The following is a 198,531-nucleotide window of genomic DNA, read 5'->3' on the forward strand; positions in this document are numbered from 1 at the left end:
AAGAGGGCATGCGAGATCTAGTGCGGTCTCGTGGGCTGGGAAATGTGTAAAAGAGACAGGTTCTTGAGCGCGGCGAGGCGCGCCTCGACCTCGATCTGACCCGCGTCGAGCTCGAGCTCCGCGAACTGCGAGTCGAGCGACGACGCCGCGACCTCGGCCTGGCCGAGCGCGAGGGCCTCCTCGCGGCGGACCTTCTCCTCGAAGCGCGAGAGCTCCGAGGTGGGGTCGAGAACGTTGATCGACGAGATCGCGCCCTGGACAGCGGACTGTGCCTGCGCCGACTTCGAGCGGGCGACGAGCTGGTCGCGGCGGTTCTTGAGGTCGCCGAGCTTGTCCTTCATCTGGGCGAGGCCCGACTTGAGCTTCTCGACGACGTCGCGCTGCGACGCGATCATCGGCTCGGCCGCCTTGGCCTCGCCCTCGGCCGCGATCTGCTTGGAGATGGCGACCTTCGCGAGGTTGTCGAACTTGTCGGCCTCGGCGGCGTTGCCCTGGGTGCGGAGCTGGTCCGCGCGCGTCGACGCGGCGATGGCCTTGGCGCCCCAGTCCTGCGCGGCGTTGAGGTCCTCCTGGTAGTCCTGCTCGGCGAGACGCAGGTTACCGATCGTCTGGGCGACAGCCTGCTCGGCCTCTGCGATGTTGTTCGTGTAATCGCGGATGAGCTGGTCGATCATCTTCTGCGGGTCCTCGGCGCGGTCGAGCAGCGCGTTGATGTTGGCCTTGGCCAGCTGGGCCACGCGCCCAAAGATCGTCTGCTTCTCAGCCATGGTGTCGCCTCTCTCGAAGGTGTGTCGTGCTCTGGTCGTGCTCACCGGCCTGAGCCGGTTGGTCTGTTGGTGCGTGCGCTACCGAGTGGCGCGCGCGTGGCTGCGTCAGAACGTCCCGCCTCCGCCGCTGAAGCCTCCGCCTCCGCCGCCTCCGCCGAAGCCGCCTCCGCCGCCGAAGCCGCCTCCTCCGCCGAAGCCTCCGCCGCCGAAGCCGCCTCCGCCGCCGCGCAGCAGGGAGTCGAGGATGATGCCGCCGAGGATCATGCCGCCGACGTTGTTGCCTCCGCCGCCGAAGCCGCCTCCTCCGCCGAACCCGCTGCCCCGGTCGACGTCGGCCTGCGCGATGTCGCGTGCGGAGCGGGCGAGGTCGAGGGCGCGCTGAGCGGCGGCGAGCGCGCGCTGCGGGTCCTTCTGCTGGAGCTCGTGCGCCTCCTGCATGTGACGGATGGCCTCGGCGAGGCGGGTGCGTGCGGTGGGTCCGACGGCGCCGCGGCGGGTGTTGATGAAGTCGTCGGTGCCGCGGATCATCGCGTCGGCCTGGCCCATCGTCTGGCCGAGCACCGCGGTCGCCCGGCGGATCTGCTCGTCTGCGGCGCGCAGGGGGGCGAGGGCCTCGTCGATCGCGGCCTCGGCCGCGGTGAGCTCGCGCAGCGCGGCGAGCGGGTCGCCGCCGGCCTGGGCGCTGCGGCCCGCGGTGATCGCGGCCTGTGCGCGGGTGACGTACGGGGTGACGGCCGGGTTGGAGGGCGCGAGCCGCTGCGCGTCGGTGACGTCGGAGCTGATCGACGCGATCGCGCTCACGAGGCGTGGCGCGGCGGCATCGAGCTCGGCGCCCGCGCCGTCGACGGCGTCGAGAAGCGTGGCGGCCTGGCCGACGGCGAGCTGGGCGGCGCGCGTGCGGACGACGGCTGTCGGGCGGTCGTCCTTGTCGATGTCGGCCCGGGCCTCGCGGACGGACTCGGTCGCGCCGTCGAGCAGCTGGAGTGCCTGGTCGGGGTTGTCGATGATCGAGGCGAGGGCGCGCGCCGGGTAGCGGCGCGTGAGCTCGGCGAGGGCGACGCGCGACGTCTGGACGCGCGCGCGGACCTCGGCGGTGCGCTGCTCGAGCTCGGCGATGTGCTCGGGGAGGCGTGACTGCATGTCGCGCAGCTCCTGGAACGCGGCTTCCTGGTCGCGGAGGGTGGCCGACGCCTTCTCGCACAGGGCGAGGATGTCGGTGAGCATCTGGCCCTTGACGTGGTCCGGCTCGGGGATCTCGTCGTCGAGGAGCTGCTGGATGTGGAAGGCCTTCTGAACGTCCGTGCGGGCGGCGTCGACGGCGGCGGTGAACTGGTCGGTCGCCTGGAGACCGAACTGTGCCTTCGCGAAGGCGAGCTCTTCGTCGGAGGACTTCACGGCGTCGTCGGCTGCGACGAGCGCGGTGCCGGCGCGCTTGCGGAGCTCCTCGAGCGAGAGCTGGGGGGCGCCGGTGGCGCCGCCGTGGACGGTCTTGCGCTTGCGTGAGCGGACGACGGTGACGATGACGACGACGGCGATTCCGGCGAGCAGGAGGAAGACGATGGCGCCAGTTCCCGAGGAGGACGACGGTGCTCCGGCGCCCGTGCCGGACGAGGTGAACGTGCCGGCGTCGACGGCCTCGAGCGTCGTGGCGGTGGCGTCGACGGCGGCGACGTAGTCGAGGTCGTTGCGCAGCGCGTCGCGAACGTCGTCCTCGATCTGCGTGATCGCCGCGCCGGGGAAGTCGCCGTCGGCGATGCCAAGCCCGAACCGTCGCGGGTTGTCGCCGATGGCGATGCCGAGGACGACCTGGGTGCGTCCGAAGCCCGAGCGTTCGACGGCCTGCTGGACCCAGTCGGGGCCGCTGGCGCCGTCGAACGACTGCGCGACGACGACGTAGAGCTCGTACCGGGTGTCGTCGGCGAGTGTGCCGAGGCGGCTCTCGATCTCGTTCACCTGCGACGACGTGAGGATGCCGTCGGGGTCGGTGACGGGCTGCGTGAGAACCTGCGGCGCGAGGACCGGAACGTTGCCCCGAGCGGCGCGCTGCGCGATCTCGAGCGCGGGGCCTCCAGGTCCGGCCGCGAGCGCGTGGGCGGGGGCGGCGGTGAGGCCGAGCAGGCCGCCCACAACGAGGACGCCCGCGAGGGCGCGGCGGAACCGGACGGTGCGTGCAGGTGTCACCCCACGATCATCACGGACCCGCAGGCGTCGGCGCAAAGGATGGGCAAAGAAGTTGTCACGCCGTGAGCGAAACCTTGGGATCGCCGAGGCCGCCGCGCAGGAACAGCGGGCCGTCGCCGCCGTACGGGCTGACGACGTCGTCGTCCTCGGGTGTCGCGGGGCGGGCAGACGCGTCGGCGCGGGCGGCACGGGCGCGGGCGGCGAGCTCCGCGACGCGGGCCTGGGGGCTGTCGGCAGGTGAGCGAGGTCCGCGACCGTGAGCAGCCTGCCGAGCTCGCGGAGGGTGAAAGTCGTGCGGAGAGCCGCGGGTGCGAGCCGCACGACGGCTGAGCGGTGCTCGCGCTTGAGCGTGAGCACGAGGTCCGCCTCGCGAACGAGGTCGCTCGTCAGCTGGCGGGCGGAGAATCCGGCGGCGCTCACGTGCGCCGCGCCGAGCAGGCGCACGATCTGGGTGTCGATGGGGGAGCCGACGAGTGCACGGGTTCCGGCGCTCGCGACGGCGTAGCCGGGGCCGAGCCTGGGCGCGAGCAGACGCTCGACCCTGGGCGAGCAGCAGATGCTGCCCGCGCAGACGGCGAGGATCCGGGCGGTCGTGGGCGTGTCGGGATCCTCGCGGGACGGCAGGGTCGCAGCCCGGAGCCGCAGGGTTGCTGGTCGTGGGACTGAGGGGCCGACGATCCGTGACCGCGTCACGTGCGCGTTCCCGCCGCGGCCCGCGTTCCGGCTATCCTCGAAGGTGGACGACACGTCGCGCGGTCTCGCGCGTACTCCTACTTCTCATCTGAGGTGCTTGTGCCCAGCGGCAAGGTCAAGTGGTTCGACGCCGAGCGCGGTTTCGGCTTCATCGCGTCCGAGGACGGGTCGGAGGTCTTCCTCCACGCCTCGGCGCTGCCTGAGGGCGCCGTCGTCAAGCCGGGCGCGAAGGTCGACTTCTCGGTCGCCGACGGCCGGCGTGGCCCGCAGGCGCTCCAGGTGACGCTCACGGACCCGCTTCCGTCGGTCGCGAAGGCCGCGCGCAAGCCCGCTGAGGACATGGCGATCATCGTCGAGGACCTCATCAAGGTGCTCGACCGCGTCGGCAACGACCTGCGTCGCGGCCGCTATCCGGAGAAGGCGCAGGGCACGAAGGTCGCAAGCCTGCTGCGTGCCGTCGCCGAGAACCTTGAGGCCTGAGGTGGCTGCTGCGACGATGAGCCGCCCTGCACGCCGCAAGGCTGACCCGGTGCTCGATGCTGCGGTCGAGATCGCTCGCGCCTCCGCGGAGGACGTCGCTGAGGTCGCGGCCCACGTCGGCGAGCACCTCGGGACGATGACGGTCGAGGACCGTCTGGTCGAGCACAGGTTCGCGGCGACGATGCCGGGCTACCAGGGCTGGGCCTGGACGGTGACGCTCGCGCGCGTGCCGCGCGGACGCACGGCGACGGTGTGCGAGGTCGAGCTGCTCCCCGGTGACGGCGCGATCCTCGCGCCCGAGTGGCTGCCGTGGTCGGAGCGGATCCGTCCGGGCGACGTCGGCCCGGGTGACATCCTGCCCTTCGTTGCGGACGACCCCCGTCTCGCGCCCGGCTGGGAGCCGAGCGGCGACGACGAGCTCGACGCGGTCGCGATCGGCGAGCTCGCGCTCGCGCGTGCGCGCATCCTCTCGGAGGACGGCGTCGCAGAGGCCGCGCAGCGGTGGTACGACGGGGCTGCGGGCCCGCGGAGCGCGAGCGCGCAGGCCGCGAGCGACCCGTGTCTCTCGTGCGGATACCTCGTGCCGCTCCAGGGTGCGCTCGGTCAGGTCTTCGGCGTGTGCACGAACCCGTGGTCGCCCGACGACGGTCGTGTCGTTGCGTTCGACCACGGCTGCGGTGCGCACTCGGAGACTGACGTCCCCGAACGTCCGTCGGACTGGCCGGCGCCGAACCCGCTCATCGACGAGGCGCGGATCGACGTCGTGTCGCTCGAGCGTCCCGCGCCTGCTGACGACCCCGCTGAGGACTAGGCCCGGGCTGACGTCCCTCGCTGGGGACGCAGCTCTGGGCGGGAGCGCGGCCGACGCCGCCCCGCGCACGGCCGACGACTATCCGTCGCACCGACCGAGTCTCCCGGCGCACGCACCGACCCGCGGGCGTGCGCCGGAAGGGGCGTGCTAGAGCTCTGCGCCCGCCGGGGTGAGCGCCGTGAGCACCGCGTCGAGAGCCTCGGGAATCGCGTCGAAGTACGCACGCGTCACAGCATCCACACTGATGCCCGTCGCCGCGACGGTCTCGAGGTCGTTGCGCTCGTGCGCGATGACTGCGCGCAGCACCGTGCCAAGCGGTCCCTCGCCGAGGACGAGCGCGTCGTACGCCTCGTTCGACAGACGAGTCCGCTCCGCAAGAATCTGCGTCGGGATCCCCCGCTCGGTCGAGAGCGCCGAGAGCAGGCCGACCGTGTAGGCCGAGTCGTGCTCGGGCGCCAGCCGCTCGCAGGTGATGCCACGAGCGATGAGCAGCCACAGGTTGTCGAGCTGATCCACCGTCGACGCGACGAGCGACGCCATGACAAGTCCCTGCACCTGACCGGGGCCAAGCAGCACGATCGCGCGACGCACCGAGTCCACACGCTGCGAGAGACCCGTCGCCGCACCGTTGACGAGACGCAGCACCCGAAGGACGAGGGCCGGGTCCGCGCCGAGCACGTGACCCACGGCCTCGATGTCGACCTCGTCCTCGCCGAGCAGCCGCACGGCCTCGAGGCATGAGATCTCGTTGGGGAGCAGGTCGCGCTCACCGAGCTCGACGACAGGACCCACGTTCGGGGAGCCGAGGAGCATGCTCACCCCGGGGACAGGGGCCTCGTGGCCCCATCCCGACACGAGGCGGGGAGCGACGACGACCACGCCCGCATCCGCGGCGCCCGTCGCGATGACCGCAGCCTCCTCCGTCGTGAGGTTCTGGTCGAGCAGGACGTGCGTGAAGTGCTCGAGCGACGCGCGCTGCGTCTCCGTCGCACGGTAGAGGTCCAGCGCGAGCAGGTACCCGCGCCGACGAAGCCGCGTCAGGTGCTCGGGCGCGTCAGGGAGCGCGAGGACCGTCGGGGTGATGACGAGCGCCACCCGCCCCGCGTGACGCGGCAGGGCGACCTCGCCCGCGACCATGCGGGGCGTCGGGACGAGGAAGACTGTGCGGTCGTGGGCGATCGACGGGAGGTCGAGCTCAAGGTAGGCGTGCTCGAGCTCAGGGTGCCTGTCGTGCCGGAGGATCAGGCCCGGCGACGACGGCGTGATGAAGTATCCGGTGACCGCTCCCGCCGCGTCGTACATGGGCAGACGGGAGAAGGTGATGTCGGTGTCGACATTCATGGGTGTCACGTGATCTCTCGGTCGGGGGAAGGAGCGAGCGGGGCCCGCAGCGGCCAGTCGCCGTCGAGGACGATCTGGACCGCACGGTGCGTGCGGGTGTTGACGAGCACCGGAGCCAGCAGGTTGACCGTCGCGGCACCCCCGTCACCCTCGGGGTTGAGGACGACGAGCGTCGCGATGTCGTCGTCGGACGCCGGGACGCCGTCCACGCCGAGCAGCGCGAGCCCGACCGCCACCGGGGGCTCGTAGCCGCGCACGTGCGCCGCCGCGTGCACGAGGAACAGGCGCGTGCTCGCGCCCTCGTCGACGCTCCGGAGCGCGAAGACCGTCCCGAGATCGTCGAGCGCCCGCAACGTGAAGTCGAGAGCACCACCGAGACCGAGGAGAGGCGCGACGAAGCTGACGCGCTCGTCGGCAGCGTCCGGGGACGTACCCGTGGCAGCGGAGACCGTCATGACAGGTACTGCAGAAGGGTGGGCTGCAGGACGCGGGCCGTCGCACCGAGCGCAGCCTGGTACGCGACCTCCTGCGTCTGGAGCTGCACGAGGGTCTCCGCGAGGTCGACGTCCTCGACCGCGGAGATGTCCGCCGTGAGCGAGAGCTTCGTGCTGGCGTTGACCGCGAGCTGGGCCTCGAGCTGGTTCGTGCGCGCACCCGTCGTCGCGAGCGCCGCCGTCGTCCGGTTGTGCCACGTGTCGATCTCGGCGATCGCCGGACCGACGTCAACACCCGCACGGATGTCGGCCGCAACACGGTCGAGCAGCGCGAACACCGAGTCCGTGGCGTCGCCGAAGATGCCCGCACCGTCAGCGTCGACACGCACGACGACGTCCTCCGAGATCCGGCGGTCGACCGACCCCGCGCCCCCCGCGTACGCGTACGAGCCGTCAGGCTGCGCCGTGTACGCGGCGTCGGCGTCCGACGTGCCCGCGAAGATCGAACGACCCGTATAGGTCGCGTTGGCCTGGCCGAGCAGCGCGTCCCGCACCGCCTCGATCTCGAGCGCGATCGACTCGGCCGACTCGGCCGTCGTCGTGCCCGAGTTTGCAGCCTGCACGACGAGCGTTCGCGCCCGGATGAGCTGGGTTGACGTCGTCTGCATCGCGGTGTCGACCGCCGTGAGCCAGCCGCGCCCGTCGGTCGCGTTGCGGTCGTACTGCGTGAGCGCACGCTGCTCGGCACGCAGCCGCAGCGCCTGCGCCGTCCCCGCAGGATCGTCCGACGGCTTCTCGATGCGACGCAGGCTCGAGGCCTGGCCCTGGAGCTTCGACATCGCAGCAAGGTTGCGCTGAACGTTCGCGAGTGACGTCTGCTGCGTCATCTGGTGAGTGACCCGGGTGAGGTTCATCGTCCGACGACTCCCGTCCTGTTGATAAGCGTGTCGAGCATCTCATCGACCGTCGTGAGGACGCGAGCCGCGCCCTGGTAGGCACGCTGGAACGCGAGCATGTTGACTGTCTCCTCGTCGATGTCGACGCTCGAGCCCGCCAGCTGCACGAGCGACGCCGTCGCACGAGCCTGCTCCGCGACCTCCGCCGAGCGCAGCGCTGCCTGCGACTGCACACCCAGGTCGACGACGAACGCGGACCAGGCACGGTCAGGGCTGTCGGCGGACGTCCCGATCCTGCTGATCGCGTCGGCGATCGACCCATCGTACGCGCCGTTGCCCGGCGCGCCGGCCGCGATGTCCGAGGGCGAGGTGAGCGCGACGGTGAGGCCGAGCGCCGCAGGGGTGCTCGGGTCGGCGGAGAGCGCGAAGAAGTTGCCGCCGGGCGCGCCCGCGGTCGTCGTCGCCGTCGTGTGGAGCGCGTTGACCCGGTCGTGGAGCTGGGTCGCCAGACGGTCGTACGCGGCGGCCGCCTCGGCGAGCACGCCCCCCGAGCCGTCCGGGCGCGCACCGGCAAGGCTCGCGAGGTTACCCGCGAGGAGTCCGCCGTCGAACGACACGGGACCCGCTGAGGCGCGCTCCCACTCGAGGCGCGGCGTGTCGGCTGCTGCCCCGGCGAGAGTCGTCGAGCCGACGAGGTTGATGCGGTAGGACCGGTCTCCCGAGACGAGGTGGTTGCCGCCGACGGAGACGGTCACGGTGCCGTCCTCCTGGAGGCGGGTCGTTGCACCCGTGAGCTCGGCGAGCTGCGTCGAGAGAAGGTCGCGACGGTCCATGAGCTCGTTCGCGTTGCCCCCCGAGACGGTGACGGAGCGGATCGTCTCGTTGAGCTCGGCGAGCGACGCCGCCGCGGAGTTGATCTCCTCGACGTACGCGACGGACTGCGCGCGCGTCTCGTCCCACTGCGTGCGGGCCGCACGGTAGCCGGTCGCGATCGACTCGGTGAGGATCTTCGCCGACTCGAGGACGACCTGGCCGGCCGCCGGCTCGGACGGGCTGTTCGCGATGTCCTGCCAGCCGGCCCAGAACTGGGCGAGCTGCGCCGAAACACCCTTGTCGCTCGGTTCGCTGATCGTCGTCTCGAGCCGCGCGTACGCCGTGGCCCGTGCCGCGAGGTCGGCGGCGAGCGAGGTCGAGGAACGGACGCGCGCGTCCGCGAAGATGTCACCGAGCCGCGTCACTCCCGTGACCTTGACGCCCTGGCCGACAGTGAGGCCCGAGGAGAAGCGCGACGCGGCGGCGTTCGCGGAGACCGACGCGGTCTCCGCCCGCTGGCGCGTGTACCCCACAGTGTTCGCGTTCGCGATGTTCTGCCCGGCGACGTCGAGCGCGGCGCGCTGCGTGTGCAGCGAGCTCAGCGCCGTCGAGAGCGTCGAGAAGGTGGACATGCGGAACTCCTAGAGTCTTGCGTCGAACAGGGTCGCGTCGCCCGTGCCGTTGCCAGCGTGACCGTGGGCGTCGTAGGTCTGGACGGTGCGGTCCACCGCGAGGAGCGTCTCCTGGGCGGACCGGTGGGCGGCGGTGAGAAGACGACGGTTGTCGTCGGCGAGCGCGCCGATCCGGTGCGTGAGGTCGATGAACGCGTCGCGGTGCTCGCCGAGGATCGTGTCCCACGGCGCGGGGGCCGCGGCGGCGAGCTGCGCGAGCGTCGCGCCCGGTGCGAGCCCGAGCCGTGCCGCGACGGCGTCGGACTCGACGGCGTGCCCGAGCTCGGTCGTGCGGATCTCCTCGAGGACGGTCGTCACCTCGTCCGTCGCGTGGGCGAGCCACTGGTTGCGGCCGTTGGTGAGGAGGAGCTGCTCGACATCGAGCTTGAACAGGAGCAGCTCGAGCAGCTGTCGCTCGCGCCAGAGGAGTGCTGTGAGGCTCTCCATGCTCATCGTCGTTCTCCGTCCTGGTCGTGGGCCGGTCGGGCCCGTGCAGAGATCCCATCGGTCGGCACTTAGCGCTTGTGAGGAGTCCAGGGCGTCCTGTCGCGACGCGTGACCTGCCGGGCAGATCCTAGCCGTCGGTTGTGGTCGGAGGCCGGGCTGTGCTGGGCGTTCACGCAGGTCATCGCGGCTGACGACGAGGTTGTGACCAAGTTCTGGCGCGATGTGGAGTCTTGTGAAGTGGTTCACATCGTTTCGATCGCGTCAAAACCTTGCCGGGGTCGAGCGGTTCGCGCCACTAACCGCGCCATTTTCTGCGCGGTGAGAGAGCGCTTTCTGGAGGGTGTGGGTGGAAGAAGCGTGGAAGCGCGCGGATCCTGGGTGAAACAACCTAGGAGAAGCGCAAAGTTGTTCGTTCAACTGTGGCGCACGTCCTCCTTCCATTAATTCGCGTCATCCCCACAGACTCCTGCCATGACCGCCAGCAAGCTCCCAGGGACGGCGCGCCTCAGCGCCGAGCAGGTAGCGCTCGTCGAGGCGCACCTCCCGCTCGTCGGGTACCACGTCAACGACGTCGCAGCACGGATCCCGCAGCACGTCTCGCGTGACGACCTCTCCTCCGCAGGGGCGCTCGCACTCGTCCGGGCCGCAGCCGCCTACGACTCTGCGACCGGGGTCCCCTTCGCGCGCTACGCAGCGATCCGGCTCCGCGGCGCGCTCGTCGACGAGCTCCGCTCGATGGACTGGGCCTCGCGCGGCACGCGTTCCCGGGTGCGGCGGCTCACCGCGGTCGCCGAGGAGCTCACTGCACAGCTCGGCCACGCCCCCAGCCGCGAGCAGCTCGCCCAGGCCCTCGGCGTCGACGTCAGCGAGGTCGACCAGACCCGCGACGACGCCGGCCGCCGCGTCCTGTCGATCGAGGCGTTCGACGGCGCCGTGAGCGACCTCCTGCCCGACCGCGCACCGAGCCCCGAGGCCGACGCCGTCGCCTCCGAGAAGCTCCGCTACCTCCGCGCCGCCGTGGCAGCGCTGCCCGACAGGCTCCGCCTCGTCGTCCAGCTCGTCTACTTCGAGGACCGCACCGTCACCGACGTCGCCGGCATCCTCGGCGTCACGCAGTCCCGCGTCAGCCAGCTCCGCGCCGAGGCCACGTCGCTCATGCGTGAGGCCCTCGACGCCCACCTCGAGGCCGAGCCCGACACCGAGGACCTGGCTCCCGAAGGCGTCGCCCAGCGGCGCCGCCGCGCCTACGTCGACGCCGTCGGCGCAGCCGCCGCACCCGCACGCCACGACATCGCGACGCTCTCCGCCCGCGCGGCAGCGATCCCCGCGGCGCGCGCCGCCGCGGCCGTCGCCCACGGCGGCCGACGTGCCGGCGACGCCCAGGTTGCTGGCACCCTCGCCGCGCTCGCCTGACCACCCTCGTCGTAGCAGCGCTCGCTGCCTGCGAGCCCGCACGACGGAGGCGTCCCCACGAGTTTCGGGTTCACCCGCAAACTCGTCCCGCAAAAACCTCACACCCCACGGGCACCGCCCGATGAGGAGAGCAGGAGCCCACGGAAGGGCACCTGCATCCGGGCCACTTCAAGGAGGAGAAACACCATGGCTCTCTCGATCAACACGAACGTCGCGGCGCTCAACGCGTACCGCAACCTCTCGAGCACGCAGAACGACCTCTCGCGCTCGCTCGAGAAGCTCTCGTCGGGTCTTCGCATCAACCGTGCCGCGGACGACGCTGCCGGCCTCGCGATCTCCGAGGGCATGCGCGCCCAGATCGGCGGCACCAAGCAGGCCGTCCGTAACGCGCAGGACGGCATCTCCGTCGTCCAGACCGCTGAAGGTGCGCTCACCGAGACGCACTCGATCCTCCAGCGCATGCGTACGCTCTCCGTCCAGGCGGGCAACGACGGCGGTCTCAACGACGCCGCCAAGGGCAACATCCAGGACGAGCTCAACGAGCTCAAGACCGAGCTCACGCGCATCGCCGACACCACGAAGTTCAACGGCAAGGCGCTCCTCAACGGCTCCTACACGGGCTCGTTCCAGGTGGGCGCCAACACGTCAGCCGCCGACAAGATCACGGTCGACCTCACGGGCCAGTCCATGAGCGCCGCCGGCCTCGGCGTCGACGGCGTCGACATCACGGGTGCGGCCAGCTCGTTCGTCGCGGACGTCGACCTCTTCGCTGCGACCGCCCCGACGGGCACCGGAGCGCTCGAGATCACGACCGCTGCGGGCACCACCACGCTCAACCTCGACCTCACGGGCTGGGCGACCGGTGGCACCTCCGCCGACGCCAAGACCAACCAGGGCGTCCTCGACGCCGCGCTCAAGAGCGCCGTGAAGAACACGAACTTCTCGGCGAGCGTCGACTCGTACGGCAAGGTCACGGTTGCTGGCGGCGGCATCACCGGTGCGACGGTTGCCAGTGTCGCCGGTGTTGCGGGTGCCGCCACGGGCGACGCCGACGCAGCGATCAACGCGATCGACGCCGCGATCAGCGACGTCTCCAAGACGCGTTCGCAGCTCGGTGCCGTGCAGAACCGCTTCGACCACACCATCAACAACCTCAACGTCGCGGCCGAGAACCTCTCCGCGTCCGAGAGCCGCATCCGTGACACGGACATGGCCGCGGAGATGGTGGACTTCACGCGCTCGCAGATCCTCTCGCAGGCAGGCACCGCCATGCTCGCCCAGGCGAAGTCGATCCCCCAGGGCGTGCTCCAGCTCCTCCAGTGATCCGACGGTCACGGCCCGCGCCGTGACCCGGGGAGCAGCCAGACCCTGACGGCGGGCGGACTCGTCCGCCCGCCGTCAGGCGTCCACCCAGGATGCGGCCCGCCGCGCCTGCTCACGTCGGCCTCGGGCCGGCCGACCGCGCGGCACCACACCACGCACACCCACCCCCGCAGCGTGCGGCCCTGGAAGGGAGCACCCACATGGCCGGCATCGGCATCGACGGCATCGTCTCGGGCCTCGACACGACGACGATCATCAACCAGCTCATGAAGCTCGAGGCGAACCAGCAGACGCTCCTCAGCATCAAGAAGTCGTCGACCTCCGCGACAGTCACCGCGCTCCAGGGACTCAACACGCGCTTCGCGTCGCTCGCCGAGTCCGCGAAGAAGCTCGCCGACCCCGCGTCGTGGAACGCCGTCACCGCGACCTCGAGCTCGACGTCCGTCACGGTCGCCGCCGGCGCGAAGGCCGCCGCCGGCTCGATCACCTTCACGGTCGACTCCCTCGCGACCGCGCAGTCCTCGCTCGTCGACGTCCCCGCCGATCTCGACCCCGCGAACCCCTCGCTCGTCCTGCGCGTCGCAGGCGGTGACCCCGTCACCGTCACCGCGCTCAGCACCGACCCGCGCGACCTCGCCGCCGCCGTCAACAAGGCCGACCTCGGCGTGCGCGCCTCGATCATCAACGTCGGCACGGCCGACGCCCCCGAGCACAAGCTCCAGCTGACGTCGACGAGCACCGGCGCCACCAACGGCTTCACCGCCGAGGCCATGACGACGAGCGGCACGCGCGCCCTCGACCTCACCGAGATCGTCGCAGCCGCCGACGCCCGTCTCACGCTCTTCCCCGGCAGCGCCGCCGAGCGCACCGTGACGAGCGCCTCGAACTCCGTCGCCGGTCTTATCGAGGACGTCACCCTCACGCTCACCGCGACGAGCACCGACCCCGTCGCTGTCACCCTCGTCCGCGACGACGCAACCCTCACGAAGAACGCCAAGGGCCTCGTCTCCAACCTCAACGTCCTCCTCGAGGAGATCTCCTCGAGGACCACCGCCACGACGACGACGGGTACCGACGGCTCGACAAAGCTCACGCCAGGCGTCCTCGCAAGCGAGAGCCTCGTCCGAGGCCTCGGCACCGACCTCCTCAGCGCAGCAGGCCTCACCGTCGACGGCGAGTCGCTCGCAAGCGTCGGGATCACCCTCGGCCGTGACGGCCGCTACGCCTTCGACGAGAAGGCGTTCGGGGACGCCCTCGCGGCCGACCCCGCCAAGGCACAGAAGCTCGTCACCGCCCTCGCCGAAGCGACCGGGAAGATCGCCCAGCGCGCGTCCGACGCCGACAACGGCACGCTCACCTCACGCATCCGCGGCGGCGAGGACACCGTCAAGGACCTCGGCGAGCGCATCACCGCGTGGGACGACCGCCTCGCGACACGACGCGCAACCCTCGAACGCACCTACGCGGCCCTCGAGGTCTCGCTCTCGAAACTCAACAACACCTCGAGCTGGCTCGAGCAGCAGCTCGCGCAGCTCAACGGAGGGACGAAGAAGTGACCGTCGCCGCAAGCGCCCGCCGCGCCCAGTTCCTCCGCGAATCCGTCCTCGCGGCGAGCCCCGGACGGCTCGTCGTCATGCTCTACGACCGTCTCGCGCTCGACCTCGAGCGTGCGGGCGCCGCGTCAGCCGCCGGCGACCGCAGCGGAGCCGCGCAGCACGCGGGGCACGCGCAGGACGTCCTCGCCGAGCTCATGTCCTCCCTCGACCTCGAGGCATGGGACGGCGCCCCGCAGCTCTTCGCCCTCTACACGCACCTGCTCACCGAGACGATGACTGCGACGATCGCGCTCGACACCGAGCGGTTCGCCACCTGCCGTGCCCACATCGCCGAGCTGCGCGACGCGTGGCACGGGGCGCTCCACGAGATCGACATCGAGGCGGCAGGCGTCCCGGCGCCCGCCCGCACCGTCGGCCCGCGCGGCGACCTCGGCATCGCGTGACGCGACATGAGCGCCACGACAGCCGCTGACGTCACCGCGTGGTCGCAGGCTCTCGACGCGCTCGAGGCCGACCTCGCGGAGACGAACCTCCTCCTCGACGGGTCGCTCGACGAGGTCGCACCGCTCGTCCTGCGCCGCGCAACCGCCTGGCGCGTCCCCCAGGGCCTCGGCCCGATGCCCACCGAGCTCTCCGAGCGTGCGACCGCGGTCCTCACGAAGCAGCGCGAGACCGCAGGGCGCCTCGCGCGCGCGCTCAGCGCGACGAAGGTCCGCACGCGGATCCTCGACGCGCGACCCGACCGCGCCCGGCCCGTCTACCTCGACGCTGAAGGGTGAGGCGCGCACGTCGTGCGCGCACACCGCTGAAAGTTCTTCCCCCAACTTCCTCATAGCCCGGCGCGCCGGGCCGATGAGCCCTCTGAGCAACGGATTGCTCGCCTGAATGCCACGGACTGGCTGCCCTCTCCGCTCGACCCTGGAGGCGACGCGTGCTCCAATCCGTGACCCTGTCAGCGCTCACAAGCGCGCTCGACGGCCTCGCCGAACGACAGCGGGCCATCGCCGACAACGTAGCGAACGTCCAGACCCCCGGGTACCACGCGCGCCGCGTCGCGTTCGAGGAGCAACTGCTCGGCGCGGTGCAGGACGGGCACGGCGACGTCGCCCCGTCGTCCGCGCGCAGCCTCGAACCGACACGCCTCGACGGCAACAACGTCAACCTTGACACCGAGACGCTCTCGAACATCGACACCGTGCTGCGCGTCCAGCTCGCCACGCGAGCGGTCGACGGCAAGTTCAGCTCGGTCCGCACAGCGATGAGGAGCTGAGATGACGATCTTCGGAGCGATCGGGATCGCGAGCAGCGGCCTCACAGTCCACCGCAAGTGGCTCGACGCCGTGAGCGACAACCTCACGAACGCCAACAACGCCACCGCGACGAGCGAGGAAGCGTTCCGCGCCCGCTACGTCGTCGCCGGCGAGATGGACGGCGGCGGCGTCCAGGTGCGCGGCACCGTCCTCGGCCCGGCCGAGGGCCGCCTGGTCCACGAGCCCACGCACCCCCTCGCGGACGAGGACGGCTACGTCCGCTACCCCGAGATCGACCTGTCCTCCCAGATGACGCAGCTCATCATGGCGCAGCGCGGCTACCAGGCATCGGCGACGGTCGTCGACCGTGCCAAGGAGACCTACGAGGCCGCCCTGCAGATCGGACGTTCCTGATGATCGACGCACTCGGAGCGATCGGCACGACGCCGACCCGCTACCTCGACGCCGACGCCCTCGCCGCGCTCGGCACGACCGTCACCCCGGCCCGACCCGTCGCCACGTCCACCGACGACGGCGGATTCGGCGGCGTGCTCGTCGGCGCGCTCGACGACGTCCGCGCAGCCCAAGAGACATCCGACGCCCTCGCCGTCCGTGCCGTCACCGGCGACCTCCAGGACGTCCACCAGTACACGATCGCCTCGTCGCAGGCCGCGCTCATGCTCGAGCTCACGGCCACCGTGCGCACTAAGGCTGTCGACGCGTTCAACGAGATCATGAGGATGCAGGCCTGATGCCCGAGAAGTTCTCCGTCGCCCTCGGCCGCGTCGGCGGCGCCGTGCGCGAGTTCACCGTCGCGCAGCGCACCCTCGCCCTCATCGGCCTCGCAGGCATCGCGCTCGTCGTCGTCGCCCTCGTCGTGTGGGCCAACAGACCCACCTACGCGCCGCTCTTCACCGGCCTGTCCGCCCAAGACGCGAGCGCCGTCGTCGAGGTCCTCGAAGGTGAGGGCGTCGGCTACGAGCTTGCCGACGGCGGCAGCTCCGTCCTCGTCGCCCGTGACGCCGTCTACCGCATGCGGCTCGCAACCGCCGCCGCAGGACTCCCGGCCGACTCGAGCCAGGGCGGCTACTCGCTCCTCGACGACATGGGCATGAGCTCCTCGGAGTTCCAGCAGACAACGACATACAAGCGCGCCCTCGAAGGGGAGCTCGCCGCGACGATCGGCGCACTCGACGGCGTCCGTGCCGCCTCCGTGCGTCTTGCGCTCCCAGAGAAGACGGTGTTCGTCGCCGAGACCCCCGACCCCACCGCGTCCGTCTTCGTGACGCTCGACCGCGGGACGACGCTCAGCAGCGACAAGGTCCAGGCCATCACCCACCTCGTCTCCGCCTCGATCGAGGGCATGAAGGCCACCGACGTCGCCGTCGTCGACTCCGCAGGCACCGTCCTGTCCGCCGTCGGTGCGACCCCCGGCGCCGCGGACAGCGGCACCGACAAGCGCGTCACCGCCTACGAGAGCCGCGTCGGCGCCGCCGTCCAGACGATGCTCGACCGCATCGTCGGCCCCGGGCGGGCCGTCGTGTCCGTCACCGCCGAGCTCGACCTCGACAGCCGGACGACCACCTCGGAGAAGTTCGAAAGCCCCGACGAGCGGCTCCCGCTCACCGAGAAGACCGAGCGCGAGGAGTTCAAGGGACCGGGGAACGGCACGTCCGGTGTGCTCGGCCCCGACAACATCGCGGTCCCCGGCGGCACGGGAACCGGAGACGGCGAGTACCTCAACGAGTCGAGCACTGTGACGAACGCCGTCGACAAGATCACCGAGATCACCGAGCAGACCCCCGGCACGGTCCGGCGGCAGTCCGTGTCCGTCGCCGTCGACTCCGCAACTGGCAACGCCCTCGTCATGGCCGACCTCCAGCAGCTCGTCGCGACAGCCGCAGGCATCGACCCCGAACGCGGCGACGTCGTCACGGTCCAGCGCATGACCTTCGACACCACCGCAGCCGACGCGGCCGCCGAGGCGCTCGCCGCCGACGAGGCCGCGGCCGCAGCCGCCGAGCGCGAGACGCTCATCCGCAACGCCGCGATCGCCGGCGTCACGCTCCTCGCACTCCTCATCGCCGTGTTCGCCCTCCGCCGCCGTCGCGCACCCGCGCCCGAACGGCTCGCGCTCGACCTCGGCGAGATCGACGTCCGACCCCTCGCCGCACCCGACCCGACGGCCCTCGCGCTTGACGTCGTCGACGAGGCGCAGCGCACGCTCGTCGCCTCCCGCCCGGTCGACCGCGCACAGATCGAGGCCGATGCCAAGCGCGCCGCGGTCATGTCCGCCGCGGACGACGACCCGGGTGACATGGCGGACCGCATCCGCGCGCTCATGGATTCGGGGGCCCGCTCATGACGGTGACGACGACCGCACCGACCGCCGCCGAGACGACCGCGGCCATCGCCGCGCCCGTCGAGGAGGTGCCCCGTCCCAAGCCGCGCCCCAACATCGCCGGGCTCTCCGGGACGCAGCGCGCAGCGCTCGTCCTCATGCAGCTCGGCCGCGAGCGGGCCGCGCGCATCCTCGCGCTCCTCTCCGAGCCGGAGATTGAGGAGGTCACGGCCGCGATCGTCCGCATGGAACGCATCGACCGTGACGTCGTCGACGCGGTCATCGGCGAGTTCCACGAGACGATGGCGGTGAGCCAGCAGGTGTCCCGCGGGGGGATCGACTACGCGACCCAGCTCCTCGAAGGAGCCGTCGGCGCCGAGAAGGCCGGCGAGATGCTCGAGCGCCTCCAGACGTCGCTCGCCGGCAAGCCCTTCGAGTACCTCCAGCAGGCCGACGCCCGCCAGGTCATCGCGCTCATCAACGGCGAGCACCCCCAGACGATCGCGCTCGTCCTCGCGCACCTGCGTCCCGAGCACGCGTCCCAGATCCTCACGGGCCTCCAGCCAGCGATGCAGGCGCAGGTCGCGCACCGCATCGCCCTCATGGAGCGCGCCGCGCCCGACATCGTCTCGGCCGTGGCGGACGCCCTCGAGCGCAAGTCCGCCTCCGTCCTCACGCCCCGCGAGTCGTCCGCGATCGGCGGCGTTCAGCCCCTCGTCGAGATCATCAACCGCGCCGACCCGAGCACCGAGAAGCTCATCCTCGAGGGGCTCGAAGACCGGGACGCGGACCTGGCCGACGAGGTCCGCTCGCGCATGTTCGTCTTCGCGGACATCGTGCTCCTCGAGGACCGCGCGCTCCAGCTCGTCATGCGCGGCGTCGACACACCGACACTCGCGCTTGCGCTCAAGGGCGCGGGCGACGCCGAGCGGGACGCGGTCCTCCGCAACATGTCGGAGCGCGCGCGCACCAACCTCGTCGAGGAGATTGAGCTGCTCGGCCCGGTCCGCGTCTCGCAGGTCGAGGAAGCCCGGTCCGAGATCGTCCAGGGCATCCGCCGCCTCGAGGAAGCCGGTCAGATCGTCATCACCCGCGAGGGCGAGGACGAGTATGTCAGCTGAGCGTGTCTTCGCGCCGACGCAGCTCCCCGCGGCTTCCGCGGGGACCTCCGTCGTGCGCGAGCAGGCGCGGGTCGCCGGGTACGCCGCCGGGTGGGCCGCAGGCTCACGCGCGGCGTCCGAGGCGGCGCAGCACGCTGCTCAGCGCGTCGCCGTGCGCGCCGCGGACGCCGAGGACGAGGCCCGGGCACGACTCGGCGACGCGCTGCGTACCCTCGGCGCCGCGGCCGGCGCCGCAGCCTCCCGCGAGAGCAGCGTGCTCGCCGACGCCACCGCCACGATCGTCCTCCTCGCGCTCGACCTCGCCGAAGCGATCATCGGCGTCGAGCTCGCCGACGGCGAGCGCTCCGCACGATCGACGCTCGCACGCGCACTCACGGCCACCGCGCCGGGGGAGACCGTCGTCGTGCGGCTCAACCCGCACGACCATCTCGAGCTGCAGGAAGCGTGCGCCAACAGGTCGCTCGAGCTCCCCGCCGGCGTGAGCCTCGTCGACGACGCGACGCTCGCACGCGGCGACGCCGTGAGCGAGCTGCCCTCGGGGCACCTCGACGCGCGGCTCGGCCCCGCAGTCGAACGGCTCCGCGAGGCCCTCGACGAGCTCGTCTCGGAGGGCGACAACCTCGGCGAGATCCTCGCCACGGTGCAGACTCCCGCAGGCGGCCGACCATGAGCTGGGTGACAGCGCTCGACGCAGCGCGCCCCGAGATCGTCGGCCGCGTCCGCGAGGCCGTCGGGCTCTCCGTCGAGATCGAGGGCCTGCGCTGCGCGATCGGTGACCTCGTTGAGCTCGGCCCTGACCGGCTCCCCGCCGAGGTCGTCGCGACGTCCGGCGACATCCTGCGCTGCATGCCGCTCGCGCCCGCAACCGGCATCCGCACGGGTCTCGACGCGCGGTCCGCAGGCGGCCCGCTTCGCGTGCCCGTCGGTCCCGGCCTCCTCGGTCGCGTCCTCGACGGGCTGGGCCGCCCCATCGACGGTCTCGGCCCGCTGCGCGGCGTCCGACGTGTGCCCGTCGAGATGGCCGCACCCCACCCCCTCGAACGTGCACGTGTCGCCGAGCCCCTCCACCTCGGCGTGCGCGTGCTCGACACCCTCACCGCAGTCGGCCGCGGACAGCGCATCGGCCTGTTCGCTGGGTCGGGCGTCGGCAAGTCGACGCTCCTGTCGATGGTGGCACGCGGCACCGAGGCCGAGGTCTCGGTCATCGCGCTCGTCGGCGAACGCGGACGCGAGGTGCGCGAGTTCCTCGAGGACGACCTCGGTCCCGAAGGGCTCGCGCGCTCCGTCGTCGTCGTCGCGACGAGCGACCAGCCTGCGCTCGTCCGCCGACGCTCCGCGTTCGTCGCGACACGGATCGCCGAGGACCTGCGCGAGCAGGGCCGCCACGCCGTCCTCATGATGGACTCCCTCACCCGCGTCGCTATGGCGCAGCGGGAGATCGGCCTGTCCGTGGGCGAGCCGCCCGCGACCCGCGGCTACCCTCCGTCGACGTTCTCCGTGCTCGCCGAGCTTCTCGAGCGCGCCGGGACCGGGGCTTCTGGATCGGTGACGGGCATCTACACGGTGCTCGTCGACGGCGACGACCACAACGAGCCGATCGCCGACGCTGCCCGCTCGATCCTCGACGGCCACGTCGTGCTCGACCGCAGCCTCGCGACCTCGGGCCACTTCCCGGCCGTCGACGCGCTCGGCTCGATCTCGCGCGTCGCGTCCCGCGTGACGACGCCCTCGCAGCGCGGCGACGCGACGGAGCTGCGCCGCGTCATGGCAGCCCGCCGCGCGGTGCAGGACCTCATCGACGTCGGCGCCTACGTCGCCGGGGCGAACCCTCTCGTCGACGCGGCCCTCGCGCACGCCGACCGGATCGACGGCTTCCTGCGGCAGCCGGTCGACGCGCGTGCCGACGCCGATGACTCCTGGCAGCAGCTCGCACAGCTCGTCGACTCCCTCGGCACACGGAGGGCAGCCGCATGAGCAGAGGGTTCCGTCTCGCGTCGCTCCTCCGGGTGCGCAGGATCCAGGAGGACGAGGCCGCCGCACGGCTCGCGAACGCGCACCGCGCGTCCTCGGAGGCGCAGGAGCGCAGCGCGCGGGCCGCGGCCCGGCTCGCAGGCGCGAGCTTCGACTCGTCGCTCCCCTTGGGCGTCTGGCAGGCACTCACCGCGACACGTGCAGCGATGCGTCGCTGCCTCGAGGACGCGAACGCGCTCGTCGCGACGCGGCAGGGGGACGTGGCCGACGCCGAGAAGGCCTGGCACGAGGCGCGCGGCCGCGTGAGGACGTTCGAGCGTCTCGAGGAGCAGCACGACGCGCGGGTCGCCGCGGCAGAGCTCGCCGACGAGCAGCGCGCGCTCGACGAGGCAGGGGGCCGACGGCCGGCCGGACGACCGGAGGAGACGACAGAATGACGACGATCATGCATGCGGTCCCAGCGCCCGCTCCAGCGCCGTCGCGCCCAGACGCGCGAGCGTCCGGCCAGGGACGCGCCGACGACTTCTCGCGGTCGCTCGCGGCGGCGACCGACGCGGGACGTGCCGACCGGAACACGGCCGAGCGCGCGGCCGAGCGCGCGGCCGAGCGCGCGGCCGGCGCACGGACCGCCGCCGGTCGTGCTGCCGACGGCCGCGCAGAGGCCTCTCGCACCGAGGACGCCGGCCCGAGCGAATCCCCCTCGAACGACACGACCGTCCCGACCGCCGACGTGCCACCGCACGACGCCGCACCGGTGACGAACGACGACGGGACAGCCCAAGCGACGGTCGCTCCGACGACCGGCATCGTCGTGCCCATCGCCGGAACGCTCGCAGCGACGCTGCCCGCCGATCCCGGCTCCGCCCCCCCCCCGCCGCTCACGGCCGACGGCGCCGTCGCCGTCGCCGTCCCGGCAGGAGCTCCCGCCGCGACCGGCACCGAGATGCCGCTGCCCGACCCCGGCGAGCCCGCCGACGGCGTGACCCCCGCAGCTCCGCAGGCACCCGTCCCGGCTGCGGACGCAGCGCCCGTCGTCACCACGACCGTCGGTGCCGCCCCGAGCGGCGGTGCCGCCCCGACCGCCGGTGCCGCCCCGACCGCCGGTGCCGCCCCGAGCGTCGGACCGACCCAGCCCGTCACGGCAGTCCCGTCCGAGGCCGCCCCCGCCCAGGGCGTCCACGCGCCCAGCGGCACGCACGCCACGACGGCAGCGGTGACGACGCCCGATGCCGCTGCTCCGGTCGCAGCGTCGCAGCCCGCGGCAGCCGCCGCCCCGGCCGTGGCGAACGACCCAGTGCCCACAGCCGCCGCCACGAGCGTGGGCGTCGCGCCCGTGCAAGCGACACCCGCGCCCGCGCCCGCCGCGCCCGTCGTCCCACCAGCGGCACCCACGCCCCCCCAGCAGACCGCGCCGCTCGACGACCAGCTCCGCGTCCCGCTCGGCTCCCTCCGCGCCCTGCCGCTCGGCGATCACATCCTCACGCTTCGCGTCGAGCCGCGCGACCTCGGCCCCGTGCAGGTCCGCGCCCACCTCAGCCCCGAGGGCCTGCGCGTCGAGCTCGTCGGTGCGACCGACGCGATCCGCGAACAGTTGCGCGCCGTCATGACCGACCTCCGACGCGATCTCGCGGCGTCCGGAGGCGGCGACCTCAGCCTTGACGAGAGCACGATCTCGGAACGGGAGGGACGCGACGCAGAACGGGGCGAGCCCGGCACCCGCCCATCCGCACCCCCCACCACTGCCGAACCGGCCGACCGGCCCGCAGCCACCCCGACCGACACGACGACCCGCACCGGCGGCGTCGACGTCGTCGCCTGAGAGGACGCACGATGACCGACCCTGTGACCGCTGCCGGAGGCACGTCGATCCACGCCGGGCAGAGCCCGTCGACGGCGAAGAACGAGCTGGACGGCGAGTCGTTCCTCAAGCTCCTCGTCGCGCAACTGCGCTACCAGGACCCGACGTCCCCCATGGACACGACCCAGATGATGGCGCAGACCTCGCAGCTCGCGACCGTCGAACAGCTCACCCAGATCGGCTCGACGTCGGTCGAGTCGTTCGCGCTCCAGATGCGGGCGACCGCGACCGCTTTTGTCGGCCAGCACGTCTCGTACACCGATGCCGAGGGCAACACCCAGACCGGGTACGCCTCCGCCGTCTCCTTCGCCGGCCCCGTGCCGACGGTCCGCGTCGGTGACACCGACGTCACGCTCGACGCCATCTCCGGCATCGTTCCGCCGCCCACGGCACCCGACGAGCCCGACACCCCTGCCGACCCCGACGCGCCGACCGACGAGGCCGGCGCCCCGACCACCGACACGTCCGCGGCCTGACGGCCCTCACGGAAGGACTCCACCATGCTGCGCTCGCTCTTCTCCGGAATCTCCGGGCTCCGCTCGCACCAGACCATGCTCGACGTCACGGGCAACAACATCGCCAACGCCAACACTGTCGGCTTCAAGAGCTCCCAGGTCCAGTTCCAGGACACGCTCTCGCAGGTCCTCCAGAATGCGGGCGCGCCCCAGGCCGGGCAGGGCGGGTCGAACCCCGCGCAGGTCGGCCTCGGCGTGCGCGTCGCCGCGATCACGACGAGCTTCCAGCAGGGCGCGTCGCAGACGACGAACCGCTCGACCGACATGATGATCTCGGGCGACGGGTTCTTCGTCGTCGAGCGTGCCGGCCAGCAGTACTACACGCGCAACGGCTCGTTCGAGCTCGACTCGCTCGGCCAGATCGTCACGGCCGACGGCTCGCTCGTTCAGGGCTGGTCGGCCGCAGCCGACGGGACCGTCGACGTGGGCGGCCCCGTCGGAGACCTGCGCCTGCCCATGACGACGCTCGTCGGCGCGAGCGCGACGACCGAGGTGACGTTCGGCGGCAACCTGCCGGCAGATGCCGCGGTCGGCACCGTCCTCACGCGTGACGTCGAGGTGTTCGACGGCGTCGGCACCGCGTCGACGCTCTCGCTCACGTACACGCGCACGGCCGGCGGTTGGGACGTCTCGGCGTCCGACGGGATCAACACCGCGACCGGCGCCGTGACCTTCGGCACCGACGGGCTGCTCACGGGCGGTGGCACGATGACCGTCGGCGCACGCACCGTCGACCTCTCCGGCATCACGGGCTACGCGGCGCTCACGACGGTCGAGGCGACCGGACGTGACGGTGCGCAGGCCGGTGCGCTCCAGTCGTTCGCCATCAACCCGGACGGCACGATCATGGGCGCGTTCTCGAACGGCACGAAGCAGGCCGTTGGCCGCATCGCGATCGCCGCGTTCGCGAACCCGGTGGGTCTCGAGAAGGCGGGCGGCTCGAGCTACACGACGTCCGTCAACTCGGGCGACGCGCAGATCGGAGTCGCAGGCCAGGGCGGCCGAGGCAACCTCATGGGCGGGGCGCTCGAGATGTCGAACGTCGACCTCTCGCAGGAGTTCACCAACCTCATCATCGCGCAGCGTGGCTTCCAGGCGAGCTCGCGCGTCATCACGACGAGCGACGAGCTCCTCTCGGAGCTCGTCAACCTCAAGCGCTGACCCCACGCCCCCCCGGGGCACAGGGACGACGAAGCGCCCGGCCGCTCTGCGGCCGGGCGCTTCGTCGTCCCTCGAGGGCGCTCCGTCAGATCTGGAACACCGAGATGCGCGCCCGCAGGTCCGCCCCGAGACGAGCGAGCTCGTCGACGGCCGACCCGGTCTGCGCGACGACGTCGCTCGTCGCCGCCGACGCGGTCGCGACGCCCGTGATGGACTCGGCGATCTCCGAGGACCCGGTCGCGGCCTCCGCGACCGAGCGCGACATCTCGTTCGTCGTCGCGGTCTGCTCCTCGACGGCGGAGGCGATCGTCATCTGGTAGTCGTTGATCTGTCCGACGATGTGCGTGATCTCGCCGATCGCGGTGACCGCGCCGTCGGTGTCGGCCTGGATGGCCTCGACGCGTCGGGCGATGTCCTCGGTCGCGCGTGCGGTCTCCTGGGCGAGCTCCTTGACCTCGCCGGCGACGACAGCGAAGCCCTTGCCGGCCTCGCCGGCGCGTGCGGCCTCGATCGTCGCGTTGAGCGCGAGGAGGTTCGTCTGCTCGGCGATCGACGTGATGGCGCGGACGACCGCGCCAATCTCCTGCGACGACGTGCCCAGACGCGCGATCGTCTCCGAGGTTGTCGCCGCCTGAGCCGTCGCGGTCGCCGCGACGGACGCCGCCTCGGCAGCGTTCTGCGCGATCTCACGGATCGACGCACCCATCTGCTCGGCGCCCGCAGCGACCGTCTGGACGTTGCGCGAGACCTGCTCGGCCGCGGCCGCGACGACACCCGCGCGCGCCGACGTCTCCCCGGCACCCGACATGATCTGCGCATTGCCAGCCGCAAGCTCCTCCGAGGACGCTGCCACCGTCGTCGTCGACTCCGCGACACCCGCGAGCGTCGACCGGAGCGTCGCCTGGGCCTCGTTGAGCGCGACGGACATCTGGCCAACCTCGTCGCGCGAGTTCACCTCGACGTCAGTCGTGAGGTCGCCGGTCGCGAGCCGCTGCAACGCGTCACGGACCCGGCCGACAGGGCGCGCGATCGCGTTGGCGATGAGGAACGCGACGACAAGGCCGACGACGATGAGGGCGACGGCGAGCACGACGAGCCAGACCGTCGTCTGGTCCGCGGTCGCATGCGCCTCCGCGATCCTCTGCTCGATCGCGGAGTCGAGGTCAGCCTTGATGCCGTCGAGCGCGGCGACGGCGGCGTCGCCCTTGGCCGAGCCCTCGGACGACTGGATCAACTGGAACGACAGGATGTCGTCAACCATCGCCTCGGGCACCATGCGGTCGACGGCGACGGCACCGTAGGCGTCCCACGCGGCGTAGAACGGGCCAGCCGACTCGAGGTTCCTGCCCGTGACCTCGTGGAAGTACGTCTCGTATGACGCGCGTGAATCTGCGATCTCCGTGTAGAGCGCCTCGATCTTTGACTTGATCGACCGTCGCTCCCCGACAGGCACCGCGGCGATCTCGAGGACGGCCGCCCGAGTACGCCAGACGTTGCTCTGGAGCTGACGGAGCGAGTCGCTGAGCTCTGCCGTACCCGTGCTCACCGACGCAGTGAGGCTCGCGAGGCTCTGCAGCTGGACGGACGCGAAGCCCGCGATGACGGTCGCCAAGACGCCGAGCAGGACGGCGAGCGCGAGGATCTTCGTACGGATCCGCAGGTCGGCGAGAAGGTGCCGCTTCCCGCGCGGATGCGCAGGTGTGGTCGTGGTCATCGTGGTGGATCTCCTTCGAGACGTAGGGAGAGCGTGCTTCACCGCCCCTCTGCTTTCCCCATCGGTTAGCGGTGCCTCCCGATGAGGCGCGACCCGGGGTGGCGAGAAAAACCCTCATGCCCCACCGACGACTGCCGATGGGCAGCGTGAAGGTCCACGGACGGACCCGTTGCACACCAGGGATTGGTGATCTGGATGATCGTTGTCACGCGCCTCCACGGGGGACGGTTCGCCGTCAACCCCGATCTTGTCCAGCGTGTCGAGACGACACCGGACACCGTCATCACGCTGGTCGACGGCACGAAGTACATCGTCAGCGAGACGCTCGACGAACTCGTCGAGGCGATGACCGACGCACGGGCCCGCGTCATCTCACGCGCTCAGGCGCTCGCCGAGATGGACACCGCACCCGAGGTCCGGCAGCCGCTGGCCGTGGTGCGCACCCCGGAGGAGGCTCGCTGATGGATCCCGCGACCGCACTAGGTCTCATCGTCGGCTTCGGCGGTGTGCTCGCGATGATCTTCCTCGAGGGCGCGTCGCCGATGAGCATCCTGCTCCCGGCGCCGATGGTCCTCGTCTTCGTCGGTACGTTCGGTGCCGCGATGGCAGGCGGGCCGCTGCGCGACTTCGTCGGCGCGATCAAGGCGCTGCCCCGGGCGTTCTCCGCGAAGGTCCCTTCGCCCGACGCGTCGATCGCCGCGATCGTCTCGCTCGCCGAGCGTGCCCGTCGCGAGGGCCTTCTCGCCCTTGAGGGCGCCGCCCGCGACCTCGAGGACCCGTTCCTCCGGGAAGGGCTGCGCGCCGCGATCGACGGGACCGATCCCGAGGACCTCCGGATCATCCTCGAGGACCGGATCTCAGCGAAGCGTACCGCCGACCGCGTGTCGTCGAAGATCTTCCAGGACATGGGCGGGTACGCCCCGACGATCGGCATCGTCGGCACCGTCGTCTCGCTCGTCCACGTGCTCGAGAACCTCTCGCAGCCCGACCAGCTCGGTCACATGATCGCCGCAGCGTTCGTCGCGACCCTCTGGGGCATCGCCTCGGCGAACCTCATGTGGCTGCCGATCTCGAACAAGCTGCGCCGGCTCTCCGACCTCGAGTGCGCTCAGATGGAGCTCGTCCTCGAGGGCCTGCTCTCGGTGCAGTCCGGGGCGAACCCGCGCCTCGTCGGTGAACGGCTCAGGTCGCTCCTGCCACCTGGCCAGCAGCTCAAGGACGCGGCATGAGTGCCCGTCGGCGGCGCCGCGAGGAACCCGAGGAACACGTCAACCACGAGCGCTGGCTCGTCAGCTACTCGGACATGATGACCGTGCTCATGGCGCTGTTCCTCGTGATGTACGCGATCAGTCAGGTCGACGCAGACAAGTTCGAGGCGCTCAGGGCCTCCCTGTCGCGCGGCTTCGGCCACACGGGCGACGTCGTACTCGTCGGTGGGACGGGCGTCATGGACGCGACGAGCGACCTCGTCGGTGTGCCCGACGTCGGGTCGACTCTCACGGGCCTCGGCGACCAGGTCGGGGACGGCGACCATACCGCGCAGGAGTACGCTGCGGCCCAGTCGGAGTTCGCCAACCTCTCGAGCCTTCGCGACGAGGTTGCCGACGCTCTCGGCGAGAAGGGGCACGACGGGGCGGTCGAGTTCCGCGTCACGCAGGCCGGGCTCGTCATCGGCATGGTGACGACCGACGTCTTCTTCGATCCGGGCTCGGACGCGATCGGGGGCGAGTTCCGTGAGGTCGTCGACGCGATCGGCGGCCCTCTCGGCACCAGCTCCTACGAGATGAAGATCGAGGGGCATGCCGACACCGTGCCCGTGGGGTCGCGGTTCGAGACGAACTGGGACCTGTCCGCCGCCCGCGCGACAGCCGTGCTGAGGCGGCTCGTCGAGCATCGAGGCGTCGCCCCGGACCGAATCTCGGCCGTCGGATACGGCGAGGCTAGGCCGCTCGTCGACGGAACCGACGCTGCGGCGCTCGCGGCGAACCGGCGCGTCGACATCGTCGTCCTCAGCTCTCAGCCGGAGCGGGTGCGCGAGCTCCTGCCCACCATCCAGAACGCAGCGGAAGGGGCCTGACATGGCCGTCGTGGAGCAGCGCGTCGTGGGCGCGCCGCGTCAGAAGATCGGCGCCGGTCGCGGCGCGGCAGCGGCGCCCGAGCCTGCGCCCGAGGGGAAGCCCGAGGGCGGTCGCTCGTGGCTCAAGGTCGTCGTCCTCGTCGTCCTCGTGAGCCTCGTCGCGGCGGGCTTGACGATCTACCTCGTCGTCGTGCGGCCCGAGGCGGCCGCGCGCAAGGCGGCGGCACCGCCCGTCCCGGGAGCGATCGTCCAGCTCGAGCCCATGAACGTCAACCTGGCCTCGGGCAAGTACCTCCGCATCGGTCTGGGGCTGCAGCTCACCGAGGACGCTGGCTCCGAGTTTGACGTCACGCGCGCGAAGGATGCGGTCATCTCGCTGCTCTCGGGGCACAAGGTCGACGACGTCGCGACGCCTGAGGGCCGCGAAGCGGTGCGCGCGGCGCTCGAGGAACAGCTGGCGACCGCCTACGGGGGTGACGTGCTCGGGGTGTACTTCACCGATTTCGTCACGCAGTGACGACGCTCTGACCTGGGGCGAAGCACCGCTCGCAGGAAACGTCTCATACCTCCACTCGGTGGGCCGATCGTGGCTCCCGTGACCAACCAACCCCTGCGGGGCACCCGCCCGACGGTCGAGCCCTACGACTTCCGACGTCCCATGACGATCGCCCGCGAGTACTCGCGGGCGATCGAGATGGCGTCGGAGACGTTCGCGCGCCAGTGGGGCACGCTGCTCACGTCGCGGCTGCGGGTCGTCACGGGCGTGCAGCTCGACTCGGTCCACATGGTGTCGTACGACGACTACATCGGTAGCCTTCCCGACCCGACGCTCATGGTCGTCGCGAAGCTCAGGGAGTCGCACGCCCCGCTCGTCGTCCAGGTGCCGCTCGACCTCTCCCTGCTCTGGATCGACCTCATGCTCGCAGGCCCCGGCCTGCACGGGGCCGTACCGGAGCGCGAGCACACGGAGATCGAGACGGAGCTCCTCACGAAGGTGCTCGAGATGGCTCTCGGCGACCTGCGCTACGCGTTCGCGTCCGTCGCGCCGCTCGACGCGTCGATCTCCCAGCTGCAGTACAGCCCGCAGTTCGCGCAGCTCGTCCCCGCGGCGGAGCCCGTCGTCCGCATCTCGTACACCGTCGCGCTCGACGGTCACGAGTGGCGGGCGACCGTCATGACGCCCGCCGAGCACCTCATCGATGCGCTCCGTGTCGCGGAGAGCTCAGGTCGCGGGCGGAGCGAGTCCGACGACGTGCGCGAGGCGCGCCGCCGCGTCAACGAGCAGATCCATGAGGTGCCGCTCGAGGTCGCGGTGCGGCTGCGCTCGATCCCGATCCGTCCGCGCGAGCTCGTCGAGCTCGCCGTCGGCGACCTCGTCATGCTCACCCACCCGTCGTCACGCCCGCTCGACGTGGTCGTCGACGACAAGGTCCTCGCCCACGCGGTGGTCGGGGCCAACGGCCGGCAGCTCGCGTGCCAGGTCGTCAACTTCGAGGAGAACGAACGATGACATCCCAGACCGGCACCGCGGTGCTCGCACTTCCGGCCGCTCTTGCGCTCGCGGCCGTCCTGCCCACGGACGTCCCGCTCGGCGTGCGGGCACGTACGGCCGACGACGTCGTCCCGGCCGGGGCCGGCCTCGGGGCGAAGGTGGTGGGTTCGGCGGGTGCCGACCTCACGCTCGTTGTGGGGACGTCGGTCGACGCAGCGGTTGCGAGCGCGGACGCGCTCCTCGTCGACGTCGTCCGACCTGCCTTCGAGGCTGCGGCCGGAGCGCTCCGTGACGGCGTGCTCACCGAACTGCGTGAGCTCGCGTCGACCGAGGCGACGTTCGCGGTTGACGGCACCGAGGTCTTTGCGCTCACCGAGGGTGAGACGGTCGTCGGCTGGTTCGGTGTGCGTCTCGCCCCTGAGGCGGACGCTGCGCCCGCGCGGTCCGCGACGGCGGGCCCGAGCGCTGCGGCGCTGCGCATGCTCTACGACGTCGAGATGACGCTGACCGCCGAGATCGGGCGGGCGAAGCTCCCCGTGCGGCAGGTCCTCGATCTCGTCCCGGGCTCGGTCATCGAGCTCGACCGGGTTGCGGGAGCGCCCGCGGACCTCATGGTCAACGGCCACCTGGTGGCGCGCGGCGAGGTCGTCGTCGTCGACGAGGACTACGGCCTGCGCATCACCGAGATCGTCGACCTCGCTCACGCGGGCCTCTGATGGACCTCGTCGTCCCGCTGCTGCGGACCGTCGTTGCGGTCGCCGCGATCGCCGGGCTCCTGTGGTGGGCGGGGAGGCGGCTCGCCGGCCGTGCGCCGTCGGGTGCTGGCCTCGCCGGCTCGGGGCTCGGAGGCCCACGCGCAGCCGTGCAGCGCCCGGGCCGGGCGACCGGGCTGCGTGCGACGCTCGCCGCGTTCACGGCGCGGCTCGGCGAACGTCGGCCTGCACCCGAGCGCGCGTTGCGGGTCCTCGAGCGTGCGACGCTTTCGCCGCGCGCGAGCGTCGCGCTCGTCGAGCTCGGCGGGCGGCGTCTTCTGCTCGGGGTGGGGGAGCAGGGGATCACGGTGCTCGACAGGTCGGACGCCCCGGTCGCGGCCGAGACGACTGCCACCGACGAGGGCCCTGCCACGAACCTCGAGCCGGACTTCGAGGCGATCCTCCGGGAGAGCCTCGCCCGTCCGGACGGCGCGCAGGGCCGCGCCGGCGTCCGGTGAGCCTGCAGGCCGGGCGCCGGCTCCACGCGGCCGTGCGTGCGGCGGTCGTCGTCGCGATGGCGTTCGTCGTCGCGGTCGGTGTCGGTTTCGCGATGCCGTCGCGGGCCGAGGCTGCGCCCGCCGCGAGCCCGCAGGCCGCGATCGTCGCGCAGGTCGCGGCCGCGCCGCTGCCCGCGACGCCGCTGCCCGCCGCGCCGCTGCCCGCCGCGCCGGGCGACGACGACGGCGAAGGCACCGTGTCGATCTACATCGACGGCGAGAAGTCGAAGCCGTCGACATCCATCCTCGTGCTCCTCGGCACGACCGCCCTCGCCGTCGCACCAGCGCTGCTCCTCATGATGACGAGCTTCACGAAGATCTTCGTCGTGCTCGGCCTCACCCGGAACGCGCTCGGCCTCACGACGGTGCCGCCCAACCAGGTGCTCGCCGGACTCGCCCTCTTCCTCTCCCTCTTCATCATGCAGCCTGTTCTCAGCGTCCTCAACGACACCGCGCTGCAGCCCTACCTCGACGGCTCGATCGACCTCGGCGGTGCGGTCGAGGCCGCGGCCGGGCCGCTGCGCGAGTTCATGCTCGGGCTCACCCGCGAGGACGACATCGCCCTCATGACGCGCGCCGGAAACCTCGAGAACCCCGCGTCCCCGCAGGACGTCCCCCTGCTCACGCTCATCCCCGCGTTCATGCTCTCCGAGCTGCGGGCCGCGTTCATCATCGGCGTCGTGATCTTCGTGCCGTTCCTCGTCGTCGACCTCGTCGTGTCCTCCGCCCTCATGAGCATGGGCATGATGATGCTCCCGCCCGTGATGATCTCCCTGCCGTTCAAACTCCTGCTCTTCGTGCTCGTCGACGGCTGGTCGCTCATCATCACGTCGCTCGTCGGGACCTACACATGAGCTCGAACGCCGTCCTCGACATCGCGCTCAGCGCGATGATGCTCGCCGCGAAGCTCGCGGCCCCCATCCTCATCACGGCGCTCGTCGTCGGTTTCGCCATCTCCCTGCTGCAGTCGATCACGCAGGTGCAGGAGGTGACGCTCTCGTTCGTCCCGAAGGCGATCGCCGTCGCGGTCGCGCTTCTCGTCACAGGGCACTGGATGATCGCCGAGACGGTCGCGTTCACGCATGAGCTCTTCGCGCGCATCCCGTCGCTGCTCGGGGGCTGACGGGCGTGGAGGTGTCGTTCGCGCTCGCCACGGTCGAGACGGTCGCGCTCGCGTCCGTCCGGATCGTCGCGTTCCTCGTCGTCGCGCCGCCGTTCTCGCACCGCGCCGTGCCAGCGAGGGTGCGGGCGATGCTCTCGGTCGGGCTCGCGCTCGCGGTCCTGCCGCGGCTCGAGGAACCGACGACGACGGAGATGAGCGCGTTCTTCGGGGCGCTCGTCGTCCAGGTTGTCGTCGGGGCCGCCCTCGGGTTCGTCACGTACGCGCTCGTCGCAGCCGTCGCCGCGGCCGGCTCGTTCATCGACTTCTTCGGCGGGTTCCAGATCGCGCAGGCCTACGACCCGCAGTCGATGGTCATGGGCGCCCAGTTCACGCGCCTGTTCCAGATGATCGCGGTCGTCCTCATGTTCGTCACGGGCGCCTACCAGGTGACGCTCGCGGGCCTCGCCGCCAGCTTCGACGTCGTGCCCCTCCACGGCGGTCTCGACCTCGGCCCGGTCGCAGGCGAGGTCGCGCACGTCGCCGGCCGCATGTTCCTCGTCGCGCTCCAGGTCGCAGGTCCGCTCGTCGTCGTCCTGTTCCTCGCCGACGCGGCGCTCGGCCTCATCACCCGCGTCGCGCCCGCGCTCAACGCGTTCGTCCTCGGGTTTCCGCTGAAGATCCTTCTCACGCTCCTCCTCGTGCCGTTCGTCATGCTGGCGCTCCCTGGCCTCGTCGAGCGGCTCGCCGACGACTCGGTGCTGTCGTTCGGTCGTCTTCTGGGGGTGGGGTAGTGGCTGACGCTCCCGGAGGTGGTGAGAAGACCGAGAAGGCGACCCCGCAACGCATGAAGAAGCTCCGCAAGGACGGAGCCCTCCAGCGCAGCCAGGACCTCTCGGCGTGGCTCGGCGTCGGCGCTGCGGCGATCATGCTGCCCGGCGTCGTCGCTGACGGACGTGCGGCGGGCGAGGCGCAGCTCGCAGCGATCGACGACGTCATCGCGGACCCGACCCCGGAGCGGGCGCTCGCGGCGCTCACGGACGGTCTCGGCTCGGTGCTCGGCACGCTCACCCCCGTCCTCGTGGCTGTCGTCATCGCGGCGATCGTCGCGAACGTCGCGCAGGGGGGTCTCCACATCTCGACGAAGAAGCTCAAGCCGTCGTTCAAGCAGCTCAACGTCGTCCAGGGGCTCAAGCGCATCTTCTCGGTGCAGTCCCTCTGGCAAGGCCTCAAGGCGCTCCTCAAGACCGTCGTCGTCGGGCTCGTCCTCTGGCAAGCGGTCGCATCGATCGTGCCGCAGCTCACCGCTGCCGGCGGGCTCTCGCTCGCGTCACTGCTCGAGATCGGTGGCGGTGCGGTGCGAGCGCTCATCGTCGGAGCGGTCGCTGCAGGGCTCGGGCTCGCCGCGGCCGACCTCTTCGTCGTCGTGCGCAAGAACCGCAAGCAGTCACGCATGTCGAAGCAGGAGATCAAGGAGGAGCACAAGCAGTCCGAGGGCGACCCGCTCCTCAAGGGGCAGATCCGCTCGCGCCAGCTCGCCATGAGCCGCAACCGCATGATCGCAGACGTCGCCGAGGCGGACGTCGTCATCGTCAACCCGACGCACGTCGCGGTCGCGCTCCGTTACGAGGCCGGAACGGGCGCGCCCCGCCTCGTCGCGTCCGGGCAGGGCGCGCTCGCGGCGCGCATCCGTGCCGCAGGGGAGGAGCACCACGTGCCGCTCGTCCATGACGTGCCGCTCGCGCGCGTGCTCCATGCGTCGTGCCGGGTCGGCGAGGAGATCCCCGCCGAGCTCTTCACAGCCGTCGCGCAGGTGCTCGCATTCGTCATGGCGCTCAAGGCCCGCGGTGCGGGCCAGGGACACCACACGATGCCGAGACCCACCTCCGTCCCCACGATGTCGCGTGCGGACCGGCTGCGCTCCCGGCGCGAAAGCCAGCGCCGGGCCCGTGAGGAGCGAACTCCTCAGACCTCCGCGCCCCCGGCCGATAGGACGTCAGACAGCCGTGCCGCCGACCAGTCCCAGGAGAACGTCCGATGAAGAAGGTGGGCCCCCTCGCCGTCCCCGTGGGGATCGTCGGCATCGTCCTCATGCTCGTGGTCCCGCTCCCGGCCCCGCTCATCGACGTGCTCATCGTCGTCAACATCGCCGGGTCGCTCATGATCCTGCTCATCAGCATGTACGTGAAGAAGCCGCTCGACTTCTCGGTGTTCCCGTCGATCATCCTCGTCGCGACGCTCTTCCGGCTCGGCCTCAACGTCGCCTCGACGCGACTCGTGCTGCGCGACGGCTACGCGGGCGAGGTCATCAGCGCGTTCGGGCACTTCGTCATTGGCGGTTCGCTCGTCATCGGCATGGTGATCTTCCTCATCCTCGTCGTCATCCAGTTCGTCGTCATCACCAACGGTGCCGGTCGCGTCGCCGAGGTCGGGGCACGCTTCACGCTCGACGCGATGCCGGGCAAGCAGATGGCGATCGACGCGGACCTCAACGCGGGTCTCATCTCGGAGGACGACGCTCGGCGCCGCCGCGCCGAGGTGTCCGCGGAGGCCGACTTCCACGGCGCGATGGACGGTGGCTCGAAGTTCGTCAAGGGCGACGCGATCGCCGGCATCATCATCACCGTCATCAACCTCGTCGGGGGCTTCGCGATCGGCATGGCCCAGCGGGGCATGAGCGCGGGCGAGGCCCTTGAAACCTACTCGCTGCTGACGATCGGCGACGGCCTCGTCACGCAGATCCCTGCCCTCCTGCTCTCGGTGTCGACGGGTCTCATCGTCACGAGGTCGGCGAGCGACGACGACCTCGGCACGGCGACGGGCTCCCAGCTCTCGCAGTCGAGCACGGCGATGCTCATCGCCGGGTGCGCGTCGATCGGACTCGCGCTCCTGCCGGGCATGCCGAAGCTCCCGTTCCTCGGCGTCGGCATCGTCCTCGTCGTCGCGAGCCGACGCGTCCGAAGCCGGGACGTCGAGCGGGAGGCCGCGGCAGAGCTCGAGGCGGCGGCCCCGGCCGCCCCGCAGCGTGACGCGACCGAGCAGATCCTCGAGGAGATGCGCGTCCACGCGCTCGAGGTGCGACTCGCACCCGACCTCGTCGACCTCGTGCGTCCGGGGGCGACCGACGACCTTCTCGGCCGCATCCGGTCGCTGCGCCGATCGATCGCGCTCGACCTCGGGATCGTCGTGCCGCCGGTGCGGACGCGCGACTCGGTCGAGCTGCCGCCGGCGACGTACTCCGTGCTCGTGGCGGGCGTCGAGGTCGGCACGGGCATCCTCCCGCCGGGCCGCGTCCTCGCACTCGGTGACGACCTCGGCTCGCTCCCGGGTGAGCCTGTGCGCGAGCCCGTGTTCGGGCTCGACGGCAGGTGGGTCCCGACGGAGTCCCGGTTCTCCGCGGAGATGATGGGGGCGACAGTCGTCGACCGAGTCTCGGTCCTCGCGACGCACCTCTCGGACATCATCGTGCAGCACGCCGACAGGCTGCTCTCGCGCGAGGACGTCCGGGTCCTCACGGAAAGCCTCAAGCAGGTCAACCCGGCGGTCGTCGACGAGCTCGTGCCCGGGCTGCTGCCGCTCGGCGAGGTGCAGCGGGTCCTCGCGGGCCTGCTCTCCGAAGGGGTCTCGGTGCGCGACCTCGGCCGGATCTTCGAGGCGCTCACGACGCGTGCGCGGGTCTCGACGGACCCGGAGGGGCTCGTCGAGGCGGCGCGGCGTGCGCTCGCGCCCGCGATCACGGCGCAGCGCACGGCGGCGGGTGTCGTACCGGTCATGACGATCGAGCCGATGCTCGAGCACAGTCTCCTCGAGGCGCTGCGCGCGGGCGACGGCGGGACGCAGATCGCGTTCGACGCGGACCGTCTCGCGGTGTTCTGCGCGCGCGTGCAGGAGCTCCGCGAGGCGGGGGCGTCCCAGGGGCGGGAACCGGTGCTCGTGTGCGCACCTGCCCTGCGCCCTGCGCTGTCGCGTCTCGTGAGGTCCCAGCTCGGCGACGTTCCCGTGATGTCGTACGCGGAGGTCACGGGCACCGTGCAGCGGATCGAGCCGGTCGGGGTGGTGAGCGATGTCCCGGCGATTGCTGCTTGACGGTCCCGACCTCGCGGCGCTCGTCGCGCGGGTGCGTCGGGAGCACGGCCCGGGGGCGCGCGTCGTCCAGGCGGAGCGGGTGCGTTCGGGCGGCGTCGGGGGGTTCTTCGCGAAGGAGTACTTCGAGGTGCTCGTCGACGTCCCGGAGATCGGTGACGTGCCTGTCGAACGGGCTGCGCCCGCGTCCCTCGAGGACCTGCTTGACGCGGCCGACGCGGAGGAGGCACGTGCGGCGGGGGGCGATGCGCCGCCGGCGGTCGGGCTCTCGACGGACGGCTCTGACTTCGCCGAAGTACTCGACAGGGTGCGTGCGCTCGTCGCGGCGCAGGGTGTCGCACCGTCGTCCGACGTCCCGGCGGTGCGTCCGCGCGCGTTGCGCGCGGTGCCGGACGACGTTGGCCCTGGGACGCCCGAGCCGTCACCCACCCGTGTCGTCCAGCGTCCCGTCGTCATGCCGCGCGCCGGTGTTACGGTGCCCGAGCTTCTCGAGGTTGGGGTGCCGTCCGAGGTCGTCGCGGCGGCGCTCGGCCACGTCCCGCCCTCGCCGGGCGTGCGTGTCGCGCTGTCGTCGGTGCTCGCCCACGTCGAGAAGGCGCCCGAGGTGGTGCGGCCCGACGGCGCTGCGCTCGTCGTCGTCGGCGAGCCGGGAGCGGTGACGGACGTCGCGGAGCAGTTGGCGCGGCGCGCGGGCGTCCCCGGGTCGCGCGTCGTCCTCGCGGGGGATCACGGTCGTCTCACGGACGTCGCCCTGGGCCGCGGCGACGGCACGGGCGGTGCGCGTCCGGTGCTCGTTGACGTCGACGACGCGGCTGAGCTCGTCACGCGTCTTGGGGTCGCGGGTGGGGCGGTCATCGTCGCGCTCGCGGTGCCCCCCCACCGGGCCGGACGCGAGCGGGTTGGTGCGATGGTCGACGCTCTGCGGCCCGTGCAGCTGTGGGCAGCGGTCGACGTGGGGCGGTCATTGCTCGAGACGCGTCGGTGGCTCGAGCTCGTGCAGGCGCACCGGCGTGTCGACGCTCTCGGCGCGATCGGTGTCGAGGGTTCGTCGGCGCCCGCCCAAGTGCTCGCGCTCGGCGTTCCGGTCGGCATGCTCGATGGGCTCGTGGCGTCGGCCCCGGTGTGGGCGGCGACGTTCGCGGAGCGGCTCGACGACGCAGTCTGGGACTGAACGGCGCTTCTGCTGCAGGAGTCCGGGCGTTCCTGCGTTAGCCTCGGACCATGCTGGTGCTGAGTCGCAAGGTCGGTGAGAGTGTGCTCATCGGCGACGACATCGTCGTGACGATCGTCGAGGCACGCGGTGATGCGGTGCGGATCGGCATCGAGGCACCGCGGTCGATGCGTGTGCACCGGTCGGAGGTTGCGACGGCCGTGTCCGAGGCCAACGCGGCGGCAGCCGCGGTGAGCGACGACGACGTCAAGGACCTGCTCGGTCGGCTGCGGCGCCCCGAGTAGCCCGCGCGAGGAAGAGAGCGCGAGGCGTCGCACGACGCCTCATGGAGGCCCCGCGGCGTCCGATGGTGGAGGGTGACGGTCGTCCCGACCGTGCGCGCAGCCCCGCCGAAGGAGTGCCATGGAAGGCATCGACGAGATCGTCCGCGAGTTTCTCATCGAGAGCACCGAGAACCTCGACCAGCTCGACCAGGACCTTGTCGCGCTCGAGTCGAACCCGGGCTCCCGGGACCTGCTCGGCTCAATCTTCCGAACGATCCACACGATCAAGGGAACGAGCGGCTTCCTGTCGTTCCACGCGCTCGAGTCTGTGACGCACGTCGGCGAGTCGCTGCTCGTCGAGCTGCGGAACGGCGAGCGTCAGATGGACCAGCCGACGACGGACGTGCTCCTCGAGATGGTCGACACGGTGCGGGCGATCCTCGCGCGGATCGACGAGAACGGTACGGAGGACGGTGTCGAGACCGAGGCGGTCGTCGCGCGGATCCAGCGGATGCTCGACGGCGTGACGGAGCCCGCGGTGACGGACGCTGTCGCCGAGGTCGGGGTCGGCACCGTCGACCCGGACGAGGAGCCTGCTCCTGCGGTTCCCGTCCTCGCGACCGCAACGGCCGGGACGGCCGAGGTCGGCTCGGCCGCCGCTGCGCCGGCACCTGTCGCGGGCGCGACCCGTGTCACGCCACGTGCACGCGCTCCGCGCACCGACGAGCACACCGTCGCAGCGCCTGCTGCGTCGCAGATCGTGACTCCCGAGGCGCAGCGCGGAGCGTCCGGGGGCGCTGGTCGGTCCGCGAGCGTCGAGACGTCGATCCGCGTCGACGTCGAGCTGCTCGACGAACTCATGCGTCAGGTCGGCGAGCTCGTCATCGTGCGGAACCAGATCGCGCAGAACACGGGCCAGGACACGGACCCGGAGCTGTTGCGCTCGGCGCAGCGGCTCTCGACGATCGCGACCGAGCTGCAGGAAGGCGTCATGAAGACGCGCATGCAGCCCATCGACCACGTGTGGTCGAAGATGCCGCGCGTCGTGCGAGACCTCGCCAACGGTGCGGGCAAGCAGGTCGACCTCGAGATGGTCGGCGGGGAGACAGAGCTCGACCGTTCGCTCCTCGAGGCGGTCAAGGACCCTCTGACGCACCTCGTCCGTAACGCTGTCGACCACGGCATCGAGCTGCCGGGCGAGCGTGAGGACGTCGGCAAGCCACGTCAGGGCCGGCTCGCCCTGCGGGCGTACCACGCTGGCGGCCAGGTGGTCGTCGAGGTGCGGGACGACGGCCGGGGCATCGACCCCGAGAAGGTCGCCGCCAAGGCTCTGCAGCGTGGTCTGCGCACCGTCGAGCAGCTTGACGCGATGAGCGTCACCGAGCTGCAGTCGCTCGTCTTCCTGCCGGGGTTCTCGACGGCGGAGACCGTGACGAACGTGTCCGGCCGCGGTGTCGGCATGGACGTGGTCCGGGCGAACCTCGAGGAGATCGGCGGGCAGGTCGACGTCGAGTCGGAGGTCGGCGTCGGCACCGTGTGGCGCCTTCAGATCCCGTTGACCCTCGCGATCATGCCCGCGCTCACGGTTGTCTCGGGCGGGGAGATCTACGCGGTCCCGCAGGTGAGCCTCCTCGAGCTCGTCGCGCTCGACACCGAGCGCACGGCCGGCGCGATCGAGCACGTCGGCGGCTCCGAGGTCTACCGCCTCCGCGGGGAGCTCCTACCGCTCGTGCGGCTCACGGACGTGCTGCGCACGCCCGCCACGGAGCGCAGCTCGATGGTCATCGCGGTGCTGCGCGCGGACAACCAGCGGTTCGGTCTTGTCGTCGACCGCGTGCTCAACACCGAGGAGATCGTCGTCAAGCCGCTCGCGTCCCAACTGCGGGCCGCAGCGACGTACGCGGGGGCGACGCTCATGGGCAACGGGCGCGTCGCGCTCATCCTCGACGTCCAGGCGATCGCGCGGCGTGCGCTCGTCGGCGACCTCGTCGAGCAGGTGGGCACGGCGACGGAGGCGGTGACGACGACGTCGGCGTCGCGCGACCTCCTCGTCGTCGCGCTCGACGACACCCGGCGTGCGGCGATCCCTCTCGACGCCGTCACGCGCCTCGAGCAGATCGATCCGGCGCGCGTTGAGGTCGCGGGGCACCGAGAGGTGCTGCGCTACCGCGGGGCGATCCTGCCGCTGCTGCGTCTCTCCTCGGTCCTCGGCGGTGCTCCGGCGGGCGAGGGTCCGCTTGACGTCGTCGTGTTCAGCCGTGGTTCGCGCTCGGTCGCGATGGTCGTCGGCGCGATCCTCGAGATCGTCGCGGATTCGTCCGACGAACGCCGGCCGGCGGACACGCACGGTGTCGCCGAGTTCGTGACGCTCGGCGGCCGGGTCACGGAGGTCGTCGACCTTCCGGCCGTGCTCGGCGCTGCAGATCCTCATTACTACTCCGACCCTCTCCCCGCCGTCGACGCTCTCGTCGACGCTGACCTCATGGTGGTGGCCTCGTGACGACCCAGCTCGTGACGTTCGAGATCGACGGTGCGACGTACGGCGTCCCGGTCGACCTCGTTCAGGAGACGCTCGGCCATCAGCCGCGTACGCTCGTCCCGCTCGCGCAGCCGGGGGTCGCGGGCCTCGTCAACCTGCGGGGCCAGGTCGTCCTCACGGTCGACCTGCGTCCGATGCTGGGGCTCGAGCCGCTCGCGCCCGGGGCCGAGGCCATGATGGTCGTCGTCAAGGTGGACGGCGAGGCCGTGAGCCTCCTCGTCGACACGGTGGGCGAGGTCCTCGACGTCGACGAGTCGACGTTCGAGGCGGTGCCGGAGACGCTCGGCGCCGCGATGCGCGCGCTCGTCGTCGGCGTGCACAAGCTCGACGGCCGCCTCCTGCTCCTGCTCGACGTCGCCGCCGCGCTCGCGCTGCAGCCTGCCGAGGAGCGTGCGTCGTGAAGCGGCTGCCCGGCGTCGCCCGGCTCTCCCGCCTCCGGGACCGGCTGCCCCGGCTCCGGTCGCGCGCCTCCCGCTCGCAGCCGTCTCCCTCGCCCGAGCCCGACCCGCGGGGCCGAGGGTTCCGCGGACGCCGTAGCACGGCGTCGCTGCGCGCGCAGATGTTCGTCCTCGTCGCGGTCGCGGGCGTGGCCCTCGCGGTCCTCGGGGCTGCGAGCGTCGTCCAGGTGCTCGCCCTGCGGGACGCGACGAAGGACGTCGCGAGCACGAGCATCGAGGTCACCAAGCCGGCCGCGCGGCTGCGCGCCCAGGTCGAGCGGTCGAGCGCGCTCATCGGCCAGGCGGCCGCGACCGCGAACTTCATGCAGCGCTACTCCCTGAGCGACGACCTCGCCGACAACGACGAGGAGGTCGCGGCGTCGATCGCCGCGCTCCGCGAGAAGCTCGAGCCCGGGGTTATCGACCCCGTCGCCGAGGTCGTCGACCAGGCCCGCGCGACGCGCGTGCGTCTCATGGCGAACCAGAAGCGCGAGGACGAGGTCTTCTCGACGATGTACCAGGACGAGTACGTCCCGCTCATCGACACGATCGGCGTCGAGCTCGACGCGCTCGACGTCGCGATGGCCGCACAGCTCGAGGAGGCGGTCGATGCGTCGACCGCACGGGCGCGCACCTCGATCATCGTCGTCGTCCTCGTCTACGTCGCCGGGACTGTGGGGATGTGGCTCGTCGCGTCACGCGTCGCGGGACGGATCCGCCGGAACGTCGCCGGGCTCCAGGGCTCGATCGAGGCGATGGCGTCGGGCGACCTCACGCACGAGACGCTCGTGACGTCGCGCGACGAGCTCGGCCGCGCGGCCGCGGCCCTCGACGTCGCACGCACGGCCCTCGGTCAGCTCCTCGCCGGGGTGCGGGAGACGACGGACCTCGTCCTCGACGGAGCAGGGCGGGTCGAGGCCGGGACGCAGCGGGCAGGGTCCGCCGCGTCGAGCGCGTCCTCGCAAGCGGGCGCCGTCGTGGGCGAAGCGGGGGAGGTGCGGGTGTCGGTCGTCACGGCGGCCGAGGGCACCGACCAGCTCGGCGACTCGATCCGGGAGATCGCCCGCAGCGCCGCGGAGGCCGCGCACGTCGCCGAGACGGCGGGCGGGATCACGGAAGCGGCGGTCGAGACCGTGCTCGCCCTCGACCGGGCGAGCGAGGAGATCGGCGAGGTCGTCGACGCGATCACGCGGATCGCCAAGCAGACCAACCTCCTCGCGCTCAACGCCTCGATCGAGGCGGCCCGCGCCGGGGTGGCGGGACGCGGCTTCGCGGTCGTCGCCGACGAGGTCAAGGACCTCTCCGTCATGACCGCGCGGCAGGCGCAGGACATCGGCGACCGCGTCGGCGCGATCCAGGCCGGCTCCGCGGAGACCGTGCGGCGCATCGAGGAGATGCGCGACATGGTGACGCGCATCAGCGACATGCAGATGACGATCGCGTCGGCGGTCGAGGAGCAGACGGCGACGAGCGCCGAGCTCGGCGGGTCCGTGGGCCGCGCCGCGGCGGGCACCGACCGGATCACGGACGCGATCACGTCGGTCGCCGACGCCGCGCGCACGTCGAGCGAGGTCGCGCAGGCGCTGCGTCCCGAGGTCGAGCAGCTCGCGGACGCCGCCCGTGGCCTGCGCGAGCGCGTCGACGCGTTCGTCTTCTGACCCGCGGTCGCGGACCGCTCACGACGAGCGGTCCGCGACCGATGGGGAGGCCGTGGGCATCCCTGCCCGTGGTGCGCGCCGACCGGTGCGCGCCGTCCCAACGAACGTGAGGAGGTGCAGCGTGCCGATCCGTGTGCTCGTCGTCGACGACTCGGTCGTCATCCGCAGGCTCCTGGTGCAGGCGCTCGAGTCCGAGGCGGACGTCGAGGTCGTCGGGACCGCGTCGGACGGGCTCCGTGCGCTCGCGAAGGTCGAGCAGCTCTCGCCCGATGCCATCACGATGGACATCGAGATGCCGCAGATGGACGGCGTCACGGCCGTCCGCGAGCTGCGCAGGCGCGGCGTGCGGGTCCCCATCGTCATGTTCTCGACGCTCACCGCGCGTGGTGCGTCGGCGACGCTCGACGCTCTTGCGGCGGGTGCTAGCGACTATGTGACGAAGCCGTCCAACGTCGGGTCGCTCGCCGAGGCCCTCTCCAGGGTCGCGGGCGAGCTCGTGCCGAAGCTGCGTGTCCTCGTGGACCGTGCGGCGCGGCCTGCTGCGCGTCCGTTGCTCGGCACCTCGGCGGCGCACGCGGCCGCGCGGCCGAGCGTCGCCCCTTCGACGCCGTTCGCTGCGCCGCGCGGGGCGGCGGTGCACCGTGCGTCCGCGACGCTGCCCGCAGCGCCGACGCACCCGGTGCGTGCGGTCGTCGTGGGCTCCTCGACGGGCGGCCCCGAGGCGCTCTCGCGCGTGCTCGGCGGGCTGCAGAGGCCCCTGCCCGTCCCCGTCCTCGTCACGCAGCACATGCCGCCGCTTTTCACGGCGCAGCTCGCGCTGCGGCTCGACCGGCTCGGTCCCTCGACGGTCGTCGAGGCGTCGGACGGCGACGTCCTGCGCCCGGGCCACGTCTACGTCGCCCCGGGCGACTTCCACCTCGAGCTCGCGGGCACCGCGTCGACGGCGCGCGTCGCGCTCTCGCGCAGCGAGCCCGTGAACTTCTGCCGCCCGAGCGTCGACGTCATGCTGCGCTCGGCGGTCGCGGTCCTCGGGCCGCAGCTCCTCGGCGTCATGCTCACGGGCATGGGCCAGGACGGTGCGGCGGGCGCGGCCGAGCTCGTCGCGGCCGGCGGGACGATGATATCGCAGGACGAGGCGACCTCGGTCGTCTGGGGGATGCCCGGTGCGGTCGCCGCCGCGGGCACGACCCACCGGATCCTCCCGCTCGACTCGATCGCGGACGCGATCGCGGCCCGGTGCGCGGACGTGCGTGCGCTCACGGCGGGAGGCGCGTCATGACGCTCACGCACGATTCGTTCGAGTTCGTCGCCGACCTGGTGCGGCGCCGCTCGGCGATCAGTCTTGGTCCTGGCAAGGAGTATCTCGTGGAGTCGCGGCTCGCGCCTCTGGCGCGCAGTGCGGGCGAGGACGTCGAAGGGCTCGTGCGTCGGCTGCGGCAGGGTGCTGACTTCGGTCTGCACGAGGCTGTCGTCGAGGCGATGACGACGAACGAGACGTCGTGGTTCCGGGATCATCTGCCGTTCGACGCGCTGCGTTCGACGATCGTGCCGACGCTGCTCGAGGGGCGTGTCGTGCCGCGGCTCGACGTGTGGTCGGCCGCGTGCTCGACGGGTCAGGAGCCGTACTCGATCGTCATGATGCTCGACGAGCTGCTGCCTGAGCACGCGCTCGTGCAGGTACTTGCGACGGATCTTTCGAACGAGGTGCTCGACCGGGCGCGGGCCGGGTCCTACTCCCAGCTCGAGGTCAACCGGGGGCTGCCGGCCCCGTACCTTGTCAAGCACTTCCGTCGTGAGGGCGCTTCGTGGACGATCGATCCGCGGCTGCGTGCGCGGGTCCGCTTCCTGCGGCACAACCTGCTCGACGCACCGCCGCCGGGCGGACCGTTCGACGTCGTGTTCCTGCGCAACGTCCTCATTTATTTCGACCTCCCGGTCAAGCAGCAGATCCTGCGTCGTATGGCGCGGGTCGTGCGGCCCGGAGGCTACCTCGTGCTCGGCGCCGCCGAGACGACCGTCGGCGTCGATGACGCGTGGGAGCGCGTCGCGGCCGGCCGCACGTCCGTGTACCGCCTGGGCCCAGGGAGGATCTCATGAAGGCGTTGGTGATCGACGACTCGCGCACGATGCGCAGGATCGTCGCAGGGGTGGTGCGCGATCTCGGCTTCGAGATCGTCGAGGCCGCCGACGGCGCCGAGGCGCTCGCGAGGATGGAGGACTCGGGTCCGGTCGCGCTGTGCTGCGTCGACTGGAACATGCCGGTGATGAACGGCCTCGAGTTCGTCCAGGCCGTGCGTGCGCGTCGTGAGTGGCGTGAGACGACACTCATGATGGTGACGACCGAGTCGGAGCACGGGCAGATCGTCAAGGCGCTCGCGGCGGGTGCGCACGAGTACGTCATCAAGCCGTTCAGCCCGGATGCGATCCGGGACAAGCTCGAGTGGCTCGGGCTGCTCCCTCAGGAGGTGTCATGACGGTCATCGATGCTGCTGTGGCGACGCCGGCGACGGTCGTTGCGATCGCCCAGGACGTGTTCGCGGCGCTCGTCGACGACGGTGAGGTGCTCGTGCAGGAGTGCGGTGCGCCGGCCGGTTGGTCGGAGCCTGTCTCGGCGTGGGTGGACATGCGTTCGGAGGGCTTGCCGGGTGCGGTGCGTACGCGGGTCGTCGCGGAGCGCGGCGACGTCGAGGTGCTGGTGCGGGCGTTGTTGCGTGAGCCGGCGGACGCCGTCGTGTCGCACGAGGACGTCGTCGACGCGTTCGGTGAGATCGCGAACGTCGTGGGCGGTAATGTCAAGGCGCTGCTCCCGGCGCTGGCGACGCTGTCGCTCCCGGAGGTCGCGGCTGGTGCTGCCGTGGGCTCGGAGGATCTTGTCGTCTCGGTCCCGCTCGTGTGGCGGGGCCATGTGGTCGTCGTCTCGCTCTCGCACGTCGCTTGAGATGCGGGACCGGTCGGAGCTGGAACGAAGGAGAGAGGGGCTGTCATGAGCCTGTATGTCATGGTCGCTGACGACTCGCGCGTCATGCGGCAGATCGTCGTGCGTACGTTGCGGCAGGCGGGGTACGACTGGGAGATCCTCGAGGCGGTCGACGGTCAGGACGCGTTCGACAAGGCGCGCGCCGAGCAACCGGACTTCGTCCTCTCGGACTGGAACATGCCGGGCCTCACGGGCATCGAGCTTTTGCGCGCTCTGCGCGCTGCGGGCGACGACGTCCCGTTCGCGTTCGTGACGTCCGAGGGCTCGGCGGAGATGCGGGCCCAGGCGGAGGAGGCGGGGGCGTTGTTCCTCGTGTCGAAGCCGTTCACGCCTGAGGCGTTCCGGGACGCCATCGAGCCGGTGCTCGCATGAGCGCGCCGACGCCGCTGCCGGGCGCGCTGGAGTTCCGTGAGCTGCTCGAGGGGCTTGTTGGGCGTCAGGTCAACGTCACGGTGCGGGGTCGGGGCGTGGACCCGGCGCGGGGTCTGGGCGCGACGGTCGCGGAGTACGTCGACGACCAGATGCAGCTCGCGGCGCTCGTCGTCGCTGAGCTCGAGCTTGCGGCGGCGGCGGGCTCGGCGATCGGTCTCGTGCCTGCGAAGGAGGTCGAGGCCTCCGTGCGGTACAAGGAGCTGAGCGCGTCCCAGATCGAGAACTTCAGTGAGATCTGCAACGTGCTCGCGTCGCTCTTCAACGCTGACGGCGCGCCGCACTTGCGTTTCACGACGATGCACGTGCCGGGTGCGGCGCTCCCTGGCGACGTGGCGCAGTGGGTGACGGCGCACGTGGCGCGTCTGGACCTTGATGTCGAGGTCGTCGGCTACGGGTCCGGGGCGCTCTCGATCGTGGTCGTCCCACGCACCTGACGGGTGTGTCGTTGGACGCGACGGCCGGGCACCCCAGGCGGGTGCCCGGCCGTCGTCGTCTGGGGGCAGGGCCTCGGTCGCGGTTCAGCGTCCGTGCCACCAGGCGGCGGCGGCGTCGGCGAGCTCGTCGGGTGTCGCGGTGACGTCGAGGACCGTTCCGGGCTCGTCGTCGGCGAGGCGTTCGAGGGTCGCGAGCTGGGTGTCGAGCAGGGACGCGGGCATGAAGTGGTCGGTGCGTGCGCCGATGCGTGCGGCGAGGAGCTCGGGGGCGCCGTCGAGGTGGACGATGACGGTTCCGGGGGCGCCTGCGCGCAGGCGGTCGCGGTAGGTGCGGCGGAGGGCGGAGCATGCGACGACGACGCCGTCGGGGACGGCGGCGATCGCGGCGGCGACGGTGTCGAGCCAGGGTGCGCGGTCGTCATCGGTGAGGGGGATGCCGGCGCTCATGCGGGCGACGTTCGCGGCGGGGTGGAGGTCGTCGGCGTCGACGTAGGGGACACCGAGGCGTGCGGCGAGGAGCGTCGCGACGGTGGACTTGCCGCAGCCGGAGACGCCCATGACGACGATCCGCGGGGGCGGGGTGTCGGAGGGGCTGTGGGTCATGGGTGGGGGGTCGCCTCGGTGGTGCCGGTGGCGTTGTCGCTGTCGGGTGCGGGGTACGTGAGGGTGCCGTCGGGGTGGAGGACCGCGCCGGCGGAGAGCTCGGCGGTACGGGTCTGGCCGGGCGCCATGAGGTGGACGACGGGCTCGCCGCGCGCGAGGAGTTGGTCGGCGATGAGTCTGCGGTGGCAGCGCCACCAGACGGCCTCGGCGCACATGAGGACGATGCTCCGGCCGTGGGCGGCGGCCGTGTCGCGCAGGTTGCGCAGATCGTTGAGCGCGGCGCGGAAGTCGGCGGAGAGGGTCCAGTCGGCGTAGTTGTGGAAGCTGCGGTGCTCCCACCAGGCATTGGTCTCGGGCGGCACATCGCGCTGGAGGGGACGACGGCCGGTGAGCGCCGGGAGCCGGCGAAGGTCGATGCCGCGCTGGGCAAGGGCGTCGCGGAGCGGGTCCTCGTCGAAGTGGGGGTAGCGTGCGGAGCCGGGGAGCCTGCGGACGTCGACGACGACGCCGACGTGGGCGTCGGTGAGGAGGTCGAGGAACTCCTCGAGCGTGCGCGTCGAGTGGCCGACGGTGAGAACGGGCGTCGTCATGGCACCTCCGGGATCGACTGTCAGGCTATCGCGCGGTTGCGAACGCGTCCGGGTCCTGAGAAGTTCCCGCATGAAGTTGCGGCCCCGTGGGAATATGCTCGCCATGACTTCCTCCCCCTCCACGGTCGCGCCCACCAGTGCGATCGACCGCTTCTTCAAGATCACCGAGCGCGGCTCGACGATCGGTGCGGAGATTCGCGGCGGCCTCGTGACCTTCGCCGCGATGGCCTACATCATCGCCCTCAACCCGCTCATCATCGGCACCGCCCAGGACGGCACGGGCAAGTTCCTCGGCGGCAGCACCGACGCGCCGAACCTCGCGATGGTCGCCGCCGTCACGGCGCTCGCCGCGGGCGTGCTCTCGATCCTCATGGGGGTCGTCGCCAACTTCCCGATGGCGCTCGCCGCGGGTCTCGGCCTCAACGCGGTCGTGGCTTTCCAGGTTGCGGCGCTGCCGGACATGACGTGGGCCGACGCGATGGGCATCGTCGTCCTCGAGGGTCTTGTCATCCTCGTGCTCGTCCTCACGGGCTTCCGCACCGCGGTGTTCCGTGCGGTGCCCCGCACGCTCAAGACGGCGATCTCGGTCGGCATCGGCCTCTTCATCACGCTCATCGGTCTCGTCAACGCGGGCTTCGTCCGCAAGGCGCCCGAGGGTGTCGCGCTCGAGCTCGGCCAGTTCGGCTCGCTGCAGACGTGGCCGGTCCTCGTCTTCGTCATCGGTCTCACCCTCGCGATCGTCCTCACGGTGCGGGGCGTCCGTGGTGCGATGCTCATCTCGATCGCTGTCGCGACGGTGATCGCGGTCATCGTCGAGGCCGTCGCGAAGCTCGGCTCGTCGGCGGTCAACCCCAAGGGTTGGAACCTCAACGTTCCCGCGCTCGACGGCTCGCCCGTCGCGGTGCCGGACTTCGGGCTGCTCGGCCAGTTCTCGCTCTTCGGCGCGGTCGGCAAGATCGGGATCGTCGCGGTCGTCCTCCTCGTCTTCTCGCTGCTCCTCGCGGACTTCTTCGACACGATGGGCACGATGGTCGCGGTCGGCTCGGAGGCCAAGCTGCTCGACGCGGACGGCAACCCGCCGAAGTCGACGCAGATCCTCATCGTCGACTCGGTGGCCGCAGCTGTCGGTGGCATGGCGTCGGCGTCGTCGAACACGAGCTACGTCGAGTCGACGACGGGTGTCGCGGCCGGTGCGCGCACGGGCCTCGCGGCGGTCGTCACGGGCGTGTGCTTCCTGCTCTCGACGTTCCTCGCGCCGGTCGTGGCGCTCATCCCCAACGAGGCGGCCGCTCCGGCGCTCGTCATCGTCGGTTACCTCATGATGACGCAGGTCCTCGACATCGACTGGAAGTCTCCGGACATCGCGATCCCGGCGTTCCTCACGCTCGCGATCATGCCGTTCTCGTACTCCATCACGGCAGGCATCGGCGTGGGCTTCATCGCGCACGTCATTGTCAAGGCTGCGACGGGCAAGGTCCGCTCCGTGCACCCGCTCATGTGGGTCGCCTCGGCGATGTTCGTCGTGTATTTCACGCTCGTTCCGCTCCAGGCGCTCCTGGGCATCTGAGTCTTCGCTAGGCTCGGTCGGAACGATCGAACGGGGCCCCGGGCACGCGACGTGCCCGGGGCCCTGACCGTCCCGGCGCTAGCCGGGACGAGACAGGAGCACGATGTACCGCCTCACGAACCCCGTCAAGCACTACGACTGGGGGTCGACGACAGCGATCCCGGCGTTCCTGGGCCGTCCGGCGGACGGGCGCCCGGTGGCTGAGGTGTGGATGGGTGCGCACCCGTCGGCGCCGTCGACCGTCAAGGGTCGGGGGCTCGACGAGCTGGTCCTCGACGACCCGTCGGGGCTCCTCGGTGAGCGGGTGCTCGCACGTTTCGGGCCGCGCCTGCCGTACCTCTTCAAGATTCTTGGTGCGTCGCGTCCGCTGTCGCTCCAGGTGCACCCGGACCTCGCGCAGGCCGCGGCGGGTTTCGCGCACGACGAGCTTTCGGGCCTGCCGGCCGGGGACCCGGCGCGCAGCTATCACGACGACCAGCACAAGCCGGAGATGCTCCTCGCGATCTCACGTTTCGAGGGGCTGTGCGGCTTCCGGCGCCCCCGGCAGGTGCTCGAGCTGCTCGAGCCGCTCGAGGGCGAGCTTGTCGACACGATCCGGTGTGCGCTGCAGGACACGCCGACGTCCGACGGCATGCGGGCGGCGTTCGAGGCGGTGCTCCATGCGCGCGGCCGGATCAGCGCCGCTGACATCGAGGTGACGGTCAGGGGGTGCGAGCAGCAGCTTGCGCAGGGCTTCGGCTCGCAGCAGGCGTACGGCACGGTCGCGGCCCTTGCCCACTGGTACCCGGGAGACCCGGGTGCGGTGGCGTCGCTCCTGCTCAACAGGTTCACGCTCGAGCCGGGGGAGACGGTGTTCGTCGGTGCGGGTGTCGTGCACGCGTATCTCGCGGGGCTTGGCCTCGAGGTCATGGCGAGCTCGGACAACGTGCTGCGGGCGGGACTCACGACCAAGAAGATCGACGTCGATGAGCTGCTGCGCGTCGTCGACTACGCGGACGCACCTCCCGTGCGTCCGGCGGTCGTCCCGGGCGAGGAGGGGCGGCCGTCGGTCGTCCGCGCCCCGGCCGACGAGTTCGCGTTCGCGCTCGTCGCGCCGACGCGCACGGAGCGGGGCCGGGCGACGTACCTCACGCAGGACGGGCCTCGCATCGTCCTGTGCGTGGAGGGCACACTCGCGCTCCGTACAGCGGAGGGTTCGGAGGTCGCGCTCACGCAGGGGGAGTCGGTGTTTGTGCCGCACGCCTCGGGGCGTATCGAGGCGCGGGGTGAGGGCCGGGCGGTCATGGTCTTCGTTCCCTGACTCACCCTGCCTGCGCCCTCTACCGTGAGTGGCATGGGGAGACGGGGGTCGCGCGACGCGACGGAGCAGCCGGTCGGGGACGTCCTCGGCGGTGCGGACGAGGGCAACGACGACGGGGAGGTGCGTGAGCGGCGCGCAGGCAGGCGTGCGCTCGTCGTCGCGCTCGCAGCGCTCGGTGGGCTCGTGCTCGTCGTGGTGCTCGCGCTCGGTGGCGGTGCCCTGTGGCTCGACTCTCGGGTCGAGCGGTTCGGTGACCCGTTCACGGCGATCCCGGAGGCGGGGCGCCCGACGCGCCCGGCGCCGGTCGTCGCCGCGGACCGTGAGCCGCTGAACGTCCTCGTGCTCGGCTCAGACTCGCGGATCTCGGCGGGTGACCCGTCGCAGTGGGAGGCGGGCGCGCAGCGCACGGACGCGATCATGCTCGTGCACCTCGACGGTGACCGGGAGCATGCGAGCGTCATGTCGATTCCGCGTGATTCGTGGGTGGACGTCCCTGGTCGGGGCATGGCGAAGATCAACGCGTCGTACTCGTACGGCGGCCCTGCGCTTCTCGTGCAGACGGTCGAGCAGCTCACGGGGGTGCGGATCGACCATGTGGCGATTGCGGACTTCGACTCGTTCACGGAGCTCACGGACGCGCTCGGCGGGGTCGAGATCACGGTGGGGCAGGACGTCTACGAGTACGTCGCTCCCGACAAGCTCGTCGTCGGCGCGGGCACGCACGTGCTCGACGGCAAGCAGGCGCTCGCGTACGCGCGGCAGCGTTACGGCCTGCCGGGGGGTGACTTCGACCGGGTGAAGCGGCAGCAGAACTGGGCGCGCGCGATCCTCACGAAGGCGGTCTCGCAGGGGACGCTCACGGATCCGGCGAAGGCGACGCGGTTCGTTCGGGTGGTATCGGGCGCAGTCGCGGTGGACGACGGGCTGGGGCTCACGGATCTTGTCGGGCTCGCGACGGAGCTCAAGGGTCTGCGGGCGGGGGACGTCGCGTTCGTCACGGCGCCGGTCCTGGGGACGGGGTGGAGCCCGGACGGCACGCAGTCGATCGTCAACCTTGATCTGGAGCTGCTCGCGCCGCTCGCGGAGGCGATCGCGACGGACGACGTCACGCGGTACCTCGCGGAGGACCCGGACGCTCCGGAGTTGCTCGGCACGGACGTGCGCTGAGCGTGTGGTGAACGGGTGTGACATGTGTCCCGACCCCTGTCGTTAACCGAGGTAATGAACTAGGGTAATGACCTGTGGGACAGGACGACATCTGCGCACCGGGTACGTCCCGGACGGCACTCAGCACCGAGCTCACCTCCGCCGTCAACCGGCTTCAGCGCAGGCTGCGGTCGCAGCGCGGCGATGTCGAGATCGGTGAGGGACAGATCGCCGTCCTCATGACGCTCAAGCACCACGGGGCGATGTCGCCGGGTGCGCTCGCGGACCACGAGCGCGTCTCCGCGCCCGCGATGACCCGGTCGGTCAACGCACTCACGGAGCTCGGGCTCGTCACGAAGCTCGAGCACCCGACGGATCGTCGTCAGGTGCTCGTCGAGCTCACCGAGCGTGGCACGACGGAGGTCGGCACGGTGCGACGCCGTCGTGACCAGTGGCTGTCGAAGCAACTGAGGTCCCTCACCCCCGACGAGCGCGCCACGCTCGCCGCCGCTACGGAACTGATGACACGGATCGCCAACGGATGACCCAGACTTTCGCTTCGCTTCGCTTCTTCAACTACCGGGTGTGGTTCGCCGCCGCGCTCGTCGCCAACATCGGCACGTGGATGCAGCGTGTCGCGCAGGACTGGCTCGTCCTCACCGAGCTCTCGGACAACTCCGGTGTGGCCGTTGGCATCGTCACGGCCCTGCAGTTCGTGCCGGCTCTTCTCTTCTCCCCGTATGCGGGTGTCATCGCCGACCGGGTCGACAACCGCAAGCTCCTCATGTGGACGCAGTCGCTCCAGGGCGTCCTCGCAGTCCTTCTCGGTGGCCTCGTCATCTCCGGGCGCGCGGAGCTGTGGCACGTGTACGTGCTCGCGTTCGCGCTCGGCAGCGTCTCGGCGTTCGACGGCCCCGCGCGCATGACGTTCGTCGCGGCGATGGTCCCGCAGGACTCGCTCGCCAACGCGGTCGGGCTCAACTCGGCGTCCTTCAACGCCGCGCGACTCATCGGCCCGGGCCTCGCGGGCCTGCTCATCGCGGCCGTCGGCTCCGGGTGGGCGTTCGTCATCAACGGCGTCTCGTTCGCCGCCGTCATCGTTGCGATGTCCTTCATGCGCACGTCGGAGCTGCGGCCGCTGCCGCGCGCCGACCGCTCCAAGGGCGGCCTGCGCCAGATGCGTGAGGGCGTCGGGTACATCCGGCGCCGCACTGACATCCTCGTCATCATGGCCGTCGCCGGCGTCGTCTCGGCGCTCGGCCTCAACTTCCAGCTGACGAGCGCCCTCATGGCGACGAGCGAGTTCGGCAAGGGCGCGGGCGAGTACGGCATCCTCGGCTCCGTGCTCGCGATCGGTTCGCTCACCGGTGCGCTGCTCGCAGCACGACGCAAGCGTCCGCGCGTGCGCCTCGTCATCGGTGCGGCCTTCGCGTTCGGCGGGACGAGCGGCGTCATGGCGCTCATGCCGACCTTTTGGTCGTACGCCGCCGCGTCGATCCTCGTGGGACTGTGCTCGCTCACGATGCTCACCGCCGCGAACACGACCCTGCAGATGAGCGTCGACCCCGCGATGCGCGGCCGCGTCATGTCGATCTACCAGATGGTGCTCCTCGGGTCGACGCCCATCGGCTCACCCCTCGTGGGTTGGATCGGCGAGCACTGGGGCGCCCGCTGGTCGATCGGCGTCGGATCGATCGCCGCCGTGCTCATCACCGTCGCGGCCACCTGGTGGACCAAGCGCCGCTGGGAGTACGACGTCCGCTACTCGCTCACCGAGCGCCCGCACCTCCAGGTGCGCTACCACGCGCCCGTGACCCGCGGGGCGGTGCGTGAGGGGCTGCGGACGGGCGAAGCGGGGGAGAGGGCTGCGGCGGCGTAGGCGTGTGCCAGGGAGGCCGGATGTGTCGAGACGCACCTCGGTCGTCCCGCCGCGGGTGCGCGGGCCGGCAGCGGACCGTTCCGTCGGCGCTCCGCCCGTGGTGGAGCTCCGGGGAGCCGCGACGATAGCGTTTCACGTCGAGGAGGAGGGCCCGACCGCCGTGCTCCACCTTGATGGGAAGATGAGACAGTGACCGACTCGACGACCGCACTCCCCGCGACGCAAGTGAGGGCCGCCTCTCGGGCCGGGGCGCTCTGGCCCCGCCTCCTCGAGACCAGCCTCGTGGTCTTGGCACTCGTCGCCCTCGAGGCCCTTGTGTTCCGGCGCCACTGGAGCGGCGAGCTCACCATTCCGTGGGACTTCACCGGGACCTACAACGCCGAGGCCTTCGCTTGGTGGGAGGACGGCGGGCTGCTGCATCCCCAGCAGTGGATGCCGTACCAGTGGGGTGGGTACCCGGCCGCTGCATCGGTGCAGAACAGCTCCGACTATCTGCCCGTGGGTCTCATGTCCCTGGTCATGCCGTTCTCGATCCACGCGGCGACGATCCTCCACGCACTTCACGCGGCGCTCGGTGCGGCGGGTGCCTACATCATGGTTCGCAGGATGTCGCTCGGGCGCTATGCTGCGGCCTTCGCTCTCGTCGCGTGGTTCTTCGCGGTCGGGTACTACTCGAATGCCCAGCACGTCGACATCGCCCGCGGCTTCGCGTGGGCTCCGTGGATCATCGTCTGTGTGTCCCCCTGGTGGCCGTGGCGACGCTGGTGGAGCATTCCGCTGGCGGGAGTGCTCCTCTGGCAGGCGGCCATCAGCACGTACCCGGGGCTGCTCGTCCAGATCGCCTACGGTGCGGTCGCGCTCGTCGTCGTGTGGCAGGTGACCGCCCGGCCGCACTGGCGCCGCTACCTGCTGCCTCTCGGCGTTGCTGCGGTCGGCGCGTTGCTCCTCACGCTGCACAAGTACATTCCCAACCTCTTGACGCGCGGCGTCTCCGGATCGCCGCAGCAGCCCGAGCAGGCGTTCGACCTCGGAATCCTCGGGACGGTCTACCTTCCGTACGACTTCGACTGGCTGCCCAACGACCTCTCCATGCGGAGCTTCTTCGTCGTCGCGGGCGTGCTGCCCCTCGTGCTGTTCGCTCGGCTGCGTTCCCCGGGGTGGTGGACGGGCCTGGCACTCGCGGCGACCGGAATCCTCCTCGGAGTCCCCGGGCCGTGGAACACCGTCACGAGCCATCTTCCCGGGATGTCGCTCAGTCGCTTCCAACTGGCAGACTCGCGGGTCCTCATGACGCTCGGCCTGGTCGTCCTCGCGGCCGAGGGGTTCGCACGCGTCCTCGACCGCGTGCGGTCGGGAGGGCCGGGACTCCTGGGGCCTGTCCGCTCCACGGGACTCGTCGTGCTCCTTGCAAGCGCTCTCGGCGTCGCACTGGGCGCGGGCTTCCCGACGGAGGCGTGGCGCGGTCCGTGGCTGCTGATGGTCGGCATCACCGCCCTGATCGCCCTGGCCGCCTCACCCGCGCTCGCGGCTCGAGGCAATGTGGTCGCGTCGCTCGTGGTCGTCGGCGTCCTGGCTGCCGCGACGTTCTCCGGGACGACGTGGGCGAACGAGAATCACCGGCCGTGGCGGGTCGACAGGCTCGAGGAGGAGACTCGGCTTTGGGGCGTGACCTCCGACGAGCTCATAGCGGCCCGCGACACCGGATACGGGGGCGTACGTCGACCGGCTCGCGTACCGCTTCCCGAGGATGCGACACCAGAGGCGGCACGGTGGCCCGGCTGGAGCCTCGCCTACTTCAACGGCCGACCGACCCTTGGCGGCTACGTCAATCTCTTCGGGGTGCCATCCTTTGACGCGGTCTATGACGTCGTCATGAGGGAGGGCCCCCTGCGCCAGGACGCGATCGTCTTCTGGGAGGCCCCAGGCATGCTCGTCGAGGATGTCGCCGACGGAGTGCCCTCGACCGCAACTGTGGGTGCGTGCCTCGAGACCGGTGCGTGCGGGCGAGGCCTCGAGGCCGACGCGACGGGATACACCCAGGGCGAGTGGCACTATCGAACGGTCGCCGACGCAGCGACGCGAGTCGTGCTCAACGAGACCTTCTACCCGGGCTTCGTGGTGACCGCGTGCTCCAGCTCGTGCGTCGATCTCCCGGTATCGGCGGCCGCGTCCGGTGGCGTCGCGTTCGACCTCCCTGCGGGCACGAACGACGTGACGATCGTCTACCGGACGCCGGGGTGGACCGCCTCGTGGATCGTCTTCTGGGCGGGGTTCGCGGTGCTCGGGTGCGCGGCGTCATGGAGGCTCGGAGCGGTCATCAGTACTGCGGTGCTCTCGAGGCGGGGCCGTCGCTCGCCCGTGGTCGGGTAGGGCACGACGCCGAGAAGTCTGGTCCTTGTCGTGCCGCCGCGGCAGTCGCCGTGAACCTCCGACCCACGTATGCCTGCGAGGGCGATCCTGGCCGGGCTCGTCGCCGGAAGGTACGGAAGGCGCAGCCTTGCGGCGTTAGCTGGTGCGCTGCGGGATGTCGCGCGCCGGGCCGTCCTTGGCGTCGTTAACCTAGGCCGCGCGGACCGAGGGCCTCGCGGAGCTTCAGGTCTGCGACACGTCCTACGTGGTGGGCTCGACACGACTCTCAGCTCGGTTGCACCAGCAGCTCGCGCGCTCACCTCCCGCGTCCGAGCGCGCGATGAGTGACCTGCTGCGGACGACGGGAGTTTGTGAAGGGTTCCTGCCGGGGAGGCTCGCCGACTCCCTCGTCCTCTCCCTGCATGAGTCGAGGCGCCTCTCGATCTCCCCGACCGTCGACGACGGCTCCAGCGCCGCGCTGGTGACCCGCTGATGTCTTGAGCGGCCTGAATGCCCGCGCAGCCGCCTGCGCGGGCACCCAACCGTGCGGCCGAGCGGAGTGTCCTAGGAGCCGATCGCGGCGAGGAACTCGCTGTAGTCGCGGATGTAGTCGTCGTTGGAGTACGGGTGCGACGCGAAGACCAGGAGCACTGCGTCCTCGGAGTACCGGTACTGCGTGCCCCAGACCATGGCCGGCATGTGCAGGGCCTGGTCGGGCGAGTCGAGAGTGACCTCTTCGCGCAGCGTCCCGTCGTCGACGATGCACGTCACGCTGCCGCGTACGCAGACGATCACCTGTTCGCAGACCTTGTGCGCGTGCTCCCCGCGGACGTCCTTGGACGGTACATCGAAGATGTGGAAGGTGCGCTTCGGCACGAAGGGCAGATCTTGCTCGAGCTCGACGGCCAGGAGCGACCCGCGGAGGTCCTTGACGACCTTGACAGGAAAGACCGAGGACCGGCCGCTGAGCCGGGGGAGGTGTGCGTCGCGGCCCTCGTGGACCGCCGGCGCGCGCAGCGTGTCTGCGTAGCCCGTGATGCGGGCCGGGTTGCCGACGACGATGGCGTTCGCGGGAACGTCGCGTGTGACGACGGCACCCGCGCCGACCATCGCCCCGGGGCCGATCTTCACGCCGGGGAGAACCACGGCGCCCGCACCGATCGACGCGCCGTCACCGACGTGCGTCGCGAGGAACTCCTCGGGGTACTGCTTGCTCCGGGGGAAGCGGTCGTTCGCGAAGGTCGCGTTGGGGCCGACGAACACGTCGTCACCGAGGCGGACGCCGTCCCAGAGCTGCACGCCCGACTTGATGGTCACTCGGTCGCCGAGCACGACGTCGTCCTCGACGAGCACGTGGTCGCAGATGTTGCAGTCCTTGCCGACGACGGCACCGGGCAGCACATGCGCAAAGGCCCAGACCCGGGTGTCGTCCCCGACGTTGTCGGTCTCGCAGATACCGGCCGGGTGAACGAAGTAGCTCACAGGTCCTCCTGAGGAATGGTCGAGGTACGGCGTCTGTGGACCGCGCCAGTGATGATACGACCGCCGACGAACGTCAACGGGGCCGTGACGACGACGACCGCTGAGGATGCCCAGTCGGGCAGCCCCAGCGTACCGATGCGGTCGACGACGAGGAGTCCGATGCCGTACACGACCACATACATGGCGATGTAGGCGGCCACGGCCGCGCGGGACATCGCCACGCCGAAGACGTAGCGGTCCGCCAGGTACGTCGAGAGCACGACACCGCCCGCGAACACGAGGGTGTACGCAAGCCTCGGGTCGATGACGAGGGAGAGCCCGGCGAGCGCGAGCGCCGTGATTGCGGTGTTCGCGCCTCCCGCGACGAGGAAACGCCACGCGGACGAGCCCAGGGACCTGCGCGCGTCAGTCCTCGGCACCGAAGTGTTCCGTCCTCCGTGTGATCGAGCCCGGGCGGGCCTTGGAGTTCTCGTAGGTTCGCCAGACGTACGAGCCGACGATCCCGAGACCCGCGAGCAGGACGAAGGTCGAGAAGAGGATGACGAGCATGAGGGGCGTGTAGCCGATCTCGGCGATGCCGCCCGTCGCCCAGCTGACGAACACGACCGCCGCGATGGCGAGGGTGGCGAAGATACCGATGAACCCGGTCCAGCTGAGAGCGCTGATCGGGATGTCGGTGAAGGAGAAGACGCTGTCGAGGAGGTAGCGGCGGCGCTTGCTGAACGACCATCCGGACGTGCCGACCGTGCGTCGGGAGCGGGCGTAGCCGACCTCGGCCCTGCGGTAGCCGACCCAGTAGAGCAGCCCGACGAGGCTCGAGTGCGCCTCGCGGAGCGAGAGAAGCTCCTGAGCCACCTCTCGTGTGCACCCGAAGACGTCGACGCCGCCCGGGGGCAGGTCCTTGTTGATCGTCCGTCGGTACAGGCTCCAGAAGGTGCGCGACATGAGCGACGACACCGCTGGGTCGTCGCGGGCCTCGCGCCGACCGACGACGACGTCCACGTCACCGATCTCGAGCGTCGAGAAGAAGGTGGCCATGAGCTCGGGCGGCTCCTGCATGTCGGCCGCCATGACGCCGAGGTAGCGCCCGCGCGCGGCAGCGAGACCCGTGCGGATCGCCGCGAACGACCCGAAGTTGCGCGAGTGGGAGATGATCTGGCTCGGGATCCGTGCCGCCGGGAGGATCTTCCTCAGCAAGGCTTCGGAACCGTCGGGAGAGCCGTCGATGACGAAGACCGTCTCCATGGGCGCCTCGAGCGTCCGCGCGATCTCCTCGAGCCGCGCGACGAGGTCGACGAGGGTGCCCTCGTTCCCGTACACCGGCACGATGACCGAGTATCGGATCGGGCGTGTGGTGTCGATGTCCGGGTTCATTCTCGTCCTCGTGCGTAGATGGTGGCGCTGGAGCTCTCAGAAAGACCTGAGAGCAGAGCACACCCTGTCAACCTCGTGAGCAGTGAGCTCGGGGAACACCGGCAGCGAGACGATGCGGGACGCGAGCCCCTCCGTCACGGGAAGGCTCGTGGCCGCGTACTCGGCTGCGAAGGCAGGCTGCAGGTGGTCGGGCACGGGGTAGTGGACGTCGGTCCGGATGCCGTGGGCCGCGAGGTGCGCGACGAGTGCGTCGCGCTCGTCCGTCACGGCGACCGCGAGGTGCCCTGTGTGCGACGCGTCGGGGGCGGGCAGGACCGTGACCCGGCCCGTCGCGGCAGCGGCGTACGCCGAGATGATCGCGCGGCGCCGGGCGTTGTCCTCGTCGAGCAGGGGCAGACGCGTCCGGAGGACGGCCGCCTGGATCTCGTCGAGGCGCGAGTTGCGCCCGCCGTCGGTCGAGATCGTGTACTTGCCCTCCCAGCCGTACTGGCGGAGCTCGCGGACGCGCGCTGCGGTGCCGGCGTCGTCCGTGGTGATGGCTCCGCCGTCGCCGAGCGCGCCGAGGTTCTTCGTCGGGTAGAAGCTGAACGCCGCCGCGTCGCCGAGCGAACCGACACGCCCCTCCGAGGTGAGGGCCCCCAACGCCTGGGCGCAGTCCTCGAGGACGCGAGCACCGTGCCGGGCGACGAGCTCCCGGATTGGCGCCACGTCGGCCGCACGGCCGTAGAGGTGAGTGACCACGACGACCGCGACCGAGTCGTCGAGCGCGGGAGCGAGCGTCTCGGGCGTCACGAGGTGAGTGGTGGGGTCCACCTCGACGTAGCGGGGCGTGAGACCGGCGCGGCGGGCCGCGGTGGCGGAGTACCCGCCGCAGTTGGCTGCGACGACCACCGTGGTGCGTCCAGGGGCCGCGAGGGCCCGCATCGCGAGCTCGAGGGCGTCGGTGCCGCTCGCGACCCCCAGGGCGTGGGTCGCGCCGACGAAGGCTGCGAGCTCCTGCTCGAACGCTGCGTGCTCGGGTCCGTGAACGAGCCACCCCGAGTCGATGACTCGCGCGACGGCGCCCAGGAGGTCCTCACGCTGCCCCTGGAGGGCGCGGGACAGGTCGTTGAGCGGGACCAGCGTCGATCCGTGATCGTGAGCGTTCATGTCGCCTTCCTGCGGTACGTGCTGAGGCCGAGCAGTCCGGCCGACCGTGCGCGGCGCTTGACTCGTCGGATGCCCCCCGGAGGACCTGTGTCCACGCTTCGTACCCTACCCGGACCTTGCTCCGGCACGTGGGGTCGCGCCAAGGTGACACGCGAGTCATGCGCGCGGACGCCCGCGCACCGAACGACAGCTGGGTGACGAACCCTGCCTACAGTCTCCAGCGCCCGGCACGCCGGAGACGGTAGTGTTCGGTCGGATCGGCGCAGCCGTTCCCACCGAACTGACGCACGCAACCACAAGGGGCCACAATGACAGTCCGCGACTGCGCGATCATCCTCCGGCGGAGGTGGGTGACGGTCGTCACCGCGATCGCCATCCTCGTCGCCCTCGGCGGTTCGTTCGTGACGTGGAAGTCGGTCGGGGCACAGCCCGATCGGGTGGAGGCGAGGCTTCTCGTGCTCGGCGAGCTCGTCGAGAAGGAGCAGTACTACGTCGACACCTCGACCGCGGCCGGGGAGCTCACCCGCGCTCTTGCGGACACGCTCATGACGAGCGTCGCGCTCGGCCAGATCCGAGACGAGTCGAACCTCAAGATCTCGTTGAAGAAGCTGTCCGAGGTCATCGAGCTCCAGGTCTCCGAGGGGGTCCCGGTTCTCTCGATCTCCGTCGAGGGCGAGGAGGCGACGTCGCGGACCATCACCGCAGCGGTGATCAAGGTCGCCGGGTCCACGCTCGACGTCCTCGTCGAGCGCCGCTTCAGCGGCGACGCGGGGGTCTCGACCCGGCTCATCATGGAGCCCACGGTCAGGGAGCGGCCGGACGTGGCCGTCGTCCCGGTCCTCGGCTTCACACTGATCCTCGGCCTCGCGCTCGGCGTGACGGCGGCCTTCGTGAGGGACGCGCTGGACGGCAGGGTACGGACCGCCGGCCGCCTGCGGGAGCGCCTGCCCGACGACGTCCTCGTCATCGACGGCGCCAGCGACGACGCGCTCCGTCGGGTGCGGGCCGCGCTGCTCGACCGCTCGCCCCTCCCCGCGGTCGGCGTCGCCACATCGGCGGGGGGCCGCTCCCTCCCGGGCGCGCTCGCAGGAGAGCTCGCCGAGTCCCTGCGGAGTGCGGGCCTGGACGTTGTCGAGCTGTCCGCACGGTTCGACGGCGCGCTCGTGACGGCGGAGAAGCTCGCGGCGGCGGTCTCCGCGAGCGACGAGGTCGCTCTTCCTGCGGAGCCTCGTGCATTCGACGACCTCTTCACCCCGGCGGCACTCGATTCGCTCGTGGCCGCCGCCGCCGCGGCCGAGCGCGGTGCGGTGCTAGCCCTCCCGGACGTCAGCGCCTCGGTCGGCGCCGAGTCCGCCGTGGCGCGTCTCGATGCCGTCGTCGTCGACGTCGACCTCGCGGCCACCTCGATGGCCACCGTCACCAGGTTCGTCGACGGCCTTCGGGAGGACCGCCGCGAGCGGCTCGTCCTTGTCGTGCGATGACGGGGTCGCCGGCGGGCCTGCGACGTAGCTGGCTCTCCGTGGAGGCGTCCGCCTTGGTACGACTTCGCGACACCCCCATCGCGCTGCTCCTGGTCATGGGCGGTCTGTTCACCGTGTCCTGGGACAGGTTCCTCACGGTTCACGTGGCCAGCTACAACGTCAAGGCCCCCGTCTTCCTCTTCGCCGCAGCAGCAGGGGTTCTGCTGCTCGACTCGCTTGCCGGGTCCTGGCAGCCGACGACCCGGGGCCGTTCACGTCTGGGCGCGGTCGACGCGGCCGTGCTCGGCATCGCCCTCATCCTCCTGTGCGCCGTCCTCGTCTCGCCGAACCTTTCCCTGAGCGCCGTGCAGTCCGTGACGGTCGTCCTCGGGGCGCTCGTCCCGTACGTGGCCGTGCGAACCGTCGTCGTCCGCTACCAGGCGCTCGACGCGGCGCTCACGGCCTTCATCCGCGGTGGCTACGCGGCCTCCGTGTTCGGCATCTATCAGCTCGCCGCGCCCTTCGTCGGCCTCCCGCAGATCGTCGAGTACACCGCGACCTCCGGCGGCCTGCCCAGGATCTCGTCGTTCAGCTACGAGGCCGGCTACTTCGGCTACTTCCTCATCCTCGTCATCGGGGCGATCTTCGCGCGCGACCTGCTGCGCGGCCGCAGGGTCTCGGTCCTGCGCGTCGTCGCCATCATCGCAGTCCTCGTGCTGAGCAACACGCGAGCGACGCTGTTCACCATCCCGCTGGTCCTGGCGATGCTCGTGCTCAGCTGGCCCAAGCGGATCCCCGCCCCGCGAGTGGGAGCGCTCGTGACGCTCGGCGTGGCGTGGATGACCGTCGGTCTCGTCGTCATGTGGGACGTCGTCGTGACAGCCTTCACGAGGGTCCTCACGGTCTTCGACCCGACCGAGGTGACGTCGAACGCTCCTCGACTCGAGGTCGTCGGATATGCGACGAGGATCGCCTCGGAGAACTGGATGTGGGGGGTTGGGCCAGGCGGGTTCGGCGCAGCCCTGGCATCCGAGTCCGGCATGTCCTTCGGCGACTCCGCGAACGAGGTGATCGTCAACAACGTCTGGCTGCAGGCGGTGGTCGACGGCGGGGTGCTCTACCTGGCCGCGCAGGCGATCCTCGTGCTCGTCGTCGCCGTGAAGCTCTACCGGTGGCGGAACCCGGTCGCGCGCGCTCTCACGGCTGGCTGGCTGTCCGTCTTGGCCGTGTCCTCGCTCATCACGTCCTACTTCTTCGACCTGAAGCTGTGGGCCGTCCTCGCGCTCATCGTCGCTGCGGCCGAGTGCTGGTCCGCAGCCTGCCGGCACTCTCCGGACTCAGGCCTCGAGGACGTCCCGTCGCGCAGCGTCGACCCGACGGGCGACATCGGTCCAGCGGAAGGAGTCGGCACGGGCCAGCAGCTCGGAGACGGGCGTCGGTGACGCCATCGCACGTGTAAGGGCGTCGGCGTAGGCGACCTCATCGTCAGCATCGGCAGAACGAACTCCCGTCGACCCTACGACCTCGTCCACCGCATCGCAGCAGTAGACCGACATCACGCCGCGCGCGAGGGCCTCGAGCGCGATGAGGCCGAACCCTTCGTAGGTGGATGGTACGGCGAGCACGGACGCTGCGGTGTAGAGCTCGGTGAGCTTCGCGTCGTCGATCCCGACGTGCCCTGTGACGCGCGCTCGGTCGAGCCCCGTCTCGGAACAGGTCTGGTCGAGGTACTCCTGCGAGAGTCCAACTGTCACGAGGCGTACGCCAGCTTCCACATGCTTCATCGCGCGGGCGACGAGGCGGAAGTTCTTGTGCACGCGCTCGTTGCCGACGAAGAGCACGAACGGGTCGCGGGCGCGGTCCGTGAGTGCTCCGGCGACATCGTCGAGCGGTGCCTCGCTGCACCCGTTGCCTACCATGAAGACTCGGTCCTCGGCTAGGCCGGACCACTCGACCAGGCGTTTCCGCGAGAACTCCGAGACGGTCATCACCGCGTTCGCACGACGGATCGTCGGGCGCACAAGGCGCTCGAAGTACTGGCGCTTCGCGAGGGACGACTCGGCATCGACGTCGAGGAAGATGAGGTCGTGGACCGTGATGAGCTGCTGGTACGGGCCACGCAGCGCCGGAGCGTAGGTCGGCGAGAGGAAGAGGTCCGCGCGACGACGCCTGAGCATCACGGCGGTCTCCACCGGCGCGAACGCCGAGTAGGGGCTCGTCCGGGCATCCGTCCAGGCGTCCGGCTGCGCGGGAAGCCGGGAGTACACCTCGCGCGCGAATCGTGCGATGCCGTGCATGCCGGTGATACGGCCGTCCCAGACCGTGGTCGACGCGCTCATCGGTCGATGGCCCCCGTGGTCGATGCTGAACGTGGTGCCGTGTCGATCCAGGTGTGGATCGCCGTGGCGAAGGACGCTCGTGAGAAGCGTCGGGCGTCCTGCTTGCAGATGTCCCGGTCGAGCGCGATCGCGCGTTCGAGGGCAGCGACGACGATATCGTCGGCGCTGTCGATATCGACGACAGCGCCGCTGACACCTTCGGTCGTCGACTCCTGGGCGCCACCGACGTCGTGGACCAGGGTCGGGCACCCGGCCGCGTGGGCCTCGACCGGCATGATGCCGAAGTCCTCGACCGGGGGAAACACGAACGCTGCAGCTGCCTCGTACAGAGCGAAGAGCATCGCGTCGCTCGGCTCCGCGATGATCGTCACGGGCACCCGGGCCGTGGACGCCTGCTCCGCGAGCGCGGCGGCGAGGGGCCCTCCTCCGGCGAGGACGACGGGTCGCTGCGCTGCCTCACCGATCTCGATGACACGGTCGAGACGCTTGTACTCGACGAAACGGGACGCACCGAGGATGAAGCCGGCCGGCAGCGCGTCAAGGGTCGACCGCTCCTCGTCGTTGAGCTTCGCTCGCCACGATGGCGTGGCCTGGATCCGCTCGACGTCGACCGGCGGATGGATGACGACCGCTTCGCGTCCCCACGTGTCACGTACCCGTTGCTGCACATACGCACTGTTGGCAGCGATCGACCAGGGCTCGCGTGCGCGCCGGCGGTCGTAAGGACGGAGCATGGCGCTCGCGATGCGTGCGGGGAGCGAGGAACCTCGCTCGTCGAGCTCTGGCGTCCAGATGTAGCGCGCAGGCGTGTGGACGTAGACGAACTTGCGTGCGCCCACCGGTGAGCCGCGGAACGAGACATGGTGGGCGAAGAGGTGCGAGCTCACGATGATGCGCGAGTAGTCGCCCCGACGGCGGCGCCACGTCGGGATGATGAACGGGAGTGCCGCGACCTTGGACCGACGTAGGGGAGTCCGGGCGAGCCATGTCTCCTGGAGATCCCGCTCGCGGAGGCGGTCGGGGTCGTCGTTCCAGAGGCAGAGGAGGTCGGCCTCTGGCAGTGCCTCGGAGAGCGCCATGTAGACGTTTTCCGAGCCACCGCGCCGGGCGAGCCACTCGTGGACGAGGATCGTGCTGGTCATCGTGCTCCTGGGAAGTGCGTGCTGTCGTGCGCGGGAGGCGCGAGGTGGGCGGGCCCCAGCGCTAGTAGGCGCCCTCGCCGACGATCATGGCCTTGGCCGTCTTCGCGAGGATGAGAAGGTCGCCGAATACCGTCCAGTTCTCGACGTAGTAGACGTCGAGACGGATACCGACCTCGGGCTCGAGCTCTGAGCGGCCCGACACCTGCCAGAGTCCCGTGAGCCCCGGCTTGACGAGGAGGCGTCGTGAGGCGACGTGGTCGTACTGCTCGACCTCCTTGTCGATCTGCGGTCGCGGTCCGACGAGGCTCATCTCGCCGCGCAGCACGTTGAAGAGCTGAGGCAGCTCGTCGAGCGAGTACCGCCGCAGGACGCGTCCGACCGGAGTGACGCGGGGGTCGTTCTTGGGCTTGTAGAACATGCCCACCTCCTCGACGCCCTCGGCCTCGAGGACCTCGGCGAGCCGCAGGTGGGCGTCCGGGACCATGGACCGGAACTTCAGCATCTTGAACGGCTTGCCGTCGAGCCCGATGCGCTCCTGCTTGTAGAGCACGGGGAGACCGGAGGTGAGCGCCACGAGCGCGGAGATGACGAGAAGCACGGGCGAGATGAGGATCGTGATGAGGAGCGCGGTGAGCCAGTCGAACGCGGCCTTCGCCACGTGGCGGGGACCCGTGAACCGCGCCGAGTCGATCTGGACGAGCGTCGTGCCGTTGACAGGGCTCGTGATGACGCGTGGCCCGGAGACGTCGGTGAGCGCGGGGACGAGGACGAGGTGGGTCCCGGTGCCTTCGAGCCGCCAGCTGAGCTCGCGCACGGTCTGCGCCGTGACCGCGTCGGACCCGGTGATGGCGACCGTGTCCGCGTTCGTCGCGTTGACGACGTCGACGACGTCGTCGAGCGACCCGAGCACGTCGTAGCCGTCGACGTGCGTCACGTCGCCCGTCGCGGTCCGGGGGAGACAGACACCCACGATGTAGAACCCGGCGCGAGGATCGGCGGTGAGATCTGTGATGACGCTGTGCGCGGGCGCAGGGTTGCCGACGACGAGAACCCGCCGTAGTGCGCGGCCCTTTCGGCGGAGACGCTGGAGCTGTGTGCGGAGCACGTAGCGCGAGGTGAGGAGGGCGAGGAGACCGATGGGGAACGTCACGGCGATGTAGCTGCGCGCGATCTCGGTCTTCGTGAGGTAGGCGACGATCGCGACGACCGCAAAGACCTGCCACGAGGCGTGGAAGACCCTCTGGAACTCCTCCATGCCGACCCCCAGCACCCGGCGGTCCCGGCTGCGCGTGATGCTCAGGCCGATGAACCAGACCACCCCGATGATGACTGACAGGTTGACGTACGGGAGGTAGAAGTTCGCCTGGACGTTGGGGGTGGCTGCGAGCCTGTCGGCGCGAAGCACGTGGGCGCCCACGAGAGCGACCGCGATGACGACCGCGTCGGCGATCAGCAGTGCTTTGGTGTACCGCCGCTCCCAGCTGGGTGTGGTCGTCGTGATGGCACCGGGGCCGTCGCGGTCGTCACCTGTTGACACGGTGTCGTCCGCAACGTCGGGCGTGGATGCCAACACTCATCACCTCGTCGATAGAGCCTCGGCCCCCTGGCGTCGGCGTTCGTGAGCTGTCCCGTGCGTTCGCGGATGAGGGGCAGCATGAGGAGTCTAGCCGTGCCGGGGTGTCCGATCCTTGAGGAACGCGCCACACTCGACCGAGTGCGGCGCTCGGGTCGCCGCTGGGCGGACGTCGTGGGAGGCGCCGTCAGGAGGCGCGCGGATGCTAGGGTCCGAGGAGCCAAGAGCGGCGTCAGTGGAACTGGTGGTGCCGGGTGGGCGAGGTAGCGCTCGAGGTCTCCCTGCGCGATGTGCCGCGACCGACCACGACGCCCGAGCCCCGGGTGTGATGCCCGGTCGCGACCGCGTTCTGAACTTCTTTGGATGGTGCACCCGTGCCCGAGGTAGAGATCTCCCTGGTTGTCGGCAGCCTCTTTCGGCCGGAGCCGCTCGAGCGGCTGCTGGTGAGCCTCGAGGCCCAGAGCTTCCGCTCCTTCGAAGTCATCATCGTCGAGCAGGCGGACCGCGTCGCGGTCGAGCAACTCGTCGCACGGTTCCCCTCGCTCGACGTCACCGTGGTCGAGTGCGAGCGGGGCCTGTCCCGTGCGCGGAACGTCGGGCTCCGGCTCGCCCGGGGCCGGCTCGTCGGGATCCCCGACGACGACTGCTGGTACGAGCCGGGGACCCTTCAGCGCGTCCATGACCGGTTCGACGAGGACCCGAAGCTCTCGATCCTCCTCGGCCGCGTCGAGACCGACACCGGCACGATGCTCGAATACCCCCTGGCGGCCTGCGTCGTCGACCGCGTGAGCGCGTGGCGCACGGCCGTCTCTCCCGGGGTCTTCCTGCGCCGGGAGGTCATCGACCTCGTCGGTGACTTCGACGAGAGGCTCGGCGTCGGCTCCGGCACCCCAGCAGGCTCCGCCGAGGAGACGGAGCTCGTCCTGCGTGGCCTTGCTGCCGGGCTGCGCGCCGAGTACGATCCGCGTCTGCACGTCTCGCACCCGAGCCCGCAGGCTGTCGCCGGTCGGCTGAGCGTCACGACGGGGGAGCGCTACGGGTTCGGGATGGGAGTCGTCGTCAGGCGTTTCGGCCCACGCACCTTCGCGGCGACGATGCTGGTGCGCCCGCTCCTTGGTGCCGTCGTCGCGCTGCTGCGCGGTGACCGAACGCTTGCGACGTTCCGGATGTACGTCGTGCGCGGACGCTGGGCAGGCTACTGGCGCGGGCTCGGCAGCGACGGGGGCGCCGCGTGAGCGGCACCGGGACGCGCGGCAACGGCACGGTGACCGCGGGCATCGTCACCTATCTCGACCGTGCCGCGATGTGCATCGAGGTGGCGGAGTCCGCGATGGCGGCCGGCGCCGACCGCGTCGTCGTCGTCCTCAACGGGTGCACGCCCGAGTCGGCCGAGGCGCTCCGCGCCTGGGCGGGCGACCGCGCTGGCACGGTCGAGCTCGTGGACCTTGGCGAGAACACGGGCAGTGCTGGCGGGTTCCACGTCGCGCTGCGGGAAGCGCGTCGGGAGTCACGCTGGGTCTGGCTCCTCGACGACGACAACGTTGCGAGCCTGTCGTCGCTCGACTGTGCGCTCACGAACGCGGAGCGTTCCGACGTTGCAGTCCTCTCGATGGTGCGCGACAGCGACGAGGCGCACGCCGAGATCCTCGCGGGCGCGGACCCGCGCACGGCATATCCCGTCCCGGGGTCGTTCTTCGGCGTCGACATCGTCACGCGGCTGCGACGCCGTGGCGGACGCACGAGCGACGCCGTGGCGGCGACATGGGAACTCTCCGCTCCGATGCCGCAGGGCTCCTATGGAGGCCTCGTCGTGCGGACCGACGTCATCGACGCGGTCGGGCTCCCGCGACGAGACTTCGAGCTCTACTTCGACGACGTCGAGTACACGCGGCGGATCGTCGCAGCCGGTTATCCGATCCGTCTCGTGCGGGACGCGACGATCACCGACCTCGGCGCGAAGTGGGCCGACACGTCGGACGGGGGTTCCTACGTCCGTGCGATGGCGCGCTCGGGCCAGATCTGGAAGACGCGCTACTCGATGCGGAACTCGACGTTCGTCGAGTGGCGCTCCGGCGGCGTGCCGACCAAGGCCCGTCTTCTCCTCAACGCGGGTGTCTACTTCTGCTACGCGGCGCTCGTGACGAGGTTCGACCTCGTCTTCCTGCGGGCGGGTCTCCGCGCGACGCGGGACGGCATCGCCGGCCGCCTCGGGCGTACCTGGCCCTACGGAAGCTGATGGGCCCGCGGAGCCCCCTGCGCAGGGTCGCAGGTTTCGCGATGGTCCCTGCCGTCTCGGCGTTCATGCCGCTCATCTCTATGACCGTCATCCAGCGCGCGCTCGGCGCGGAACGTTGGGCCGAGGCCGCCATCGGCATGGCGGTCGGCATGTTCGGAGCCGGTATCGTCGACTTCGGCTACGGGGTGCTGGGCCCCAGCAGGGTCGCGCGGACACTTGACCCGCAGGAGCGGGCCCAGGTGTATGCGACGAGCCTGCGGATCCGCCTGTGGGTGAGCGCAGGGGTGCTCCCGGTCCTCTTCGTCGTCGCCGAGATGATCGGACCGACGGCGGGGATCGCTGGGGCCGGTCTCGTCGCTGTCGCGACAGCGATCGTCGGCCTCGCCCCCAACTGGTACTACATCGGGGCGGGCCGGGCTTCCGGGCTCCTCCTCGCCGACACGCTGCCACGGCTCGCCGTGACGGCGATCTCGGCAGTCGTGCTGCTGTTCGTCCCGTCGCTCAATCTCTATGGCGCGATCATGGTCGTGGGGGTCGCGGCGGCCTATACCGGGGCCTCGGTGATGATCGTCCGGGGGCGCTCGCGGGTGGGATGGAGACTGGGTCGTGCGGACCGTGCCGAAGCGCGCAGGCACCTCTCGCTCGTCGGGCCGGCCCTCGTCACGTCCGTCTACACGACGCTCACCACCCCGATCGTCGGGATCGTCGCGCCCACCCAGCTTGCCTCCTACGGCGCAGCCGACCGGCTGCGCGGCATGATCCGTCAGATCGAGACAGCGGCTGGCAACGGGTTGCAGAGCTGGGTGAGCGAGCACCTCGACGACGGCCCCGTGACGCGGCGCCGGATGATGCGCACGGTCGCCCTCATGGCGGGGGTCGGTGCCGTCGCGGCGATCGGTACCGCGACGCTCATGCCCTGGGTACAGGACCTCATCTCCGGGGGAACGGTCCGGGTTGACCGCGCCACCTCCGTGCTGGCGGGGCTGTCGCTCTTCTTCATCGCCATCAATATTTCGCTCGTCTACCACGTGCTCGCTCCGCTCAAGCTCGCGCGCCCCATCGCTGTCTCGGCGTTGGCGGCTGCACTGGTGGGGCTCCCCGTGGTCATCGGTCTCGCCCACCTCTACGGGGCCGCCGGCGCGATGGGCGGGGTCGCGGTCGCGGAGCTCGTCAGCGGCGCGGTGCTCGCGGTCACTGTGCGACCCGCGCTGCGTCGACTCACGGCGCCCGCTCGCAGCTGAGGCCAGCTGGGATGTCCACCGCATGACGCCCATCGCACGACAGCCCGCTCAGCGGGTCCCGAGACGGGAGACCATGACGTCCATGACCGCAGTCCTGGGCCGCGCGCGCGACCTCCGGCAGACCCGCGAGATCCGGCGAGACATCGAGGGTCTCCGCACGATCGCGGTCGGCCTGGTGGTCCTCTACCACCTGTGGCCAGGACGCGTCCGTGCGGGCTTCATCGGCGTCGACGTGTTCCTCGTCGTCTCGGGATTCCTCATCACGAGCCACCTGCTCGCGCACCCGCCGAGTTCGCCGCGTGATCTCGCGGAGTTCTGGGGTAGGCGAATCAGGCGCCTGCTCCCGGCATCGTTCCTCGTCCTTGCGGCGACCCTCGTCGTCACGTGGCTCGCAGCCCCAATCACGCAGTGGTCCGAGGTCTCCCGTCAGGTGCTCGCGTCGACGTTCTACGTCGAAAACTGGGCACTCGCATCGAGCGCGGTCGACTACCTCGCGGCCGACAACGCTTCGAGCCCTGTCCAGCACTTCTGGTCGCTCGGAGTCGAGGAGCAGTTCTACCTGGTCTGGCCCGTGCTCGTCCTCGTCCTTGCGTGGTGGGCACGGAAGGTCGGTGGGAGCCGCGGAGTCCGTGTGCGCGCCTGGGTGACAGGTGGCATCGGCGTCGTCGTCGCGGCGTCCTTCGCGTGGTCGCTGCACCTCACGGCGACGGCTCCTGCCCGCGCATACTTCGAGACACCGGTGCGTGTGTGGGAGCTGGGAGCGGGCGCTCTCCTGGCAGGCCTAGCCCCTGCGATCGAGCGTCTGCTCGCACGCGCGGAGATGCTTCGCGCTCCGATCGCGTGGGTCGGCGTCCTGCTCATCGGCGTCACAGGTCTCGTGCTCGACCCTGCGGTGCCCTTCCCTGGGACCGCTGCCGTCATGCCCGTTCTCGGCACGGTTCTCGTCATCGCCGCGAGGGCGTCCTCGCGGTGGTCTCCTGCGCCGCTCCTCTCGTTGAGGCCCGTCCAGTACATCGGCTCGAGCTCGTACTCGATCTACCTGTGGCACTGGCCGCTCATCATCCTCTTCCCGTTCGTCGTCGGGCACAGTCGCGGTCTGCTGGGCTCGTTCGGCATCCTCGCCACCACGGTGCTCCTCGCGGGGGCGTCCAAGCGCTTCGGCGAGGACCCGCTGCGCGGCAGGCACCCGCTCGGCCAGCCGTTGTGGCGGACGTACGTCTTCATGGCCGTGGGAATGCTTGTGCTCGTCGGGCTCGTCGGGCTCGTGCGCTGGGATCTCGCGCGGACCGAGCGGGCTGCTGAGGAACGACTTGCCGCGGCGGTCGCTGAGCGGCACAGGTGCTTCGGTGCGCAAGCCCTCGTGACCGAGGGCTGTACGCCGCACGGCGACGAGCTCGTCCTCTCTCCTGCCGCGGCCGCGAAGGACAAGCCTGCGCCGTATGCGGACGGATGCTGGGTGCTCGGAGACTTCACGGAGCAGAAGGTCTGTAGCTACGGCTCGACCCAGCCGGACGCGCGTCACATCGCCCTCGTCGGGAACTCCCACGCCGGCCACTGGTTGCCAGCGCTCCAGGAGATTGCTGAGGAGGAGAACCTGCGAATCTCGACCTACCTCATCTCGGAGTGCTACACGGTGCTCGAGCCGATCGAGTTCCGGGACGACGCGCGGAGCGCAGCATGTCTCGCGTGGAACGAGCGGGTCATGGAGGAGACGACGGACGGACGTTACGACGCGGTCGTCGTCTCGAACCGGTCTGAGTCCCGGCCGCTCGTGTCCGTGGCTGCCGGCGGCGACGTGGGTGACGTCAGCCGTGCCTACCGCGAGGTTCTGGACATGTGGACCGATGCTGGCGTCCCCGTGCTCGTCATCCGTGACACCCCCTACGCGGACGTCAAGAACGTCCCTGACTGCGTCGCCGAGAACATCGACGATCTCTCGCGTTGCGACGGCTCGCGTAGCCGTGAGGTGCCCGACCCTCTGGCGAACGAGGCGCTGGCGCGCCCTCATGACCTTGTCGAGGTCGTCGATCTCACGAATCTCATCTGCCGGGACGATGTCTGCTATTCGACGGTGGGTGGAGTCATCGTCTACTTCGACGCGGGGCACCTCTCGGCGACGTTCGCAGAGTCCCTCGCTCCGGTGCTGCGCACACCGCTGATGGAACGGCTCGAGCTGTCCTAGGGCTGCTTGGACGACGTGCGGCTGCGCTGACGTGCGGCACGGGGAAAGCCGATGGGGTAGCTCAACGGTCCTGACGCTTGGTGAGCGCCTGGACGGCGGCGACGACGCGCGCGCAGGCCTCGCCGTCGCGCAGGGGGAACGTCGCGCGCACCCGCTCGGCGTAGACGCCCGCGGTGCGCCGCCCTGCGGCGAGGGTCGCGGCGAGCTGTGCCTCGGCGGCCGCGAGGTCGCCGACGACGGGTCCGAACCCGTCGCGCTCGTAGTCGAAGTAGCCGGCGCGGCCGACGTGCCCGCCGTGGAACATCGTCTCGGCGTCGAACTGGTGGTAGAGCACGGGCCGGTCCATGTAGGCGGCGTTGAACGCGACGGACGAGTAGTCGGTGACGAGGACCGCGGCGCGCGCGAAGGTCCCGGCGATGTCAGTGCCGACGTAGCCGAGCGTCTGGACGTGCGCGGGCAGGTTCATCCGGGCGAGGAGCGGCTGCATGTTGGGGTGCGGCATGAACGTGATCGTGAGTCCGTGCTCCTGAGCGAGCCGCGCGACGTTCTCGGACCGCAGGAACGCGTCCCACTCCCGGACGTACTCGCTGCCGAGCACGGAGTCGTCGAAGCCGTCGCGCCGCTGAGAGTCGCCCTCGAGCTCGCGGACGAGCCAGCTGCGCCACGTCGGGGCGACGAGCAGCAGGTTCTGTTCGGCTTCCGTGATGGTCGTGCCTGCCGCGTGGAGCCGGTCGAAGCGCGGCAGCTCGGTGAGGCGCACTTCGCGCGTCGTGTAGCGGAACGGCGAGTCGTCACCGGCGATGTACGCGTGCTCGGCGGTCGTCGAGGTCACGAAGAGGTCGATGGGCTTGGGGTTGAGCCACGCCGAGATGTCATCCTTGATGACACCGTGCTGAAGGAACGTGAACCGCCAGTCTCGCGTGATGCCGTCGAGCGCGGCGGGGTTGACGACGGGCTTGTCGGCGTGGGACGAGACGAGGTGCGCGGCGTTGGCCATGAGGAGCTTCCATCGCCACGAGCCGTAGGGCACGACGCGCTTGTAGCCCTCGGCGTGGAGGCGGCGGTGGTCGGGTGTGCCCTTCTCGATGACGAACCAGGCGTTGATCGAGCGCTTGTGGGCCCGCAGGTGACGGAAGAGCAGCTCACCCGAGTCGTCGGCGTCCTGCGTGCGGTCCATGAGCACCCAGGCCTTGCCGTAGAGCCGACGAACGGCGCGGGTGCGGGCGATCCGGTTGAGGATCCGGACGTTGCGGGGCGTGGGCTCGTCGTCGGTGGGGGCGAGGTCGACGCGGGGAGCACGGAAAGCCGGGCCGCTCTGCCAGGCCTCGTGGACGGGCTGGAGCTGTCCGTCGAGCTCAGTGACGGTCCCGAGGCGGCCGGGGAGCCAGTGAATACGCTCACGGAGCATGACCTGCCCGAAGTACGTGTGGGCGACGAGCTTGCTGTGGACGGGCTCGAGCGTCCGACCACGTCGTGTGAAGCGGGGAGTCGGTTCGTCACCGGTGAAGCGGTAGCTGATGCTCGTGAGCCGCTGCGCGTCGTCAGTCGCGCTGTTGACGACGTACGGCGTGCGCCAGGTGTCGGTTCTCAGCGAGAGGAGCACGTGACGAGCCGCGACGCTGAGGCCGCGCGTGTTGAACGTGAGGACGAGCCGCTCGTCGAGGTGCTGGGCGATCTCGCGCAGGTGGCGGACGAACGTCGTCCCCACTTCGCCGTGCGCGGCGGTCGCGCTCCCCGACGCGGCTTCCTCGGCGCCGAAGTACCACGAGAGCTCGTAGAGGAGATCAGTCTGCAACCACGTGGGGACGTGGCCGTAGAGCGCGCGGGCGCGCGCGATGGCGTCGAGATAGCCGATCTCGGGGACGTCCGTGTATCGCCGCTGGTCGAGGAGCGAGCCGTTGAGGGTCGACGAACCGTCGGCGCGCTTGCGGTAGTTGTAGACGGACCTCGTGACGTACCCGACGACGCGCGAGGGTGCCGCGAGCAGGTACTGGACGACGAAGTGCCCGTCCTCGAAGTTCGGGCGGATCCGCGGGTCGAACCGGACGTCGCCGTCGACGACCGTCTCGCGGCGGAAGAACACGCAGGGGGCGCTCGCCGGGAAGTACTTCTCCTCGGCGTCGAGGTCGACCGTGCGCGTGTCCGGCCCGAACATCTTGCGCAGCGGGTGCGTGTCCTCGATCCGGCCGTCCTCGTCGAAGTGGAGGAAGCGGTAGACGCTCGCGAGCACGGCCTCGGGGTGCTCGCGGACGTACGTGTCGACGGCGCCGAGGTAGTCGGGCCCGAAGGTGTCGTCGGGGTCGGGGAAGGAGATCCACTCGCCGGTCGCGACCTTGATGCCGGCGTTGCGCGCGGCGCCCTGGCCGGCGTTGGCCTGGGTGATGACCCTCACTGTCCCGGGCCGCCGCGCCGCCCACTCGGCGAGGAGCCGGGGAGTCTCGTCGGTCGAGCCGTCGTCGACGACGATGATCTCGACGTCGTCGAGCCCGAAGGTCTGCGCTTCGAGGGAGGAGATGAAGTCCGGGAGGTAGCGCGCGACGTTGTACGCGGCAGACACGAGGGAGAAGCGGGGCATCGGTCCAGTCTAGGGCTGGGCACCCTCGCTACAGTGGAGCGCCCAGCCAGCACGTCGCACCCGGGGGACGGTCATGAACGTCGGAACATCGCTACGACGTGTGCTGCGTGGCGCACGGGACGCCGTGAGGCGGCCCGCGGCGGTGGAGGCCCGTCTGGCGCCGCTCCTTACCGTTGTCGTCCCCTTCTACGACGTCGAGGAGTACCTCGCCGAGGCGGTCGGGTCGTTGCGGGAGCAGACGCACACGAATCTTGAGGTCCTTCTCGTCGACGACGGGTCGCGAGACGGGTCCCTCGCGCTGGCGCGCGCGCTCACGGCCGACGACTCCCGGTTCACGGTGCTCGAGGTCCCCCACGGTGGGCAGGGAGCGGCGCGCAACCATGCGCTCGCGCGGGCGCGCGGCGAGTACGTGACGTTCATGGATGCGGACGACGTTGTGCCGCCGGACGCGTACGCGGCGATGGTCGGCTCGCTTGAGGCGTCGGGCTCGGACATGGTGCTCGGCAACGTCGAGCGTTTCGACTCGGAGCGCGCGTGGATCCCCGGGTGGGCGCGCGTGGTGCACGGCGCGGACCTTCAGGGGATGACGCTCGCGGACCTGCCGGACGCGATGCGCGACATCCTCGCGTGCAACCGCGTCTACCGACGCACGTTCTGGGACACGCGGGTGCGAGCGTTCCCCGAGGGCATGGTCTTCGAGGACCACGTACCGATGCTCCGCGCGCTCCTCGGCGGTTCACGCTTCGACGTGCTCGCGCAGGTGACGTACCGCTGGCGCCGACGCGAGGACCGCGGGTCATCGAGCCAGCCGAAGGACGAGCTCGCGAACCTCGCCGACCGCGTGCGCGCGAAGGACGAGGCGTGGGCGCTCCTGGAGGCCGAGGGCACGGAGTCAGAGCGGGGCCTGTGGCTCGCGCGCGTCCTCGACCTCGATCTCTCGCCGTACCTCGGCCACGGGGGAACAGCGGAGCCCGCCTACCAGGACCTGCTCGCGACGACCGCCGCGCGGTTCCTCGCGCTCGCGGAGGCCTCGGAGTCGTTCCGTCGTGTGTGGAGCGAGCGGGTGCGGGGCCACCGACGCCTCGCCCTCTGGTACGCGGCGCACCGTGACTGGGCGGCGCTCGCGTCGCTCACCGAGGATCTCGAGGCGCGGCGGCCGCCGTTGCTCGTCCACTCCGGGGAGGCTCCGGCGGGGAGCAGCTTCGTCGTCGCAGACCCGGGCCGCACCGTCGTCGCACCGCCGCTTCCGGACTGGCTCGCTCGTATGCGTCCGTTGGGCGCCACGAGCCTCGTCCTCACGCGGCTCGCGTGGGACGACGAGGCGCTCGTCGTGCGGGGCACGCTCCGCGTGCCGGGCGCGGCCCTCGGGCCGGAGACTGTGTCTGTGACGCTCGTCCTCGGCGACGACGTCGCCGCGCACGTCACGGGCACGACGCTCGCGGCCGCACCGCGACGGGTCGACGCGCCCGTCACGGGCTCCGAGCTCGACGTCTGCGTGCGTGTGCCCCGCGCGGTGCTCGCACGCGCCCTGCCCGCCGCAGGCGACGTGCGAGTCCGTGCAACCGCCCGTCTCGTGCCGGGCGTCGAGGTGGACGTGCGGCTCGTGCCCGGCACGGGGACGCGCGCGCCGCGCCCGGTCCCCGACGCGGTCGGCGGCACGCGGGTCCTCCCGGTCGCTGCGGAGGACGACGGGCTCGTCCTGCGCGCCGGACCGGCACCCGTGGTCGTCGAGCGGATCGACGTCGTGGACGACGTGGTCCGGCTGACGTTCGCCTCGAGCTGTGAACTCGACGACGTGCGATTCGGTCCGTCCGTCCCGCTCACGCTCGTCGACGGTCGATACGCGGCCCGGCTCGACGCACTGGCCGCGCTCGACGCGGACACGCCGCTCGAGGTCCGTGCCGGCGGACGTGACGTGCGTCCGCTCGTCGGGGCGCTCGCGGGACGCGACCTGCCGCGCGGGCTTGCGTGCGCGGCTCGTGGCACGCTCCACGCGATCCCCGGGGCGCGGCTCGTCCTGCACACGGTCGTCGTCGACGACGACGGGATCCGTCTCGAACTCACCGAGGCCGGTCGTGCCGACGTGCCCGCGGACGCACGGTGGACCGCGGTGCTGCGCGACGGCGACGAGGAGCTGCCGGTCCCGGCCGTCCAGGACGGGACCGGTGTCGTGAGGCTCGGGGTTCCGACCGCGGCAGCGGTCGACGGCGTCGTGCCGAGCGTCGCGAGCGTCGGGCTGCGGCTCCGCACGACGGAGGGGGACGGCGTCTCCCTCCGGATCGACGGGAGGGTCCTCGACGCCCAGCCGTTCCGGGCGACGTCGGGCAAGCACGACGTGAGGGTGCTCGTCCGCAGCGACGAGATCTGGCTCAGGGTCGAGCACGTCGTGCGACCTCGTTGACGAGCCGAGCCGCGCGGGACTCCCTGGGGAGGCCCGCGCGGCCGCCGTCGAGCGGACGGCTCAGGCCTCGTCGAGCAGTCCGAGCAGGTACGTGCCGTAGCCGGACTTCGCGAGCGCGTGCCCGCGCGCCGCGAGCTCGTCGTCCGAGAGGAACCCGCGGCGCCACGCGATCTCCTCGGGCGCGCCGATCTTCATGCCTTGGCGGTTCTCGATGGTGCGGACGAAGTCGGAGGCCTCGAGCAGCGAGTCGAAGGTCCCGGTGTCGAGCCATGCGGTGCCGCGCGGCAGGACGCCCACCTGGAGCCGGCCCTGGCGCAGGTACTCCTTGTTGACGTCTGTGATCTCGTACTCGCCGCGGGCTGAGGGCTCGAGGTTCTTGGCGATCTCGACGACGTCGTTGTCGTAGAAGTAGAGGCCGGGCACGGCGTAGCTGCTCCTGGGCCGGGCGGGCTTCTCCTCGAGGGAGATTGCTCGGCCCTCGGCGTCGAACTCGACGACGCCGTAGGCGGTGGGGTCGGCGACGCGGTAGGCGAAGACTGCGCCACCGTCGACGTCGGTGAACGACTGCAGCTGGGTGCCGAGGCCGGGTCCGTAGAAGATGTTGTCGCCGAGGACGAGGGCCGCCTTCTCGGTGCCGATGAACTCCTCGCCGAGCACGAACGCCTGGGCGAGACCGTTGGGCTCGGCCTGTACCGTGTAGCTGATCGAGATGCCGAACTGCGAGCCGTCGCCGAGCAGACGGTGGAACTGCTCGGCGTCGTGCGGCGTCGTGATGACGAGCACGTCGCGGATACCGGCGAGGAGCAGGGTCGCCAACGGGTAGTAGATCATCGGCTTGTCGTAGACGGGCACGAGCTGTTTGCTCACGCCCATCGTGATCGGATGTAGTCGTGTGCCGGAGCCTCCGGCGAGAATGATGCCGCGCATGGGCTATATCTTGCCCGACCGGACGCTGGCGCGTGCGTGGCGGGGGCGGTCGTGTGGAGGGTCGGGCAAGCGAGCGCCATCGGTGAGACAGGCGGCAAGCACGACGAGGAACCACCCGAGAGGCACCATCCACAGCGGTTCGGTCATGCCGAGGAATACCAGGGTGAGCATTGTGAGGAGCGTCCAGACCGCCGTCGCGTCGCCGTCGCGGAGGAACATTCGGCCGGCACGCCATGTGGCGCGGAGAATGATGCAGAGATAGAGAAGCGTCCCCACGATCCCCACCTGGACGACCAGGTCGATCGCACCGTTGTGGCCGTGCGCGAGAGGGTACGGGATGAGGGAGTTGATGAGCGCGCGCGCCTTCGAGTCCCCGGCGTCGAGCCAGTGATACTCCCAGACTGCGCCAAAGCCGAAACCCCGCCACGGCCGGTCGGAGGTGACCTGCGCGATGGCGTTCCACAGCGGGACCCGGCCGGAGAGGTTGCTGACCTCCTTGTCGAGCACCCTCGGGACGACGACGGCGACCGCTGCGACCGCCGTCCCCACGACCGCCACGACGATCCCGGTCCACAGCCAACGCCGAGCGGTCGGCCACGCGGAGGACGCGGCACGACGTAGAACGAGCCGCCTGATGCCCATCAACGCGATCCAGGCGGCGACGAGAACTGCCGACGTGACGATCCCCGAGGCGGAGCGGGTGAGGCAGAGGGCCGCCGCCGTCGACGCGGCTGCGATGATCTTCAGGGCCCAGCCTCGCTGGGACGTGACAGGCACCGCGAGGATGGCAGGCAGGGTTAGGCATAGCACGTATGACAGGATGTTCCAATGGCCGTAGAGGCCTACGAACGTGGTCATCGTGTAACCGATGCCCGCGGGGCGGAAGGCCGTGACCTCGGGCAGCCAGATTGCGGCGACGCTCGTCGTGACGATGATGACGGTGCCCACCGCGAGCGACAGGACGAGATGTCGGCGCGGCACGAACGCGGAGATCGCGAGAGCGAGCACAGCGACCGAGCCGTAGATGAGAAGCGCGGTCAACGTCGCGCGACGGGACCCGGTCCACAGCAGCGTCACTGTCGCTGAGAGGCCGAACGCAAGAGGGAGGAGCGGGACCACCAGCCGCTGCGAGGGGCGCCGCTGGACAACGATGATCCCCACGAGCGCTACAGCCGCGATCATGAGATAAGTGTCGATCGGGTTGCCCCACAGGGCGCGAGGGCCGGAGACAGCCCAGAGAACGACCCCAGTGAGGCCGATCGTCATGATTGAGGCCGCGTGACGTCCACGGTCGCCGCTGTCGTCGGATGGACGCTCGCCCGACGTCGAGTCAGGGAAGTCCGGGGGAGCGCCGAGCGTCGTCACCGCCACATGGTACGTGAACACGGACTTCCCACGCCGCGACATGTGCGCGACGTAGTGCCGGACGGGCTGGGCTCGCGCGGTCACGAGGCGGCGCGTGTGGCCTAAGGTGAGACGAGCTCTCGAGCAGAGGTGCCTATCAGATCGCCTCACAGCGGTTCCTCTGGACGATGCGCCGCTCGGGACCGTCCTCCGTGAACCGTGTGCCAGCGCGCGCGGGACACCGTAGCTCTAGCCCAAGGAGACCACGTGCGAGTCCTCGTCACCGGCGGTGCCGGTTTCATCGGTGCCAACTTCGTCCACCAGACCGTCAGGGAACGCCCCGGGACGTCGGTGACGGTGCTCGACTCCCTCACGTACGCAGGCAATGCCGCGTCGCTCGACGGCCTTGACGGCGTCGAGCTCGTCGTCGGTGACATCGCGGACGCCGAGCTCGTCGACGCTCTCGTCGCCCGCCACGACCTCGTCGTGCACTTCGCGGCCGAGTCGCACAACGACAACTCGCTCCACGACCCGTCGCCGTTCGTCCGCACGAACGTCGTCGGTACGTTCACGCTCCTCGAGGCGGTGCGCAAGCACGGCGTGCGCTTCCACCACGTCTCGACCGATGAGGTCTACGGCGACCTCGAGCTCGACGACCCCGCGAAGTTCACGCCCGAGACCCCGTACAACCCGTCGAGCCCGTACTCGGCGACGAAGGCATCCTCGGACCTCCTCGTGCGTGCGTGGGTGCGCTCGTTCGGCATCGAGGCGACGATCTCGAACTGTTCGAACAACTACGGGCCCTACCAGCACGTCGAGAAGTTCATCCCGCGGCAGATCACCAACCTCGTCGACGGCATCCGTCCCCGCCTCTACGGCGCGGGCGAGAACGTCCGTGACTGGATCCACGTCGACGACCACAACTCCGCCGTGTGGACGATCATCGACAAGGGCCGCACCGGCGAGACCTACCTCATCGGTGCGGACGGGGAGAAGAACAACCTCGAGGTCGTCCAGCTCATCCTCGCCGAGTTCGGCCTTGCGCCCGACGAATTCGACCACGTCACCGACCGTGCCGGCCACGACCTGCGCTACGCGATCGACGCGACCCGCCTGCGCGACGAGCTCGGCTGGACGCCCCGCTACACGAGCTTCGCCGACGGCCTCCACGCGACCGTCGAGTGGTACCGCGCCAACGAGGACTGGTGGCGCCCCGCCAAGGCCGCGACGGAGCAGAAGTACCGGGTCGCAGGTCACTGACCGCGCCCACGGTGAGGGCCCGTGCACACGCATCGTGTGCACGGGCCCTCACCGCACGACCGGAGTCGGGTTGGAGCCGTGCTCAGAGAGCTCGCAGGTATGCGTCGACCGCCTCCTGCGTCGGGAGGAGACCCGACGCCAGCGCCTCCGCGAGCGAGGGCGCAGCCTCGTCCTTCGCAGAGAGCTCGAACGTCAGCGGCGAACCGTCGCGCGCCACCGTCGGCCACTCGATGCCCACCGCAGGGTCGAGCGGGTGGATGCCGTGCTCACGCCCCGGCGCGTACGGCGCCGAGCACAAGTACGCGACCGTCGAGCCGTCCTCGAGCGAGCAGAACGCGTGGCCGAGCCCCTCGCCCAGGTAGATCGCGCGCCGGTCGACGTCGTCGAGCAGAACCGAGTCCCACCGCCCGAACGTCGGCGAGCCCACCCGAATGTCGACGACGACGTCGAGCACCGCACCCTTGACGCACGTCACGTACTTCGCCTGACCCGGGGGCACGTCCGCGAAGTGCACGCCGCGCAGCACACCGGCCGCCGAGACCGACATGTTCGCCTGGCGCAGGTCGAGCGGATGACCGACCGCAGCCTCGAACTCCGAGCCCTTGAACCACTCGAGGAACACGCCGCGCGCGTCACCGTGCTGCTGGGGAGTGATCTCCCACGCACCGGGGACGTCAAGCTCTCGGAACTGCACGGGGCCTCCTCGGGTCGTCTGGACGTGCGAGGACAGAGTACGGCGTCACGATGACGCCCGACGGTGCACACTGGGACACGGCCCGCCCGGGCCGCGGAGCAGAGAGGGGACGACGTGCGCTGGCTGGTCGTCGGAGGAGCAGGGATGCTTGGCACGGACGCGACAGGCGTCCTCACGCAGGCAGGGGAGGATGTCCGCACGGTCGACCGGACCGAGCTCGACATCCTCGACGCCGCCGCATGCCTCGGCGCGGTCCAGGACGTGGACGTCGTCCTCAACTGCGCCGCCTGGACCGCTGTCGACGACGCCGAAACCCAGGAGCCTGCGGCGTTCGCCGTCAACGCGCTCGGCGCCGCCCACCTCGCACGCGCCGCGACCGCGGCCGGTGCCCGCCTCGTCCACATCTCGACCGACTACGTCTTCGACGGCGCTGCCTCGAGCCCGTACGAGGCCGACGACGTCGTCGGGCCACGCTCCGCGTACGGCCGCACGAAGCTTGCCGGCGAGTGGGCCGTCCGCGCTCACGACACCGCTGGCCGCCACCTCGTCCTGCGCACCGCGTGGCTCTACGGGCAGCACGGTGGGAGCTTCCCCCGGACGATCGTCCGAGTCGCACGCGAGCGCGGCACCGTGGCGGTCGTCACCGACCAGCAGGGGCAGCCCACGTGGACGCGCGACGTCGCGGACCTCGCGCTGCGCCTCGTACGCGCCGACGCCCCCGCAGGCACCTACCACGCGACGTCGTCGGGCACCGCGACGTGGCACGACCTCGCGAGCGCCGCCGTCGCGTCCGCAGGCCTCGACCCGGCGGTCGTCACGGCGACGACGAGCGACGCCTTCGTCCGCCCCGCCCCCCGCCCCGCATGGTCCGTCCTTGGCCATGCAAGCGTGCGCGCCGCGGGCGTCGAACCCATCGGTGACTGGCGCGAACGCTGGGAGGCCGCCGTCGCGTCCGAGGGCTTCGCGTCGACGGTCCTCGGTACCACCGACTGACGGGGCGCTCAGAGCTGCGTCACCGCCGGTCCGCGGAGGACGTGCTGCGTGTCGAGGACCGTCGTGCCGTGCTCGACGAGCCGCTCGTAGGGCACGCCCGAGTGCGGCGTGACGATGACCGCGGCCGTCGTGCGCGCGAGCGTCTCCGCGTCGAGCGGCACGCGCTCGACACCGTCGGGCCAGTAGTGGTCGTCGACGTGGTCGTCGACCGCGATCACCGTGGCGCCGAGCGTGCGCAGGTGCGTGACGAGACGCAGCGCGGGGGCCTCGCGCACGTCCCCCGTGTCGCGCTTGTAGGCGAGGCCCACGAGCAGGATCGTGCTGCCCCGCACGGAGCGCTCGCAGTCGTTGAGGAGCGTGACGACGCGGCTCGCGACGTACTGCGGCATGTGCTCGTTGACGTCGTTGGCGAGCTCGACGAAGCGGAAGCTCTGGCCGAGGCGTCGGCGCACCTGCCACGAGAGGTAGCTCGGGTCGACGGGCAGGCAGTGTCCTCCGACGCCGGGGCCGGGCGTGAACTTCATGAAGCCGAACGGTTTGCTCGCCGCGGCGTCGATCGCCTCCCAGATGTCGATGTCGAGCTGGTGCGCGAAGACCGCGAGCTCGTTGACGAGCGCGATGTTGACGTGGCGGAACGTGTTCTCGAGCAGCTTCGTCAGCTCGGCCTCGCGCGTGCCCGAGACCGGCACGGTCGTCTCGATGAGGTCCGAGTAGAAGGCATCGACGCGTGCGAGCGATGCGGCGTCGATCCCGGAGACGACCTTGGGAGTCTCGACGAAGCCGTACGTCGGGTTGCCGGGGTCGATGCGCTCGGGGGAGTAGCCGACGTGGAAATCGGGGCCCGCGGTGAGGCCGGAGACTTCCTCGAGGATTGGGATGAGCATCTCGTCTGTCGTGCCCGGGTACGTCGTCGACTCGAGGATGACGAGGCACCCGCGCGTCACCCACGGCGCGAGGTCGCGCGCGGCGTCGGCGATGAACGAGAGGTCGGGCAACGTCTCCCGCAACGGTGTCGGCACGGAGATGACGGCGACGTCGAAGCCGCGGCACGCGGCGTAGTCAGTCGTCGGCAGGTAGCGGCCCGTCGCGAGCGACTCCGCGAGCCGGGCGTCGGAGATGTCCTCGACGAACGAGACGCCCGCGCCGAGGTTCTTCACACGGCGCTCGTCGATGTCGAGCCCGACGACGTCGTAGCCCTGCTCGACGGCACGGACCGCGAGCGGGAGCCCGACGTAGCCCTGACCGATGACGACGACCTTCTGAGCTCTCTCTAGCGACATCGAGCTTCCCCCGTCCGGGCACGCCACGGAAAGGCGTGCTGTGTCCTCACGCTATGGACGGAACGAACGAGGGTGACAGGGCTGCGGGGAGGGATCACCCTGGCGCCACCCCGAAGCGTGTGCGGTCTCGCCCGGACCGATTGGCCTCGCGCGAGGTCCCCCGGTACTCTTGCCGTGCCCGAATCGCCGGACCTCACGTCGCGTGAGCCTGGCACGAGCGGCGCACTCGGCCGCGGCCGGGACCGCGCACGGGCAGCATCAGGGACACGAACAGGGAGCTGTCACATGAGCACGCACGAAGGCGCCGCTGTGCGCACCGCGAACACCCGACGCCGGCCCCGGTGGCTGCTCGCTGCCGCGAGCGGGCTCGCCCTCACCCTCGCGGGAGGGCTGCTCGCCGTCCCGCCCGCGGCCGATGCCGCGATCGCCGGCGTCACCTCGCTCGTCGACGTCCCGCAGGGGAGCCTGGCGACGCCGAACCCCGAGTGTGGAGAGAACACCTACTGCGCGGTCTACCCCGTCACTCTCAGTGCCGACCGCATCGTCCAGGTCCAGGTGAACAACCCGACGGCCTCCGTCAGCCTCACGCTGCGCGACAGCCTCGGTAACGATGTCGGGTGGCAGAACGTGAGCTCGGGCGACACCGGGTGGTTCAACGCCGTCGCGAGCACCGACGGCACGGCCAAGCACGGCGTGGACGCCGTGACGGTGCCCGGCGAGCACACGATCGTCGTGAGCTCCAGGAGCGCACTCTTCTACGCGCTCCACGCTTTCGAGATCCCGACGAACCTCAAGAAGGTCGCGCTCGGGTCGACGACGCGCAGCACGTTCTCGGACCGCTCGACGCAGCGCATCACCGGGAAGAGCGTGAGCTACCGCGACGGCGTCGTGTTCGACGCACGCAAGGGCGCCAAGGTGAGTGCACTGTTCGCCAAGCCGGGTGAGCGTTCTGCCTCGATCGCGGTCTACGACGCGTTCGGTAACCAGGTGACGTCCGCGAGCGGCTCAGACTCCGCGAAGGTCTCCGACTTCGTCATCCCCTACACGGGGCTCTACCAGATCTATGTCGAGGGTGCGACGCAGGGCAAGTTCTCGCTCAAGCTCTCCCAGTACGTCAAGGTCCAGAAGGTCAGCGTCTCGAAGAAGTCCGTGACCCTCAGGCTCAGCAAGAAGTCGAAGAAGTCGGTCCAGCTCAAGGCCGTCGTCGCACCGTCGAACGCCTCGAGCAAGAAGGTCCGTTGGGTCTCGTCCAACACGCGCGTCGCGAAGGTCAGCAAGTCCGGCAAGGTGACCGCGGTCCGGGCCGGCAAGGCGACGATCACCGTGACGAGCCTCGACGGTGGCAAGCGCGCCAAGGTCAGGGTCGTCGTCAAGAAGCGCTGACATGCTTCCTGGCGCGATCCAACGCTCCACGCCCGACACCTGGATCCAGTTCGGTCCCCAGCATGTCGCGGCACTGCTCGTCGTGGCGGTCCTCGCCGTGAATCTCGTGGTCCGCCGCGACGAGCTGGCCCGGCACCGGGTCGACGTGTGGCTCGTCACGACGATGGTGCTCGTCCACCTCGGGTGGGTCTCGTACGCTCTCGCGAGCGGGATCGCGGGACCTGGGGACCTGCTGCCGCTCTACACGTGCGACGCATCGATCCTCGCTGGTGTCGCGTGGGTCCTGTGGAAGCGTGAGTGGTGGGGGCACGTCCTCTTCTACTGGTCGTTCCTCGGCGGCATCGTCACCCTGCTGCTGCCCGACACGTTCGGCTACTCCCTGCCTCACCCCGCCGTGCTCTACACGCTCGTGTTCCACGGACTGCTCCTGCTGCTCGCGCTCGAGCTCTGGGCGATCGAGGGCCTGCGCCCGCGCGCGGCCGTGCTGTGGGCGCCCGTCGTCGTGACGGCGCTCATCGTCCCGCTCGCGCTCGTCGCCAACGCGAGGTTCGGGGCGGACTACATGTTCGTCTCGCGCGACCCTGGCGGGATCTTCTCGTTCCTTGTCGGCTACACGGGTGCGGTCCGCGTCGCCCTCAACCTTGTCGCGGCCACGGCGCTCCTTCTGCTCGGCTACGCCGCCTGGGTCGCGCTGGACAGGCTGGTTCAGGTGCGGGCGGTGCCCGCCGGAGACGCGGAACCGTCCCGCGGCCCGGCGTAGCCGGCCGTCGGTACGGCGGACAGAGCTCCGCCGGCACGGTGTCGCCGGTCGGCGGCACGTCCGGCAGCGTCCCGCCGGCACGTCTGGCAGCGTCCCGCCAGCACGGCTGTCGCGCGGGAGCGCTGGCGCGGCGGTGGCGCGGGAGCGCCGGCGGTCAGCGTTCGACGGCCGACGGCTGCTCGCGCCGGGCCGTCAGCCGAGCTGCGAGACCACGTGGTCGACAGCCTGCGTGAGCCGCTCGACGTCGCTCGGCTCGACCGCCGGGAACACGCCGACGCGCAGCTGGTTGCGACCGAGCTTGCGGTACGGGAAGACGTCGACGACGCCGTGGTCACGCAGGACCTTGACGATGCGTGTCGCGTCGATGCTCTCGTCGACGTCGATTGTCGCGACGACGTTCGAGCGCGCCGCGGGGTCCGCGACGAACGGCGTCGCCCAGTCGCGGGCCTCGGCCCAGCGGTAGAGGATCGACGCCGACTCGGCGCAGCGCGCCGCCGACCACGCGAGGCCGCCCTGGGAGTTGAGCCACTCGACCTGCTCGGCGAGCATGACGAGCGTCGCGACCGCGGGCGTGTTGAGCGTCTGGTCGAGGCGCGAGTTTGTGAGCGCGACCTGCAGCGAGAGGATCTCCGGGATCCAACGCTCTCTCGCGAGGCGCTCGGTGCGCTCGACGGCCGCGGGGGAGAGGGTCGCGAGCCACAGCCCGCCGTCGGACGCGAAGACCTTCTGGGGCGCGAAGTAGTAGACGTCGGCCTGCGACGCGTCGAGCGCGAGCCCGCCCGCGCCGCTCGTCGCGTCGATCGCGACGAGCGCGCCGTCGGTGCCCTCGGGCCGGACGACGGGCGCCATCGCCCCCGTCGACGTCTCGTTGTGCGGCCACGCGTAGAGGTCGACGTCCTCCCGCACCTCGGGCAGGCACACCGTGCCCGGCGCCGACGTCCGCACGAGCGAGTCTGCGAGGAACGGCGCCTTCGACGTCGCCGCGGCGAACTTCGCCGAGAACTCGCCGAACGACGCGTGCGACGCGCGGTCGTCGACGAGCGAGAACGTCGCGACGTCCCAGAACGCGGTCGCTCCGCCGTTGCCGAGGACGACCTCGTAGCCGTCGGGCAGCGAGAAGAGATCGGTGAGGCCCGTCCGGACGCGGTGGACGACGTCCTTGACGGGCGCCTGCCGGTGCGACGTCCCGAGCAGGTGCGCGCCCGCCGCAGCGAGCGCCTCGACCTGCGCGGGGCGCACCTTCGAGGGGCCTGAGCCGAAGCGCCCGTCGAGAGGCAGCAGGTCGGCAGGGATGACGATCGGGGAGTTCTCGCTCACGCAGGCGAGCGTACGCGCCCGACGTCGGCCCCGTCGGAAGCGTCCGCTCCCCGACCCCTCAGCCGTCCCCTCTCTTCGCGGCGGTGCACACGATCCGTGTGCACAGGCGCTCAGAGACGGGTCCGGTCGGGGACGGACGGGGCCCGGGCCTGGGACGGACGGCCTAGACTGGGCCGCGACCGACGACACAGGGAGGCTGGGCGCCGTGAGCGACCTCATCGACACCACCGAGATGTATCTGCGGACCATCTACGAGCTCGTCGAGGAGGGGATCGTCCCCCTTCGCGCCCGCATCGCCGAGCGGCTCGGACATTCCGGCCCGACGGTCTCGCAGACCGTGGCCCGCATGGAGCGCGACGGCCTCGTCGTCGTCTCCGGGGACCGGCACCTCGAGCTCACGACGGAAGGGTTCGCCAAGGCGACACGCGTCATGCGCAAGCACCGTCTCGCCGAGCGCCTCCTCACCGACGTCATCGGCCTCGACTGGGAGTTCGTCCACGACGAGGCGTGCCGCTGGGAGCACGTCATGAGCGACCGCGTCGAGCGTCGACTCATCGACCTCCTCGGCCAGCCCACCGTCTCTCCGTACGGCAACCCCATCCCCGGGCTCGGCGAGCTCGGCGCGGCCGCGGCCGGCGGCGAGTTCCTCGACGGCGTCGTCTCCCTCCAGACGGTCCACGAGTCGCTCGAGGAGAGCGCGCCGCGCGAGGTGACCGTCGCGCGCCTCGGCGAGCCGCTCCAGACGGACATCGAGCTCCTCGCGCGGCTCTCCGCGGCCGGCGTGACTCCCGGCGCGACGGTCTCCGTGAGGCGGCAGGCCGACAGGCTCGAGGTCTCGTCCGCGGACGCGGGCGGCGTCGACCTTCCCGTCGAGGTCTTCCGGCACGTCTTCGTCGAGGCCTGAGGGCCTCCGACCGGCTCCTCCCAGGGGCCTCGAACGGCTCTGACGAGGGGCGTCGCACCGGTGGTGCGGCGCCCCTCGTCCATGTCGCGCCACGGCCCTGTTCGACACGGCGGAAGAGATCGTGACCTCCGCGTGACATGGCGCGGGTGGGTGAGGTACCTTCGATCTGCCCGACCGGTTCTCCGGACGGGACCGCGACCGGAACGCCGAGCTCTGCCACCGGTCGCGAACCATGATGAACCGCTGGCAGAGGCGGGGGAACCACCTGGTTCCGTGGAGACACGGAGCCCGGGGTGAAGCCGGTACGACCGTGGTCGGACCGGCCGGGCACTCTTCAGCCCGAACCCGACAGCTAACTTCGCAGGCGTTGGAGAGAGGCCAGCAGTGACCCTGAGCAGCACCCGTGGGCGCCACCGCGCCGCGCGCCGCCCCCTCGGCCAGGTCATCGTCGACGTCGCAGGAGAGGGCATCGGACGGCGGACAGCCGTCGTCGCAGCCTCCTCCGGACTTCTCGTCTCGATGGCCGTGGCCCCCGCCAACGCCGCAGTCGGCTCCGATGCCGTCGCGCTCGGCTCCGCCGATGTGTCTGCGCTCACGTCGGAGGCCCGCGCACAGCTCGCCGCAGCCCCGGCCGTCACCGTCTCCGACGGTTCCTGGGCCGAGGACATCAAGGACGTCGCGGTCGTCAAGGTGACGCCGGCGCCCGAGGTTCGTGCGACGCCCGCACCTGCGCCCGCGCAGCGCACCGTCACCCCCGCGTCGCGCTCCGCCGAGCGCGCCGAGGCCCCCGCTCCGAAGGTCGAGAACAACCCGATCCCGCAGAGCGTCTCGGGCTCCAAGGTCCTCGAGATCGCCTCGCGCTACGTCGGCGTCCCCTACGTCTACGGCGGTACGACGCCCCGCGGCTTCGACTGCTCGGGCTTCACCTCGTACGTCTACGCGCAGCTCGGGATCAACCTCCCGCGCTCGTCGAGCGCCCAGCGCTACGCCGGCAAGGTCATCTCGCGTGCCGACGCCCGCCCCGGCGACCTCATCTGGACGCCCGGCCACATCGCGATCTACGCAGGCGGAAACTCCCAGATCGACGCCCCGCGCCCCGGCAAGACGATCCAGTTCCGCAAGATCTGGCAGAGCAACCCGGTCTTCATCCGCGTCAGCTGACACAGCCCGTCCCGACGGCCCGGCCCCTCCCGAGGGTGCCGGGCCGTCGGCGTCCACGGACCGGACCGCCCCCGCGCGGTGTGCAAGAACAGGTCCAGGACGAGTAAAGTCGAAGGAAGGACGACGTGGTCCGCTCGCGCCGTCACCTCAAGAAGGAGGCATCCCGTGCCGCACCGTGACGTAGTCCTCGTGGGAGTTGACGGCTCCGCCCCGAGCCTCCACGCGCTCGACTGGGCCGCAGCGGAGGCAAAGAAGCTCGGCTGGCCGCTCCACGTCGTCTGCGCGTACTCACTTCCCTCGTTCACCGCCGCGTCGCTCGACGGCGGCTACGCAGCGCTCGACGACACCGCGATCCTCGACGGCGCACGCAGCGTCCTCGAGGAGGCCAAGACCCGGGCCGCCGCGCACGGCGTCGCCGTCACCGCGACCGTGACGACCGGCGACCCCGCAGGAGCGCTCGTCGACCTCTCCAAGGAGCACCGCCTCGTCGTCGTCGGCACCCGCGGCCACGGCGGCTTTGCCGGCCGCCTCCTCGGCACAGTCTCCTCCGCGCTGCCCGCCCACAGCCACTGCCCGACGGTCGTCGTCCCCTACCTTGGGGCGGACGGCGAGCGCACCGCCATCAGCTCCGTCGCCTCGAACGCCGGGCTCGACCCCGTCGACCAGCGCCCCCTCTTCCCCGTGCGGCGGATCGTCGTCGGCATGGACGGCTCACCCACCGCCGAGGACGCGCTGCGTGCGGCCCTGCGCCAGCAGAAACTCTGGGACTGCGAGCTCGTCGCCGTCGCCGGCGTCCCCGTCGGCTCGGGCGCCGGCATGCTCGCGTGGCTGCCCGCCGCCGTCGACCACGAGGCCGTGCTCGCGGACGTCGCCGAAGGCCTCGGCGTCATCGTCGACCGCGTCCTCGCCGACCACCCCGGCCAGACCGTCCGCCGCATCGTCCTCGACGGCACCGGCGCCGAGCTCCTCACCGAGTTCTCGACCGCGTGCGACCTCGTTGTCGTCGGCTCCCGCGGCCGCGGCGGGTTCGCAGGCCTCCTGCTCGGCTCGACGTCCCAGGCCGTCCTCCACCACGCCAAGTGCCCCGTCATGGTCGTGACGAAGCGCTCCGCCGCCGCTGACAGCCCCCAGGAGAGCGCCGAGAGGCGCTGACGGTGCTCAGCGCGACGCGCGTGCTCAGCGCAGCACGAGGGTGCAGCACTTCACCGAGCCGCCGCCCCGGAGGATCTCCGAGACGTCGACCGGCACCGGTGTGTAGCCCCGCGCCCGCAGGCGCTCCTCCCACGCGGGCGCGCCCGTGCCGAGCCACACCCGCTCGCCGTCGCTCAGGGCGTTGAGCGCGAACGACGTCGCCTCGGCCTCCGAGGCGAGGAGGGCGTCCGGGAAGAGGCGCTGCAGCGCCTCCTGCGACGCAGCGGAGAACGCACCCGGGAAGTAGGCGACGTCGACGGCACCGTCGACGTCACGCAGCACCGTGAGCGCCGTGTCGAGGTGGTAGAAGCGCGCATCGACGAGCTCGAGCGTCACCACCGGAAGGCCGAGCGCGCGCGACGCCTCCGCGTGCGCCGCACGCTCCGTGCGCCAGCCGGTCCCCGCGAGCAGGACGTCACCCGCGACGAGCAGGTCACCCTCGCCCTCGTTGACGTGCTCAGCCGCGTGTGGCTCGAAGCCGAGCTCAGCGAGCCGCGCGAGGTACGCGGGTCCCTCCTCGCGTCGCTCCGCGACGAAGAACCTCGCGCCGTACGCGGCCCCGCCGCCGACGGTCGCGCCGTTGGCCGCGTAGACCATGTCCGGCATCCCCGCGAGCGGCGCGATCGTCTCGACTGTGTGCCCCGCCGCGACGTACGACGCCCGGAGCGCCTCCCACTGCGTCACGGCGAGCGCGGTGTCGACGGGCCGCGACGCGTCCATCCACGGGTTGATCTCGTACCGCACCGTGAACTCGGTGGGCGGGCACATGAGCAACCGCAGCGCGCGTCCCATGTCAGAGCTCCGAGGCCCCGGGGCCGCTCTCGCCGCGGTCAGCCCCGCCGAGCAGGTCGGCCCCGCCGAGCAGGTCGGGCCGGTCGGCCACGGCCTCGAGGCGAGGCGCGGCGTCTGCGGACGTCCCCTCGACGACGCGCAGGCGTGGCGGGAACTGCGCAGGCGGCTCGCCGAACGCGGCGCGCGCCTGCGCGACAACCCCCTTGCCGAGCGCCCGGCCACCCACCACGCCGATCGCGGCGCCCACCCCGAACGGCACGAGCCGGCCGAGGAGCAGGCTCGAGCGCTTGAGGAGGTGCTTCTTGACGAAACGCCCCGCAAGGACCTTGTTGACCCGCTGGATCGTCGTCGAGGGCATCGCCGCAAGACCGACGCGGGCCCACGCGGTCGGGCTCAGCCCCGCCGACTCGATCGCGCGCGGGCCGTCCTCGCCGAGGAGGGACGCGAGAAGCAGGGTGCGGCGACGACCGACGTCGTCGACCTCGATGCCGTGGACGTCCGCGACCGCGAGCGTGTACGCGGCGGCCGCCGCGAAGAACGCGGCGACGTCCGCGGCCGTGAGGGTCGCGGCCACTGCGGTGCCGACCGCGGGGATCGCCGCTGTCCCGCCGACGGCGCCGCCGGTCGTCTGGACGACCGCGAGAAGCTCGGAGTCGAGGATCGCGAGGAGCTGCGCCGGCGTCGCCTCAGGGTTGCGTCGTCGCAGCTGGTCGACGTGCGCGCGGATGACGGACGACGGCACTCGCACCGCGGCGTCGACCGCCCGACCCACGAACCCCGTGCCGGGGACGCCCGCGAAGCGCTCGAACGGGTCGCCGGCGCTCATCGAGGCGGCTCCTCGGCGATGTGCGCCGTGGTTGCGCCCGTCGCAGTGTCGACGAACGTCAGGTGCACCTCCGCGCCCGCCTGGACCGTGCGCCCCACCGTGCAGTTCTTGTCGACGGCACGCCCTGCGGCGGCTAGCAGCCGTGCAGCCGCGTCCGGCTCGAGGGCCGAGAGATCGACCTCGAGACGCTCGTGGGCCTCCGTGTACCGCTCTTCCGTCACGTTCTTCACGGTCGCCCCGTGGAGCGTCGCCGCGTAGTCGTCACCGAGGCGCCGCGCGAGCGTCACGTCGGTCGACAGGCCCGTGCAGCCGAGGAGCGCGAGCTTGAGGAGCTCACCCGGCGTGAAGCGCTCGTCGTGCTCGGCCGAGCCGATGTGGACGACCGCACCGCGGCCGTTGTACCCGACGTACTGGCGCGGACCGACGCGCTCGATGCGCACCGCCGCGGGATCGTCGGGCAGGGCCCCCGCAGCCTCGGCCGCGTCGGCGGCGAGAGCGGCGGCGAGCTCGAGGTCAGGGGAGGACGTCATGCACCCCAGTTTCCCACGCGCGCGCAAGGCGCGCCCGCGCGCTCCGCCCGCGAGACGCCCGGAGGTGCTCGTCGTGCGCCTGGGCAGATTCGAACTGCCGACACCCGCTTTAGGAGAGCGGTGCTCTATCCCCTGAGCTACAGACGCTCGGCGCGGGACCGGCCCGCGCACGGAGGAAGCCTACCCTGCCCGGCGCCACGCGCTCGCGCGCGCCGTCCTGACCCCGCCCGACGGCACGCGTCGAAGCGGTTCCCTCACCTGCTTTGACACCCAGTGGTTGAACATGCAAACATCTCGATGACGGCGCGCATCGCCTGCCCCCTGCGTGGTGCGCGCCGTCCCTCATGCCCGGGCCAGGCGCCTGCGAGCGCCGCCGGAGCGGCACCCCCGAATCCCTCGCGGCACGTCCGTGCGCGGCGTGGCACCGTAGCCACGCCGTCCGCCACGGTTAGCGTGGCGGGGTGAACGTTGTCGCCAGCCACAGCACCCCGGGGGAGCGCGACGGGCAGGGTTCTACGCCTGCGCCCGCGAGCCCCCGCATCGTCGTGCCGCCGACCACGTCCCAGGTCGTCGCCCGCGCCGTCGCCGGATGGCGCCGCACCCTCTCCGACCGCGCCGGCGCCTCCTCGCTCGCCGACGTCAACCTGCTCGGCGAGGCCGTCCTCGAGCTCACCCACGCGCACCCGTCGGGCGTCGCGCAGCTCTTCGCCGGACGCACGACCGCCCTCGCCAACCTCTTCCGCGAAGGCGTGTCCCTGCCCACGGCACGGCGCCGCGCCCGCGCCGTCGCCGCGCGCGCGACCGAGCAGACTGAGCGCTTCGGCATCGCCCCCACCTTCCTCGCGATCGGCGTCGCCTCGTGGACCGTCGACGCCACCGCGTCGACCTCGCACGACGACGTCGCCGCGCTCGCCCGCATCGCCGGGGCTGCCGGCGACCCCGCGGACGACGCGACCGGCGCCCCGGCACCCGACGGCCCCCGCACCGTCCACGCACCCGTCCTCCTGCGCCCCGTGCGCCTCGCCGAGCGCACGAGCGGCGACGGCGACTTCGAGATCGGGCTCGAGCCGACCGCCGAGCTCAACCCGTTCCTCGCCCGCGCCCTGCGCGCCCGCGGCGCGCTCCTCGACCCCACCGCGCTCGCAGCGAGCGCGTTCGACGGCGGCGGCTTCGACCCGCGCGCCGTCACCGAACGCATCCACGCGCTCGGCACGGCCGTCCTGCCCGGCTTCGAGCTCGTCGAGAAGCTGCTCGTCGGCTCGTTCGTCCACCCCGGCCAGGCGCTCGTCGACGACCTCGACGCGCTCGTCGGGCTCGAGCACAACGACCTCGTCGTCGCGCTCGCGCACCTCGACCTCGAGGACGCGCACCTCGTCCAGCACGCCAAGGAGTCCGACGTCCCCGCGGCCGAGCTCCCCGATGACGCGCCTGCCGCCGCGGCCCGCATCCACGTCGCGCAGGAGCTGCCGCCCGTGCGGCTCGCCGACGAGGACCCTGCCGACGAGCGGGGCGTGGGTGACCTCGACCGTGCGCAGCGCCACGCGCTCGACGCCGTGACGTCGGGCCGCCACGTCCTCGTCGACGCACCCGCCGGGGCTGACGTCGCCGGCACGATCACCGCGATCCTCGCCGACGCCGCCGCGTCGGGCCGCTCGGTCCTCTACGTGCCCGGGCACCGGCGCGCAGCCGAGCAGGTCCTCGCACGCATGACCGAGCACGGCATCGACGACCTCGTCCTCGACATCGAACCCTCGTCGTCGTGGCGCGCCGGCGTCTCCCGCCGCCTCCTCGCAGCCATGACGCTCGAGCCGCCGTACGTCGACCGGCAGGCCCTCGGACGCACTCGCGCAGACCTCATCGACACGCGCCGCCGCCTCGCGGGATACATGCGGTCCCTCCACCTCGTGCGCACCCCGTGGGACGTGTCGGCGTACGACGTCCTCCAGTCGCTCGCACGCCTCACCGCCGAGCGGCCCGCGCCGTCGACGCACGTGCGCCTCGACCTTGCGGCCGCGACCGCCCTCCGCGGCGACGCTCGCCTCGAGGCGGCCGACGATCTCGTCCGCGCGAGCGAGCTCGGCGCGTTCACGCTGCGTCCCGGCGCGACGCCGTGGTTTGGCGCCGACCTCGTCGACGACGACGCCGCGGCCGACGCCCTTGCGCGCGCCGCCCGCCTCGCCGACACGCTCCTGCCGACCGTCCTCGCCCAGATCGAGCACGTCCGACGCACCGCCGGCCTCGTCGAGCCCCGGACCGTCCGCGAGTGGGGCGACCGCCTCACGATGCTCGACGGGCTGCGCACGACCCTCGACGTCTTCCAGCCCCTGATCTTCGAGCGCACCGCTGCCGGGCTCGTCGCCGCGACCGCCGACGCGCGCACGCGCCGCGAAACGCACGACGACATGACGGCGCTCCAGCGCCGCCGCCTCGTCAAGCAGGCCAAGGACATGCTCCGTCCCGGCACGCGCGTCCCCGACCTCCACGCGGCCCTCGTCGAGGTCCAGGCCCAGCGCGAGGCGTGGACCGCCGTGTGTCCCGGCGGTGGCTGGCCCATCCTCCCCGACGGTCTCGCTGACATGGAGCAGACCTGGGACGAGCTCGTCGCCGACCTCGACGCGCTCACCGCGGTGCTCGCGACGACGCCCGCGGGCGCCAACCTCCTCGACACTCCGCTCGACGACCTCGCCGCACGACTCCGCGCGCTCGCCGACGACCGCGAAGCGCTCGATCACCTGCCCGAACGCACCCGGCTCGTGAGGTCACTCGCCGCACGCGGCCTTGGCGACCTCGTCACCGACCTGCGCGACCGGCGCGTCGACGTCGGGCTCGTCGTCGCCGAGCTCGAGCTCGCCTGGTGGGCGACCGCGTTCGAGGCGATCCTCGCCGAGGACCGCTCGCTCGCGATCTACGACGGCGCCGGCCTCGAGGCCCTCGCCCAGCGTTTCCGCGCTCTCGACCGCGCGCACGTGGCAGGTCTCCCCGGGCCCGTGCTCGTCGCCGCGCTCTCCGGCATCACGCTCGCCGTACGCCGCCACCCCGACGACGCTGAGGAACTCTTCGCCGAGCTCCTCGAAGGCCGCTTCGGCGGGCTTCGCGACGCCCTCGACCGGTACCCCGCGCTCGTCCGTGCGCTGCGCCCCGTCGTCGTCGCGAGCCCCACGCTCGTGCCGCACGTCATGCCCCCGAGCCGCACCGTCGACCTCGTCGTCCTCGACGCCGTCCACCACCTGCCGCTCGACGCGCTTCTGCCCGCGATCGCACGCGCCCGTCAGGTCGTCGTCGTCGGCGACCCCCGCCGTGCCTCCGGCACGGGCCTCCACAACCTCGCGCGCCTCCTGCCGTCCGTCACCGTCACGGCCGACGTCTCCGCACGCGACCAGGACCTCGTCGAGCTCCTCGCCCGCCACGGCTACGACGGCGTCCTGCGGACGACGCCGCTGCCCGTGACCCGGGAGCTCGTGACCTTCGAGGACGTCGCCGGCGCGGGCGTGCCCGCCGCCGATGGCACCGTCCTCACAACGCAGGCCGAGGTGGCACGCGTGGTCGAGATGGCCGTTGAGCACGCTCTCGTCCGCCCCGAGGAGTCCCTCGCGATCGTCACGCTCTCCGCGACGCACGCCGAGCGCGTCCGTGAGGCCCTCCACACCGAGGTGCGCCGCAACCCCGCGCTCACGAGCTTCTTCTCCGCCGAGAAGCCCGAGCCCGTCGTCGTCGCCGACATGACCGCCGTCGCCGGCCTCGTCCGCGACGCCGTCATCCTCTCCGTCGGGTTCGGCCGCACGCCGCACGGCCGGGTCCTGCATCGTTTCGGTGCCGTCGCCGAGCCCACCGGCGAGGCCATGCTCCTCGACGCGCTCGCCGTCTCCCGCGCCCGGCTCGACGTCATCGCGTCGTTCTCGGCGGCCGACCTCGATCCCGAACGGCTGCGCGCCCCCGGCACGCGCCTCCTCGCCGACCTCCTCGAGCTCGCCGAGCGCCGGACCCACGCGGGCCCGACGGTCCGCACCGAGGCCGTCGAAGCGGGCCTCAACCCCGACCGCCTCGTCATCGACCTTGCCGAACGGCTCTGGCGCGCAGGGCTCCTCGTCGAGACCGACTACGGCGTGCCCGGCGGCGAGCGCATCCCTCTCGTCGTCGGCCACCCCGACCTGCCCGAGCGCATGCTCGTCGCCGTCCTCACCGACGACGACGCCTACATCGCCGAGGAGTCCGCGCGCGTCCGCGACCGGCAGCGCGCCGAGCACCTCGAGCGGCTCGGCTGGACGGTGGTCCAGGTGTGGAGTGCCGCCGCGTTCCTCGACCCGGTCAAGGAGGCCAACCGCATCCGCACCGCTGTGCTCGACGCGGCAGCCGGGCTCCGGCAGACGCCGCTCTTCGGCGGTGCGGCGCTTGGCCACACGACCGACGAGCTCGCCGAGGGCGTGCCGACGCCTGCCGTCGTCGGTGCGCCCGTGGGTGTCGGTGCGGCCGCGGGTGCCGGTGCGGCCGGTGCCGCTGCGTCGGCGGGGGCGAGCGGCGAGGAGGCCCCGACGGTCGGAACGCCGGCCTCCGCGGACGGGACGCCCAGTGCCCCCGAGAGCGCCACCGGGACGGCGGGCGCAAGCTTGCCGCGGCCGACCGCGGCCTCGCCGAGCGCGACGACCCCCGACGAGCACATCTCCGCACACGACGAACCGGGCGTCCGCAGCGCGACGGGTGTGTCGACGGCATCAGCAGGGTCCGGTGGGACGGGAGCCTCGGCTGCGAGCGGCACGTCGAGCGACTCGGCCGCGTCGGTTCGTTCGGCATCTTCGGTCACGTCGAGCGTCTCGAGCGCGTCCGCGCTCTCCGGCGCATCCACGGTGTCGGTGGCGTCCGCGCTCTCGACCGTGTCCGTGGCCTCGACATCGTCCGTCGCGACGACCGCGTCGGCCGCCGACGCTGTGGACGACGTCGTCGCCGAGCCCCGCAGCTTCGTCCGCGGCCCCCGCACCCCGGGCTCGACTCCGGGCTCGACCTCGGGCGGCGAGGCCGTTCTCCAGGGCGGCTTCGCGATGGTCGGCGGCATGCAGCCCGACCTGCTCTCCTCGCTCGCGGGCGACGACCCCGACGCCGACCGTCCCGCTCGCCCCGTCGTCCAGCCCGGGCTGCCGATCAGTGCCTACGGCGACAACGACCTCGATGCCCTCGCGCGCTGGATCGCGTCCGACGGCATCGTCCGCGACGAGCAGCAGCTCGCGGGAGCCCTGCGTGCCGAGCTCGGCGTCGTGCGCCGGTCCAACCGCGTCGACGCTGCCGTCTCCGCGGCGGTACGCAGACTCCTCGGACGATGACCGAGCCGACCGAGCCCGTCGAAGTTCCCGAGCCGACCGCACCCGTCGACGCGTCCGGGCCCGTCGACGTGCCCGAGCCGACCGAGCCTGTCGAGATGCCCGACGGAGCGCGGCCGCGTCGACGCCACCGTCGCGTCGTACGCCGGGGCACGGAGACGAGCACCGTCGCCGGGACGAGCGCGGACGAGCGCCCCGAGGGCTGGTCCGAGCCGGGCGCGACGCACCACGACGCCGACCTCCTGCGCGATCTGCCGCCCCACTGGGGCGGCGCAGGCTACCGCGACTAGCCGGCCCAACCTCGCCCCGGTCCCACGCCCAGACACAAGAATCCGCGCGGATGGCTGTTGGGAATAGCCATCCGCGCGGATTCCTGGCGTGGGTGGGCGCCACGCGGGGCGCACGCCCGCGTCAGGCCTGGGGCGTGCCCGGCTGGGGGGTGCCCGGCTGGGGGCCGGCGGCCTGGGCGCGGAGGAGGTCACGGATCTCCTCGAGGAGCTGGACGTCCTCGGCCTTGATCTCCGGCTCGGGCTCGAGGCCGCGCGCGCGACGCTCGGCGAGCTTGTTCATCGGCAGGACAATGAGGAAGTAGACGGCGGCGGCCACCGCGAGGAAGTTGATGATCGCGTCGAGGACGAGCCCGGGCCTGAAGACCGCATCGTTGATCTGGAAGCTGAGCGCGCTTGCGAGGCTCGTCGAGCCGAAGATCGCGGCGATGAGCGGGGTGATGATCGCGTCGACGATGTTCGTGACGATCTTGCCGAACGCGCCGCCGATGACGACCGCGACCGCGAGCTCGACGACGTTGCCCCGCGAAATGAAGTTCTTGAAGCCCTCAAAGATGTCCTTCATGGCGTTCCTCCTGCGCTGTGTCCGCTGTGTGCGGGCCGATCATCCCACGAGGACGACACTGAGGCTCCCCGACACAGCCGAGGCCGCGACCGTCGGCGCATCGTTCACCCGCACCGCGAGGAGCACGACGGGCTCCGCGGCCGGCGCCACGCCGAGCAAGCCGCCGTCGGACGGCGCCGCCGGCGCGGGGGAGGGCAGGACGAGCGCGCCGCGGGTGAGGACGCGCCCGTCCGTGACAACCGGCTCCCCGGACACGTCGGGCGCCGACGGCACGACGACGTCGACCCGCATCCCCGGGGCGAGGAGCGCTGCGACCTGCGGGTCCGCGAGCCGCACAGGCACGGCGGCCGAGCCGGGAGGGAGATCCGCGGTGCCGCGGACGAGCAGCTCGGCGCACAGGAACGTGCCCGCCCGCAGGCCGACCGCAGGGACGGCACCCACCGCGTCGCCCGGAACGGTGAGCGCGCACGGAGGTGACCCGGGGGCTGGGACGTCGACGCGCGTGAGGACAGCCGCGGTGAGCGGCTCACCTGCGGGAACGTCGCGCGCCAGCGCCACGACCTCACGGTGCGGGGGCGGCGGCGGGCTCGCGGCCGTGACGACGGCCGCAGCGAGCACGCCGAGGCCGACGCTCACGAGGACGCGGCGGCCGCGCCACGTGACGACACGGAGCGTGCGGGCCCGGCGGCTGCGCGCCACCGCACGAGCGTGCGTGCCAGGACGAGGGGAGCGGGTCATGCGCCGACGCTAGGCGAGACGCGCCGCTCCCGTCCGGGGCCAGTGGACGGGCACGCGCGCAGCGGGGCCTGTGGGCAGGAGGCCCAGACGCGTCAGGCGGCGCCCGTGGACGTCGACGTCGATGCGGGCTTCGCGGCAGGCTTCGCCGCCGGCGTCGAGACGCTCGACGACGAGCCCGAGCGCGAGTCGGTGCGGTAGAAGCCCGATCCCTTGAAGGTCACGCCCACCGTCGAGAAGATCTTGCGCAGCCGGCCCGAGCACTCGGGGCACACCGTGAGGGCGTCGTCCGCGAAGGACTGGTGGATGTCGAAGCTGTGACCGCACGCGGTGCACGTGTACGCGTAGGTGGGCACGGTTCTCTCTCCTTGCTCGAGGGGGCCGCGACGGGGCCGCCGCGGGCTGGCACTCCGTCGTTCCGAGTGCCAACTATACGTCGGACCGCCGCCGACGAGCCATGCGCCCCGTCACACGCCCTCGCTGCCGTCCCGGTGGACCACCCTGCCGTTGTCCGACGTCCGGACTAGGCTCGGCGCGTGCTCAGTCGCCTGTCCGCACCGCGCAAGGTGCTCCTCGCCGTCGTCACGCTGCTCGTCGTCGTTCTCGTCGCGACGACCGTCGCAGTCGTCGTCGTCGTGCGCAAGCCGTTCCCCGCGACCTCGGGCGAGGTGACGATGCCCGGCCTCGACGGAGCCGTCACCGTCGAGCGCGACGCCCGCGGCGTCCCCTACCTCACGGCGACGACGAGCGAGGACCTCTTCCGCGCGCAGGGCTACGTCCACGCGCAGGACCGCTTCTTCGAGATGGACTACCGCCGGCACGTCACCGCGGGCCGGCTCGCCGAGCTCGTCGGCGACAACCCCGACGCGATCGCCGCCGACCGCGTCGTGCGCACCTTCGGCTGGCGCCGCGTCGCCGAGCAGGAGTGGGACCTCCTCGAGCAGAGCACGCGCGACAACCTCACGGCCTACGCCGAGGGCGTCAACGCGTACCTCGCGGACCGCTCGCCCGCGGAGATCGCGCTCGAGTACACAGTGCTCGGCACCCGGGTCGACATCGTCGACCCCGAGCCGTGGCAGCCCGTCGACTCCGTCGCGTGGCTCAAGGCCATGGCCTGGGACCTCCGCGGCAACTTCGACGAGGAGCTCGAGCGCGCCGCCGCGTTCGGCACACTCCGCGACGTCACCGCCGTCGAGGCCCTGTTCCCCGCCTACCCCGACGACGCGAACGCCCCGATCCTCGACGCCGACGAGGCCGCCGCGACCCGCAGCGAGCGCCGCGCCGCCGCACCGAAGGACACCGGGGGCGGCACGGGCGGCGCGAGCCGCACCGCACCCGAGGACGGACTCCCGCTCGAGGACGCGGGCGTGCGCGCCGCCCTCGAGGCCGCGGCCGACGCGCTCGCAGCCGTCCCGCAGCAGGTCGGACGTGGCGAGGGCACGGGCTCCAACTCGTGGGTCGTCGCCGGAAAGCACACCGCGAGCGGCAAGCCGCTCCTCGCGAACGACCCCCACCTGTCGCTCGCAGCACCGAGCATCTGGGCGCAGATCGGCCTGCGCTGCGCCCAGGTGAGCGACGCCTGCCCCTACGACGTCGCAGGCTTCTCGTTCTCCGGCCTGCCGGGCGTCATTATCGGCCACAACGCCAACCTCGCCTGGGGCCTCACGAACCTCGGAGCCGACGTCACCGACTTCTTCGTCGAGGCGGTCCGCGCGCACACTTACCTCCGCGACGGATCCTGGGAGCCGCTCGACATCCGTCAGGAGACCATCAAGGTCAACGGTGGCGACGACATCGTCATCGACGTCGCCGAGACCGTCCACGGGCCTGTGATCTCCGGAGAGCTCGGCGAGTCCCTCGCCGCCCTGCTCTCGCCGATGGCGGACACAGGGCTCTCCGGCGTCACCTACGGCGTCGCCCTCAGCTGGACGGCTCTCACGCCTAGCCGCACCGCTGACGCGATCTTCGCGCTCAACCGCGCGGCCGACGCCGACGACGTCGCGCAGGCCGCAGCGCTCTTCGCCGTGCCCTCCCAGAACATCATCTTCGCGACGACCGACGGTCACATCGGGTACCAGGCCCCCGGCAGGATCCCGCTCCGTGGCAGCGTCACCGGGCCCGTGCCGTCCGACGGCACCTGGCCGCGGCCCGGCTGGGACAGCGCCTACGACTGGCAGGGCTATGTCGACCCCGCCGACATGCCCGCCGTCCTCGACCCCGAGTCCGGCGTCATCGTCGCCGCGAACCAGGCAGTCCTCCCCGCGGGCGAGGGCCCCTACCTCACCGCCGACTGGGACTACGGCTACCGTTCGCACCGCATCTCGACGCTCCTCGACACTGCGATCACCGGCGGCACCAAGGTCTCGGGCGAGACCATGAGCGCGATCCAGTCCGACGTGTGGAGCCCGTTCGCAGCTGCGCTCGTCCCGACGCTCCTCGACATCAGCCTCGACGACGACTTCGCCGCACAGGGCCAGGAGCTCCTGAGGAGCTGGGACTACAACACCGACCCGTCGTCGGCCGCCGGAGCCTACTTCAACGCCGTCTGGGCGCAGATCGTCGACGGCGCGTTCGCCGACGACCTGCCGGACTCCGTCCAGCCCAGCGGCTCGAGCCGCTGGCTCGCCGTCGTCACCGAGCTCCTCGACGACCCCGAAGCCCGGCTCTGGGACGACCGCACGACCGTCGACGTCGTCGAGACGCGCGACGAGATCCTCCGCCAGGCGCTCGTCGACGCCCGGCTCGAGCTCACGACCGCGCTCGGCCGCGACACCGAGGACTGGCAGTGGGGCAGGCTCCACCAGCTGAACCTCGAGCACCCCGTGCTCGGCGGCGAGTCGATCCCGTGGCCTGTGCGCGCGTTCGTCAACCCCGCGACCCAGCAGCTCGGCGGCGGATCGTCGATCGTCGACGCGACCGGCTGGGACGCGTCCGCGAGGACCGCGACAGGCCGCACCGACTTCTCGGTGACGTCCGGACCGTCGATGCGCATGGTCGTCGACCTCGGCGCGCTCGACGCGTCGACATGGGTCGTCGTCACCGGCACCTCAGGTCACCCGGGGCACCGGAACTACGCGGACCAGCTCGAGGCATGGTCGGTCGGCGAGACGTTCGCGTGGCCGTTCAGCGCCGACGCCGTGACCCGCGCAGCCGGCGAGACGCTGCGCCTCGTCCCGAGCGCCGAGTAGGAGCAGCCGGGGCTCAGCCTCGTTCCGCCCACTGCCAGCCCGACGGCGTCGCGAACGCGTCGACCGGTACGTCGTGCGGCTCCGTCGGGATGGGGGAGTCCGCCGCGTCGTAGATCTCCTCGGGGAAGACGAGCGCGACGACCTTCGCGTCCGGCCGCTTATGGCCGAGCGCGCGGTCGTACCAGCCGCCGCCCTGTCCGAGGCGCGCTCCCGCCGTGTCGACGGCGAGCGCGGGCGCGATGATGACGTCGGCCTCCGCGAGCGCGTCCGCACCGAGGTGCTCGGTGCCCGGCTCCGGCGGTCGGCCCGGAGCGCGCTCGAGCAGGTCGTCTGCCCCTGCGAACGGGGCCCAGCCGCGCTCGAGCCCCGTGCCGAGGACCGGCAGGAGGACCCTGACGCCGCGCAGCGCAAGATCCTCGAGGAGCGGCAGCGTGCCCGGCTCGGAGGGACGCGAGACGTACGCGGCGACGCAACGTGCCTCGCGCAGCTGCTCGAAGTCGGCGAGCGAGTGGACGAAGCCCGCGGCAGCCTCCTGGCGCCGTCGCGAGGATCGGTGCTCCCGCGCCGCGCGGATCGCCTTGCGGACCATCGTCTTGGCGTCCTCCGGCTCCAGGCCGAGAGGGACATGGATGGGCTGCGCTGCTCCGCTCATGGCTCCATCATCCCAAACTTTCCCCGCTCCACCGCCGCTGACGGTCCCAGGTCCGGTTGCGGTGGTCGCTAAGGTGTCTGCATGGAGATCACGAAGGCTGTCATCCCTGCCGCTGGCCTGGGTACCCGCTTCCTGCCCGCCACGAAATCGACCCCCAAGGAGATGCTCCCCGTCGTCGACAAGCCCGCGATCCAGTACGTCGTCGAAGAGGCCGCCGCGGCCGGCCTTGACGACGTCCTCTTCATCACGGGACGGTCCAAGCGTTCCCTCGAGGACCACTTCGACGGGGTCCCCGAGCTCGAGGCGAACCTCGAGGCCAAGGGTGACGCCGGGCGACTGGCGGCGGTCCGTGAGTCGTCGGCGCTCGCCGACATCCACTTCGTCCGTCAGGGCGAGCCGATGGGCCTGGGCCACGCGGTCCTGCGCGCCAAGAACCACGTCGGGGACCACACGTTCGCAGTCCTCCTCGGCGACGACCTCATCGACGAGCGCGACCCCGTGCTGCCCGCGATGATCGAGGTCGCGCGACGGACGGGCGGGTCCGTGGTCGCGCTCCTCGAGGTCGACCCCGCGCAGGTGTCGCTCTACGGGTGCGCCGCTGTCGAGCCCGCGCCGCAGGTCGGCACGGTCGACGGCGTGCCGGAGGGAGACATCGTCGGCGTTAAGGGCCTCGTCGAGAAGCCCGCGCCGGAGGACGCGCCGAGCAACCTCGCGGTCATCGGCCGCTACGTCCTCAACCCCGCGGTGTTCGAGGTCCTCGAGCGCACCGCGCCCGGCCGTGGCGGCGAGATCCAGCTCACCGACGCGCTCGCCGAGCTCGCGACCATGCCTGCCGAGCAGGGGGGCGGCGTCTACGGCGTCGTCTTCCGCGGCCGCCGCTACGACACGGGTGACAAGCTCGACTACCTCAAGGCCGTCGTGCGGCTCGCGTCCGAGCGCGACGATCTCGGCCCCGACTTCCGGGACTGGCTGCGGGGCTACGTCCCGACGCTCGACGCGTGACCTCGTGCTGAGCGTCCAGGCGCACCTCGCGGAGATCCTCGCGGGGCTCAGCCCCGTCCCTCCGCTCGACGTGGTCCTCGGCGACGCGGCAGGTTGCATCCTCGCCGAGGACGTCCGCGTCGACGTCGACGTCCCCGCGCACGCGACCGCGGCGCATGACGGTTACGCCGTCCGCGCCGACGACGTCCACCCTGCGACCGATGCCGCGCCCGTGACGCTCCCCGTGGTCGCCGACCTCTGGTCGGCCGCCGAGGCGCCCGAGCGGCTCGTCACCGGGCAGTCCGTGCGGATCTCGTCGGGCGTCGCACTGCCGGTTGGCGCGGACGCCGTCGTCCCGCTCGACCACACCGACCGCGGCACGGCGCAGGTGCGCGTGCGCCGCTCGGTCGGCGTCGGCTCGGGCGTGCGACGTGCGGGGGCTGACGCACGCGCCGGGCAGGTCGTCCTCGCCGCCGGCCTGCGCCTCGGCGCGCGGCAGATCTCCCTCGCCGCGGCACTCGGACGCTCCCACCTCAGGGTGCACCCGCGGCCGCGCGTCGTCATCGTGCCCGTCGGGGACGAGCTGCGCGTCCCCGGACGCCGCAGCGCCGGAGCCGGCGTCTTCGAGGCCAACGCGCAGGCCCTCGCGATCGCCGTCGAGGACACGGGCGCCGTCGCCATCCCCGTCGCACCCGTGAGCGACGACCGTGCACACCTCCGCGAGGTCCTCGCCGACCAGCTCGTGCGCGCAGACCTCGTCCTCACAACGGGCGGCCTGTCCGAGGGCAGCCACGACACGCTCAAGGACGTGCTCGGACCGCTCGGCACCGTGCGCTTCGACCACGTCGCTCTCGCCCCCGGACGCGGCCACGGCTTCGGCACGATCGGCGAGGACGACAGCGTCGTGCCGATCGTCGCCCTGCCTGGGCACCCCGTCGCGGCGCTCGTCGCGTACGAGGTCTTCGTGCGGCCCGCGCTCCTCGAGATCGCGGGGCACACCGATCTCTTCCGCCCGTCGGTCGTCGCGTACGCGGACGCCGAGTGGAACAGCCCGGCCGGGGTGCGCGAGTTCGTGCCCGCGCACCTCACGGGCAGCCCCGACGAGGGCTACCGCGTCGTGCCCGTCGCGGACCCGCGTGCGATCGACCAGATGTCGCTCTCGTCGCTCGCCGCGGCGAACGCGCTCGCGGTGGTTCCCGAGGGCGAGTCCTTCGTGCGGCTCGGCTCGCGCGTCCACTGCCTGGTGCTCGAGGGATGACGTCCGGCTGGCCTGCGACGCTCCGCGCGCTGTCGGCCGCCGGAACGGTCACCGTGCGTCCGCTGCGGCGACGGGACGCGCGCGCATGGTGCGCCGTGCGGGCGCGCAACGGCGCGTGGCTCGAACCGTGGGAGGCGACGTCACCGACGGGGGCTCCGGCCGCGTCGTTCGGCGCGTATGTCGCGGCGGCACGCGCGCACGCGCGCGCCGGCACGCACCTGCCGTTCGTCATCGAGCTCGATGGCAGGCTTGTCGGACAGGTGACGGTCGCGAGCATCGTGCGTGGCTCCGCATGCACCGCGTCGATCGGCTACTGGGTCGACAGCGCGGTCGCCGGGCGCGGGATCGTGCCGACGGCGGTCGCCCTCGTCATCGACCACTGCTTCGCCGAGGTGGGCCTCCACCGGATCGAGATCGCCATCCGTCCCGAGAACGCGCCGAGCCTGCGTGTCGTCGCGAAGCTCGGCCTGCGCGAGGAGGGGATGCGCGAGCGTTTCCTCCACATCGACGGACGCTGGCGCGACCACCGGGTCTTCGCAGTGACCTCGGAGGAGGTGCCGGGAGGGTTGCTCGCGCGGCTGCGGGCGCGGGCGGAGAGTGCATGACCGATCGCAGAGGGTTGCGCGGTTCGGTCGACGAGCGTCCCGCGACGGGTGGAATCACACCGGTGTAAGACACGCCGGAGGGCGTCCGTGGGAGCGTGCCACCGCTCGCATACCGTCGGGGAGTGGAGAATCTGGCCGGGGCGGCGGTGCTTGCCATCGCCGCGTTCTGGGCGGTCTACCTCCTCCCTCAGCGCGTGTCGCAGCGGTCGCAGGTCGCCACGGCACGCACCGAGGACCGGCACTCGGGCGCCATGCGGATCCTCGCGGTCGCCCGGCGTGACGGCAGGGAGGAGCCCGGGACGTCGCGTGACTGCCCGCCAGGACAGGTTCCCCACGGTCGTCTGCTGACGGGTCCGATGCCCGTCGTCATCGCGCAGCCGGCCGCAGCAGCAGAGGGAGCCGTCACCATGGACCGACCGGTCACCGCGTCGCAGCGCCGTCCCGGCGCGCCCGCCCGGACGCGCCCCGGCGCGCCTGCCTCCCCGCGTCTGCAGACGGTGAGCCCCACCGCCACGGCCGGCGTAGCCGAACGTGCCGCCGCCAGTCCTGCCGCCGCGCGCCCTGCTGCCGCCCGCACCGCGGCCGACGAGCGCGCCCGTGCGGTCGCCGAGCGTCGTGCTGCCGCTGCGCGCCGCCGCCTCGCCCTCACGCTCACGCTCCTTGCCGCGTCCGCGATCGCGTGGACCGCGGTGAGCGCGTTCTCCCTCCACGTCGCCGTGCCGACCGTGCTCACCGTCGCGCTCGGAGGGGTCCTCGCGCTCGGACGTCGCGCCGTCGTCGCCGCCCGCCGCTCCGACGCCGAGCTCGCAGCTCGCGCGTCCAACGCGCGTCCCGCCCGACGCCCCGCGCCTGCCGAGCAGCCCGCCGCCCGTACCGCCCGTCCTTCCGCGGCCGCCCGGGCCCACGCCGGCAGTGCGCGCAGCGCGAGCGTCACCGGTCGCGCCGTGCACGGCAGCCAGACGACGACGCAGATGATCTCGAGCGCCGAGGTCCTCGAGCGCGCCTCGGCCGCCGCCGGGCGCGCCGCAGCGGCCCAGGCCGCTCCCGAGGCCTCCCCGCAGTCCGAGGTCCCGGACGTCAGCGAGACGCCTGCCGCCCGCGCCACGGCTCCGGCCGTCACGGCCGACGCTCCCGCGTCCGCCTCCGCTGCGTCCCGCACCGCCGTGCCCGACACGACCGGCTCGGCGACCGCGGAGTCCTCGGCGCCCGACGACGACCGCGTCCTCGGTGGCTTCTCGCTGCCGCGTCCGACGTACACGATGAAGGCCGCTGCGCCCCGTCGTGAGGTCGCGCCGCTCGATGGCGCCGACGTCACGACGCCCGCGAACGCCGCCGAGCGCGCACAGGCCTCGGGCAGCACGGCCGGGTCCGCGGAGGAGCCCGCGACGACGACCGAGGGTCTCGGCCTCGGTCTCGACGCGATCCTCGCGCGCCGGCGCGCCTCCGGAGCCTGATCGGCCTGCGCGGCCCCGCCGATTTTTCCGCGGGGTCCAGCGCGTGCTAACGTAGTTCTCGCTTCACGGGGCTATGGCGCAGTTGGTAGCGCGCTTCGTTCGCATCGAAGAGGTCAGGAGTTCGAATCTCCTTAGCTCCACAGCGAGGGCCGCATCCCAGTCGGGATGCGGCCCTCAACGTTTCCCGGAGCGGCGCTGAACTTTCCCGGAACGGCGCCGAGCTTCCCCGGACCTGATCCCGACGAGGCCGGCGAGCCGGGCCCATGGGGGCAGACCGAGGCGGGTGACGCGGAAGGAGCCCGGAGCGATACCGGGGGTGACGTGCCGCGACGCGGACGGGCCCGCCGCCGAGTGGTGAGGAACCGGCAGCCCGCCGCTCACGTGAGCGGCGCGATGCCATCCTGACGCTCGAGGATCTCGGCGACCGCCCGGAGGAACGCGGCGACGTCGCTGCGGGAAGCTTCGGGCACGGCACGTGCGACGCGCTCCATCTCGGCGTGCATGTGGGTGAGTCGCGCGCGGATCTCGTCGTGCGCGTGTGCGGTGGGGCGCAGCTGCACGGAGCGTCGGTCGGTGGGGTGCGGCTCGCGGACGAGGTAGCCGCCGGACTCGAGCCGGTCGACGAGCTTGGTCGTCGAGGCGGTCGAGATGTCGAGGTGGAGGGCGATCGCGTTGGGTGTGACGACGGTGCCGTGGCGTTCGGCGGCGACGACGAGCTGGAGCGCCATCATGTCGGACTCGTTCATGTCCATGGCGCGGGCGGTGCGGCGGCGCATGCTGGAGTCGGCGAGGCGGAAGGCGCGGAGCGCCTCGAGGAGATTGCGGATATCGTCGTCGCCGAACCAGTAGGGGGACGTGGCCCCAGGGGATTCCTCATGCACAAGATAATCCTAGCGTGACAAGTTGCTAGTTCGGCTAGTAATGTTGCGAGCAACCTCTCGGTGAAGGAGCTGACATGACGCTCGTCGCACACCCGCCCCGGACCATCCACGCAGGCGACGCCCCCGGGCGCGACGCCGCCGACCTCGTCGTCCTCCTCGACGACGGCGGACGCCCCGCCGGAACCGCCCCGCGCGAAGCCGTCCACACCACGACCACCCCGCTCCACCTCGCCTTCTCGTGCCACGTCACCGACGACGCGGGCGACCTCCTCCTCAGCCGCCGCGCCCTCACGAAGCGCTCGTGGCCCGGCGTGTGGACCAACGCGTTCTGCGGCCACCCCCGGCCGGGGGAGGACCTCCTCGACGCCGTCCGACGCCACGCGCTCACCGAACTCGGGACAGACGCCCTCGTCGACCTCGAGATCGTCCTGCCCGACTTCCGCTACCGCGCCGTCGACGCCCACGGCATCGTCGAGAACGAGCTGTGCCCCGTCGTCGTCGCGCGCCTCCCCGGGCACCGCCCCACGCTCACCCCCGACCCCGACGAGGTCGTCGAGACCGCCTGGGTCGACGCCGCCGACCTCGGCCACGCCGCGGTCGCAGCGCCCTGGGCGCTGAGCCCGTGGGCCGTCGCGCAGCTCCGCGAGCTCGCCACGCTCGAGGACGTCCGATGAGCACGGCCGTCGCCGGACGCGCTCACAGCGCCCCCGCGAGCAGCGCGCCCGAGCTCGTCGCCCCCGGCCAGCCCTCGCCGCCGGAGTGGACGAGCCGCAGCCTCGTCGCCGCCCTCCGCGCCTGCGCGATGCGCCTCCCGGACCCGGGCGGCCACCTCGCAACCCTCTGGGACGCGCTCGCCGACTCCGCCGACGGCGGCAGCGGCGTGCGCCCCGCGCTCCTTCTCGCGACCTACCGAGCGCTCGGCGGCACGCGCGACGACGTCGCCCACGCGCTCGCCGACGCGACCGAGCTCCTCCACACGGCGTTCGTCGTCCACGACGACGTCATCGACCACGACGACGTCCGACGCGGACGACCCACCGTCGTCGCCCGGCATCGTGCCCTCGCCCGGTCGCGCGGCGCCGACGTGGCCGCAGCCGACGACGCCGGGCTCGCCGCAGGCATCCTCGCGGGCGACCTCGCCCTCGTCCGCGCCGTCACCGCGGTCGCCGCGCTCGACGTCGACGCGCCGACGCGCGCCGCGCTCCTCGAGCTGCTCAGCGACGTCATCGCCGAGTCCGCCGCGGGCGAGCTCGCCGACACGACCGCGCTCCCGAGCGCGACCCCCGATCTTGCGACGGCTCTCACGACCGCCGAGCGCAAGACCGCGGCCTACACGTTCGTGTGGCCCCTGCGCGCGGCCGCGCTCCTCGTGGGCACGCCGCAGGCCCGTGCGCTCGCTCCCGCGCTCGAGCGGGTCGGGAGGCTCGTCGGCGTCGCCTTCCAGCTGCGCGACGACCTGCGCGGCACGTTCGGCGACCCGGCGACGACCGGGAAGTCCTGCGTCTCCGACCTGCGCGAGGGGCGCGTCACCGCGGTCGTCGCCGTCGCGGCCCGGACGGCCGCATGGCCCGTCGTCGCCTCCGTCCTCGGCGACGCCGACCTCGACGAGGAGCGCGCCGCCCCCGTGCGCCGCGCTCTCGAGGAGCACGGCGTCGCCGACGCCGTGACGACTCTCGCCGACGACCGGCTCGCGAGTGCCGTCCACGTCGGTCGGGCGGCCGGGGTGCCCGAGCCGCTGCTCGCGATGCTCTGCGACGGGGCGAGGGCGGAACGATGAGCCGGGTCGACCGCTCCCGGTACGACGCGGCCGCGCGCGCTGCGAGCGAGACCGTCATCGCGAGCTACTCGACGAGCTTCTCCCTCGCGGTGCGGCTCCTGCCGCCCGCGCAGCGTGCCGACGTGCGTGCCGTCTACGGACTCGTGCGGCTCGCTGACGAGATCGTCGACGGCGCGCTCGACGACGTCGACCCCGCAGCCCGCGCAGCGCTCCTCGACGCCCTCGAGGACGAGGTCGCGCGCGCACGCGCCCGGGGCTGCTCGACGAACCTCGTCGTCCACGCGTTCACGCTCGCCGCGGCGCGCTGCAGCATCGGCGCCGACCTCACGGGGCCGTTCTTCGACGCGATGCGCACCGACCTCGTCCGCGACGCGCACGACGCCGCATCGCTCGCGACGTACGTCCACGGCTCCGCGGAGGTCGTCGGGCTCATGTGCCTGCAGATCTTCGCCGCCGACCTTCCCACGCCCGAGCGCACGCGACTCGTGCGTGACGCGGCACCGGGCGCGTGCGCGCTCGGCTCCGCGTTCCAGAAGGTCAACTTCGTCCGCGACCTCGGCGCCGACCTCGACGACCGTGGCCGCGCCTACCTCGCCGAGCTCGTCGCCGCGCCGAGCGACGCGGCCCGTGACGCCGCGCTCGACGACGTCGACGCGGAGATCGCCCTGGCCCGCACGGCCATCCCGCTCCTGCCGATGGGCGCACGACGGGCCGTCGTCGCCGCGACGGCGCTCTTCGCCGAGCTCTCCCGACTCCTGCGCGCGACACCCGCCGCCGAGATCGCGACGACGCGCGTGAGCGTCCCCGCCAAGCGCAAGGCGCTCGTCGTCGGCCGGGCCCTCGCCCGCGACGCTCTCGCGCGCAACCACGGCGCGCGGGGGCGCGGCGCCGGGTCCCAGCCCGCGACGCTGCCCGCGGGGCCGCCCGCCGGCCAGCACACCGGTCTGCGCGCCCGGGCGGCGCGATGAGCCGCGTCGTCATCGTCGGAGCCGGCGTCGCGGGGCTCGCGACCGCCGCGCTCCTCGCCCGCGCGGGCGACGACGTCGAGGTCGTCGACCGGCTCGACACCGTCGGCGGCCGCGCCGGCACGTGGCAGCGCGACGGCTTCACGTTCGACCTCGGACCGTCGTGGTTCCTCATGCCCGAGGTCTTCGAGGCGTTCTACCGGGAGGTCGGCACGACGACCGCCGAGCAGCTCGACCTCGTCGACCTCGACCCCGCCTACCGCGTGCTCGCCGAGGACGCGGAACCGCTCGACGTCCGCTCCGGCCGCGCGCACGCGACGGAGCTCTTCGAGTCCGTCGAGGCCGGTGCCGGCGCACGCCTCGGCCGCTACCTCGACGAGGCGCGCGACGTGTACCGCGTGGCCGTCGACCACCTGCTCCGCACCGACTTCAGCCGCCCGCGCGACCTCCTCGTGCCCGCCGTCCTGCGGCGCCTGCCGACGCTCGCCCGGCTGCTCGCCGTGCCGCTGTCCCGGCACGTCGGTACGCGGTTCGCCGACCGGCGCCTCCGGCAGGTCCTCGGCTACCCCGCGGTCTTCCTCGGTACCCGCCCCGAGCGCGCCCCGAGCATGTACCACCTCATGAGCCACCTCGACCTCGTCGACGGCGTCCGTTACCCCCGCGGCGGCTTCGGCGAGGTGACGCGATCGCTCGCCCGCCTCGCCGAGGACGCTGGCGCCCGGCTCACGCTCGGCACAGAGGTCACCGCGCTCCGGACGACGACGGGCGCCGGGAGCGTCCGCACCGCGAAGCGACCCCGCGCCCACGTCACCGGCATCGACGTCGTCGGGCGGGACGGCCCGCGCACGATCGACGCAGACGTCGTCGTCCACGCGGGCGACCTCCACCACCTCGAGACGCAGATCCTGCCGGCTCACCTGCGCACCTACCCGGAGCGTTGGTGGGCGCGGCGCGCCCCCGGTCCGGGTGCTGTCCTCGTCCACCTCGGCGTCCGCGGGCGGCTTCCCGAGCTCACGCACCACACCCTGATGTTCACGCGCGACTGGACCGAGGGCTTCGACGCCGTCGACGGGCACCGACCCCTGCCGGACCCCGCGTCCGCGTACGTGTGCGCACCGTCCCGCACCGACGCCACCGTCGCGCCCGACGGTCACGAGACCCTCTTCCTCCTCGTGCCCGTCCACGCCGACCCGGAGCTCGGCCGCGGCGGCCTCGACGGGACGGGCGACCCGGGCGTCGAGCGGATCGCTGACGCCGCGATCGCCCAGCTCGCCGCGTGGGCCGGTGTGCCCGACCTCGCCGAACGCATCGTCGTGCGCCGCACCGTCGGCCCCGGCGACATGGCCGCCGACCTCCACGCGTGGCGCGGCGGGGCCCTCGGCCCCGCGCACACCCTCCGCCAGTCAGCGATGCTCCGGGCCCGCAACACCTCCCGGCGCGTCGACGGCCTCATCCACGCCGGGGCGTCGACCGTGCCTGGCGTCGGCGTGCCCATGTGTCTGCTGAGCGCTCAGGTCGCGCACGACACGCTCGCGCGGGCACGCGGAGGGGCGTCGGCCGACGTGCCGACGACGACACAGCCCCACACGCCGTCGGACGCGCGATGACCGGCGCCTACCTCGCGGCGCTCCTCGTCTCGGCCGCCGGAGTCCTCGCGATCGACCTGCGCTGGCGGCTCCTCCTCGGAGCGCGTCGCAGCCCGTTCGGCACGCGCCTGCGCGTGCTCGGCGTCGTCGGCGCCGGCGCCGCGCTGCTCCTCGTGTGGGACGTCGTCGCGATCCGAGCCGGCTTCTACGGACGCGGCCTCGGCGACGCGCTCGTGGGCGTCGAGGTCGCACCGCACCTGCCCATCGAGGAGATCGTCTTCGTCGTCTTCCTCGCGTACGTGACGCTCGTCGTCGCCGCAGGGATGCTCCGGTGGCTCGGGCAGCGTCGCGACCAGTGGCCCGACGGGAGGGACGCCTCATGACGTACGCCGGCCTTGCCGCCCTCGTCCTCGTCCTCGCGGCGCTCGGGCACGTCGTCTGCCGGGCGGTTGCGCGCTCGCGCGGGACGCTCCCCGAGAACCTCGGCGTCGCGACGGCGCTCACCGCGCTCGTGCTCCTCGTGCTCACCGTCGTCTTCGATTCCGCGATGATCGCCGCGGACCTCTTCCGCTTCGACGCGTCACAGCTGCTCGGCGTACGCGTCGGGCTCGCGCCCCTCGAGGACCTCGCCTGGCCGCTCGCGACTGCGCTCGTCCTGCCCGCGCTCGCCGCCGCGACCGCGCCACGGCCTGCCGAGCCGGTGCGCGTTGACGGGTGGACGTCGTCCGCGCGGGGAGAACGTCTCGCGGCCACGGACGTGACGCTCCCGCGGCCGACGTCCTCGGCGGGCACCGCCGCAGGCGCTCCTGCCGAGGCGCCCGGACGCACCCCGGCACGGCGCGTCCTCGCGCGGCTCATCGGTACGTCGCGACCCGTCTCGTGGATCAACACCGCCTACCCGTTCGTCGCGGCCTACCTCCTCGCGGGCGGGTCCTCGTGGTGGCTCGGGATCGTCGCGGCACTCTACCTCCTCGTCCCGTACAACCTCGCGATGTACGGCATCAACGACGTCTTCGACCACGAGTCGGATCTCGCGAACCCGCGCAAGGGCGGCGTCGAGGGGATCGTCCTCGAACGCGGCCTCCACCGCACGACGCTCGTCGCGGCCCTCGTGACGAACGTGCCGTTCCTCGTCGTACTGCTCGCCGCCGGGACGGCGCTCGCCAACGTCGTCCTCGTCGTCGCGGTCGTCGCGGTCGTCGGCTACTCGGCGCCGCCGCTGCGGCTTAAGGAACGGCCCGTGCTCGACTCGCTCACGAGCTCGACGCACTTCGTCGCGCCGGCCGTCTACGGGGTCGCGCTCACGGGCGGCGCGTGGACGAGCGAGGTGCTCGCGGTGCTCGCGGCGTTCTTCTGCTGGGGCGCCGCATCCCATGCGTTCGGTGCGGTCCAGGACGTGCGCGCGGACCGGGCGGCCGGCATCGGCTCGGTCGCGACCGTCCTCGGGGCGCGGCGCACGACGCGTCTTGCGCTCGCGGTCTACGCGCTCGCGGCCGTCGTCCTGCTCGTCGGCGCAGGGTGGCCGGGGCGTGTCGCGGCACTCGTGCCGCTCCTCCACCTCATCAACGTGTGGCCGCACCGCGACGTCACCGACACGACGTGCGAGACGGCGAACGCCGGCTGGCGACGCTTCCTGTGGCTCAACCAGGTGTGCGGGTTCATCGTCACCCTCGTCGTCATCGCGGTCCTCGCGGGCTGGTGACGCGCAGCTCGCGGGCGCGCGCGAGGATGTTGCGCGCCATCGACGGGAAGACGATCGCGTGGAACGGCGCGATGAGCCCCCAGTAGAGCTTGCCGGGCAGACCGTGCGGCAGGTAGACGGCCCGCTGGTCGTAGCGGGTGCCGCCGCCCGGGGCAGGCTCGACGCGCATCTCGAGCCACGCCCGTCCGGCGACGCGCATCTCGGCGCGCAGCCGCAGGTAGCGCCCGCGCTCGAGACGCTCGACGCGCCACCAGTCGACGGGGTCGCCGACGGCGAGCATCTCGGGGTGGCGTCGGCCGCGCCTGGCGCCGGGTCCGCCCGCGAACGTGTCGAGGATGCCGCGCACCGCCCACGCAACGGGCCACGAGTACCACCCGTTGCGTCCGCCGATCCCCTCGACGACGGGCCACACGTCGGCGGGCTCGAGGTCGCGGGCGATGCGCGAGCGGGCGTCGACGCGCACCGTCGCGCCTGACCACGGCGGGTCGGACGGCAGCGGGTCGGCGGACACGCCGCCGCTCGCGCTCGCCCACGTCGTCGTCACCTCGCCGCGTCGCTCGCGCGCGAGCGCGAGCCGCACTGCCTCCCGGTACCCGGTGAGGCCGCCCGGAGGTGGCGGGATGATGCCGTCGATGCGGGTGTCGCGGCAGATCGCGTCGTGCTGGAGGGACTGGACGAGCGGGACGGCCATGGCGTGCGGCACGGGCGTGACGAGCGCGACCCACCAGCCGGCGAGCCGCGGCGCAGGCACGGGGAACGCGTAGATGCGTCGTCGCCCCAGCCCGGCCTCGTGGCGGTAGCCGTGCATGAGCGCCGCGTACGTGAGGACGTCGCGTGAGCCGATGTCGAAGCGGCCCGAGACGCTCGCGGGCACGCGTGCGGCCCCGCGCAGGTAGTGGAGGACGTCACGCACCGCGATGGGCTCGACGAGGTTGCCGACCCACGACGGTGCGGGCATGAACGGCAGATTCTCGGTGAGGTGCCGGATCATCTCGAACGACGCGGAGCCGGAGCCGATGACGACGCCCGCGTCGAGGACGAGCGTCGGCACGCCCGAGCCGAGCAGCGCGTCACCCACGGCGGTGCGGGACGCCATGTGGGGCGAGAGGTCGACGCCGCGCGGGTGCAGGCCGCCGAGGTAGACGATGCGTCCGACGTCCGCGGCGGCGCACGCACGCGCGACGGTGCGCGCGATCGTCAGCTCGGTGCGTGCGTAGTCCCCACCCGTGCTCATCGAGTGGACGAGGTGGTAGACGACGTCGACGTCGCCGGGCGCGTCGGGCGCCGCACCGCGCGGGCGGAGCGCGGCCGCGACGGCCTCGGCGTCGCCGAGGTCCGCGCGGCGCACGTCGACGTCGTCGCGCCACGGGACGTCGGCGAGCCGCTCGGGCGCGCGCACGGCGACGCGCACGTCGTGCCCCTCCGCGAGGAGTTCGGGGACGAGCCTGCCGCCGACGTACCCGGTCGCGCCCGTGACGAGCACGCGCCGGGGGCCGCCGAGGAGGCGCGGGGTGGTCGTTTCGTCGGTCGTCATCGTCCTAGCCTCTCCCCGAATGCAGCGTCGCGCGCGTCGGTCAGGTGCGCGCGGCGTCGGGCAGCGCACGCTCCCACGTCGCGACGGGGCCGTCGACGACGTCGAAGAGCGGGTGCGCGTGCACCTCCGGGCCGAGCCGCGCGAGGTCGTCCGGTGCCCTCACGGCGAGCTTCGCCGTGAGGTGCGCGCGCTCGAGCTCGAGCTGGCCCGTCGTCACGGTGAGCCGCGCGGGCGCGGGGCCGGGCCGGTCGATGCGGGTGCGGTCGAAGCGGTAGCCGCGCACGTCGGCCTCGTCGGCGAGCGCCGTGAGGTACGCACCGACCGCCCCGAGCGGGTCGGGAGCGTCCCGGAACCGTTCGAGCTGCGGGTGGCGCGTGTACCCGCGCGTGCGCCCCGCAAGGACGGCCTGCGCGAGCAGGGTCTCGCGCCAGCACGCGACAAGCCCGACGCGGTCGAGCTCGGCCGGGGCGAGCGACCAGATCCTCATCGTTCGCCCCGCGTGAGCTTCGACGGCCACCAGATCGCACGGCCGACGTCGTAGCCGAGCGCGGGCACAAGGACGGTCCGCACGAGGAACGTGTCGACGAGCACGCCGAACGCAACGATGAACGCGAGCTGCACGAGGAAGAGGATCGGCAGGACCGCGAGCGCCGCGAACGTCGCGGCGAGCACGAGGCCGGCCGACGTGATGACGCCGCCCGTGATCGCCAGGCCGCGCGTCATGCCGAGGTGCGTGCCGTGCGCGAGCGACTCCTCGCGCACACGCGTCATGAGGAAGATGTTGTAGTCGATGCCGAGCGCGACGAGGAACACGAAGCCGAAGAGCGGCACGGCCGGGTCTGCACCGGGCATGTCGAGCACATGGTTGAAGACGAGGGCGCTCACGCCGAGGGTGGCCGCGAACGAGAGGACGACGGTCGCGACGAGGAGCAGCGGCGCGACGATCGCGCGCAGCAGCAGCCCGAGGATGAGGAGGATGACAAGGAGCACGACGGGGATGATGAGGTTCCGGTCGTGGACGGAGGCGTCGTCGGAGTCGATCGCTGTCGCGGTCGTGCCACCCACGAGGGCGTCATCCGCGAGGGCGGTGCGCAGCGCGCGCACCGTCGTCTCGGCGGCCGTCGAGTCCGCGGCGTCGGTGAGGGTCGCCTGGAGGAGGACGTTCCCGTCGACGATGGTCGGTGCGGGCGCCTCCGTGCCGGGGCGGCCGACGGGCTGGATGCCGTCCGCGGTGACGGGCGCGGTGCCCGACGGCGAGTCCTGCGCCGTCACCGCGAGGCCGGCGACGCCGGGGGTGCCGAGGATCGTCGTCGCGACGGCGTCGAGCGAGCCCTCGGGGGCCAGGACGTACGTCGGTGAGCCGGAGCCGCCGGGGAAGTGCTCGGCGAGGAGCTGCTGTCCGGTGCGGGCAGGGGAGTCACCGAGGACGAGGTCGGACTGCGCGACGCCGTCGGCCTTGAGCTGAGTAAGCCCGACGCTCGCGAGGAGGAGCACGACCGTCGTGCCGACCCAGAGCGTGCGGGGGCGGCGGGAGACGGCGCCGGGCAGCGCGTGCCAGAGGCCGCGCTGCGGCATGCGTGCGTCGGGGTCGGCGACCTGCTCGGGAGTGAGCGGCTGCGGGCGGCGCGGCCAGAATGCGACGCCGCCGGTGAGCGCGAGGAGCGAGGGCAGCAGGGTGAACGACGCGATCATCGCCCAGACGATGCCGATCGCGGCGATCGGGCCGAGGTCGCGGTTCGACTGGAGGTCGGAGAGCAGGAGGCACAGGAGTCCGGCGATGACGGTGCCGCCCGAGGCGACGATCGGCTCGAACGAGCCACGCAGGGCCGCGCGCGTCGCGGCCCAGCGGTCGGGCTGCGCGCGGAGCTCCTCGCGGAAGCGGGAGACGTAGAGGAGCCCGTAGTCGGTGGCCGCGCCGATGACGAGGATGAAGAGGATGCCCTGCGTCTGCCCGGAGAGGAGGACGACGCCCTCCTTGGCGAGCAGCCACACGGTCGCGAGCGCGGCGCACAGGGCGAAGACGCTCGACGTGAGGACGAGGAGCGGCAGGACGGGGGAGCGGTAGACGACGATGAGGATGACGAGGACCGCGGCGAGCGCGACGCCGAGGAGGAGGCCGTCGATGCCGGCGAACGCGTCGCCGAGGTCGGCGGAGAGGCCGGCGGGTCCGGTGACGAGGACCTTGACGCCGTCGGGCGTCTGGGAGGCGAAGGCGGCACGGATCGCTTCGACGCCCTCGCCGAGGTCGGACTGCGTGCTGAGGGCCACGAACACCTGCACGGCCTGGCCGTCCTCCGACGGGATCGCGGGGCTCGCGCCGCCTGCGACCTGCTCGATCGCGCCTGCGGCCTCGGCGGCGGCGGCGAGCGCTGCGAGGTCGGCCTCGGTGAGGCCGCCGTCGCGGACCGCGACGACGACCGCGGGGATCGCGTCGTCGCCGAGGAAGCCCGTGAGCTGCTTCTGGACCTGGGTGGCCTCGGCGCTCGTCGGCAGGTAGGCCGTCGGGTCGTTCGACGAGACCTCGTCGACGCGGCCGAAGAGCGGGCCGCCGAACGAGGCGAGTCCGAGCCAGGCGATGACGAGGAGCGCGGGGACGAGGGTGCGCAGTAGGCGGGTGCGGGGTGCGGTCACCCCGTCAGCATAAACCTAGATAGGCTAGGTATCCAGGGTGGGGGTGCCGAGAGGCTCAGGCCGACGCAAGCTCAAGACCGTGCGCCTCCGCGACACCCGCGTGCCACAGCAGGCCGTCACGCGTCGTGAGCCCCGCCCGCAGCCCCGCCCGCAGCGCAGCCTGCCGCGGCGGCAGCCCGTCGGCGACGAGGTTCCCACCGCCCGCCGCGAGCTCGAGCAGGTACGGCAGCGTCGCGTTCGTCAGCGCGCGCGTCGACGTCACCGGCACCGCGCCCGGCATGTTCCCCACGGCGTACACGCGCGAGCCGTGCACCTGGTAGACGGGGTCGTCGTGCGTCGTCGGCCGTGAGACCTCGAAGCACCCACCCTGGTCGATCGCGACGTCGACGAGCACCGACCCCTCACGCATCCGCGCGACGAGTTCGTCCGAGACGAGGTGCGGCGTCCGCGCGCCGGGGACGAGCACCGCCCCGACGACGAGGTCGGCCTCGAGGAGGAGCGGCTCGATCTCCCACGCGTTCGACGCAGCCGTGCGCACGTGACCGTTCGTCTCCGTGTCGATCGCCCGCAGTGTCTCGGGGGAGATGTCGACGACCGTGACGTCCGCGCGCATCCCGAGCGCGATCTGCGCTGCGTTGCGCCCCACCGTCCCCCCGCCGAGGACGATGACCTTGGCCGGCGGCGTCCCCGGGACTCCGCCCATGAGGATGCCCCGGCCGCCGCGCGACCGCATGAGTTCGACCGCACCGACCTGCGCCGCGAGCCGCCCCGCGATCTCGCTCATCGGCGCGAGCAGCGGCAGCCCGCCGTGCGAACCCGTCACCGTCTCGTACGCGAGGCTCGTCACCCCGCGGTCGAGGAGCGCACGCGTGAGCGTGAGGTCCGCCGCCGCGTGGAGGTACGCGAAGAGCAGCTGGCCCTCGCGCATGAGCGGCTGCTCGTTGGCCGTCGGCTCCTTGACCTTGCACACGAGGTCCGCCCGCTCCCAGACGTCCGCACCGTCCGCGACGATCGTCGCGCCCGCCGCGGCGTAGTCGTCGTCGGGCATCGCGGAACCCGCGCCTGCACCGGCCTGGACGAGAACCTCGTGGCCTGCGGCCACGAGCGCGTGCACCCCTCCTGGGGTGCACGCGACGCGATACTCGTGGGGCTTGGTCTCCGTGGGAACGCCGATACGCATGGGGTCACGGTAGTCCCCGCTACGCCTCGGTGTCCGGCACCTCCGCGCCTGACGCCTCCCCAGCAGGTGCCTCAGCCGGTGCCCCAGCCGGTGCCCCGACGGGCGCCCCAGCGGCATCCGCCGTGGCCTCCTCGTGCCCGCCGCGGAACTGGCTCTCGTAGAGCTCGTGGTACGCGCCGCGTCGCTCGAGGAGCTCCGCGTGCGTGCCCTGCTCGACGATCCGGCCAGCTTCCATGACGAGGATGAGGTCCGCGTCGCGGATCGTCGAGAGCCGGTGCGCGATGACGAACGACGTGCGGTCGGAGCGCAGCGCGTGCATCGCGTGCTGGACGAGCAGCTCGGTGCGCGTGTCGACCGAGCTCGTCGCCTCGTCGAGGATGAGCAGCGACGGCTGCGAGAGGAACGCGCGCGCGATCGTGATGAGCTGCCGCTCGCCTGCGGAGACGGAGCCGCCGTCGGAGTCGACGACCGTGTCGTAGCCGTCGGGCAGCTGCCGCACGAAGCGGTCGACCATCGTGGCCTTCGCGGCCTCGACGACCTCCTCGTCGGTTGCGTCGAGACGCCCGTAGCGGATGTTGTCGCGGATCGTGCCGCCCCACAGCCACGCGTCCTGGAGGACCATGCCGACCTGACCGCGCAGGTCGGCGCGCGTGAGGTCGCGGACGTCGACGCCGTCGACGAGGATCTGCCCGCCCTGGATCTCGTAGAACCGCATGATGAGGTTGACGAGCGTCGTCTTGCCCGCGCCCGTGTGCCCGACGATCGCGACCGTCTGGCCGGGGTGGACCGTGAGCGAGAGGTTCTCGATGAGCGGGCTCGCCGGGTCGTAGGAGAACGAGACGTCGCGGAGCTCGACGTGGCCGTCCGTCCGGGCGGGCAGCGTGGCCGTCGCGGCGTCGGGCTCCTCCTCCTCGGCGTCGAGGAGCTCGAACGTGCGCTCCGCGGACGCGACACCGGACTGGAGCATGTTGGCGATGCCCGCCATCTCGGAGATGGGCTGCGTGAACTCCCGCGAGTACTGGATGAACGCGGTCGCGTCACCGAGCGTCATGCTGCCCGACGCGACGCGCAGGCCTCCGCCTACCGCGATGAGCACGTAGGAGAGATAGGAGACGAACGTCATCGCGGGCATGATCATGCCCGAGACGAACTGGGCGCCGAACGACGCCTCGAAGAGCTTGTCGTTGCGCTCGTCGAACTCCGCGAGCATGACCTCGTCGCGGCCGTAGGCACGCACGAGGTCCATGCCGGAGAACGTCTCCTCGACGTGCCCGTTGACGGCGCCCGTGTGCGTCCACTGCGCCTTGAAGAGACGCTGCGCGCGGACGCCGATGACGCCGGCGACCGCGCCGGACAGCGGGAGGGCGATGAGGGCGAGCAGCGCGAGCTGCCACGAGACGACGAACATCATCACGAGGATGCCGAGCACCATCATGATCGACTGCACGAGCTGGCTGAACGCCTGCTGGAGCGCGGCCTGCACGTTGTCGACGTCGTTCGTCACGCGCGACATGACGTCGCCGCGCTGGCGCGTGTCGAAGTAGGACAGCGGCAGCCGGTTGAGCTTGCGCTCAATGTCCTCGCGGAGGTTGAAGACGACGCGCATGACGAGACGGTTGAGGATGAACCCCTGCGCCCACATGAAGATCGACGAGACGACGTAGAGGCCGAGGACCGTCGCGATGAGGATCGCGAGCCGGTCGAAGTCGATGCCCTGGCCCGGCACGGCGCCCGAGCGCAGCAGCATGTCCGCGAGCGTGTCCTGCCCCTGGGCCCGCAGCCCGGCGACGGCAGCCTCGAGCGTGACGTCCGCGGGCAGCTGCGTGCTGCCGATCCAGCCCGCGAAGATCACGTCCATCGCCTTGCCGAGGACCTTCGGCGCGATGACGGACAGGATGACGCTGCCCACGACGAACGCGAGGACGACGCCCATGAGCGCCTTCTCGGGTGCGAGAAGCCCCACGAGGCGCTTGGCCGACGGCCAGAAGTGCTGAGCCTTGCGTGCGGGGGGGGCCGCCCATGAAGGGGTCGCCGTCCATCTCGCCGGGCGTGAAGTCGAGCTCCTCCTCGGCGGCGACGGCCGCGGCCGCCTCGGCGGTCGCTTCGATGGTCGCCTCGGCGCTCTCGCGCCGGCGGTCCGTGCGGGCCATCAGGCCACCCCTCGATGCTCATCTGGGACTCGACGATCTCGCGGTAGGTCTCGTTCGAGGCGAGGAGCGCGTCGTGCGTGCCCTCGCCGACGACCTTGCCGCCGTCGAGGACGACGATGTGGTCGGCCGTGCGGATCGTCGAGATGCGCTGCGCGACGATGATGACGGTCGCGCCCTCGGTCGCGTCGGCGAGCGCCTCCCGCAGGAGTGCGTCGGTCGTGACGTCGAGCGCGGAGAACGAGTCGTCGAAGAGGTAGACCTGCGGGTCCGCGGCGAGAGCGCGCGCGATGCAGAGGCGCTGGCGCTGTCCGCCGGAGACGTTCGTGCCGCCCTGGGCGACGGGCTCCTCGAGGCCCTGGGGTTTGGCCCGGACGAAGTCGGCGGCCTGCGCGACCTCGAGCGCGTGCCACATCTCGTCCTCGGTGGCCTCGGGCCGGCCGAAGCGCAGGTTGGAGGCGATCGTGCCGGAGAAGAGGTAGGGCTTCTGCGGGACGAGCCCGACGAGACCTGCGATCTGGTGGCGGCCGAGCGCGGAGACGGGCACGCCGCCGATCGTCACGGCGCCCTGCTGCGGCTCGAAGAGTCGCGGGACGAGCCCGAGGAGGGTCGTCTTGCCGGAGCCGGTCGAGCCGACGATTGCGGTCGTGCGGCCCGCGCGGGCGGTGAACGTCACGTCGTCGAGGACGGGCAGCTCGGCGCCCGGGTATCCGAAGGTCACGTGGTCGAAGACGACGTCGCCGCCCTGCGGGGCGGGCGCGGAGCCCTCGGCCGGCGCCTTCATCGTCGGGACGGCCTCGAGGACCTCGTCGATGCGCTCGGCGGAGACGACGGCGCGCGGGATCATCATCATCATGAAGGTGCCCATCATGACGGCGACGAGGATCTGCAGGAGGTACTGGAGGAACGCGGTGAGCGCGCCGACCTGGATCTGGCCCGCGTCGACGCGGTGCCCGCCGAACCACAGGACGGCGGCGGTCGCGAGGTGGAGCACCATCATGATGACAGGGAACATGAGGACGAAGAGGTTGCCGACCTTGACGGACACGTCGGTGATCGCGAGGTTCGCGTCCTGGTAGCGCTGGGCCTCGAAGGGCTCGCGGACGAACGCGCGGATGACGCGGATGCCGGTGATCTGCTCGCGCAGGACGTCGTTGATGGCGTCGATGCGGTCCTGCATCTGACGGAACAGCGGGAGCAGCTTGACGACGAGGATCGACACGACGACGAAGAGCAGCGGGACGGACACCCACACGAGCCACGACAGGCCCGGGTCCTCGCGCAGCGCCATGATGATGCCGCCGATGCACATGATGGGCGTCGACACCATGAAGTTCAGCGTCATGAGGACGAGCATCTGCACCTGCTGGACGTCGTTCGTCGAGCGCGTGATGAGCGTCGCGGTGCCGAAGCGGGAGACGTCGAGCGTGCCGAGCGAGTCGACCTTGCGGAACACCTCGCGACGGAGGTCGCGTCCGATGCTCATCGAGGTGCGGGCGCCGAAGTAGACGGCGGCGATCGCGGTGACGACCTGGGCGAGGCACACGATGAGCATCTGGAAGCCCGTGCGCCAGATGAAGTCGACGTCGCCGACTGAGACGCCCTTGTCGATGATGCGGGCGTTGAGGCTCGGCAGGTAGAGGGCCGCGATGGTCGAGGCGAGCTGGAGGACGCCGACCGCGGCGATCCACCACCAGTAGGGGCGGGCGTGGCGGAGCGCGAGGCGCAGGAGTGTCACCGGGGTGCCTTCCGTCGGAGGGGGGCAACGACCGACGATAACCCTCGCCTCCGACATCCGGGAATGGTTTTCCCGGCGGGACCGTCAGCGCTCCGCGAAATCGGCGTGCGGAGCCTCCCGGCGTGTCAGATCCAGGACTTCAGCCACATGTGCCACTGCCAGAACTCGAAGGGCACGACCTTCGCGGTCCAGATGGGGTAGAAGAACACGCTCACCAGCACGATCGCTGCGCCGACGCCGAGGAGGACGTTCCGCACGACGCGTCGTCGTCGGCGGTCCCCCTCGGTGTGCTCGAGCGCGAGCACGACCGCGTAGCCGAGCGCGAGGTACACCCACGGTGCGAACGCGATCGTGTAGAACGTGAAGATCGTCCGGTGGGAGTAGAGGAGCCACGGCATCCAGCCCGCGACGACACCCGAGAGCACCGCGACACCCCGCCAGTCCTTGCGCCACACGACCCTCACGACCGCGAGGACGAGGGCAGCGGTGCCGAGCCACCACACGAGCGGGTTGCCGAGCGACGTGATCGCGACCGAGCACTTCTCGTACGCGCACGTGCCAAGACCGTCGGGCAGCTCACCGCCACGATCGACGGACCGGTAGTAGAAGGACGTCGGACGCAGTTGGAGGAGCCAGCCCCACGGGTTCGACTGGTACGTGTGCGGGGTCGTGAGCCCGGTGTGGAAGTCCCACATCTGCACGTGGTACTCGACGAAGGACCGCAGTGAGTCGGGCAGCCACTGGATGCCCTCGCCCGGGTGGTCGGCGGCCCACGTGCGCTTGTACGAGCCCTGGTTGAGGAACCAGCCGGTCCACGACGCAAGGTAGGTGAGGCCCGCGAGCGGCACCATCGTGACGGCCGCCGGCACGGCGTCCTTCCACAGCGTGCCGTTGGCCCAGCCCGTGACACCGACGGTGCGGCGCGCCGACGCGTCCCAGAGGACGACGATGACGCAGAGGACCGCGAGGAAGTACGCGCCCGACCACTTTGTGCCGATGCTCAGGCCGAGCGCGACCGCCGCCGCGAGCCGGTACCAGCGGATGCCGAGGGCGGGGCCCCACCGGCCGAGGTCCTTGCCCGCGTCGATGAGCTCCGCGGCCCGCCGCGCAAGCCTGCGGCGTGAGTCGAACCGGTCGAGGACGACGAACGCGAAGCCGACGAGCGCCCAGAACATCACGAAGCTGTCGAGCAGACCCGTGCGCGCGTGGACGATCCCCACGCCGTCGATCGCGAAGATCCCGGCCGCGACGACGCCCGCGAGGGTCGAGGAGAAGAGGCGGCGCCCGACGCGCGCGACGATCCACACGGCGAGGATCCCGACGACCGCGGTCGCGAGTCGCCACGCCCACGTGTTGTCCGGTCCGCCGAGCCGCAGGCCCAGGGCGATCATCCACTTGCCGACGGGCGGGTGGACGACGTAGTCGGCGCTGTCGAGGAAGATGTCGCGGTTGCCGGCCTCGAACGACGCGTTGGGCTCGTCGGGCCACGCGGCGTCGTACCCGACCTGGAGCAGCGTGTAGCCCTGCTTGACGTAGTACGTCTCGTCGAAGACGAGCGTGTGCGGACGGCCGAGGTCCCACAGCCGCAGGGCCGCGGCGAGGACGGTGACGAGGAGCGGCCCGAGCCACCCCCACAGGCGGTCCTGCGCGGTGAGGCCGAGGCGCAGCGCCCGCTCGCCGAGCAGGTCGCGCAGCAGCCGCTGCTCGGTCGACTCCGCGGGCGGCGTGGCGTCGACGTCGGGGACGCTCACGTCGACGGGATCGAAACCGGGGGCGACGTCCGCCTCAGTGGCGACGGACGTCGGCACGGGCGCGCCGTCGTCGGGGTGCTCGGCGGCGTCGGTGTCGTCGGGCGTCGGGGCGGTCGTCACGGGAGCCATCGTAGGGGAGGGGCGGCGCCGTCGGAGGGTGGACGGCGTGGCAGTCTTGTGGGCATGACTGGAGCGCTCATCCTCGCGGCCACCCCCATCGGCGACGTCGAGGACGCCTCGCCGCGCCTGCGGCGGCTCCTCGTCGAGGCCGACGTCGTCGCGGCCGAGGACACGCGGCGCCTCCTCGCGCTCGCGGCACGCCTCGACCTCCGGGTGCCGGGGCGGCTCGTCTCGCACCACGAGCACAACGAGTCCGACCGCGCCGACGAGCTCTGCGACGTCGTCGAGGGCGGCGGAACCGTGCTCGTCGTCTCGGACGCCGGCATGCCGACCGTCTCCGACCCGGGCTTCCGCGTCGTCCAACGCGCGGTCGAGCGCGGCCTGCGCGTCACCGCGGCACCAGGGCCGAGCGCCGTGCTCACGGCGCTCGCGCTCTCGGGCCTGCCGACCGACCGCTTCTGCTTCGAAGGGTTCCCGCCCCGCAAGGACGGCGACCGAGCGCGCACGTTCGGTGCGCTCGCCAACGAACGCCGCACCATGGTCTTCTTCGAGTCGCCCCACCGCATCGCCTCGACGCTCGCGTCGATGGCGTCCGCGTTTGGCACGGACCGGCCCGCGGCCGTGTGCCGCGAGCTCACGAAGACGTACGAGGAGGTCCTGCGCGGCACGCTCGGCGACCTCGCGGAGAAGACTGCCGCGGAGCAGCTGCGCGGCGAAATCTGCGTCGTCGTCGCCGGCGCCGAGGCGCCCGCCGCCGCCGAGCCCGCCGACCTCGTCCCCGATGTCCTCGCGCTCGCCGACGGCGGCGTCCGGCTCAAGGACGCGGTCGCGCAGGTCGCGGTCCGCGCGGGCGTCGCCAAACGCGACCTCTACGAGGCCGCGCTTGCGGCCCGGGGCCGCTGAGCCGGGCAGGTGTGCGTCTGACGTGCGAGCCGCACCGCGCGACCCTAGGGTCGGAGAGGTCGGCGGCAGGGGGCTGCCGGCACTAGGAGGGAACCTTGATCGACACACCGACTCGTCTCCGTCGTCCGTACGCGCTCGCGGCCAGCACCGCCGTCGTCGCCCTCACACTTGCTGCGTGCTCGGGCGGCGGGGCCGCGGACGACGGCGTCACGACGCCGCCCGCGGCGACGTCCGCGCCCGGCGCGGACCCGTCGACGGACGCACCCAGCGACGCCGCGAGCGGTCCGGAGGCGGGGATCGTCACGACCCGCTGGAGCTACCGCCCCGAGGAAGGGTCGATCTCGCAGATCCTCGACGTCACGGGAGACCCGTGGCTCGTGCGGGTGGCTGACGACGACGGCCCGTCGACCTTCGTCGAGCTCGACGCCGCGACGGGCGCGGTCGTCGCCGAGCACCGGCTTGCGGAGGGTCTGCGGAGCGACGAGTGCGCGGCCGGACCGACGAGCCTCGTGTGCTTCGACCGCGAGGCGCGCGTGGTGCGCGCCTTCGACCGATCGTCGTACGAGGTCACCGGCACGGTCGAGGGCGTGGAGCGCGTCGACGCCATCGCCGACCGCCAGCGTCCCGGCATGCGCGCCCAGCCGGTCCAGCTCGCTGCGACGACGGCCGACGGCTGGCAGGCGCTCGATGCCAGCGGCCAGGTGCTCGGCTCGTGGAAGGGCAGTGCCGAGGGCCTCGACGTCGTCCTGTGGAACGGGACGTGGTCGCGCGACGGCCGCTTCTACGAGGCGGACCGTACGTCGGAGACGCCGCTCGACACGCTCGCACCGCGCACGCTCCACTCGCCGACGCGCGCGACGACCCTCGGCAAGGACCGCGAGAGCTGGGACCTGCTCGACGAGAAGCTCGAGCGGCTGGGCAGCGTGAAGAACGTCAACCTGCGCGTCGACGGGCCCGTCGACCCGGGCGAGGGCTGCCCGATGATCGGCTGGCGGCCCGTGACGAAGGGCAAGCTCGTGGGCGAGGCCTTCCTCCTCGACCGTGACACGTTCGAGGTGACAGAACTCTCGGAGCCGATCGTCCTCGGTCTCAACGGTGCGGCGTGCATCGACGGGACGATCTACACGACGGGGAACCCCGTGACCGCTGGTCGCGACACGAAGCTCTGGTCGGTGACGTCCGACGGAACAGCCACCGCGCTCGAGGACGACTACCGAGACGTGCTCGGCAAGCTCTCGGAGCAGCACCTCCTGCTGCGCTCGTCCGAGACTGCCTGGGTGTTCGACGTGACGACCGGCGAGACCGTCGAGAAACTGCCGGACCTGAGGCTCAACAACAACCTCGGGCCGCGCATCGACATGCTTGAGGACGGTGGCTTCCTCTTCGCGCAGACGACCTCGTCGATGACCGTCCTCGACTACGACCCGACGGCGACGCCGCGCTCCGACTGACGACCCACCCTCGCGCGGAGCACCGACCTGCGCGAGGATGGACGACAACCGACCGGGGGAGGGGCAGCATGGCGTCGACAGGTGCGTTCGCAGGTCCGGGGGGTGCACGCAGCCTCAGCTACTGGCTCGAGCTCGTCGACGGGCTCGCAGCCGACGCGCTCGCGCGCGTCTACGACGACGCGGGGCTCACGCGTCGTCACTGGCAGGTGCTCGCGGTCGTGCGTGACGGGGCGAGCAGCCCTGCGCAGGTCAACGCGCTCCTCGGCGCGTCGGGCGCCGCGACGACGGTGCCGCAGCTCGAGGACCTCCGGGCGCGGGGCTGGGTCGCCGGCCCCGCCTACCTCGAAGGTGCACCCGCGGACGTCGGCGGGCTCGCCGTGACGGTCGCGGGCGAGGAGGCGTACGCGGAGCTCCAGGCGGGGCTCGGCGAGGTGCGGACGTCGATGACGCGGGGCGTCGCGGCGCGCGACCACGAGGTCACGGTCCTCACTCTCCAGCAGGTCGCCCGCAACCTTGGCTGGGTGGGCGAGGCGTGAGCCGCCGGGCGGAGCTGTGACCGCGCGGGTGCGGCTCGCGCGACGCACGCGCGTCCTCGTCGTCGTCCTCGCGCTGCTCACGGCGGCCGCGGTCGTCGTCGTGGGACTGGCGCTCGACCGTCGGCCCGGGCCCGGGCCGACGCCCGTGACCCCGACGCCGTCGGCGGGCGCGACAACCTCGACGCCGACGCCCGAGCCGACGCCGACGGCGCCTCCCGAGCCGGTGACCGTGACCGTGACGGACCGGACCGTCGTCGCCCGCGACCTCGACGCGCCCTGGGGCCTTGCCCTCCTGCCGGGCGGTGACCTGCTCGTCACGCTGCGGGACACGGGCGCGCTCGTGCGTGTCGCGGCCGACGGCACGGCGACGCCCGTGACGGGCCCGGGCGCCGACGAGCTTGCCCGGGACACCGTCCACGCGTCCGAGTCCGGCCTCCTCGGGGTCGCGACCGTGCCCGGCACGTCGGACGTCGTCGTCCAGCGCACGGGCGCGGACGGCAACGCCGTCCTCCGCGGGACGCTCACCGACACGACGCTCGGGGAGCTGACGACGCTGCTCGACGGCATCGCGTCGGCGCCGTTCCACGACGGCGGGGCCGTAGCCTTCGGGCCCGACGGCATGCTCTACGTCGCGACCGGCGACGCGACCCAGCCTGACGCCGCGCAGGACCCGGACTCCCTCGGCGGCAAGATCCTGCGGCTCACGCCCGAGGGCGAGCCCGCGCCGGGCAACCCCGTGCCCGGATCGCCGGTGTGGAGCCTCGGTCACCGCAACGTCCAGGGGATCGGCTGGGACGCCGCAGGCCGCATGTTCGCCTCAGAGCTCGGGCAGGACACGTTCGACGAGCTCAACCAGATCCTTCCCGGCCGCAACTACGGCTGGCCCCTCGTCGAGGGCCGCGGGGGCGAGTCCGACGGCTTCGAGGACCCGCTCGTCACGTGGACGACCGACGAGGCCTCGCCGTCGGGTCTTGCCGTCACCGACGAAGGTGTCTACGTCGCCGCGCTGCGCGGCGAACGTCTGTGGCGGGTCGACCTTGTCGAGCTCGCGCGCGGCACGGCGACGCCGAGCGTCGTCCTCGACGGCGTCGGCAGGCTGCGCGGCGTCGTCGCCGAGCCGGGCGGGAGCCTCCTCGTCTCTTCGAGCGCGACCGACGGGCGCGGCGAGCCGCGCGACGGCGACGACCACGTGTGGCGCCTCACCCTCGGCAGGTCCTGAGACGGACGCGCCGCCCCGCGGCGCGGGTCGCCCCCGCGCCGCCCTAGGATTGTCCCCATGGCCCAGAACTCGTCCTTCTACATCACGACGCCGATCTACTACGTCAACGACGCCCCCCACATCGGGCACGCGTACACGACGGTCGCGGCGGACGTCCTCGCGCGCTGGCACCGCCAGCGCGGCGACGACACGTGGCTCCTCACCGGCACGGACGAGCACGGCCAGAAGGTCATGAACACCGCGGCGTCGCACGGCGTGTCCCCGCAGGAGTGGGCGGACCGCCTCGTCACCGAGGAGTGGCAGCCCGTCCTCGCGACGCTCGACGCGACGAACGACGACTTCATCCGGACGACGCAGCCCCGGCACACCGAGCGCGTCCAGCGGTTCCTCCAGGCGCTCTTCGACGCGGGCCACATCTACCAGGGCAAGTACGAGGGCTACTACTGCGTCGGCTGCGAGGAGTACAAGCTCGACGGCGACCTCGTCGACGGCACGGGCGAGCACGAGGGCGTCAAAGTGTGCCCCATCCACTCCCGCCCCGTCGACTGGCTCTCCGAGGACAACTACTTCTTCCGGCTCTCCGCCTACGCGGACCGGCTCGTCGAGCTCTACGAGTCCCACCCCGAGTTCGTCCAGCCCGCTTCGGCGCGCAACGAGGTCATGGCGTTCGTCAAGGGCGGCATGAAGGACCTCTCGATCTCCCGCAACACGTTCGACTGGGGCATCCCCCTGCCGTGGGACTCCTCGCACGTCCTCTACGTGTGGTTCGACGCGCTGCTCAACTACGCGACGGCCGTGGGCCTCGGCGACATCGAGGGTGCGGGCGCGGAGCAGTTCGCACGCCGCTGGCCCGCCGCCGTGCACCTCGTCGGCAAGGACATCCTGCGGTTCCACGCCGTCATCTGGCCGGCCATGCTCATGGCCGCGGGCCTGCCCCTGCCGGGCACCGTCTTCGCGCACGGCTGGCTGCTCGTCGGCGGCGAGAAGATGAGCAAGTCGAAGCTCACGGGCATCGCCCCGTCGCAGGTCATCGACCACTTCGGCTCGGACGCGTTCCGCTACTACTTCATGCGCGCGATCTCGTTCGGCTCGGACGGCTCGTTCTCGTGGGAGGACATGTCGGCGCGCTACGCGGGCGACCTCGCCAACGGCCTCGGCAACCTCGCCTCGCGCGTCGCCGCGATGGTCGGCAAGTACTTCGGTGGCGTCCTGCCCGCGGCCGGGGACGCCCAGGAGATTGACCTCGCGCTCGCGGCGGTCGCTGCGCGCGCGACGGCCGACGCGGAGGCCGCGATCGACCGCATCGCGCCGCACGACGCGCTCGCGGCGATCTGGACGCTCGTCGACGCCGCGAACCACTACGTCACCGACACCGAGCCGTGGAAGGTCGCGAAGGACGCGAGCGCGCTCGGCGACGGCGGCCGTCTCGCGACGATTCTCGTGACGCTCGCCGAGTCGCTGCGGTCGCTTGCGGTGCTCCTCCACCCGGTCATGCCGAAGGCGACGCAGTCCCTGTGGGCGCAGCTCGGCGCGGAGGCCGCGCTCGGTGCGCTCGCGGAGCAGCCCCTCGCGGGCGCCGCGACGTTCGGCGTCCTGCCCGCGGGCACCGTCGTCACGAAGGGGGACGCGCTCTTCCCGCGTCTCGAGGATCCGGCCGAGGCCTGACGTGGGACGTCGCCGCGAGCGGGGCTGGGCTCCTGACCCGGACCCGCTCGAGGTGCCGGCCGTCGACGGCCACACGCACCTCGACTCGATCCACGACGTCCTCGGCCCCGAGGACCCGCACCCGACCGTCCGCGAGACGATCGAGCGGGCCGTGGCCGTCGGCGTCACCCGCATGGTGCAGATCGGCTGCGACCTCGAGGCTGCGCGCACGACCGTCCGGCTCGTCGAGGAGCATCCGGAGCTGCTCGGCGGCGTCGCGATCCATCCCAACGAGGCGCCCCTGCACGCGGGGATCCGCGAGGTCGCGCCCGACGGGCTCGAGCCCGCGCCGCTCCCGCGGCACGACGTGAGCCTCGACGACGCCCTCGCGGAGATCGCGTCGCTCGCGCGGCACCCGCGCGTGCGGACCGTCGGCGAGACGGGGCTCGACTTCTTCCGCGGCGGCGAGCGCGCTCGCGAGGTGCAGCGTGAGTCGTTCCGGGCACACCTCGCGCTCGCGCGCGAGACGGGCCTGCCCGTGCAGATCCACGACCGGGACGCGCACGCGGACGTCCTCGACGTCCTCGCGCGCGACGGCGCGCCGGACGCGGTCGTCTTCCACTGCTTCTCGGGCGACGCCGAGATGGCGTCGTTCTGCGCGGCGCAGGGCTGGTACCTCTCGTTCGCGGGCCCTGTGACGTACAAGGCCAACGAGGGCCTGCGGGCCGCGCTGCGGGTGACGCCGCCGGGCCGGTTGCTCGTCGAGACCGACGCGCCCTACCTCACGCCCGTGCCCGCACGGGGGCGCCCCAACGCGCCGTACCTCCTGCCGCACACGGTGCGGTTCGTCGCGGAGACGCTCGGCCGCACGGAGGCCGAGGTCGCGGCGCTGACGAGCGCGAACGCGGAGCGGCTCTACGGCCCGTGGTGACGGACCTCGCGCATGGTGAGAACTGTCACCGGGTGTTGCCACGGGCGGTCCGGGCGGGGTTGAATCGGGGGCGTCCGTGACCATGGACGACGACCCACCCCAGGGAGACAGCACCGTGGAGACCCGCCGCGCGCGCCGCGAGCAGCGCTCTCGCCGCTCGCCGCTCCGGCTGTCCGCGCAGGTCGCTGTCCTCGCAGTCCTCTTCGGCGGCACCGTCGCCTACGCCGGGTCTGACGACGCGACGGACACGATGGTCGTCGCCGCCGACACCGCCGAGGTCGACCTCGCGGAGAGGTCCCGCTCCGTCGCGTCCCGCGGCGACGTCCGTGCGACGGCGGTGACGCTCGTCGTCGACGGCGTCGAGCGGGCCGTGACGACGACGCACCCGACGGTGCGCGCGACCCTCCATGCGGAGGGCGTGACGCTCGACGACGCCTCGGTCGTCCTCACGGACCTCGACGCGCTCGTCACCGACGGCATGCGCATCGAGGTCGCCGCGGTCACCGAGACGACGACGACGGTGACGGAGAAGGTCGAGCACGGCTCGTCCGAGGTCGACGACGCGAACCTCGTCAAGGGCACGCGCATCGTCGAGACCCGCGGGGTCGACGGCGAGTCGACGACCACCTACCTCGTGCGCACCGCGAACGGCGAGGAGATCGAGCGGACGGCGCTCACGAGCGTCGTCGTGTCCGAGGTGCGCGACGAGGTCGTGCGCGTCGGGACGATGTCCATCCCGGACTCGACCGCGAAGGTTCTCTCGCCGAACCAGGCGCGGGCGCTCGCGAAGTCGCTCGTCGCCGAGCGAGGCTGGGATTCGAGCGAGTTCACGTGCCTCGACACGCTGTGGACGCGCGAGTCGAACTGGCGCGTCACGGCGCACAACACGAGCTCGGGCGCGTACGGCATCCCGCAGTCCCTCCCGGGCTCGAAGATGGGCTCGGTCGCGTCCGACTGGCGCACGAACGCCCGCACGCAGATCACGTGGGGTCTCGGTTACATCAAGAACCGTTACGGCACGCCGTGCGGCGCGCTCTCGCACTCCCACGCGCGAGGCTGGTACTGAGCCTGTGACGTCCCGCCGGACCGCGCGCGCCGCGGTCTCCTCCGCCGTCGTCCTCGTCGTCGCCGCGGCCACGACGCTCACGCTCACGGCCCTCGCGCCCACGGGCACGCCCTGGACGGGCGCGCCCTGGACGGGCGCGTCCGCGCTCGGCGCGACGACAGCCCCCACGGAGCGTCCGACGCCGGCGTCCCGCAGCACCGAGCGCGCCCACGCGCTCCCCGTCGCGCTCGTCGTCGACGGGGTCGAACGGGCCGTCGTCACGAGCGCGCAGGACGTCACGGCGCTTCTCGTCGAGCAGGACGTCATCCTCGGTGACCGCGCCGTCTCCCACGACCTCGACGCCCCGGTTGTCTCCGGCATGCGCGTCGAGATCGTCGACGTCACGTGGACGCACGAGACGCTCGAGGTCGACGTCGAGCCCGAGCTCGAGGAGATCGAGGATCCGACGCTCGCCGCGGGCACGACGCGTGTCGTCTCCGCCGGCACGGCAGGGCGGTCCGTGACGACGTACCTCGTCGCCTCGGTCGACGGCGTCGAGTCGTCACGCTCCGAGGTCGTTTCCGTCGTCCTGCGTGAGCCTGTCGCGGGCCGCGTCCGCGTCGGCACGGCCGACGCGCCGAGCGCGTCCCCGACGCCCTCGGCGCGGCCGAGCGCGGGTCCGTCGGCCGAGCCGACGTCGCCGGTGACCTCGGCGCCCGCACCCGACGACGATGCCGGTCCCGACGACGACACCGTCGCACCCGAGCCGACGCCCACGGCGACGCCGTCCCCGAAGCCCTCCGCGAAGCCTGAGCCGAAGCCCTCCAGGAAGCCTGAGCCGACGCCCGAGCCGACGCCCGAGCCGACGCCCGAGCCGACGCCCGAGCCGACGACCGCGCCGCCCGGCACCGACGGCACGACACCCGCGTCCGCGAAGGCGATCGCCAAGCGGAAGGTCGCCGCACGCGGCTGGAGCTCGAGCGAGTACCGGTGCCTCGTGACGCTGTGGGAGCGCGAGAGCAACTGGAGCTACAAGGCCGCCAACCCGTCGTCGACGGCCCGGGGGATCCCGCAGGCGCTCATGAGCGTGCACTTCGGGGCCGACTGGCGCACGAGCGAGGCCGGTACGCGCTACCTCACGACGCCAAGCGTCCAGATCGATTGGGGTCTTCGGTACATCGCCGGCCGCTACGACGGCCCGTGCGGGGCGCTCGCACACTCCGACAAGCGCGGCTGGTACTAGGCCGTGTTGCTAAATCTATTGGAGTGCTGCGGAGAGGCAGGGGCCGGCTGCGTATGAGCGGGCGGTCTTGTCGTAGCGGGACGCGAGTCCTCGCCACTGCTTGACGAAGCTGAAGCACCGCTCGATCACGTTGCGACCCTTGTAGCGTTCCTGCTGCTCGTCGCCGAAGTCGATCGGCCTGCCTCGCTTCTTGCGACGCTTCGCGATCTGGTCATCGCGCTCGGGGATCGTGGTCTTGATGCCGCGCTCGCGCAGCCAGGCGCGGTTCTTCCGCGACGGATACCCCTTGTCCGCGATCACGCGGTCGGGACGCCTGCGCGGCCGACCGCGTCCGGGGACGTGGATCTCGTCGAGCACGTCGGCGAACATGCTCGTGTCCGCGATCTGCCCGCCGGTGAGCACGAACGCCAGAGCCCGGCCCTGCCCGTCGCAGACGAGGTGGATCTTCGTCGTCAAACCACCCCGGGACCGGCCGATCGCGTGATCAGACGGCTCCGGCCCCGACAGTGTGTAATTCGACACGACCCCCTGTGGTCCGTGGCAGGGTCGCGCCGTGCTGGTGCACGCGCGCGATCGAGGAGTCCACCGACACGACCCAGTCGATCTCTCCCGCAAGCGACGCGCGCCGCTGCACCTGGGTGAGCAGGTCTTCCCAGACGCCCGCCTCCGCCCATCGGCGGAAGTTCTTATAGATCGTGTTCCAGTTCCCGAACCGCTCGGGCAGGTCCCGCCACGCCGAACCCGTCCGGAACCGCCACGCGGTCGCCTCGACCACCGTGCGCCGATCCACCGGCGGACGGCCCCGCGTCCGCACCGGCGGGAACACCTCCTGGATCAGCTCCCAGACCTCGTCCGTGATGACATCTCGAGTCACATCTCAAGGATCGCCGACGTGCCCCTGATCACCATTTAGCAACACGGCCTAAGGAGAAACCNCATGTCGAATATCGTCCTTGATTATGTGTAGTGAACCACAAGGGCGGGCGAGAGGGACGCGCGGGGAGGGGGGAGAGAGAGCGGTGCAGCGTCAGCCGAGGCGCTCCGTGAGCTCGAGCCAGCGCTCCTCCGCCTCGGCGAGCTCGGCCTCGGCCGCCGTGACCTTCGCCTGCAGCCCTGCCAGGCCGCTGAAGTCCGACTGGTCGTGCGACGCCATGTCCGCGTGAACCTTCGCGACCTGGTTCTCGAGCTTCGTCATGCGACGCTCGATCGCCCCGACCTCCTTCGTGAGCTCGCGACGCTCCGCGCCGGAGAGCCCGTCGGACGCCGCCGAGGCGGCACCGCCGTCGCCCTTCGCCGCACCGCGCGCTGCCGCGTCCTCGGCCCTGCGCTGCGCTGCGCGGATCGCGAGGTACTCGTCGACGCCCCCGGGCAGGTGCCGCAGCGTCCCGTCGGTCACCGCGTATTGCTGGTCGGTGACCCGCTCGAGCAGGTACCGGTCGTGCGAGACGACGAGCAGGCAGCCCGGCCACGTGTCGAGGAGGTCCTCGATCGCGGCGAGCATGTCGGTGTCCATGTCGTTCGTCGGCTCGTCGAGGACGAGGACGTTGGGCTCGTCGAGGAGGATGAGCAGCAGCTGCAGCCGCCGCCGCTGACCACCCGAGAGGTCCTTGACCTGCGTGGACAGGTGGGCGTTCGTGAAGCCGAGGCGCTCGAGCAGCTGGCCCGGCGTCATCTCCTTGCCGCCCGAGACGTACGTGGTCCGGTAGGACGCGACGACGTCGGAGACGCGGTCCTCCCAGACGTCGGCGAGCTCGGCGAGTTCCTGGGTGAGCGTCGCGACCTTGATGGTCTTGCCGTGCTTGACCTTGCCCGCGGTGGGCGTCAGTTCGCCCGTGACGAGCTTGAGGAGGGTCGACTTGCCCGCGCCGTTGACGCCGAGCAGACCCGTGCGCTCGCCGGGCGCGATGCGCCACGTGACGTCGTGGAGCACGGGCACGTCGCCGTACGCGAAGCCTGCACCCTCGAGGTCGACGACCTGCTTGCCGAGGCGCGCCGTCGCGACGCGCGCGAGCTCGACCGTGTCGCGCACGGGCGGGACGTCGGCGATGAGCTGGTTCGCGGCGTCGATGCGGAAGCGCGGCTTCGACGTGCGCGCGGGCGCGCCGCGGCGCAGCCACGCGAGCTCCTTGCGCATGAGGTTCTGGCGCTTCTGCTCGACGACGGACGCCTGCCGGTCGCGCTCGACGCGCTGGAGGACGTAGGCCGCATAGCCGCCCTCGAAGGGCTCGACGATGCCGTCGTGCACCTCCCACGTCGCGGTGCAGACCTCGTCGAGGAACCAGCGGTCGTGCGTGACGACGAGGAGCCCGCCGGCGTTCGCGGCCCAGCGTGTGCGCAGGTGCGCGGCGAGCCATGCGACGCCCTCGACGTCGAGGTGGTTGGTGGGCTCGTCGAGGAAGAGGACGTCGTCGTCCTGGGTGAGGAGCGCGGCGAGCGCGACGCGGCGGCGCTGGCCGCCCGAGAGGTCGCCGACGCGCGCGTCCCACGGCAGGTCGCGCACGAGCCCGTCGAGGACGTCGCGCACGCGCGCGTCCCCGGCCCACTCGTGCTCGGGACGGTCGCCGACGATCGCGTGTCCGACGGTGAGGTCGGGGTCGAGCGTGTCGGTCTGGTCGAGCATCGCGACGGTGACGCCGCCACGCACGGTGACGCGGCCGTCGTCGGGCGTCGAGCGGCCGGCGAGGAGGCGCATGAGCGTCGACTTGCCGTCGCCGTTGCGTCCGACGACGCCGACGCGGTCACCCTCGTCGAGGCCGAGGCTCACGGAGTCGAGGACGATCTTGTGCGGGAAGGCGATACGGAGATTCTCCGCGCCGAGGAGATGGGCCACCGCGCGAGTTTATCGGTCCGGGCTCACGGGCCCGGCCGCCGTCAGGCGTCGAACTGCCCGAGCACCGTGCGCAGGAGGCCCGCGAGCTCGTCGCGGTCGTCGGCGCCGAGGGCTCCGAGGATCGTGTGCTCCTCCGCGACGAGGTCGGCCATCGCGGCGTCGACCTTCGTGAGGCCTGCGGTCGTGAGGCGGACGATGACGCCGCGTCGGTCGCCGGGGGAGGGGTGGCGCGAGACGAGGCCGTGGTCCTCGAGGCGGTCGATGCGGTTCGTCATGGTGCCGGACGTCACGAGCGTCTGGGTGAGGAGCGCGCCGGGGGAGAGCTCATAGGGCACGCCTGCGCGGCGTAGGGCGGAGAGGACGTCGAACTCCCACGTCTCGAGGTCGTGGCGCGCGAACGCGCTACGCCGTGCGCGGTCGAGGTGCCGGGCGAGGCGGGTGACGCGGGAGAGGACCTCGAGGGGGCCGACGTCGAGGTCGGGGCGCTCACGGCGCCACGCGGCGACAATGCGGTCGACCTCGTCGGGGGTCGCGGCCGTGCCTGCGTGCGCTGTGCCGTCGAGGTCCATCGCACCAGATTACTTGACGTCGAGATACCTGCGGGAGCCCCGGCCCGCCGGGGCACCGCAGCGTGCCTGACATGCCCGACGGATCGACGCGGTCCCCCGTCGGACGGGGGGACCGCGTCGATCCGTCGAGAAGGCGCGCTCAGCGAGCCCGCAGCACCTCGCGCAGCGGCACGCGCGCTCCCGTGAGGAGCACGGCACGGCCGTAGATGCGGCCCGCGACCCACACGAGGAGCGCGACGAGCGCGGCGCACACGACGATCATGAGGACGATCTCCCACGGCGCCGCGACGCCGAGTGCCGACCGCATCGGCATGATGAGCGGCGTGAAGAACGGCACGTACGACAGGACGGTGACGAGAGTGTTCGTCGGGTCCCACGGAGCGACGGAGATGCCGACGGCGTACGGGATCATGAGCATCATGAGGATCGGCGTCGTCACGGACGCGACGTCCTCCTGGCGGGAGACGAGCGCGCCCGCCGCGGCGAAGAGCAGCGCGTAGATGGCGTAACCGAGCAGGAACCACACGAGGGTCGAGCCCGCGGCCGACCACAGGTCGACGTCGACGCCGTCGAGCAACCCGAAGGCGTTCGCCGAGCCTGCCCCGACCGCGACGTACGTCGCGACTTGCGCGAGGCCGAGGGCGCCGATGCCGAGGACCTTGCCCGCGATGAGCTCGGCGGGCCGGATCGTCGCGAGGAGGATCTCCACGACGCGGCTCGACTTCTCCTCGACGACGCCCTGCGCGACCATCTGCCCGGTCGTCATGATGGCGACGAAGATGAGGATGCCGACGACCTGTCCGAGGATCGACGCTCCGAGGTCGGGGCCCTTCGTGGGTTCCTCGAGCGTCGTGACGGCGGGCTGCGCGCTGAGGACGGCGGCGTCGACCGCTGCGGGGTCGCCTCCGAGAGAGGTGATCGCGGCGCCGAGGGCCTGCTGCTGCGCCATGACGGTGAGCGTGGGGCCGAGGTCGCTCGGGACTTCGGTGCTCACGGTGACGTGCACCGTGCCGTCCGGTGCGAGTCCGACGAGCACGTCGTCGTCGCTGAGGTTCGGGGCCCCGGCCAGGGGGCCGAGGACCTCGGTCTCGACGAGCGTTCCCGTGGAGGTGGCCGCGCGTTCGAGCGCGGTTGCGGTGACGTCGTCGGTGACGAGGACGTGCAGCGGCTCGGGCTCCTTGCCGCCGAGGAACCCGACGAGCGCGGAGCCCGCGACGATGAGGACGAGAACGACGGCGGTCGTCCACACGAAAGCCTTCGAGCGGGCGCGGGTCGAGATCTCGCGTGCGGCGACGAGCCGCACGGTCCGGGCGGGGCTCATGCGTGGGCCTCCTGGGTGTGCGGGGTGCCCGCGACGGCGTCGCGGAAGAGGTCGGTGAGGCTCGGGCGCACGCGTGCGAGCTCGTGGACGGGCCCGGTCGCGAGGGCGGCCGCGAGGACCTGCTGCTCGACGCCGTCGTGCGTGACCTCGACGACGGTGGCGTCGGGCCCCTCGGAGACGACGCGGACGCCCGGGACTGCGGCAGCCCAGCCGGCCGGCGCCTGCGGCGCGACGACGCGCCATCGTGGCGCGCCCCCGGACCGCAGTGCCTCGACCGTGTCGAGCGCGACCATGCTGCCCGCGCGGATGATGCCGACGCGGTCGCACAGGCGCTCGACGAGGTCGAGCTGGTGGGACGAGAAGACGACGGGGACACCCGCGGCAGCGCGCTCGCGGAGCACCGAGCTCATGACGTCGACGGCGACGGGGTCGAGGCCCGAGAACGGCTCGTCGAGGACGAGAATCTCGGGGGAGTGGACGAGTGCGGCGGCGAGCTGGACGCGCTGCTGGTTGCCGAGCGAGAGCTTCTGCACCTCGTCGCCGAGGCGCTCGGCGACGCCGAGCCGCTCAGTCCACTCGCGCGTCGCGGCGCGTGCGGCGGCGGCGTCGAGCCCGTGGAGGCGTGCGAGGTAGTCGAGCTGCTCGCCGACCTTCATCTTCGGGTAGAGGCCGCGCTCCTCCGGCATGTAGCCGATCCTGCGGCGTTGCGCGGCGTCGAGGGGACGTCCGTCGCGGAGCACTTCGCCGCCGTCGGGGGCGAGGACGCCGAGGACGATGCGCATCGTCGTCGTCTTGCCGGCGCCGTTGGCGCCGACGAATCCGAGGATCTCACCGCCGTCGACGGTGAACGAGACGTCGTCGAGGACGCGGCGTGAGCCGTAGGACTTCGTGAGGGAGCGGAGCTCGAGGCGTGTCACGTGGTCTCCGTGGTGGGGTCGGGTGAAGGTCCACTTTCCCACCGCTGGGATGAGGTGCGCCACACGGCGCCGTCCGGAGGTGACGGCGCGCAGGTGCTCGGTGCCGCGGGCCGTCGTCGTGGGCCGTCCGAACCGTGGACACGAGGTGTGGTCCAAGGTCCCACGGTTGAGGCGTAGGGCCACGGCTAACGTGGAAGTCAACGGCAGGTCAAGACCCGTCCCGGGGCGACGACCGGCCGCGTCGCGACGTCGCCCCCCGGCGACTTCCGCGCGCTCGCACCCGTGAGGAGAAACCCGTGGAAGAACTGCTCGCCAAGGTCTCGCTGCCGCCGGCGGTCAAGGCCGCGATCGAGGCCGCGCCGTCCGTCGTCGTCCCCCGGACGCGCGCCGAGCTCTTCGAGCTCTCGCTCGGTCCGGACGGCGGTGACACGTTCGACGTCGTCTACCCCCTGCCCGACGGCACGTCGATCGTCGAGGCCGAGATCGTCCGAGGCCGCAACGGCATCGCCGTCAACTACCCCGAGGACTACATGCGCCGTCGGGACCCCGACTGCATGCGCATCGCCGACGACCGTCCCACCGACAAGCCTCGGTACGAGGACGTGTACGGCGCCCCCTTCGCGCCCGTCAAGCAGGAGACGCTTGACTGGCTCGCGACCCAGGACCTCATCGTCGTCCCGTTCAAGGCCGGTGGCCTCACGTACGGGTCGCCGTCGCTCGCGATCGTCCCCGCGAACACCGCGTTCTTCGCGACGGCGCTCGTCGACCTTCAGGGCTTCGTGACGCTCGACGAGCTCGAGCCGTTCGCGCCGCGCTCGATCCTCTACGCGGCCCCGCCGTTCCGGCACACGCACTACAAGGGCCGTCAGGTCGTCGTCCACGACCGCACCGAGACGCTCCACGAGATCTACGCGTACAACCTCTACCCGGGGCCGTCCGCGAAGAAGGGCGTGTTCTCGGCGCTGCTCGACATCGGCGAGCAGGACGGCTGGCTCACGGCCCACGCTTCGTCGGTGCGCGTGACGACGCCGTACGAGAACGAGACGATCATCATGCACGAGGGCGCCTCGGGCGGCGGCAAGTCGGAGATGTGCCAGGACATCCGCCGTCAGGACGACGGTCGCATCCTCCTCGGCACGAACGTCGTCACTGACGAGCCGTACTTCATCAACCTCTCCGAGGCCTCGCGGCTCGCGCCTGTCACGGACGACATGACGCTCTGCCACAAGGACATCCAGACGGTCGACGGCCAGCTCGTCGTCGCCGACGCCGAGGACGGCTGGTTCGTCCGCGTCGACGGCATGCAGCACTACGGCGACGACCCGCACTTCGAGCGCGCCTGCATCGAGCCTGACTCGCCGCTCGTGTTCTTCTCGATCCAGGGCACGCCCGGCGCGACGATCCTCCCGTGGGAGCACTCGCTCGACTCGAACGGCAAGCGGTGCCCCAACCCGCGCGTCGTCATCCCGCGCCGCATGATCAAGGACGTCGTCAACGAGCCCCAGGCGGTCGACGTGCGGACGTTCGGCGTGCGCATGCCGGCGTGCACGCGCGAGAAGCCGTCGTACGGCGTCATGGGCATGATGCACGTCGTGCCCGCGTCCCTCGCGTGGCTGTGGCGCCTCATCGCACCGCGCGGCGACAAGAACCCGTCGATCGGGGAGTCGAAGCAGGACGTCAAGAAGCTCAAGCACGGCGGGCTCGTCTCCGAGGGCGTCGGCTCGTACTGGCCGTTCTCGACGGGGACGAAGGTCGCTGCGGCGAACCTCCTGCTGCGCCAACTCGTCGCGGCGGACCGCACGCGGTACGTGCTCACGCCCAACCAGCACATCGGGGCGTACAAGGTCGGCTTCGCGGCCGAGTGGCTCACCCGTGAGTACCTCGCCCGCCGTGGCGGGGGCAAGTTCCCCAAGGACCGCCTCACGCCGGCCCGCTGCGCCCTGTTCGGCTACACGCCGACCGAGGTGAAGCTCGACGGGCAGCTCGTGCGTCCGACGTTCCTCCAGCCGCAGAACCAGTCGCAGGTCGGCCTCGAGGCGTACGACGCCGGGGCGCAGACGCTCGTCGCGTTCTTCAAGGAGGAGCTGCAGCAGTACCTCACGGACGAGCTCGACCCGCTGGGCCGCGAGATCATCGAGACGTGCCTGCGCGACGGCACGGTCGAGGACTACGCGAAGCTCACGCCCATGCCGTGACGGTCTGAGCACGACGACGGCGCCCGGTCCCTCCTGCAAGGAAGGGCCGGGCGCCGTCGTCGTGCGGAACGTTGCGTGAGGGCACCTCGTGGGGGTGCGTGGGCGCAACCGCGTGCGCGTCAGTCGGTCGCCGTCGCGGTGCCGGGCTCGTCGGCCGTGGCGCGCGTACGGGCCGCCTCCTTCGCGAGACGTGCGGCCTCCTTGGCAGCGTCCTTCTCGGCCTTCTCGCGCTCCCGGGCAGCGTCCTTCTCGGCGCGCTCGTGCTCCTTGGCGAGGCGCGCCGCCTCCCGTGCCGCGTCCTTCTCGGCGCGGGCGCGCTCCTTCGCGGCGTCGCGCTGCTGACGCTCGGCGTCCTTCGCCGCGCCGCCCGCAGTCCCGGTCGCGCCGCCGGCCGTCCCGGACGCGCCGCCCGCAGTCCCGGTCGCGCCGCCGGCCGTCCCGGACGCGCCGCCGGAAGTCCCAGGCTCGTCGGCGAGGCCGGTGCCGCCGCCCCCAGCCGTACCGTCCGGCGCCCCGCCGTCAGCGTGCGCGGTCGCCGCGGCCGTGCTCGTCGGCAGCACGGGCGAGCGTTCCATGCCTGCGAGCCCGTTCCAGGCAAGGTTGACGAGGTGCGCTGCGACCTCCTCCTTCGACGCGGTGCGCTGGTCGAGCCAGTGCTGCCCCGTGAGGGCGACCATGCCGACAAGCATCTGCGCGTAGATGGGGGAGTAGCGCGGGTCGAGGCCACGGCGGGTGAACTGCGCGCCGAGGAGGTGCTCGACCTGCATTGCGACGTCGCCGATGAGGCTCGAGAACGTGCCCGACGACTGCGTGACGGGCGAGTCGCGCACAAGGACGCGGAAGCCGTCCTCGTTCGCCTCGATGTAGTCGAAGAGGGCCATCGCGGTCCGCTCGACGAGGATCTTCGGGTGCCCGCCCGCCTCGAGCGCGCGCGTGAGCGCGCGTGTGAGCGCCTCGACCTCGCGGTCGACGACGACCGCGTAGACGCCCTCCTTGCCGCCGAAGTGCTCGTAGACGACGGGCTTGGAGACCTGCGCGCGTGCGGCGATCTCCTCGATGCTCGTCCCGTCGAACCCCTTGGCGCCGAAGAGCTCGCGGCTCACCGCGAGCAGCTGCTCGCGGCGTTCCTTGGCTGACATGCGGGCGCGGGGGACCCTCTTGTTCTCGGCGGACACGCCCCCATCATGCCGTGCCCGTGCGGGCCGCGACAGGAGCGCGGGCCGTGGCACCCCGCGCGGGCTGGCAGAATCAGGGGTGGTGCGCCGAGGCGCACCGGTCCGCCCTGGTGTAATGGCAGCACGCCGGCCTTTGGAGCCGTGCAGTCTGGGTTCGAGTCCCGGGGGCGGAGCCAGGCGTCCCGACCGGCGGCGCCGCGTGCGGCGGTAGACTGTCCGGCGGGCCTCCTGAGGCCAGTCCCGCCCCCCGAGCGACCGGAGTCCATGTGACCACCGCACGCCCCGCCGCCGTCGTCGTCCTCGCTGCAGGTCAGGGGACCCGCATGAGATCCGCGACATCGAAGATGCTCCACGCGATCGGCGGGCGCACCGTCCTCGGTCATGTGCTCGCCGCGTCGCAGGGGCTCGACCCCGAGCGTCTCGTCGTCGTCGTGCGTCACGCCCGTGAGGAGGTCGCGGCGGAGGCCGTCGCGTGCGTCCCGTCGGTCGTCATCGCCGACCAGGACGACGTGCCGGGCACGGGCCGTGCCGTGCAGTGCGCGCTCGAGCGGCTCGACGCCGCCGCGCACGCGGTCGCGGCAAGTGCGGGCACGGCGAGCGCGGGCGACGAGGTCGGTCTCGAGGGCACGGTCGTCGTCGTCGCGGGCGACGTGCCGCTCATCGACCCGGAGACGCTCGCCGAGCTCCACGCGCAGCACGTCGCAGGCGGGCACGCAGCGACGGTCCTCACGGCCGTCGTGCCGGACGCGACCGGCTACGGCCGCATCGTCCGTGACGAGCACGGTCGTGTCGCGGGCATCGTCGAGCACCGGGACGCGACTCACGAGCAGCTCGGCATCCGTGAGATCAACTCCTCGATCTACGTCTTCGACGCGGCCGTCCTCCGCGGCGCCCTCGGGCGCCTCGGGCAGGACAACGCGCAGGGCGAGGTGTACCTCACCGACGTCCTCGCGATCGCGCGCGCCGACGGCGGCGTCGTCGGCGCTGTCCAGGCGGCGTCCGCGCTCACGGTCGAGGGGGTTAACGACCGGGCTCAGCTCGCGCAGCTCGGCGCCGAGCTCAACCGCCGCACCCTCACGCGCCACATGCTCGCGGGCGTGACGATCGTCGACCCGGGCACGACGTGGATCGACGTCGACGTCGAGCTCGCACAGGACGTGACGATCCTCCCGGGCACGCAGCTCCACGGCGCAACGACGATCGGCACGGGCTCGACGATCGGACCGGACACGACGCTCACGGACGTCGAGGTCGGCGAGGGCGTCACGGTCGTCCGGACGCACGGTTCGCTCGCGGTCCTCGGCGACGGCGCGAGCGTCGGGCCCTTCGCCTACCTGCGGCCGGGCACGCACCTCGGGGCGCACGGCAAGATCGGCACGTTCGTCGAGACGAAAAACGTCGAGATCGGCGAGGGCTCGAAGGTCCCGCACCTCACGTATGTGGGCGACGCGACGATCGGCGAGGGCACGAACATCGGCGCCGGCTCGATCTTCGTCAACTACGACGGTGTCCGCAAGCACCGCACGTCCGTCGGCTCGCACGCACGGACGGGCGCGAACAACAAGTTCGTCGCCCCCGTCTCCATCGGGGACGGCGCCTACACGGGCGCCGGCGCCGTCATCCTCGAGGACGTCCCTGCGGGCGCCCTGGCCGTCTCGAACGCGCCGCAGCGGACGATCGACGGCTGGGTCGAGCGTCGCCGTCCCGGGACCGACTCGGCGCGTGCCGCGGCCCGCGCGGCCTCGACCGCTGTGCCGCAGGGCCTCGGCGCGCAGGCGCGCGCCGAGCGCGAGCGCGCGGAGAGCGCCACCCCCACGCTCCCGGGGCAGTCCGCCCCGGGTGACGCCGTACCCGAAGGAGACAGTGCACGATGACCGGGATCATCTCCCACGCCGACGAGAAGAGGCTCGTCCTCGTCTCGGGCCGAGCCCACCCCGAGCTCGCGCGCGAGGTCGCGGCGTCCCTCGGCATCGAGATGGTGCACACGACGGCGTACGACTTCGCGAACGGCGAGATCTACGTGCGCTACGCGGAGTCCGTGCGTGGCGCGGACGTCTTCGTCCTGCAGTCGCACACCGCTCCGATCAACCAGTGGATCATGGAGCACCTCATCATGGTCGACGCGCTTAAGCGCGCCTCGGCCAAGACGATCACCGTCGTCGTGCCGTTCTACGGCTACGCGCGTCAGGACAAGAAGCACAAGGGCCGCGAGCCGATCTCGGCGCGCCTCATGGCGGACCTCTTCAAGACGGCCGGCGCCGACCGTCTCATGAGCGTCGACCTTCACACGTCGCAGATCCAGGGCTACTTCGACGGCCCTGTCGACCACCTGTGGGCGCAGCCGATCCTCATCGATTACGTGCGCACCCGCGTCGACATCTCGAACGTCACGGTCGTCTCCCCGGACGCGGGTCGCATCCGTGTCGCGGAGCAGTGGGCTGCGAAGCTCGGTGGCGGGCCGCTCGCGTTCGTCCACAAGACGCGTGACACGTCGCGCCCCAACCAGGCGGTCGCCAACCGTGTCGTCGGTGACGTCGAGGGCAAGAGCTGCATCCTCGTCGACGACCTCATCGACACGGGTGGCACGATCGCGGGGGCCGTCCGCGTCGTCCTCGAGGCGGGCGCGAAGGAGGTCATCGTCGCGGCGACCCACGGCGTGCTCTCCGACCCGGCCGCGCAGCGGCTCTCGGAGTCGGGCGCGCGGGAGGTCGTCGTCACCGACACCCTGCCGATCGCGGCGGACAAGCGCTTCCCGCAGCTCACGGTCCTCTCGATCGCGCCGCTGCTCGCACGTGCGATCCGCGAGGTCTTCGATGACGGGTCCGTCACCAACCTCTTCGACGGGAACGCCTGACGTGGCCTGCACCGGTGTGACGACCGCGGGGCGCGGCGTCGCCGTCGCGCGTCCGGACGTCACCCGGTGCGAGCTCAGCGCCGCGGGTGACCGTGCTCGGCTCCACGGCCTCCAGGTGCTCGTGAGCGACCCGCAGGCCGCGGCGCGGGACGCTCGTGCGGCGGCGTTCGCCGACGCGCGTGACCGGGCCGAACAGTTCGCGGCACTGGCGGGTCGCGGGCTGGGAGAGCTGCTCGAGCTCACGGAGACCCCCGGCCGGGGCACCCCTGTGGGCCGGGCGTTCAAGCCCATGGCTGCGGAGGCCGCGATGCCCGTCGACGCTGGCACGGAGGAGATCGAGGCGCACGTGACGACGACGTGGGCGTGGGCCTGAGCCCGCGGAGCGTCCCCGCACGGGCTCGCTGAGACCACGCGCACACCGGCCGAGCCTCCAGGGCGCGGCCGGTCTCGTGTATCCTGGGCAGGTTGCCTCGGCGAGGGATGTCTGACGGGCCGCCTAGTGCGTGCCCCGGAGGGCGGGAGATCCGCCCCACCGACGATCCGTGATCGACTGGGCGGTCCGCTCGCGCGCGTCCGTCATGCGCCCCGCGCCGAGGCACCGCCCACCGGGTCCCGCTACCGTTCCCGGTCTCCCGAACTCCGCAGGAGCACCCATGTCTGACGTCAAGCTCTCCGCCGTCCTCCGCACCGACTTCGGCAAGGGTGCGGCGCGCCGCACCCGCCGCGAGGGTCGCGTGCCCGCCGTCCTCTACGGGCACGGCTCGGACCCGCTCCACGTGTCGCTCCCGACGCACGAGACGTACCTCGCGCTCGTCCGCCACAAGAACGCGCTCTTCGAGATCGACGTCGAGGGCGACGTCAAGCTCGCGATCGTCCGTGACGTGCAGGTCGAGGCCGTGCGCCGCGAGATCGAGCACATCGACCTCCTCCTCGTGAAGAAGGGCGAGAAGGTCATCGTCGAGGTTCCGATCGTCGTCGTCGGCGAGCCCGCCCCCGCGACGATGCACGTCGTCGAGCAGCTCTCGGTCCAGGTCGAGGCCGAGGCGACGAACCTCCCCGACTCGATCGAGGTCGACATCACGGGCCTCACCGCAGGCACCGTCGTCTACGGCAAGGACCTTGTCCTCGTGGACGGCGCCTCGCTCGTCAACGACCCCGACAGCGACATCGTCATCATCTCCGAGGTGCGCGGCCCGGTCGAGTCCGCGGACTCCGCCGAGGAGCCGGCCGAGGCCTGAGCCTCACCGCTCCACCGTGCCTGAACGCCCGGCGCCCCTGCGGGGTGCCGGGCGTTCTGCATCCCACCCGCCACTTCCATCGCACGGGCGCGCGAGCGCCCGAGGAGGACTCCCATGACCGACGGACCCTGGGCGATCATCGGGCTGGGCAACCCCGGCCCGAAGTACGCGGGCAACCGCCACAACGCCGGGCAGATGGTGCTCGACGAGCTCGCCGCGCGCTGCGGCGTGCGGTTCGCGACGCACCGCTCGCAGACGGTCGCGGCCGAGGCACGGCTCGGGCTCGGCCCAGGTGGCGTCCCCGGGCCGCGCGTCGTCCTCGCGAAGCCGCAGTCGTACATGAACACGTCGGGCGGACCCGTCAAGGCCCTCGCCGGTTACTTCGGCGTGCCGCCCGAGCGGCTCGTCGTCGTCCACGACGAGCTCGACATCCCCTTCGGCGACGTACGGCTCAAGCTCGGCGGCGGCGAGGGCGGCCACAACGGGCTGCGCGACATCACGCGCGCCCTCGGCACGAAGGACTACCTGCGGGTGCGCGTCGGCGTCGGGAGGCCTCCGGGGCGTATGGACACGGCCGACTACGTCCTCAGGGACTTTGGGTCGACCGAGCGCAAGGAGCTGCCGTTCCTCCTCGACGCCGCGGCGGACGCGGCCGAGATGCTCGTCACCCAGGGGTTGCTCGCGGCCCAGGGGAAGTTCCACGCGCCTGCGTGAGCGCACGGAGTCGCGTGACGGCGTCCGCGGGGTGAGCAGCCACCACCACGGGGTGGACCTCGGGTGACGTCCGCCTGCTTCGGTCGTGTCACGTCCCTGGGCGCAGCATGCTGGGTTCGGGCCTGCGTCAGCGGGTCCGGCGCTGCGGGCAGCGTCTGACACCCGGGGGGTCGGGACGTGGGGCACGAGCGTGCTGGACTGAGCATCGCCATGGTCGGGACGCGCGGCGCGCCCGCACGGTACGGCGGGTTCGAGACCGCGGTCGAGGAGATCGGGACGCGCCTCGCGGCGCGAGGGCACGATGTCCGTGTCTACTGCCGGCGGGGCAACGGCGGCGACGCGGGTGACCTTGACGCGTTCGGCGGCATGTCGCTCGTCCATCTGCCGGCGCTGCGCCGTCGCAGCCTCGAGACCCTCAGCCACACGGCGCTCTCCGCGGCGCACCTCGTCGCGCGCCGCACGGACGTGGCCTTCGTCTTCAACGCTGCCAACGCGCCGTTCCTGCCCCTGCTTCGTGTCCGGGGCATCCCCGTCGCGACGCACGTCGACGGCCTCGAGTGGCGCCGAGCCAAGTGGTCCGGGACCGGCCGCCGCTACTACCGCTGGGCCGAGCAGGTCGCCGTGCGATGGTCCGACGCGCTCGTTGCGGACGCGCAGGGCATCGCCGACTACTACCGGGACGAGTTCGCTGCCGAGACGCAGCTCATCGCGTACGGCGCCCCGCACGTCGAGGCGAAGCTCGCGCGGCTCGCCGACGTCGGGCTCTCTCCCGACGGCTACCACCTCGTCGTCGCGCGCTTCGAGCCCGAGAACCACGTCGAGCTCGCGGTCGAGGGCTACGTGCGGTCGGGAGCCCGACGCCCGCTCGTCGTCGTGGGCTCGGCGCCGTACGACGACACGTACACGCGCCGCGTCACGGCGGCCGCGGCCGACGACCCGCGCGTCCGGTTCCTCGGCGGAGTGTGGGACGCGGAGCTGCTCGACGCGCTCTACGCGGGCGCGACGACGTACGTCCACGGCCACTCGGTCGGTGGCACGAACCCGTCGCTGCTGCGTGCGATCGGCGCGGGCACCGCGACGCTCGCGTTCGACGTCGTCTTCAACCGGGAGGTCCTGCGCGACGCCGGTCGATTCTTCGGCGACGCGGCGGCGCTCGCGGCACTGCTCGAGGGTGCGGAGGCTGACGCCGCGGACGTCGCGGCCCGTGGCCGCGCGCTCGCGGAGCGCTCGCGCGACTACGACTGGGACGACGTCGCGTCGCGGTACGAGCACCTCGCGACGTGCCTCGTCGAGGGACGGGTTCCCGGGCCGCAGCGTGCCCGCAGGCTCGCCGCACCGCAGTGGGCGGTGGGCACACCGTGACGGGACGCAGGGCGACCTCGACGACGGCCAGCGCCGCGCGCACCGCCCCGGCGCGGCGGACGTTCCGCGGGGCGTACCGCGAACTCGCCGCCGCGCAGAAGGGCGTTGCGCGCTCGGCGCCCGCCTACTCGCGCTACGTCAACCGTCGGCTCGGCAGGGTTCTCGCGGCGTGGGCCGCGAGCGTCCGGCTCACGCCCAACCAGGTGACGGGCGTGAGTGCTCTCTTCACGTTCGCGGGGATCGCCCTGCTCGCGCTCGGGTCACCGTCGTGGGCGCTCGGCGTCGCGGTGTGCCTGTGCCTCGTGCTCGGCTACGCGTTCGACTCGGCTGACGGGCAGGTCGCGCGGCTCACCGGGACGGGCAGCGCCGCAGGGGAGTGGCTCGACCACGTCGTCGACGCGACGAAGATCTCGGCGCTCCCGCTCGCACTCGTCGTCGGTCTCTACCGCACCGAGGCGGTGCCCGACGCCTGGCTGCTCGTGCCGATCGCCCATGCAGTGGTCGGCGCGGTCCTCTTCTTCGCGATGATCCTCACCGAGCAGCTGCGCCGCGCGGTCGGCGTGAGGTCGCAGGCGGCCGCGGGAGGGACCGGCCCCGACCTGCGGGCGCTCCTCGTCGTCCCGACCGACTACGGCGTGCTGTGCCTCGCGTTCGTCATGCTTGGCTCGTTGCCGTGGTTCCTCGGCGTCTACACGGTGATCGTCGTGGCGACGGCCTTCTTCACCGCGGCAGCGTGCGTGAAGTGGTATCGGGACGTCCGAGGGCTCGGCGCTCCCCAGGACTGAGACGCCTGCGCGTGCTCGACAGCGTGCCGTGACCCCACCCAGGGTCACGGCACGCTGTTCGTCGTCCGGTCGCTGCGCTGTCGCGGCGCTGTCGAAACGTCCGCTCTGCGACGTGGTACGTCCCACTGGCTGGACGGCTGCCGTGGCGTGACATTCCTCACCAGAACGCGCCGGAGAGCCCTCGAGGGTGATCCATAGCAGTCAGTGGGGTGAGGTGCGGAGTGAGGACCGGGTGATCTTTGCAGGTCGCGGTGTTGCCGCCGTCCAAACGTCTCCATAGTCACGGTTTTCGCTGCTTGGCAACCCCCCCTTCCGCAGCCGAGGAGACCGCCATCACAACCGGTCGTAGGTCACAGATTTCCAACTCTCGCCCTTCCTAGTCTCAATTTCGCCCAGGCAACCACCGATATCCATGACAGGCGCACCCCGGTGCGTCGCGGACACAGCATCCGCCGTGGACGGGGTGGGGCCGATGACCCCGAGCGAATGAGACCGAACGTGAACAGCTTCAGCCAGCTGCGCCGACGAGGCGCTGCCGCACTCCTTGCGGCCGTGCTCGCGGTGCCGATGGTCGCGGTGACGACCGCGAGCGCCGCAGGGACGACGATGTCCGTCGCGGCAGCGACCTCCGCGGTGAAGAACGCGACCGACGCGGACCAGCGCGCCGCAGCGAGCGTCAAGCGCGCCGAGAAGTCCAAGAAGAGTGCGGCCGCCAAGGTCACCGCGAAGCGCAAGGCAGCGAAGAAGGCTGCAGCCAAGCGCGCCACCGCCGCCAAGAACTACACGATCGCCAAGAAGAAGTACGTCGCCGCCAAGAAGAACGCCTCCCGTCGCGGGGTCGGCGGTGCGAGCATCTCGCGGGCCAAGCTCACGAAGACCTCGAAGGCGCTGAAGTCCGCGACCGCCGAGTCGCGCCGCGCGGAGAAGGCCAGGTCGAAAGCACTGTCCGAGTACACGCGCGCGAAGACCAGGGTGGCCGACGCGCTCGCTGCCAAGACCAAGACGGCCAAGGCACTGACGAAGGCCAAGAACGACCTCGCCGCCGCGATGCGACGCCCGAAGCCCACGTCGACGCCTACTGCCGCGCCGAAGCCCACGTCGACGCCTACTGCCGCGCCGAAGCCCACGTCCACGCCTACTGCCGCGCCGGAGCCCACGCCGACGCCTACTGCGGCGCCGAAGCCCACGTCCACGCCTACTGCCGCGCCGAAGCCCACGTCCACGCCCGCGCCTACTGCCGCGCCGAAGCCGACGACCCCGCCGTCAACTCCCACCGCTGTCGTGCCGACTCGCACCGCCTACACCGGCCCCATGACGATCTGGACGGCCGGCACAGTCATCGAGAACAAGGTCATCACCGGTGAGCTGAAGATCCGCGCGAACAATGTGACGATCCGGAACTCCCTGTTCGTCGGAACCACGACCGCACCGACCCGCAACTACTTCATGCTGTGGAACACCGAAGGAAACACTGGCCTCAAGGTTGTTGACTCTGAGATGCGCCCGACGATCGCGTCGTCGTGGATGAACGGTGTCATCGGCGCAGGCTTCACCCTCGAGCGCGTGAAGATCACGAACGTCATCGATCAGGTGACCATCAAGGGCGACGACGTGACGATCAAGGACTCGGTCTTCGAGGGCAACCTCTACTACAAGAACGACCCGAACCACGGTGGCCAGGAGTCGCACGCGGACAACGTCCAGATCCAGTCGGGCAAGCGGATCTCGATCACCGGCTCGACGATGCGCTCCGCGAACAACGCCACCGTCCAGGTGACGCAGGCGCTCGGCGCAGTGGCTGACCTCAACATCTCGCGCAACTTCCTCGACCACGGTGGGTGCACGATCAACATCACCGAAGGATCCAAGGGCTATGGTCCGCTCGCCGGGGTGAAGATCACCGACAACGAGTTCGGGACGAACCAGCGCATCGCGTCGTGCGCGGTCATCCGCCCGAAGACGACGGTCATCACCGCGACGGGGAATACGTTCACCGACGGCCGGGCGTTCGCCATCAAGAACGGCTGACGCGCGCCCTCGACCTGCTCCGAGCGTCGAAGCTCGCGGCACCTGCCACGGCCCCGTCCGTGGCAGGTGCCGTCGTGCTGAGCGGGTTCTCGTCGCGTCGGTAGGCCTCGTGATGCACGCCCCACGCGCCGGCGACGAGACCTGCGCCGCGCGCCAGGTCGCGGCGCGCTTGCACGTCCTTCGTGTCCCTCCCCCGTGCTGCCACGAGCCTGAGCGCGCCGCGCACCGTGACCATGGCTCCGCGGCCCGCTGAGGCAGCGCGGACGCGCGTGCGGGCCACAGCCCCGTTCGCGAGCTGGACCTCGACGTCGACAGAGGTCGCGGCGTGGCTACGGACCCGCGCGAGCAGCCAGCGGCGTTCAGACCGTTCCGCAGGGACACGGTCGATGACGACGGACTCCGCGCACGCGACGAGGGACCCGCCCGACGACGTGACCTCACGGGTGAAGAGCGTGTCCTCGCCGCCTCGGAGACCGCGGTCCGCCCGGAAGGTGAGGCCGAGCGACCGCACGCCGGCAACATCGACGAGGAGATTGCCCGTCGGTGCGCTCCGGCGCGGCGTCCCGGTCGGGAGCACGGGGCGTCGGAAGAACGCCCCGGCCTCGGTCCACGGGTCCGGGTCGACCTCCCACCTCGCGACGATCGCGCCTGAGACGAGCGTCGCCCCGGTCCGCGCCCACGTGGCGACGAGCGGTTCGAGCCAGGTCTCGCCCGGCTCGTCGTCGTCGTCGAGGAAGACGAGCAGGTCGGTCGTCACCTCGGCGAGCGCACGTGCACGCGCCGCGCCGATCCCGGGCCGCGGCTCGTGCACGTAACGCACGTGGGGACCGCCGGCCCTGCGCGACGCCGCCGCGAGCGCGGCGACCGTCGCGTCGGCACCGCCCGCAGGGTCGTTGTCGACGACGAGAACCTCGGTGCGTGGCAGGAAGTCGGGGAGCGCGCGCACGTGCGCGGTCACCGCAGCGAGTGATCGGCGGAGCTCGGCGTCTCGCCGGTAGGTGAGGATGACGACAGTGAGCGTCGCGTGCGAACCTCGCCGGACGTGCGGTGCTGCGTGCGGGTCGGTGACGTTCGCGGACCGCGGCACGGCGTCCAGGTCTCCGGGGCCGGACTGCCTGTCGGCAGCGGGGAGGTCCGGCGGCAGCACCTCGGCCCGGACTGCAGGGTCGGCCGCCCGCCCCGTGAGTGCTGCGGAGCCGTCGGCCGGGTTCAGTCCTGAGGCCAAGGTGGCGAGGGACTCTCGGACGGTCGCGCGGTAGCGTTCGACACCGAAGCGGCGGACTGCCTCCGCACGGCCAGTCGTGGCGATTCGGGCGGCGTGCTCGGGGTCGTCGAGCAGTGTCGCGACGGCCTGTGCGAGCGCGCGTGCCTCGCCTGGCGGGACGAGCAGCCCGGTGCGTCCTGGCGTGACGATCTCCGTGAGGCCCTGCGTCGCGCTCGCGACGAGCGGACGCCCCGCGAGGAGCGCCTCCACGGCGGTGTTGCCGAACGGCTCCTGTCGTGAGGGCACGAGCACGATATCGGCGTCGTCGAGCGTCGGACGGGTCGGAGACACGTAACCGAGCAGGCGGACCGCTCCCGCGAGGTCCGGCTGCGCGGCCCGAGCGCGGAGCTCTGCCTCGAACGGTTCGTAGCCGCGGAACGGCGTGCCGCAGACGTCGAGCGTCACGTCGCGTCCCTCCGCCCTCAGCAGGGCGACCGCTTCGAGCGCGACGTCGACACCCTTCCGGGGGGAGATGCGCGCAACGAGCGCGAGACGAGCGGGATCGCCCGCCCGTCGTGCGCGCAGCGGGGCGGGGGGGCCGGCGTCCGGGACCCCGTTGTGGACGACGGTGATGCGGTTGCCGAGCCGGGTGTCGACCGCCGTGAGCACGTCGGCGGACGCACGCGAGTTGACGAGAAGCGTCGATGCGAGGCGCAGCGGCGCGACTAGCGCGCGCTGGAGGAGCCGCGGCACCCCGTCCTCCGCCTCGTGGACGTGGCACACCGCCGGGACGCGTGCGAGTCGCGCCGCGACCAGCCACGTGGGGATCGTCACGGTATTGACGAGCACCACCTCGGGGCGCATCCGACGCAGCGTCGCACGACCCGTGACAGCTGCGCGCAGCGCGATCGCACCGAGGCGGACAAGACCGTGCGGCGTGAGAGCGGACTTCCTCAGGACGGGTGTCCGGGGATCGACGACGACCGCCGCTCCCACGTCCTCGAGCCGTGAGACGAGAGGTCCCGGGCCGGGCAGCGTCACCGTCACCGCCCACCCGACCTCACGCACGGCCACGACCGTCTCGAGCAGCTGGAGGTCGCTCCCGTAGACGTCGGCGGACGGGTGGGCGACGAGCAGGTGCGGCACGGCTGAGCCTCCAGGCGTCGCGGAACGGTCACCTCCACCGTAGGTCCGGGGGTGTGCGGAAGCCGGTGGTCTCACCCAGCCCCCGCCCCGCACGACGCAAGGATCGCCTGGCACTCACCCCTGATCCCGCAGGTCCGGACCGTGGCACGGTCCTAGACTCGCGGCAGGTCGCAGAACGACGCGGGGGACGGGGAGCACGTGGAGGAGCTGGGACGTCGCGCCGCGCGCGGTGCAGGGGTGACGGTTGCCGGCCAGGTGGCGCGTGTCGTGGTGCAGATGCTCTCGGTCGTCGTGCTCGCCCGGCTCCTCACTCCTTCCGACTACGGGGTCATCGCGATGGTGCTCGTCGTCGTCGGGGTTGGGGAGGTCGTGCGCGATCTCGGGCTCTCAACCGCTGCGGTCCGGACGCGGACCCTCACGGAGGCGCAGCGTTCCAACCTCTTCTGGGCGAACGCGCTCATCGGTGCAGCGCTCATGACCGCGCTGGTCGTCAGCGCGCCTCTCGTCGGCGCGATTTTCGGCCGGGACGACGTCGTTCCGGTCGCTCGCCTGGTGGCTGTCGTCTTCCTCCTCAACGGGCTCGCGGCGCAACTGCGGGCGGACCTCCAGCGGCGGCTCCGCTTCGGCTCGCTCGCTGCGGTCGACGTGGGATCCCAGGTCGCGGGCGCGGTCGTCGCGATCGTGCTCGCGGTCGGGGGCGCAGGCGTCGGGGCGCTGGCCGCGCAGCAGGTCACGCAGTCGTTCGTCGTCCTCGTCGCTTGCGCCGCGCTGTGCCGGTGGGTGCCGTCGAGGCCTCGCCGCGGCGTGCCTATGGGCGAGCTGTGGCGGTTCGGTGGGAGCCTCGCGGCCTCCCAGATCGCCGTCTACATCGGTAACAACGTCGACGCCCTCGTCATCGGCACGCGTCTGGGGCCGACCGCGCTCGGTCTGTACGACCGCGCCTACAGGCTCGTCATGACGCCGGTCTCGCAGGTGAGGTCGCCGACGACGACGATCGCGCTGCCCGTGCTGTCCCGGCTCGTCGAGGAGCCTGAGCGGCTCCGGCGCTATCTGGTGCGTGCCCAGCTCGCGCTCGCATACCCCGTGATGATCGGGGCGGCGATGCTCGTCGGGACGGCTGGCTCGGCGACGGAGGTGCTTCTCGGCGACGGGTGGGACGGTGCTGCTCCGCTCGTCCGGTTCATGGCGACGTCGGCGCTCCTGCAGACGCTCGCGTACGTCTGCTACTGGGTCTATCTCGTGTTCGGTCTCTCCTCGTTGCTGCTCCGCTACACGCTCCTCACGGTCGCGCTCAAGGTCGTGCTCGTCGTTGTGGGCAGCACGTGGGGTGTCGTCGGTGTCGCGGCGGCCTACACCCTCGCGCACACGCTCGAGTGGCCGCTGTCGCTGGTGTGGCTGTCTCGCCACGCCCCGATCCCAGGGCGGCGGCTCGCGGTCGGGGCGCTGCACATCCTCGGGGTCGGCGCCGTCGTGGCGCTCGGCGCGCACGTCGGGACGTTGCTCGTCGACGGTCCTGCGTGGCTCGCGCTGCTCGTCGGCCTTGCTGCCGGAACGGTTCTGCTCGTGGCGGCCCTCGTGCTGGCGCCGATCCGGCGGGACGCCGCTGACGTCGTCGACGTCGTCCGCGCTGCTCTCGTCCGCCGTCGCTAGGCGACGGCGGACGACGACGCGGGGAGCGCCACGACGACGCGGGGAGCGCCACGACGACGCGGGGAGCACCACGACGACGCGGGGAGCACCACGACGACGCGGGGAGCACGACGAGGCTGGTGCGACGAGGCTGGTGCGACAGTGGCCGGTCCCGTCCGCAGCATGGCTGGCTCGTCCCCGTCAGGCGCTGCGGTGCACGACGCTCTCCGCGGCGCCCCGCGCTCGGCGGGCCGCAACGCTCTGGCGCTGGAAGGCGGGGCGTCGCGCGGGACGGTTCCGTGCCACGGGGCGTGGCGGCGTCACGTGACGGGTGCGAGTTCGGGACCGCCGCCGCCCCGAGAGTCGGCCGGGGTCCGACTGTCGACCGTGGCCGCGCGGCGTTTGTGACCCCCTGTGCGGCCCGCGGCCGAGGTCGTGGCAGGCCCGGGCGCTGGCTGCCTCTCGGGGCGTGCCGCACGGCGGGATGCGCGAGGCCCAGCCGACGAGGTCGGACGCGAACGGGCGACACGGGCCGCGGTGGCACGGTGCCGTGTGCCTGACTCGAGCACCGTTGCGCCGTTGAGGACGATGCCGAGGCACGTCGCGTCGATCGTGTCGAGCATCGACATTGCGGTCGCGACCTGGGTGCGGCGTACGCGCGTCGCCCCGACGACCATGAGGAGGCCGTCGGTGTGCCGTGCGAGCACCGCCGCGTCCGTGAACGGCAGCAGGGGAGGGGCGTCGAGGACCACCGCGTCGTACGACGCGAGCGCCTCGTCGAGGAACGCCTGCATCGCGGACGAGTCGATGAGCTGTGCCGGGTTCGGGGGGAGCTCTCCTGCGACGACGACCTCGAGCCCCTCGGGACCCCACGCATGCGTGACGTCCTGCAGCTCCGCGGCGCCGACGAGGATGGTCGTGAGTCCGTCGTGGGGGTCGAGGCCCATGTGCTCGGAGAGGGACGGGCTCCGCAGGTCGGCGTCGACGAGGAGGACTCGTGCACCCTTCTCGGCGAGGGCTGAGGCGAGGTTGATCGCGACGGTCGAGCGTCCCTCGCCGGCGACCGACGAGGAGACGACGAACGAACGGACCTTGTTCGCAGCACTAATGAACTGGAGGTTCGTCTGAACGCGCCGGTAGGACTCGGCGACGTGGCCGTCGGGCTCGGTGACGATCGCGGGCCGCCACCGACGGGCGTCGCGGTCGCGCGGGACGAGGCCGAGGACGACGGCGTCGGGGCGCTGCGGGAGGTCGGAGGTACGGCGTACGCGGGTGTCGAAGAGCGACAGGGCGAGCACTCCGAGGACACCGACCGCGAGACCGCCCACGCCGCCGAGCACGACCATGCGCTTGGTGTTGGGAGTGAACGGGACGCTCGGCCGTGCGGCGGGAGCGACGACGGTGAGACGCACGATCGGTTCCTCCGCGGAGCCGGGCGTGATCTCGGTGACCTGCCGGGCGAGGCTCGCCGCGACCGCGTCCGCGGTCGCGGCCGCGACGTCAGGGTCGGGTGAGACCGCGGTGATCTCGATAAACATGGTGTCGAGCGGCGTCGTGGCCGTGACTGTCCGGGCCAGGGAGCGGGCCGACAGGGTGAGATCGAGGTCCTCGATGACGGGGTCGAGGACCGCCGGCATCGTGGCGAGTCCGGTGAACGACTGCACGAGGTTCTGCGTGTACGTCGTCCCTTGGACGAGCTCAGCGACCGACGATCCCTGCGTGAGCGACACGAACGACGACGTCGTCGACCGGTAGAGCGGCTGTGTCGAGCGGGCGACCCCGAAGCCTGTGGCCGCGCCGACGACTGCCACGATCGTGATGACGAGCCACCGCCTGCGCAGCATCGTCACGAAGTCCATGAGTTCCACGTGTCCACCCCCCGGTGTTCGCGCACCCGGTCACACCTCGGACGAGGTACGGACCGGCGTGCCCTGTCGAGGGCACCTGCTGATCGAACCACGCGGACGGGGTGAGCGCGCCTGCCCGGCCAACATCCCACCCCGTCGCCACCCCGACCTCGGTCGGGGAGACTCCGGGCACAGGGTCAGTCGCGTACTGCGGGCCTCAAAGGCGTGACGAGAGCGACGAGGCCAGCGCAGGTTCCCTTCACGACGGGCCACAGGCTCGTCATGGGATGCCGGAGCTGGCGTCGACCTCCGCGGAGCAGGCAGGCCCAAGCGTAGGCGGGCGCGTGCAACGCCCAGCGAGCGCGGTCGCGCGCGGCGAGGTGCCGCCGCGCGAAGACGAGACGGTTGCGCGTGTCGTAGTAGTAGTAGGTCGACGACTTCGCGCGGGACGCGACAGCGCCGCGCTGCGTCCCACCGGGGTCGTGGACGCAGCGGAGGTCCTCCGCGATCTCGGACCGGCCGCCGAGCGCGTTCCAGCGCCAGCCCAGGTCGACGTCCTCCCAGTAGAGGAAGTAGTCGGGCATGATCCCGTCGAGCCTGTGCCACGCGTCCGCGGCCATGGCGAGGCACGCTCCGGTGAGCCACGGGACGCCCCCAGACGCGCTCCAGCCGCGCGAGCGCCCGTCCCGGACGTCGAGCCGCGCTCCGCTGAACCCGGGGCGTCCCGCGCTGTCGTGCACGCGCGGGGCGACCATGAGCCCCGGGTCGGCCTCGACACGGTCGGCGAGCGCATCGGCCGTCGCACGGTCGACCTGCGCGTCAGGGTTGAGGAGAAGGATGCTCGTGACGTCGCCCGCGGCCGCGACCCCGGCGGCGCAGCCGCCGCCGAAGCCGAGGTTGACGTCCGGCGAGACGAGCGTCCAGCCGTGCGTCGCGGCGAGCTCGGTGATCCGGGCACGCTCGTCGTGCGTCGTCGCGTTGTCGACGATGACGACGTGCCAGCCGGAGTCCGCGGCGTCCCTCCACACGGCGAGGTTCGTCGCGACGAGGGCGGACGAGCCATAGCTGACGACGACGAGCGCTCTCATGGTTCCTCTCCCGGCACGGGGCGGTCCTGCCCGGCCCTCGCCAACCTACCGACGGCCGGGAGCATGCGCTGGGTTGTGCCAGGTGAGTCTCGGGTGAGCGGCGGGTGACTCACGGGCCTATCGCTGGCACTCGCCCCGGTGTGGCCGCAGAGGATCAGGTGACGCTGCGGCAGGTGGTGTCTCGGGGTGAGCAAGGGGTGCACAGGATGGAACGACGGAGGGGACCCGACGAGGGAACGGGACCGAGGTGGTCGCACGGACGCCGTGCGCTCGCAGCGGCGCTTCTCAGCGTCCCGCTCGTCCTCGTCACGGCCGCGTGCGACCCGGATGCTCCCGAGCCCGGCACGGGCGTCCCGTCGGCCTCGACCCCCGCCGGCACCGTAGTCGACGGCACGCCTGCGGCGGTGCCGTCGGACGTGACCTCGTCGGAAGGCAGTACGGGAGCCCCGGCGACGGACGGCACATCGACGAAGAAGCCGCCGACGAAGAAGCCGTCGGAGGGCTTGGCGACGGTCGCCCCGGTCGAGCGCCCCAGGGCCGCCCCCGTCGACCTCGGTGACGACGCCGCCGCAGCCCCCGGGCTCTCCGCACGGCTCGTCGAGGTCGAGGACGTCGACGGCACGGCCGAGGGACCCGGGGAGGTCGCAGGAGCGGCCCTGCGCGTCACCGTCGAGCTCACGAACGGTACGGGACGCGTCGTCGACCTCCGCGGGGCGGTCGTCAACCTCTACACCGGCAAGGACCGTCTCCCGACCTCGCTGCTCTCGGGTCCTGGAGCGGTCGCACTGCCCGCAAGCCTGGGGCGTGACGGCACGGCCCAGGCCACGTACGTCTTCCGCACGGACCATCGTGACGGCCTCCTCGAGGTCGAGGTAGACATCGCCGACGCGCCGAGCGTCGTCGTCTTCGAGGGCACCCGGTGAACCGGCGGGCTCGGGGGACCAGCTCCCCGGCGCGGAGACGACATCCATCGGACGCGGTCCCGTCCTCCCGATCCGACATCGCCGGACGATCGCCGGCACACCCAGACCTGCACCACCACTCCTCAGACTCCGAGGTCCCCATGAGCACGAACCACCGCACCAGAGCACGACGGGGAGCCGCGGTGCTCGCCGTCGTCGCGACGACTCTCCTCGGGGCGCTCGTCCCCGTGACGAGCGCCGTCGCGTCCCCGACAGTCGACTCAGGGACCATCGCGGGACCTGCCCGCTCGGCGAAGCCCGAGGTCGTGGGGTCGACGGGTCTCCCGACTGCTCAGATCGACGGCGTCGCCTGGTCTCAGGTCGTTGTCGGAACGACCGTCTTCGTCGGCGGTGAGTTCACGACGGCGCGCCCGCCCGGCGCCGCGGCCGGCACGCAGACCGAATCGCGCGGCAACCTCCTGGCGTACGACGTGCGCACAGGTGCTCTCCTGCCCTGGGCGCCGGCCGCGAACGGAGCCGTCCGAGGACTCGCGGTGTCGCCCGACGGGAAGACCCTCTACGTCGCTGGTGCGTTCACGGCGATCGGAGGCGACACGCGCTACCGCGTGGCCGCGTTCGACGTCGCCTCGGGGGCGCTGCTCCCGTTCCGCCCCGTCGTCAACGCGACGGTGCTCGACGTCACCGTGTCGTCGAGCGCCGTCTACGTCGGCGGCATCTTCACGACCGTCAACGGCGTCCTGCGGCAGAAGGTCGCGGCGGTCCACCCTGTCGGCGGCGGCACGCTGCCGTTCACCGTCGCGGTCGACGACGGTCGCGTCCAGGCGCTCGAGGTCTCGCCCGATGGCAGCTCCGTCGTCATCGGCGGGAGCTTCACGACGATCGGTGGCTCGTCGAACTCGGGCTACGGGCTTGTTCGAGTCTCGGGGACGACGGGCGCGACGATCGCCACGCCGATCAACACCGAGATCCGCAACGGCGGCGCTTCCTCGTCGATCTACTCGCTCGCCTCGGACGGTGACAACTTCTACGGCACCGGCTACCACTTCGGAGCCGGCGGCAACACGGAGGGCACCTTCGCGGGCCGCTGGTCCGACGGCTCTCTCAGCTGGGTCGAGGACTGCCACGGCGACTCGTACTCGACCGCTCCGCTCGACGACGCCGTCTACACCGTGAGCCACAAGCACTACTGCGCCAACTCCGGAGGTTTTCCCCAGACGAACCCCTGGCGCATGCGCTACGGGACCGCGGTGTCCAAGGCCGCGGTGAACGACACCAACGTCGCGGACATCTACGGCTACGGCGACCACGACGGCCAGCCGCGGCCCGACATGCTCGACTGGTTCCCGGAGTTCAACACAGGTTCCTTCACGGGGCAGGGGCAGGGTCCCTGGTCGCTCGCCGCGGGTGCAGGCTATCTCGTCGCAGGCGGCGAGTTCACCCGCGTCAACAACGTCCCGCAGCAGGGCCTCGTGCGCTTTGCGAAGCGGACCGTCGCACCGGACACCGACGGGCCGAGGAACGGTGGTGCGAACGCCGGGCTCGTCGTCACGTCGCCCGCGTCGGGCACGGCGCTCGTGCGCTGGCCCGCGAACTTCGACCGGGGCGACGAGGAGCTCACGTACCGGCTCTACCGCGACGACCAGTCGACGATCGCCCAGGAGCGCACGGTGACGGCGTCGTTCTGGAAACTGCCGACCCTGACGTTCCTCGATCGCGGGCTCGCGCCCGGGTCGTCGCACCGCTACCGCGTACGTGCGACCGACGCCGCGGGCAACGCTGCCTGGTCGGACTGGGTGAACGTGACGATCGCTGGTTCGGGCAGCCTGGGAACCTATGCGCGCACGGTCCTCGAGGACGGGCCCTCCTCCTACTGGCGGATGGACGACGCGAGCGGGACGACGGTGACGGACCTCGTCGGCACCCGCAACCTCACGGCTCGTGCCGGAGTCGGGGCGGGCGCGGCCACCGCGCTCACAGGACAGGAAGGGTCCGCGCGGACGCTGTCGGGCACGAGCACGTCATGGGCGGCGGCATCGACCGCTGAACCTGCCCCGATCGAGTTCTCCGTCGAGGCATGGTTCCGCTCGTCCTCGACCCGTGGCGGACGCATCGTCGGCTTCGGCTCGTCGTCGACCGGGAACTCCGGGACGAACGACCGTCACGTCTACGTCGACTCGCAGGGGCGCGTCGCCTTCGGCGTCGCGACGTACGGCCGCTCGACGGTGGTCTCGCCGTCGAGCTACAACGACGGCCAGTGGCACCACGTCGCCGCGACGATGGACCAGGCGGGCGGGCTCTCGCTCTACGTCGACGGTCGCCTCGTCGGTGCGCGTGACGACATCCGCACGGCCGACGCGTACAACGGCGTGTGGCGGGTCGGCGGCGACTCGATCGGGTCCTGGCCGTCCGCGCCGTCGTCGGCGAGCCTCACGGGCGACGTTGACGAGGTCGCGCTCTACGACGGTCGGGTCCTCACCCCGGCGCAGGTGCGCGAGCACTACGAGGCCGCCGAGCGCGCCGTGACGGTGCCCGTCGCACCCGCCGACGCTTACGGAGCGGCCGTCTACGGTGACGAGCCTGCCCTCTTCTGGCGGCTCGCGGAGACGTCGGGCACGTCGGTCGCGGACGCCTCGCGGTCGGGCCAGCCGGGCACGCTCTCGGGCGCCGTGACGTACGGCGTCCCCGGCGCGCTCAACGGCGTCGCAAACTCCGCGTTCCGTCTTGCGTCGCCGGCCCGCATCGTCGGGTCGCGTCAGGTCTCGAACCCGACACGCTTCACGACGGAGGCCTGGATCCGGACGACCTCGACCCAGGGCGGTCGCATCGTCGGGTTCGGGAACTCTACGTCGACGACCTCGACGAGCTACGACCGTCACACCTACATGCAGGACGACGGCCGGATCGTCTTCGGCGTCTACCGTGGCGCGGAGTACCGTGCGACGTCGACCGCTGCGTACAACGACGGAACGTGGCATCACGTCGTCTCGAGCCTCGGCGCGGACGGCATGCGGCTCTACGTCGACGGCGAGCTCGTCGGCACGAACCCGCAGACCCGCGCGGAGAACTACACGGGCTGGTGGCGCGTCGGCGGCGACAACACGTGGGGTTCGTCCGCCCAGACGCTCGCGGGTGACATCGACGAGGTCGCGATCTATGCGCAGCAGCTGAGCGACGCGACGGTCGCGTCCCACTACGCGCTCGGCTCGGGCGTCGTGCCGAACGAGTCGCCGACGGCCGCGTTCAGCGCGGACGTCACCGATCTCGCGGTCGCGCTCGACGCGTCCGACTCGGACGACCCCGACGGGACGATCGCGTCGTACGCGTGGAGCTACGGCGACGGCAGCACGGGGACGGGGAAGACGTCGTCCCACACGTACGCGGCCGACGGCACATACACCGTGACGCTGACGGTGACCGACGACCGCGGCGCGACCGACACCGCGACCCGGCAGGTCGAGGTCGCTGCCCCGCCGGCGAACGTGGAGCCGACGGCATCCTTCACAGCGACGACGTCGGGTTTGGACGTCACGGTCGACGCGTCGGCGTCGGACGACCCTGACGGGTCGATCGCGTCGTACGCGTGGACGTTCGGCGACGGGCAGGGAGCGACCGGCCAGAAACCAGCTGCACACACCTACGCGGCAGCCGGCACGTACACGGTCACCCTCACGGTGACGGACGACGACGGCGCGACCGGAGTCATGACGAAGGACGTCACCGTCGCAGAGCCGAGCGGTGCGGCCGTCGAGGACGGGTTCGGCCGGACGGCGACGAACGGCTGGGGCACGGCCCCGACGGGCGGCGACTGGACCGTCGGTGCGCCAGCGTCGGCCTTCTCGGTGGCTACCGGCACAGGCCGCATGGCGCTTCCGGCGGGGGCGACGCGGGTCGCGCGTCTCTCGTCGGTCTCGGCGCAGGACGTCGAGGTCCAGGCGACCGTGTCGCTCGACCGGCTCCCGGCGGGAACCGGCTTCATCAGCCTCGCCTCGCGGACGACCGGCACGACGGGCTACGTCGGTCGGCTGCGCGTCGGGACGGACGGATCGATCCAGCTCCACGTCGGCCGGGGCGTCGCGTCGATCACGGCGCTCGCGGGCGGTGTGGTCTCAGGCCTGACGTTCGAGCCGGGCACGAGGTACCGCGTCCGGCTCCAGACGACGGGCACGAGCCCGACGACGGTGCGCGCGAAGGTCTGGGTCGACGGCACTGCGGAGCCCGCGGACTGGCGTGCGACCGTGACGGATTCGACCGCCGAGCTCCAGCAGGCGGGCGGGATCGGCGTGCAGGTCTACGTCGGCGGTGCTACGGGCGCGCCCGGGGTGACGGCGGCGTGGGACGACCTCTGGGCCGGTGAGCCCGGGACGGCGCCGGGTGGTGGCACCCCGCCCGCGAACGTGGCCCCCACGGCAGCGTTCACGTCGAGCTCGGCGGGTCTCGTGGCCGAGCTCGACGGCCGGGGCTCGGACGACCCGGACGGGACGATCGCCTCGTACACGTGGGACCTCGGTGACGGGTCGACGGCGACGGGTGCGACGCCGTCGCACACGTACGGTGCGTCCGGCACGTACACGGTGCGGCTCACGGTGACCGACGACGACGGCGCGACGGACTCGGTGACGCATGACGTCACGGTCACTGCTCCGGCGGCCGGCGCCCTCGCCGAGGACGCGTTCGCGCGGACCGTGGCGAACGGGTGGGGGAGCGCCGTGACGGGCGGTGCCTGGACGTCCTCGAACCCCCAGTCGTCCTACTCGGTCGGTGGGGGGGAGGGGCGCATGGCCCTCACTCCGGGCGCGACGCGCGTCGCACGGCTCGGGGCGCTCAGCGCCCGTGACGTCGACGCCGAGGTCGTCGTCGGTGCCGACGTCCGTGCTGCCGGGACGGGATTCTGGACCCTCGCGGCCCGGACGTCCGGGACCACGGGCTACGTCGCCCGCCTCCGGGTGGGCACGGACGACTCTCTCCAGCTCCACGTCGGAAGAGGCGTCGCGACGATCGCACCGCTCGCGGGCGGCGTGATCCCGGGTCTGACGTTCGACCCTGCGGTCCGGTACCGGATCCGGCTCCAGGTGACGGGCGCGAGCCCGACGACGGTGCGAGCGAAGGCCTGGGTCGACGGCACCGCCGAGCCCGGCGCCTGGTTCGCCTCGACGACTGACTCCACGGCGGACCTCCAGTCGGCTGGCGGTATCGGGCTCCAGGCCTACGTCGGTGGCGCCGCCGGCTCGCCGACGGTCACGGTCGGGTGGGACGACCTCGTGGTTGAGGAGGTGCCGTGACGGACGCCCGGATCACGGTCGGCATCCTCACGTTCCGGCGGCCTGAGGGTCTGGCCAGCACCCTCCCTCGCGTCCTCGAGCAGGTCGTGGACGTGCCAGGTGCCGAGGTGCTCGTCGTCGACAACGACTCCGTGCCGAGCGCACGACCCGTCGTCGACGCCTTGAGAGCACAAGGCGCCCCGGTTCGCTACGTCCACGAGCCCGAGCCGGGCATCGTCGCCGGGCGCAACCGGGCGCTCGACGAGGCACCGGGGGACGTGCTCGTCTTTCTCGACGACGACGAGCTGCCCGCACCGGGGTGGCTGAGGACGATGCTCGACGCGCACGAGCGCTACGGCGGCGCGGGGGTCGTCGGTCCGGTGCTCGGCGAGATCGAGGGCGAGCTCGACCCGTGGATCGCGGCCGGTCGGTTCTTCGAGCGCAAGCGTTACCCGACGGGGACCGTCCTGCCCCTTGCCGGAACCGGCAACCTGCTGCTCGATCTTCCGACGGTGCGGCGGCACGGAATACGCTTCGACGACGCGTTCCGGGTCTCGGGCGGCTCGGACACGGCCTTCACCCGTGAGCTGACGGCAGCGGGCGGACAGCTGTTCTGGTGCGACGAGGCGCCCGTGTTCGACGTCGTCCCGACCGAGCGGGCGACGCGACGCTGGGTGGTGCGCCGAGCGTTCCGCAGCGGGAACTCGCGGGTCCGGGTCGTGGTGCATCAAGCGACGTCGGTGCCCGCCCAGCTCCGGCACAGGGTTCGCGGAGCGTCAGCGGGCGCCGTGCGGATCGGGGGTGGCGCGCTGCGCGCGACGCTCGGCACGGTGGCGCGCAGGCCGGACCACCAGGCGCGTGGCGTGCGGACTGTCGCGCGCGGTGCTGGGATGGTGGCGGCGGCGTTCGGCGGGGTTTACGAGGAGTATCGCCGCTGAGGCGTCGCGACGATGACGAGAGGGGCGGAGCGGTGGGCACGACCGGTACGGGGAGCGGCAGGTCCGTCCTACACGATCTTGCCGAGCCCGCGCATGCTCCGGGCATCACGCCTGGTCCGGAGGTGACCGAGGCGGACCGGACGAGGACGATCGAGAAGCTTCTCGCGGCCGCGCTCGTCGTCATCGCCGGCGCGTGGTACCCCGTCGTCGGAGGTCTCACCGTCGCGACGGTCCTCGCGGTCGCGCTCGCCCCGGTCCTGCTGTCGTCGCTCCGCCGGTTCCGCGGAGCATCCGGCCTCTTCCTCCTGTGGCTCGTGGCGATCGGTGCGGGCCTGCTCCTCGCCAACCTCGCCCATCCGGAGTCGACGGTCCTGCCGAACGTCACGCGCGACGGAGCTTTCCACCTGCTCGGCGTGACGTTCGGGGTGCCCGTCGTCCTCTGGGCGCGCGAGCGCTGGAGCGATCCGGCGGTGGGCCTGCTCTTCGGTGTCGGGATGCTCGCGACGGCGATGACGGACCTTTCGCCGATCAATCCGTGGAAGTTCACGCTGTCGGTGCCCGTGGCGGTCGTCGTGCTGTCGATCGCCTGGCTCCGTCGTTCGCGACGGCTCGAGATCGCTGCGCTGCTCGTCGTAGCCGGTCTGTGCGGGGTCAACGACTCGCGCTCGATGTTCGGTCTCGTCCTCATGACGGCGGCGATCGTCGCGGGGCAGCAGTGGCGCGAACGCTCGCGGCTGCGCCGGGGTCGGACGAAGCGCCGCGGAAGCGTGCTCGGGCTCTTCCTGCTCGTCGCGGTCCTCGGTGGCGCTGCCTACCAGCTCGGCCAGGCGCTTGCGCTCGAGGGGGCACTCGGCACCGCTGCCGCGGAACGCTCGGCGCGGCAGATCGAGCAGTCCGGCTCGATGCTCGTCGGTTCGCGTCCTGAGATGGGGGCGACGTTCGCGCTTGTGCGGGAGCGCCCCCTCGGCTTCGGCCTCGGGGTCCTGCCCGACGGTACCGAGCTGCGTGCGGCGAAGATCGGGATGTCCAGTCTCGGCTACGACCCGAACAACGGCTACGTCGAGAGGTATATGTTCGGTCGTGGTGTCGAGGTTCACTCGGTCGTCGGTGATCTGTGGGCCTGGTCCGGGCTCGTGGGCCTGCTCCTCGGCGTGGTCCTGCTCGTCGTCGTCGGTCGGGGGCTCCTCGGGCGTCTCGTCGACGGGACGGCGTCAGCGCTGATCGTGCTGCTGAGCCTGCGGGTCCTCTGGGACCTGCTCTTTGCGCCGTTCGCGAGCACGATGGTGTTCCTCACCCTGCTTCTGGGCCTCCTGCTCGTCAGGCGAGAGACAACGGACCCACCCTCCGAGGCGTCCTTGCGGGCGTGACCGTCGTTCGGGGCCCACGCTGCCCCCTCCCCGGGGCCGTGCGCCTCGCGCAGCACGTCGCTCGTCACGCGACGATGCCCGGCCCCTTCCGGGTGCCGGGCACCGTCGTGCGCGAGGCTCGACGGGGCGTCAGCGGGCATCTCCCCAAACGTCGTTCCAGATCTCGGACCATGTGCCGTCGGAGTGGCGGCGCGGGAGCGTGAACGACGTGTCGAGGTGGGCTGCGGGTGTCCACGTCGCGGGTGGGGTGGCGGGGAGCGAGGGCGCGTCGACGTGGCGCCGTGCGCGTCGGATGACGAGCGTGACGATGAGCAGCGACAGCGCGATGACGGCGGCTGCGGGTGCATAGATCTCGGCGGGCATCGGTCCTCCTCGGGTCGGCGCCGGGGTGACCGGCCTGGATCGATCGTGGCGAGCCGTCGGGATCATCCGACAGGGGAGGGCGGGGTGAGCGCCGGGGTGATTCGTGGCGGTGACGCTCATGTGGCCGGGGGAGGGCACGGGCGTAGACTCGGGGCCGAAAATCCGTCGTCCGGGGTGCCTGCCCCACCTTGGAGAACCATGTCCCTCACCGGTGTGCTCGCCCTCCTGCGCCAGGATGCGGCGGTCGCCGACGCGGTCGATCGCGTGAGTGCGCGCGGTGCGCTCGACGTCGTCGCGCCCGCGGGTGTGCGGCCGGGCCTGCTCGCGCTGCTCGCGGGCGCGGACCCAGACGCCGCGGCCGCGGCGGGCGCGGAAGTCGCGGACGTCGTCTACCGGACGGGCCGTCCGCTCGTCGTCGTCACCGCGACGGGGCGCGAGGCCGACGAGACCGCGGCGGCGCTGTCGTGCTACCTGCCGGCGGACGACGTCGCGGTGCTCCCGGCGTGGGAGACACTCCCGCATGAGCGGCTCTCGCCGCGTGCGGACACGGTCGCGAACCGTCTCGGCGTCATGCGTCGGCTCGCGCACCCCTCGGGGGAGCGGGGCGTCGACGGTCCCGTCCGTGTGCTGGTCGTGCCGGTGCGTTCGCTGCTGCAGCCTGTTGTCGCGGGCCTCGGCGACCTCGAGCCCGTGCAACTGCGTGCGGGGGATCGGGTCGACCTCACCGACGTCGCCCAGCGTCTCGCGGACGCTGCGTACACGCGGGTCGACATGGTCGAGCGGCGTGGGGAGTTCGCGGTGCGCGGCGGCATCCTCGACGTCTTCCCGCCGACCGAGGACCACCCGGTGCGCATCGAGCTGTGGGGCGAGGACGTCGAGGAGGTCCGCTGGTTCGCGGTCGCCGACCAGCGCAGCCTCGAGATCGCGGAGCACGGTCTGTGGGCGCCTCCGTGCCGCGAGCTGCTGCTCACCCCTGAGGTCCGCGCGCGGGCGGAGGCGCTCATCGAGCGTCTGCCGGGCGCGACGGAGATGCTCGACCGCATGGCGCAGGGCATCGCGGTCGAGGGCATGGAGTCGCTCACGCCTGCGCTTGTCGACGAGATGGTGCCCGTGCTCGATCTTGTGCCGGACGACGCGCTGCTCGTCGTCGCGGATCCCGAGCGCGTGCGCCGCAGGGCGCACGACCTCGTCGCGACGACCGAGGAGTTCCTCGCGGCGGCGTGGACGTCGGCCGCGGCGGGCGCCGCGACGCCGCTCGACCTCTCGGCGGCCTCGTTCCTCACGATCGCGGACGTCCGCGACCTCGCGGCCGTGCGGGGGCTCGGCTGGTGGACCCTCACGCCGTTCGCGCACGGGCCGGAGGGGGAGGACGTCACGGTCGTCGACGAGGACGCCGCGGTGCTGCGCGTCGCGGCGCGGGACGTCGAGACGTACCGCGGTGACGTGCAGCGGGCGCTCGACGACGTGCGCGGGCTGCAGCTCGCGGGCTGGCACCTCGTGCTCTCGACCGAGGGGCACGGTCCGGCGCGCCGCATGACCGAGCAGCTCTCCGCGGAGGGTACGGCAGCGCGTCTCGTGAGCGACGTGCCGCTCGCTCCCGAGGGCGGGGTCGTCCACGTGCTCGCGGCGCCCGTCGGCCAGGGCTTCGTCCACCCGGAGCTGCGGCTCGCGGTGTTCTCGGAGGCGGACCTCACGGGCCGGGCCGGCAGCTCGACGCGCGACATGCGCCGCATGCCGTCGAAGCGCCGCAACGTCGTCGACCCGCTCGCGCTGCGGCCGGGGGACTTCGTCGTCCACGAGCAGCACGGCGTTGGGCGCTTCGTCGAGCTCGTGCAGCGGACGACGGGTGCGGGCGCGAAGAAGGCGGTGCGCGAGTACCTCGTCGTCGAGTACGCGTCGTCGAAGAAGGGGCAGCCCGGCGACCGGCTGTTCGTCCCGACGGACCAGCTCGACCAGGTGACGAAGTACACGGGTGGGGAGTCGCCGACGCTCAACCGCATGGGTGGTGCGGACTGGCAGAAGACGAAGGCGAAGGCGCGCAAGCACGTCAAGCAGATCGCGGGCGAGCTCGTGCGGCTGTACTCGGCGCGCATGGCGTCGCAGGGCCATGCGTTCGGGCCGGATACCCCGTGGCAGCGTGAGCTCGAGGACGCGTTCGCGTACGTCGAGACGCCTGATCAGCTCGCGACGATCGAGGAGGTCAAGGCGGACATGGAGAAGCCGGTCCCCATGGACCGGCTCGTGTGCGGCGACGTCGGGTACGGCAAGACGGAGATCGCGGTGCGGGCTGCTTTCAAGGCCGTGCAGGACGGCAAGCAGGTGGCCGTCCTCGTCCCGACGACGCTGCTCGTCAACCAGCACCTGGAGACGTTCACGGAGCGTTACGCGGCGTTCCCGGTGACGGTCAAGGCGCTCTCGCGCTTCCAGACGGACGCCGAGGCCGAGGCGGTGCTCGCGGGGCTCAAGGACGGTTCGGTCGACGTCGTCATCGGCACGCACCGGCTCCTCACGGGGCTCATGCGGTTCAAGGACCTCGGGCTGGTCATCATCGACGAGGAGCAGCGGTTCGGCGTTGAGCACAAGGAGACGCTCAAGCAGCTGCGCACGAATGTCGATGTGCTCGCGATGTCGGCGACGCCGATCCCGCGCACGCTCGAGATGGCGGTGACGGGCATCCGTGAGATGTCGACGCTGCAGACGCCTCCGGAGGAGCGTCATCCGGTTCTCACGTACGTCGGCGCGTACGACGACAAGCAGATCACGGCGGCCGTGCGGCGCGAGCTGCTGCGCGAGGGGCAGGTCTTCTACGTCCACAACAAGGTCGACACGATCTCGAAGGCTGCGGCCCGGCTCCAGGAGCTTGTGCCGGAGGCCCGGATCGCGACGGCCCACGGCAAGATGAACGAGAACCAGCTCGAGCAGGTGATCCAGGACTTCTGGGACAAGAAGTTCGACGTCCTCGTGTCGACGACGATCATCGAGACGGGCCTCGACATTTCGAACGCCAACACGCTCATCCTCGAGCGGGCCGACGTCCTCGGGCTCTCGCAGCTCCACCAGCTGCGCGGCCGTGTCGGACGTGGCCGCGACCGCGCGTACGCGTACTTCCTCTACCCGCCGGAGAAGCCGCTCACGGAGACGGCGCACGACCGCCTCGCGACGATGGCGGCCCACACCGACCTCGGTGCGGGCATGCAGATCGCCATGAAGGACCTCGAGATCCGTGGTGCGGGCAACCTCCTCGGCGGTGAGCAGTCGGGGCATATCGCGGGTGTCGGCTTCGACCTCTACGTGCGCATGGTCGGCGAGGCCGTCGCGGCCTACCGGGGTGACGCGGAGGAGGAGGCTCCCGAGGTCTCGATCGAGCTCCCGGTCGACGCGCACGTGCCGCACGATTACATCGCGCACGAGCGGCTGCGGCTCGAGGCATACCAGAAGATCGCCGCCGCGCAGACGGACGAGGTCCTCGCGGAGGTGCGGGCCGAGCTCGTCGACCGCTACGGGCCCGTGCCCGAGGCCGTCGCGGCACTCTTCGAGGTCGCGTCGTTCCGGAACTTCGTGCGGGCCGCGGGTCTGCGCGACGTCACGGCCCAGGGCAAGCACATCCGCTTCGCACCGGTCGAACTGCCCGAGTCGTCCACGCTGCGCCTCCAGCGGCTCTACCCGGGCAGCATGCTCAAGCCCGCGATCCGAGCGGTGCTCGTCCCGTTCCCGACGACGGCGCGCATCGGTGGCCGGCCGCTGCACGGGGCGGAGGTCCTCGCCTGGGCGCGGCAGCTCGTCGAGGCGATCGTGCTCGGGAACGTCGCGTCTGCGGCGGCGCGTGGGACGTCGGAGTAGTCGGCACGGCTGCTCCCCCCTGGCTGATACCTCTGCTCGCCCGCGCCTCACCCCGCGCCTTGAGTCTCACCCGCGCAGGTCACCCGACCCCCACCCCGCACAGGGGTGCCGGTTGATCCCGACTCGCTCCTAGGTTGGGTCCAGCGGGGCCGGGGGCGCCGCGCCCGGCGCGGGCCGGAACGCCGCGCCGGCGGTCGACGGATGGGGAGCAGAGCACATGGGTGCAGGGCAGGTGCGTGCCGCAGGGTCGGCGCGCAAGGTGGTCGGGTACGCACCGGGCGCGTGGGACCTCTTTCACGTCGGTCACCTCAACGTCCTGCGGCACGCCGCCGCGCGCTGCGACTACCTCATCGCCGGCGTCGTCGACGACGACATGCTCGAGCTCGCGAAGGGTCGCCGTCCCGTCGTGCCCGCGCTCGAGCGTGCGGAGATCGTCCGGAGCGTGCGGTTCGTCGACGAGGTCGTCGTCGAGACCCAGCCCGACAAGCTCCAGACTTGGCGCGAGCACCCCTTCGACCTCTTCTTCAAGGGTGACGACTGGCGCGGCACTGCCGCGGGCGAGGACCTCGAGCGCCGCTTCGGCGACGTCGGGGTCGAGGTCGTCTACTTCCCCTACACGATGCACACCTCGAGCACGCAACTGCGGCGTGCGCTCTCCCTCCTCGACCCTCACGCGACGCTCGCGGGCGTCGCGACCGAGTGACGTGGACGTTGACGTGGCCCACCCGATTGGTGCACCTCTCCCCGGCAGGCTCCCCGTCGGGCTCCCGGCCGGGGCGGACTCGGCGGTGGGTTCGGGCGTCCGCCGGTTCTTCGCGACCGTTCACGCGCCGCGCCTCGGCGGCGCTCCTGGAGCGCGGACGACGCCGGACGGCAGCGTCGTCACGCCGCGGGTCGCCGGCAGGCGCCGCATCCTCGACAGCGTCCCGTGGACGGGACGGTACTCGTCGCTCGTGACGCTTCTCGACGCTGCGGCGATCCTCGTCGCCGCGACCGTCGCCGTGCGCCCGTGGTCGGGCGGCGACATCGCGGGCCGGGCGGTCGTCGCGGCGCTCGTCGTCGTCCTGTGGCTCGGCGGGCTCGTCGTCGAGAAGACGCGCGACCGGCGGATCGTCGGGATCGGGCTCGAGGAGTACTCGCGGGTGTGGCGGGCCAGCTGGCACGTCGTCGCGGCCGTCGGGCTCGCCGCGTTCCTCGTGGGCGCGGGAGTCGACCGCGCGGTCGTCGTCGTGCTCTTCGTCGCCGGGCTGCCCCTCGTGCTCCTCGCGCGCTTCGGCGCGCGCACCTACCTCAAGAGCCTCCGGGACGAGGGACGCGCACTGTCGCGCCTCATCGTCACGGGCTCGCGGACCTGCGTCGCGGAGCTCGTCGCGGACCTCAACAGCAACCCGCGGGCCGGCTACCTCGTCGTGGGCGCGTGCATCCCCGGGGGCGACCCGCTCGCGGGCGAGGTCATCGCCGGGATCCCCGTGCTCGGCGACGTCGCGGACGTCCCCCACCAGGTGCGGGTCGTGCACGCGCACGCGGTCGCGGTCGTCGGGGCCGACAGTCTCACGGCGGGCGTCGTGCGGGACCTCGGCTACCGGCTCGAGTCGACAGGAACGGACCTCATCGTCGCTCCCGGGCTCGTCGACGTCGCCGGGCCGCGGGTCGTCCTCAGCCCGGCCGAGGGCCTCTCCCTCGTGCACGTCGATGCGCCGCAGTTCTCGGGCGCGCGCTACGTCGCGAAGTCCGCGCTCGACCGGGGTCTCGCGCTCGCAGCGCTGCTCGTCCTCGCGCTGCCGATGCTCGTCATCGCAGTGTGCGTGCGCGCGACGAGCCCGGGACCCGTGCTGTACCGGCAGCGGCGGGTCGGGCGCGACGGCAGGCCCTTCCAGATGCTCAAGTTCCGTTCGATGCGCGTCGGCGCCGACGCGGAGCTCGCGAACCTCGCCGCCGCGAATGAGGGCGCCGGTCCGCTCTTCAAGATGCGTGACGACCCGCGGGTCACGCGGGTCGGCGCGATCCTGCGTCGGTACTCGCTCGACGAGCTTCCGCAGCTCCTCAACGTGCTGCGCGGCGACATGAGCCTCGTCGGGCCGCGGCCGCCGCTGCCGACGGAGGTCGCTCAGTACGACGGGCACGCGCCACGTCGGATGCTCGTCAAGCCCGGCCTCACAGGGCTATGGCAGGTCTCGGGGCGGTCCGACCTCTCCTGGGAGGAGGGCCTGCGCAAGGACCTCTACTACGTCGAGAACTGGTCGCTCGTCGGTGACGTGCTCATCCTCGCGCGCACGTTCCGTGCGGTGCTCGCGCACGAGGGCGCGTACTGACGTCCACGCTCCGGGTCGGACCCACCCCCTGCCGCCGCACCGCGGCGGTCGTCCGCCCCGGCCCCGCGTCTGGGTCGTTGCTGACGAGTGGCGGCGACGCCCCGGGCGCCTCCTGCGCGCGGGGCCGGCTGGGTCATGATGGCTCCATGAGCGATGCCTGGGACGACCTCGTCAGCACGATGGACCGACTGCGGTCGCCGGGCGGTTGCCCGTGGGACGCCGAGCAGACGCACGAGAGCCTGGTGCGGTACCTGCTCGAGGAGTCGGCCGAGCTTGCGGAGGCCATCGAGACGGGTGACCGCGAGGGCCTGCGGGAGGAGCTCGGCGACGTCCTGCTCCAGGTGGTCTTCCACGCCCGGGTCGCGCAGGAGGACGCGGACGACCCGTTCGACGTCGAGGACGTCGTGCGGGACCTCACGACAAAGCTCGTCCACCGACACCCCCACGTCTTTGCGGACACGCCGTTGGGTGACCTCGACACGCAGTGGGATGCGCTCAAGGCGCGCGAGAAGCGGCGGAAGTCGGTGCTCGACGGTATTCCGGCGGGGCTCGGAGCGCTCGCGGCCGCGCAGAAGGTGCGAGGGCGGCTGCGGCGGGCTGGGCTCCTCGAGGCAGCGCTCGGCGACCTGCACGGCGGGGATCCGGCGTCCGGTGAGGTCGGGGCGCGCACGGCGGGTGGCGAGCTCGGCGAGCGGCTGGTCGAGCTCGTCGCGGAGGCGGACGCGGCCGGGGTCGATCTCGAGAGCGAGCTGCGGGTCCGGACGGCGCGGCTCACAGCCGTGGCGCGGAGGATCGAGCGTGAGGGGGCGGCTGAGGGGGCCCGCGACTGAGGTGGCCCGCGACCAAGAGGTCCGCGACCGAGGGGGGTCGTGCGGGACGTGCAGAACCGGGAGATCTCGCCATGCGGACCGCCGGAGAACATCCCATCTTGTACGACCCGCTTGGTTCTGCGCGCCGATGGGTGCAGTCGCCGTCCCCGGGGTGCCTCGGGTTGTCGCCCTCGCAACTTTCCGTAAGGTTTCATTCGCGGGCCGGAGTCTTGCGGGAGGCGACCGGCGCGGGCGCGGCGATGTCGCAGCGCCAGGAACGGGTCATCGACGACCCTGAGCAAGGAGCCATTCAATGCACCACCCCGTCCATCCCCCCGTCTCGTCGCGTGAGCGGCGTGGCAGGCGACTTCTTGCGGCTGCGGCCGCGGTCGCCGTCGCCGGAGCGGGCCTCGCGGCCGTCGTGCTCCCCGCGCAGGGTGCTACCCCGCGCCCGACCACCTCCGTCACGTCGCCCAACGGCCGGGGTGACGTCATCCTCAACATGTTCCAGTGGTCCTGGAACGACATCGCGCGGGAGTGCACGACGACGATCGGGCCTGCTGGCTACGGCTACGTCCAGACCTCGCCTCCGCAGGAGCACATCCAGGGCGCCAACTGGTGGACGTCCTACCAGCCGGTCTCCTACAAGATCGAGTCCAAGCTGGGCACGCGTGCCGAGTACCAGAACATGATCAACACCTGTAAGACGGCGGGCGTCGGCATCATCGCGGACGCGGTCGTCAACCACATGACCGGAGCGGACAGGGGTGGCGGGGTCGGTACGGGCGGTTCGAGCTACTCGATCGAGAACTACCCGGGTCTCTACGGCTCCAACGACTTCAACGACTGCAAGGAGGACATCGGGAAGCGCTACGGCGACCGCTATGTCGTCCAGAACTGCCGTCTCGGCTCCCTGCAGGACCTCCGGACGTCCTCGGAGTACGTCCGTGGCAAGATCGCCGGCTACTTCAACGACCTCATCTCCATGGGCGTCGCCGGCTTCCGCATCGACGCGGCCAAGCACATCCCCGCCGCGGACCTCCAGGCGATCAAGTCGAAGCTCTCGAACCCCAACGTCTTCTGGGTCCACGAGGTCATCGGCGCCTACGGCGAGCCCATCCAGCCCTCGGAGTACCTGGACTCGGGCGACTCCCACGAGTTCGACTACGCCCGCGACCTCAAGAAGCATTTCGACGGCCAGATCAAGAACTTGCGCACCATCGGTGACGGCAAGCTGCCGTCCGACCGCGCCGGGGTGTTCGTCGACAACCACGACACCGAGCGCAACGGCGAGACGATGAACTACAAGTGGGGAGCGAAGTACCTGCTCGCCAACGCCTTCATGCTCGCCTGGCCCTACGGCTCGCCGTCGGTGTACACGGGCTTCCAGTTCACGGACAAGGAGGCGGGCGTCGCCGGTTCGACGAGCTCCGACGTGCCGTCGGCAAAGTGCTCGAACAGCGTGTGGACCTGCACCCATGCCAAGCCGGAGATCACGGGCATGGTGAAGTTCCACAACGCCGTCGCGGGGACCTCCGTGACGAACTGGTGGGACAACGGCAACAACCAGGTCGCCTTCGGCCGCGGTGACAAGGGCTTCCTCGTCCTCAACAACGAGGCCTCGCCCGCGACGCGGACGTACAAGACGTCGCTCCCTGCGGGCACGTACACCGACGTCGTCTCGGCCACGGGCAAGACCTACACGGTCAACGGCTCCGGAGAGTTCACGGCGACCGTCCCGCAGTACGGTGCGCTCGCGCTAGTCAAGGGCGGCGCTACGCCGACGGACCCTCCCACGACGACCCCGCCACCCACCTCGGGCGACCTCAAGGTCTACTACTCGACGTCGAAGGGCTGGAGCGCCTACAAGGTCCATTACAAGATCGGCTCCGGCGCCTGGACGACCGCGCCCGGGGCAGACCTCACCGCCGCGTGCGACGGCTGGGTGAGCCGCACCATCGCGGGCGGCGCCTCGGGCATCACGGCCGCGTTCAACAACGGCTCGGGCACGTGGGACAACAACGGCTCGAAGGACTACAGCCTCTCCGGCACAGTCGCCGCCGTGAACAACGGCACCGTGACGAGCACCGACCCGTGCGGCACGACGACGCCGACCGACCCGCCGACGACTCCCGTCACGAGCGCCGCGACGTTCTCGGTCAACGCGACGACCGTGTGGGGTCAAAACGTCTACGTCGTCGGCTCGATCGAGGCGCTCGGCTCGTGGAACGCGGCGAACGCCAAGCCGATGTCGTCGGCGACTTACCCCGTCTGGACCAGCGAAGTCGCCATCCCCGCGGGCACGTCGTTCGAGTACAAGTTCATCAAGAAGGACGGCAACGGCAACGTCATCTGGGAGTCCGGCGCGAACCGCACCGGCATGACGTCCTCGAGCGGCAGCTTCAGCGCTTCCGTCTCCTGGAAGTGACACCCGTCCCCTGCAGGTGACAAACCGGTGCCCCGGCGCGTATCGCGCCGGGGCACCGACGTGTCCGGCTGCGCGCGAGGCGGCGGGGTCGCGCCACGTCCGGGGCGCGAACGACGTGCCGCACGGGGGAGGGTGCGACACGTCGGACCGGTGACGCACGGCGTCCGTAGGACGAAAGACGGGTCCCGCGCGCAGGCGGGGGCGACTACCCTGGGAGGGACCACCACACAGTCATCTGAAGGAGTTCTCTGTGGCCATCATCGAAGGCGTGTACGCACGCGAGATCCTCGACTCGCGCGGCAACCCGACCGTCGAGGTCGAGGTCGCCCTCGACTCCGGCGTGACCGCCCGCGCGGGCGTCCCCTCTGGCGCGTCGACCGGTGCGTTCGAGGCCGTCGAGCGTCGGGACGGCGACAAGGGCCGCTACCTCGGCAAGGGCGTCCAGGGTGCTGTTGACGCTGTCAACGAGGAGATCGCCCCGGAGATCCTCGGTTTCGACGTCGAGGACCAGCGTGCCATCGACCAGACGCTCATCGAGCTTGACGGCACGCCCAACAAGGGCAAGCTCGGCGCCAACGCGATCCTCGGTGTCTCGCTCGCCGTGGCCCGTGCCGCGTCGGACGAGGCCGGTCTCGACCTCTACCGCTACGTCGGCGGCCCGAACGCCCACGTCCTGCCCGTCCCGATGATGAACATCCTCAACGGCGGCTCGCACGCGGACTCGAACGTCGACATCCAGGAGTTCATGGTCGCCCCCATCGGCGCGTCCTCCTTCAAGGAGGCCCTGCGCACGGGTGCTGAGGTCTACCACTCGCTCAAGTCGGTCCTCAAGTCCGAGGGTCTCGCGACGGGTCTGGGCGACGAGGGTGGCTTCGCGCCGAACCTCTCGTCGAACCGTGCCGCGCTCGACCTCATCCTCGTCGCGATCGAGAAGGCTGGCTTCACGCCGGGCGAGGACGTCGCGCTCGCGCTCGACGTCGCTGCGACCGAGTTCTTCAAGGACGGCGCCTACCAGTTCGAGGGCGGCACGAAGTCGGGCGACGAGATGATCGCCTACTACGAGCAGCTCGTCACGGACTACCCGCTCGTCTCGATCGAGGACCCGCTGTCCGAGGATGAGTGGAGCGACTGGGCGAAGCTCGTTGCGAAGGTCGGCGACAAGGTGCAGATCGTCGGCGACGACCTCTTCGTCACGAACCCCGAGCGTCTTGCGCGCGGCATCGCGGAGAAGTCGGCGAACTCGCTCCTCGTCAAGCTCAACCAGATCGGTACGCTCACCGAGACCCTCGAGGCCGTCCAGCTCGCGCAGCGTGCCGGCTTCACGGCGATGGTGTCGCACCGCTCGGGTGAGACCGAGGACACGACGATCGCTGACCTCTCGGTCGCGGTCAACGCTGGTCAGATCAAGACGGGTGCTCCTGCGCGTGGCGAGCGCATCAACAAGTACAACCAGCTCCTGCGCATCGAGGACGCGCTCGGCGAGGCCGCGGTGTACGCGGGCCGCTCGGCGTTCCCGCGCTGGGGCAAGTGAGTCCTCGCGTCGCCGGGCCGAGGCCCAGCGACGCGTGAGCTTTGGGCGGCGCTGACCGTCTGACGAGGCCGGATCCCTACGGGGGTCCGGCCTCCGTCGTTAGCGGCGGACCACTCCCCGCCTGAGCCACCCCCGCCCGAGCCACCCCGCNGGGGGGGGGGGGGGGGCGGGGGGGGGGGGGGGGGCGGGGGGGGGGCGGGCGGGGGGGGGGGGGCGGCCGGGGGGCGACGGGTTGGGGAGGGGCGAGCGGGTCGCGCCTGTGGTGGTGAAGACTGTGCGTGGGTGCGGGTCGCTGGTCCCGGACGGGTCGTGCAGCGGGCAGGATGGTGCCGTGAGCTCTCGTCGTCCCGCGTCCCCGGGCGGCCCGTCGCGGTCGTCGGGCACACGCGCGCGCCCGAGCGCGCCTCGGACGTCGTCGGGCCCGAGCGGCTCGGCACGGACTGGGAGCGGCCGGGCTGGCGGGGGGCGTCCCGCGAGCAGGCGGCCCGCGGGCCGCGAGCCGCGCGGGGCGCCGAGGGGCGAGCGGTCGGTCGCGACCGCGTCGGCGTGGCCGCGCATCCTCACGGTGCGGTCGATCGTGCTGTTCGTCGTCGCGATGCTCGCGTTCGTCCTGCTGTTCCCGACGGTGCGCGCGTACTTCGCGCAGGCTGCGGAGCTCCAATCGATGCGTCAGCAGGTCGAGGACGCGAAGGCGCGCAACGAGGAACTGCGGTACGAGCTCGGGCGGTGGAACGACGACGCGTTCGTCGCGGCGCAGGCGCGCGAGCGGCTCGCGTACGTGTACCCGGGCGAGGTTGCGCTGCGGGTACTCGACCCGGAGTCGGTCGTTGAGAACGTCAACCCGGACACGGGCAAGGGTGTGACGGAGGGCCCGGTCGACGTCGGCTTCGCCGACGCTCCCTGGTACGCGACGATGTGGAACTCGTTCGAGGTCGCGGGCACGGTCGAGGTGACGGAGGCCGGTGCGCCCGTGACGAAGGTACCGGCCGACGACGCCGACGACGCCGACGACGCCGACGACGCCGACGACGCCGACGGCGGCACCGACAGCGGCGACGGTGCGGGCGACGCGACCCCCTGACCCGCCGCCCGGCGGTGACGTGCCTGCGGCCTGTGCCGTGCGTCCCGCACCCTGCGGCCTGTGCCCTGTGCCCTGTGCCCTGTGCCCTGTGCCTCGTGTAGTGAGGGACAATGGTGGCGTCCCCGCAGCCGCCCCGATGGGAGTCCCGTGACCGAGCAGATCGACCCGACCGTGCCGCAGCCGTCCGAAGAGGGTGTGGCTCCTGCCGTCGATGAGACGGTGACGGCGGCGGACCTCGTTGCGCTGCACGAGCAGCTCGGGCGTGAGGCGCGGGGTGTCGTGGGGATCGCGGCACGGTGCGTGTGCGGTCGTCCGCTCGTCGTGCGGACTGCTCCACGGCTCGAGAACGGCACGCCGTTCCCGACGACCTTCTACCTCACGCACCCGGCGCTCGTCGCGGGGGCGAGCACGCTCGAGGCGAACGGGGTGATGAGGGAGATGTCGGCGCGGCTGCTCGAAGACGAGGATCTCGCCGCGCGCTACCGCAGGGCGCACGAGCACTACCTCGCGGAGCGTGAGGCGCTCGGGCATGTCGAGGAGATCGACGGGATCTCGGCGGGCGGCATGCCGACCCGGGTGAAGTGCCTCCACGTGCTCGTCGGGCACGCCCTCGCGGCGGGGCCGGGCGTGCAGCCGCTCGGTGACGAGGCGCTCGCGCTCATCGCGGCGGCCGGGACGTGGTCCCGGGATCGCTGCTACTGCTGACCTCCACCCGCGCCCATGCCGACCACCGTCGCGGTTGACGGAGCTCTCGCCGTGTGCGCAGGTCGCAGCAAGGCCGAAGGGAACGGCCGGAGCCGACGCGGGGCGTGTGCGCTGGTCGCTGCGCCTCGGGGCGGCGGCGCTCTCCGCGCCTCTGGACGTGGTTCCGGTTCCGGCACTGTCCGACGATGGTGGGAGGATGTCCGACGTGACTCGCGTAGCTGCCATCGACTGTGGAACCAACTCGATCCGTCTTCTCGTCGCTGACGTCGCGTCCGACGGGACGCTCACGGACCTCGTGCGGCGCATGGAGGTCGTGCGCCTCGGGGCGGGTGTCGACCGGACGGGCGAGCTCGACCCGGTGGCGCTCGCGCGGACGCTCGAGATGACGCGCGACTATGCGGCGACGATCGCGGAGCTCGGTGCGGAGCGGGCGCGGTTCGTCGCGACGTCGGCGACGCGTGACGCGCGCAACCGGCAGGAGTTCGTCGACGGAGTGCGGGAGATCCTTGGCGTGGAGCCGGAGGTCGTCGCGGGTGCCGAGGAGGCACGGCTGTCGTTCGCGGGGGCGACGAGCGTCATCGACGGCGGGCACGAGGCCCCGTACGTCGTCGTCGACCTCGGCGGTGGTTCGACCGAGCTCGTCCTCGGCACGGAGGTGCCGGCAGGGGGGTTCTCGATGGACGTCGGCTGCGTGCGCATGACGGAGCGGCCCCTCGTGTCGGCCCCGCCGACGGCCGCGCAGGTCGCGGCGGCGCGCGCGGATGTCCGCGCGGCGCTCGACGTCGCGGAGGGGCATGTCGACCTCGGGGCGGCACGCCCGCTCGTCGGGCTGGCGGGGACCGTGACGACGGTGACGGCGCACGCGCTGCGCCTGCCGGCGTACGACCGCGACGCGATCAACGGCGCTGTCCTGCCGACGGACGTCGTCCTCGCGGCGTGCGAGGACCTCCTCGCGATGCCGCGCGACGAGCGTGCTGCGCTTGGTTTCATGCACCCCGGGCGCGTCGACGTCATCGCGGCGGGTGCGCTCGTGTGGTCGGAGGTCGTCGCGCGCGTCGCGCAGCGTGTCGCCGAGCGCGGGGGCGTGCTCGCGGACGTCCTCACGAGCGAGCACGACATCCTCGACGGCATCGCGCTCTCGGCCGCTGTACGCGCCTGATGGCGTTCGCCGTCCGTGGTGGGGTGCGTGACGGCGCCGGAGTCGTGTGGGCGCTCGCGATCACTCAGTCACTGCCGTGCTCCTGACGTTCCCTACGCGGCTGCTCGCGTGACGAAACACTCGCGGACGGGCGCAGGAGGCGGCGTTAGGATGTCCTTATGCCCCAGGATGATCTGACCGAGATTGCGCGCGCCCAGAAGTCGGCCGCGCCCACGCCCCGCAAGGTGCCCCGCATCGTCGTGCTCGGCGGCGGATCCGTCGGCCTCTACTCGGCCCGTCGCATCCGCAAGCGCCTCGGCGGGCGGGAGGCGGCGATCGTCGTCGTCGACCCGCGCCCCTACATGACCTACCAGCCGTTCCTGCCCGAGGTCGCGGCCGGCTCGATCGACGGCCGTCACGGTGTCGCCCCGCTGCGTCGCGCCGTCAAGGGTGTCGACCTGCTCCAGGGCCTCGTCACGCACATCGATCACGCGGGACGTCGCGTGACGATCCAGCCCGAGTCGGGCGACGCGTACACGATCCGTTACGACCACCTCGTCGTCGGCCTCGGCGCGGTGTCCCGCACACTGCCCATCCCGGGCCTTGCGGAGACGGCGATCGGCTTCAAGACGGTCGAGGAGGCGATCGCGGTCCGCAACCAGGTGCTCAACCGCATTGACGTCGCCAGCTCGACGTGGGACCCGGAGACGCGCCGGCGCATGCTGACGTTCGTCTTCGTCGGCGGCGGATTCGCGGGCGTCGAGGCGATCGGTGAGGTCGAGTCGATGGCGCGCGCCGCGGTGAAGTACTACCCGGAGATCGACGCGTCCGACCTGCGGTTCGTGCTCGTCGAGGGCTCGCCGCGGATCCTCCCGGAGGTGTCGGCCGAGCTCGGCGGGTACACGCTCGACCAGCTGCGTAAGCGTGACATGGAGATCTATCTCTCGACGTTCCTCAGCTCGTGCGTCGACGGGCACATCGTCCTGTCGAACGGGCAGGAGTTCGACGCGGACACGGTCGTGTGGACCGCGGGCGTCAAGGCGAACCCGGTCCTCAAGGACTCGGACCTGCCGCTCGACAAGCTCGGCCGCGTCACGACGAACGCCTGCCTGCAGATCGTCGACGCCGACGGCACGGTCGTGCCCGACGCGTGGGCAGCGGGCGACTGCGCCGCGGTGCCGGACCTCGTCGCGGGCGGCACGTGCCCGCCCAACGCGCAGCACGCGATCCGTCAGGCGAACCGCCTCGGCGAGAACCTCGCGAAGGCGCTGCGCTCGGTCGAACCGACCGAGTACCGGCACAAAAACGTCGGTGCGGTCGCGTCGCTCGGCATGTACCAGGGCGTCGCGCAGATGTTCGGCAGGATCAAGGTGCGTGGCTGGTTCGCGTGGGTGCTTCACCGCACGTACCACGTCATGGCGATGCCGACGTGGAACCGCAAGATCCGCATCATGGCAGGGTGGACGGGCGCGCTGTTCCTGCGTCGCGAGGTCATCTCGCTCGGCTCGATCCACGATCCGCGCGCGGCGTTCCGTGCGGCGTCGCAGCCGCCCGCGGCCAAGGCCGCACCGGCGGCCGCCGAGGCGGCCGTGACGACGCCCGACGACACGGCGCTCGCGACTGACGCGAAGGCGGACGCGAAGCGCGCCGACGCGAAGGCGGACGCAAAGCCCGACGACACGGCCGACGACAAGGCCTGATGGTTCGCCTCAGGGGCTGCCCCTCACGATGAAGGGCCAGGACGTCGATCTCTCGACGTCCTGGCCCTTCATCGTTGTGCCGTGCTCCAGGTGCTGTCGTGCTCTGCTCAGCCCCAGAGCTCAGCCCCAGACGAACAGGGTGTCGCTCAGGGTGACGTCGGTGCCGTCGGCGGGGGCGTCGGTGAGTGCGTCGGCTGGGGCCTCGAGGGCTACGACGGGGCAGACGGCGGAGCGGCCACCCGCCTCGACGGTGGCGGGGTCCCACGTGATGAGGACGTCGCCGCGCTGCACGGTGTCGCCCTGCTGGTGGTGGACGGTGAAGCCGTTGCCGTCGAGCTGGACGGTGTTGATGCCGAGGTGGACGAGGACGCTGCGTCCGTCGGCGCCCGCGATGACGAACGCGTGGGGGTGGACCTTGACGATCGTCCCGTCGATGGGGGCGACGGCGTCGCGTCCGGCCTCGGGGTCGGGGACGATGGCGACGCCGGGGCCGACGTAGCCCGCGGAGAACACGGGGTCGTCGACGTCGGCCATTGCCATGGTGCGTCCGGCGACGGGCGCGAGGATGTCGAGGGGTGCGGTCACCGCAGGTCCTCGATGTCGGGGGCGAGGATCGCAGCGGCGCGCTCCTGGTCGGACGTGCTCATGAGGCTCCTTCAGGGGTGGGTGTGAGGGCTTCAGGGATGTGGGGCGCGGTGGGTGCGGGACGGGGGACGAGCATGGGCCGTGCCTCGCGGAGGGGGACGAAGACGCTGTAGCGGTCGCCGCGGTACGTCGACTGGGTGTACATCACGGCGGTCTGGCCGGCGTAGGTGCGCCGCTGGGTGCGCATGACGGCGTGCTGCGTCGTCATGCCGAGGAGCCTGGCTTCGTCGGGGGTCGCGTCGTCCGCCTGGAGCGTGTCCTCGCCCCACGTGGGGGCGAGGTCGAGCGCGCGGAGGACGGTGTAGAGGCTGTCGGGGACGCCGTCGGTGAGGAGGTCGGGGGCCTGGCTCTTTTACACATCTGACGCTGCCGCCGACGCCTCGCCGGNGCGGGGATCCACGAGGACTCGATGCTCATGGGTGTGCCGTCGGCGGTGCGGAGGCGGGCGACGTGGTGGACGGGCGCGTCGACGTCGAGGTCGAGGGCGCGGGCGACGCGAGGGCTCGCGGGGCCGGTCGTAGCCTCGAGCACCTCGGCGCCGGGTTTGAGGCCGCGGCGGCGGGCTTCCTCGCTGAACGTCGTGAGGCGCATCTCGAAGTCGGCGTGGTGGGGGGCGACGAAGGTGCCGCGGCCTTGCTCGCGGACGAGGGTGCCCTCGGTGACGAGGGCGTCGAGGGCCTGGCGGACGGTCATGCGGGAGACGTCGAAGCGTTCGGTGAGGGCGCGCTCGGAGGGCACGGCGTCGCCGACCTCGAGCTCGGTGGCGATGAGGTCGGTGAGGTAGTCGCGCACGACGAGGTGCTTGTGGCGGCGTGCAGCCTGCTGCGGCGTCATGGCGCTGGTCCCCCTCCCTGGGTGGTCCCGCCGTCGGGACGTGGTCTCCGTCGTCGGAGCGCTTGACACATCATCATGTCTAGACCACTGTGGTGGCAAGTGGTCCAGACAACTTGTCCCACGACTGTACGCCAGGACTCGGGGGACGACCGACGACGGTCGCCGCCGACGCGCCACCGGCTCCACGCCATCACCTCACGACCACCGTCCGGCGACGCACCGAAGCCTCACCGTGACGTGACCCGAGAGAGTGCCATGACCACGGTCGACCAGACCGCAGCACGCACGAAGCGGACCACCCCAGGGTTCGCCCAGCTCTAGCGCGTGGGCCGTTCCCTCATGCTTCCCATCGCCTCGCTCCCCGCCGCGGCGCTGCTGCTGCTGCGCCTGGGGCAGCCCGACATGCTCGGCGCCGACGGCTTCGGCAAGAACGCCGACTGGCTCGCCCCTGTCGCTCAGGTCCTCGCGGCCGCCGGTGACGCACTCCTCGGCAACCTCCCGATGCTCTTCGTGATCAGTGTCGCCGTCCTCATCGGCGTCCTCGCCGCCTTCATCTACCCGGCCTTCGACGCCGCGTTCACCGCGGCCGGCGACTGGGTCACCGGCTCGGCCGTCGTGGGTGGTTTCGTCATCGGCACGCTCAACCGCCTGCTCGTGCCCTTCGGTCTCCACCGCCTGCTCAACTCGATGCCGTGGTTCCAGTTCGGTGACTTCACGAACGCAGCCGGCAACGTCGTCCACGGTGACAACCCGCGCTCTTGCGCTGGCGACCCGGCCGCAGGCATGTTCCAGGCGGGCTTCTTCCCGCTGCTGCCCTGCAGCTCGTCGCAGCGACGTGCCGTGAAGGAGCGGCTCGTTCGGCTCCGGTCGGCGTGTGCGGGGAGGCAGCAGGCGACCCGGCGCTCGCGGAGCTTGCGTTCTAGCCCGCGGGCGGCACGGACGACGACGGGCCGGTGAGGGGTGATCCTCGCCGGCCCGTCGTGCTGGGTCATGTGCTCCCGCGCTGTGCCGCGTGTACTTGTGTCATGTGCACGCGGGGCTCCTGACGCTCAGGCGCCTCGTTGCGCAGAGGCCCTGATGCTCAGGTGGTGCGCCGTGCCGGCGTGCCTCAGATGGTCTCCTGGCTGAGGAACGCCTCGAGGGCGTCGAGCGCGGTGACGTCGTCGGGACCGTCGCCCTCGGTGCGGAGCGTGACGACTTCGCCTGCGGCTGCGCCGAGCGTCATGACGCCGAGGATCGAGGCGGCGTCGACGGGCGCGTCCTCGCCGCGCGAGATCGTCACGGCGACGGGCTGCTTGCCGGCCTCCTGGACGAACATCGCGGCCGGGCGGGCGTGGAGCCCCTCGAGAATCGCGACGGTGACAGTACGTTCCATGGTCGAGCTCCTTCGCTCCGTGTGTGTATCGGGTTGATCCTAGGTGCTGCGAGGCCCTCTGGTCTAGACCACTCCCCGAGTGTATTCCGTGGGACGATCGTGCCTGCCGCGCGGCGCCGCGCGCGGGCCCCCGTAGCCCAACCGGCAGAGGCAGTCGGCTTAAACCCGACGCAGTGTGGGTTCGAGTCCCACCGGGGGCACCGACTTTCGGTAGCTGTGCCGCGATGTCCGTCGTTCCTGGCATGCTTGGACCAGTTCCGCACGCGTCGGGACGAGCGGGAACGATGTGGGGACCGCGCGCGTTCCACCACACAGAACGCGCAACAACGCGAGCAGCCCGGACGACCGCCCGGACTGTGACGACTGCCAGGAGGAACAGTGAGCAACCCCGTCTTCACGTCGAGCCGGGCCTTCCAGGACCCCGTGCAGCAGCGCGGGAACCAGGCTCAGGGCTACGACTACGGCACCGCGGCGTCCGCCGCGACGCTCGAGAACATGTACGCGCAGCCGTCGGCCACGCCCGTGCAGACGAACCGTCTTACGTACGACGACGTCATCGTCAAGACCGGCGGGCTCCTCGCGCTCGTCGTCATCGCGGCAGCCGTCTCCTGGCAGCTGTCGCCCGCGATGCCCGGCCTGTACATCGCCGGCGCGATCATCGGTTTCGTCCTCGCGCTCATCAACATCTTCAAGAAGTCGCCGAGCCCCGCGCTCATCATGGGCTACGCCGTCGCCGAGGGTGTCTTCCTCGGTGGACTCTCGGTCTTCCTCGACACGATCTACCCGGGCGTCGCCATGCAGGCGCTCATCGCGACCGTCGTCACCTTCGCCGTCGTCCTCATCGGATTCAAGAGCGGCAAGCTCCGCACCTCACCGAAGCTCACGAAGATGTTCTTCATCGCGATGATCTCCTACGCGGCGTTCTCGCTCGTCAACCTCGGGCTCATGCTCTTCGGCGCGACCGACACCGCTTGGGGTCTGCGCTCCGGCGTCGAGATCGCCGACTTCCCGCTCGGCGTCATCATCGGTGCCGTCGCGGTCCTCCTCGCGTCCTACTCGCTCGTCATGGACTTCGAGCAGATCAAGCACGGCGTCGAGGTCGGCGTCGCCCGCAACCTCGCCTGGGCGTTCGCGTTCGGCCTCGTCGTGACGCTCGTCTGGCTGTACGTCGAGTTCCTGCGCATCTTCGCGATCCTCGCCGGTCGCGACTGACGTCAGCACCAGGCGCGACGGCTCACTGACCAACGCGGCTGCACGCTTCCCGACGCGGCTGCCCCTCTTCCGGGGCAGCCGCGTCGTTGCATGCGCTGCAGCGCACTGTGCCTCAGGCTGCCTGCGGGGGCCGTTGGGCTGCCCACGGTGGTCCTCGGTTGACCGGGGTGGCCATCTGGTCGTGTCGACCGGGATGGCCGTCTGGTCGTGTCGACCGGGATGGCCGTCTGGCCGTGTCGACCGGGATGGCCGTCTGGCCGTGTCGACCGGGATGGCCGTCTGGCCGTGTCGACCGGGATGGCCGTCTGGCCGTGTTGACCGGGATGGCCGTCTGGCCGTCCGCGGTGGTACTCGGGCTGGCACGCCGGCCGTCGGGCTGCCCACAGTGGGGGAGGCCCGCGCTGGGAGCACGGTTGGGGGAGCGATGGATGCACTGCGCGGCACCACGTGTAGACCTGCGCCCGGCCCACTACCCTTGACCGAGGCCTCGCGACCGCGAGGCGCTACCACGACGAGAGGTTCGACACCGTGGCAACCCTTCCCCAGGCATCCGGCGGCTTCGGCGACAAGCCGGTGCTGACCTTCCCCGACACCGAGGCTCCCGCTGAGCTCGAGGTCCAGGTCCTCGTCCAGGGCACGGGCGACACCATCGAGGCCGGCGACAACATCGTCGTCAACTACCTCGGCCAGACGTGGGGCGGGCACGTCTTCGACAACTCCTACGACCGCGGCTCGGCGATCGACTTCCCGATCGGCCTCGGCCGGGTCATCGGCGGCTGGGACGAGGGCCTCGTCGGCAAGCAGGTCGGCTCGCGCGTCCTCCTCTCGATCCCGCCGCACCACGGCTACGGCTCGCGCGGCGTCCCGCAGGCCGGTATCGGTGGCGACGACGTCCTCGTCTTCGTCGTCGACATCCTCGGCACCAACTGAGCGCAGCAGCGCGTTTGTCCTCGGGGGCGGCCATCGCGGCCGCCCCCGAGGTGTATCTGGGCACGTCCCGGAGCGTCGTGACGTGGCCTGTCGCGCCACCGGGTCCGCCGTACCCAGAGACTCGTCAGGAGTCAGAGGCTCATCAGGAGTCAGAGACTCGTCTGGTGCCCAGGGAACCGTCACAAGGGGACGGGGTCGTCGGGGGCCCTTCCGGTGTCGCTTGAAGGGCCGGACGGTGCGCGGCCCTGGTTTTCGTTCCCGACCTGGTTCTCGTCCTCGGCCGAAGCGTGAGGCGGCACTTCTGAGGTGTTCGCGCGGGGATCGGCGATCATGCCCGTGGTGGCCATCGCCTGTGATGGCGTCGGCGGATCTGTGGGCGGGGTGCCGCGAGTGATGTCGTTGGCCCCGCCGATCGCGGCGCGCGTCGTGCTGGCGCGTCCTGTGGGTGAGGTCCAAGTGAGCGTCGAGGGGCGGAGCCGTCCTGCGCCTGGTTCGTCGGCCACCTGGACCGACCAGGATCCTGCGTGCTTGAGTCGATGGTGCATCCGGCAGAGGTGAGCGAGGTTCGACGCGGACGTGGACCCGCCCTCCTCCCAAGCCTCGACGTGGTCGAGGTCGCACGCCTCGGCGCGACGGCGACACAGCGGGAACCGGCACGTCTCGTCGCGGAGCTGCGCGAAGACGCGCAGGTGCGACGGGACGCGGTATGTCGACCTCGACATGTCGAGCGGTACTCCCGTGTGCGGATCGGTGAGGATTCGCCGCAATGACGGACTCTGTGCGGCAAGCGCTCGAGCCGTGTCCCGGTCGATCGGGCCCGCCCCGACGAGCTCGCCGTGCGCCGCGTCTCGATGCTCGCCGTGCGCCGCGCCCCGATGCTCGACGTCAGGACCTGGCCCGTCAGTGTCGCCGTGGAGCAGCGGGTCCTCGGCGAGCCAGTCGACGGGGACGAGAACGGCAACTGTCGGCACGATGCCGTAGATATCGATGTCGCAGGCCGCGGACGCAGCGTGTGCATCGTCGTCCCCGAGGGCCTCCGCGTGAGCGGCCTCTAGCATGCGCTGCTGGCTGCCGGTGAGACCGGCCGGAGTCTTACCGGCCGGTGTCTGACCGGCCGGTGTCTGACCGGCCCGCGTCTGAGCGCCGGGTGCCTGTCCTGTGGCCGCCTGGCCGGCCGGCGTCGGACCGTCTCCGGACTCATCGGCAGCAGCCTGGTCCTGCGCGCTCTCGCGTACCCGCGCCGCCGACGTCCCGTGTCCAGCGTCGTGATGCGGGATGAGCAGGGCGCTGTCGGCGAGTGCATACGCCATGAGTGCGTCGGCGCGGAGCTGGGAGAGCGTCCGCGGGTCCTCGGGGGAGCGGGCCGCCATCGCGGCATCCGTGCAACGGTTGTAGATCGCGTGCGCGGCGACCGCTGGCAGATGGGCCGTGAGGGTCGACATACCGTCGCGTGGCGGCGTGAGGAGCACGTGACGACCTGCGCGTGCGCGACGGTGCCGGACGTCGACCGACTCCGGGTGGTGCAGTTCGCGACGGCGCCGGGCGAACGACTGGAGACCGGCGGCCGTAACCGTCGGAGCCTTCTCGAGGATCTCGGACTCGAGCGTCGTACGCGCTTCCGGCGGAAGCGTTGTGAGCTCCTCGAGCGCGACCGTGACGTGCCGTTCCGAGACCTGGCCGTCGAGGAGCGCCTTCCAAAGCCGGGGGTGCTCCTCGGCGGTCGTCCGCGCGTCCTCCCAGGCGCGCCTCACCGAGCCTTCCGGCATGCGGAGTGTCGTGGCGACCTCCGCGATACCTGAGCGGTGCGCGGCCTCGACCGCTCGTGAGGACGCGAGCGCGATGTCGGGGACGCGCTCCGCGTGCGCCGCCTCCTGGTCGGCGAGCACGCCGAGGTGCGCGAGGGCTCGCGCCTTCATCGCGGCGGCCGTCCGGATGGTGCGCTCGGCCTGCTCGACGGCGCGCAGGACGACGTCCTGGAGCTCGCGCAGGCGGATGCCCTCCTCCACCCAGGCCGCGTGGCTGTCGGGTGGGGGAGCATCGCTGCGATCGCGGTGCACGCGACCCTGCTCGTCCGCCATATGACAGATTCTACCGAACAGGTGTTCGATTTGTTCGTCGCAAGTCGCTGGCATCGGGGTGAGATGCATCGCGCGAGAGGGTGAGGTGAGGGTGGGGTGTGCATGGCGCCCTGGACGCGAGCGACGATGCGGCTCTGTCGCAGGGAGACCGCGTCCGCAGCCCCGCGTCCGCAGCCCCGCGTCCGCAGCCCCGCGTCCGCAGCCCCGCGTCCGCAGCCCCGCGTCCGCAGCCCCGCGTCCGCAGCCCCGCGTCCGCAGCTCCGCCCCGCAGACGCGTCCCGCGCTCCATACCCCGCGCTCCGTACCCCGCGTCCGCAGCCCCGCGCCCGCAGACGCGTCCCGCGCTCCGTACCCCGCGTCCCGAGCGCCGCGCTCCGCGCCACGCGCGCCGTGGCACGCGCTCCGTACCCCGCGTCCCGAGCGCCGCGTCCCGAGCGCCGCGCCCCGCGCCACGCGCGCCGTGGCACGCGCTCAGTGCCCCCGTACCCCGTGCTCCGTACCCCGCGCTCCACACCCCACACCCCGGGCTACTCTCGACCCATGCGAGTCGGCCTGTGCATCCTCCCCCAGTTCCGCTGGACCGAGGCCGCGCCCATGTGGCGCGACGCCGAGGACCTGGGCTTCGCGCACGTGTGGACGTACGATCACCTCGCGTGGCGCTCGCTCGCCGACGAGCCCTGGTTCGCCACTGTCCCGACGCTCACCGCCGCGGCGCTCGCCACGACGACGATCCAGCTCGGCACCTTCGTCGCGACCCCCAACTACCGCCACCCCGTGACGTTCGCCAAGGACGTCCTCACGCTCGACGACATCTCCGGTGGCCGCATGCTCCTCGGCCTCGGCGCAGGCGGCGGCGGTTTCGACGCGGCGGTGCTCGGGCAGGAGCCGCTCACCCCGGGGCAGAAGGTCCGTCGCCTCGACGAGTTCTGCGACCTGCTCACGACGATGCTCACGCAGCCCGTCACCGACCACGACGGCGAGTTCTACACCGCCGTCGGCGCCCGCACGTACCCGGGACCGCTCGCCGCCCCGCCGCCGATGCTCGTCGCTGGCAACGGCCCGCGCGCCCTCGACGTCGTCGTCCGCCACGGCCAGGGCTGGGTGACGACGGGCATTGAGCAGGTCGACGACGTCGACGCGTGGTGGCAGAGCCTCGCAACCCTCAGCGGCCGACTCGACGACGCGCTCGAGCGTGCCGGCCGCAGCGACGCCGTCGCCGACCACGAGCTCTTCCCGCGCTATCTCAACCTCGACACGTTCACGTACTCGCTCGAGTCCGTCGGCAAGTTCGACGACATGGTCGGGCGCGCCGCCGAGCTCGGCTTCACCGACGTCGTCGTCCACCGACCGCGCACGGACGGCATCTACGCGGGCGACCCCGCGATCCTCGAACGGCTCACGCTGGACTGAGCCGGCGGAGCGTCCGGCGTGAGCACGCCGGTCCGTCGGACCGGGACGTGCGAGGCGCTCGCTCTCAGCTGCCCGACGCTCTGTTCCCCGGCGCTCTGTTGCCCGACGCTCTGCTGCCCGGCGCTCTGTTGCCCGGCGCTCAGCGCCGCACCGACCGCGTCACCGTGAACTTCGGTGTCCGCGAGACCTGCGTCGTCGGGCCGACGACCCGCTCGAGCGACGGTCGGTATCGCAGGTGGGAGTTCCACACGGCCCACAGCTCGCCCCCGGGCCGCAGCACGCGTGCGGCCGCGCGGAACATCGCCTCGGCGATGTCCGTGCTCACGACGGTGCCCGCGTGGAACGGCGGGTTGCAGACGACGACGTCGACGGATGCGTCGGGCACGGACGCCGCCGCGTCGTCGTGCAGCGTCGTCACCCGGTTGCCGACGCCGTTCGCCGCAGCCGTCGCCGCCGCCGAGAGGACGGCGGCCGCGGAGCGGTCCGTCGCGACGACGTGCGCGTGGGGGACACGCAGGGCGACGACGGTCGCGAGCACACCCGTTCCGCATCCGAGGTCGAGGACCCGCACCGGTGAGAGCCCCGGCGCGGCGCTCGACCCGACGAGCTCGTCGAAGACCTCGACCAGGGCACGCGTGCCGATGTCGAGGTTCGGCCCCGCGAAGGCAGCGCCGTGCGCGACGACATCGAGATTCCCGTCGAGTCCCGCACCGGCGGGAACCTCGACGCGCGCCCGTCGAGGGAACTTCAGGTGCCCAGGCGGTGCCGCGACAGGGCGACGTGCGACGAGCGCCCGCGCCTTGCCGTGCGCGAGCGTCGCTGACACCTCCGCGAAGCGCACCGCGAGCACGTCGTTCATGCTGCGGCTCATGTGCTTGAGCCGACCCGTCGCGAGCAGCACGACGTCCGGCGCCGCATGGTCGGCGACGAGGTCCGCGAGCTCGGCGAGCGCGTCGAGCGACCGGGGGAGACGCGCGAGGACGACCCGGGTCCCGGCGACCGACGCCGGGTCGAGGGCAGCGACCACGTGCACGCGCGAGGGGTCGACCGGCAGCCGGAGACTCGCGACCGACGCCGGGTCGAGGGGAGCGACCACGTGCACGCGCGAGTGGTCGTTCGCCAGCCCAAAACTCGCGACCTCCGCCGCGTTGAGGTGGATCGCCCGTTCGCTCGTCACCGTGTCCGTCGCGACGCGCACATCCGGAGCACCGAGGGCGAGCGCGCCGAGGGCGAGCGCCCCGTAGCCGTCGTCGAGCACCGCGACCTCGCCCGGACCCGACGACGTGAGGAGCTCGCGCGCCTCAGCGAGGACGAGCCGGTCGGCGGCGTCGGCCGCGACGAGCTCGGGCGCCTCGACGTCAGGGCGACGCCGGAGGGCGCCGAGCATCGCGAGGACGTCGGCAGGGAGGGCGTGGGCCATGCGTCGATTCTCCCGCACCGGAGGCGGGGCCCCGTCGCACGATGAGACGACGCTCAGCGGGCGTCGCGAGCGCCCTTCCCCTGCGCACCGCGCGCAGGGTCACCCTTGGTGCCACGCTGCGCGTCACGCTCGCGGATGCGCTCCTCCTCGGCGCGGACCTCGGCCTGGATCTTGCGCTCGCGGACGAGCCACTCGGGGTTCTTCTCGCGGAGCTCGGTGATCTGCTCGGTTGTGAGGGCGTCCGAGACGCCGCCGCGCGCGAGACCCGAGATCGAGACCCCGAGGCGTGCCGCGACGACCGGACGCGGGTGCGGTCCGTTCTGACGCAGCTCGACGAGCCACTGCGGAGGGTCTGTCTGCCACGCGTCGAGTTCGTCGCGCGTGATGAAACGCTGCTGGAACTCCTCCGGCGTCGCGGGCAGGTAGACGCCCAGCTTCTTCGCCGCGGTCGCGGCCTTCATCGCCTGAGGGTGCTTACTCACGGGGACCATCCTACCGAGCAGGAAGAGGCTCCCCCCACCACGACGGCGGAATGCCGTCGTCACCGGCCCCGCACACGCGCACCCGCGTGACATCATCGTCGCGGACGGCACCCTCGTCGTGACCGACCCAGCACGAGCGAGCCCGCACAGCACAGCAGGAGGCAGGCCTCGCTGCGGAGCGGCGTTCTCAGCCGAGCCCGGCGTCCCGCACGCAGTTGGCGATCTGCACGCGATTGTCGACGTCGAGCTTCGTGAAGATGCGCCCGACGTGCGACTTCACGGTCGGCACGCTCATGAAGAGCTCGGCCGCGACCTCGGTGTTCGACAGACCGCGCGCGACGGCGAGCGCGACCTCGCGCTCCCGCTCCGTGAGCTGCGCGAGCCGTTCGAGAGCCTCGGCGGAGCGCGACGGCGCGTCGCCCGTCGCGGCGGCGATGAGGCGGCTCGTCACGGTCGGCGAGAGGATCGGCTCGCCCGTGGCGGTGCGCAGGACAGCGTCGACGAGGCGGTCCGGCGGCGTGTCCTTGAGGAGGAAACCGTCGGCCCCGTGCCGCAGGGCCTCGAGCACCGTGTCGTCGGTGTCGAACGTCGTGAGGACGAGGACCCGCAGCGCGGGCCAGCGCGACCGCAGCGCGCGGGCCGTCGCGAGCCCGTCACGGCGCGGCATGCGCACGTCAAGCAGGACGAGGTCGGGGGAGGTGGCCGCGATGACGTCCTCGGCCTCGAGCCCGTCGGCCGCCTCGCCGACGATCTCGATCTCGCGGGAGCCGCCGAGGATCATGCGCAGGCCGGAGCGCACGAGGGCGTCGTCGTCGACGACGACGACGCGGACGCGGGACGGGACGTGGTCGCTCATGGTGCTGAGGATCTCATGAACCGTCGGGCTCACCGTGACCACGGCAGCCACGCGCGGACGACGAAACCGCCCGTCGCGTCGTCGCCGGCGTCGAGCGTGCCGCCGAGGAGCGTCACGCGCTCGTGGAGGCCCCGCAGCCCGTGGCCCGACGCCGGCAGGCGCGCGTCGAGGGCCATCCCGAGCACCGACGCCGCGTCGGCACGGGCAGGTAGCCCCGGCATGCCGCGCGTGCCCGGCGTGCGGACCATGACGGTGAGCCCGTCGTCCGGCGATCCGACGATCCGCACGACGACGGGTGACGCCGGCGCATGCTTGCGGGCGTTCGTGAGTCCCTCCTGGACGACGCGGTATGCGGTGCGGGCCGTCGAGCCTGCGAGCGTCGCCGCCTCGTCCGTCACGGACGGCGTCATGCCGAAGTCGACGTGTGCGCCGAGAGCGCGCGCGTCCGCGACGAGGTCGTCGATCCGCTCGAGCGTCGGCTGCGGGGCGTCGGTCGCGCTCGCCTCCGTGCCGACGCGCAGGACGCCGAGGACCTCCCGCAGCTCCTCGAGCGCGCGGTGCGCGTTGTCACGAACGATGCCCGCCGACTCCCGCACCTCCTCGGGCGAGAGGTCCGTGCGGTAGGCGAGCGCCCCTGCGTGCATCGCGACGAGCGACACGCGATGCGCGAGGACGTCGTGCATCTCGTGGGCGATCGCCGCGCGCTCCTGGGCGCGTGCCCGTTCCGCGTCGGTCGCCCGCGCCTGCTCCGCGGCCTCGGCACGCGACTGGAGGGTCCACACGAGCTCGCGCCGCGCCCCGATGTACAGGCCGATGCCGACGACGAGGACCGTCGAGACGACCTGGGTGAGCACGACGACCCACCACGGCATGTCCGGCAATCCGTCGACCAGGTAGAACGACGTGAACGACGCCACGCAGTACGTCACCGTCACCGGGACGACCTCGATCGTGCGGCGGCGCGCGCACACCGAGACGACGGCGAGCGTCGCGGCGAAAGCCGCCGTCGCGGAGAACGTCGTCATGAGGGTGAGCACGAGCGCGATCGTCAACGGCCACCGTCGGCGGAACCAGATGAGCACCCACGACAGGGCGCCGAGCGCGAAGTCGAAGGCCTCGCGCGGCGTCGTCGTGTACTCGATGCTCGTGCCCGCAGCCTCCGGCAGCGTGACGCCGAACGCCACGAACGCGCCGACGACGACGAGGACGAACCGCCAGGTGCGGCCCCACACGGTGAGCGGCGGCGCCGGGACCGGAGGCTTGGCCGCGAGCCGGGCGAGGACGGGGGGAAGACGCACCCCACGAGCCTACTGAGCGCACGGCGCGGCGTGGAGCGACCGCAGGAGGGGGTGCGCGCCGCGACCTCCGACCAGGGTCGGAGGCTCGCGACCGTGGGAGGGTGCATCCGCGACCGGAGGGGAGGTCGGCTCGCGACCGTCGTCGTCGCGCACGTCGACGGCGGACCGATGCCTCGCGGGCCCCGCTGGCGGGAACGTGGAGCCATGATCACAGTCACGCACCTCACCAAGCGCTTCGGCCGCGTCACCGCGGTCGACGACGCCTCGTTCTCGGCCCTCCCGGGCCGTGTCACGGGCCTGCTCGGTCCGAACGGCTCCGGCAAGACCACGACGCTGCGCACTCTCGTCGGGCTCGTCCGCCCGACGTCCGGGAGCGTGACGATCGCCGGTCGCCCCTACGCCTCCCTGCCCAACCCTGGGCGGAACGTCGGCACGATGCTCGACGCCGACGCCCTTCACGCGGGCCGCACTGGCCGCGAGGAGCTGCGGCTCGCCGCCGGCATCCTCGGCCTGCCCGCGAGCCGCGTCGACGACGTCCTCGAGATCGTTGGCCTCACCCCGGCCGAGGCGAAGCGCCGGACCCGCACCTACTCGCTCGGTATGCGCCAGCGCCTCGGCCTCGGCCTCGCGCTCCTCGGCGACCCCGAGGTTGTCGTCCTCGACGAGCCCGCCAACGGCCTCGACCCCATGGGCATCCGTTGGATGCGCACCCTCCTGCGCGACTTCGCGTCCGAGGGACGCACCGTCCTCCTCTCGAGCCACCTCCTCACCGAGATGCAGACCGTGTGCGACGACGTCGTCGTCGTCGGCCACGGACGCGTCCTCGCGCAAGGCACGACCGCAAGCTTCGTCGAGTCCGACGGCAACCTCGAGGAGGCGTTCGTGCGCCTCACCGCGGGCACCGACCGCGAGCGGATCCAGCAGTGAACGCCCGCGTCACCCTGCCCGTCCCCGCCCCGTCCAGCAAGGAGAACCTCCGATGAGCGCCCTGCTCGCCCACGCACCCGTCCCCTTCCTGCGCGTCTGGAGCGCCGAGAACCGCAAGGTCGTCAACACCCGCGCCGGCGCCGTCTTCCTCGGCCTCATCGCCCTCGCCGTCGTCGGCATGTCCGTCGTCATGGCGATCTGGCCCGGAGACTCGGAGCTGACGTTCGGGCTCCTCGTCAACGGCTCCGCGAGCATGGGGCTCGCGATGTTCATGCCGATCCTCGCGATCCTCGCCGTGACGTCCGAGTTCTCGCAGCGCACACTCGCCGTGACGTTCGCGCTCGAGCCGCGGCGTGGCCGTGTTGTCGCCGGCAAGATCGCGGCGGCCCTCACGACCACGGCCGTCCTCCTCGTTGTCGCCGTCGCGGTCGCCGCCGTCGTCCTCCTCGGCGCTGCTGCCGTCCGCGGGGAGACCGCCGTGTGGGACATCGAGGGCGGGGTCTTCGTGGGGACGCTCCTCACGCTCGTCCTCGTCGTCCTCCAAGGCACCGCCTTCGGCCTGCTGCTGCGCTCAACGCCGCTCGCGATCATCACCTACCTCATCCTGCCGTCCGTGTTCGGGTTCGTGACGATGTTCATCTCGCCGATCCGGGACGCCCTGCCCTGGTTCGAGCTCAGCAACGCGACCGTGCCGCTCATTGAGGGCCTCGCCCTCACCGGGACGCAGTGGGCGCAGCTCGCGTCCGCGTCGTTCCTCTGGATCGCGGTGCCCGGCGGGATCGGCGTGTGGCGCCTCCTCAAGGGCGACCTCTGACCGAGGCCCGCAGGGGGCTGTGACGGCCAGGGTCCGCGCGCGGACCCCGGCCGTCACGCGTCGGGCGCCCGTTAGTCTTCACATGTGAACGACGCCCCAGACGACACCCGGCCCGACGACGCTGTGTCCGAGGAGGCCCGGCCCGACGACGCTGGGTCCGAGGAGGCCCGGTCCGACGACGCTGGGTCCGAGGAGGCCCGGCTCGAGGACACTGCGCGCGGGGAGACTCCGCCCATGGAGGTGCGTCCCGACGGCCCCGCTGCGTTCCGGCTCGGGTTCGTCCCCGGGGTCAACCCCGCGAAGTGGGTGCGGACGTGGCGTGCGCGCCTCACCGTCCCGCTCGAGCTCGTGCCGCTGCCGACCGACGACGCTGGCGCCGCCGTCCGCGCGGGCGACGTCGAGGCCGCGCTCGTGCGCCGGCCCGTCGCGACGCACGACGGCCACGAGCGCGTCCTCCACGCGATCCCGCTCTACGACGAGGTGCCCGTCGTCGTCGTGAGCAAGGAGCACCTGCTCTCGCTCGCCGACGACGTGGCGCTCGACGACCTCGTGGCCGAGACCGTGTGGCACCCGCTCGACGACCGCTTCGACTGGGACGCCCTCGCGTCGGGTGACGAGCCGACCGCCGTCACGGGGGCACCCCCCGGCGTGCCCGGCTACACGCGCCCGGGCCACGCCAAGGAGGCCGTCGAGATCGTCGCGTCGGGCGTCGGCGTCGTCGTCCTGCCGATGTCGCTCGCGCGACTGCACCACCGGCGCGACGTCGTCGCTGTGCCCCTCACCGACGGGCCGACGTCCGGCGTGAGCCTCGCGTGGCCCGCGTACGACGGCGACCCGCTGTGCGAGGAGCTCGTCGGCATCGTCCGCGGCCGCTCCGTCCACAGCTCGCGCGGCGCCGCCGCGCAGGACCAGGCTGCGGACCAGGCGGCGCAGGGGTCGTCAGGGCGTGACGGCGGCCGGACGACGGGCGCGACGGCCCTCACCCGGACGGGCGAGGCCCGGCGCAAGAAGAACGCCGCCGCGCGCGCCCAGGCCGACCGGACCGCCGCGCAGCAGCGCAAGCGCGGCGACCAGAGCCGCGCCCGCGGCAAAGGCAAGAAGCGCGGCAGGTAGCCCCGCACCCGCCACTCCCCGCCCCTTCCTCTTATACACATCTCCGAGCCCACGATATCGTACTAGATCTTGTATGCCGCCTTCTGCTTGAAAAAAATATACATAACACACTTTCGGATTTCTTCCTGCGAAACCTCCCCCGTTTTCTTTATTTAAACTACTATCTTATCTATGCTCTTCCTCTTCCCTTCAACATCTTCCGCCTT

The 198,531-nt window shown here is 71.8% G+C and carries 167 protein-coding genes, 4 tRNA genes, 4 pseudogenes and 1 riboswitch; of the genes and pseudogenes, 117 read left to right on the forward strand and 58 right to left on the reverse strand.

Annotation, left to right across the window (positions count from 1 at the left end; translation table 11 throughout):
* Positions 1-17: 17 nt before the first annotated feature.
* Both C1729_RS11860 and C1729_RS15240 read right to left on the reverse strand, forming a co-directional pair.
* Complete coding sequence (locus C1729_RS11860; RefSeq protein ID WP_102510124.1) at positions 18-767, reverse strand: PspA/IM30 family protein; 750 nt, start codon at positions 765-767, stop codon at positions 18-20.
* A gap of 105 nt (positions 768-872) precedes the next feature.
* On the reverse strand, positions 873-3,641 hold the full coding sequence (locus C1729_RS15240) for an arsenate reductase/protein-tyrosine-phosphatase family protein (protein WP_165375496.1): 2,769 nt from the start codon (positions 3,639-3,641) through the stop codon (positions 873-875).
* Positions 3,642-3,740: 99 nt separating this feature from the next.
* On the opposite strand from C1729_RS15240, the gene C1729_RS15245 reads away from it, so the two are divergent.
* The gene (locus C1729_RS15245; RefSeq protein WP_102510126.1) at positions 3,741-4,121 is read left to right on the forward strand and encodes a cold-shock protein; all 381 of its coding nucleotides are present in this window, start codon (positions 3,741-3,743) and stop codon (positions 4,119-4,121) included.
* 16 nt (positions 4,122-4,137) lie between these two features.
* Entirely contained in the window at positions 4,138-4,932 is a 795-nt protein-coding gene (locus C1729_RS11875; RefSeq protein ID WP_102510668.1) for a DUF3027 domain-containing protein, read from the forward strand.
* A 147-nt stretch (positions 4,933-5,079) separates the two neighbouring features.
* On the opposite strand, the gene C1729_RS11880 is transcribed toward C1729_RS11875, so the two are convergent.
* The 5 genes from C1729_RS11880 to flgN are packed head-to-tail and all read right to left on the reverse strand — an operon-like array spanning position 5,080 to position 9,540.
* Positions 5,080-6,273 (reverse strand): EAL and HDOD domain-containing protein, encoded by a 1,194-nt coding sequence (locus C1729_RS11880; RefSeq protein WP_102510127.1) that lies wholly within the window; start codon positions 6,271-6,273, stop codon positions 5,080-5,082.
* Positions 6,274-6,278: 5 nt separating this feature from the next.
* On the reverse strand, positions 6,279-6,728 hold the full coding sequence (locus tag C1729_RS11885) for a flagellar assembly protein FliW (RefSeq protein WP_102510128.1): 450 nt from the start codon (positions 6,726-6,728) through the stop codon (positions 6,279-6,281).
* Positions 6,725-7,621, reverse strand: a complete 897-nt coding sequence (flgL, locus tag C1729_RS11890) for a flagellar hook-associated protein FlgL (protein ID WP_102510129.1) — start codon at positions 7,619-7,621, stop codon at positions 6,725-6,727. The genes C1729_RS11885 and flgL overlap by 4 nt, the downstream gene beginning before the upstream one ends.
* The gene (gene flgK, locus C1729_RS11895; RefSeq protein ID WP_102510130.1) at positions 7,618-9,048 is read right to left on the reverse strand and encodes a flagellar hook-associated protein FlgK; all 1,431 of its coding nucleotides are present in this window, start codon (positions 9,046-9,048) and stop codon (positions 7,618-7,620) included. Before flgK ends, flgL begins: the two co-directional genes overlap by 4 nt.
* A 9-nt stretch (positions 9,049-9,057) precedes the next feature.
* On the reverse strand, positions 9,058-9,540 hold the full coding sequence (gene flgN, locus C1729_RS11900; protein WP_102510131.1) for a flagellar export chaperone FlgN: 483 nt from the start codon (positions 9,538-9,540) through the stop codon (positions 9,058-9,060).
* Between the two features lie 465 nt (positions 9,541-10,005).
* On the opposite strand from flgN, the gene C1729_RS11905 reads away from it, so the two are divergent.
* From C1729_RS11905 to C1729_RS11980, 16 genes are all read left to right on the forward strand, one after another.
* On the forward strand, positions 10,006-10,947 hold the full coding sequence (locus tag C1729_RS11905; RefSeq protein ID WP_102510132.1) for a sigma-70 family RNA polymerase sigma factor: 942 nt from the start codon (positions 10,006-10,008) through the stop codon (positions 10,945-10,947).
* 186 nt (positions 10,948-11,133) lie between these two features.
* Positions 11,134-12,270, forward strand: coding sequence for a flagellin N-terminal helical domain-containing protein (locus C1729_RS11910; protein ID WP_102510133.1), 1,137 nt, complete (start codon positions 11,134-11,136; stop codon positions 12,268-12,270).
* 200 nt (positions 12,271-12,470) lie between these two features.
* Positions 12,471-13,826, forward strand: a complete 1,356-nt coding sequence (gene fliD / locus C1729_RS11915) for a flagellar filament capping protein FliD (RefSeq protein ID WP_165375497.1) — start codon at positions 12,471-12,473, stop codon at positions 13,824-13,826.
* Positions 13,823-14,269 (forward strand): flagellar export chaperone FliS, encoded by a 447-nt coding sequence (locus tag C1729_RS11920; RefSeq protein ID WP_102510135.1) that lies wholly within the window; start codon positions 13,823-13,825, stop codon positions 14,267-14,269. Before fliD ends, C1729_RS11920 begins: the two co-directional genes overlap by 4 nt.
* Before the next feature lie 6 nt (positions 14,270-14,275).
* Positions 14,276-14,605, forward strand: a complete 330-nt coding sequence (locus C1729_RS11925; protein WP_102510136.1) for a hypothetical protein — start codon at positions 14,276-14,278, stop codon at positions 14,603-14,605.
* Positions 14,606-14,757: 152 nt separating this feature from the next.
* A complete protein-coding gene (locus tag C1729_RS11930; protein ID WP_102510137.1) occupies positions 14,758-15,096 on the forward strand; it encodes a flagellar basal body rod protein FlgB in 339 nt (112 codons plus the stop codon).
* 1 nt (position 15,097) lies between these two features.
* Complete coding sequence (locus C1729_RS11935) at positions 15,098-15,490, forward strand: flagellar basal body rod protein FlgC (protein WP_102510138.1); 393 nt, start codon at positions 15,098-15,100, stop codon at positions 15,488-15,490.
* On the forward strand, positions 15,490-15,828 hold the full coding sequence (gene fliE / locus C1729_RS11940; protein ID WP_102510139.1) for a flagellar hook-basal body complex protein FliE: 339 nt from the start codon (positions 15,490-15,492) through the stop codon (positions 15,826-15,828). Before C1729_RS11935 ends, fliE begins: the two co-directional genes overlap by 1 nt.
* Positions 15,828-17,441 carry a flagellar basal-body MS-ring/collar protein FliF gene (fliF, locus tag C1729_RS11945; RefSeq protein ID WP_102510140.1) on the forward strand — a complete coding sequence of 538 codons (1,614 nt, stop codon included), beginning with the start codon at positions 15,828-15,830 and terminating at the stop codon, positions 17,439-17,441. Before fliE ends, fliF begins: the two co-directional genes overlap by 1 nt.
* Positions 17,442-17,443: 2 nt before the next feature.
* Positions 17,444-18,538, forward strand: coding sequence for a flagellar motor switch protein FliG (gene fliG / locus C1729_RS11950; protein ID WP_242493817.1), 1,095 nt, complete (start codon positions 17,444-17,446; stop codon positions 18,536-18,538).
* Positions 18,528-19,208: a FliH/SctL family protein gene (locus C1729_RS11955; protein WP_102510142.1), complete on the forward strand. Its 681-nt coding sequence runs from the start codon at positions 18,528-18,530 to the stop codon at positions 19,206-19,208. Before fliG ends, C1729_RS11955 begins: the two co-directional genes overlap by 11 nt.
* A complete protein-coding gene (locus tag C1729_RS11960; protein ID WP_102510143.1) occupies positions 19,205-20,512 on the forward strand; it encodes a FliI/YscN family ATPase in 1,308 nt (435 codons plus the stop codon). The genes C1729_RS11955 and C1729_RS11960 overlap by 4 nt, the downstream gene beginning before the upstream one ends.
* Entirely contained in the window at positions 20,509-20,946 is a 438-nt protein-coding gene (fliJ, locus tag C1729_RS11965; RefSeq protein ID WP_102510144.1) for a flagellar export protein FliJ, read from the forward strand. Before C1729_RS11960 ends, fliJ begins: the two co-directional genes overlap by 4 nt.
* Positions 20,943-22,328 carry a flagellar hook-length control protein FliK gene (gene fliK, locus C1729_RS11970; protein ID WP_102510145.1) on the forward strand — a complete coding sequence of 462 codons (1,386 nt, stop codon included), beginning with the start codon at positions 20,943-20,945 and terminating at the stop codon, positions 22,326-22,328. The genes fliJ and fliK overlap by 4 nt, the downstream gene beginning before the upstream one ends.
* Positions 22,329-22,339: 11 nt before the next feature.
* Positions 22,340-22,843: a flagellar hook assembly protein FlgD gene (locus C1729_RS11975; protein WP_102510146.1), complete on the forward strand. Its 504-nt coding sequence runs from the start codon at positions 22,340-22,342 to the stop codon at positions 22,841-22,843.
* 24 nt (positions 22,844-22,867) lie between these two features.
* The gene (locus C1729_RS11980) at positions 22,868-24,043 is read left to right on the forward strand and encodes a flagellar hook protein FlgE (RefSeq protein WP_102510147.1); all 1,176 of its coding nucleotides are present in this window, start codon (positions 22,868-22,870) and stop codon (positions 24,041-24,043) included.
* 85 nt (positions 24,044-24,128) lie between these two features.
* Here the strand turns inward: C1729_RS11980 and C1729_RS11985 are convergent, their stop codons facing one another.
* Positions 24,129-25,757: a methyl-accepting chemotaxis protein gene (locus C1729_RS11985; RefSeq protein ID WP_102510148.1), complete on the reverse strand. Its 1,629-nt coding sequence runs from the start codon at positions 25,755-25,757 to the stop codon at positions 24,129-24,131.
* Positions 25,758-25,952: 195 nt separating this feature from the next.
* On the opposite strand from C1729_RS11985, the gene C1729_RS11990 reads away from it, so the two are divergent.
* From C1729_RS11990 to C1729_RS12100, 23 genes are all read left to right on the forward strand, one after another.
* Complete coding sequence (locus tag C1729_RS11990; protein WP_102510149.1) at positions 25,953-26,219, forward strand: flagellar FlbD family protein; 267 nt, start codon at positions 25,953-25,955, stop codon at positions 26,217-26,219.
* On the forward strand, positions 26,219-26,986 hold the full coding sequence (locus tag C1729_RS11995) for a motility protein A (RefSeq protein WP_102510150.1): 768 nt from the start codon (positions 26,219-26,221) through the stop codon (positions 26,984-26,986). Before C1729_RS11990 ends, C1729_RS11995 begins: the two co-directional genes overlap by 1 nt.
* Positions 26,983-27,834, forward strand: coding sequence for an OmpA/MotB family protein (locus C1729_RS12000; RefSeq protein ID WP_102510151.1), 852 nt, complete (start codon positions 26,983-26,985; stop codon positions 27,832-27,834). The genes C1729_RS11995 and C1729_RS12000 overlap by 4 nt, the downstream gene beginning before the upstream one ends.
* Before the next feature lies 1 nt (position 27,835).
* Positions 27,836-28,351, forward strand: coding sequence for a flagellar basal body-associated FliL family protein (locus tag C1729_RS12005; protein WP_102510152.1), 516 nt, complete (start codon positions 27,836-27,838; stop codon positions 28,349-28,351).
* Positions 28,352-28,429: 78 nt separating this feature from the next.
* The gene (locus tag C1729_RS12010) at positions 28,430-29,344 is read left to right on the forward strand and encodes a flagellar motor switch protein FliM (RefSeq protein ID WP_102510153.1); all 915 of its coding nucleotides are present in this window, start codon (positions 28,430-28,432) and stop codon (positions 29,342-29,344) included.
* A complete protein-coding gene (gene fliN / locus C1729_RS12015) occupies positions 29,341-30,042 on the forward strand; it encodes a flagellar motor switch protein FliN (RefSeq protein ID WP_102510154.1) in 702 nt (233 codons plus the stop codon). Before C1729_RS12010 ends, fliN begins: the two co-directional genes overlap by 4 nt.
* Positions 30,042-30,536 carry a FliO/MopB family protein gene (locus C1729_RS12020; protein WP_207204614.1) on the forward strand — a complete coding sequence of 165 codons (495 nt, stop codon included), beginning with the start codon at positions 30,042-30,044 and terminating at the stop codon, positions 30,534-30,536. The genes fliN and C1729_RS12020 overlap by 1 nt, the downstream gene beginning before the upstream one ends.
* Positions 30,537-30,538: 2 nt before the next feature.
* Positions 30,539-31,429 carry a flagellar type III secretion system pore protein FliP gene (gene fliP, locus C1729_RS12025; RefSeq protein WP_422917662.1) on the forward strand — a complete coding sequence of 297 codons (891 nt, stop codon included), beginning with the start codon at positions 30,539-30,541 and terminating at the stop codon, positions 31,427-31,429.
* Positions 31,426-31,698, forward strand: coding sequence for a flagellar biosynthetic protein FliQ (locus tag C1729_RS12030; protein ID WP_102510155.1), 273 nt, complete (start codon positions 31,426-31,428; stop codon positions 31,696-31,698). Before fliP ends, C1729_RS12030 begins: the two co-directional genes overlap by 4 nt.
* Positions 31,699-31,703: 5 nt before the next feature.
* Complete coding sequence (locus tag C1729_RS12035) at positions 31,704-32,468, forward strand: flagellar biosynthetic protein FliR (RefSeq protein WP_242493819.1); 765 nt, start codon at positions 31,704-31,706, stop codon at positions 32,466-32,468.
* Positions 32,468-33,715 (forward strand): EscU/YscU/HrcU family type III secretion system export apparatus switch protein, encoded by a 1,248-nt coding sequence (locus C1729_RS12040; RefSeq protein WP_102510157.1) that lies wholly within the window; start codon positions 32,468-32,470, stop codon positions 33,713-33,715. The genes C1729_RS12035 and C1729_RS12040 overlap by 1 nt, the downstream gene beginning before the upstream one ends.
* Positions 33,712-35,760 carry a flagellar biosynthesis protein FlhA gene (gene flhA, locus C1729_RS12045; protein WP_102510158.1) on the forward strand — a complete coding sequence of 683 codons (2,049 nt, stop codon included), beginning with the start codon at positions 33,712-33,714 and terminating at the stop codon, positions 35,758-35,760. Before C1729_RS12040 ends, flhA begins: the two co-directional genes overlap by 4 nt.
* Positions 35,738-36,928, forward strand: a complete 1,191-nt coding sequence (locus C1729_RS12050) for a hypothetical protein (protein ID WP_129590748.1) — start codon at positions 35,738-35,740, stop codon at positions 36,926-36,928. The genes flhA and C1729_RS12050 overlap by 23 nt, the downstream gene beginning before the upstream one ends.
* Before the next feature lie 50 nt (positions 36,929-36,978).
* Positions 36,979-37,212 carry a carbon storage regulator CsrA gene (gene csrA, locus C1729_RS12055; RefSeq protein WP_102510160.1) on the forward strand — a complete coding sequence of 78 codons (234 nt, stop codon included), beginning with the start codon at positions 36,979-36,981 and terminating at the stop codon, positions 37,210-37,212.
* A gap of 118 nt (positions 37,213-37,330) precedes the next feature.
* The gene (locus C1729_RS12060) at positions 37,331-39,691 is read left to right on the forward strand and encodes a chemotaxis protein CheA (RefSeq protein WP_102510161.1); all 2,361 of its coding nucleotides are present in this window, start codon (positions 37,331-37,333) and stop codon (positions 39,689-39,691) included.
* Complete coding sequence (locus C1729_RS12065) at positions 39,688-40,131, forward strand: chemotaxis protein CheW (RefSeq protein ID WP_102510162.1); 444 nt, start codon at positions 39,688-39,690, stop codon at positions 40,129-40,131. Before C1729_RS12060 ends, C1729_RS12065 begins: the two co-directional genes overlap by 4 nt.
* Complete coding sequence (locus C1729_RS12070; protein ID WP_102510163.1) at positions 40,128-41,825, forward strand: methyl-accepting chemotaxis protein; 1,698 nt, start codon at positions 40,128-40,130, stop codon at positions 41,823-41,825. The genes C1729_RS12065 and C1729_RS12070 overlap by 4 nt, the downstream gene beginning before the upstream one ends.
* Positions 41,826-41,946: 121 nt before the next feature.
* Entirely contained in the window at positions 41,947-43,104 is a 1,158-nt protein-coding gene (locus tag C1729_RS12075; protein WP_102510164.1) for a protein-glutamate methylesterase/protein-glutamine glutaminase, read from the forward strand.
* On the forward strand, positions 43,101-43,922 hold the full coding sequence (locus C1729_RS12080; RefSeq protein WP_102510165.1) for a CheR family methyltransferase: 822 nt from the start codon (positions 43,101-43,103) through the stop codon (positions 43,920-43,922). The genes C1729_RS12075 and C1729_RS12080 overlap by 4 nt, the downstream gene beginning before the upstream one ends.
* Positions 43,919-44,299 carry a response regulator gene (locus C1729_RS12085; RefSeq protein WP_102510166.1) on the forward strand — a complete coding sequence of 127 codons (381 nt, stop codon included), beginning with the start codon at positions 43,919-43,921 and terminating at the stop codon, positions 44,297-44,299. The genes C1729_RS12080 and C1729_RS12085 overlap by 4 nt, the downstream gene beginning before the upstream one ends.
* Positions 44,296-44,763: a chemotaxis protein CheX gene (locus C1729_RS12090; protein ID WP_102510167.1), complete on the forward strand. Its 468-nt coding sequence runs from the start codon at positions 44,296-44,298 to the stop codon at positions 44,761-44,763. Before C1729_RS12085 ends, C1729_RS12090 begins: the two co-directional genes overlap by 4 nt.
* Positions 44,764-44,808: 45 nt before the next feature.
* The gene (locus C1729_RS12095; protein ID WP_102510168.1) at positions 44,809-45,174 is read left to right on the forward strand and encodes a response regulator; all 366 of its coding nucleotides are present in this window, start codon (positions 44,809-44,811) and stop codon (positions 45,172-45,174) included.
* Positions 45,171-45,668, forward strand: a complete 498-nt coding sequence (locus tag C1729_RS12100; protein ID WP_102510169.1) for a hypothetical protein — start codon at positions 45,171-45,173, stop codon at positions 45,666-45,668. The genes C1729_RS12095 and C1729_RS12100 overlap by 4 nt, the downstream gene beginning before the upstream one ends.
* A gap of 84 nt (positions 45,669-45,752) precedes the next feature.
* Here C1729_RS12100 and C1729_RS12105 read toward each other — a convergent pair whose 3' ends face one another.
* Together C1729_RS12105 and C1729_RS12110 are read right to left on the reverse strand one after the other, a co-directional pair.
* Positions 45,753-46,271, reverse strand: a complete 519-nt coding sequence (locus C1729_RS12105) for a gluconokinase (protein ID WP_102510170.1) — start codon at positions 46,269-46,271, stop codon at positions 45,753-45,755.
* Complete coding sequence (locus C1729_RS12110) at positions 46,268-46,861, reverse strand: DUF488 domain-containing protein (RefSeq protein ID WP_102510171.1); 594 nt, start codon at positions 46,859-46,861, stop codon at positions 46,268-46,270. The genes C1729_RS12105 and C1729_RS12110 overlap by 4 nt, the downstream gene beginning before the upstream one ends.
* Before the next feature lie 103 nt (positions 46,862-46,964).
* On the opposite strand from C1729_RS12110, the gene C1729_RS12115 reads away from it, so the two are divergent.
* From C1729_RS12115 to C1729_RS14665, 7 genes are all read left to right on the forward strand, one after another.
* Positions 46,965-48,428 carry an NCS2 family permease gene (locus tag C1729_RS12115; protein ID WP_242493820.1) on the forward strand — a complete coding sequence of 488 codons (1,464 nt, stop codon included), beginning with the start codon at positions 46,965-46,967 and terminating at the stop codon, positions 48,426-48,428.
* Between the two features lie 103 nt (positions 48,429-48,531).
* The gene (manA, locus tag C1729_RS12120; protein WP_102510173.1) at positions 48,532-49,728 is read left to right on the forward strand and encodes a mannose-6-phosphate isomerase, class I; all 1,197 of its coding nucleotides are present in this window, start codon (positions 48,532-48,534) and stop codon (positions 49,726-49,728) included.
* Positions 49,729-49,761: 33 nt separating this feature from the next.
* The gene (locus C1729_RS12125; RefSeq protein WP_102510174.1) at positions 49,762-50,895 is read left to right on the forward strand and encodes an LCP family protein; all 1,134 of its coding nucleotides are present in this window, start codon (positions 49,762-49,764) and stop codon (positions 50,893-50,895) included.
* A 74-nt stretch (positions 50,896-50,969) separates the two neighbouring features.
* The gene (locus tag C1729_RS12130; protein ID WP_102510175.1) at positions 50,970-51,419 is read left to right on the forward strand and encodes a MarR family winged helix-turn-helix transcriptional regulator; all 450 of its coding nucleotides are present in this window, start codon (positions 50,970-50,972) and stop codon (positions 51,417-51,419) included.
* Complete coding sequence (locus C1729_RS12135; RefSeq protein ID WP_102510176.1) at positions 51,416-52,753, forward strand: MFS transporter; 1,338 nt, start codon at positions 51,416-51,418, stop codon at positions 52,751-52,753. The genes C1729_RS12130 and C1729_RS12135 overlap by 4 nt, the downstream gene beginning before the upstream one ends.
* 288 nt (positions 52,754-53,041) lie before the next feature.
* The gene (locus C1729_RS12140; RefSeq protein WP_129590749.1) at positions 53,042-55,123 is read left to right on the forward strand and encodes a hypothetical protein; all 2,082 of its coding nucleotides are present in this window, start codon (positions 53,042-53,044) and stop codon (positions 55,121-55,123) included.
* Between the two features lie 319 nt (positions 55,124-55,442).
* Entirely contained in the window at positions 55,443-55,595 is a 153-nt protein-coding gene (locus tag C1729_RS14665; RefSeq protein ID WP_165375498.1) for a hypothetical protein, read from the forward strand.
* 71 nt (positions 55,596-55,666) lie between these two features.
* Here C1729_RS14665 and C1729_RS15250 read toward each other — a convergent pair whose 3' ends face one another.
* From C1729_RS15250 to C1729_RS12160, 4 genes are read right to left on the reverse strand one after another with little or no spacing between them, the layout of a single operon-like run.
* On the reverse strand, positions 55,667-56,584 hold the full coding sequence (locus tag C1729_RS15250; RefSeq protein ID WP_102510178.1) for a WxcM-like domain-containing protein: 918 nt from the start codon (positions 56,582-56,584) through the stop codon (positions 55,667-55,669).
* Complete coding sequence (locus C1729_RS12150; RefSeq protein WP_102510179.1) at positions 56,581-57,003, reverse strand: GtrA family protein; 423 nt, start codon at positions 57,001-57,003, stop codon at positions 56,581-56,583. The genes C1729_RS15250 and C1729_RS12150 overlap by 4 nt, the downstream gene beginning before the upstream one ends.
* The gene (locus C1729_RS12155) at positions 56,990-57,958 is read right to left on the reverse strand and encodes a glycosyltransferase family 2 protein (protein WP_242493821.1); all 969 of its coding nucleotides are present in this window, start codon (positions 57,956-57,958) and stop codon (positions 56,990-56,992) included. The genes C1729_RS12150 and C1729_RS12155 overlap by 14 nt, the downstream gene beginning before the upstream one ends.
* 36 nt (positions 57,959-57,994) lie before the next feature.
* Positions 57,995-59,107, reverse strand: a complete 1,113-nt coding sequence (locus C1729_RS12160) for a DegT/DnrJ/EryC1/StrS family aminotransferase (protein ID WP_102510180.1) — start codon at positions 59,105-59,107, stop codon at positions 57,995-57,997.
* 308 nt (positions 59,108-59,415) lie between these two features.
* Here C1729_RS12160 and C1729_RS12165 point away from each other — a divergent pair, with 308 nt between their 5' ends.
* Both C1729_RS12165 and C1729_RS12170 read left to right on the forward strand, forming a co-directional pair.
* A complete protein-coding gene (locus C1729_RS12165) occupies positions 59,416-60,588 on the forward strand; it encodes a YveK family protein (protein ID WP_129590750.1) in 1,173 nt (390 codons plus the stop codon).
* Between the two features lie 53 nt (positions 60,589-60,641).
* On the forward strand, positions 60,642-62,009 hold the full coding sequence (locus C1729_RS12170) for an O-antigen ligase family protein (protein ID WP_129590751.1): 1,368 nt from the start codon (positions 60,642-60,644) through the stop codon (positions 62,007-62,009).
* Here the strand turns inward: C1729_RS12170 and C1729_RS12175 are convergent.
* From C1729_RS12175 to C1729_RS12185, 3 genes are all read right to left on the reverse strand, one after another.
* Positions 61,905-62,906, reverse strand: coding sequence for a glycosyltransferase family 4 protein (locus tag C1729_RS12175; protein ID WP_102510183.1), 1,002 nt, complete (start codon positions 62,904-62,906; stop codon positions 61,905-61,907). The genes C1729_RS12170 and C1729_RS12175 overlap by 105 nt on opposite strands.
* Entirely contained in the window at positions 62,903-64,048 is a 1,146-nt protein-coding gene (locus C1729_RS12180) for a glycosyltransferase (RefSeq protein ID WP_102510184.1), read from the reverse strand. The genes C1729_RS12175 and C1729_RS12180 overlap by 4 nt, the downstream gene beginning before the upstream one ends.
* 61 nt (positions 64,049-64,109) lie before the next feature.
* Positions 64,110-65,585, reverse strand: a complete 1,476-nt coding sequence (locus C1729_RS12185; protein WP_165375499.1) for a sugar transferase — start codon at positions 65,583-65,585, stop codon at positions 64,110-64,112.
* Positions 65,586-65,995: 410 nt separating this feature from the next.
* Between C1729_RS12185 and C1729_RS12190 the strand changes: the two genes are divergently transcribed.
* The 4 genes from C1729_RS12190 (at position 65,996) to C1729_RS12205 (ending at position 71,280) form a co-directional block, all read left to right on the forward strand.
* Positions 65,996-66,856, forward strand: coding sequence for a glycosyltransferase family 2 protein (locus C1729_RS12190; protein ID WP_165375500.1), 861 nt, complete (start codon positions 65,996-65,998; stop codon positions 66,854-66,856).
* On the forward strand, positions 66,853-67,857 hold the full coding sequence (locus C1729_RS12195) for a glycosyltransferase (protein ID WP_102510187.1): 1,005 nt from the start codon (positions 66,853-66,855) through the stop codon (positions 67,855-67,857). The genes C1729_RS12190 and C1729_RS12195 overlap by 4 nt, the downstream gene beginning before the upstream one ends.
* A 41-nt stretch (positions 67,858-67,898) precedes the next feature.
* A complete protein-coding gene (locus C1729_RS12200) occupies positions 67,899-69,098 on the forward strand; it encodes a lipopolysaccharide biosynthesis protein (RefSeq protein ID WP_102510188.1) in 1,200 nt (399 codons plus the stop codon).
* A gap of 82 nt (positions 69,099-69,180) precedes the next feature.
* Complete coding sequence (locus C1729_RS12205; protein ID WP_165375501.1) at positions 69,181-71,280, forward strand: acyltransferase family protein; 2,100 nt, start codon at positions 69,181-69,183, stop codon at positions 71,278-71,280.
* A gap of 61 nt (positions 71,281-71,341) precedes the next feature.
* Here the strand turns inward: C1729_RS12205 and C1729_RS12210 are convergent, their stop codons facing one another.
* Entirely contained in the window at positions 71,342-73,855 is a 2,514-nt protein-coding gene (locus C1729_RS12210; RefSeq protein WP_102510190.1) for a bifunctional glycosyltransferase/CDP-glycerol:glycerophosphate glycerophosphotransferase, read from the reverse strand.
* 73 nt (positions 73,856-73,928) lie between these two features.
* On the opposite strand from C1729_RS12210, the gene C1729_RS12215 reads away from it, so the two are divergent.
* Positions 73,929-76,256, forward strand: a complete 2,328-nt coding sequence (locus C1729_RS12215) for a glycosyltransferase family 2 protein (RefSeq protein WP_102510191.1) — start codon at positions 73,929-73,931, stop codon at positions 76,254-76,256.
* Between the two features lie 60 nt (positions 76,257-76,316).
* Here the strand turns inward: C1729_RS12215 and rfbA are convergent, their stop codons facing one another.
* Both rfbA and C1729_RS12225 read right to left on the reverse strand, forming a co-directional pair.
* The gene (rfbA, locus tag C1729_RS12220) at positions 76,317-77,183 is read right to left on the reverse strand and encodes a glucose-1-phosphate thymidylyltransferase RfbA (protein WP_102510192.1); all 867 of its coding nucleotides are present in this window, start codon (positions 77,181-77,183) and stop codon (positions 76,317-76,319) included.
* A 3-nt stretch (positions 77,184-77,186) separates the two neighbouring features.
* Positions 77,187-78,548, reverse strand: coding sequence for an O-antigen ligase family protein (locus C1729_RS12225; protein WP_165375502.1), 1,362 nt, complete (start codon positions 78,546-78,548; stop codon positions 77,187-77,189).
* A 246-nt stretch (positions 78,549-78,794) separates the two neighbouring features.
* Here C1729_RS12225 and rfbB point away from each other — a divergent pair, with 246 nt between their 5' ends.
* Entirely contained in the window at positions 78,795-79,787 is a 993-nt protein-coding gene (rfbB, locus tag C1729_RS12230) for a dTDP-glucose 4,6-dehydratase (protein WP_102510194.1), read from the forward strand.
* 82 nt (positions 79,788-79,869) lie between these two features.
* On the opposite strand, the gene C1729_RS12235 is transcribed toward rfbB, so the two are convergent.
* Entirely contained in the window at positions 79,870-80,481 is a 612-nt protein-coding gene (locus C1729_RS12235; protein ID WP_102510195.1) for a dTDP-4-dehydrorhamnose 3,5-epimerase family protein, read from the reverse strand.
* Positions 80,482-80,595: 114 nt separating this feature from the next.
* Here C1729_RS12235 and rfbD point away from each other — a divergent pair, with 114 nt between their 5' ends.
* Positions 80,596-81,474, forward strand: coding sequence for a dTDP-4-dehydrorhamnose reductase (gene rfbD / locus C1729_RS12240; RefSeq protein ID WP_102510196.1), 879 nt, complete (start codon positions 80,596-80,598; stop codon positions 81,472-81,474).
* Between the two features lie 8 nt (positions 81,475-81,482).
* Here rfbD and C1729_RS12245 read toward each other — a convergent pair whose 3' ends face one another.
* A complete protein-coding gene (locus C1729_RS12245; protein ID WP_102510197.1) occupies positions 81,483-82,754 on the reverse strand; it encodes a nucleotide sugar dehydrogenase in 1,272 nt (423 codons plus the stop codon).
* A 285-nt stretch (positions 82,755-83,039) separates the two neighbouring features.
* Between C1729_RS12245 and C1729_RS12250 the strand changes: the two genes are divergently transcribed.
* Positions 83,040-84,137, forward strand: a complete 1,098-nt coding sequence (locus C1729_RS12250; RefSeq protein WP_102510198.1) for an Ig-like domain-containing protein — start codon at positions 83,040-83,042, stop codon at positions 84,135-84,137.
* Position 84,138: 1 nt separating this feature from the next.
* Positions 84,139-84,897, forward strand: coding sequence for a YwaF family protein (locus C1729_RS12255; protein WP_102510199.1), 759 nt, complete (start codon positions 84,139-84,141; stop codon positions 84,895-84,897).
* Between the two features lie 192 nt (positions 84,898-85,089).
* Here C1729_RS12255 and serC read toward each other — a convergent pair whose 3' ends face one another.
* The gene (gene serC, locus C1729_RS12260; RefSeq protein WP_242493823.1) at positions 85,090-86,214 is read right to left on the reverse strand and encodes a phosphoserine transaminase; all 1,125 of its coding nucleotides are present in this window, start codon (positions 86,212-86,214) and stop codon (positions 85,090-85,092) included.
* A gap of 205 nt (positions 86,215-86,419) precedes the next feature.
* Here serC and C1729_RS12265 point away from each other — a divergent pair, with 205 nt between their 5' ends.
* The 3 genes from C1729_RS12265 (at position 86,420) to C1729_RS12275 (ending at position 89,431) form a co-directional block, all read left to right on the forward strand.
* Positions 86,420-87,118: an iron-dependent transcriptional repressor DtxR gene (locus tag C1729_RS12265; protein WP_102510201.1), complete on the forward strand. Its 699-nt coding sequence runs from the start codon at positions 86,420-86,422 to the stop codon at positions 87,116-87,118.
* A gap of 231 nt (positions 87,119-87,349) precedes the next feature.
* A riboswitch (cyclic di-AMP (ydaO/yuaA leader) is annotated at positions 87,350-87,500 on the forward strand.
* A gap of 2 nt (positions 87,501-87,502) precedes the next feature.
* Complete coding sequence (locus C1729_RS12270) at positions 87,503-88,279, forward strand: C40 family peptidase (protein ID WP_102510202.1); 777 nt, start codon at positions 87,503-87,505, stop codon at positions 88,277-88,279.
* Between the two features lie 165 nt (positions 88,280-88,444).
* Positions 88,445-89,431 carry a universal stress protein gene (locus C1729_RS12275; RefSeq protein ID WP_102510203.1) on the forward strand — a complete coding sequence of 329 codons (987 nt, stop codon included), beginning with the start codon at positions 88,445-88,447 and terminating at the stop codon, positions 89,429-89,431.
* 24 nt (positions 89,432-89,455) lie between these two features.
* On the opposite strand, the gene ddaH is transcribed toward C1729_RS12275, so the two are convergent.
* From ddaH to C1729_RS12295, 4 genes are all read right to left on the reverse strand, one after another.
* Positions 89,456-90,262, reverse strand: coding sequence for a dimethylargininase (gene ddaH / locus C1729_RS12280; RefSeq protein WP_102510204.1), 807 nt, complete (start codon positions 90,260-90,262; stop codon positions 89,456-89,458).
* A gap of 1 nt (position 90,263) precedes the next feature.
* On the reverse strand, positions 90,264-91,088 hold the full coding sequence (locus C1729_RS12285) for a hypothetical protein (RefSeq protein ID WP_207204615.1): 825 nt from the start codon (positions 91,086-91,088) through the stop codon (positions 90,264-90,266).
* Positions 91,085-91,618: an OsmC family protein gene (locus C1729_RS12290; RefSeq protein WP_102510205.1), complete on the reverse strand. Its 534-nt coding sequence runs from the start codon at positions 91,616-91,618 to the stop codon at positions 91,085-91,087. Before C1729_RS12290 ends, C1729_RS12285 begins: the two co-directional genes overlap by 4 nt.
* Before the next feature lie 74 nt (positions 91,619-91,692).
* A tRNA-Arg gene (locus tag C1729_RS12295) sits at positions 91,693-91,765 on the reverse strand.
* A 314-nt stretch (positions 91,766-92,079) separates the two neighbouring features.
* Between C1729_RS12295 and C1729_RS12300 the strand changes: the two genes are divergently transcribed.
* The gene (locus C1729_RS12300; protein WP_129590752.1) at positions 92,080-96,930 is read left to right on the forward strand and encodes a hypothetical protein; all 4,851 of its coding nucleotides are present in this window, start codon (positions 92,080-92,082) and stop codon (positions 96,928-96,930) included.
* Positions 96,927-97,217, forward strand: a complete 291-nt coding sequence (locus tag C1729_RS12305) for a hypothetical protein (RefSeq protein WP_102510207.1) — start codon at positions 96,927-96,929, stop codon at positions 97,215-97,217. The genes C1729_RS12300 and C1729_RS12305 overlap by 4 nt, the downstream gene beginning before the upstream one ends.
* Before the next feature lie 121 nt (positions 97,218-97,338).
* Here C1729_RS12305 and mscL read toward each other — a convergent pair whose 3' ends face one another.
* From mscL to C1729_RS12320, 3 genes are all read right to left on the reverse strand, one after another.
* Complete coding sequence (gene mscL / locus C1729_RS12310; protein WP_242493824.1) at positions 97,339-97,779, reverse strand: large conductance mechanosensitive channel protein MscL; 441 nt, start codon at positions 97,777-97,779, stop codon at positions 97,339-97,341.
* 39 nt (positions 97,780-97,818) lie between these two features.
* Positions 97,819-98,517, reverse strand: coding sequence for an RcpC/CpaB family pilus assembly protein (locus tag C1729_RS12315; RefSeq protein WP_129590753.1), 699 nt, complete (start codon positions 98,515-98,517; stop codon positions 97,819-97,821).
* 92 nt (positions 98,518-98,609) lie between these two features.
* A complete protein-coding gene (locus tag C1729_RS12320) occupies positions 98,610-98,870 on the reverse strand; it encodes an FmdB family zinc ribbon protein (RefSeq protein WP_102510209.1) in 261 nt (86 codons plus the stop codon).
* Between the two features lie 180 nt (positions 98,871-99,050).
* On the opposite strand from C1729_RS12320, the gene C1729_RS12325 reads away from it, so the two are divergent.
* On the forward strand, positions 99,051-101,702 hold the full coding sequence (locus tag C1729_RS12325; RefSeq protein WP_242493825.1) for a penicillin acylase family protein: 2,652 nt from the start codon (positions 99,051-99,053) through the stop codon (positions 101,700-101,702).
* A gap of 13 nt (positions 101,703-101,715) precedes the next feature.
* Here C1729_RS12325 and C1729_RS12330 read toward each other — a convergent pair whose 3' ends face one another.
* Complete coding sequence (locus C1729_RS12330; RefSeq protein WP_102510210.1) at positions 101,716-102,354, reverse strand: 5-formyltetrahydrofolate cyclo-ligase; 639 nt, start codon at positions 102,352-102,354, stop codon at positions 101,716-101,718.
* Between the two features lie 81 nt (positions 102,355-102,435).
* Between C1729_RS12330 and C1729_RS12335 the strand changes: the two genes are divergently transcribed.
* From C1729_RS12335 to C1729_RS12355, 5 genes are all read left to right on the forward strand, one after another.
* Positions 102,436-103,356: a UTP--glucose-1-phosphate uridylyltransferase gene (locus tag C1729_RS12335; protein WP_102510211.1), complete on the forward strand. Its 921-nt coding sequence runs from the start codon at positions 102,436-102,438 to the stop codon at positions 103,354-103,356.
* A gap of 4 nt (positions 103,357-103,360) precedes the next feature.
* Positions 103,361-104,593, forward strand: coding sequence for a molybdopterin molybdotransferase MoeA (locus tag C1729_RS12340; protein ID WP_102510212.1), 1,233 nt, complete (start codon positions 103,361-103,363; stop codon positions 104,591-104,593).
* Positions 104,590-105,198: a GNAT family N-acetyltransferase gene (locus tag C1729_RS12345; protein WP_102510213.1), complete on the forward strand. Its 609-nt coding sequence runs from the start codon at positions 104,590-104,592 to the stop codon at positions 105,196-105,198. Before C1729_RS12340 ends, C1729_RS12345 begins: the two co-directional genes overlap by 4 nt.
* Before the next feature lie 122 nt (positions 105,199-105,320).
* Positions 105,321-106,652 (forward strand): hypothetical protein, encoded by a 1,332-nt coding sequence (locus C1729_RS12350; RefSeq protein WP_129590754.1) that lies wholly within the window; start codon positions 105,321-105,323, stop codon positions 106,650-106,652.
* Between the two features lie 67 nt (positions 106,653-106,719).
* Positions 106,720-106,792 (forward strand) — tRNA-Ala (locus tag C1729_RS12355).
* A gap of 237 nt (positions 106,793-107,029) precedes the next feature.
* On the opposite strand, the gene C1729_RS12360 is transcribed toward C1729_RS12355, so the two are convergent.
* Positions 107,030-107,533, reverse strand: coding sequence for a MarR family winged helix-turn-helix transcriptional regulator (locus C1729_RS12360; protein WP_242493826.1), 504 nt, complete (start codon positions 107,531-107,533; stop codon positions 107,030-107,032).
* Positions 107,534-107,607: 74 nt separating this feature from the next.
* Here C1729_RS12360 and idi point away from each other — a divergent pair, with 74 nt between their 5' ends.
* The 6 genes from idi to C1729_RS12390 are packed head-to-tail and all read left to right on the forward strand — an operon-like array spanning position 107,608 to position 113,563.
* Positions 107,608-108,207 carry an isopentenyl-diphosphate Delta-isomerase gene (idi, locus tag C1729_RS12365; RefSeq protein ID WP_102510215.1) on the forward strand — a complete coding sequence of 200 codons (600 nt, stop codon included), beginning with the start codon at positions 107,608-107,610 and terminating at the stop codon, positions 108,205-108,207.
* Positions 108,204-109,310 carry a polyprenyl synthetase family protein gene (locus C1729_RS12370; RefSeq protein ID WP_102510216.1) on the forward strand — a complete coding sequence of 369 codons (1,107 nt, stop codon included), beginning with the start codon at positions 108,204-108,206 and terminating at the stop codon, positions 109,308-109,310. Before idi ends, C1729_RS12370 begins: the two co-directional genes overlap by 4 nt.
* The gene (locus tag C1729_RS12375) at positions 109,307-110,278 is read left to right on the forward strand and encodes a phytoene/squalene synthase family protein (RefSeq protein ID WP_102510217.1); all 972 of its coding nucleotides are present in this window, start codon (positions 109,307-109,309) and stop codon (positions 110,276-110,278) included. Before C1729_RS12370 ends, C1729_RS12375 begins: the two co-directional genes overlap by 4 nt.
* Positions 110,275-111,882: a phytoene desaturase family protein gene (gene crtI / locus C1729_RS12380; protein WP_102510218.1), complete on the forward strand. Its 1,608-nt coding sequence runs from the start codon at positions 110,275-110,277 to the stop codon at positions 111,880-111,882. Before C1729_RS12375 ends, crtI begins: the two co-directional genes overlap by 4 nt.
* Complete coding sequence (locus tag C1729_RS12385) at positions 111,879-112,244, forward strand: lycopene cyclase domain-containing protein (protein WP_102510219.1); 366 nt, start codon at positions 111,879-111,881, stop codon at positions 112,242-112,244. Before crtI ends, C1729_RS12385 begins: the two co-directional genes overlap by 4 nt.
* On the forward strand, positions 112,241-113,563 hold the full coding sequence (locus C1729_RS12390) for a prenyltransferase (protein WP_102510220.1): 1,323 nt from the start codon (positions 112,241-112,243) through the stop codon (positions 113,561-113,563). The genes C1729_RS12385 and C1729_RS12390 overlap by 4 nt, the downstream gene beginning before the upstream one ends.
* Here C1729_RS12390 and C1729_RS12395 read toward each other — a convergent pair.
* The 7 genes and pseudogenes from C1729_RS12395 to C1729_RS12425 all read right to left on the reverse strand — a co-directional run bounded on the left by C1729_RS12395 (position 113,538) and on the right by C1729_RS12425 (position 124,673).
* Positions 113,538-115,097, reverse strand: coding sequence for an SDR family oxidoreductase (locus tag C1729_RS12395; protein WP_102510221.1), 1,560 nt, complete (start codon positions 115,095-115,097; stop codon positions 113,538-113,540). The genes C1729_RS12390 and C1729_RS12395 overlap by 26 nt on opposite strands.
* Before the next feature lie 40 nt (positions 115,098-115,137).
* Positions 115,138-115,584, reverse strand: coding sequence for a pyrimidine dimer DNA glycosylase/endonuclease V (locus C1729_RS12400; protein ID WP_102510675.1), 447 nt, complete (start codon positions 115,582-115,584; stop codon positions 115,138-115,140).
* Positions 115,581-117,728, reverse strand: a complete 2,148-nt coding sequence (locus tag C1729_RS12405) for an MMPL family transporter (RefSeq protein WP_102510222.1) — start codon at positions 117,726-117,728, stop codon at positions 115,581-115,583. Before C1729_RS12405 ends, C1729_RS12400 begins: the two co-directional genes overlap by 4 nt.
* A gap of 55 nt (positions 117,729-117,783) precedes the next feature.
* Positions 117,784-118,908, reverse strand: a complete 1,125-nt coding sequence (gene ald, locus C1729_RS12410) for an alanine dehydrogenase (protein WP_102510223.1) — start codon at positions 118,906-118,908, stop codon at positions 117,784-117,786.
* A 19-nt stretch (positions 118,909-118,927) separates the two neighbouring features.
* Positions 118,928-120,841 carry an ABC transporter ATP-binding protein gene (locus tag C1729_RS12415; protein ID WP_102510224.1) on the reverse strand — a complete coding sequence of 638 codons (1,914 nt, stop codon included), beginning with the start codon at positions 120,839-120,841 and terminating at the stop codon, positions 118,928-118,930.
* Between the two features lie 227 nt (positions 120,842-121,068).
* Positions 121,069-122,793 (reverse strand): annotated as a pseudogene (locus tag C1729_RS12420) (ABC transporter ATP-binding protein); the annotation flags it as partial.
* Between the two features lie 125 nt (positions 122,794-122,918).
* On the reverse strand, positions 122,919-124,673 hold the full coding sequence (locus C1729_RS12425) for a dolichyl-phosphate-mannose--protein mannosyltransferase (protein ID WP_102510226.1): 1,755 nt from the start codon (positions 124,671-124,673) through the stop codon (positions 122,919-122,921).
* Between the two features lie 54 nt (positions 124,674-124,727).
* Between C1729_RS12425 and rsmI the strand changes: the two genes are divergently transcribed.
* From rsmI to C1729_RS12465, 8 genes are all read left to right on the forward strand, one after another.
* Positions 124,728-125,567, forward strand: coding sequence for a 16S rRNA (cytidine(1402)-2'-O)-methyltransferase (gene rsmI / locus C1729_RS12430; protein WP_102510227.1), 840 nt, complete (start codon positions 124,728-124,730; stop codon positions 125,565-125,567).
* A 95-nt stretch (positions 125,568-125,662) separates the two neighbouring features.
* Positions 125,663-127,018: a hypothetical protein gene (locus C1729_RS12435; protein WP_102510228.1), complete on the forward strand. Its 1,356-nt coding sequence runs from the start codon at positions 125,663-125,665 to the stop codon at positions 127,016-127,018.
* Positions 127,019-127,086: 68 nt separating this feature from the next.
* Complete coding sequence (locus tag C1729_RS12440; RefSeq protein WP_102510229.1) at positions 127,087-127,554, forward strand: hypothetical protein; 468 nt, start codon at positions 127,087-127,089, stop codon at positions 127,552-127,554.
* Positions 127,555-127,570: 16 nt separating this feature from the next.
* Positions 127,571-128,773 (forward strand): PQQ-dependent sugar dehydrogenase, encoded by a 1,203-nt coding sequence (locus tag C1729_RS12445; RefSeq protein ID WP_242493828.1) that lies wholly within the window; start codon positions 127,571-127,573, stop codon positions 128,771-128,773.
* A 57-nt stretch (positions 128,774-128,830) separates the two neighbouring features.
* The gene (gene metG / locus C1729_RS12450; protein ID WP_102510230.1) at positions 128,831-130,438 is read left to right on the forward strand and encodes a methionine--tRNA ligase; all 1,608 of its coding nucleotides are present in this window, start codon (positions 128,831-128,833) and stop codon (positions 130,436-130,438) included.
* 1 nt (position 130,439) lies between these two features.
* Positions 130,440-131,348, forward strand: coding sequence for a TatD family hydrolase (locus C1729_RS12455; protein ID WP_102510231.1), 909 nt, complete (start codon positions 130,440-130,442; stop codon positions 131,346-131,348).
* Positions 131,349-131,463: 115 nt separating this feature from the next.
* Positions 131,464-132,414 (forward strand): aggregation-promoting factor C-terminal-like domain-containing protein, encoded by a 951-nt coding sequence (locus tag C1729_RS12460; protein ID WP_165375503.1) that lies wholly within the window; start codon positions 131,464-131,466, stop codon positions 132,412-132,414.
* Between the two features lie 4 nt (positions 132,415-132,418).
* Complete coding sequence (locus C1729_RS12465) at positions 132,419-133,636, forward strand: aggregation-promoting factor C-terminal-like domain-containing protein (protein WP_102510233.1); 1,218 nt, start codon at positions 132,419-132,421, stop codon at positions 133,634-133,636.
* A gap of 15 nt (positions 133,637-133,651) precedes the next feature.
* Here C1729_RS12465 and C1729_RS12470 read toward each other — a convergent pair.
* The 5 genes from C1729_RS12470 to C1729_RS12490 all read right to left on the reverse strand — a co-directional run bounded on the left by C1729_RS12470 (position 133,652) and on the right by C1729_RS12490 (position 139,273).
* Positions 133,652-134,510 (reverse strand): IS5 family transposase gene (locus C1729_RS12470; RefSeq protein WP_422917651.1). Its coding sequence is split into 2 segments (ribosomal slippage): positions 133,652-134,155 and positions 134,157-134,510, totalling 858 coding nucleotides; the frame shifts between segments, so codons are not numbered across the junction.
* Positions 134,511-134,663: 153 nt separating this feature from the next.
* Positions 134,664-136,466, reverse strand: coding sequence for an ABC-F family ATP-binding cassette domain-containing protein (locus C1729_RS12475; protein ID WP_102510234.1), 1,803 nt, complete (start codon positions 136,464-136,466; stop codon positions 134,664-134,666).
* A 41-nt stretch (positions 136,467-136,507) separates the two neighbouring features.
* Entirely contained in the window at positions 136,508-137,035 is a 528-nt protein-coding gene (locus C1729_RS12480) for a MarR family winged helix-turn-helix transcriptional regulator (RefSeq protein ID WP_102510235.1), read from the reverse strand.
* A gap of 139 nt (positions 137,036-137,174) precedes the next feature.
* A complete protein-coding gene (locus tag C1729_RS12485; RefSeq protein WP_102510236.1) occupies positions 137,175-138,356 on the reverse strand; it encodes an ABC transporter permease in 1,182 nt (393 codons plus the stop codon).
* Positions 138,353-139,273: an ABC transporter ATP-binding protein gene (locus tag C1729_RS12490; protein WP_102510237.1), complete on the reverse strand. Its 921-nt coding sequence runs from the start codon at positions 139,271-139,273 to the stop codon at positions 138,353-138,355. The genes C1729_RS12485 and C1729_RS12490 overlap by 4 nt, the downstream gene beginning before the upstream one ends.
* Before the next feature lie 296 nt (positions 139,274-139,569).
* Between C1729_RS12490 and C1729_RS12495 the strand changes: the two genes are divergently transcribed.
* A complete protein-coding gene (locus C1729_RS12495) occupies positions 139,570-141,468 on the forward strand; it encodes a DUF4914 family protein (protein ID WP_102510238.1) in 1,899 nt (632 codons plus the stop codon).
* Between the two features lie 554 nt (positions 141,469-142,022).
* Here the strand turns inward: C1729_RS12495 and C1729_RS12500 are convergent.
* A pseudogene (locus C1729_RS12500) lies at positions 142,023-142,607 on the reverse strand (TetR/AcrR family transcriptional regulator); the annotation flags it as partial.
* 137 nt (positions 142,608-142,744) lie between these two features.
* Here C1729_RS12500 and C1729_RS12505 point away from each other — a divergent pair.
* From C1729_RS12505 to C1729_RS14670, 9 genes are all read left to right on the forward strand, one after another.
* A tRNA-Gln gene (locus tag C1729_RS12505) sits at positions 142,745-142,819 on the forward strand.
* A gap of 90 nt (positions 142,820-142,909) precedes the next feature.
* Positions 142,910-144,517 carry a bifunctional UDP-N-acetylglucosamine diphosphorylase/glucosamine-1-phosphate N-acetyltransferase GlmU gene (gene glmU, locus C1729_RS12510; RefSeq protein ID WP_102510239.1) on the forward strand — a complete coding sequence of 536 codons (1,608 nt, stop codon included), beginning with the start codon at positions 142,910-142,912 and terminating at the stop codon, positions 144,515-144,517.
* Positions 144,514-145,497 carry a ribose-phosphate diphosphokinase gene (locus tag C1729_RS12515; protein ID WP_102510240.1) on the forward strand — a complete coding sequence of 328 codons (984 nt, stop codon included), beginning with the start codon at positions 144,514-144,516 and terminating at the stop codon, positions 145,495-145,497. The genes glmU and C1729_RS12515 overlap by 4 nt, the downstream gene beginning before the upstream one ends.
* A gap of 1 nt (position 145,498) precedes the next feature.
* Complete coding sequence (locus C1729_RS12520) at positions 145,499-145,870, forward strand: SIMPL domain-containing protein (protein WP_207204616.1); 372 nt, start codon at positions 145,499-145,501, stop codon at positions 145,868-145,870.
* 280 nt (positions 145,871-146,150) lie between these two features.
* A complete protein-coding gene (locus tag C1729_RS12525) occupies positions 146,151-146,735 on the forward strand; it encodes a 50S ribosomal protein L25/general stress protein Ctc (protein WP_102510242.1) in 585 nt (194 codons plus the stop codon).
* Positions 146,736-146,849: 114 nt separating this feature from the next.
* Complete coding sequence (gene pth, locus C1729_RS12530) at positions 146,850-147,449, forward strand: aminoacyl-tRNA hydrolase (RefSeq protein WP_102510243.1); 600 nt, start codon at positions 146,850-146,852, stop codon at positions 147,447-147,449.
* A 210-nt stretch (positions 147,450-147,659) separates the two neighbouring features.
* A complete protein-coding gene (locus C1729_RS12535) occupies positions 147,660-148,811 on the forward strand; it encodes a DUF1972 domain-containing protein (protein WP_102510244.1) in 1,152 nt (383 codons plus the stop codon).
* Positions 148,808-149,596: a CDP-alcohol phosphatidyltransferase family protein gene (locus C1729_RS12540; protein ID WP_102510245.1), complete on the forward strand. Its 789-nt coding sequence runs from the start codon at positions 148,808-148,810 to the stop codon at positions 149,594-149,596. The genes C1729_RS12535 and C1729_RS12540 overlap by 4 nt, the downstream gene beginning before the upstream one ends.
* Before the next feature lie 498 nt (positions 149,597-150,094).
* Positions 150,095-151,624 (forward strand): hypothetical protein, encoded by a 1,530-nt coding sequence (locus C1729_RS14670; protein ID WP_165375504.1) that lies wholly within the window; start codon positions 150,095-150,097, stop codon positions 151,622-151,624.
* Here the strand turns inward: C1729_RS14670 and C1729_RS12550 are convergent.
* A complete protein-coding gene (locus C1729_RS12550) occupies positions 151,611-153,974 on the reverse strand; it encodes a glycosyltransferase (protein ID WP_102510246.1) in 2,364 nt (787 codons plus the stop codon). The genes C1729_RS14670 and C1729_RS12550 overlap by 14 nt on opposite strands.
* A 198-nt stretch (positions 153,975-154,172) precedes the next feature.
* Between C1729_RS12550 and C1729_RS12555 the strand changes: the two genes are divergently transcribed.
* Complete coding sequence (locus C1729_RS12555) at positions 154,173-155,624, forward strand: lipopolysaccharide biosynthesis protein (protein ID WP_102510247.1); 1,452 nt, start codon at positions 154,173-154,175, stop codon at positions 155,622-155,624.
* 299 nt (positions 155,625-155,923) lie between these two features.
* On the opposite strand, the gene C1729_RS12560 is transcribed toward C1729_RS12555, so the two are convergent.
* Both C1729_RS12560 and C1729_RS12565 read right to left on the reverse strand, forming a co-directional pair.
* Complete coding sequence (locus C1729_RS12560; protein WP_102510248.1) at positions 155,924-157,462, reverse strand: tyrosine-protein kinase domain-containing protein; 1,539 nt, start codon at positions 157,460-157,462, stop codon at positions 155,924-155,926.
* A gap of 185 nt (positions 157,463-157,647) precedes the next feature.
* A complete protein-coding gene (locus C1729_RS12565) occupies positions 157,648-158,538 on the reverse strand; it encodes a glycosyltransferase family 2 protein (protein ID WP_102510249.1) in 891 nt (296 codons plus the stop codon).
* Positions 158,539-158,744: 206 nt separating this feature from the next.
* Between C1729_RS12565 and C1729_RS12570 the strand changes: the two genes are divergently transcribed.
* From C1729_RS12570 to C1729_RS12585, 4 genes are all read left to right on the forward strand, one after another.
* The gene (locus tag C1729_RS12570) at positions 158,745-159,461 is read left to right on the forward strand and encodes a hypothetical protein (RefSeq protein ID WP_102510250.1); all 717 of its coding nucleotides are present in this window, start codon (positions 158,745-158,747) and stop codon (positions 159,459-159,461) included.
* A 140-nt stretch (positions 159,462-159,601) separates the two neighbouring features.
* Positions 159,602-164,740: a PKD domain-containing protein gene (locus tag C1729_RS12575; protein WP_102510251.1), complete on the forward strand. Its 5,139-nt coding sequence runs from the start codon at positions 159,602-159,604 to the stop codon at positions 164,738-164,740.
* Positions 164,737-165,657 (forward strand): glycosyltransferase family 2 protein, encoded by a 921-nt coding sequence (locus C1729_RS12580; RefSeq protein ID WP_102510252.1) that lies wholly within the window; start codon positions 164,737-164,739, stop codon positions 165,655-165,657. The genes C1729_RS12575 and C1729_RS12580 overlap by 4 nt, the downstream gene beginning before the upstream one ends.
* Positions 165,658-165,779: 122 nt before the next feature.
* A complete protein-coding gene (locus C1729_RS12585) occupies positions 165,780-167,024 on the forward strand; it encodes a hypothetical protein (protein WP_102510253.1) in 1,245 nt (414 codons plus the stop codon).
* Positions 167,025-167,153: 129 nt separating this feature from the next.
* On the opposite strand, the gene C1729_RS12590 is transcribed toward C1729_RS12585, so the two are convergent.
* Positions 167,154-167,387 carry a hypothetical protein gene (locus C1729_RS12590; protein ID WP_102510254.1) on the reverse strand — a complete coding sequence of 78 codons (234 nt, stop codon included), beginning with the start codon at positions 167,385-167,387 and terminating at the stop codon, positions 167,154-167,156.
* Positions 167,388-167,585: 198 nt separating this feature from the next.
* On the opposite strand from C1729_RS12590, the gene mfd reads away from it, so the two are divergent.
* From mfd to C1729_RS12640, 10 genes are all read left to right on the forward strand, one after another.
* Positions 167,586-171,227 (forward strand): transcription-repair coupling factor, encoded by a 3,642-nt coding sequence (gene mfd, locus C1729_RS12595; RefSeq protein WP_102510255.1) that lies wholly within the window; start codon positions 167,586-167,588, stop codon positions 171,225-171,227.
* A gap of 217 nt (positions 171,228-171,444) precedes the next feature.
* Positions 171,445-171,930, forward strand: coding sequence for an FAD synthase family protein (locus C1729_RS12600; protein WP_102510256.1), 486 nt, complete (start codon positions 171,445-171,447; stop codon positions 171,928-171,930).
* Between the two features lie 13 nt (positions 171,931-171,943).
* On the forward strand, positions 171,944-173,539 hold the full coding sequence (locus C1729_RS12605; protein ID WP_242493829.1) for a sugar transferase: 1,596 nt from the start codon (positions 171,944-171,946) through the stop codon (positions 173,537-173,539).
* 146 nt (positions 173,540-173,685) lie between these two features.
* Positions 173,686-174,369 carry a nucleoside triphosphate pyrophosphohydrolase gene (locus C1729_RS12610; protein WP_102510257.1) on the forward strand — a complete coding sequence of 228 codons (684 nt, stop codon included), beginning with the start codon at positions 173,686-173,688 and terminating at the stop codon, positions 174,367-174,369.
* 292 nt (positions 174,370-174,661) lie between these two features.
* Positions 174,662-176,776, forward strand: a complete 2,115-nt coding sequence (locus C1729_RS12615; RefSeq protein ID WP_102510258.1) for a carbohydrate-binding module family 20 domain-containing protein — start codon at positions 174,662-174,664, stop codon at positions 176,774-176,776.
* Positions 176,777-177,026: 250 nt separating this feature from the next.
* Positions 177,027-178,307: a phosphopyruvate hydratase gene (gene eno / locus C1729_RS12620; protein WP_102510259.1), complete on the forward strand. Its 1,281-nt coding sequence runs from the start codon at positions 177,027-177,029 to the stop codon at positions 178,305-178,307.
* 331 nt (positions 178,308-178,638) lie between these two features.
* Positions 178,639-179,388, forward strand: coding sequence for an FtsB family cell division protein (locus tag C1729_RS15115; protein WP_242493830.1), 750 nt, complete (start codon positions 178,639-178,641; stop codon positions 179,386-179,388).
* Between the two features lie 195 nt (positions 179,389-179,583).
* Positions 179,584-180,093, forward strand: a complete 510-nt coding sequence (locus C1729_RS12630) for a DUF501 domain-containing protein (RefSeq protein WP_102510679.1) — start codon at positions 179,584-179,586, stop codon at positions 180,091-180,093.
* A 205-nt stretch (positions 180,094-180,298) separates the two neighbouring features.
* Positions 180,299-181,252, forward strand: a complete 954-nt coding sequence (locus C1729_RS12635; RefSeq protein WP_242493831.1) for a Ppx/GppA phosphatase family protein — start codon at positions 180,299-180,301, stop codon at positions 181,250-181,252.
* A 158-nt stretch (positions 181,253-181,410) separates the two neighbouring features.
* Positions 181,411-182,931, forward strand: a complete 1,521-nt coding sequence (locus C1729_RS12640) for an NAD(P)/FAD-dependent oxidoreductase (protein ID WP_102510261.1) — start codon at positions 181,411-181,413, stop codon at positions 182,929-182,931.
* A gap of 120 nt (positions 182,932-183,051) precedes the next feature.
* Here the strand turns inward: C1729_RS12640 and C1729_RS12645 are convergent, their stop codons facing one another.
* The 3 genes and pseudogenes from C1729_RS12645 to C1729_RS12650 all read right to left on the reverse strand — a co-directional run bounded on the left by C1729_RS12645 (position 183,052) and on the right by C1729_RS12650 (position 184,410).
* The gene (locus C1729_RS12645; protein WP_242493832.1) at positions 183,052-183,516 is read right to left on the reverse strand and encodes a PTS sugar transporter subunit IIA; all 465 of its coding nucleotides are present in this window, start codon (positions 183,514-183,516) and stop codon (positions 183,052-183,054) included.
* A gap of 58 nt (positions 183,517-183,574) precedes the next feature.
* Positions 183,575-183,862 (reverse strand): annotated as a pseudogene (locus C1729_RS15255) (UTRA domain-containing protein); the annotation flags it as partial.
* Positions 183,781-184,410, reverse strand: coding sequence for a GntR family transcriptional regulator (locus C1729_RS12650; protein ID WP_277985819.1), 630 nt, complete (start codon positions 184,408-184,410; stop codon positions 183,781-183,783). The pseudogene C1729_RS15255 and the gene C1729_RS12650, both read right to left, overlap by 82 nt.
* Positions 184,411-184,911: 501 nt before the next feature.
* Here C1729_RS12650 and C1729_RS15120 point away from each other — a divergent pair.
* A pseudogene (locus tag C1729_RS15120) lies at positions 184,912-185,202 on the forward strand (PTS transporter subunit EIIC); the annotation flags it as partial.
* A 316-nt stretch (positions 185,203-185,518) separates the two neighbouring features.
* Here C1729_RS15120 and C1729_RS12660 read toward each other — a convergent pair.
* Entirely contained in the window at positions 185,519-185,785 is a 267-nt protein-coding gene (locus C1729_RS12660) for an HPr family phosphocarrier protein (protein ID WP_102510262.1), read from the reverse strand.
* 126 nt (positions 185,786-185,911) lie between these two features.
* On the opposite strand from C1729_RS12660, the gene C1729_RS12665 reads away from it, so the two are divergent.
* The 3 genes from C1729_RS12665 to C1729_RS12675 all read left to right on the forward strand — a co-directional run bounded on the left by C1729_RS12665 (position 185,912) and on the right by C1729_RS12675 (position 187,927).
* Positions 185,912-185,985 (forward strand) — tRNA-Leu (locus tag C1729_RS12665).
* A gap of 178 nt (positions 185,986-186,163) precedes the next feature.
* Positions 186,164-186,997: a Bax inhibitor-1/YccA family protein gene (locus tag C1729_RS12670; protein WP_102510263.1), complete on the forward strand. Its 834-nt coding sequence runs from the start codon at positions 186,164-186,166 to the stop codon at positions 186,995-186,997.
* 528 nt (positions 186,998-187,525) lie between these two features.
* Positions 187,526-187,927, forward strand: a complete 402-nt coding sequence (locus C1729_RS12675) for an FKBP-type peptidyl-prolyl cis-trans isomerase (RefSeq protein WP_102510264.1) — start codon at positions 187,526-187,528, stop codon at positions 187,925-187,927.
* 179 nt (positions 187,928-188,106) lie between these two features.
* Here the strand turns inward: C1729_RS12675 and C1729_RS12680 are convergent, their stop codons facing one another.
* Positions 188,107-190,005, reverse strand: coding sequence for an HNH endonuclease signature motif containing protein (locus C1729_RS12680; protein ID WP_165375505.1), 1,899 nt, complete (start codon positions 190,003-190,005; stop codon positions 188,107-188,109).
* Between the two features lie 540 nt (positions 190,006-190,545).
* Here C1729_RS12680 and C1729_RS12685 point away from each other — a divergent pair.
* Positions 190,546-191,415 carry an LLM class flavin-dependent oxidoreductase gene (locus C1729_RS12685; protein ID WP_102510266.1) on the forward strand — a complete coding sequence of 290 codons (870 nt, stop codon included), beginning with the start codon at positions 190,546-190,548 and terminating at the stop codon, positions 191,413-191,415.
* Between the two features lie 139 nt (positions 191,416-191,554).
* Here the strand turns inward: C1729_RS12685 and C1729_RS12690 are convergent, their stop codons facing one another.
* The 4 genes from C1729_RS12690 to C1729_RS12705 form a co-directional block, all read right to left on the reverse strand.
* A complete protein-coding gene (locus C1729_RS12690; RefSeq protein WP_242493833.1) occupies positions 191,555-192,835 on the reverse strand; it encodes a class I SAM-dependent methyltransferase in 1,281 nt (426 codons plus the stop codon).
* A gap of 53 nt (positions 192,836-192,888) precedes the next feature.
* A complete protein-coding gene (locus C1729_RS12695; protein ID WP_207204666.1) occupies positions 192,889-193,296 on the reverse strand; it encodes a DUF5997 family protein in 408 nt (135 codons plus the stop codon).
* A 208-nt stretch (positions 193,297-193,504) separates the two neighbouring features.
* The gene (locus C1729_RS12700; protein ID WP_102510682.1) at positions 193,505-194,173 is read right to left on the reverse strand and encodes a response regulator; all 669 of its coding nucleotides are present in this window, start codon (positions 194,171-194,173) and stop codon (positions 193,505-193,507) included.
* 29 nt (positions 194,174-194,202) lie between these two features.
* Positions 194,203-195,471 (reverse strand): sensor histidine kinase, encoded by a 1,269-nt coding sequence (locus C1729_RS12705; RefSeq protein ID WP_102510268.1) that lies wholly within the window; start codon positions 195,469-195,471, stop codon positions 194,203-194,205.
* A 204-nt stretch (positions 195,472-195,675) separates the two neighbouring features.
* On the opposite strand from C1729_RS12705, the gene C1729_RS12710 reads away from it, so the two are divergent.
* From C1729_RS12710 to C1729_RS12720, 3 genes are all read left to right on the forward strand, one after another.
* Complete coding sequence (locus C1729_RS12710; RefSeq protein WP_102510683.1) at positions 195,676-196,398, forward strand: ATP-binding cassette domain-containing protein; 723 nt, start codon at positions 195,676-195,678, stop codon at positions 196,396-196,398.
* A gap of 52 nt (positions 196,399-196,450) precedes the next feature.
* Positions 196,451-197,212: an ABC transporter permease gene (locus C1729_RS12715; RefSeq protein WP_102510269.1), complete on the forward strand. Its 762-nt coding sequence runs from the start codon at positions 196,451-196,453 to the stop codon at positions 197,210-197,212.
* 84 nt (positions 197,213-197,296) lie between these two features.
* A complete protein-coding gene (locus C1729_RS12720) occupies positions 197,297-198,325 on the forward strand; it encodes a LysR substrate-binding domain-containing protein (RefSeq protein WP_242493834.1) in 1,029 nt (342 codons plus the stop codon).
* Positions 198,326-198,531 lie beyond the last annotated feature (206 nt).

It is taken from the genome of Sanguibacter massiliensis (assembly GCF_900240335.1).
Classification (GTDB): domain Bacteria; phylum Actinomycetota; class Actinomycetes; order Actinomycetales; family Cellulomonadaceae; genus Flavimobilis; species Flavimobilis massiliensis.

Coding starts and splice junctions, on each gene's coding strand:
- C1729_RS11860 (WP_102510124.1), bottom strand. CDS start 767: ATGGCTGAGAAGCAGACGATCTTTGGGCGCGTGGCCCAGCTGGCCAAG.
- C1729_RS11875 (WP_102510668.1), top strand. CDS start 4,138: ATGAGCCGCCCTGCACGCCGCAAGGCTGACCCGGTGCTCGATGCTGCG.
- C1729_RS11880 (WP_102510127.1), bottom strand. CDS start 6,273: ATGAATGTCGACACCGACATCACCTTCTCCCGTCTGCCCATGTACGAC.
- C1729_RS11885 (WP_102510128.1), bottom strand. CDS start 6,728: ATGACGGTCTCCGCTGCCACGGGTACGTCCCCGGACGCTGCCGACGAG.
- flgL (WP_102510129.1), bottom strand. CDS start 7,621: ATGAACCTCACCCGGGTCACTCACCAGATGACGCAGCAGACGTCACTC.
- flgK (WP_102510130.1), bottom strand. CDS start 9,048: ATGTCCACCTTCTCGACGCTCTCGACGGCGCTGAGCTCGCTGCACACG.
- flgN (WP_102510131.1), bottom strand. CDS start 9,540: ATGAGCATGGAGAGCCTCACAGCACTCCTCTGGCGCGAGCGACAGCTG.
- C1729_RS11905 (WP_102510132.1), top strand. CDS start 10,006: ATGACCGCCAGCAAGCTCCCAGGGACGGCGCGCCTCAGCGCCGAGCAG.
- C1729_RS11910 (WP_102510133.1), top strand. CDS start 11,134: ATGGCTCTCTCGATCAACACGAACGTCGCGGCGCTCAACGCGTACCGC.
- fliD (WP_165375497.1), top strand. CDS start 12,471: ATGGCCGGCATCGGCATCGACGGCATCGTCTCGGGCCTCGACACGACG.
- C1729_RS11925 (WP_102510136.1), top strand. CDS start 14,276: ATGAGCGCCACGACAGCCGCTGACGTCACCGCGTGGTCGCAGGCTCTC.
- C1729_RS11935 (WP_102510138.1), top strand. CDS start 15,098: ATGACGATCTTCGGAGCGATCGGGATCGCGAGCAGCGGCCTCACAGTC.
- fliE (WP_102510139.1), top strand. CDS start 15,490: ATGATCGACGCACTCGGAGCGATCGGCACGACGCCGACCCGCTACCTC.
- fliF (WP_102510140.1), top strand. CDS start 15,828: ATGCCCGAGAAGTTCTCCGTCGCCCTCGGCCGCGTCGGCGGCGCCGTG.
- C1729_RS11955 (WP_102510142.1), top strand. CDS start 18,528: ATGTCAGCTGAGCGTGTCTTCGCGCCGACGCAGCTCCCCGCGGCTTCC.
- C1729_RS11960 (WP_102510143.1), top strand. CDS start 19,205: ATGAGCTGGGTGACAGCGCTCGACGCAGCGCGCCCCGAGATCGTCGGC.
- fliJ (WP_102510144.1), top strand. CDS start 20,509: ATGAGCAGAGGGTTCCGTCTCGCGTCGCTCCTCCGGGTGCGCAGGATC.
- fliK (WP_102510145.1), top strand. CDS start 20,943: ATGACGACGATCATGCATGCGGTCCCAGCGCCCGCTCCAGCGCCGTCG.
- C1729_RS11975 (WP_102510146.1), top strand. CDS start 22,340: ATGACCGACCCTGTGACCGCTGCCGGAGGCACGTCGATCCACGCCGGG.
- C1729_RS11980 (WP_102510147.1), top strand. CDS start 22,868: ATGCTGCGCTCGCTCTTCTCCGGAATCTCCGGGCTCCGCTCGCACCAG.
- C1729_RS11985 (WP_102510148.1), bottom strand. CDS start 25,757: ATGACCACGACCACACCTGCGCATCCGCGCGGGAAGCGGCACCTTCTC.
- C1729_RS11990 (WP_102510149.1), top strand. CDS start 25,953: ATGATCGTTGTCACGCGCCTCCACGGGGGACGGTTCGCCGTCAACCCC.
- C1729_RS11995 (WP_102510150.1), top strand. CDS start 26,219: ATGGATCCCGCGACCGCACTAGGTCTCATCGTCGGCTTCGGCGGTGTG.
- C1729_RS12000 (WP_102510151.1), top strand. CDS start 26,983: ATGAGTGCCCGTCGGCGGCGCCGCGAGGAACCCGAGGAACACGTCAAC.
- C1729_RS12005 (WP_102510152.1), top strand. CDS start 27,836: ATGGCCGTCGTGGAGCAGCGCGTCGTGGGCGCGCCGCGTCAGAAGATC.
- fliN (WP_102510154.1), top strand. CDS start 29,341: ATGACATCCCAGACCGGCACCGCGGTGCTCGCACTTCCGGCCGCTCTT.
- C1729_RS12020 (WP_207204614.1), top strand. CDS start 30,042: ATGGACCTCGTCGTCCCGCTGCTGCGGACCGTCGTTGCGGTCGCCGCG.
- C1729_RS12030 (WP_102510155.1), top strand. CDS start 31,426: ATGAGCTCGAACGCCGTCCTCGACATCGCGCTCAGCGCGATGATGCTC.
- flhA (WP_102510158.1), top strand. CDS start 33,712: ATGAAGAAGGTGGGCCCCCTCGCCGTCCCCGTGGGGATCGTCGGCATC.
- C1729_RS12050 (WP_129590748.1), top strand. CDS start 35,738: ATGTCCCGGCGATTGCTGCTTGACGGTCCCGACCTCGCGGCGCTCGTC.
- csrA (WP_102510160.1), top strand. CDS start 36,979: ATGCTGGTGCTGAGTCGCAAGGTCGGTGAGAGTGTGCTCATCGGCGAC.
- C1729_RS12060 (WP_102510161.1), top strand. CDS start 37,331: ATGGAAGGCATCGACGAGATCGTCCGCGAGTTTCTCATCGAGAGCACC.
- C1729_RS12080 (WP_102510165.1), top strand. CDS start 43,101: ATGACGCTCACGCACGATTCGTTCGAGTTCGTCGCCGACCTGGTGCGG.
- C1729_RS12085 (WP_102510166.1), top strand. CDS start 43,919: ATGAAGGCGTTGGTGATCGACGACTCGCGCACGATGCGCAGGATCGTC.
- C1729_RS12090 (WP_102510167.1), top strand. CDS start 44,296: ATGACGGTCATCGATGCTGCTGTGGCGACGCCGGCGACGGTCGTTGCG.
- C1729_RS12095 (WP_102510168.1), top strand. CDS start 44,809: ATGAGCCTGTATGTCATGGTCGCTGACGACTCGCGCGTCATGCGGCAG.
- C1729_RS12100 (WP_102510169.1), top strand. CDS start 45,171: ATGAGCGCGCCGACGCCGCTGCCGGGCGCGCTGGAGTTCCGTGAGCTG.
- C1729_RS12105 (WP_102510170.1), bottom strand. CDS start 46,271: ATGACCCACAGCCCCTCCGACACCCCGCCCCCGCGGATCGTCGTCATG.
- C1729_RS12110 (WP_102510171.1), bottom strand. CDS start 46,861: ATGACGACGCCCGTTCTCACCGTCGGCCACTCGACGCGCACGCTCGAG.
- C1729_RS12115 (WP_242493820.1), top strand. CDS start 46,965: ATGACTTCCTCCCCCTCCACGGTCGCGCCCACCAGTGCGATCGACCGC.
- manA (WP_102510173.1), top strand. CDS start 48,532: ATGTACCGCCTCACGAACCCCGTCAAGCACTACGACTGGGGGTCGACG.
- C1729_RS12125 (WP_102510174.1), top strand. CDS start 49,762: ATGGGGAGACGGGGGTCGCGCGACGCGACGGAGCAGCCGGTCGGGGAC.
- C1729_RS12135 (WP_102510176.1), top strand. CDS start 51,416: ATGACCCAGACTTTCGCTTCGCTTCGCTTCTTCAACTACCGGGTGTGG.
- C1729_RS14665 (WP_165375498.1), top strand. CDS start 55,443: ATGAGTGACCTGCTGCGGACGACGGGAGTTTGTGAAGGGTTCCTGCCG.
- C1729_RS12155 (WP_242493821.1), bottom strand. CDS start 57,958: ATGAACCCGGACATCGACACCACACGCCCGATCCGATACTCGGTCATC.
- C1729_RS12160 (WP_102510180.1), bottom strand. CDS start 59,107: ATGAACGCTCACGATCACGGATCGACGCTGGTCCCGCTCAACGACCTG.
- C1729_RS12165 (WP_129590750.1), top strand. CDS start 59,416: ATGACAGTCCGCGACTGCGCGATCATCCTCCGGCGGAGGTGGGTGACG.
- C1729_RS12175 (WP_102510183.1), bottom strand. CDS start 62,906: ATGAGCGCGTCGACCACGGTCTGGGACGGCCGTATCACCGGCATGCAC.
- C1729_RS12180 (WP_102510184.1), bottom strand. CDS start 64,048: ATGACCAGCACGATCCTCGTCCACGAGTGGCTCGCCCGGCGCGGTGGC.
- C1729_RS12200 (WP_102510188.1), top strand. CDS start 67,899: ATGGTCCCTGCCGTCTCGGCGTTCATGCCGCTCATCTCTATGACCGTC.
- C1729_RS12205 (WP_165375501.1), top strand. CDS start 69,181: ATGACCGCAGTCCTGGGCCGCGCGCGCGACCTCCGGCAGACCCGCGAG.
- C1729_RS12210 (WP_102510190.1), bottom strand. CDS start 73,855: ATGCCCCGCTTCTCCCTCGTGTCTGCCGCGTACAACGTCGCGCGCTAC.
- C1729_RS12215 (WP_102510191.1), top strand. CDS start 73,929: ATGAACGTCGGAACATCGCTACGACGTGTGCTGCGTGGCGCACGGGAC.
- rfbA (WP_102510192.1), bottom strand. CDS start 77,183: ATGCGCGGCATCATTCTCGCCGGAGGCTCCGGCACACGACTACATCCG.
- C1729_RS12245 (WP_102510197.1), bottom strand. CDS start 82,754: ATGTCGCTAGAGAGAGCTCAGAAGGTCGTCGTCATCGGTCAGGGCTAC.
- C1729_RS12250 (WP_102510198.1), top strand. CDS start 83,040: ATGAGCACGCACGAAGGCGCCGCTGTGCGCACCGCGAACACCCGACGC.
- C1729_RS12255 (WP_102510199.1), top strand. CDS start 84,139: ATGCTTCCTGGCGCGATCCAACGCTCCACGCCCGACACCTGGATCCAG.
- ddaH (WP_102510204.1), bottom strand. CDS start 90,262: ATGGGACGCGCGCTGCGGTTGCTCATGTGCCCGCCCACCGAGTTCACG.
- C1729_RS12285 (WP_207204615.1), bottom strand. CDS start 91,088: ATGAGCGCCGGCGACCCGTTCGAGCGCTTCGCGGGCGTCCCCGGCACG.
- C1729_RS12290 (WP_102510205.1), bottom strand. CDS start 91,618: ATGACGTCCTCCCCTGACCTCGAGCTCGCCGCCGCTCTCGCCGCCGAC.
- C1729_RS12305 (WP_102510207.1), top strand. CDS start 96,927: ATGACCGAGCCGACCGAGCCCGTCGAAGTTCCCGAGCCGACCGCACCC.
- mscL (WP_242493824.1), bottom strand. CDS start 97,779: ATGAAGGACATCTTTGAGGGCTTCAAGAACTTCATTTCGCGGGGCAAC.
- C1729_RS12315 (WP_129590753.1), bottom strand. CDS start 98,517: ATGACCCGCTCCCCTCGTCCTGGCACGCACGCTCGTGCGGTGGCGCGC.
- C1729_RS12330 (WP_102510210.1), bottom strand. CDS start 102,354: ATGAGCGGAGCAGCGCAGCCCATCCATGTCCCTCTCGGCCTGGAGCCG.
- C1729_RS12335 (WP_102510211.1), top strand. CDS start 102,436: ATGGAGATCACGAAGGCTGTCATCCCTGCCGCTGGCCTGGGTACCCGC.
- C1729_RS12345 (WP_102510213.1), top strand. CDS start 104,590: ATGACGTCCGGCTGGCCTGCGACGCTCCGCGCGCTGTCGGCCGCCGGA.
- idi (WP_102510215.1), top strand. CDS start 107,608: ATGACGCTCGTCGCACACCCGCCCCGGACCATCCACGCAGGCGACGCC.
- C1729_RS12370 (WP_102510216.1), top strand. CDS start 108,204: ATGAGCACGGCCGTCGCCGGACGCGCTCACAGCGCCCCCGCGAGCAGC.
- C1729_RS12375 (WP_102510217.1), top strand. CDS start 109,307: ATGAGCCGGGTCGACCGCTCCCGGTACGACGCGGCCGCGCGCGCTGCG.
- crtI (WP_102510218.1), top strand. CDS start 110,275: ATGAGCCGCGTCGTCATCGTCGGAGCCGGCGTCGCGGGGCTCGCGACC.
- C1729_RS12385 (WP_102510219.1), top strand. CDS start 111,879: ATGACCGGCGCCTACCTCGCGGCGCTCCTCGTCTCGGCCGCCGGAGTC.
- C1729_RS12390 (WP_102510220.1), top strand. CDS start 112,241: ATGACGTACGCCGGCCTTGCCGCCCTCGTCCTCGTCCTCGCGGCGCTC.
- C1729_RS12395 (WP_102510221.1), bottom strand. CDS start 115,097: ATGACGACCGACGAAACGACCACCCCGCGCCTCCTCGGCGGCCCCCGG.
- C1729_RS12400 (WP_102510675.1), bottom strand. CDS start 115,584: ATGAGGATCTGGTCGCTCGCCCCGGCCGAGCTCGACCGCGTCGGGCTT.
- ald (WP_102510223.1), bottom strand. CDS start 118,908: ATGCGTATCGGCGTTCCCACGGAGACCAAGCCCCACGAGTATCGCGTC.
- C1729_RS12415 (WP_102510224.1), bottom strand. CDS start 120,841: ATGGGCGTCGTCCTCGCGTTCGTCGTGGGCAGCGTCATCCTGTCCGTC.
- C1729_RS12425 (WP_102510226.1), bottom strand. CDS start 124,673: ATGGCTCCCGTGACGACCGCCCCGACGCCCGACGACACCGACGCCGCC.
- rsmI (WP_102510227.1), top strand. CDS start 124,728: ATGACTGGAGCGCTCATCCTCGCGGCCACCCCCATCGGCGACGTCGAG.
- C1729_RS12440 (WP_102510229.1), top strand. CDS start 127,087: ATGGCGTCGACAGGTGCGTTCGCAGGTCCGGGGGGTGCACGCAGCCTC.
- metG (WP_102510230.1), top strand. CDS start 128,831: ATGGCCCAGAACTCGTCCTTCTACATCACGACGCCGATCTACTACGTC.
- C1729_RS12480 (WP_102510235.1), bottom strand. CDS start 137,035: ATGGACCTCGACGGCACAGCGCACGCAGGCACGGCCGCGACCCCCGAC.
- C1729_RS12485 (WP_102510236.1), bottom strand. CDS start 138,356: ATGAGCCCCGCCCGGACCGTGCGGCTCGTCGCCGCACGCGAGATCTCG.
- C1729_RS12515 (WP_102510240.1), top strand. CDS start 144,514: ATGACCGGGATCATCTCCCACGCCGACGAGAAGAGGCTCGTCCTCGTC.
- C1729_RS12525 (WP_102510242.1), top strand. CDS start 146,151: ATGTCTGACGTCAAGCTCTCCGCCGTCCTCCGCACCGACTTCGGCAAG.
- pth (WP_102510243.1), top strand. CDS start 146,850: ATGACCGACGGACCCTGGGCGATCATCGGGCTGGGCAACCCCGGCCCG.
- C1729_RS12535 (WP_102510244.1), top strand. CDS start 147,660: ATGGTCGGGACGCGCGGCGCGCCCGCACGGTACGGCGGGTTCGAGACC.
- C1729_RS12560 (WP_102510248.1), bottom strand. CDS start 157,462: ATGGACTTCGTGACGATGCTGCGCAGGCGGTGGCTCGTCATCACGATC.
- C1729_RS12565 (WP_102510249.1), bottom strand. CDS start 158,538: ATGAGAGCGCTCGTCGTCGTCAGCTATGGCTCGTCCGCCCTCGTCGCG.
- C1729_RS12570 (WP_102510250.1), top strand. CDS start 158,745: ATGGAACGACGGAGGGGACCCGACGAGGGAACGGGACCGAGGTGGTCG.
- C1729_RS12575 (WP_102510251.1), top strand. CDS start 159,602: ATGAGCACGAACCACCGCACCAGAGCACGACGGGGAGCCGCGGTGCTC.
- C1729_RS12590 (WP_102510254.1), bottom strand. CDS start 167,387: ATGCCCGCCGAGATCTATGCACCCGCAGCCGCCGTCATCGCGCTGTCG.
- mfd (WP_102510255.1), top strand. CDS start 167,586: ATGTCCCTCACCGGTGTGCTCGCCCTCCTGCGCCAGGATGCGGCGGTC.
- C1729_RS12600 (WP_102510256.1), top strand. CDS start 171,445: ATGGGTGCAGGGCAGGTGCGTGCCGCAGGGTCGGCGCGCAAGGTGGTC.
- C1729_RS12610 (WP_102510257.1), top strand. CDS start 173,686: ATGAGCGATGCCTGGGACGACCTCGTCAGCACGATGGACCGACTGCGG.
- C1729_RS12615 (WP_102510258.1), top strand. CDS start 174,662: ATGCACCACCCCGTCCATCCCCCCGTCTCGTCGCGTGAGCGGCGTGGC.
- C1729_RS12640 (WP_102510261.1), top strand. CDS start 181,411: ATGCCCCAGGATGATCTGACCGAGATTGCGCGCGCCCAGAAGTCGGCC.
- C1729_RS12660 (WP_102510262.1), bottom strand. CDS start 185,785: ATGGAACGTACTGTCACCGTCGCGATTCTCGAGGGGCTCCACGCCCGC.
- C1729_RS12680 (WP_165375505.1), bottom strand. CDS start 190,005: ATGGCGGACGAGCAGGGTCGCGTGCACCGCGATCGCAGCGATGCTCCC.
- C1729_RS12685 (WP_102510266.1), top strand. CDS start 190,546: ATGCGAGTCGGCCTGTGCATCCTCCCCCAGTTCCGCTGGACCGAGGCC.
- C1729_RS12690 (WP_242493833.1), bottom strand. CDS start 192,835: ATGGCCCACGCCCTCCCTGCCGACGTCCTCGCGATGCTCGGCGCCCTC.
- C1729_RS12695 (WP_207204666.1), bottom strand. CDS start 193,296: ATGAAGGCCGCGACCGCGGCGAAGAAGCTGGGCGTCTACCTGCCCGCG.
- C1729_RS12700 (WP_102510682.1), bottom strand. CDS start 194,173: ATGAGCGACCACGTCCCGTCCCGCGTCCGCGTCGTCGTCGTCGACGAC.
- C1729_RS12710 (WP_102510683.1), top strand. CDS start 195,676: ATGATCACAGTCACGCACCTCACCAAGCGCTTCGGCCGCGTCACCGCG.
- C1729_RS12715 (WP_102510269.1), top strand. CDS start 196,451: ATGAGCGCCCTGCTCGCCCACGCACCCGTCCCCTTCCTGCGCGTCTGG.